The organism is Arthrobacter sp. DualSoilB13 (genome assembly GCF_055389195.1).
This window is the reverse complement of record NZ_AP035865.1, coordinates 733,083-960,480: the sequence shown is the minus strand read 5'-3', so window position 1 is coordinate 960,480 and position 227,398 is coordinate 733,083. Positions and strand designations below refer to the sequence as shown.

At 62.3% G+C, this 227,398-nt stretch carries 199 protein-coding genes, 6 tRNA genes, 3 rRNA genes, 1 pseudogene and 2 riboswitches (2 of these 211 only partly in view); of the genes and pseudogenes, 99 read left to right on the top strand and 110 right to left on the bottom strand.

Going from position 1 to position 227,398, the window contains the following annotated elements:
* Both ACZ5J0_RS04610 and ACZ5J0_RS04605 read left to right on the top strand, forming a co-directional pair.
* On the top strand, positions 1-57 hold the final stretch of the coding sequence (locus ACZ5J0_RS04610; protein ID WP_464094277.1) for a uracil-DNA glycosylase. Its footprint begins 711 nt before the window's first position; the window shows 57 of its 768 coding nt (coding positions 712-768); the start codon falls outside the window, past its left edge; it ends in the stop codon at positions 55-57.
* An 82-nt stretch (positions 58-139) separates the two neighbouring features.
* A complete protein-coding gene (locus tag ACZ5J0_RS04605; protein WP_142940104.1) occupies positions 140-979 on the top strand; it encodes a siderophore-interacting protein in 840 nt (279 codons plus the stop codon).
* 111 nt (positions 980-1,090) lie between these two features.
* Here ACZ5J0_RS04605 and ACZ5J0_RS04600 read toward each other — a convergent pair whose 3' ends face one another.
* The 10 genes from ACZ5J0_RS04600 to ACZ5J0_RS04555 all read right to left on the bottom strand — a co-directional run bounded on the left by ACZ5J0_RS04600 (position 1,091) and on the right by ACZ5J0_RS04555 (position 13,576).
* Positions 1,091-2,578 (bottom strand): threonine/serine exporter family protein, encoded by a 1,488-nt coding sequence (locus ACZ5J0_RS04600; protein WP_464094276.1) that lies wholly within the window; start codon positions 2,576-2,578, stop codon positions 1,091-1,093.
* A 27-nt stretch (positions 2,579-2,605) separates the two neighbouring features.
* A complete protein-coding gene (locus ACZ5J0_RS04595) occupies positions 2,606-3,922 on the bottom strand; it encodes a peptidoglycan bridge formation glycyltransferase FemA/FemB family protein (protein WP_464094697.1) in 1,317 nt (438 codons plus the stop codon).
* A gap of 110 nt (positions 3,923-4,032) precedes the next feature.
* Positions 4,033-5,121, bottom strand: a complete 1,089-nt coding sequence (locus ACZ5J0_RS04590; protein ID WP_142940107.1) for a lipid II:glycine glycyltransferase FemX — start codon at positions 5,119-5,121, stop codon at positions 4,033-4,035.
* 108 nt (positions 5,122-5,229) lie between these two features.
* On the bottom strand, positions 5,230-6,051 hold the full coding sequence (locus tag ACZ5J0_RS04585; RefSeq protein ID WP_464094275.1) for a DNA/RNA non-specific endonuclease: 822 nt from the start codon (positions 6,049-6,051) through the stop codon (positions 5,230-5,232).
* 15 nt (positions 6,052-6,066) lie between these two features.
* Positions 6,067-6,318: a hypothetical protein gene (locus ACZ5J0_RS04580; protein ID WP_464094274.1), complete on the bottom strand. Its 252-nt coding sequence runs from the start codon at positions 6,316-6,318 to the stop codon at positions 6,067-6,069.
* A gap of 42 nt (positions 6,319-6,360) precedes the next feature.
* The gene (locus tag ACZ5J0_RS04575; RefSeq protein ID WP_464094273.1) at positions 6,361-7,773 is read right to left on the bottom strand and encodes an L-serine ammonia-lyase; all 1,413 of its coding nucleotides are present in this window, start codon (positions 7,771-7,773) and stop codon (positions 6,361-6,363) included.
* 173 nt (positions 7,774-7,946) lie between these two features.
* Positions 7,947-8,333, bottom strand: a complete 387-nt coding sequence (gcvH, locus tag ACZ5J0_RS04570; RefSeq protein ID WP_090820475.1) for a glycine cleavage system protein GcvH — start codon at positions 8,331-8,333, stop codon at positions 7,947-7,949.
* Positions 8,334-8,656: 323 nt separating this feature from the next.
* On the bottom strand, positions 8,657-9,805 hold the full coding sequence (gcvT, locus tag ACZ5J0_RS04565; protein ID WP_464094272.1) for a glycine cleavage system aminomethyltransferase GcvT: 1,149 nt from the start codon (positions 9,803-9,805) through the stop codon (positions 8,657-8,659).
* Between the two features lie 13 nt (positions 9,806-9,818).
* Entirely contained in the window at positions 9,819-12,665 is a 2,847-nt protein-coding gene (gcvP, locus tag ACZ5J0_RS04560; protein WP_464094271.1) for an aminomethyl-transferring glycine dehydrogenase, read from the bottom strand.
* Positions 12,666-12,845: 180 nt separating this feature from the next.
* Positions 12,846-12,943, bottom strand: a riboswitch (glycine riboswitch).
* A 93-nt stretch (positions 12,944-13,036) separates the two neighbouring features.
* Positions 13,037-13,576: a TetR/AcrR family transcriptional regulator gene (locus ACZ5J0_RS04555; protein WP_464094270.1), complete on the bottom strand. Its 540-nt coding sequence runs from the start codon at positions 13,574-13,576 to the stop codon at positions 13,037-13,039.
* Positions 13,577-13,649: 73 nt separating this feature from the next.
* Here ACZ5J0_RS04555 and ACZ5J0_RS04550 point away from each other — a divergent pair, with 73 nt between their 5' ends.
* Positions 13,650-15,200, top strand: coding sequence for an MFS transporter (locus ACZ5J0_RS04550; RefSeq protein WP_166841615.1), 1,551 nt, complete (start codon positions 13,650-13,652; stop codon positions 15,198-15,200).
* 110 nt (positions 15,201-15,310) lie between these two features.
* Here the strand turns inward: ACZ5J0_RS04550 and ACZ5J0_RS04545 are convergent, their stop codons facing one another.
* A complete protein-coding gene (locus tag ACZ5J0_RS04545) occupies positions 15,311-15,970 on the bottom strand; it encodes a cyclodeaminase/cyclohydrolase family protein (protein ID WP_464094269.1) in 660 nt (219 codons plus the stop codon).
* Positions 15,971-16,060: 90 nt separating this feature from the next.
* Between ACZ5J0_RS04545 and ACZ5J0_RS04540 the strand changes: the two genes are divergently transcribed.
* Entirely contained in the window at positions 16,061-17,284 is a 1,224-nt protein-coding gene (locus ACZ5J0_RS04540; protein ID WP_166841668.1) for an amidohydrolase, read from the top strand.
* Between the two features lie 97 nt (positions 17,285-17,381).
* Here the strand turns inward: ACZ5J0_RS04540 and ACZ5J0_RS04535 are convergent, their stop codons facing one another.
* Positions 17,382-18,368: an NAD(P)/FAD-dependent oxidoreductase gene (locus tag ACZ5J0_RS04535; protein ID WP_464094696.1), complete on the bottom strand. Its 987-nt coding sequence runs from the start codon at positions 18,366-18,368 to the stop codon at positions 17,382-17,384.
* Between the two features lie 122 nt (positions 18,369-18,490).
* Here ACZ5J0_RS04535 and ACZ5J0_RS04530 point away from each other — a divergent pair, with 122 nt between their 5' ends.
* Entirely contained in the window at positions 18,491-19,072 is a 582-nt protein-coding gene (locus ACZ5J0_RS04530; protein WP_166841617.1) for a helix-turn-helix domain-containing protein, read from the top strand.
* 31 nt (positions 19,073-19,103) lie between these two features.
* Here ACZ5J0_RS04530 and ACZ5J0_RS04525 read toward each other — a convergent pair whose 3' ends face one another.
* Positions 19,104-19,406 carry a helix-turn-helix domain-containing protein gene (locus ACZ5J0_RS04525; RefSeq protein WP_250821044.1) on the bottom strand — a complete coding sequence of 101 codons (303 nt, stop codon included), beginning with the start codon at positions 19,404-19,406 and terminating at the stop codon, positions 19,104-19,106.
* A 67-nt stretch (positions 19,407-19,473) separates the two neighbouring features.
* On the opposite strand from ACZ5J0_RS04525, the gene map reads away from it, so the two are divergent.
* Positions 19,474-20,253 (top strand): type I methionyl aminopeptidase, encoded by a 780-nt coding sequence (gene map, locus ACZ5J0_RS04520; RefSeq protein WP_464094267.1) that lies wholly within the window; start codon positions 19,474-19,476, stop codon positions 20,251-20,253.
* 14 nt (positions 20,254-20,267) lie between these two features.
* Here map and ACZ5J0_RS04515 read toward each other — a convergent pair whose 3' ends face one another.
* Positions 20,268-21,845 (bottom strand): HNH endonuclease, encoded by a 1,578-nt coding sequence (locus ACZ5J0_RS04515; protein WP_464094266.1) that lies wholly within the window; start codon positions 21,843-21,845, stop codon positions 20,268-20,270.
* Between the two features lie 303 nt (positions 21,846-22,148).
* Here ACZ5J0_RS04515 and ACZ5J0_RS04510 point away from each other — a divergent pair, with 303 nt between their 5' ends.
* Entirely contained in the window at positions 22,149-22,277 is a 129-nt protein-coding gene (locus ACZ5J0_RS04510; protein ID WP_274595824.1) for a hypothetical protein, read from the top strand.
* 27 nt (positions 22,278-22,304) lie between these two features.
* On the top strand, positions 22,305-23,843 hold the full coding sequence (locus ACZ5J0_RS04505) for an APC family permease (RefSeq protein ID WP_464094265.1): 1,539 nt from the start codon (positions 22,305-22,307) through the stop codon (positions 23,841-23,843).
* A 102-nt stretch (positions 23,844-23,945) separates the two neighbouring features.
* Here the strand turns inward: ACZ5J0_RS04505 and ACZ5J0_RS04500 are convergent, their stop codons facing one another.
* The 11 genes from ACZ5J0_RS04500 to ACZ5J0_RS04450 all read right to left on the bottom strand — a co-directional run bounded on the left by ACZ5J0_RS04500 (position 23,946) and on the right by ACZ5J0_RS04450 (position 34,004).
* The gene (locus tag ACZ5J0_RS04500) at positions 23,946-24,491 is read right to left on the bottom strand and encodes an AMIN-like domain-containing (lipo)protein (protein ID WP_142936498.1); all 546 of its coding nucleotides are present in this window, start codon (positions 24,489-24,491) and stop codon (positions 23,946-23,948) included.
* A 216-nt stretch (positions 24,492-24,707) separates the two neighbouring features.
* Positions 24,708-25,010, bottom strand: coding sequence for a DUF4193 domain-containing protein (locus tag ACZ5J0_RS04495; protein WP_024819766.1), 303 nt, complete (start codon positions 25,008-25,010; stop codon positions 24,708-24,710).
* 125 nt (positions 25,011-25,135) lie between these two features.
* The gene (locus ACZ5J0_RS04490) at positions 25,136-25,363 is read right to left on the bottom strand and encodes a hypothetical protein (protein WP_142936499.1); all 228 of its coding nucleotides are present in this window, start codon (positions 25,361-25,363) and stop codon (positions 25,136-25,138) included.
* 64 nt (positions 25,364-25,427) lie between these two features.
* On the bottom strand, positions 25,428-26,645 hold the full coding sequence (lhgO, locus tag ACZ5J0_RS04485; RefSeq protein WP_464094264.1) for an L-2-hydroxyglutarate oxidase: 1,218 nt from the start codon (positions 26,643-26,645) through the stop codon (positions 25,428-25,430).
* A gap of 163 nt (positions 26,646-26,808) precedes the next feature.
* A complete protein-coding gene (locus ACZ5J0_RS04480) occupies positions 26,809-27,300 on the bottom strand; it encodes a DUF805 domain-containing protein (RefSeq protein ID WP_142936501.1) in 492 nt (163 codons plus the stop codon).
* 210 nt (positions 27,301-27,510) lie between these two features.
* On the bottom strand, positions 27,511-29,061 hold the full coding sequence (gene menE / locus ACZ5J0_RS04475; protein ID WP_464094263.1) for an o-succinylbenzoate--CoA ligase: 1,551 nt from the start codon (positions 29,059-29,061) through the stop codon (positions 27,511-27,513).
* A gap of 12 nt (positions 29,062-29,073) precedes the next feature.
* Positions 29,074-30,399: an MFS transporter gene (locus ACZ5J0_RS04470; RefSeq protein ID WP_142936503.1), complete on the bottom strand. Its 1,326-nt coding sequence runs from the start codon at positions 30,397-30,399 to the stop codon at positions 29,074-29,076.
* Between the two features lie 57 nt (positions 30,400-30,456).
* Positions 30,457-30,912 carry a MaoC family dehydratase gene (locus ACZ5J0_RS04465; RefSeq protein WP_166841622.1) on the bottom strand — a complete coding sequence of 152 codons (456 nt, stop codon included), beginning with the start codon at positions 30,910-30,912 and terminating at the stop codon, positions 30,457-30,459.
* A 38-nt stretch (positions 30,913-30,950) separates the two neighbouring features.
* Positions 30,951-32,159: an acyl-CoA dehydrogenase family protein gene (locus ACZ5J0_RS04460; RefSeq protein ID WP_464094262.1), complete on the bottom strand. Its 1,209-nt coding sequence runs from the start codon at positions 32,157-32,159 to the stop codon at positions 30,951-30,953.
* Between the two features lies 1 nt (position 32,160).
* Positions 32,161-33,051: an amidohydrolase family protein gene (locus ACZ5J0_RS04455; RefSeq protein ID WP_464094261.1), complete on the bottom strand. Its 891-nt coding sequence runs from the start codon at positions 33,049-33,051 to the stop codon at positions 32,161-32,163.
* 2 nt (positions 33,052-33,053) lie between these two features.
* Positions 33,054-34,004 (bottom strand): SDR family NAD(P)-dependent oxidoreductase, encoded by a 951-nt coding sequence (locus ACZ5J0_RS04450; protein WP_464094260.1) that lies wholly within the window; start codon positions 34,002-34,004, stop codon positions 33,054-33,056.
* Positions 34,005-34,143: 139 nt separating this feature from the next.
* Here ACZ5J0_RS04450 and ACZ5J0_RS04445 point away from each other — a divergent pair, with 139 nt between their 5' ends.
* The 7 genes from ACZ5J0_RS04445 (at position 34,144) to ACZ5J0_RS04415 (ending at position 39,086) form a co-directional block, all read left to right on the top strand.
* Positions 34,144-34,602 carry a MarR family winged helix-turn-helix transcriptional regulator gene (locus tag ACZ5J0_RS04445; RefSeq protein WP_142936508.1) on the top strand — a complete coding sequence of 153 codons (459 nt, stop codon included), beginning with the start codon at positions 34,144-34,146 and terminating at the stop codon, positions 34,600-34,602.
* A gap of 117 nt (positions 34,603-34,719) precedes the next feature.
* Positions 34,720-34,938, top strand: coding sequence for a hypothetical protein (locus ACZ5J0_RS04440; protein WP_142936509.1), 219 nt, complete (start codon positions 34,720-34,722; stop codon positions 34,936-34,938).
* A 481-nt stretch (positions 34,939-35,419) separates the two neighbouring features.
* Entirely contained in the window at positions 35,420-36,166 is a 747-nt protein-coding gene (locus tag ACZ5J0_RS04435; protein WP_160147610.1) for a DNA/RNA non-specific endonuclease, read from the top strand.
* A 212-nt stretch (positions 36,167-36,378) separates the two neighbouring features.
* Entirely contained in the window at positions 36,379-36,807 is a 429-nt protein-coding gene (locus ACZ5J0_RS04430; RefSeq protein WP_223941935.1) for a hypothetical protein, read from the top strand.
* Between the two features lie 469 nt (positions 36,808-37,276).
* Entirely contained in the window at positions 37,277-37,921 is a 645-nt protein-coding gene (locus tag ACZ5J0_RS04425; RefSeq protein ID WP_142936512.1) for a hypothetical protein, read from the top strand.
* A gap of 126 nt (positions 37,922-38,047) precedes the next feature.
* Positions 38,048-38,428 carry a DNA/RNA non-specific endonuclease gene (locus ACZ5J0_RS04420; RefSeq protein ID WP_142936530.1) on the top strand — a complete coding sequence of 127 codons (381 nt, stop codon included), beginning with the start codon at positions 38,048-38,050 and terminating at the stop codon, positions 38,426-38,428.
* A 10-nt stretch (positions 38,429-38,438) separates the two neighbouring features.
* Complete coding sequence (locus ACZ5J0_RS04415) at positions 38,439-39,086, top strand: hypothetical protein (protein ID WP_142936531.1); 648 nt, start codon at positions 38,439-38,441, stop codon at positions 39,084-39,086.
* A 41-nt stretch (positions 39,087-39,127) separates the two neighbouring features.
* On the opposite strand, the gene ACZ5J0_RS04410 is transcribed toward ACZ5J0_RS04415, so the two are convergent.
* Positions 39,128-39,370, bottom strand: coding sequence for a hypothetical protein (locus tag ACZ5J0_RS04410; protein WP_223941934.1), 243 nt, complete (start codon positions 39,368-39,370; stop codon positions 39,128-39,130).
* On the opposite strand from ACZ5J0_RS04410, the gene ACZ5J0_RS04405 reads away from it, so the two are divergent.
* The 3 genes from ACZ5J0_RS04405 to ACZ5J0_RS04395 all read left to right on the top strand — a co-directional run bounded on the left by ACZ5J0_RS04405 (position 39,257) and on the right by ACZ5J0_RS04395 (position 41,375).
* Entirely contained in the window at positions 39,257-39,613 is a 357-nt protein-coding gene (locus ACZ5J0_RS04405; protein ID WP_223942598.1) for a DNA/RNA non-specific endonuclease, read from the top strand. The two genes, ACZ5J0_RS04410 and ACZ5J0_RS04405, sit on opposite strands and share 114 nt — an antisense overlap.
* A complete protein-coding gene (locus ACZ5J0_RS04400) occupies positions 39,610-40,251 on the top strand; it encodes a hypothetical protein (protein ID WP_142936513.1) in 642 nt (213 codons plus the stop codon). Before ACZ5J0_RS04405 ends, ACZ5J0_RS04400 begins: the two co-directional genes overlap by 4 nt.
* A gap of 479 nt (positions 40,252-40,730) precedes the next feature.
* The gene (locus ACZ5J0_RS04395; RefSeq protein ID WP_142936514.1) at positions 40,731-41,375 is read left to right on the top strand and encodes a hypothetical protein; all 645 of its coding nucleotides are present in this window, start codon (positions 40,731-40,733) and stop codon (positions 41,373-41,375) included.
* Between the two features lie 245 nt (positions 41,376-41,620).
* Here ACZ5J0_RS04395 and ACZ5J0_RS04390 read toward each other — a convergent pair whose 3' ends face one another.
* Complete coding sequence (locus ACZ5J0_RS04390; RefSeq protein ID WP_250821598.1) at positions 41,621-42,493, bottom strand: hypothetical protein; 873 nt, start codon at positions 42,491-42,493, stop codon at positions 41,621-41,623.
* 102 nt (positions 42,494-42,595) lie between these two features.
* Here ACZ5J0_RS04390 and ACZ5J0_RS04385 point away from each other — a divergent pair, with 102 nt between their 5' ends.
* On the top strand, positions 42,596-43,327 hold the full coding sequence (locus ACZ5J0_RS04385) for a DUF72 domain-containing protein (RefSeq protein WP_250821597.1): 732 nt from the start codon (positions 42,596-42,598) through the stop codon (positions 43,325-43,327).
* Between the two features lie 2 nt (positions 43,328-43,329).
* Here ACZ5J0_RS04385 and ACZ5J0_RS04380 read toward each other — a convergent pair whose 3' ends face one another.
* Together ACZ5J0_RS04380 and ACZ5J0_RS04375 are read right to left on the bottom strand one after the other, a co-directional pair.
* Positions 43,330-43,791 carry a GatB/YqeY domain-containing protein gene (locus ACZ5J0_RS04380; protein ID WP_105694033.1) on the bottom strand — a complete coding sequence of 154 codons (462 nt, stop codon included), beginning with the start codon at positions 43,789-43,791 and terminating at the stop codon, positions 43,330-43,332.
* Between the two features lie 573 nt (positions 43,792-44,364).
* Positions 44,365-45,642 (bottom strand): NAD(P)/FAD-dependent oxidoreductase, encoded by a 1,278-nt coding sequence (locus ACZ5J0_RS04375; protein ID WP_464094259.1) that lies wholly within the window; start codon positions 45,640-45,642, stop codon positions 44,365-44,367.
* Between the two features lie 132 nt (positions 45,643-45,774).
* Between ACZ5J0_RS04375 and ACZ5J0_RS04370 the strand changes: the two genes are divergently transcribed.
* Genes ACZ5J0_RS04370 through ACZ5J0_RS04360 form a run of 3 tightly spaced genes read left to right on the top strand, consistent with a single transcriptional unit; the run spans position 45,775 to position 47,983 of the window.
* Positions 45,775-46,551 carry a histidine phosphatase family protein gene (locus ACZ5J0_RS04370; protein ID WP_250821595.1) on the top strand — a complete coding sequence of 259 codons (777 nt, stop codon included), beginning with the start codon at positions 45,775-45,777 and terminating at the stop codon, positions 46,549-46,551.
* The gene (locus tag ACZ5J0_RS04365) at positions 46,529-47,458 is read left to right on the top strand and encodes an NAD(P)H-hydrate dehydratase (protein WP_464094258.1); all 930 of its coding nucleotides are present in this window, start codon (positions 46,529-46,531) and stop codon (positions 47,456-47,458) included. The genes ACZ5J0_RS04370 and ACZ5J0_RS04365 overlap by 23 nt, the downstream gene beginning before the upstream one ends.
* A gap of 18 nt (positions 47,459-47,476) precedes the next feature.
* Positions 47,477-47,983: a hypothetical protein gene (locus ACZ5J0_RS04360; RefSeq protein WP_223941927.1), complete on the top strand. Its 507-nt coding sequence runs from the start codon at positions 47,477-47,479 to the stop codon at positions 47,981-47,983.
* Here the strand turns inward: ACZ5J0_RS04360 and ACZ5J0_RS04355 are convergent.
* A complete protein-coding gene (locus ACZ5J0_RS04355) occupies positions 47,980-49,644 on the bottom strand; it encodes a RecQ family ATP-dependent DNA helicase (RefSeq protein ID WP_464094695.1) in 1,665 nt (554 codons plus the stop codon). The two genes, ACZ5J0_RS04360 and ACZ5J0_RS04355, sit on opposite strands and share 4 nt — an antisense overlap.
* A gap of 123 nt (positions 49,645-49,767) precedes the next feature.
* Positions 49,768-50,388, bottom strand: a complete 621-nt coding sequence (locus ACZ5J0_RS04350; RefSeq protein WP_142936521.1) for a dihydrofolate reductase family protein — start codon at positions 50,386-50,388, stop codon at positions 49,768-49,770.
* Between the two features lie 102 nt (positions 50,389-50,490).
* Here ACZ5J0_RS04350 and ACZ5J0_RS04345 point away from each other — a divergent pair, with 102 nt between their 5' ends.
* Together ACZ5J0_RS04345 and ACZ5J0_RS04340 are read left to right on the top strand one after the other, a co-directional pair.
* The gene (locus ACZ5J0_RS04345) at positions 50,491-50,724 is read left to right on the top strand and encodes a hypothetical protein (protein WP_142936522.1); all 234 of its coding nucleotides are present in this window, start codon (positions 50,491-50,493) and stop codon (positions 50,722-50,724) included.
* Positions 50,725-50,927: 203 nt separating this feature from the next.
* Positions 50,928-51,581, top strand: coding sequence for a DedA family protein (locus ACZ5J0_RS04340; protein WP_142936523.1), 654 nt, complete (start codon positions 50,928-50,930; stop codon positions 51,579-51,581).
* 9 nt (positions 51,582-51,590) lie between these two features.
* Here the strand turns inward: ACZ5J0_RS04340 and ACZ5J0_RS04335 are convergent, their stop codons facing one another.
* The 4 genes from ACZ5J0_RS04335 to ACZ5J0_RS04320 all read right to left on the bottom strand — a co-directional run bounded on the left by ACZ5J0_RS04335 (position 51,591) and on the right by ACZ5J0_RS04320 (position 53,210).
* Positions 51,591-52,043: a Clp protease N-terminal domain-containing protein gene (locus ACZ5J0_RS04335; RefSeq protein ID WP_142936524.1), complete on the bottom strand. Its 453-nt coding sequence runs from the start codon at positions 52,041-52,043 to the stop codon at positions 51,591-51,593.
* Positions 52,044-52,051: 8 nt separating this feature from the next.
* Positions 52,052-52,255 (bottom strand): helix-turn-helix domain-containing protein, encoded by a 204-nt coding sequence (locus ACZ5J0_RS04330; protein ID WP_024819718.1) that lies wholly within the window; start codon positions 52,253-52,255, stop codon positions 52,052-52,054.
* 113 nt (positions 52,256-52,368) lie between these two features.
* The gene (locus tag ACZ5J0_RS04325; protein WP_238703238.1) at positions 52,369-52,590 is read right to left on the bottom strand and encodes a hypothetical protein; all 222 of its coding nucleotides are present in this window, start codon (positions 52,588-52,590) and stop codon (positions 52,369-52,371) included.
* Positions 52,591-52,925: 335 nt separating this feature from the next.
* The gene (locus ACZ5J0_RS04320) at positions 52,926-53,210 is read right to left on the bottom strand and encodes a DUF1905 domain-containing protein (protein ID WP_142936526.1); all 285 of its coding nucleotides are present in this window, start codon (positions 53,208-53,210) and stop codon (positions 52,926-52,928) included.
* A 239-nt stretch (positions 53,211-53,449) separates the two neighbouring features.
* Between ACZ5J0_RS04320 and ACZ5J0_RS04315 the strand changes: the two genes are divergently transcribed.
* Positions 53,450-53,752, top strand: a complete 303-nt coding sequence (locus ACZ5J0_RS04315) for a hypothetical protein (RefSeq protein ID WP_142936527.1) — start codon at positions 53,450-53,452, stop codon at positions 53,750-53,752.
* A gap of 77 nt (positions 53,753-53,829) precedes the next feature.
* On the opposite strand, the gene ACZ5J0_RS04310 is transcribed toward ACZ5J0_RS04315, so the two are convergent.
* Entirely contained in the window at positions 53,830-56,280 is a 2,451-nt protein-coding gene (locus ACZ5J0_RS04310; protein ID WP_464094257.1) for a carboxypeptidase regulatory-like domain-containing protein, read from the bottom strand.
* Positions 56,281-56,583: 303 nt separating this feature from the next.
* On the opposite strand from ACZ5J0_RS04310, the gene ACZ5J0_RS04305 reads away from it, so the two are divergent.
* Both ACZ5J0_RS04305 and ACZ5J0_RS04300 read left to right on the top strand, forming a co-directional pair.
* Positions 56,584-57,075: a DUF2306 domain-containing protein gene (locus tag ACZ5J0_RS04305; RefSeq protein WP_142936535.1), complete on the top strand. Its 492-nt coding sequence runs from the start codon at positions 56,584-56,586 to the stop codon at positions 57,073-57,075.
* Positions 57,076-57,415: 340 nt separating this feature from the next.
* On the top strand, positions 57,416-58,690 hold the full coding sequence (locus ACZ5J0_RS04300) for a Fic family protein (protein ID WP_464094256.1): 1,275 nt from the start codon (positions 57,416-57,418) through the stop codon (positions 58,688-58,690).
* Between the two features lie 271 nt (positions 58,691-58,961).
* Here the strand turns inward: ACZ5J0_RS04300 and ACZ5J0_RS04295 are convergent.
* Positions 58,962-59,038, bottom strand: a tRNA-Thr gene (locus ACZ5J0_RS04295).
* 144 nt (positions 59,039-59,182) lie between these two features.
* The gene (locus ACZ5J0_RS04290; protein ID WP_187697047.1) at positions 59,183-60,061 is read right to left on the bottom strand and encodes a DsbA family protein; all 879 of its coding nucleotides are present in this window, start codon (positions 60,059-60,061) and stop codon (positions 59,183-59,185) included.
* A 177-nt stretch (positions 60,062-60,238) separates the two neighbouring features.
* On the opposite strand from ACZ5J0_RS04290, the gene ACZ5J0_RS04285 reads away from it, so the two are divergent.
* From ACZ5J0_RS04285 to ACZ5J0_RS04265, 5 genes are all read left to right on the top strand, one after another.
* Positions 60,239-61,732, top strand: a complete 1,494-nt coding sequence (locus ACZ5J0_RS04285) for an alpha,alpha-trehalose-phosphate synthase (UDP-forming) (protein WP_142936537.1) — start codon at positions 60,239-60,241, stop codon at positions 61,730-61,732.
* Positions 61,722-62,519, top strand: coding sequence for a trehalose-phosphatase (gene otsB, locus ACZ5J0_RS04280; protein ID WP_166841640.1), 798 nt, complete (start codon positions 61,722-61,724; stop codon positions 62,517-62,519). Before ACZ5J0_RS04285 ends, otsB begins: the two co-directional genes overlap by 11 nt.
* A 207-nt stretch (positions 62,520-62,726) precedes the next feature.
* Positions 62,727-63,809 carry an ABC transporter ATP-binding protein gene (locus tag ACZ5J0_RS04275; RefSeq protein ID WP_142936539.1) on the top strand — a complete coding sequence of 361 codons (1,083 nt, stop codon included), beginning with the start codon at positions 62,727-62,729 and terminating at the stop codon, positions 63,807-63,809.
* A gap of 93 nt (positions 63,810-63,902) precedes the next feature.
* Positions 63,903-65,507 (top strand): beta-N-acetylhexosaminidase, encoded by a 1,605-nt coding sequence (locus ACZ5J0_RS04270; RefSeq protein WP_464094255.1) that lies wholly within the window; start codon positions 63,903-63,905, stop codon positions 65,505-65,507.
* Positions 65,504-66,919, top strand: a complete 1,416-nt coding sequence (locus tag ACZ5J0_RS04265) for a DUF4032 domain-containing protein (RefSeq protein ID WP_142936541.1) — start codon at positions 65,504-65,506, stop codon at positions 66,917-66,919. The genes ACZ5J0_RS04270 and ACZ5J0_RS04265 overlap by 4 nt, the downstream gene beginning before the upstream one ends.
* A gap of 62 nt (positions 66,920-66,981) precedes the next feature.
* Here ACZ5J0_RS04265 and ACZ5J0_RS04260 read toward each other — a convergent pair whose 3' ends face one another.
* The gene (locus ACZ5J0_RS04260; RefSeq protein ID WP_464094254.1) at positions 66,982-67,683 is read right to left on the bottom strand and encodes a GntR family transcriptional regulator; all 702 of its coding nucleotides are present in this window, start codon (positions 67,681-67,683) and stop codon (positions 66,982-66,984) included.
* A gap of 125 nt (positions 67,684-67,808) precedes the next feature.
* On the opposite strand from ACZ5J0_RS04260, the gene ACZ5J0_RS04255 reads away from it, so the two are divergent.
* The gene (locus tag ACZ5J0_RS04255; RefSeq protein WP_464094253.1) at positions 67,809-69,038 is read left to right on the top strand and encodes an amidohydrolase family protein; all 1,230 of its coding nucleotides are present in this window, start codon (positions 67,809-67,811) and stop codon (positions 69,036-69,038) included.
* An 82-nt stretch (positions 69,039-69,120) separates the two neighbouring features.
* On the opposite strand, the gene ACZ5J0_RS04250 is transcribed toward ACZ5J0_RS04255, so the two are convergent.
* From ACZ5J0_RS04250 to ACZ5J0_RS04220, 7 genes are all read right to left on the bottom strand, one after another.
* Complete coding sequence (locus tag ACZ5J0_RS04250) at positions 69,121-69,612, bottom strand: pyridoxamine 5'-phosphate oxidase family protein (RefSeq protein ID WP_464094252.1); 492 nt, start codon at positions 69,610-69,612, stop codon at positions 69,121-69,123.
* A 105-nt stretch (positions 69,613-69,717) separates the two neighbouring features.
* Positions 69,718-70,920 (bottom strand): MFS transporter, encoded by a 1,203-nt coding sequence (locus tag ACZ5J0_RS04245; RefSeq protein ID WP_464094251.1) that lies wholly within the window; start codon positions 70,918-70,920, stop codon positions 69,718-69,720.
* A gap of 293 nt (positions 70,921-71,213) precedes the next feature.
* Positions 71,214-72,659 carry an FAD-binding oxidoreductase gene (locus ACZ5J0_RS04240; RefSeq protein WP_464094694.1) on the bottom strand — a complete coding sequence of 482 codons (1,446 nt, stop codon included), beginning with the start codon at positions 72,657-72,659 and terminating at the stop codon, positions 71,214-71,216.
* Positions 72,660-72,806: 147 nt separating this feature from the next.
* On the bottom strand, positions 72,807-74,729 hold the full coding sequence (locus ACZ5J0_RS04235) for a glycoside hydrolase family 13 protein (protein ID WP_464094250.1): 1,923 nt from the start codon (positions 74,727-74,729) through the stop codon (positions 72,807-72,809).
* Positions 74,730-74,731: 2 nt separating this feature from the next.
* Positions 74,732-75,664, bottom strand: coding sequence for a sugar ABC transporter permease (locus ACZ5J0_RS04230; protein ID WP_464094249.1), 933 nt, complete (start codon positions 75,662-75,664; stop codon positions 74,732-74,734).
* On the bottom strand, positions 75,664-77,322 hold the full coding sequence (locus tag ACZ5J0_RS04225; protein WP_464094248.1) for an ABC transporter permease subunit: 1,659 nt from the start codon (positions 77,320-77,322) through the stop codon (positions 75,664-75,666). The genes ACZ5J0_RS04230 and ACZ5J0_RS04225 overlap by 1 nt, the downstream gene beginning before the upstream one ends.
* A 97-nt stretch (positions 77,323-77,419) precedes the next feature.
* Positions 77,420-78,718 (bottom strand): sugar ABC transporter substrate-binding protein, encoded by a 1,299-nt coding sequence (locus ACZ5J0_RS04220; RefSeq protein WP_464094247.1) that lies wholly within the window; start codon positions 78,716-78,718, stop codon positions 77,420-77,422.
* A gap of 210 nt (positions 78,719-78,928) precedes the next feature.
* Here ACZ5J0_RS04220 and ACZ5J0_RS04215 point away from each other — a divergent pair, with 210 nt between their 5' ends.
* On the top strand, positions 78,929-80,674 hold the full coding sequence (locus ACZ5J0_RS04215; protein ID WP_250821674.1) for a glycoside hydrolase family 13 protein: 1,746 nt from the start codon (positions 78,929-78,931) through the stop codon (positions 80,672-80,674).
* A gap of 20 nt (positions 80,675-80,694) precedes the next feature.
* The gene (locus tag ACZ5J0_RS04210) at positions 80,695-81,717 is read left to right on the top strand and encodes a LacI family DNA-binding transcriptional regulator (RefSeq protein ID WP_142936552.1); all 1,023 of its coding nucleotides are present in this window, start codon (positions 80,695-80,697) and stop codon (positions 81,715-81,717) included.
* A 7-nt stretch (positions 81,718-81,724) separates the two neighbouring features.
* On the opposite strand, the gene ACZ5J0_RS04205 is transcribed toward ACZ5J0_RS04210, so the two are convergent.
* From ACZ5J0_RS04205 to ACZ5J0_RS04170, 8 genes are all read right to left on the bottom strand, one after another.
* Entirely contained in the window at positions 81,725-82,183 is a 459-nt protein-coding gene (locus ACZ5J0_RS04205; RefSeq protein ID WP_464094693.1) for a GNAT family N-acetyltransferase, read from the bottom strand.
* Positions 82,184-82,238: 55 nt separating this feature from the next.
* A complete protein-coding gene (locus tag ACZ5J0_RS04200; RefSeq protein WP_166841650.1) occupies positions 82,239-82,733 on the bottom strand; it encodes an SRPBCC family protein in 495 nt (164 codons plus the stop codon).
* Between the two features lie 88 nt (positions 82,734-82,821).
* Positions 82,822-82,938: ribosomal RNA gene (rrf, locus tag ACZ5J0_RS04195) — 5S ribosomal RNA — on the bottom strand.
* A gap of 170 nt (positions 82,939-83,108) precedes the next feature.
* Positions 83,109-86,249: ribosomal RNA gene (locus ACZ5J0_RS04190) — 23S ribosomal RNA — on the bottom strand.
* 581 nt (positions 86,250-86,830) lie between these two features.
* Positions 86,831-88,351: ribosomal RNA gene (locus tag ACZ5J0_RS04185) — 16S ribosomal RNA — on the bottom strand.
* The 16S, 23S and 5S rRNA genes sit together here, the layout of an rRNA operon.
* A gap of 561 nt (positions 88,352-88,912) precedes the next feature.
* Positions 88,913-92,569, bottom strand: a complete 3,657-nt coding sequence (locus tag ACZ5J0_RS04180; RefSeq protein WP_464094246.1) for a 1,4-alpha-glucan branching enzyme — start codon at positions 92,567-92,569, stop codon at positions 88,913-88,915.
* A 1-nt stretch (position 92,570) separates the two neighbouring features.
* Entirely contained in the window at positions 92,571-94,367 is a 1,797-nt protein-coding gene (gene treS, locus ACZ5J0_RS04175; protein WP_142936557.1) for a maltose alpha-D-glucosyltransferase, read from the bottom strand.
* Positions 94,367-96,451 carry an alpha-1,4-glucan--maltose-1-phosphate maltosyltransferase gene (locus ACZ5J0_RS04170; RefSeq protein ID WP_187697050.1) on the bottom strand — a complete coding sequence of 695 codons (2,085 nt, stop codon included), beginning with the start codon at positions 96,449-96,451 and terminating at the stop codon, positions 94,367-94,369. Before ACZ5J0_RS04170 ends, treS begins: the two co-directional genes overlap by 1 nt.
* A 125-nt stretch (positions 96,452-96,576) precedes the next feature.
* Here ACZ5J0_RS04170 and glgP point away from each other — a divergent pair, with 125 nt between their 5' ends.
* Positions 96,577-99,201 (top strand): alpha-glucan family phosphorylase, encoded by a 2,625-nt coding sequence (glgP, locus tag ACZ5J0_RS04165; RefSeq protein WP_187697048.1) that lies wholly within the window; start codon positions 96,577-96,579, stop codon positions 99,199-99,201.
* A gap of 137 nt (positions 99,202-99,338) precedes the next feature.
* Here glgP and ACZ5J0_RS04160 read toward each other — a convergent pair whose 3' ends face one another.
* From ACZ5J0_RS04160 to glgX, 3 genes are read right to left on the bottom strand one after another with little or no spacing between them, the layout of a single operon-like run.
* Complete coding sequence (locus ACZ5J0_RS04160; protein WP_142936560.1) at positions 99,339-99,698, bottom strand: barstar family protein; 360 nt, start codon at positions 99,696-99,698, stop codon at positions 99,339-99,341.
* Between the two features lie 6 nt (positions 99,699-99,704).
* A complete protein-coding gene (locus ACZ5J0_RS04155) occupies positions 99,705-100,175 on the bottom strand; it encodes a guanyl-specific ribonuclease (protein WP_142936561.1) in 471 nt (156 codons plus the stop codon).
* A gap of 27 nt (positions 100,176-100,202) precedes the next feature.
* On the bottom strand, positions 100,203-102,317 hold the full coding sequence (glgX, locus tag ACZ5J0_RS04150) for a glycogen debranching protein GlgX (RefSeq protein ID WP_464094245.1): 2,115 nt from the start codon (positions 102,315-102,317) through the stop codon (positions 100,203-100,205).
* Between the two features lie 240 nt (positions 102,318-102,557).
* On the opposite strand from glgX, the gene ACZ5J0_RS04145 reads away from it, so the two are divergent.
* Positions 102,558-103,367, top strand: a complete 810-nt coding sequence (locus tag ACZ5J0_RS04145; RefSeq protein WP_464094244.1) for a carbon-nitrogen hydrolase family protein — start codon at positions 102,558-102,560, stop codon at positions 103,365-103,367.
* Positions 103,368-103,631: 264 nt separating this feature from the next.
* On the opposite strand, the gene rlmB is transcribed toward ACZ5J0_RS04145, so the two are convergent.
* The 6 genes from rlmB to ACZ5J0_RS04115 all read right to left on the bottom strand — a co-directional run bounded on the left by rlmB (position 103,632) and on the right by ACZ5J0_RS04115 (position 108,451).
* Positions 103,632-104,624 (bottom strand): 23S rRNA (guanosine(2251)-2'-O)-methyltransferase RlmB, encoded by a 993-nt coding sequence (rlmB, locus tag ACZ5J0_RS04140; RefSeq protein ID WP_166842865.1) that lies wholly within the window; start codon positions 104,622-104,624, stop codon positions 103,632-103,634.
* An 80-nt stretch (positions 104,625-104,704) separates the two neighbouring features.
* Positions 104,705-106,168, bottom strand: coding sequence for a cysteine--tRNA ligase (gene cysS, locus ACZ5J0_RS04135; protein WP_464094243.1), 1,464 nt, complete (start codon positions 106,166-106,168; stop codon positions 104,705-104,707).
* Between the two features lie 35 nt (positions 106,169-106,203).
* Positions 106,204-106,557 carry a hypothetical protein gene (locus ACZ5J0_RS04130; RefSeq protein ID WP_250819524.1) on the bottom strand — a complete coding sequence of 118 codons (354 nt, stop codon included), beginning with the start codon at positions 106,555-106,557 and terminating at the stop codon, positions 106,204-106,206.
* Entirely contained in the window at positions 106,550-107,101 is a 552-nt protein-coding gene (ispF, locus tag ACZ5J0_RS04125; RefSeq protein ID WP_223941906.1) for a 2-C-methyl-D-erythritol 2,4-cyclodiphosphate synthase, read from the bottom strand. The genes ACZ5J0_RS04130 and ispF overlap by 8 nt, the downstream gene beginning before the upstream one ends.
* Positions 107,101-107,883: a 2-C-methyl-D-erythritol 4-phosphate cytidylyltransferase gene (gene ispD, locus ACZ5J0_RS04120; protein WP_464094242.1), complete on the bottom strand. Its 783-nt coding sequence runs from the start codon at positions 107,881-107,883 to the stop codon at positions 107,101-107,103. Before ispD ends, ispF begins: the two co-directional genes overlap by 1 nt.
* An 85-nt stretch (positions 107,884-107,968) precedes the next feature.
* Entirely contained in the window at positions 107,969-108,451 is a 483-nt protein-coding gene (locus ACZ5J0_RS04115) for a CarD family transcriptional regulator (RefSeq protein WP_011690592.1), read from the bottom strand.
* 293 nt (positions 108,452-108,744) lie between these two features.
* Between ACZ5J0_RS04115 and ACZ5J0_RS04110 the strand changes: the two genes are divergently transcribed.
* Complete coding sequence (locus ACZ5J0_RS04110; protein ID WP_142936592.1) at positions 108,745-109,281, top strand: hypothetical protein; 537 nt, start codon at positions 108,745-108,747, stop codon at positions 109,279-109,281.
* Between the two features lie 94 nt (positions 109,282-109,375).
* Here the strand turns inward: ACZ5J0_RS04110 and ACZ5J0_RS04105 are convergent, their stop codons facing one another.
* The gene (locus ACZ5J0_RS04105; protein WP_020608526.1) at positions 109,376-110,056 is read right to left on the bottom strand and encodes a response regulator transcription factor; all 681 of its coding nucleotides are present in this window, start codon (positions 110,054-110,056) and stop codon (positions 109,376-109,378) included.
* Positions 110,053-111,327, bottom strand: coding sequence for a sensor histidine kinase (locus ACZ5J0_RS04100; RefSeq protein WP_464094692.1), 1,275 nt, complete (start codon positions 111,325-111,327; stop codon positions 110,053-110,055). The genes ACZ5J0_RS04105 and ACZ5J0_RS04100 overlap by 4 nt, the downstream gene beginning before the upstream one ends.
* 199 nt (positions 111,328-111,526) lie before the next feature.
* On the opposite strand from ACZ5J0_RS04100, the gene phoU reads away from it, so the two are divergent.
* Complete coding sequence (phoU, locus tag ACZ5J0_RS04095) at positions 111,527-112,180, top strand: phosphate signaling complex protein PhoU (protein ID WP_464094241.1); 654 nt, start codon at positions 111,527-111,529, stop codon at positions 112,178-112,180.
* A 69-nt stretch (positions 112,181-112,249) separates the two neighbouring features.
* Here phoU and ACZ5J0_RS04090 read toward each other — a convergent pair whose 3' ends face one another.
* Positions 112,250-112,996 (bottom strand): phosphoglyceromutase, encoded by a 747-nt coding sequence (locus ACZ5J0_RS04090; protein WP_464094240.1) that lies wholly within the window; start codon positions 112,994-112,996, stop codon positions 112,250-112,252.
* A 95-nt stretch (positions 112,997-113,091) separates the two neighbouring features.
* Here ACZ5J0_RS04090 and ACZ5J0_RS04085 point away from each other — a divergent pair, with 95 nt between their 5' ends.
* Positions 113,092-113,913 carry a class I SAM-dependent methyltransferase gene (locus tag ACZ5J0_RS04085; protein WP_187697049.1) on the top strand — a complete coding sequence of 274 codons (822 nt, stop codon included), beginning with the start codon at positions 113,092-113,094 and terminating at the stop codon, positions 113,911-113,913.
* Positions 113,914-113,919: 6 nt separating this feature from the next.
* On the opposite strand, the gene ACZ5J0_RS04080 is transcribed toward ACZ5J0_RS04085, so the two are convergent.
* A complete protein-coding gene (locus tag ACZ5J0_RS04080) occupies positions 113,920-114,261 on the bottom strand; it encodes a DUF2516 family protein (protein ID WP_142936571.1) in 342 nt (113 codons plus the stop codon).
* A gap of 10 nt (positions 114,262-114,271) precedes the next feature.
* A complete protein-coding gene (locus ACZ5J0_RS04075) occupies positions 114,272-115,456 on the bottom strand; it encodes a trans-sulfuration enzyme family protein (RefSeq protein WP_464094239.1) in 1,185 nt (394 codons plus the stop codon).
* A gap of 73 nt (positions 115,457-115,529) precedes the next feature.
* On the opposite strand from ACZ5J0_RS04075, the gene tmk reads away from it, so the two are divergent.
* The 3 genes from tmk to ACZ5J0_RS04060 are packed head-to-tail and all read left to right on the top strand — an operon-like array spanning position 115,530 to position 119,010.
* On the top strand, positions 115,530-116,219 hold the full coding sequence (gene tmk / locus ACZ5J0_RS04070) for a dTMP kinase (protein ID WP_464094238.1): 690 nt from the start codon (positions 115,530-115,532) through the stop codon (positions 116,217-116,219).
* Positions 116,216-117,367, top strand: coding sequence for a DNA polymerase III subunit delta' (locus ACZ5J0_RS04065; RefSeq protein ID WP_142936574.1), 1,152 nt, complete (start codon positions 116,216-116,218; stop codon positions 117,365-117,367). Before tmk ends, ACZ5J0_RS04065 begins: the two co-directional genes overlap by 4 nt.
* A gap of 8 nt (positions 117,368-117,375) precedes the next feature.
* Positions 117,376-119,010 (top strand): alpha/beta hydrolase, encoded by a 1,635-nt coding sequence (locus ACZ5J0_RS04060; RefSeq protein ID WP_464094237.1) that lies wholly within the window; start codon positions 117,376-117,378, stop codon positions 119,008-119,010.
* Here the strand turns inward: ACZ5J0_RS04060 and ACZ5J0_RS04055 are convergent.
* A complete protein-coding gene (locus ACZ5J0_RS04055; RefSeq protein WP_142936576.1) occupies positions 119,007-119,738 on the bottom strand; it encodes an HAD family hydrolase in 732 nt (243 codons plus the stop codon). The two genes, ACZ5J0_RS04060 and ACZ5J0_RS04055, sit on opposite strands and share 4 nt — an antisense overlap.
* A 216-nt stretch (positions 119,739-119,954) precedes the next feature.
* On the opposite strand from ACZ5J0_RS04055, the gene ACZ5J0_RS04050 reads away from it, so the two are divergent.
* The 3 genes from ACZ5J0_RS04050 (at position 119,955) to ACZ5J0_RS04040 (ending at position 121,716) form a co-directional block, all read left to right on the top strand.
* Positions 119,955-120,027, top strand: a tRNA-Thr gene (locus tag ACZ5J0_RS04050).
* 169 nt (positions 120,028-120,196) lie between these two features.
* A complete protein-coding gene (locus ACZ5J0_RS04045; protein WP_142936577.1) occupies positions 120,197-120,457 on the top strand; it encodes a helix-turn-helix transcriptional regulator in 261 nt (86 codons plus the stop codon).
* Positions 120,454-121,716, top strand: coding sequence for a type II toxin-antitoxin system HipA family toxin (locus tag ACZ5J0_RS04040; protein WP_464094236.1), 1,263 nt, complete (start codon positions 120,454-120,456; stop codon positions 121,714-121,716). The genes ACZ5J0_RS04045 and ACZ5J0_RS04040 overlap by 4 nt, the downstream gene beginning before the upstream one ends.
* Here ACZ5J0_RS04040 and ACZ5J0_RS04035 read toward each other — a convergent pair.
* Genes ACZ5J0_RS04035 through ACZ5J0_RS04020 form a run of 4 tightly spaced genes read right to left on the bottom strand, consistent with a single transcriptional unit; the run spans position 121,685 to position 125,725 of the window.
* A complete protein-coding gene (locus tag ACZ5J0_RS04035) occupies positions 121,685-122,893 on the bottom strand; it encodes a DUF6226 family protein (RefSeq protein ID WP_464094235.1) in 1,209 nt (402 codons plus the stop codon). The genes ACZ5J0_RS04040 and ACZ5J0_RS04035 overlap by 32 nt on opposite strands.
* A gap of 28 nt (positions 122,894-122,921) precedes the next feature.
* Positions 122,922-124,151 (bottom strand): amidohydrolase, encoded by a 1,230-nt coding sequence (locus ACZ5J0_RS04030; RefSeq protein WP_464094234.1) that lies wholly within the window; start codon positions 124,149-124,151, stop codon positions 122,922-122,924.
* Positions 124,152-124,194: 43 nt separating this feature from the next.
* The gene (locus ACZ5J0_RS04025; RefSeq protein ID WP_142936581.1) at positions 124,195-124,929 is read right to left on the bottom strand and encodes a hypothetical protein; all 735 of its coding nucleotides are present in this window, start codon (positions 124,927-124,929) and stop codon (positions 124,195-124,197) included.
* A gap of 46 nt (positions 124,930-124,975) precedes the next feature.
* On the bottom strand, positions 124,976-125,725 hold the full coding sequence (locus ACZ5J0_RS04020; RefSeq protein ID WP_464094233.1) for a DUF5058 family protein: 750 nt from the start codon (positions 125,723-125,725) through the stop codon (positions 124,976-124,978).
* A 273-nt stretch (positions 125,726-125,998) separates the two neighbouring features.
* On the opposite strand from ACZ5J0_RS04020, the gene ACZ5J0_RS04015 reads away from it, so the two are divergent.
* Entirely contained in the window at positions 125,999-127,447 is a 1,449-nt protein-coding gene (locus ACZ5J0_RS04015) for an amidase family protein (RefSeq protein ID WP_464094232.1), read from the top strand.
* On the opposite strand, the gene ACZ5J0_RS04010 is transcribed toward ACZ5J0_RS04015, so the two are convergent.
* From ACZ5J0_RS04010 to ACZ5J0_RS03975, 8 genes are all read right to left on the bottom strand, one after another.
* The gene (locus ACZ5J0_RS04010) at positions 127,428-128,384 is read right to left on the bottom strand and encodes an Lrp/AsnC family transcriptional regulator (RefSeq protein ID WP_250819583.1); all 957 of its coding nucleotides are present in this window, start codon (positions 128,382-128,384) and stop codon (positions 127,428-127,430) included. The two genes, ACZ5J0_RS04015 and ACZ5J0_RS04010, sit on opposite strands and share 20 nt — an antisense overlap.
* Before the next feature lie 143 nt (positions 128,385-128,527).
* On the bottom strand, positions 128,528-129,367 hold the full coding sequence (locus ACZ5J0_RS04005; protein WP_464094231.1) for an aldo/keto reductase: 840 nt from the start codon (positions 129,365-129,367) through the stop codon (positions 128,528-128,530).
* A 135-nt stretch (positions 129,368-129,502) separates the two neighbouring features.
* Positions 129,503-129,943 carry a hypothetical protein gene (locus tag ACZ5J0_RS04000; protein ID WP_464094230.1) on the bottom strand — a complete coding sequence of 147 codons (441 nt, stop codon included), beginning with the start codon at positions 129,941-129,943 and terminating at the stop codon, positions 129,503-129,505.
* 8 nt (positions 129,944-129,951) lie between these two features.
* Complete coding sequence (locus ACZ5J0_RS03995; protein WP_464094229.1) at positions 129,952-130,605, bottom strand: bacterial proteasome activator family protein; 654 nt, start codon at positions 130,603-130,605, stop codon at positions 129,952-129,954.
* A 91-nt stretch (positions 130,606-130,696) separates the two neighbouring features.
* A complete protein-coding gene (locus ACZ5J0_RS03990; RefSeq protein ID WP_166842878.1) occupies positions 130,697-130,888 on the bottom strand; it encodes a YbdD/YjiX family protein in 192 nt (63 codons plus the stop codon).
* Positions 130,889-130,919: 31 nt separating this feature from the next.
* On the bottom strand, positions 130,920-133,190 hold the full coding sequence (locus tag ACZ5J0_RS03985; RefSeq protein ID WP_464094228.1) for a carbon starvation CstA family protein: 2,271 nt from the start codon (positions 133,188-133,190) through the stop codon (positions 130,920-130,922).
* Between the two features lie 158 nt (positions 133,191-133,348).
* A complete protein-coding gene (locus tag ACZ5J0_RS03980) occupies positions 133,349-133,915 on the bottom strand; it encodes a PadR family transcriptional regulator (RefSeq protein ID WP_166842880.1) in 567 nt (188 codons plus the stop codon).
* Between the two features lie 49 nt (positions 133,916-133,964).
* The gene (locus ACZ5J0_RS03975; RefSeq protein ID WP_142936589.1) at positions 133,965-134,948 is read right to left on the bottom strand and encodes an NAD(P)H-quinone oxidoreductase; all 984 of its coding nucleotides are present in this window, start codon (positions 134,946-134,948) and stop codon (positions 133,965-133,967) included.
* A gap of 102 nt (positions 134,949-135,050) precedes the next feature.
* On the opposite strand from ACZ5J0_RS03975, the gene ACZ5J0_RS03970 reads away from it, so the two are divergent.
* The 5 genes from ACZ5J0_RS03970 to ACZ5J0_RS03950 all read left to right on the top strand — a co-directional run bounded on the left by ACZ5J0_RS03970 (position 135,051) and on the right by ACZ5J0_RS03950 (position 142,961).
* A tRNA-Ser gene (locus ACZ5J0_RS03970) sits at positions 135,051-135,138 on the top strand.
* Between the two features lie 283 nt (positions 135,139-135,421).
* Positions 135,422-136,366, top strand: a complete 945-nt coding sequence (locus ACZ5J0_RS03965; RefSeq protein WP_166842881.1) for a colicin E5-related ribonuclease — start codon at positions 135,422-135,424, stop codon at positions 136,364-136,366.
* Positions 136,354-136,686, top strand: coding sequence for a hypothetical protein (locus ACZ5J0_RS03960; protein WP_166842882.1), 333 nt, complete (start codon positions 136,354-136,356; stop codon positions 136,684-136,686). The genes ACZ5J0_RS03965 and ACZ5J0_RS03960 overlap by 13 nt, the downstream gene beginning before the upstream one ends.
* A 772-nt stretch (positions 136,687-137,458) precedes the next feature.
* Entirely contained in the window at positions 137,459-138,244 is a 786-nt protein-coding gene (locus ACZ5J0_RS03955) for a VOC family protein (RefSeq protein WP_223941892.1), read from the top strand.
* Between the two features lie 199 nt (positions 138,245-138,443).
* The gene (locus tag ACZ5J0_RS03950; protein WP_464094691.1) at positions 138,444-142,961 is read left to right on the top strand and encodes an ExeM/NucH family extracellular endonuclease; all 4,518 of its coding nucleotides are present in this window, start codon (positions 138,444-138,446) and stop codon (positions 142,959-142,961) included.
* A 95-nt stretch (positions 142,962-143,056) separates the two neighbouring features.
* Here the strand turns inward: ACZ5J0_RS03950 and ACZ5J0_RS03945 are convergent, their stop codons facing one another.
* A complete protein-coding gene (locus tag ACZ5J0_RS03945; RefSeq protein ID WP_464094227.1) occupies positions 143,057-144,994 on the bottom strand; it encodes an FAD/NAD(P)-binding protein in 1,938 nt (645 codons plus the stop codon).
* Positions 144,995-145,054: 60 nt separating this feature from the next.
* On the opposite strand from ACZ5J0_RS03945, the gene ACZ5J0_RS03940 reads away from it, so the two are divergent.
* Positions 145,055-147,283, top strand: coding sequence for a prolyl oligopeptidase family serine peptidase (locus tag ACZ5J0_RS03940; protein WP_464094226.1), 2,229 nt, complete (start codon positions 145,055-145,057; stop codon positions 147,281-147,283).
* A gap of 176 nt (positions 147,284-147,459) precedes the next feature.
* Positions 147,460-147,547: transfer RNA gene (locus tag ACZ5J0_RS03935), tRNA-Ser, on the top strand.
* Between the two features lie 74 nt (positions 147,548-147,621).
* On the opposite strand, the gene ACZ5J0_RS03930 is transcribed toward ACZ5J0_RS03935, so the two are convergent.
* Complete coding sequence (locus ACZ5J0_RS03930) at positions 147,622-149,052, bottom strand: MFS transporter (RefSeq protein WP_464094225.1); 1,431 nt, start codon at positions 149,050-149,052, stop codon at positions 147,622-147,624.
* A 129-nt stretch (positions 149,053-149,181) separates the two neighbouring features.
* Positions 149,182-151,347, bottom strand: a complete 2,166-nt coding sequence (locus tag ACZ5J0_RS03925) for a RecQ family ATP-dependent DNA helicase (RefSeq protein ID WP_142936597.1) — start codon at positions 151,345-151,347, stop codon at positions 149,182-149,184.
* A 125-nt stretch (positions 151,348-151,472) separates the two neighbouring features.
* On the opposite strand from ACZ5J0_RS03925, the gene ACZ5J0_RS03920 reads away from it, so the two are divergent.
* The 4 genes from ACZ5J0_RS03920 (at position 151,473) to ACZ5J0_RS03905 (ending at position 155,177) form a co-directional block, all read left to right on the top strand.
* Entirely contained in the window at positions 151,473-152,891 is a 1,419-nt protein-coding gene (locus ACZ5J0_RS03920; RefSeq protein ID WP_142936598.1) for a phosphomannomutase/phosphoglucomutase, read from the top strand.
* A gap of 8 nt (positions 152,892-152,899) precedes the next feature.
* The gene (locus ACZ5J0_RS03915; protein ID WP_142936599.1) at positions 152,900-153,355 is read left to right on the top strand and encodes a hypothetical protein; all 456 of its coding nucleotides are present in this window, start codon (positions 152,900-152,902) and stop codon (positions 153,353-153,355) included.
* A gap of 22 nt (positions 153,356-153,377) precedes the next feature.
* Positions 153,378-153,848: an RrF2 family transcriptional regulator gene (locus tag ACZ5J0_RS03910; protein ID WP_142936600.1), complete on the top strand. Its 471-nt coding sequence runs from the start codon at positions 153,378-153,380 to the stop codon at positions 153,846-153,848.
* 171 nt (positions 153,849-154,019) lie between these two features.
* On the top strand, positions 154,020-155,177 hold the full coding sequence (locus ACZ5J0_RS03905; RefSeq protein WP_142936601.1) for a globin domain-containing protein: 1,158 nt from the start codon (positions 154,020-154,022) through the stop codon (positions 155,175-155,177).
* A gap of 139 nt (positions 155,178-155,316) precedes the next feature.
* Here ACZ5J0_RS03905 and ACZ5J0_RS03900 read toward each other — a convergent pair whose 3' ends face one another.
* On the bottom strand, positions 155,317-157,143 hold the full coding sequence (locus tag ACZ5J0_RS03900) for a phosphoenolpyruvate carboxykinase (GTP) (protein ID WP_142936602.1): 1,827 nt from the start codon (positions 157,141-157,143) through the stop codon (positions 155,317-155,319).
* 284 nt (positions 157,144-157,427) lie between these two features.
* Between ACZ5J0_RS03900 and ACZ5J0_RS03895 the strand changes: the two genes are divergently transcribed.
* Positions 157,428-157,501, top strand: a tRNA-Arg gene (locus tag ACZ5J0_RS03895).
* 150 nt (positions 157,502-157,651) lie between these two features.
* Here the strand turns inward: ACZ5J0_RS03895 and ACZ5J0_RS03890 are convergent.
* Positions 157,652-158,380: a FadR/GntR family transcriptional regulator gene (locus ACZ5J0_RS03890; RefSeq protein ID WP_142936603.1), complete on the bottom strand. Its 729-nt coding sequence runs from the start codon at positions 158,378-158,380 to the stop codon at positions 157,652-157,654.
* A gap of 272 nt (positions 158,381-158,652) precedes the next feature.
* Between ACZ5J0_RS03890 and ACZ5J0_RS03885 the strand changes: the two genes are divergently transcribed.
* From ACZ5J0_RS03885 to ACZ5J0_RS03830, 12 genes are all read left to right on the top strand, one after another.
* A complete protein-coding gene (locus ACZ5J0_RS03885; protein ID WP_464094224.1) occupies positions 158,653-160,290 on the top strand; it encodes an ABC transporter substrate-binding protein in 1,638 nt (545 codons plus the stop codon).
* A gap of 144 nt (positions 160,291-160,434) precedes the next feature.
* The gene (locus ACZ5J0_RS03880; RefSeq protein ID WP_142936656.1) at positions 160,435-161,340 is read left to right on the top strand and encodes an ABC transporter permease; all 906 of its coding nucleotides are present in this window, start codon (positions 160,435-160,437) and stop codon (positions 161,338-161,340) included.
* Positions 161,341-161,343: 3 nt separating this feature from the next.
* Positions 161,344-163,464 carry a dipeptide/oligopeptide/nickel ABC transporter permease/ATP-binding protein gene (locus tag ACZ5J0_RS03875; protein WP_464094223.1) on the top strand — a complete coding sequence of 707 codons (2,121 nt, stop codon included), beginning with the start codon at positions 161,344-161,346 and terminating at the stop codon, positions 163,462-163,464.
* Complete coding sequence (locus tag ACZ5J0_RS03870) at positions 163,461-164,267, top strand: ATP-binding cassette domain-containing protein (protein ID WP_464094222.1); 807 nt, start codon at positions 163,461-163,463, stop codon at positions 164,265-164,267. The genes ACZ5J0_RS03875 and ACZ5J0_RS03870 overlap by 4 nt, the downstream gene beginning before the upstream one ends.
* Before the next feature lie 37 nt (positions 164,268-164,304).
* Positions 164,305-165,222: a dihydrodipicolinate synthase family protein gene (locus tag ACZ5J0_RS03865; protein WP_464094221.1), complete on the top strand. Its 918-nt coding sequence runs from the start codon at positions 164,305-164,307 to the stop codon at positions 165,220-165,222.
* Between the two features lie 18 nt (positions 165,223-165,240).
* The gene (locus ACZ5J0_RS03860) at positions 165,241-166,218 is read left to right on the top strand and encodes an ROK family protein (RefSeq protein WP_223942592.1); all 978 of its coding nucleotides are present in this window, start codon (positions 165,241-165,243) and stop codon (positions 166,216-166,218) included.
* Between the two features lie 22 nt (positions 166,219-166,240).
* The gene (locus ACZ5J0_RS03855) at positions 166,241-166,927 is read left to right on the top strand and encodes an N-acetylmannosamine-6-phosphate 2-epimerase (RefSeq protein ID WP_464094220.1); all 687 of its coding nucleotides are present in this window, start codon (positions 166,241-166,243) and stop codon (positions 166,925-166,927) included.
* Between the two features lie 219 nt (positions 166,928-167,146).
* Positions 167,147-168,604, top strand: a complete 1,458-nt coding sequence (locus ACZ5J0_RS03850; RefSeq protein ID WP_464094219.1) for a dihydrolipoyl dehydrogenase family protein — start codon at positions 167,147-167,149, stop codon at positions 168,602-168,604.
* Positions 168,605-168,675: 71 nt separating this feature from the next.
* Positions 168,676-169,497 (top strand): P-loop NTPase family protein, encoded by an 822-nt coding sequence (locus tag ACZ5J0_RS03845; protein WP_464094218.1) that lies wholly within the window; start codon positions 168,676-168,678, stop codon positions 169,495-169,497.
* Complete coding sequence (locus tag ACZ5J0_RS03840) at positions 169,494-171,530, top strand: YhgE/Pip family protein (RefSeq protein ID WP_464094217.1); 2,037 nt, start codon at positions 169,494-169,496, stop codon at positions 171,528-171,530. Before ACZ5J0_RS03845 ends, ACZ5J0_RS03840 begins: the two co-directional genes overlap by 4 nt.
* Positions 171,527-172,186 carry a TetR/AcrR family transcriptional regulator gene (locus tag ACZ5J0_RS03835; protein ID WP_142936612.1) on the top strand — a complete coding sequence of 220 codons (660 nt, stop codon included), beginning with the start codon at positions 171,527-171,529 and terminating at the stop codon, positions 172,184-172,186. Before ACZ5J0_RS03840 ends, ACZ5J0_RS03835 begins: the two co-directional genes overlap by 4 nt.
* Positions 172,187-172,333: 147 nt before the next feature.
* The gene (locus ACZ5J0_RS03830; RefSeq protein WP_464094216.1) at positions 172,334-173,023 is read left to right on the top strand and encodes a hypothetical protein; all 690 of its coding nucleotides are present in this window, start codon (positions 172,334-172,336) and stop codon (positions 173,021-173,023) included.
* Between the two features lie 51 nt (positions 173,024-173,074).
* On the opposite strand, the gene ACZ5J0_RS03825 is transcribed toward ACZ5J0_RS03830, so the two are convergent.
* A complete protein-coding gene (locus ACZ5J0_RS03825) occupies positions 173,075-173,989 on the bottom strand; it encodes an EamA family transporter (protein WP_464094215.1) in 915 nt (304 codons plus the stop codon).
* 72 nt (positions 173,990-174,061) lie between these two features.
* Between ACZ5J0_RS03825 and ACZ5J0_RS03820 the strand changes: the two genes are divergently transcribed.
* On the top strand, positions 174,062-174,979 hold the full coding sequence (locus ACZ5J0_RS03820) for a LysR family transcriptional regulator (protein WP_464094214.1): 918 nt from the start codon (positions 174,062-174,064) through the stop codon (positions 174,977-174,979).
* A 61-nt stretch (positions 174,980-175,040) separates the two neighbouring features.
* Here ACZ5J0_RS03820 and ACZ5J0_RS03815 read toward each other — a convergent pair whose 3' ends face one another.
* Positions 175,041-175,565, bottom strand: coding sequence for a SixA phosphatase family protein (locus ACZ5J0_RS03815; RefSeq protein WP_142936616.1), 525 nt, complete (start codon positions 175,563-175,565; stop codon positions 175,041-175,043).
* Positions 175,566-175,740: 175 nt separating this feature from the next.
* Positions 175,741-176,607 carry a winged helix-turn-helix domain-containing protein gene (locus ACZ5J0_RS03810; RefSeq protein ID WP_142936617.1) on the bottom strand — a complete coding sequence of 289 codons (867 nt, stop codon included), beginning with the start codon at positions 176,605-176,607 and terminating at the stop codon, positions 175,741-175,743.
* 624 nt (positions 176,608-177,231) lie between these two features.
* Here ACZ5J0_RS03810 and ACZ5J0_RS03805 point away from each other — a divergent pair.
* The 4 genes from ACZ5J0_RS03805 (at position 177,232) to ACZ5J0_RS03790 (ending at position 181,695) form a co-directional block, all read left to right on the top strand.
* Positions 177,232-177,972: a response regulator transcription factor gene (locus ACZ5J0_RS03805; protein ID WP_223941799.1), complete on the top strand. Its 741-nt coding sequence runs from the start codon at positions 177,232-177,234 to the stop codon at positions 177,970-177,972.
* A gap of 3 nt (positions 177,973-177,975) precedes the next feature.
* The gene (locus ACZ5J0_RS03800) at positions 177,976-179,523 is read left to right on the top strand and encodes a sensor histidine kinase (protein ID WP_464094213.1); all 1,548 of its coding nucleotides are present in this window, start codon (positions 177,976-177,978) and stop codon (positions 179,521-179,523) included.
* Positions 179,524-179,621: 98 nt separating this feature from the next.
* A riboswitch (cyclic di-AMP (ydaO/yuaA leader) is annotated at positions 179,622-179,778 on the top strand.
* 5 nt (positions 179,779-179,783) lie between these two features.
* Positions 179,784-180,647, top strand: coding sequence for an aggregation-promoting factor C-terminal-like domain-containing protein (locus ACZ5J0_RS03795; protein ID WP_166842901.1), 864 nt, complete (start codon positions 179,784-179,786; stop codon positions 180,645-180,647).
* A 211-nt stretch (positions 180,648-180,858) separates the two neighbouring features.
* Complete coding sequence (locus ACZ5J0_RS03790; protein ID WP_464094212.1) at positions 180,859-181,695, top strand: glycosyltransferase; 837 nt, start codon at positions 180,859-180,861, stop codon at positions 181,693-181,695.
* 15 nt (positions 181,696-181,710) lie between these two features.
* Here ACZ5J0_RS03790 and ACZ5J0_RS03785 read toward each other — a convergent pair whose 3' ends face one another.
* The 4 genes from ACZ5J0_RS03785 to upp are packed head-to-tail and all read right to left on the bottom strand — an operon-like array spanning position 181,711 to position 184,951.
* Positions 181,711-183,102: a pyridoxal phosphate-dependent decarboxylase family protein gene (locus ACZ5J0_RS03785; RefSeq protein WP_464094211.1), complete on the bottom strand. Its 1,392-nt coding sequence runs from the start codon at positions 183,100-183,102 to the stop codon at positions 181,711-181,713.
* 51 nt (positions 183,103-183,153) lie between these two features.
* Positions 183,154-183,846 (bottom strand): HAD-IA family hydrolase, encoded by a 693-nt coding sequence (locus ACZ5J0_RS03780; protein ID WP_250819600.1) that lies wholly within the window; start codon positions 183,844-183,846, stop codon positions 183,154-183,156.
* Between the two features lie 45 nt (positions 183,847-183,891).
* Positions 183,892-184,269 (bottom strand): glyoxalase superfamily protein, encoded by a 378-nt coding sequence (locus tag ACZ5J0_RS03775; RefSeq protein ID WP_142936624.1) that lies wholly within the window; start codon positions 184,267-184,269, stop codon positions 183,892-183,894.
* Between the two features lie 46 nt (positions 184,270-184,315).
* On the bottom strand, positions 184,316-184,951 hold the full coding sequence (gene upp / locus ACZ5J0_RS03770) for a uracil phosphoribosyltransferase (RefSeq protein WP_142936625.1): 636 nt from the start codon (positions 184,949-184,951) through the stop codon (positions 184,316-184,318).
* Between the two features lie 22 nt (positions 184,952-184,973).
* Between upp and ACZ5J0_RS03765 the strand changes: the two genes are divergently transcribed.
* Complete coding sequence (locus tag ACZ5J0_RS03765; RefSeq protein WP_166842905.1) at positions 184,974-185,486, top strand: nucleoside deaminase; 513 nt, start codon at positions 184,974-184,976, stop codon at positions 185,484-185,486.
* A 21-nt stretch (positions 185,487-185,507) separates the two neighbouring features.
* Here the strand turns inward: ACZ5J0_RS03765 and ACZ5J0_RS03760 are convergent, their stop codons facing one another.
* The 3 genes from ACZ5J0_RS03760 to ACZ5J0_RS03750 all read right to left on the bottom strand — a co-directional run bounded on the left by ACZ5J0_RS03760 (position 185,508) and on the right by ACZ5J0_RS03750 (position 187,923).
* Positions 185,508-186,329 (bottom strand): glycosyltransferase family 4 protein, encoded by an 822-nt coding sequence (locus ACZ5J0_RS03760; protein WP_223942591.1) that lies wholly within the window; start codon positions 186,327-186,329, stop codon positions 185,508-185,510.
* Between the two features lie 184 nt (positions 186,330-186,513).
* The gene (locus ACZ5J0_RS03755) at positions 186,514-186,912 is read right to left on the bottom strand and encodes a 6-pyruvoyl trahydropterin synthase family protein (RefSeq protein ID WP_166842906.1); all 399 of its coding nucleotides are present in this window, start codon (positions 186,910-186,912) and stop codon (positions 186,514-186,516) included.
* The gene (locus ACZ5J0_RS03750; RefSeq protein WP_223941792.1) at positions 186,913-187,923 is read right to left on the bottom strand and encodes a zinc-dependent alcohol dehydrogenase; all 1,011 of its coding nucleotides are present in this window, start codon (positions 187,921-187,923) and stop codon (positions 186,913-186,915) included. It abuts the gene before it with no gap.
* Between the two features lie 127 nt (positions 187,924-188,050).
* Between ACZ5J0_RS03750 and ACZ5J0_RS03745 the strand changes: the two genes are divergently transcribed.
* From ACZ5J0_RS03745 to ACZ5J0_RS03715, 7 genes are all read left to right on the top strand, one after another.
* Positions 188,051-188,140 (top strand) — tRNA-Ser (locus tag ACZ5J0_RS03745).
* Positions 188,141-188,340: 200 nt separating this feature from the next.
* The gene (locus ACZ5J0_RS03740; protein WP_464094210.1) at positions 188,341-188,892 is read left to right on the top strand and encodes an SRPBCC family protein; all 552 of its coding nucleotides are present in this window, start codon (positions 188,341-188,343) and stop codon (positions 188,890-188,892) included.
* A gap of 214 nt (positions 188,893-189,106) precedes the next feature.
* Entirely contained in the window at positions 189,107-189,790 is a 684-nt protein-coding gene (locus ACZ5J0_RS03735; RefSeq protein ID WP_464094209.1) for a hypothetical protein, read from the top strand.
* A 59-nt stretch (positions 189,791-189,849) separates the two neighbouring features.
* Complete coding sequence (locus ACZ5J0_RS03730) at positions 189,850-190,584, top strand: YcnI family copper-binding membrane protein (RefSeq protein ID WP_464094208.1); 735 nt, start codon at positions 189,850-189,852, stop codon at positions 190,582-190,584.
* Positions 190,585-190,689: 105 nt separating this feature from the next.
* Positions 190,690-191,340, top strand: coding sequence for a DUF4232 domain-containing protein (locus tag ACZ5J0_RS03725; protein ID WP_223942590.1), 651 nt, complete (start codon positions 190,690-190,692; stop codon positions 191,338-191,340).
* A 55-nt stretch (positions 191,341-191,395) separates the two neighbouring features.
* Positions 191,396-196,393: an Lhr family helicase gene (locus ACZ5J0_RS03720; protein WP_464094207.1), complete on the top strand. Its 4,998-nt coding sequence runs from the start codon at positions 191,396-191,398 to the stop codon at positions 196,391-196,393.
* Positions 196,386-197,216 carry a DNA-formamidopyrimidine glycosylase family protein gene (locus ACZ5J0_RS03715; protein ID WP_142936654.1) on the top strand — a complete coding sequence of 277 codons (831 nt, stop codon included), beginning with the start codon at positions 196,386-196,388 and terminating at the stop codon, positions 197,214-197,216. The genes ACZ5J0_RS03720 and ACZ5J0_RS03715 overlap by 8 nt, the downstream gene beginning before the upstream one ends.
* Before the next feature lie 198 nt (positions 197,217-197,414).
* On the opposite strand, the gene ACZ5J0_RS03710 is transcribed toward ACZ5J0_RS03715, so the two are convergent.
* Positions 197,415-198,671, bottom strand: coding sequence for a ricin-type beta-trefoil lectin domain protein (locus ACZ5J0_RS03710; protein WP_464094206.1), 1,257 nt, complete (start codon positions 198,669-198,671; stop codon positions 197,415-197,417).
* A gap of 340 nt (positions 198,672-199,011) precedes the next feature.
* Here ACZ5J0_RS03710 and ACZ5J0_RS03705 point away from each other — a divergent pair, with 340 nt between their 5' ends.
* From ACZ5J0_RS03705 to ACZ5J0_RS03695, 3 genes are read left to right on the top strand one after another with little or no spacing between them, the layout of a single operon-like run.
* Positions 199,012-200,895 (top strand): glycosyltransferase, encoded by a 1,884-nt coding sequence (locus ACZ5J0_RS03705; RefSeq protein ID WP_464094205.1) that lies wholly within the window; start codon positions 199,012-199,014, stop codon positions 200,893-200,895.
* 44 nt (positions 200,896-200,939) lie between these two features.
* Positions 200,940-201,392, top strand: a complete 453-nt coding sequence (locus tag ACZ5J0_RS03700; protein WP_250819608.1) for an STAS domain-containing protein — start codon at positions 200,940-200,942, stop codon at positions 201,390-201,392.
* Entirely contained in the window at positions 201,383-202,615 is a 1,233-nt protein-coding gene (locus tag ACZ5J0_RS03695) for a glycoside hydrolase family 26 protein (protein ID WP_464094204.1), read from the top strand. The genes ACZ5J0_RS03700 and ACZ5J0_RS03695 overlap by 10 nt, the downstream gene beginning before the upstream one ends.
* Before the next feature lie 17 nt (positions 202,616-202,632).
* Here the strand turns inward: ACZ5J0_RS03695 and yczE are convergent, their stop codons facing one another.
* Entirely contained in the window at positions 202,633-203,262 is a 630-nt protein-coding gene (gene yczE, locus ACZ5J0_RS03690) for a membrane protein YczE (RefSeq protein ID WP_464094203.1), read from the bottom strand.
* A 61-nt stretch (positions 203,263-203,323) separates the two neighbouring features.
* On the opposite strand from yczE, the gene yczR reads away from it, so the two are divergent.
* The gene (gene yczR, locus ACZ5J0_RS03685; RefSeq protein ID WP_166842918.1) at positions 203,324-204,787 is read left to right on the top strand and encodes a MocR-like transcription factor YczR; all 1,464 of its coding nucleotides are present in this window, start codon (positions 203,324-203,326) and stop codon (positions 204,785-204,787) included.
* Here the strand turns inward: yczR and ACZ5J0_RS03680 are convergent.
* A complete protein-coding gene (locus ACZ5J0_RS03680) occupies positions 204,784-205,287 on the bottom strand; it encodes a DUF4188 domain-containing protein (protein ID WP_166842919.1) in 504 nt (167 codons plus the stop codon). The genes yczR and ACZ5J0_RS03680 overlap by 4 nt on opposite strands.
* Positions 205,288-205,406: 119 nt before the next feature.
* Between ACZ5J0_RS03680 and ACZ5J0_RS03675 the strand changes: the two genes are divergently transcribed.
* Positions 205,407-205,994: a TetR-like C-terminal domain-containing protein gene (locus tag ACZ5J0_RS03675; protein ID WP_208097255.1), complete on the top strand. Its 588-nt coding sequence runs from the start codon at positions 205,407-205,409 to the stop codon at positions 205,992-205,994.
* Here ACZ5J0_RS03675 and ACZ5J0_RS03670 read toward each other — a convergent pair.
* Entirely contained in the window at positions 205,991-206,683 is a 693-nt protein-coding gene (locus ACZ5J0_RS03670) for an SRPBCC family protein (protein ID WP_464094202.1), read from the bottom strand. The genes ACZ5J0_RS03675 and ACZ5J0_RS03670 overlap by 4 nt on opposite strands.
* A complete protein-coding gene (locus ACZ5J0_RS03665; protein WP_464094201.1) occupies positions 206,676-207,317 on the bottom strand; it encodes a helix-turn-helix domain-containing protein in 642 nt (213 codons plus the stop codon). The genes ACZ5J0_RS03670 and ACZ5J0_RS03665 overlap by 8 nt, the downstream gene beginning before the upstream one ends.
* A 145-nt stretch (positions 207,318-207,462) precedes the next feature.
* Between ACZ5J0_RS03665 and ACZ5J0_RS03660 the strand changes: the two genes are divergently transcribed.
* Positions 207,463-208,392 (top strand): RluA family pseudouridine synthase, encoded by a 930-nt coding sequence (locus tag ACZ5J0_RS03660; RefSeq protein ID WP_464094690.1) that lies wholly within the window; start codon positions 207,463-207,465, stop codon positions 208,390-208,392.
* A gap of 12 nt (positions 208,393-208,404) precedes the next feature.
* Here the strand turns inward: ACZ5J0_RS03660 and ACZ5J0_RS03655 are convergent, their stop codons facing one another.
* Positions 208,405-208,899: an Lrp/AsnC family transcriptional regulator gene (locus ACZ5J0_RS03655; RefSeq protein WP_464094200.1), complete on the bottom strand. Its 495-nt coding sequence runs from the start codon at positions 208,897-208,899 to the stop codon at positions 208,405-208,407.
* A 167-nt stretch (positions 208,900-209,066) separates the two neighbouring features.
* On the opposite strand from ACZ5J0_RS03655, the pseudogene ACZ5J0_RS03650 reads away from it, so the two are divergent.
* Positions 209,067-210,236 (top strand): annotated as a pseudogene (locus tag ACZ5J0_RS03650) (amino acid permease); the annotation flags it as partial.
* Positions 210,237-210,376: 140 nt separating this feature from the next.
* Here ACZ5J0_RS03650 and ACZ5J0_RS03645 read toward each other — a convergent pair.
* Positions 210,377-210,931 carry an O-acetyl-ADP-ribose deacetylase gene (locus ACZ5J0_RS03645; protein ID WP_464094199.1) on the bottom strand — a complete coding sequence of 185 codons (555 nt, stop codon included), beginning with the start codon at positions 210,929-210,931 and terminating at the stop codon, positions 210,377-210,379.
* A gap of 54 nt (positions 210,932-210,985) precedes the next feature.
* Between ACZ5J0_RS03645 and ACZ5J0_RS03640 the strand changes: the two genes are divergently transcribed.
* On the top strand, positions 210,986-211,630 hold the full coding sequence (locus ACZ5J0_RS03640) for a DedA family protein (protein WP_024819549.1): 645 nt from the start codon (positions 210,986-210,988) through the stop codon (positions 211,628-211,630).
* Positions 211,631-211,635: 5 nt separating this feature from the next.
* Here ACZ5J0_RS03640 and ACZ5J0_RS03635 read toward each other — a convergent pair whose 3' ends face one another.
* Positions 211,636-211,941, bottom strand: coding sequence for a hypothetical protein (locus ACZ5J0_RS03635; protein ID WP_142936668.1), 306 nt, complete (start codon positions 211,939-211,941; stop codon positions 211,636-211,638).
* A 121-nt stretch (positions 211,942-212,062) separates the two neighbouring features.
* Between ACZ5J0_RS03635 and ACZ5J0_RS03630 the strand changes: the two genes are divergently transcribed.
* Positions 212,063-213,279 (top strand): IS3 family transposase gene (locus tag ACZ5J0_RS03630; RefSeq protein ID WP_142937384.1). Its coding sequence is split into 2 segments (ribosomal slippage): positions 212,063-212,327 and positions 212,327-213,279, totalling 1,218 coding nucleotides; the frame shifts between segments, so codons are not numbered across the junction.
* Between the two features lie 79 nt (positions 213,280-213,358).
* Here the strand turns inward: ACZ5J0_RS03630 and ppc are convergent.
* The 4 genes from ppc to ACZ5J0_RS03610 form a co-directional block, all read right to left on the bottom strand.
* A complete protein-coding gene (gene ppc / locus ACZ5J0_RS03625) occupies positions 213,359-216,157 on the bottom strand; it encodes a phosphoenolpyruvate carboxylase (RefSeq protein ID WP_166843152.1) in 2,799 nt (932 codons plus the stop codon).
* A gap of 114 nt (positions 216,158-216,271) precedes the next feature.
* Positions 216,272-216,592, bottom strand: coding sequence for a hypothetical protein (locus tag ACZ5J0_RS03620; RefSeq protein ID WP_142936670.1), 321 nt, complete (start codon positions 216,590-216,592; stop codon positions 216,272-216,274).
* 60 nt (positions 216,593-216,652) lie between these two features.
* Complete coding sequence (locus ACZ5J0_RS03615; protein ID WP_464094198.1) at positions 216,653-217,582, bottom strand: ATP-grasp domain-containing protein; 930 nt, start codon at positions 217,580-217,582, stop codon at positions 216,653-216,655.
* Positions 217,583-217,755: 173 nt separating this feature from the next.
* Positions 217,756-219,381 (bottom strand): sigma-70 family RNA polymerase sigma factor, encoded by a 1,626-nt coding sequence (locus ACZ5J0_RS03610; RefSeq protein WP_464094197.1) that lies wholly within the window; start codon positions 219,379-219,381, stop codon positions 217,756-217,758.
* Between the two features lie 269 nt (positions 219,382-219,650).
* Here ACZ5J0_RS03610 and ACZ5J0_RS03605 point away from each other — a divergent pair, with 269 nt between their 5' ends.
* From ACZ5J0_RS03605 to ACZ5J0_RS03595, 3 genes are all read left to right on the top strand, one after another.
* Entirely contained in the window at positions 219,651-220,289 is a 639-nt protein-coding gene (locus tag ACZ5J0_RS03605) for a hypothetical protein (protein WP_250819616.1), read from the top strand.
* Between the two features lie 106 nt (positions 220,290-220,395).
* Entirely contained in the window at positions 220,396-221,703 is a 1,308-nt protein-coding gene (locus ACZ5J0_RS03600; protein WP_464094196.1) for an Ig-like domain-containing protein, read from the top strand.
* 242 nt (positions 221,704-221,945) lie between these two features.
* Entirely contained in the window at positions 221,946-222,773 is an 828-nt protein-coding gene (locus tag ACZ5J0_RS03595) for a DUF1684 domain-containing protein (protein WP_464094195.1), read from the top strand.
* An 11-nt stretch (positions 222,774-222,784) separates the two neighbouring features.
* On the opposite strand, the gene ACZ5J0_RS03590 is transcribed toward ACZ5J0_RS03595, so the two are convergent.
* Entirely contained in the window at positions 222,785-224,050 is a 1,266-nt protein-coding gene (locus ACZ5J0_RS03590; protein WP_464094194.1) for an acyl-CoA dehydrogenase family protein, read from the bottom strand.
* Positions 224,047-224,844 (bottom strand): SDR family NAD(P)-dependent oxidoreductase, encoded by a 798-nt coding sequence (locus ACZ5J0_RS03585; RefSeq protein ID WP_223941764.1) that lies wholly within the window; start codon positions 224,842-224,844, stop codon positions 224,047-224,049. The genes ACZ5J0_RS03590 and ACZ5J0_RS03585 overlap by 4 nt, the downstream gene beginning before the upstream one ends.
* A gap of 91 nt (positions 224,845-224,935) precedes the next feature.
* On the opposite strand from ACZ5J0_RS03585, the gene ACZ5J0_RS03580 reads away from it, so the two are divergent.
* The 3 genes from ACZ5J0_RS03580 to ACZ5J0_RS03570 all read left to right on the top strand — a co-directional run.
* Positions 224,936-226,120: a glycoside hydrolase family 76 protein gene (locus ACZ5J0_RS03580; RefSeq protein ID WP_464094193.1), complete on the top strand. Its 1,185-nt coding sequence runs from the start codon at positions 224,936-224,938 to the stop codon at positions 226,118-226,120.
* A gap of 175 nt (positions 226,121-226,295) precedes the next feature.
* Positions 226,296-227,345: an iron ABC transporter substrate-binding protein gene (locus tag ACZ5J0_RS03575; RefSeq protein ID WP_142936677.1), complete on the top strand. Its 1,050-nt coding sequence runs from the start codon at positions 226,296-226,298 to the stop codon at positions 227,343-227,345.
* A 4-nt stretch (positions 227,346-227,349) separates the two neighbouring features.
* Positions 227,350-227,398, top strand: partial view of an ABC transporter permease gene (locus tag ACZ5J0_RS03570; protein ID WP_464094192.1) — the start only. 1,553 nt of this gene lie beyond the right edge of the window; the window shows 49 of its 1,602 coding nt (coding positions 1-49); its start codon is at positions 227,350-227,352; its stop codon lies beyond the right edge, outside the window.

Here is a 227,398-nt window from a genome sequence, read left to right as displayed (position 1 = left end):
GATCTCCTGGTGGGTTTGGGCGCGGACCCCATCAACTGGGAACTGCCGGTTCTGTAGACTCACGGCTGCAACCTCCGGCAGCTGTAACCTTCGACTCATACCCAGCCGGTGCGCAGGTCATTAGCTTAGGCTTGCCTACATGACTGCACTCCCCGTCACTTCATCCGCTTCACGCAAGACTCGCCCGCAGGTGACCCTGACCGTCCTGCGCAACGAACGCCTGTCACCGCACATGGTTCGGATCGTTGCAGGCGGACCAGGATTCAGTGACTACGCGAACAACGAATACGTGGACCGATACGTCAAGATCGTCTTCCCCCAACCCGGCGTGGAGTACGAACTCCCGCTGGACTTGTGGGCCATCCGCGACACCATGCCCCGCGAGCAGTGGCCCCACACTCGTACGTACACCATCCGCTGGGTGGACTTGGAAGCTCAGGAACTGGCCATCGACTTTGTGGTCCACGGCGACGAAGGACTGGCTGGCCCCTGGGCTGCAGCGGCCAAGCCCGGCGATTCACTGACGTTCACAGGTCCGGGCGGTGCCTACAACCCCGCACCTGGCGCCGACTGGTACCTGTTCGCCGGCGACGACGCCGCCATACCGGCCATTGCGGCCTGTGTTGAGGCCCTTGCTCCGGATGCCCGCGGCACCGTGTTCCTTGAAGTGGACAACGAGGCGGACATTCTTCCGATTTCCGCACCCGCAGGTGTGGAGTTGCACTGGCTGCTGCGCAAAGGGATTCAGGCGGGATCCAGCCACCTGCTCCTTGAAGCACTAAGAAACACCGAATGGCTGCCGGGACGAGTGGATGTCTTCGCTCACGGCGAGCGGGGCTACATGAAGGGTCTCCGCGAGATCTTCTTCGTGCAGCGCCGCTTGGAGCGTTCGCAGGTATCGCTCTCCGGGTATTGGGCGCAGGGTCGCGTGGAGGAAGTCTTCCAGGCAGAAAAGAAGCTCCCCGTCGGACAAATCTAGACTCAGGTCAAATCTAGACTCAGGACAGATCCAGACTCAGGACAGATCAAGCGTCACTTCTTAAAGCCGAACGGCGCCGCCTCATTGGGCAGCGCCGTTCGGCTTTTGTGGTTAGCGCCTGCGTACCCTGCGCCGTTCGTTGCTGGACAACCCCTTCGTGAGCGGTCTGGCCAAGTTGTCGCCCAGCACAATGCCCGCCGCCACTCCCAGCACTATGGCGCCGGCGTTGAGCATTCCACCCGCACCCAGAAGGATGTTGCCCCCCTCAACGGTGAGCGCGTACATGGAGCGGAAGATCGTCAGACCTGGCAGCAGGATCAGTGCAGCTGGAACAGCCACCACAAGCTGCGGTGCCCCGAGTTTGAGCGCCACTACACGGCCCAACAAGCCGATGGCCACGGCGGCGACCGCTGGTGACAAGCGGTCGCCAAGGCCGGCTTCGCCCACCCCCCACAAGACGAAGAAGCCCACTATGCCAACTGCCGCCGTCGGGAGTAACAGCCGCATTTGAGTCTGTTCGGTGACGCCGATGGCCACCACCGCGATGGCAATGAGCACTGCCTGGATCCACAGCGGATACGCGTCCGGGAAGGTTTGCGTGACGTCCAGGACGGCGCTGCCCATGAGCGTTCCCACCACCACGGCGACGCCGATACCTGCCACGATCGCACCGAATGTCAGTGCCGTGGAAAGAAAGCGGCCCGCCGCCGTTACCGGGAAGCCGTTGATCGCGTCTTGAACGGATGAGACAAGTCGACCCGTTGGCAGCAGCAGCAGGATTCCGCCGGCAACCACAATGGAAGGAGCAATGTCCACACCCGCCCACCGCAGCATCAGGGCAATAAAGGTAACCAGGAATGCGCACGCCATGGTGTTGAAGAAGTCCGCTGTGCGCCACCGGGCAAGTTGCCGGGAGAGCAGGCTGATCAGGATATTGGAGCAGAAGGCAACCGCCGACGCGCCCAGTCCCCCACCCAGTACGCCAACAAATACCGCCGAGAAAATACCGAACGCAATGGTGACCATCCACCGGGGGAACGGTTTGGCGCTGCGGATGATCTCGTTCAACCTGCGCACGGCTTCGTCACGGCCTACTCCCCCTGCCACGATGTCCGTGACCAACTGATGCACCTGGGCCAGGCCGGCGTAGTTGTTGGTCCAGGAGCGCACTACACGCAGCAGCGTGATGGGAGTCTGGTCTTTGGGCGCATAGTTGATGGCCACCGACTGGTTGGTGATGTCCACTTCAACGTTCTTAAGGCCAAGAGCTGCTGTGACCGCAATCATGCTGGTCTCCACCTCAAGGGCACCTGCACCATAACGGAACATGACTTCGGCCAAATGCAGAGCGAAGTCGATGGTCTTGCGGGCCGAAGCGTCCACACCCACCACTTGAATAGTGGGGTTGGCGTAAGGACTTCCGGCCAACCGGTCCACGATGTTCATGGGTGCGGTGGGCGGGCTATCGCCTTGAACCAAACGCATCAGCATGCGCTTGGCGTTGACGTTCTGCCGGACCTGGGATGGCCGCAACGGCTGGGTTTTAGGCAACCCGTCGGTATGGGGCCTGTTGGCGGACCCGTCGGGGCGTTCAGTCACGCGGTGATCCTCCCTTGGCTTGTGTGATTAGCGATTCCTCCGAAATTTTCCTACTACCGGCAATTTCTCAAGGGGCAATCGTCCCAGAACTGACTGGGCGGCCCCTGCGAGCTTCCTGACCGCGCGGTAGCCATGGAAGATGAGCGGGTTCACCGGCGCTACGAAATCGCCCACCAACTGGACCACCTCGCCACCGAAGCCCTTCTTGAATTCGTAGCCTCCATGGCCGGTTTCATCCTGGCCTTGGATACCGAACGTGCCATAGAAGTTGTAGCGCGAGTATCCGTTGTTCAACGCGTGCAGCATCATGCCCCAGTAAAGGGACGTGGCGCCGTTGAAGTAGATGTAGTCCTGCACTGTTCCGCCAATGACGCACACCAGTTCGTCGCCGGAGCACGCAAAGTGGATGGCGGCCACCGTAGCCACACCCACGGAATCGGGGAAGCGTTCAATGTCCTTGAGGCTGCGCTCGTAGCTGTCCACCAGGTCCTGGACCACTTTGACCCGGTTGGCCTTCTTCTTGCTGCCGGTCTCCTCGACCTCGCGCTTCAGATCGGCCAAGGTCTTGGACTCGGCTTCCAGGCGCTCCGTGATGGAGGCCCGGTACTCGGGAATGTTGATCTTGGCCATCATGAGCTTGGTGAACTCATCGGAGGTATTCCGCAGGAGTTGCTCGTAGTACTCGCGTTCGCGGTACGTGAAGCCCTTCTCATCACCAGCGGTGCTCAGCGCGTTGTAGAAATCGTCCAGCGTCTCCAGCGTGGCCTGTTCCAGGTAGACGCCGTTTTTCTCGGCTTTACGGATGGCCTTGCGCGTGCGGTAGTTCATCCCCATGATGAGCTCTTCGGAGTCAGCAATCCCGTCGAGCTGCTTGATGAACATCCAGTTGATATTGGCGAAGTTCATGTCGAAGCCCTGGTGCGTGAAGCCAAGCCCTTTGAGCTCCTTCAGCAGCGGGCGGTTGTCTTCAACTTCGGGGTGTTCGGCGCCTTCTTCGTCCCGCGCGATGTACCGGATGTTGGGCGAAATGCGCAGCTCGGCAGCCTTCTTGGAGGCCGCATGCTTCTTCAACCGCTCGACGACGAAGCTCACCACTGTGGGGTCGCTGTAGTCCATCAGGGGTCCCTTGGCGCAGTCGGCGGTCTTGTACCCGATGCGGTTGGACGTGTACACCAGCTTGCCCGCAGCAACGAGGGGGCCGCCGCGTGTCACACCGAAGAGTTCCACTTCCTGCCCACGGGCGCGCTGGAAACGCGTCAGATCCATGGACTGGATGAAGCTCCCCTGCGGGTGTCCCTTGGCGAACGTCTCGAAATCAGCGTCACTGAGAATCACGAATTCCATGTCGGTTCCAGCCTCAATCGGAGTCAAAGAAATTACCTCACCTAAAAGTAGATTGCACCCGTTGGTGGCCGGGGCGGGCCTGAATTTGGCGTGCTGGCTGCGGGTGGCCGTCAGTAGAACTGACCGCCGGTACGCCTGGTTTCGAGCCTTCTGAACACCTTCTCAGCGCCCTTGAGCCACAGCTTGTGGCGGACGGGGCCCAGGACAAGGTCATAACAACCCACGAAGTCCGTCACGGTTTTGGTGAAGCTTGTCTTGAACGATCCCAGTCCGTACAGGGGGTGGCTCTTGTCCTTGATCCGGTCAGCAGAGGGTGTGCCGCAGAAGTCGTACTCCACGCAACCGAGCTCCTGCATACGCTGGATCGCTGCCCATTGGACCAGATGGGAGTCGCCGTACTGCTTGCGGTTCTGGGTAGAGCCGCCGTCCTTGTACGTCGCTTTCGATCCGTAATTGATGACGAATGCACCAACGCTAGGTGCGCCGTCCTCATATACGAAGAAGAAGTGGCCCTGCCCACGGCTGCAGAACTCTTCCCAGAACCTGGAGTAGTACTCGTAGCTCCGCAGCGGCATGGAGCCTTTAGCGTCCATGGTGTTCCGCATGAGGGCGTAGAGCTTGCGGTAGCTGTCCTCGCCCGGCTCGGCCTGAACTACCTCGCAGCCTTCACGCTCCGCCCTACGCACGGCATTACGGGCACGCGAGGATATGCTGCGGAGGACTTCATTGGCCGGCGCGGAGATATCCAGCAGAGCCGTGGAGTCATTGGACTGGATGTTGGGAGCTTTGACCAGTCCGGCGGCATTAAGTTCTGCCACGGCCTCAGCCGAGTCCACAATGTCAGGCTCGATCTTGATGCTGAAGACGTTCATCTTCTTCTCGCGAGCCAGCGCGGCCACTGCTTTCAGGGCCGGCTGAATGTCACTGACCTCCAGGACGTCCGGTCCCTTGATCAGGTACCAGAGCCGACCCATTACGGGGAACTTCTTCTCCAGGAGCAGGTTGTAGCTGGAGTACTCCTGAGTCTCCACGACGAGCCGCCGGACGAGCCAGCCGTTTCCGTCCTTGACCGCCGCGTAGGCGTCCGACTGCAGCATGTTGCCGCCGTTCGGATTTGCCGTGACGTGCTTGTCCCAGTTATCGATTTCCTCGGCGGTGGCAAAGCGGGCGGTAAATTCTCGCAAGGTGGCCGTGTCCAATCTCAGGGTTTTGGTGCAGTGTTCAAAAGCGTAGTGCGCATGCGGACATGCAGCCCCAAGTCTATCGGGGTATGTGGATATCGCCCGATTCTGCTGGATCACCACGGTTCAGAGCCTGATCTGCTCCATGCTCTCCAGCTCTATGGCCCTGGGTTCCACGCCGGATTCCCGCTGGCCGCTCACAAGCCGATCCGCATTGATCAGCCTGCTGAGGCTGAGCCCGGTCAGATCCGCTATCTGCCCGATGGGCACTTGGAACGTCCTGAAGGGGCCCAGCGGCGGTGGCTCGCCCTCAAGGAGCCGCTGGACGATTGCCTTCTTCAGCTCCACCTTGCCCAGCATGGGTGACTGGTCCAGGACAAAGCCGACGGCGGCCAGCTTGGCGTCGTTGGTCCATGCCGCAATTTTCCAAAACTTTCGAGGGATCTGAACACCCCGATATACGGGGTCGTCATCGACAAACACCGGCCCCGTGAACACGCTCAGCTTTGCGTCATAGGCATCAGCATGGCCAAGAACGTGGTCTTCGAGCCCCACCCAGAGCTCCTTGCCCTGATTGAAGTCATTAATTTGTGGTGCCGCATTGGTGTAACTAAAGGTGTCCTGATTGGCTTTCTTCGCCGTTGCTGAATCGCCCCACACCGGATCCAGGCGCCGGACCAGATGGCCGCGATCAAACGCATTGTTCTTGTACAGATCCGGGCCGGCCTGCTGCTCCCGGGGGATTCTGTCATCCACATGCCATGACCCCTCACGGGCCAGCGGCACCAGATCCTTGCCGTTGATGTTCACCCCCACAATTGCCGCGAGCTTCCGGGCAACCCGGAACCGCACGGAGAAGTGGGTGTAGTCCAAAAGAATGGTGGTTGCCGCCGGACTGGGCAGTTCAAGCCGTGTCCGCAGAAAGTCCCTGCTGTATCCCCCGCTCATGGATACAGCATGACATCAGGGGCTGACAGTAATAGGGCGCCGGGCCCTTCGCTGCTCAAGAAGTGCCACCACAACGGCCGCCACTGGGCCGGCGACGGGGACAGCAAACGCCAATAGCGCCAATGCGAACCGAACGCCCGGTGAGAAGGACTTAGTGCGAAGTACCAGGATCAGGGCAGCTACCAACAGAAGCAGTGACACTACCCCGGCCCCCACCACTGCGGCTTCCCAAAGCGTGGGAACAATGGGATTTACTTGATCATTCATACGGTCCCCCCAGAGACAGTTGTGAACCCACAGCCCACAGAATTAGCATTCGACGACGTTGACGGCCAGGCCGCCCATCGCGGTTTCCTTGTACTTATGGGACATGTCCTTGCCCGTCTCCCGCATGGTCACGATCACCTCGTCCAACGACACCCGATGCGTCCCATCCCCCCACAACGCCATCTTCGCCGCGTTGATGGCCTTCGCCGCCGCGATCGCGTTCCGCTCAATACACGGAATCTGCACCAACCCCCCGATCGGATCACACGTCAGCCCCAAATTATGCTCCATGGCGATCTCCGCCGCGTTCTCCACCTGACCCGGCGTACCGCCCATCACCTCCGCCAACCCGGCAGCAGCCATCGACGACGCCGAGCCCACCTCGCCCTGACACCCCACCTCAGCACCCGAAATGGACGCCTGCTCCTTATACAAAACCCCCACAGCACCGGCAGCCAGCAGGAACTTCACCACCACATCATCCCGGTCCCGCTGGGTAGCTTTGTCCATGCCCGGGGCATAGTTCAACGCGTAATACAACACCGCCGGAATAATGCCCGCCGCACCATTGGTCGGCGCCGTCACCACCCGGCCACCGGAAGCGTTCTCCTCATTGACCGCCAACGCGATCAAATTCACCCACTCCTGCCAATACTTCGGATCATTCCGGTCCTTGTCCTCCTTCAGGAGCCGCTCCAACCAATCAGGAGAACGACGACGAACCTTCAAACCCCCAGGCAACACACCCTCACGCTTCAACGACGTTTCAACACAGGCCTCCATCACGGCCCAGATATGCAGAAGACCCTCACGGATCTCCTCCTCAGACCTGCTGGCACGCTCATTGATGAACATGATGTCGCTAATGCCCAACCCCTTGGACGAACACCGGCCCATCAACTCCGCCGCCGTCCTAAACGGCAACGGCAACTCCTTCTTCGACTCCTCAAGATCCTCCAGGGCCGCGTCTTCCTCACCCTCCCGGACAATGAACCCACCACCCACCGAAAAGAACGTCGCCTCCCTGAGAACGTTCCCCTCAGCATCAGAGACCTGAAACTTCATCCCATTCGTATGCCGCGGCAACACCGTCAACGGATGAAGAACCATATCCTCCACCGCATACGGCAACTCCACACCCCCACCCGAAGCACCAGCCAGATTCAGCACACCCGTCTCGGCGATCGCAGCGAGCCGTTCCTCAACCTCGTCCGGCAGGATCAGCTCAGGGTGATAACCCTCCAAACCCAGCAACGTAGCCGTCATGGTCCCATGCCCCCGGCCCGTCGCAGCCAACGAACCATACAAATCAACCCGCAGCGAAGCCACCGAACCCAGGACACCAGCGTCCTTGAGCTCCCGGGCAAACACCGCCCCGGCCCGCATCGGCCCCACAGTATGAGAACTCGACGGGCCAATACCCACAGTAAACAGATCGAAAACGCCAACAGCCATGGTCGGGATTCCTTAACAAAGCTTGAAAACGGTCCGGCAGATGGTCCTACCGGAGGGCCGCCCCCCGTGTGCCGGTCAGCCCGGCGCCCAATTCGGGGTCTAGCTGCAGAACATGCCGTGCGCACGGCACAGCCCGCAGCGAACCCCCGAATCGGACTTGGTCGGGGTGGGAGTTAGGAGAGGTCTCCGCCATTCTTGGAGGCGTATTCCTCAGCCGAGAGCAGCGGGCCCTCGGACTCAGCGGCGACCTTGAACAACCAACCGGCGCCGTAGGGATCGTTGTTGATCAGGGCGGGGTCGGATACAACGGCGTCGTTGATCTCGGTGACCTCACCGGTGACCGGCGAGTACAGGTCAGAGACGGACTTGGTGGACTCAACTTCGCCACAGGTCTCGCCAGCGGTCACCGTGGAGCCAACCTCGGGGAGGTCGACGTACACGATGTCACCCAGTGCGTCGGTGGCAACCTCGGAGATACCAACGGACACGGAGTTACCGTCTCCGCGTGAAACCCACTCGTGCTCGTCGGAGTACTGAAGTTCGGGCGCTACTTTGGGCATTCTGTTTCCTTTACGTGTAGTGGCTACATCTAATTGTGTCGCGTGTGGGCCGTCTGAGTGGTTGGCCTGGCGGTGTGGCACCGAATTCCTCCGCGTGCTGCTCCTTCGTCGCTTTGACGCACGCTTCCGGAATCCGCTCCCCCACCGCACGGCCACGCGAGTCCGGCCTCCGGCAGCATGCTCCCCACCGTCCCCCTCGCCTCGCAAGCTCGGCCAGGGAACCCGGACGGCGTGGCCCCCGTGGAGCATCGCGTCCGCTCAGCGGGCGCACATGCGACCGAGCATGCAGAGGAGGTCGGACCCGCCGGCCGAAGGCGACTGATTCAGCGAACCCGCTTGTAGAACGGCAGTGCGACCACTTCGAAGGGCTCAGTTTTACCCCGCAGGTCAATGTCCAGCGCGGTACCAAGCTCTGAGTGTTCGACGTCGACATACGCCAACGCTACCGGGTAGCCGAGCGTGGGGCTGGGCTGGCCGGAGGTGACTTCGCCAATCACTGCGCCGTCCTTGAGGACCGGGTAGTGACTGCGTCCGGCACGGCGACCGAGGCCCTTCAGGCCAACGAGTTTCCGTCCGCTGGTGGAGCCGGCGCCGTCGGCCTTCAGTGCAGCCAGTGCGTCCTTGCCGACGAAGTCGCCTTCCTTGGACAATGCCACTACGGGACCGAGTCCTGCTGCGAAGGGGTTGCCTTCACGGGAGAGCTCGTTGCCATAGAGGGGCATTCCGGCTTCGAGACGCAGGGAATCGCGGGAGGCGAGGCCGGCCGGGGTGAGTTCGCCTTCATTCGCGGCAGCCGCAATCGCCTGCCACAGTGCGGCAGCTGATTCGTTGGCCACAAAGATCTCAAAGCCGTCTTCGCCGGTGTATCCGGTGCGGGCGAGCAGCAGGTCTTGCGTGCCGCCGTCGAACGTGAACGGTACTTCCACCGCCGCGTAGTACTTGAGTTCGGTGACCAGTGCGTGCTGTTCGGCGGGCACCAGGCGGAGCAGGATGGCTTCGGCGAGGGGACCCTGCACGGCAATCAGCGAGGTCTCAGCGGAGGCGTCTTCAACTACGACGTCAAAACCGGCGGCGCGCTCCTGCAGCGCGGACGCCACAACCGCAGCGTTGCCTGCGTTCGGTACCACCAGGAATTTGTCCGAGCCTTCTTCGGTAGAGGCCCGGCGGTAGACGATCAGGTCATCGATGATGCCGCCGTCTTCCTGGCAGATCAGCGAGTACTTGGCCTTGCCGACGGCCATGGCGGAGATCTTGCCTACCAAGGCGTAGTCCAGGAACGCGGCGGCCTCGGGACCGGTGACCCAGACTTCGCCCATGTGGGAGAGGTCGAACAGGCCTGCGGCCTTGCGGACGGCGTGGTGCTCGGCCAGTTCGGACGAGTACTTGAGGGGCATCTGCCAGCCCCCGAAGTCGGTGAAGGACGCGCCGAGCTTCTTGTGCTCTTCGTAAAGGGCTGTGTATTTCTCAGTCATTTTCCGGAACCCCTTAGTTTTCGAAGTCTTCGATTGGCGGGCAGGAGCAGACCAGATTGCGGTCGCCAGCTGCGCCGTCGATGCGACCCACCGGCGGGAAGTATTTGTCCTGCTTCAGGTGGTGGACCGGGAAGGCGGCCTGCTCACGCGGGTAGGAACGGTCCCAATCGGAACTTACGACGGCGGCAGCCGTGTGGGGTGCGCGGCGGAGCGGGGAATCCTGCACGGAGAAGTCGCCGTGGGCAACCTGGTCGATCTCGGCACGGATGGCGATCATGGCTTCGATGAAGCGGTCGATCTCCGCAAGGTCCTCGGACTCGGTGGGCTCCACCATGAGCGTTCCCGCTACCGGGAAGGCCAGGGTGGGTGCGTGGAAGCCGAAGTCGATGAGGCGCTTGGCAACGTCCTCAGCGGTGACGCCGGTCTTGGCTGTCAGTTCACGGAGGTCGAGGATGCACTCGTGGGCAACAAGTCCGCCTTCGCCGGTGTAGAGGACCGGGAAGTACTCGTTGAGGCGTGAAGCGATGTAGTTCGCAGCGAGCAACGCGGACTTGGTGGCTTCGGTGAGACCCTGGCCGCCCATGAGCTTCACGTACGCCCAGGAAATCGGCAGAACGCCGGCAGAACCGAAACGGGATGCGGAAATCGGGACGTCGTTGCCCTCAGTCCAAGACGCGGCATCACCGGGCATGAACGGCGCCAGGTGTGCCTTCGCCGCTACCGGGCCAACGCCCGGTCCACCACCACCGTGCGGGATGCAGAAGGTCTTGTGCAGGTTCAGGTGGGACACGTCGCCGCCGAACTTGCCCGGCTGGGCCAAGCCAACCAGCGCGTTGAGGTTGGCGCCGTCGATGTACACCTGGCCGCCGGCCTCGTGGATGGCGTCGCAGACTTCGCGGACGTCGGCGTCGTACACACCGTGCGTGGACGGGTAAGTGATCATGATGGCGGAGAGAGCGTCGCGGTTGGCTTCGATCTTGTTCTTGAGGTCAACGTGATCGATGGTGCCATCCGGAGCGGTGGCAACAACCACTACCTTCATGCCGGCGAGCACTGCCGAGGCAGCGTTGGTGCCGTGCGCGGAAGCAGGAATGAGGCACACGTTGCGCTGATCATCGCCATTGGACAGGTGGTAGCCGCGGATGGCCAGGAGGCCAGCGAGCTCACCCTGCGAACCGGCATTCGGCTGGATGGACACCTGGTCGTAGCCGGTGATCTCAGTCAGCTGCGCTTCGAGGTCGGTGATGAGATCACGCCAACCCTCGGTCTGCGAATCCGGAGCGAACGGGTGGATCGAGGCGAATTCCGGCCAGGAGATGGCTTCCATCTCTGCCGTGGCGTTGAGCTTCATGGTGCAGGAGCCCAGCGGAATCATGGTGCGGTCCAGCGCGAGGTCGCGGTCAGAGAGCTTGCGGATGTAGCGCAGTAGCTGGGTTTCGGAGCGGTGCGTGTTAAACACCGGGTGCTGCATGAAATCGCTGGTGCGCTCCACGGAGGATTCCAGGGCGAAGCCTTCAGCGGTTTCGGTTACCGAAGCACCAAAGACTTCAAGGAGACCGCCGACAATCTCAGATGTAGTGGTCTCGTCTACAGAGATGCCAACAGCATCGGCGTCAACGCCGCGGAGGTTGATGCCCTTGGCCTCAGCGGCGGCCACGATCTCCGCAGCCTTACCGGGGACGCGGACGGTGATGGTGTCGAAGAAGGAACCGTGGAGGACCTCGACGCCGGCCGCCTTCAGGGACGCTGCAAGGGTACGGGCGTGACCGTGCGCGGTCTCCGCGATCGCTTTCAGGCCTTCAGGGCCGTGGTAAACGGCGTACATCGACGCGACGATGGCCAGGAGCGCCTGCGCAGTACAGATGTTGGAGGTGGCCTTCTCGCGGCGGATGTGCTGCTCTCGGGTCTGCAGCGCCAAGCGGTAGGCGGGGACACCGGCGTCGTCCTTGGAAACGCCCACCAGACGGCCGGGCATGGAACGCTCCAGCCCCTTCTGGACGGCCATGTACGCAGCATGCGGGCCGCCGAAGAACAGCGGAACGCCCAGTCGCTGCGCGGAACCAACGGCGATGTCGGCGCCCTGCTCACCGGGAGGGGTGATGAGCGTCAGGGACAGAAGATCTGCAGCCACGGTGACCAGTGCGCCGCGTTCCTTGGCTGCGGCGATGACCTCGGAGTGGTCAAAGACGCGGCCGGAGACGCCGGGCTGCTGCAGGACAACACCGTTAATGGTGCCTTCCGGGAGACCAAGCGAGAGGTCAGCAACCTCAACCTCAAAGCCAAGCGCTTCCGCGCGGCCCTTCACGATCGCGATGGTCTGCGGCAGGCAGTCGGCGTCCAGGACGGTCTTGCCATCCTGCGCGGCCTTGTTCTTGTTGGCACGGCGCATCATCAGCACGGCCTCGGCAACAGCGGTTGCTTCATCCAGAAGGGACGCATTGGCAATCGGCAGGCCAACAAGGTCCTGGACCATGGTCTGGAAGTTGAGGAGCGCTTCGAGGCGGCCCTGCGAAATTTCCGGCTGGTAAGGGGTGTAGGCGGTGTACCAAGCGGGCGATTCCAGGATGTTGCGGCGGATCACCGGCGGCGTCACGGTGTCGTAGTAGCCCTGTCCGATCATCTGCACGGCAGTCTTGTTCTTGGAGGCGAGCTTGCGCAGCTCAGCCAAAACTTCAACTTCACTCAGTGCGTTCTGAAGGGTGAGGGCAACATCCTGACGGATATCGTTCGGGACGGCGGTGTCGACCAGCGAATCGACGGTGTCATAGCCGATGGACTTGAGCATGGTCTCAATGTCGGCCTGGCGGCGGGCGCCGATATGCCGATCGACGAAGGTGGTGGAGGCAGAACTAACCGTCACGAAGGAACTCCATTACTTGGGCGGCGTTTGGGTACGCCACAGCGGCTGGGTTCCTCCCCGCTCTGTATTGGACCTGAGAGTTTCCGCGCGTTGCGTGAACAACCATCGCTTGCACCGTCGGTGAGCACAGTACCCGTTTGCCCGTGGGTGGGCTGAGTACCTGCTGCTTTCCAGAGTTGCCTCGCCGCGGCGGTGCTTGGGCCTGAGAGATTCCTGGGGAGGGTTTGCTCCTACGGCGCCTGCATCACTTGCCTGCAGGACTCTCCCGCCGCAGATCAAAGGCATGTTCAGTTGTGTATGGGCGCCATGTAGGGCACGCCACAAGAGTTAATTGTCCTACGCTCGGGCCTCAGCAGCAAATGGATGGGCTGCTACTTCCGCAGGCGTTCAAGGACTCCCAGAAGGATTTCGACGTCGGCCTCCCGCCCGGCGTTGCCGCCGTCCTGGCCACCTTCAAAGATCGCGTTGAAATAGAGTCCGTCGCCCATATAGCTCACAGCCTTGGCAACCTCTGGTCCGACGTCATCTGCCAGCACGTCAAGCCACCGCTGCTGAATTGCGGCAAACCTGCGGCGGGTTTCCTCGTGAGCCACCTCAGCCAGCCTGGTAGCGGCGACGAATGCCCGGTCCATGGGCGTATCTGCCCAGAGAGAGGACCTGATGAAGTATGCCGCTGAACCATCCGGCGCCGCTTTCATGAGTTCAGTATCTTCATCGGCCAGCAGGTCCAGGCGCTTCAAAAGGGCCGTAATCAGCGCTTCCTTGTTGGGGAAGTGGTAGAGCAGTCCGCCTTTGGACACGCCTGCCCGCTTGGCGACGGCGTCGAGTGTGGCAGCCCGCTCCCCTACTTCAATGAGGAGGGCTTCAAAGGCATCCAGGACGGCGTCCCGGGCAATTGGTTTTCGTGGCATGTATCCATCATTCCCTAAAGGTTCATGGGGGCTATAGTTGAAACTATACCGTCTGGACGGTATAGTTGAATCCATGTTCTCGCCGTCCTCAACCCAAGCACCCCGTTCCGCTCACCCCGTCGAGGGCCAAGCGGCACCGTGGCGCGACTGGACGGCCTTGGCACTCCTGATGTTTCCGGTGCTGCTGGTGGCCGTCGACAACACCGCGCTCACCTTTGCCTTGCCGGAGATTGCCCGCTCCCTGAATGTCGGAGGCGTGCAGTTGCTGTGGATTGTTGATGCGTACCCACTGGTCCTCGCAGCGCTGCTCGTCTCCATGGGCAATTTGGGCGACAGGATCGGACGACGGCGGCTGCTGCTGATCGGCAGTACGGGCTTCGCGGCGGTGTCGGCTGCTACAGCATTCGCGCCGTCCGCTGAATGGTTGATCGCCGGGCGCGCCGGTCTTGGTGTATTCGGCGCCATGTTGATGCCGTCCACGTTGTCCTTGATCCGGAACATCTTCACCGACCCCAACCGTCGCCGCTTGGCGATCGCTGTCTGGGCAGCCGGGTTCTCCGGTGGCGCCGCCCTTGGCCCGATCTTTGGCGGCTGGCTGGTGGAGCACTTCTGGTGGGGCGCCGTCTTCCTGGTTGCAGCATTCCTACTCCTCCCCCTGCTGGCTTTCGGCCGGGTCCTGATTCCGGAGTCCAAGGACTCCAACCCGGGACGTGTGGATGTGCGCAGTATCGTTCTGTCCGTCGTCACCATGGCGCCGTTCGTATACGGGATCAAGGAATTCGCGGTTCATGGTTTCGGAGCCTCCGCAGCAGCCTTCATGGGCTTTGGCGTGGTGATGGGCATCCTGTTCGTGCGTCGCCAGCAGCGGATCGAGAACCCCATGTTGGATGTTGCCTTGTTCAAGAACAAGGTGTTCAGCACGGCCATCGTGGCGAACGTGCTGTCCCTGTTCTCTATGACGGGTTTCATCTACTTCTTCGCACAGCACTTGCAACTCGTTGAGGGCCAGTCCCCCATGGAGGCCGGTATCGCCATGATTCCCGCCCTCCTGGCCACGGTCATCGCCGGACTACTGGTGGTGCCATTGGTCAAGCGCGTGCGGCCAGGGTTCGTTGTGGCCGCAGGCCTGACGCTCAGCGCTGTGGGTTATCTGATCGTCGTAGTGGGCGATCACGGCAGCGGCCCCGTGTTCCTGTTGTCGGCGCTCACCGTGTTGGCCGTGGGGGTTGGCGCGGCGGAGACGATCTCAAATGACCTCATCCTGGCATCGGTGCCGGCCGACAAATCCGGCGCCGCCTCGGCCATCTCCGAGACCGGCTACGAGCTGGGGTCGCTCCTGGGAACGGCAGTACTTGGCTCCATCCTCACGGCGTCCTACCAGCACAACCTGATCATGCCGGACGGCATCTCCGAGCAGGCCGCCGGGAATTCCGGTGAAACCCTCGCCGGTGCTGTTGATGCGGCGGGCGCTCTTCCGGCTCCATTGTCGGAGGCGTTGACACATGCCGCCCGGACAGCTTTCGAGTCCGGCGTCCACATCACTGCGGCGATTGGGCTGGTACTGATGGCTGGCGCGGCAGTGCTCGCCGCCGTCGTGCTCCGGCGTGTGCCGAAGGCGCAGTAATAGGCAGAGCGCCGAAGGCGCAGTAATAGGCAGAGCGCCAAAGGCGCAGTAATGCCGTTGTGAGGCCCGCTCTGCATGGTTCCGTAGGGACTTGCCATGCAAACCGGGCCTCACAAGGCTTCGGTCGGCGCCGCTTTCTTGTCGACGCCGGCAGTCAGTTGGTCGATTCTGTCGAGGGCTTCGCTGAGCTGGCTGACGGTGTTCCACAAGTCCGGGTGTTGTTCCCTGACTTCCTGCAGCGTGGCGCCGGCGGAGGTCAGGGATGCGAGGTCGAAGCTTACGTTGGTTCGGGCCCCGGCTATGGCTGCCCGGAGTGCCCCGAAACCCACTACGACGTCGGCGATCAGCGCAGGATTTCCGTTGGCGGCGAGCCACCCGAGGTCTTCAATGGCATCAATGGCCCGCTCCCCGAGCACCGCTGATGCCTTAGCGGCATCGACGGAGGCTTGATGGATGGCCTTCTCGCGTTCAGGTCCGGGATCCAGGCGGAAAGCGGCGCCGAAGGCATTGGAAGCGGAAGCGTCGTCATCGGCTAGTTGCAGGGCAGTTTGCCGGAGTTTGAGGGCACGGGAGTGAATGCCGTCGAGCTGTTGGTGCTGCGACTTTTCCGGCTCGGTATATCCGGCCACCATGGACGTCAACGACGCCGCGATGGAGAGCATCACCCCGGTTCCAGCACCGCCTCCCGGGGACCCGCTGGATTCTGCCAGCGCCTTGGTCCACTCCTCAACAGTGGACAGCTGTGTGGTGACTGATTCGGAATGGTTCATGCCCTCCAGTGTGCCGGGGCTTCCCAGACTTTGCATTTATGGGCTGGATACACTGGCCAAACTATGGCGTCGAACGAAAAGGGCAAACTCATGACCATTGACCTCGAAGAGCTTTACAAAGACCTGCACGCCAACCCCGAACTGTCCTTTCAGGAGACCCGAACAGCCGGGATCGCTGCGGGACATCTTGAAGATCTTGGCTTCACCGTTCATCGCAATATCGGAAAGACCGGCGTTGTTGGTGTTCTGGACAATGGGCCCGGGCCGGTGGTGATGCTCCGGGCTGACATGGATGCGTTGCCGGTCAAGGAAACAACGGGTTTGGACTACGCAAGCACTGCGATGGGTGTTGATCATGAGGGCAAAGACATGCCTGTCATGCACGCCTGCGGCCATGACGTGCATGTGAGCTGCCTAGTAGGCGCGGCGGAGGTTCTGGCGGGCCGGCGTGATGAGTGGCAGGGCACCCTGATCGCCCTCTTCCAGCCGGCCGAGGAATGGGGCGGCGGGGCAGCAACCATGGTTGCCGACGGGCTGTATAACGTGGTGCCGAAACCAGATATCGTCTTGGGCCAACATGTTGCCCCGTTCCCCGCCGGCTGGTTCGGCATCCGGCCCGGCGTCACCATGGCGTCCGCCGATTCCCTCAACATCACCCTGCACGGACGAGGTGGCCACGGATCGCGTCCGGAGACCACTGTTGACCCGGTGCTGATGGCAGCTGCAACCACCGTGCGGTTGCAGGGCATTGTGTCGCGTGAGCTCGCCGCCAGTGACTCCGCGGTGGTGACTGTTGGGCAGATTCATTCAGGAACCAAGAACAACATCATCCCCGAAACAGCAACTCTAGGCCTGAGCGTCCGCACCTTCAGCGATGCCACCAGGGACAAGATCCTCGGTTCCATTGAGCGCATTGCCAAGAGTGAATCCACAGCTTCAGGCGCGCCCAAGGACCCTGAGATCAAGTTTGAAGAGCATTTCCCGCTGACCGTCAACGACCAAGCTGCGACCGGCAGGGTGTCCGCTGCCTTCAAAGCAAAGTTCGGCGAGGCACAGATCATGGACCCTGGCCCGGTGTCCGGAAGCGAAGACGTTGGAGCCCTGGCGAAGGCCGCCGGAGCTCCCCTGGTTTTCTGGTTCCTGGGTGGCGCCGAACCTGCCCTGTTCAAGGAGTTCGCCACAACAGGTCGGCTTCCGGAGGACATTCCCTCTAATCACTCGCCGTACTTTGCTCCCGTCATTGAGCCGACGCTGGCTCGCGGAACCGAAGCGCTGGTGACGGCTGCCCGGGAATTCCTGACGTCTACATCCTAGGGTGCCGGAGCCTTACTACGGGCCCACTCGCACAAGGAAAGGCGCTGCATGCGCAGCGCCTTTCCTTGTCGAATTTCGATTCGGTCCGGGATTCCTATCAGCGGGATACAGCCGACTTGCGCGCATCCTCAACAGCCCGATTGGTCTCCTCCATCATGAGATCTGCGTTGATTGCGGCTCCTGACATGACACCTGCGGCTGCAGAGGCCATCACCTGGCCCATGAGGTCGGTGACGTTTCCTGCAGCGTAGACACCCGGCACTGACGTGGCACCACCCATTGGATTGACCTCTACGTGGCTTCCCACCCTCATGGGGTGCTCCACCGTGGGGACACCCAAGGATTCCAGCACGGCAGACCTGGCCTCCAACCGTGGGGCGGTGACTACAGCTTCCACTGGGATGGTGGTTCCCGATGCCAGGATGACACCCGCCAAAGCGTCGTCAGTTACTTGGAGGGCCTGGACTTTGCCGTCCACTACGGTGATGGAACGGGCAGCCAACTGCTCCCATTGTTCTTCCGTCGGCTCCACCACGTCATTGAGGAACAAGGTGATGTTGGAACTCCATTGGCGGAACAGCAACGCCTGGTGCAATGCCATCGGCCCTGACCCCAGGATCCCGATCGCTTTGTTCCGGACTTCCCAGCCGTGGCAATAGGGGCAGTGCAGGACATCTTTGCCCCACCGCCCACGAAGGCCTTGCACGTCCGGGAGTATGTCCACCAGTCCGGTGGTGACCAGCAAACGGCGGGCTCTCACCGTTCGTCCGTCTGCCAGATCCACCTCGAAGGTGGGTTCGGATCCGTTCGCAGGGCCGGCCGTCGAGCGTGCCCCGACTACGATGCCGGACACTATGTCCACTCCGTACTGGATCGCCTCCGCGCGTCCGAGTTCCAGCAGTTCCTTGGGATTGATTCCGTCCCGCGACAGGAATCCGTGCACCCCGGCCGCGGGAGCATTTCGCGGCTCGCCGGCGTCGATGACGAGGACGGACCGTAAGGCCCTGCCGAGCGTCAGCGCGGCACTCAAGCCAGCCGCGCCACCTCCCACCACTACGACGTCATACTCGTCCACCGTTCCGATGTTCTCGATTTCCGTACCCACAAGTGCCTCCACGTATCCAGCGGCCCTGCGCCGCTTCTTCCATGGTTTGCCAGAAGGCAAGAAACAGCAAGGAAGTTTGCCAATATGGCAAACTGGGGAACATGACTACCGATTTCAGCATCATGCTCGACGCCGTCGGCCCTCGCCTGCGCGCGATGAGGACCCAACGCAACGTGACCCTTACTGAAGCTTCGGAAGTAACAGGCATCTCCGTGAGCACGCTCTCCCGGCTTGAGTCAGGTCAACGCAAACCGACCTTGGAGCTTCTTCTCCCCATTGCGCGGCTGTATCAGGTCCCATTGGAAGAACTCATCGACGCTCCGGAAACGGGCGATCCCCGCATTCATCTCAAGCCGCACGTTCACGAGTGGGGAACGGCCGTTCCTCTCACGCGACGCCCTGGCGGCATCCAGGCCTTCAAGATGGTCCTCAGGGGTGGCACGGGCAAGGAGACTCCCACACCGCAATCACATGAGGGCTACGACTGGGTATATATCCTCAACGGCAAGCTCAGATTGGTCCTAGGCGAGAACGACTTTGTCCTGAAACCGGGCGAGGTGGCGGAATTTGATACCCGCACACCACACTGGTTTGCCAGCGCCACCAAAGAGCCGGTGGAGCTTCTCACTCTCTTCGGGCAGCAGGGCGAACGGCTCCACGTCCGGGCACGGCCCAAGCGCTGAGGCGCGCAACACTGGCAGCTCAGCACTCAGGCTACGAGGCCAACCATTCGCGCGCGCTCCGACGTGGGCTGCCCGGCTCAATGTCACGCTCCTGCTGATTGATCTCCGCCCAGACCTCATCGAGGGATAGTCCCAGAACCTCGGCGATCGCAGCAACAGTGGGGAACGCGGGCGTCGCAACCCGCCCTGATTCGATCTTTCGAAGCGTTTCGGGCGACACTCGAGCATCCAGAGCCGTCTCCAGCATGGAGCGTTCACCCCGCGCACGACGCAAGAGAGCTCCGAGGCGTTGTCCGCGCTCGGCCTCTGCGGGTGTAAGCGGCAACCTGACCATGGATCCAATTGTAATACCGGGATAATATGGCCGGGATAGTTATTGGTTGCTACATGAAAGGTCCCGCATGATCGAGATCCTGAGCCACTCAGAACTAGGCTGCGCCAAGGAAGCCGGCGCTCTGGTCGCCAACATTTTGCACACGCTGAAGGGCCGCGCAACGGTAGGAACGAATCTCCTGGACATTGACAGGTGGGCCAAGAGCATGATCCTCGAGGCCGGGGCCGTCTCCTGCTATGTGGACTACGCCCCATCCTTCGGTCGCGGACCATTCGGGCACTACATCTGCACTGGCGTCAATGATGCCGTCCTGCACGGGTTACCCACGGATTACAAGCTGGCCGAGGGCGACCTCCTGACCCTGGATCTGGCCGTTTTGAAGGACGGAATCGCAGCCGACTCTGCCATCAGCTTCATCGTTGGCGAGTCCAGGCCGGCTGAGAGTGTGGCCATGATCGAAGCAACCGAACGTGCCTTGCGCGCAGGCATTGAGGCCGCCCGGCCGGGCGCTCGAATCGGCGACCTCTCCTATGCCATCGGCTCAGTCCTCAGCGAAGCCGGATACCCCGTCAACACCGAGTTCGGAGGCCACGGCATCGGCTCAACCATGCACCAGGAGCCGCACGTTCCGAACATGGGCCGCGCCGGCCGAGGGTACAAGCTACGGCCAGGACTCCTACTGGCCTTGGAGCCCTGGGTGATGGCCAACACCTCCCAACTGGTCACCGACGCCGATGGCTGGACGCTCCGCAGTGCGACCGGTTGCCGCACTGCCCACAGCGAGCACACCATCGCCATCACCGAAGACGGCGCCGAGATTCTAACCCTGCCCACCGTGGCTGCTTAGACGCTGGCCCAAGGTTAGATTCCCGCCATGCGCGGTTTCAGCTGGCCGCTGGATCCACATTCCGCGCCTTCAGCAGGCAAAGGTTCCGACTGCTGACCCGACGACGAGCGAGCCACATCCAAAGCACACTCATTCGACATTGCTACAGGTGGCGCGGATTGTAACGGCTGGGCGCGGACATGCCCCGGCAGTGGAGGCGCCTTGGATACATAGGCGTGGCCTGTGGGTGTGCTGATCTGGAGCGTGTGGCCGCCTTGTTTGTCCCCGGTCACCCTCTTGCTGTTCCATCCGGGGTTTTCTTTGGTGTGGTTGCAGGCTTCGCAGAGTACTGCGCCGTTGTTAGGTGTGGTGGTCCCGCCGGAGCGCCAGGGGACCACATGGTCGATGTGCCGGATGGGCGCGTCGCAGAAGGGGGTGCGGCAGGTGTCGTCCCGGGCCTCGATGAATCGTCGGAGCCGGGGTGGGAAGAGTCGGGCTTTGGAGTCCATGTTCAGGAGTTCGCCCGTTCCGGGTGCGGTGTAGAGCCGCCGCAGCCACACGGTGAAGTCGCGGTCCGGAACTGGTGAGCCTGCCTGGCCGGTCGCCAAACCACTTGCTTCGTCTGCTTGAGGTTCACGAAGTAGTTTCCTGGCCCACTGGGCCGGGACGATTCCATAGCTTTTGAGCCGGGCCGGTTCGCTGTCTGCCTGAAACAGGGCCCGGTCCGTCATCACGAGATCGAGGTTGATGCCCGCGACCCCGCCCGGGGTTCCGGTAACGCGTTCGACCAGGGTGTCAGCCATGACCTGGCCGCGGGATCGGCAGTCACCGCCGGCCCGGGCAGTATCAGCCTCACGGGTCAGGGCCGCATACGCCGCGACGCCTTGGGCGACTGGTAGGAGGGCGGTCAGGTAGGTCATGGTGTCCGGGGCGGGTCGCAGGCTCACGGTCCGTTCAGTGGCTGCTTGACTGGCGCGTTGGGCCACCGAGCGGGGATCACGACGATACGCGGCAGCCTTGACCGCGGCGATGATGGCCCGGTCGCCTTTGCCTTCGAAGGTCCCGGTGTCCGGGGCGAGTTCCTCATCCACCGCGCACCGGTCCTCCACGGACAGGCACGCTGTTTCCTTCACCAGCAGCATGGCCCGCCATTCATTGAGCTGGCCTGATTCCAGGGCGGCCAGGGTGCAGGGCATCTCCGTCACCAACGCTCTCGCCAAGCCCAATAACCGGGGACCCTTATTGGGAGACTCCCGCCGGGCCAACGCCAGCTGCGCCCCGACACCCTGGCCACGCTCGGACGCAGGAACACCAGCTCGGGCCTGTTCAGCCCGTTGGGCAAGATCAAACGCCACAGCAGCCCGCGCCTGCAGGCCGGTAATGGCGGACTTCAGCTCCTCCAACCCCCGGAGCTGATCAATCAGCTCGCCACTGGAGCCGGCAAGCGGAACAGAGCCAAGGAGCGCAATGAGGTCAGACACCCGGGGCACTGAATAGCCTGGCAGAGGCCCCGCGGCAGGGAGTGCGGAGTGGGAGTGCCCGGGTAGAGCTTCCCAGGCGCGCCCGAGCTCATCATCGTGTGACGGCGTCTGCGTGGCCCGGATCTGCTCCATGCCCCAACTCTTCCAGCACGCAGCAAGCGCTATAAGACCACAACTCCCGTATGTGGAAACCAGGGCCTATGTGGAAAACAGGGCCCGTGCGGAAAACACCCCGCAGCAAGCCCAACACCCACGTCACCAGACACCCACCCCCGGACCCCGGGATACCCAGAGACCCGGACCCCAAAGTACCCATAGACCAGTCACATATGAACGTCATTCATTTCAGGCCTTGCGCCCGAGCGTGACTCACGACATACTAAATGAACACTATTCATTTAGTGACTGTCGTCTCACCGGAGTACCAATCACACCATGATCGAACTGACGCGCCTGGATGGCCCGGCCCCCAACGCCACGGCACGCCCGGCCCCCAACGCCACGGCGCCCACGGCACCTTCGGCCCCCAGGGGCGGCAGCATGCTCCGCAGCACCAAGCAATAACTTTCGGCCATCTAGAAAGGGCCTTACATGAGCCAGACAATCCGACGCAGCGGCAGTGAAGCCGCGAAGTCGCATGACATCAGCGGCAAGGGACTGAAGACGGGGCAGTTGGGGCTCCTCGCCGTCGTCGTTCTTGGCATCTCCACCATCGCCCCGGCGTACACCCTCACCGGTGCGCTAGGCCCAACTGTCAACGAAGTCGGGCTGCAATTGCCTGTCATCTTCCTGATCGGGTTCATCCCGATGATCCTGGTGTCCTTGGCGTACCGGGAACTCAATGCAGACTCCCCCGACAGCGGCACCACCTTCACATGGGTAACCAAAGCGTTCGGACCGTGGGTTGGCTGGATGGGCGGCTGGGGTTTGCTGGCCGCCAACATCATTGTTCTGTCCAACCTGGCGGGCGTGGCCGTGGACTTTTTCTACCTGTTCCTCGCACAGGCCACGGGTTCACCCGAGCTCGCAGACCTCGCTTCGAACAAGCTGCTCAACGTTGCCACGTGCTTCGTCTTCGTGGCACTTGCTGTCTGGATCAGCTACCGCGGCCTCCACACCACCAAGATTGTCCAGTACGGCCTGGTGGGATTCCAGCTGCTGGTCCTTGGCCTGTTCGTCGCCATGGCGTTCGCTAACTGGTCCACCTCCGAAACTGCTGTGCCCTTCAGCTGGGACTGGTTCGACGTCACCAAGATCGAGACGTTCGGCCAGATCGCAGCCGGCATCTCATTATCGATCTTCGTCTACTGGGGCTGGGATGTATGCCTGACCGTCAACGAGGAAACGGCCAACGGTAAGAAGACCGCGGGCCTCGCAGGCACGCTGACAGCGGTGATCGTCCTGGGCATCTACCTCCTGGTCACCATTGCCACCATGATGTTCGCAGGCGTCGGCGATACCGGGATCGGCCTGAACAACGAGGAAAACCACGCCAACGTCTTCACCGCACTGGCATCACCGGTCATGGGTCCATTCGCCATCCTCATGTCCCTCGCCGTGCTTTCCAGCTCCGCGGCCTCGCTTCAGTCAACGTTCACCTCACCGTCGCGCAGCCTGTTGGCCATGGCGCATTACGGCGCCCTGCCGGAGCGCTTCAGCCACATGAGCAGGAAGTTCTCGACGCCGGGCTTCGCCACCATAGCGGCTGGCGTCCTGTCTGCGGGCTTCTACGCGGTGATGCACGTGATCAGTGAAAACGTCCTGAACGACACCATTCTGGCCCTTGGCCTGATGATCTGCTTCTACTACGGACTCACGGCCATCGCCTGTGTCTGGTACTTCCGCAACAGTGTGTTCTCCAGCGCCAGGAACTTCTTCCTGCGACTCGTCTGCCCGCTGCTGGGTGGCGTCGGCCTGTTCGTCGTGTTCCTGCAGACTGCCGTGGACAGCTGGGCTCCCGAGTTCGGCAGTGGCTCGGAGATCTTCGGGGTGGGGCTCGTATTCGTCCTGGGCATCGGCATCCTGGCTTTGGGCGTAGTGGTCATGTTGATCATGTCCCGTGTTCGGCCCGGGTTCTTCCGTGGCGAGACCATCCGAAAGGACACGCCGGCTCTGGTGGTGCCGGAGTAGGCCCGCCTTCCGCGGAGTTCGTGGGAAAGCTGCCAGTTCGCCGGACATCTCCGGGCGAATTGGCAGCTTTCCCGCGATCTGGGCACTTCAGCGCCCCGTCAATCACCAACGATGCGCCACGTCCACTACCAGGCGAGAACCGCCGTCGGGCCCGTCCAGGGTGAAGACCCGGAACGGAAGACGTGCACGGACGCCCAGCCCAATGCTGGTGGTGCCCTCAAAACTGCCCGCGTAAACCACCTGCCGGAAGGTCTGATAACCGGAGACGTTGGACAATTCGGCCTTGGCTGCCGGCACATACGTCGGCTGGTTGTACTGGTTGTACGACGGCGCCGTGACCATCACTTGGAGATCAGCATCCCCCAGCACCGGGATGGGGTAGCCGGTAGCATCCTGGGTCACTACAGGAACGTACTGAACGACGTAGCCGGCCACCTTACCTGTCATGTCGATCACCAGACGGTCATAGCAGGGCTGTTGCCCGGTGCGAACGTTGGTGACACTGGCGGAGCTCATGTCGAGGTCTGCCTTGGCCATGGAACCCCACGAGATACCGCAATATGTTGCTGCCGAGGCTGGCCCCGGCGCCACCAGACCGAGACCGGCAGCTGCCATGACCGCTGCCAAACCCGCTCCAAATTTCCTCATTTTTTGTGCCCCCTTCAGGCGAAGTTGATACTTCAACAGTAGGAGCGCAGCAGGGGCTTTGGGCGGGTTGTGGCCGCTTCGGGGCGCAACCGTTAAGTGGACGCAGCGGTGGTCACAAGAGGGTTATTGTCGGGCCGTATTTTGGGCATTGGGCGGCCGTGCAGAGGGTGCTCGCGCCCATATTCGTAACCGAAGATAACGAGACCTTGGCGTTATTTAGCCTTCGCAGTCCTTACAGAACTTAAGACCGTTCTTTTCCAATGCAATCTGGGACCTGTGACGGACCAGGAAACAGGAGCCGCACGTGAATTCGTCGGACTGCTCCGGGACCACAATGACTGTCAGTTCTTCACCGGAAAGATCTGCTCCGGGCAGGTCGATTCCTTCGGCGGTATCGTTTTCCTCGACGTCGATGACCGCAGTCTGCGCAGTGTTTCCTCGGGATGCCTGAAGGGCCTCAAGCGACTCGGCGGGAGACTCTTCTTCTGTCTTGCGCGGGGCATCGTAATCAGTAGCCATTGAGCTTCGCTTTCGTTGCTGCATAGTGCCTCTTCCGGCACCTCAGTGAAGCAGTTTAGGGCATATCAGAGGAGATCAGCGAAAAGTGTGCCCAACGCGACATTCTGCAGCATTCCGAGCGGCTTCTAGGACTCTGAACGCACCCTTGCGGCGTGCGTTTGGATGGCCTGAGCACTGGCAACCGTGACGCCGCTGAGGGCAGGGAGCCATGACAAATCACTCATGCTCCCCGGGCCACCTGCACCCTGTTCCTCCGCCGACGGGCCAGTGCAATCCAGGACGTACGCTGCCTCAATCCAGGCCGCTATGGTGGTGCCGACTGAACTGGCAAGCGAAGCTAGTGATCCGATCATGCGGCAACGGTATCCAGCCCGCGTTTGGCGGCCGTTTCCGTTGGATCACCAGTTTGTTAACTCCTCAATCCTGCAAAGCCTTCTCCACGATGTACTCCGCTATGGCCATGGACGAAGTAGCCCCGGGAGAAGGTGCGTTGCGCACCAAGACCGTGTCCCGGCGTCGTGCGATGACAAAGTCGTCCACCAGCGAACCGTCACCGTTCATGGCCTGCGCGCGCACGCCCCGGGTGCCCGGAAGAATGGTGGCGCCTTCCAGCGACGGCACAAAGCGCACGGCCTCGCGGATGAACTTTTTCTTGCTCACTACGGTCTGGAATTCACGAACAGCTGACGGCACATTCTGCCTGGCAAATTTCCAGAATCCAGGAAACAGCGTGTAGTTCAGTACGTCGCGGGCATTCACCTCATTCCACGAGTAAGACTCGCGGCCGAAGGAGATGAATGCATTTGGACCGAGCATCATTTCACCGTCGATGCGTTTGGTGAGGTGGACACCGAGGAAGGGGTGTTTTGGGTCCGGCACCGGGTAAATCAGCCCGCGAACTTGATCCCGGGCCTCCTCACCCAGGAGGAAGTACTGCCCAAAGAACGGCACGATCCTTGGGGTAGCCGGTTCACCCGTCGCTTCGGCCACGCGATCCGATTGAAGGCCCGCGCACACCACCACGAGGTCGTAATGTTCGCCGCCATCCCTGGTACTGACCACCACGCCGCTGTGCTGTTGCTCAAGCCTGGTAACTTCCTGCCTGAGCCGGATGCTTCCGCCCGAACTACGGACGTCGTCGGCGAGCGCGTTGGTGATAGCCGTGTAGTCAACGATCGCCGTTTCCGGCGAGTGAAGAGCGGAAAGCCCGACGGCGTTCGGCTCCACCTCGCGTAGCTGCTCGCCCCGCAGCATCCTTGCGCCCGGGACCCCGTTGGCCGTGGCACGGGCGAAAATCTTGTCCAAGCGATCCGATTCCTCGGGTGTCTGGGCAATAACCAACTTGCCGCACGCCTCATAGGGCAGGTTCTTCATGGCGCAGAATTCCTGCAGCAGCTCCACTCCCCGGCGGCACAGCTTTGCCTTCAGACCGCCGGGCTCGTAGTACAGGCCTGCGTGAACCACCCCCGAGTTGTGTCCGGTCTGGTGTGCTGCGAGCCGGTCTTCCTTTTCGTAGACAGTGACTTGGACGCCCTCGAGCCTGTTCGTCAGTTCCCTCGCCACTGCAATGCCGATGATCCCGCCACCCACCACGGCGCAGCGTTTGATGGTTCTTATGCGTGGAGGGTGGGGCATGGCAGTCCTCGTCTTTGGGTGGGCCCGAATCAGTCACAGCATGTCACGCGTGCCGCTTTTACGGCACGTGACGCCCGAAAATTGTCCGAAGAAGGGCACGAAAAAGGGCGGCACGCGAGGTGCCGCCCTTTTCTGTGAAACGAATTACTTGCTATGTGGCTGACTATGCAGTCGGCTGATCAAAACGCTGGCCGGCCGGGTTGGACGGCAGGAGCGCGAAGACCAGGATGGCAAGTCCACCCACGAACGGGATGAGCCCGAGAAGGGCCAGCCAGCCGCTGAAGTTGCCATCGTGGAGACGACGAACCAGCAGGGCGATGGACGGGATAAGGACCGCCAGGTAGAACACGGAGATCAGAATGATGCCCACCACGGCTCCCGGGCCGGGAACCGTGCCGCTGCTGGTGGTGGTGGATCCGGCTGCACCGAGAATGCCGGTGAGGAGCTGCAGGACAAAGCCAACCACGCCCAAGGCAAGGGCGACCCACCAGTATTCGCTGCGGCTCGCGCGGCCACTGAATGCGGTGTATTTCTTGAAGAAACGCTTGACGGCCGCGCCGATCGGAGCGCCGTAATAAGGTGCCCACAGCGGCGGTTCGCCGGCTTGGACGCCGTACTGCTCGGTTTGCTGAGGTTGTTGCGGGTAACTGGTCATTGGTATATCCCCCGGGTTAGGTGAGTCGTGATGAAGCTTCGTGCTCAGTGTGTGAGTCGTGCCTATCGTAATGCCCTTACACCGAATTAGGCAGTTCGATGGAGGAAATTAACCCGGATTTAGCTTGGTAACGCAATATTTCGTCGGTGCGGCTTGCCATGAGACAGCATATTCTTTGCCACGACAGGTGACATTGAATACGGTCGAGCGTCACTGCGCGTAGTGCTTTCGGAGGTCCATCTTCCGGATCTTCCCGCTGGCGGTTCGTGGCATCTCCTCAACGAATACCACTGACTTGGGGATTTTGTACCGTGCCAACCGGCCCTCCAGATGCGAGCGCAGTTGCTCTTCGGTCAGGGACGCACCGTCGCGCAATGTGATGATCGCCCTGGGCACTTCTCCCCATTTGTTGTCATCCATGCCGATCACGGCCACACTCCCCACTGCGGGGAGCTCTGAGATGGCAGCTTCCACCTCAGCCGGGTAGATGTTCTCCCCTCCGGAAATGATCATGTCCTTGATGCGGTCCGAAACGAACAGGAAGCCTTCCCCGTCTTGGTAGCCCATATCGCCGGAGCGGAACCAAGAGGACTCGGAATAACTCTCGGCGGTTGCTTCGGGCCGGTTCCAGTACTCCTTGATCACGTTGGGTCCGGAGATTTGGATCTCCCCCACGGCGCCAACTGCAGCAAGACCACCCAGTGGATCGGCAATCCGCACATCAGTGAAGAAGTGCGGAAGCCCGGCGGAGCCTGCCTTTTCCTTGGACTTCGATACCGGCAACATGGTGGCCCCCGGCGCGGTTTCCGTCATGCCATAACAGCTGGTGAAGCCGATGCCGCGCCGCTCATATGCATCCAGCACCCGCTGCGGAACGGCAGAACCGCCGCAGGTGAGCTTGTCCAGGGAGCTGAGATCCGCCGTCGACCATCCCGGATGGTCACAGAGCATCTGGAAGGTGGTGGGGACACCGTTGAGCGTGGTGACTTTGTGCTGGTCCACCAGCTCAAGCACCCGCCCGGCGTCGAACTTGGCTTCAAGCACCACGGTGGCACCCTTGAGCAGCATGGGAAGCAAACCCATATCAAGGGATGCCACGTGGAACAGTGGTGAGATCATGAGCGCTACGTCGTTGCGGTTCAGGTCCATGTCCACCACCGTGTTGATGCAGTTCCAGGTGATGTTGCCGTGTGTCAGCAAAGCACCTTTGGGCTTGCCGGTGGTGCCGGAGGTGTAGAGGATCATGGCGCCGTCTTCCAACGTCACGGTTTCATCCAGCGTCGCCGCGGCCCCAGCGTCAAGCACCTCACCATAGTGCTCGACGCCGGATGGCGCCTTAAGAGCGGAACCGTCAGACTCGTCGTCGGACGCCACTACAAGGCGGTGGGTCACGTCAGTGTCGATGCAGGACGCGGCGGCAACGTCCTCCAACGATGCCGCGCTGATAAGGAGCCGCGCACCGGAGTCCTGCAGTTGAAACTGCAGCTCCGGGGCAGCCAAGCGGGTGTTCAACGGGACGAAGATGGCGCCCAGCAGCCCGCAGGCGAAGAACGTCTCCACAAAGGACGGGTGATTCTCACCGAGGTAAGCCACCCTGTCCCCCTTGGTCACGCCCCTGTCCTTAAGGGCGTTGGCCAGACGATCGGTCCGTTCTGCGAGTTCCGCGTAGCTCACAGTGTGCTCACCGGAAATGATGGCAGTTTTGGTACCGGACTTGATCCGGCGCCGGTGCAGCCAGGATCCAACTCCGTTGTTGTCCATGGTGCGGTACTCCTAACTGACCGTAGAGAGGTCGTTGTTCTTAGACTCCCGCGTCAGCAGGATGAAGACAATCGATACCAGCGACATGACGGACAGGAACACCACCACGGGAACGATGCTCTGGCCGGCGTCCTTGTAGAGGCTCGCCACAATGCCGGGTGTGAAGCCCGCGCCAATCAGTGTTGCCAACTGGTAGCCGACGGCTGCGCCGGTATAGCGGTTAGTGGTGCCGAACTGCTCGGACACGAACGCGGCCAGCGGACCATAGAGGGACGAATGCAGAACCAGCGCCACAGTGAAGGCCAGGAAGACCACAGCGATGTTGCCGGAACTCAGCATCCCGAACATGGGGAACAAGTAAAGGATGAACAGGGCCAGGCCGGTGACCATGACCGGACGGCGGCCGAAGCGATCCGAGAGCCTACCGCCCAAAAGGACGAACAGGATGGAGATGGCTGAGGCGCCCGCGAAGGCATAGAGCACACCTTGTTGTGGTGCTCCCTTGGACACTGCATAGGTGACGGAGAACGTGGGCAGCACTACTTGGAGGCCGAAGCCGGCAGCACCGGCAAACATGATCATGATGAGTGCCTTGGGACGCTTCAGCACTTCCAGCAGCGGGATCTTGCGCTTGGTGTCCTGGGCGCTTTCCTTGGCCACGGCCTCGGCAAAGATTGGGCTTTCGGAGACCCTGAGCCGGACGAACATGCCGACTATCAGGAGTACGAAGGACAACAGGAATGGAACTCGCCAGCCCCAGGCCAGGAATGCATCCTGGGGAAGTGCGGAGAAAATGCCCATGACAACGGTGCCGAGGACTGCGCCCGTCGGGGCACCGGCATTGACGAACGATGCCGCGAACCCGCGACGTTTGGGATCCGAATGCTCCAGGGCCATGAGCGCTGCCCCGCCCCATTCACCGCCGACGGCGATTCCCTGGCAAACACGCAAGACCACCAGGATCACGGCGCCCCAAGGACCAATGACGTTGGCTCCCGGGATTAGACCAATCAACGTCGAAGCGATGCCCATCATGGCCATGGACACGATCAGCATGCCCTTGCGGCCAATGCGGTCACCGAAGTGCCCGAAGATTATACCGCCCAGAGGCCGGGCAACATAACCCGCCGCGAACGTGGCATAAGCCGCGACCACGCCCACCCACTCATCTGTACCGGCGAAGAACACTTTGGGAAAGGCAACCGCTGCCGCAGTTGCGTACAGCAGGAAGTCGTAGAACTCGATGGTGCTGCCCAGATAGCTGGACATGATGACCGTGCGCGCCTCTTTGCGCTTAGCGGCCGTGCTCGACTGTGCGAGCGCAGTGTGTCCTGACATGGCTGTTCCTTGGGAGAGGAGGGAAAGGGGGTGGATGTCTACTTGTAGAAGCGGTTCCTACTTGTAGAAACGGGCGAGGAACTCGGCGACGACGGCGGGGCGTTCCTGGCCTTCGATTTCGATGGTGGCGTTGACCTTGATCTGGGCGCCGCCCTTGACTTCGCTGACTTCGGCGATGCTGCCTTGCATTCGGACCTTCGAGCCGACCTTGACCGGCGAGGTGAAACGGACCTTGTCCAGGCCGTAGTTGACCTTGGTGGTCACGCCCTCGACGTCGAAGAGCTCGCCCCAGAACGGGATGATCAGGGACAGGGTGAGGAAACCGTGCGCGATCGGAGCGCCGAACGGGCCGTCCTTGGCGCGTTCCGGGTCGGTATGGATCCACTGCTGATCGTCGGTTGCGTCAGCGAACAGGTTGATCTGCTGCTGGGTGATTTCGCGGTAGTCGGTGGTGCCGAGATCCTTGCCGGACATGGTGAGCAGGGTGTCGAAATCGACGACGAGATTGGGCATCTTTGCCTCCTGTGTTGTTGTGTTTTGGTGTTCGTTGTTCAGTGGGTGAAAGCACTCTCGCCGGTGAGGGCGCGGCCGACAATGAGGGCGTTGATTTCGTGCGTGCCTTCGTACGAATAGACGGCTTCCGCGTCTGCATGAAATCGTGCGACGTCGGCCGCGAGGGTGATGCCGTTACCGCCAACCACTTCGCGGGCCAAGGCGACGGTTTCGCGCATCATCAGGGACGTCTGCATTTTGGCCAGGGCCGAGTCCTGGTCCCGATAGATCCCCCAGCTCTGCTGCTCGGTCAACCGCACCACCAACGACAAGCTGGCAGTGATGTTGCCGAGCATGCGTGCCAGCTTTTCCTGGACCAGCTGGAACGACCCCAGGGAACGGCCGAACTGTTGGCGTTCCTTCACATACGCCAGGGCAGCTTCGAACGCGCCTGCTTGGATCCCGGTGGCGATCCAGGCAACGTCCGATCGCATCGCCCGCAGCATGGCGGCCACGTCCTTGAACGAGTTCACGTTGTGCAGGCGCATTGCCTCGGATACGCGAACATTGTCCAGGGTGATGTGGGCGTTCTGCATCATCCGCAGCGAGGTCTTACCGTGGATCTTCTCCAAGCTGACCCCTGCGGCGGTCCTGTCCACGAGGAATGCCTTGACCTGTCCGTCCGCGACGTCGCGGGCGAACACGCACAACACATCCGCCGTTGAGGCGCCCCCAATCCACCGCTTGGCGCCGTCCAGAACCCAGCTGCCGCCGTCGGCCTCTGTCCCTGGGTCTGGTTCGAAGCGTGCGGTGGTGGAAAGCCCGCCGGCGATGTCCGAGCCGTGCTCCGGTTCTGTCAGCGAGAAGACGCCTTTGAGGGAGAAGTCGATGACCTTGGGCATCCACTCCTTCTGCTGTGCCTCGGAGGCTCCCACCCGGATGGCGGTCCGGAACAAACCGGCTTGGGCTGTGTACCACGTTGCCAACGAGGCATCAGTGCGGGCGAGTTCGAAGATCCGGAAGCCTTGGTAAATCCCTCGGGCTGGAGCCTCAAAGGGTTCCATCAGATCCAAGTCGATCAACGGTCCGGCCAACTGCTCGGGGAACTCTCCGCGCTCCCAGTACTCGGCCAGCAACGGCTTGGCTTCAGCGTCCAAGAAGGTCCGCAGGCGCCCAAGGATCTGACGTTCCTCCGTGCTGAGGAGTGCTTCAGCGTCGTACCAATCTGCCACCGTGTACAGCCTCTGATCCACAACACTCACGCTCATCTCAACCACCCAACCCGAGCAGCCTGACTGCGTTGTCCTTGAGAATCTTCGGTCGGACTTCGTCCTTCAACGGCATGTCCGCGAACGCCCTCAACCACTTTTGCGGGGTGATCAGCGGGAAGTCCGTTCCGAACAACACCTTGTCCTGGAGAACAGAGTTGGACAGCCGAACCAGGGATTCCGGGAAGTACTTGGGCGACCACCCGGAGAGATCGATGAACACGTTGGACTTGTGCGTTGCGATCGAGTTCGCCTCGTCCTGCCATGGCACCGAGGGGTGGGCCATGATGATCTGCAGCCCGGGAAAATCAGCTGCCACGGCATCCAGCAACAGCGGATTCGAGTACGCCAACTTGATCCCGTACCCGCCCGGAAGACCCGCACCCATGCCGTTCTGGCCTGTATGGAAAATGCATGGCAGCCCCAACTCCTGGAGCGTCTCCCACAACGGGTAGAACGCCTCGTTGGACGGGTCGAAGCCCTGCAGCGAAGGATGGAACTTGAAACCCCGGGCACCCAGCTCCACAGCCTGGTGTTTTGCCCTCGCGATCGCGTCCTCCCCCGTCCGCGGGTCAACGCTGCCGAAAGGAATCAGCACATCATTGTTCCGCGCAGCTCCGGCAATCAGCTCGGGGATGCTGTTGGGCTCATGCTTGAGCTGGGTCCGGGCGTCGACGGTGAAGACGACGGCGGCCATGTTCAGTTCGCGATACACCTCGGCGATCCTGTCCAGCGAGGGGGTCCGATCCTCGGACTTGAAGTACTTCGCCGACGCTTCCGTCAGCGCGTCCGGAAGCGAGCCGTGCCCGCAGCTGTCCACTTCGAGGTGGACATGCATATCGATGGCATCCAGGGCAGCGGCGTCGATGCCGAGCTCGTAACGGTCGGCCATGATCAGCGCGCCTGCGAAGGGACAGCCACCGGCTCGGGCCGGAGTTCCTCAGGCAGCGGCAGGAATTCCTCGCCGAAGCTCTGCAGCGCCTGCGGACCAAACAGCGAGTCGGCATTTTCCTGCAGGGCCTCGTAGCTCCAGCCGCCATCGCGGTACTCGGTGGTGGCCGCCGTCGGGTGCGTCCAGACTTGCAGCCGGTCGCCACCGGCACCGATTGCCTGGCCGGTAATGCCGGCAGCCGCATCAGAGGCGAGGAAGGCAATCAGCCCGGCGACGTCGTCGGCCGTTCCAAAACCAAGATCGTGACGGAAGAACGACGGCATTGCCTCGCCACGCTCATCGGCCTCGACGGCCTTCTGGAAGTAAGGGACCGTCTTGGTCATGGCGGTGGCGGCCACCGGAATCACGGAGTTAACCGTCACGCCGGCCTTCTTCATCTCCAGAGCCCAGGTTCGGACCATGCCCACGATCCCGGCCTTGGCAGCGGCGTAATTAGTCTGTCCGAAGTTGCCACGCTGCCCGGTGGGCGAGCCGATGGTGATGATCCGGCCGGCGATGCCGTTCTCCTTGAAGTACGCGAAGGCCTCGCGAACGCAAGTGAACGTCCCTTTCAGGTGCACGTTGATGACCAGGTCAAAGTCCTCGTCGGTCATCTTGAGAATGCTCTTGTCCCGCAGGATACCGGCGTTCGTGACCAGGATGTCCAGCCGACCGAAGGCTTCTACAGCACCTGCAACCAGGGCCTTCGCGGCGTCAGTGGTGCCCACCGGGACCACCACAGCGGTGGCGCGTCCGCCGTCGGCCTCGATCTGGGCGACAGCGTCCGCAGCGGTCTGGGCGTTCACGTCGTTAATAACGACGGCGGCACCCTGGCGGGCGAGCTCCCTCGCGTAAGCGAGTCCAAGACCCTGTCCACTCCCGGTGACGATTGCAACCTTGCCGTTCAAGCTCATGGCGTGCTCCTTCGCATGCAGTAACCGGCCTGAGCCGGTGAGGCCGATCCCACTGCATCGTGAGATCCTTGTCATGATCAATGAGAATACGGATCATTGAAAAAGTCAACGATTGTTTTTCATTACTATTGGAGTTGTCATGGGCCCGCAAAGCACCGAAGTGGAAACCCCGCGCCTGGCCGCAGCAAAAATCGGCAGCGATGTGGGCCTGTTGCTGGCCAAACTGCACGCCACAGGATCACTGCTCAACAACAAAGCCCTGGCCGACTACGGCCTCCGCGAGCGATCATTCTCCGTGCTGACACTCGCATGCAGCGGCTTGGAACCCACCCAACGCGAGCTCGCCGATTTCCTTAGCCTGGATCCGAGCCAAGTTGTCAGCCTGGTGGACGATCTGGAGCACCGCGGACTGGTCAAACGAGCCCAAGGCAAGCAGGACCGCCGGGCAAAGATCATCGTCTCCACCACTGAGGGCCGCCGGATCCACAACAAAGCGCGGGCCGGGCTCGAAGAGTGTGAGCGGACGCAGCTCGCGGCACTCAGCGAGGAAGAGAACACGCAGCTGAGGGCGCTGTTGAAGAAGGCACTGTGGGGCTAGGCTCGGGGCCGCACACCTGAACCGCGGCGGCTCGATGGACATCTGCACAGCAGCCCCCGGCTACCGTATGCATCTGTCCATATCAGCATCCGGCCGCTTCTGTCAGGATCGGAAACTATGAGCTTCCCTCTTTTCCACGATCCCCTGCAGGGCGCCGTCGCCGTTGACGCACCTGTCCGCGATCCTCAGGTCCACCGCCAAAGCCGCACTAACAACAGGCCGGCTCGCCAAGCCACACATGGATCCAAGCCTGTCCGCACCTCCCGGCAGCGAGAGGTAGCTAAGGTTGCCGAAGACCTTCAGGCTCTGATGGCGCGGACCCCAGGCAGACACTAGCTAACCCTCAGTGCCCGTAAGTCGCTGCGCAGGTTGGATAGTATCCAGACGAGTAGTCGCCTTTTGAGGGGCTGAACCGTGAGCTTACACATCTGGTACCTGGTGGATCTTTCTGCATCTTCAGCGGAAGCGGACAGTGCCGTCCGTCGGCTTCAGGAATGGCTGGTAACCACCGGATGGGTGGGTGCCGAACGGGAGTCCGATTGGGTGGAGGGTCTTTGCCTGACACCCGGACCGCGGGCCCTTGAGCGAGGGCTCGCAAAGGGAACCAGCAATTTGACCCTGATTCATGACCGGGATGGTTACTCCATGGGAGAGAATTTCGGCCCTCCCCCCTGCCCTGCCTGTGGGGAGACGCTGGATGAAGACATCCTGTTTGACGCTTATAGCGACTGGGCCGCCACCGACTGGACACTTGAGACGCAACCCAGCGTCTCCTGCGACGCATGCGGGGAAGAGAAACCGGTGGTGGACTTCGCTGATGAGCATTCCCGAGTGGCGCACGGCAACCTCGCCAGCCAAGACCGGGCTGGAACCCAACACCTTGTACATCGTGGACAACCGCACCAAAATGCCAGATTCCAGCGGCGGCCTCACGGACGACAGTCTTGAACGGTTCTATACGGATGCCACAGGCCGGGTCGAACGCGTAGACACGTACGCTGGCGTCAAGGGTGCCTGGTCCGTTGAATTGAACAAGCGGATGCCCAATGTCACCTACAACGTCGTCGCGAAAACCGACGGTGGCTTGGAAAACCACTTCACGATCATCACCGATGACTTCGCCAAGCCCAAGAGCGTCGAAGCACACATCACCGGGTTGCTCAAAGGCGACATCAACCGCAGCGCATGGCAGCAGATACTGGCCGGTATCCGTGTAGGCGGTCGCGGCTACGAGGGCGGCCACATCATCGCGTCCCTCTTCGCAGGACCAGGAGAAGGCGCCAACCTCATGGCCCAACTCATGTTCCAGAACCGCGGACACGGAACCCCCAACGTACCCGCCAACACCCTGGCGTTCTACCAACTCGAACGAGAGCTGATGACCAAGGCCCTTCACCGCGTCGACACCGGACAACCCCTAGACTTGCGTGTAAAGGTAGAAGCCGTCCCAGGACCAAAACCCGGGCTGCCCGACAGGGTGGACGTTACATTCCGGTTCGACGCGGAGACATCAACGACTCGCCGTTTTCCGAATTTGCCCATGGAGCAGAAGGAGTCACTTTGAGCAGCAGCGAAATCATTTCCAGACCCTCCGTGCTAGTAGGCCTCACCCGGTTGAGGAGCGAGACCTTCAGCGAAGGCGCCCTGGGATTCGGTGCCCAAGAAGTTATAAGTACCTCGGTCATTCATCAGGCCTGGTCCCAACAAACTGAGACAATCTTGCGAGACGGTGTTTGGGGACCGCGTAGCTTCTCCTTGGAGTTTTCCCGCGAGTCCATGATTGATTGGCTAGAGGAAGTCCGCCGCGAGTCGTACGTCCTAGGCTTTGGAACGTGGACCAGCTGCAAGGTCTATCTCTATCCAGATTCGGACGGCAGACTTGAGGTCTTCGACGTGGAACTCCTCAGACCCGCCCACGAAACAACCATCCCTGATCGTCCGGCGGACGCACTGACATTGTTCCAGGACCTCAAAGCGTTCCCACGCACGCTAGACAACATCCCGCAGTGGATGTGGACGGTGTTCCGCGCCGAAGGCATCACACCCCCTGTCTACAACCCTCAACTGCAAACAGTCGAGTGGGCCAACAAACGCCTACCCGTCGCCGAAACCGGCACCGACTTCTCCGCCCAGCCTGAAATCATAGACCCATCCAAAGAACCAGGTGTCTTCGCGAAAATCAGCCGGAAGCTCTTCGGCAGCTAGGCTTCAATACGGACACGAACGCGCCCTGTCCGCACCAGTACGGTCACCCAGGGCAGCCGCGATCCAAGTTTTGTGAAGAAGCGGAGCTGCGTAAGCCGCCGTCGAGGCCCCACAATCTGTTGGGCCGCTCAAATGCGACATTAACCGCAGCGCCTAGCGGCAAATACTTGCCGGCCGCCGCTTCGGCGGACACGAAGGCGCTAGCCTCCTGGCCCAACTCATGTTCCAAAACAGAGGCCACGGTACCCCCAACACCTTGGCCTTCTATCAACTCGAAAGAGACCTCATGACCAAGGCCCTCCACCGCGTTGACACCGGACAATCCCTAGACTTGCGTCTGAAGGTAGAAGCCGTCCCAGGACCAAAGCCCGGCCTGCCTAGCAGCGTGGTAGTCAGAAATCGGTTCGACTCAACAGAGGAAATCGAAATCAACAGATTTGATAATTTGCCTGATACGGAAGAGTAGAAATTGCCACAAGCATTCAGACTTAATTCTCCGCAAGTAGCGACAGGACTTGAACGATTACACAAGGAGGCCTTCTCGCCGAGCGGAGCTGGCTTTGTTGCTGATGACATCAAGATATCGGCAGTACTGCACGCAGGTTGGTCCCGGATGACAGAGGCCACCTGGCTTCGGGGAGTGCCTCAGAGTCAGGACTTTTCGGTAACTTTTTCCGAAGAGGCTACCACCAATTGGATGTACGAGCTGAGACGTTCGTCCTATGTCGTCGGCCAGGGTACTTGGACGATCTGCGTCATACGAGTTTCACAATCGGGTGATAATTACATCGAAGTTTTCGATGAGGAAATTATACGGCCCGAGAAGCCCACTAAAATCCCGGACCGGCCGGCGGACGTAAAGACATGGGCCCGCGACCTTAAAGCTTTTCCGAGGACAATAGACAATATTCCGTCCTGGATGTCGGAGATATTTCGAGCTGAAGGAATTATCCCTCCCATCTACAATCCAGAGTTCCAGTCTGTGGACTGGAAGAACCGTCGCAGGCAAGTTACCGACCGAGGAACTGATTTCAGCATAGAACCGGTCGTCATTGACCCCACACTGGAACCAGGCGTCTTCGCGAAGATCGGCAAAAAACTCTTCGGCGGATAGCCAGCACCAACGCCGGACGGAGCGCCCGTCAGCACTAACACAGTCACAAAGAGCAGCCGCAATCCAAACTCCCCGAAGAAGCGGAGCCGCGTACGCCGTCGTCGAGGTTCATCTGCTCGAGGCGACATCAACCGCAGCGCATGGCAGCAGATACTGGCCGGTATCCGTGTAGGCGGTCGCGGCTACGAGGGCGGCCACCTCATCGCGTCCCTCTTCGCAGGACCAGGAGAAGGCGCCAACCTCATGGCCCAACTCATGTTCCAGAACCGCGGACACGGAACCCCCAACGTACCCGCCAACACCCTGGCGTTCTACCAACTCGAACGAGAGCTGATGACCAAGGCCCTCCACCGCGTCGACACCGGACAACCCCTAGACTTGCGTGTAAAGGTAGAAGCCGTCCCAGGACCAAAACCCGGTCTGCCCAGTGGACTCAAAGTGTCCCATTCGTTTGACAAGGACTTGATTCAAGATGATTTCTTCCCAAATCTTGAGTCCCCGAAATAGTGAGGCCCTGATGCAAGATTCCGTGGTGGATAGCCCTCTAATTCGACAGGGATTAGCTCGCCTCCAGGAGCATACTTTCTCCAAGGCCGGACTAGGCTTCGGCGCACAGGAAGTCATAAGCACCTCGCTGATGTTTCAAGATACATCGAGGCGCTACGTCGATGTTTGCCGCGACGGTCAGTGGGGTGGTCGGGACTGGCAAACCGATTTCCCACCCGAGCTCCTTGACTACTGGCTGATGGAAGTCAGACGTGAACTCTATGTTCCAGGCCTCGGCACATGGAAAACCTTCAGAGTATTCCTTTTCCCGTCCAACGAAGGGCGCATAGAGGCATTCGACTACGAGATTCTGACTCGCGGCATGTTCGGTGATCCGAAAGATTCCACCGGCCCAGCATCAGGGCAGGCCGTCAAGATGGATCTCCTGACATTTCCCCGCACATTAGACAATATTCAGGAATGGATGTGGACTGCTCTGCGTACAGATGCTCAGACGCCCCCGGTGTACAACCCCCAACTAAATACTGTCGATTGGGACAACAAACGCCTCCCCGTCACCGACAGTGGCACGGATTTCTCTGTCGAACCGGAGATTATTGACCCATCCAGGGAACCAGGCGTCTTCGCGAAGATCGGCAAAAAACTCTTCGGCGGATAGCCAGCACCAACGCCGGACGGAGCGCCCGTCAGCACTAACAGTCACAAAGAGCAGCCACAATCCAAGCTTTGCGGTGAAGCCGAGCTGCGTACGCCGTCGTCGAGGCTCACATCACCGGACTGCTCAAAGGCGACATCAACCGCAGCGCATGGCAGCAGATACTGGCCGGTATCCGTGTCGGCGGTCGCGGCTACGAGGGTGGCCACCTCATCGCATCCCTCTTCGCAGGACCAGGAGAAGGCGCCAACCTCCTGGCCCAACTCATGTTCCAAAACCGCGGCCACGGAACCCCCAACTTACCCGCCAACACCCTGGCCTTCTACCAACTCGAACGAGAGCTAATGACCAACGCCCTCCACCGCGTCGACACCGGACAACCCCTAAACTTACAGCTAAAAGTAGAAGCCGTCCCCGGACCAAAACCCGGACTGCCTGAATCGTCAAAGGTCACTCACTGGTTCGGCTCCGGAGAAAAAAGGTCAGAACATTTTCCCGACCTTCCACTTTCCGAGGAGGCATTCGAATGATGATTGGAACACGAATTTCTGGGGTAGAAGTGGTCACTGGTCTTCAAAGACTGCGCGCAGAGGCTTTTGCCGAAGGCGGCCTAGGATTCGGTGCTGAAGAAATCATCAGCACGACCGTGATGCATCGGGCCTGGAGCCGGCGCAGCGAGGACATCCGTCGTGACGGCGTATGGGGCTTCGCCCATAGTTTTCAAGACTTCTCCATCGAGTCCATGGAACATTGGCTCGAAGACATCCGCCGCGAGTCGTACGTCCAAGGTAAAGGCACATGGACCAGCTGCAAGGTCTACCTCTATCCTGACTCGGACGGCAGACTCGAAACCTTCGATTTTGAACTCTTTAGGCCGGACAACGACGATGGAATTCCTGATCGTCCGGCGGACGCACTGACATTGTTCCAGGACCTCAAAGCGTTCCCGAGAACGCTGGACAACATACCGCAGTGGATGTGGACGGTGTTCCGCGCCGAAGGCATCACACCACCCGTCTACAACCCACAACTCAAAATGGTCGAGTGGGCCAACAAACGCCTCCCCGTCACCGAAACCGGCACCGACTTCTCCGCCCAACCCCAAATCATCGACCCATCCAAAGAACCAGGCGTCTTCGCGAAAATCGGCAAGAAACTCTTCGGCTAGACAACACCAACACCTCAAGCAGCCACAATCCAAACTCCCCAAAGAAGCGGAGCTGCGTACACCGTCGTCGAGGTTCATCTGCTCAAGGCGACATCAACCGCACCCCATGGCAGCAGATACTGGCCGGTATCCGTGTCGGCGGTCGCGGCCCCGGGTGGCCACCTCATCGCGTCCCTCTTCGCAGGACCATGCGAAGGCGCCAACCTCCTGGCCCAACTCATGTTCCAAAACAGAGGCCACGGAACCCCCAACGTACCTCCGAACACCCTGGCGTTCTACCAACTCGAAAGAGACCTCATGACCAAGGCCCTCCACCGCGTCGACACCGGACAAACCCTAGACTTGCGTGTAAAGGTAGAAGCCGTCCCCGGACCAAAACCCGGGCTGCCCGACAGCATTGAAGTCACGCACAAGTACGATTCAGAGACACCCATGTTTCACGAGTTTCCGAATTTGCCCTTGGACCTAGAGGAGACATTTTGAGTAGCGGCCAACTTGCGTGGAGCCCGTCCGTAACGTCTGGCCTCCGTCGCCTGCAAGTTGAAACATTCAAAGAAGGCGGCCTTGGCTCCTGCGCCCAGGAAGTCGTAAGCACCTCCGTGATCCATCAGGCATGGTCTCGACGGACAGAGGAAATCTTGCGGGATGGTGTTTGGGGGGCGCGCAGTTTTTCCTTGGATTTCTCACGAGAGGCAATGAGTCAGTGGCTCAAGCAAATCCGCCGCGAGTCGTATGTGCTGGGGGCCGGAACGTGGACCAGCTGCAAGGTCTATCTCTATCCAGATTCGGACGGCAGACTTGAGGTCTTCGACGTGGAACTCCTCAGACTCGCCCATGAAACAACCATCCCCGATCGTCCGGCGGACGCACTGACATTGTTCCAGGATCTGAAAGCGTTCCCGAGAACGCTGGACAACATACCGCAGTGGATGTGGACGGTGTTCCGCGCCGAAGGCATCACACCACCCGTCTACAACCCCCAACTGCAAATGGTCGAGTGGGCCAACAAACGCCTTCCTGTCACCGAAAATGGCACCGACTTCTCCGTCCAACCTGAAATCATAGACCCATCCAAGGAACCGGGTATCTTCGCGAAGATCGGCAAGAAACTCTTCGGCAGCTAACCCCAACCCGGCGAACGGCACAGGCCTCGCCAAGCAAAACCAGCCGTGATCCAGACCTGCGAAAAGGGACGACCGATCATGTGGAGCCGCTACCCACCCAACGATGGCGCCGTCGTCGAAATGTCAATTCGTAAATTACGCGGTGAGGCTGCATAGGGGTCTCGGAGTCCGTCATCGTGGGTCGCTGCCAGCCGGGTCACCCAAAAACAGTGTTTCGCAGGGTCCTTAGCCTAGCGACTGGCGGATTATTTGACGGAGACCATCCGCTGATGTGCCCATCCAGGGAGTGTGCCAAGCTTTCGGATCCGACGCGTTTCACTGAGGCACGCGGCCTTCGTCGGCTCGGTGAGCCATTCCGGTTCTTTGTCGTAATTGAACTCGGTTTGGTAACTCCCGGGATCCGCTGGATTGAGTGTAATGGTGGCCGCGAACCACGTATTGCCTCCGGGGCCGCGCATGATGTTCCTGGCCTCAGACATCTGGTCAGCCAAGTGTGCTGGGACTTCCGTGGTGAACCGCGCCCCTGCCGTTTCGACGTTGAAGACGCATTCGCGATGAGAGCCGATTTCCCTGAATTCCAGCCACGCCGAAGACCACGTCGGCGGGAGGGTGGGGAACAGTTCAACTAGAACCGCGGTGATGTTCTGCATGGCGTCGATGGAGCTATGCAGCCCACCCGGCGCCCCGGCGGAGGATGGTCCGGACCGCGCAACGGCTGCGGGCGTCAGAGGAGCGCGCTGGCGGAAACACCAGGCGGCCGCGACGGCCAGTAAGGGTCCAAGTATGTGCGCAAGGAGGGAGTACATAGGGTCGACGGTGCCTCTTCCTTGGGAGGAAATGGCGCTGACGATGAGCAATAAAACGATTCCAAGACCGATATACCCCTTGGTGCGCCTCGCCCATCTCCTCAAGAAGACGTAAATAAGAAAAGCAAGGAGAAGTGGCGATCCGATAACCCCCAGAAGGATTCCTCCCTGAATGATCGAGCCAATGACCATCGAGGCGAAGGCAGCGAGGGCAAGGACCGGCCCCAGCCATTCCGGTGGAACAGGGCCCGTCACCTTGCGGTCGGGCTGATCATCTGTCTCTTGCGCAGCAGAATTGGCCTGATTCTCCATGGTTCCCCCATCAACCGGATTTGGCCCTCTGAGTCTAGGCCAGCACCGTGAGCCGCCCAAGCCACCACCCTTTCGGCCCAGAATCCCGCTACCATCCACATCATGGGCATCCGCATTGGCACCTCGGGCTGGAGCTACGACCATTGGGAGGACGTGCTGTATCCCCCGAGTCTTCCCGCGGCCAAGCGCCTGGCCCACTACACGGCGCGATTTAGCACGGTTGAGCTAAACGCAAGTTTTTACCGGTGGCCTCGCGATACGTCCTTCGCGAATTGGAGGGAGCGGCTCCCTGCTGGCTTTGCCATGTCGGTGAAAGCGCCACGCGGTCTTACGCACGGCAAGAAGCTCTATAGTCCCGAAGTTTGGGTGGAACGGATCGTCCGCTGCTGGCACGAACTCGGCGACAAAAGGGCTGTACTCCTGGTCCAGCTTCCACCTGATTTTCAACGCGACGACGCCCGGCTCGACTACTTCCTGGCCACGCTTCCGCAGTGGGTTCGCGTCGCCATCGAGTTTCGGCATGACAGTTGGGACCACCCGGACGTCTACGCCCTACTGGAGCGCCGAGGCGCAGCCTACTGCATCATGAGCGGCGCCCATCTGCCGTGCATCCTCCGGGCCACCGCACCCTTCGTGTACGTTCGTCTGCACGGCCCGGACCATGAGCACCTCTACGGCGGCTCATACTCCGATGATGATCTGCGATGGTGGGCGGACCGGATTCGCGAGTGGGACGGCTACGGCAAGGACGTGTACGTCTACTTCAACAACGACGGCGGTGGTAACGCCGTGCGCAACGCTGACACTCTGCGGTGGCTGCTTGGGGTCAGCTGACTCTACGCCAGGCGACCCCGCACGATCTCGCTGACAGTCTTGCCATCAAAACGTCCAGCAACCTTGGCGGTGACAGGCTTCATCACGGCTCCGATGGAACGCATGGACAGCTCCTGGCCATCAGCTTTCAGTGCCTCCACGGCGTCGTCAACGATTGCCTCCACTTCTTCCCGGGTAAGAGCTTTTGGCAGGTAGGCCTCGATGATTTCGGCCTCCGCCACCTCGGCTGCGGCTCGATCTGCCTCGCCCGCCTCGGTGTAGATCCGAGCCGTATCCCGACGCTTTGCGGCTTCCTTCTGAAGCAGCGAGGTGACCTGCGCGTCGTCGAGCTCCACCGGCGTCTTGCCTGACTTCTCACGGGTGGTGATCTCACCCAGCACGTTGCGCACAGTGGTCAACGCAAGCTTGTTGCCCGCCTTCATATGGTCGACGACGTCCGCCTTGAGGCGTTCTTTGAGTGTCATGATGCTCCTTGTTTGGGTTCCTCCTGTTATCTTCCCAGAATGAGTGCATGGGGGATGTTCCGCGGAGCCAAGCCGCGCGTGGTTCGGATGTTCCTGTGGCGCGTGCTCGCCGCACTAGTGCTCGTTGCCGCCGTAGTCGGTTCCTTCATTCTGGTATCAACCCAAATCCAGGTCGCCGCCAGCAGTGTCCACGTTCAGGGAATTGTTACATCCCAAGAAGGTTTCAGACATCGTGGTGAACACTGTGTGTTGGGACTGGGCTTCGAATTCCAAGGACGGCAATAAAACGAAACGTTCGATACCAATTCCACGTGCATAGCGGTTCCGGGACCTGGCTCCCCCGTAACCCTCAGCGTCTATCCGGACGACCCACGCCAGCACCTACGGGTTGTGGGGCACGCCGGACATAGTTGGACTCCGTGGCCAGCGGCCGTGGCGGCCGTGCTGATGATTATCGGTGCGTGTCTTCACCTGCACTGGGCATCTTCGGCATACAAGCAAAGTCGACTGGCGGTTTCTGCCAACCGGGCATCACAATAAACCATTCATTACGAGTAAAACGTCGTGCGGGGCTCAAGTGCTGGGCGGATCCTGCTCCGTTGTTTCCTTCTCAGTGGGCCCGCTAACTACCACCTGTGCAGGGCTGTGAAGGATGTATCCGTTAAGCCAGGAGAACAAAGCCCGGATTTTCTGCTGGAGCCCGGACAAAAGGGCGAGGTGCACCAACAGCCAGGACAAGAAGGCCAGAATGCCTTGGAGTTGGATTCGCTTGCGGCCCAGCTCTGCCACAGCAGCTCCGCGCCCCACCATCGCCATATAGCCTTTGTCGACGTACCGGAACGGAGCGCGGCTCTCGCCCTTGAGGTCCGCGAGAATGTTCTTGGCAGCCCATTTTCCGGCCTGTTGAGCCACCGAACCCAGCTGGGGCAATTTTGCCCCCGTTGAATCGGTGATGTTGGCGCAATCCCCGATGACATACACGCCCTCAACGCCAGGGGCAGTCAGGTCCGTCTTGACGTCAACGCGACCTCCCCTCCCCTGGGTCAAGCCCGAACCGCCAATGAGGTCCCCTGCTTTCAAGCCACCGGCCCACACCACAATTTGCCCGGGCACGGAGCTTCCGTCAGCCAGGGTCACTCCGTCTTTCCGTACCTCCGTGACACCCTGTCCCATGTGGAGTTGAACGCCCACCTTCTTCAAATGATCAGTGGCATAGCTCTGGGACCTGGCAGAGAACATGTTCAGGACTGTGGGCACCATGTCCACCAAATGAACCCTGCAGCGTGCCGCGAGTTCCGGCGAGAAGTACTTGCTCACCACGTATTTAACGTTCTCGGCCATTGCCCCGGCCGTTTCAACTCCGGTGGGTCCGCCGCCCACCACCACTACGTCCACGGACCCGTCGGCGTTTCTGTCGGCCTGGTCCAACAACCGGGTGAGGCCGCTCCCCAGCTTCGTCGCATCTGTGACGGAATACAGTGGGAAGGCATACTCTTCTGCTCCAGATGTATTGAAGAAGTTCGGGACCGCCCCAACTGCAATGACCAGGACATCTGCCCGCAGCGAGCGGCCGTCGGCAGTTGTGATCACCCGCTCCGCGGCGTTAACGGCGTCAACCTTCGAGGTCAGAACTTTGACACTTTTGTAGCGCCGGAAAACGGAACGCAGTGGCCGGGCAATGGCCGAAACCCCAATTTGCGAGGTTGCCACTTGATAGAGGAGCGGCTGGAACTGGTGATAGTTATTTGAGTCGATCAGCAAGACACGAATGCCCTTGCGGCCCAGCTCTTTTGCAGCTGCAACGCCCGCGAATCCGGCACCGACAATGATGACTGGGTATGAGTCCTCCATGCGAGCAACTTACTGCACTCCCAGTTCCCACAACAGAGGCTTGTGATCACCGTCGAGCGTTTATCCTCTGTTCCTGTGGGTACGCAGTGGGTAGTGTTCTGCATTGGGCAACGCACACGGAAGGGTGATCTTGTGAACGAGGACGGGCTGACGGACGCGGTGCAGGAAGCGGGAGCCGTTGAGTTGCTCCTGATCCGGCACGGCGAGAGCGAAGGCAACGTGGCCGCAACAGAGGCTCGTCTGGCTGGAGCCGAAGTCATTGACGTTCCAGCCAGGGATGCTGATGTGAATCTGTCGAGCACCGGGCAGGACCAGGCGAAGGCCCTGGGGACGGCACTCGCCCGGATCGCCGAAGAACTCCGACCGGATGCCATTGTCTCCTCCCCCTACGCAAGGGCCCTTCAGACGGCGGAAATCGCCGTTGAGACAGCCGGCTGGCCTGTGAAAGTGCTTACTGATGAACGTCTCCGGGACCGGGAGCTGGGCATCCTGGACCGGCTAACACGTTTGGGAGTAGAGACCCGATACCCGGACGAAGCAGAGCGGCGGCTATGGCTGGGCAAGCTGTACTACCGGCCGCCAGGCGGTGAATCGTGGGCTGACGTCGCTCTCCGTCTGCGATCCATCCTGGATGAGCTCAACACCCTGGGATCAGGGCAACGAGTGATGCTGGTCTGCCACGACGCCGTCATCCTGCTGGTCCGTTACGTTTTGGAGGGCATGTCCGAGCAGGAAATCCTTGACCTTGCGGCCACCACATCGGTGCTGAATGCTTCCATCACCCGGTATGTCCGTCCCTCGGGCGCAGGTCCCTGGCAACTGGAGAGCTTCAATGTTGCTGACCACCTTGCGGAGCAGGGTGTCACCGTCACGGAACACGCAGGAGATGCCAGTGTCCATCCACAGTGATAGCCCCGCACCAACACTGGTGACGCCCTCGCTTCTGCGCGACTGGCCGTTGCCCGCCCCCGGAGAGGACAAGTACTCGCGCGGTGCAGTGCTGGTGATCGGTGGAGCACGTGCCACTCCCGGCGCGGCGTTGCTGGCCGGCACCTCAGCCCTACGTGCCGGCGCCGGAAAGATCACTTTGGCAGTGGCCGAATCCGTAGCAGTCCCCGTGGGAGTGGCACTCCCGGAATGCGGTTCCGTGGGCATGCCCGAGAACCCGGAAGGGTCCGTCACCGGGGAAGGACTCGACAGGATCTCGTCCTACCTGGATCGGGCTGATGCCGTGCTGATCGGCCCTGGCCTGGACGATCCGGACCTCGCCGAATCGCTGCTGCGAGCGCTGCTGGAGCGGGAGGAATCCCACGAGGCGGCCAACGACGGCGGTGCTCCCGCCATCGTTCTTGACGCCTTCGCCTTGGGCGGCTTGGTAAAGATTGAGGAAGACTTGGGGCCGTGGCGCGGCCGGCTGATCCTTACACCGAATCCGAACGAAACCGGATTTCTTCTGGGCAGAGACGTGGAGGACCTGGAAACCGACGTTGCTGAGGTCGCTCGCCGGTTCGATGCGGTGGTGAGTTGTCAGGGTTTGATCGCCGGACCTGGCGCCGCAACAGCAGACGACTCGCCGCTGTGGAAGATCACCACTGGTTACGGCGGACTGGGCACGTCAGGCAGCGGCGATGTTTTGGCAGGGGCCATCGCGGGGCTCCGTGCGCGCGGGACCAGCGATGCTCAAGCTGCTTGCTGGGGCACGCACCTTCACGCCGCCGCTGCCGACCGCCTGGCCAGCAAGCTCGGCCCGCTCGGGTTCCTGGCCAGGGAGCTCGCCGACGAACTGCCCGCCCTCATGCTGGAGCTCAATACCTGATACGAATAGGCTGCCTGCATGGGGACCAAAGGAAGCAGCACACAAACATCGCGCGTCATCATCAGCATCGTTGGGCTCATGGCAATCGCGGCCTACGGGCTCACCGCAGCGTTGCAGATCCTCGTGTGGAATCCGCTCGCCGCTGTTCCGGGCGCCACGCTGGACGAAATCCACGAAGGATTGGCCCGACGCAACGAGTCAATCTCCTTGGTGGCAGTTTTGACGTGGACGAGCGTCGGAACGCTTCTTGCTCTGGTTGTGGTCCTGCTGACGGCAACCCGGGTTATTTCACGGCTGAGAACAGTTGTAATTGTCCAACTCTTGATTCTGGTGCTCGGCGCACCCATGTATTTCTTTGCATCTTTCTCCGCCGGTATGGCCTTGGCAGACGCCTTCTTCATATCCGGTGGTGACTACACTCCATGGGGCGGTCTGCTGGGCCTGCTCAGCGCGGCAGCTCTGATCTGCACGCTGATGGTGGTGATCTTTCGTGGAAGGCCCGGGATGCGCACGGCCCGCACCTAAGCCGGCTTCAGCAATTCATGCTCGACGACGGCGGTACGGGACAAGGTCTTGTAGCCTTCCTTTTCGAACAGAACAGTCATGACGTCGTCCTCGTGCCTCATCACCAAACCGGGACCCCACTCTTTGTGGATCACGGTGGACTGCAAGGGGAACTGATTCTCCGCGGGTGAGGCGGGCTGGCCGACGCGAACCGACCCGGCGGCGTCGGGCGTTTCCGCGCAAGCATCGCAATTGCCGCAGGGCCGCGGCAGATCCTCCCCGAAGTAGCCCAAAAGGAACTGGCGACGGCAGCCGTCCGTCTCCGCGTAGCCACGCATCATGGTGAGCCGGGACTGGTCCACGCGTTGACGCGCCTCAGCCAACCGGGCGGCTCGCTCTACCAGTGCGGTCGGCTTGGCTTTGGAACTGAGCCGGATGCCGCGCTTGCCGGTTTTCACGGCGCCGGCTTCCTCCAACTGGTTCACCAACGCTGTAACCCGGCGGGCAGGGAAGCCGGTGAGCTCCGCCAGGGCGGTTTTGGGGGCAGGTGCGCCCGCGTTCTTAATGACTTTCAGCACGGCCATGAGCTCCTTCGCGTCCGGGGCATGGGTGGCAAAGAACTTACGCAGCCCAAGGTCCTCGGCACGGTAATGCAGTGTCGCAGCGGCCGGTTCGCCGTCCCGGCCCGCGCGGCCGATTTCCTGATAATAAGCGTCCAAGGACTCCGGAATATCTGCGTGCACCACGAACCGGACGTTGGGTTTGTCGATCCCCATGCCGAAGGCTGTTGTGGCAACCACTACCTCCAGCTGGTCATCCAGGAACTGCTCGTGGATGCTCTCCCTGTCAGTGTCGGAACGTCCTGCGTGATAAGCCTCGGCCCGCAGACCTTGATCTTTTAGCTTGGCCGCGTACTTCTCGGTGTCCTTGCGGGTAGCGGCATAGAGCAGCCCCATGCCCGCGGCCTTGGCCAAGGCGATGACCTGCTCCACTACGGCTTTCCGCTTGCCTTTGTCCTCTTGGTGCCGGACAACGTCGAGGCTGATGTTGGGGCGATCGAAGCCACGCACCAGGACCAGCGGTTCCGTCATGCCCAACCTCTTGACGATTTCCTCACGCACGGGTGGGGACGCAGTTGCGGTCAAGGCTATGACCGGCGGGTTACCCAGGCGCTCGCGGACGCTGCCTAAGTCGAGGTAGTCCGGGCGGAAGTCATGCCCCCAAGAGGATACGCAGTGTGCCTCGTCCACTACGAACATGGTGATGTGCAGCGTGGCGATCCGGTCCACGGTTTCCTGCTTAGCCAATTGTTCGGGTGCGAGGAACAGGAATATCGCCTTTCCGGATTCAATTGCCTGCCACGCTGCCTCCACCTCCGAAGCACTGAGGGAGGAATTGATGACGACGGCGGCGCCCTCGCCCAGGTCCTCATTCAGCCCGTCCATTTGGTCTTCTTGCAAGGCAATAAGTGGAGAAACGACGACGGCGGGTCGGCCCGTTGTGTTGTGAAGGTGCAGTGCTGCGACTTGATAGGTAGCGGATTTTCCGTACCCGGTAGGCATGACAGCGAGGACATCACGACCCTCGACGACGGCGGTCATACCTGCGAGTTGTCCGTCGCGCAGCTCAGGCAAAGAAAAGGAAGTGGCCGCCAGGGCGGTCAGGGCAAGGTCATCGGACATGAAGATGTGGCTCCGCGTTGTGGTTCCTGCGGCCACTTGCATCAGCCGAGGTGACCAGCCTAGCGCGGGCGAGGCCCCGCCGTCGTACGCTGTATGCCCGGTTGTGGATAACCTGGGGTGACGTTAGCGCAGATCCCGGGACCGCACCTGATAGCTCAGGTGGGTTACGCGTGTTCCTGGGACGATCACGGGATCGTCCAGCACGAACTCCGCGCCAAGGTCACCGAACCAACGAATGCCACTTCCGAGCAGCACGGGCACCAAATCAACCCGGAGTTCGTCCACCACACCGAGGCGCAAGCACTGCCGTGCCACGTCCGCGCCGGCAACACCTATCTCCTTGCCCGCCGCGAGGTGCGCCGCACGCTCCAGGGCCGATCCCAGGTCCCCAACGAATTCGAACGGGACAGTCTGGCCGTCCCGCCGGACCGGCGGCCAATCCGAAGGAGGTTCGCGGTGCGTCAGGACGACGGTGGGCGACTCATTGGGCGGGTGACCGCCCCACCCCCTCGTCAGATCGAAGATCCGCCTGCCGCAGATGAATGCACCCTCCCTTGGGAGTGATCTCCAGTAAGCGGCATCGGCTTCGCTGAGATGAAACGGCACGGGGTGACCCGGCATCCATGTTTCAACGGGTCCGGCCTCGTACCAGTCGAAGAGCGGTCCGACTCCGTCATCATCCCGAGCGATGAATCCGTCAAGGGACATGGAAAACTGGGCTGAGACGCGGCTGTTCCTGTACATGAAATCAGTGTTGTGGCACCGCCGGGCTTGTCAAGCACACTGCCCGGAAAGGTGGTAATCAGGCTACTTACCAACGGTGATTAAGGTGCCTATGCTTGGGTTATGGAGCCCACTTCAGCCATCCTTCTTGTGCTTATTGGCGTGGTTGTCTGGCTCGCAGCCACCATCCTGCCATTGGCCCTGCTCCCCTCCTCGCGCGCCGAGGAAGAGCACAAGCCCAAGGCTCGCCACCCCCGCCATCCGAGGGGCGAGCCGCGCACCATCCATCGGTTCCGACCATCCTCACTGAAGGTCCGATCCGGGCACCACGCCCGTATTCGGCCGCACGGCGCCTAGGCAGTTGAGCTCCGACGCGGCGCCTTTGTTGCAGTGCAGTTACCAGCGTAAAAAACCTCTTTACATTGTTTGTTGCCGGAGGGCGTAGATGGGCATAGCGTTGAGGTGGAAGCCCAGTGGTCCCCCATCACTGGGCTTCTCTTTGTCACCGTCAATTTCCGCGCCAGGTCTTTTCGAAGCGTCCGTCATGAAGGGAGATCAACCTGATCAGCTTGCTCACGGCGACCGCTGCAGCCGATGAACTAACCGGGATTGTGGGGGTGGCCGCACAGGTAATCGAAGCCCTCGGCGAATGGGGCGTCGGCTTGTTGACGCTCCTGGAGACCGTGTTTCCGCCCATACCCAGCGAGGTGATCCTCCCACTGGCCGGGTTCCTTACCCAGCAGGGTGGCATGAACCTGATCCTGGTCTTTGTCACCAGCACACTTGGCGCCTACGCCGGAGCGATGCTCCTGTACTGGCTGGGTTACAAGGTGGGGCAGGAAAGGGCCATCAAGCTGCTGTCAAAACTGCCGTTGGTTGATCGGGAAGATTTCGAGAAAGCCGCTGGATGGTTCGAACGCCACGGCAAGTCAGCGATCTTCTTTGGCAGGCTGCTTCCCGGGGTGCGCAGCCTCATTTCCCTCCCGGCAGGTGCTGAACGCATGAACCTCGTGACGTTTAGCATCTTTACTGTGGCTGGCACGGGCTTGTGGAACGCCCTGCTCATTGGAGCGGGAGCACTGCTCGGCAAGCAATACCACTTGGTTGATCAGTATTCGCGATTCCTCAATTACGCCGTCTACGCAGGGCTTGCCGCGTTCGTCGTGTGGCTCATCATCCGGAGGGTCAAGAAGCGCAAGGAAAGCGCCCGGTAGAGAGCCCCTTCACCGGAGTCGGGCTCGAACCGTCGTTTTGTCCACCTTGAGTTCTTCGAAGAGAGCAGACACAGGATCGTGTTCTTCGCGATCCAGAAGCGCCACAAGAAGGTTTGACGTTGTGATCTGCCGGGACTTCTGATCCATTGCCTGTTTCACCATGTTGGCCATCACTTCCTTGGCGCCCGAACTAAACGGCGGCTTCCTCCCCTTGGTTGGCATCGTGACCCCCTTAAGGTTCCTGGTTTCCAGCCCGATAGCCTTCAGCGCAGCGGCATCCAACCGGGACGCCGCTTTATGAGCATCGTCCAGAGTGATGCCAAGGACCGCGGCGGGTTCCGGTTCATGAAGCGCCCCCAAAAGCAGGTGCTCCGTTCCCAGTCGCTTGTCGCCCCTGCCTCGGGCTTCTTCCATGGCGTACCCCACAATCCTGCGGGTATCACGGGCAAATTGTTCAAACATGGCTCAACTCATTCCCTGTATTTTGCGTGCACTGATTGTCGTGAGACACCCAAGGCATCACCGATCTGCTCCCACGTCCACCCCTGCTCACGGGCCGCCCGCACGTGGACCGCCTCAACCTGCTCGGCCAGGCGGTGAAGGGCTCCCACTGCGCGTAGGCCCACGGCGGGGTTCGTCGAATGGATCTGCTCGGATAGATCATCAGCTTCCATACCTGTCAGGCTAGACTGACAAGTATGGAACTGTCAACCTAGACTGACAAGCTGCTTCGGTTGGATTGAGGGCTTACGGCCCTAGGGGATCCCTGCGCCCCGGGAGCTTGGCGTTAGTGTGAGCACGTTGAGTGCGCGGAGGACGGGACGCCCTTGGTCGCATAGGCCGCTGCGGCCTCCACAGGTGGCTCTTCGGCGAACTCCCTCCGGGCATCGTGGACCACTGCGCCATTGACGATCGTCAGGTCGGCCCGCTCGCCGAGGAGTTCGTCCGCTCCAAGAGCGTAGAGATTCGAAGACCAGACCACGACGTCGGCCCTCGCACCTACGCGGATGACGCCCAGTTCATCTTCTGCGTGCCAAGCCCACGCGCCGCCTTGCGTGTAGGAAGCAATTTGGGGTCAGACCACCGGGAGTCGTTTTGCAGGAAGGGAAGAGACACACGCGGGGGATCGGACGAATTCAGAGTCGTGGCGTGAATGGCCTGCTCACCCCGGTATTCACGGTTCCAATGAGCAACGGGGCGCCGGGCGACTCAGCATCATCGGGTAACTTTGGCGCCGCGTGCTGAACGCCAGTCACATTTGGTTTGCAGCTTCGACTACCCCAACAAGACTGACGGCTGAAAAGATCCGGCGGCGGATTTCAGCTAGTTCTTGGAGTTCTAGTGTCAGTTCAGTCGCTGAGTGAGGTGAACTTCAACGGCGTCACCGTCGCCCTTGCCGATGGCTTTGCGGACAGGAGCGGCCACCGGCAGTTTGTGCGTACCGTCTCCCAACGCCATGAAGGCTCCAGTGAACGGGTGCCCGTCTACTGTGCCGGCCACTTTGACCAGTCCACGGGTTCCAAAGATCTTCGCTGACTCAGGCAATTGGACACAGGTCCAGGTATCTCCTGGTCGAACTTTGCCGAGCAGGGCAACAAAGGTGATGTCCAGTGGTTGTGGTTCTGCCATCTTCTCGTCCTTGTCACTGTGCCGAGCTGGACGCTGCCGCTTATTCGGGCAGCGTATTGACGGACACTCTGCCGTCCTGGCAATTCTGACAAGTACGTGACGCGTTGCCAACGAACCATTAGGTGCTCGTAGCTAGGATAAAGACGAAACTGAAGGTGCAACCCGCGCACCTGGCAGCGGGTTCCGTCTCCCGCACCCTGGCACTACCAACTCACCATCCCGCACAACGAGAAATGAATATGGAACTTCTTGACGCCCACACGGTTGTGATCTCTGCCGTCTTCTTGGTGCACATCACAGGTGTGATGATCGTGGCCGCCTCGATCGCTGGCTTGGTGATCTCACTCTTTACCGTCGTACTCGCCGTGCATTCCGTCCGCACCACGTGGGAACTGACGCAAAACTGGCGAAGCAGAGGCCGCTTCGAAGGCAGTTTCAACAAGGTTCTTGGCTCGTTGAAAGCAGGCGTTCTGGCAGCACGTCCGTTGATTGCTGCGGCGCGGCGGCGGATCAGCCGGTTGTCATCGTTCAAGCCCGAGTAAGGGCCGGACACGGCAAGGCTCAGCGGATAGCCGGAGCCACCGCCGCCAACCAAGCGACCCCCGTCAGCAACTTCTGATCAGCCGATCAGGGCCGTGGCCGCAGAGTAGCGCGCCAGTGCAGTGTACGCAGTCTTTGTGCCGGTCACGCGTACTTTGATGGCACTTCCCTTGTCCGCAGCGACCAGTTTGTACGTCTGGGCGGTGGCGCCCGAAATGGCGGTGCTTCCGCGGTACCACTGGTAGGTCAGCGTCACGGGCGCAGGACCCCACGTGCCGGGAGTCGCAGTGAGCGTGCTGCCCACCGTGTTGGTGCCCGACACCGCAGGAACCGGAGCCGTCAGGGTACCGGCAGCGACCGCAGCCGTAGCAGCGGAAGTCTTCGCCGCCGTCGTAAACCCGGCTTTCGAACCCGTGACCTTGACCGTCATGGCCTTACCCAGATCAGCCGCAACCAACGAATAAGTAGCAGAAGTAGCACCCGTCACGGCAACACCGCTCCGGAACCACTGATAAGCCAGCGTCACAGGAGCAGGACCCCACGCCCCCGGAGCAGCCGTCAACACCGAGCCGACCTTCACCGTCCCGGACATCGTCGGCACCGGAGCCGTCAAGGTCCCGGCAGCGACAGCAGCCGTAGCAGCGGAAGTCTTCGCCGCCGTCGTAAACCCTGCTTTCGAACCCGTGACCTTGACCGTCATGGCCTTACCCAGATCAGCCGCAACCAACGAGTAAGTAGCAGAAGTAGCACCCGCCACCGCAACACCGCTCCGGAACCACTGATACGCCAACGTCACAGTAGCCGGACCCCACGCACCCGGAGCAGCCGTCAACACCGAGCCGACCTTCACCGTCCCGGACATCGTCGGTACCGGAGCCGTCAAGGTCCCGGCAGCGACGGTGACGGTGGCCTGGCCGTAATAGGGCTGCAGGGGCCAGTCGTGGACACTCAGCCGGGCAGTGACTTTCTTGCCGGCGTCGGAGGCTTGGAGGAGGAACGTCGGCCCGTTTGACCTGTAGTCCTGCACGCCGTCGACGAACCAGTCGTAGTAAGGACCAAAATCGGGAGCGGGATTCAGGGTGCCGTGGTCAACGGTCAGAGTGTTCCCGGCGCTGGGCGTTCCCAGAAGGGTGAAGGGCTTGGAAGCCGTGACGGCATCGGCGCCCGATTTTCCGCCGTGTACCGAGGTGGAGTATGAGGCATACCCGGTCTTGGTCCCGCTGACTTTCGCCCAGATGTCGTACCCGGCATCAGCGGCGGTGGGCACGTACGCAGTGGTGGTGGCGCCGGCAATGTCCTGAAGGGCCTCGCCGTCTTTGGAGCGCTGCCACTGGTAGGCGAGGGTCACCGGAGCCGGTCCCCAGACACCGGGATCAACGGTCAGTTTCTGTCCGGCCTGGGCAGAACCGTAAACGAATGGCCTGCCAGGTGCCAGCGACAGCCCTTCGACGTCCAGTTGCATGGTCAGCTTTACACGCTGGCCGGCAGCGGTTGCCGTCAGAACGGTGGCCGTGTCCTTGGTGGCCGTATTGTCGTAGCATTCGGCCTTGTAGCGTTTTTCGCGGGGCGTGCCCTCGTAAACCGTGTCCGAGACGCAGAGCTTGTATTTCTTTCCCACTGCCATGCGCCAGTAGATCTTGCCCTGCGCATCCGAGGTAAGCGGACCCATCTGTGGTCCGTCCCAGGCTCCCGTTGCGTCGTTGTAGACCCACGGGACATACCCGACGTCGGCAATCGGCGCGCCTGCCGGATCGACGACAGTTGCTTCCATGAGGGTTTCATCCTTGAGGATGAAGTTCACGTTGGTCCACTGCACACCGGGCGGGACGGTAGCCGTGCTGTAGGTATCCACGGTGCCCGTGCCGTTCCAATACTGTTCCAGGTAGAGACGCTGGCCCGACTCGTCCCGGACGCTGATGTATGCCTGGTTGGGCGGAATCTTGGTGAGGGTGAAGTAGCCGTTGGCATCAGGCTTGGTGCTGCTCACCTGTCCGCCGTTGTTGGGTGAGGCAGAGACGGACACTGCTGTCACGGGCTGGCCAGCCTTATTAGTGACCCTGCCGCTCATGCTGCCGAAGGCTTCCAACTGCGGGTTGAAAGTGGTGATGGGGGCAGCGTCGGTGACGGCAACCGGCGTCGAACCGTAGGAACTGGACTGGTTCGCGTTCCACTCGTCGGCGTAGGTGGCGGAGCAAGGTCCGCTGCTGCAGGTGGTCCACAGCTTGTAACTGCCGGCAGTCGGCACGCTAAAGCTGTAGGAGCCATCGGGGGCAGACCACGCACCGGCCACCAAGGAGGCGCGGTCGTCATTGGTGTACGCCCCCACCCATACGTCGCCAAGCGCAGTGGCCGTTGCCGATGCCGTCAGTTTTCCTTTGACCACACCCTTGAAGGTGTAGGTTGCGGCCGAGGCGGGTGCCGCGCCGGCGAAAAGGCCGGCAGCCACCAGGACGGCCGTCACCAGGGCGGCCCACACTCCTTGCCGTGTCCTTCGAAGCGGATGGTGAGTGGCAGGTCGAGCCAACGGCATGGGTAAGGTCCTTTTCCCCAAGAAAGTGACTGAGCGGACCGAGCGGTCCCCTGTCATCGTAGGCACGGGACCGCAGGAGTGCCATGGGGAGAGCTGCCCAGTGCGCTGAGGCGATGAACTCACGACGGCGGCACTCGGCCCGGTGGGCCTGTTCAGTACCTCGCCGGACGGGATCATTCGGATCTGCGCCGCGTGATTGGATGAAGACGACCCTGAGCTCTTGTACCAGTTCCCGGCAAAGATCTCAGCCGCCCCCCGCCAACACGATCCGGTAAGCCCCATCCGACTCGCTAGGCTGGCCACATGCCTTCGCCGTGGACTTTCCTGATCGCCCTGCATGCCATCGCAGCGGGCTACGCCCTGATCTTCGGCGCAGTGAACCTGCTCCGCCGCAACAAAGGCAGCGCAGCGCACAAGATCCTGGGCCGCATCTGGGCGGTAGCCATGTACATCGTGGTCCTCACCTCCTTCGGGATCCGGACCATCGACGGAGGATTCAACTGGCTCCACGCGCTATCCGTCCTGACGTTCTGCACTCTGACCACGGGCCTGTGGTGCGTCCGCCGCGGCAACATCCGTGCCCATCAGCGGTTCATGAGCGGCAGTTACTTCGGCCTTGTCGGAGCATTCATCGGCGTCGTGGCCGTGCCTGACAGGCGACTCCCCCAAATGGCCATACACGACCTTGCCGGCCTCACACTCTGGGTAGCTGCCGTGGCCCTTACAGCCGGTCTGACCGTCGCGGGGCTGTTGCAGCTCCGACAGAAGGCCAGCGTTGCCCGTGCAGACGGTTGAATGTCCGTCCAGTCGTCCCGGTACGCTGGCGCTAATCTCGAGCGCTTGGCGAGACGGGATGCATGAGACGCCACCGGCGACACCACTCTGCTTGCCGGTTGCGTCGCGCTTCTCCGAAGCCACCGCGACGGCCATGGGCTGGACGAAAGCCACCGACCTGGGCACCGGCCTGGCCGACGTAAAGGCCGGCACGTCCGACGCGTACTACCCGGCGAACCCTGCCACGGTCACCATCCATGTCCACGGAGCCGACACGCCCCGATGTGAGAACCAACACCACAGAAATTCTCATTTTATCCCCATATGAGAAAATCAAGTAAGTGTCTTCGCAAAGGAACAAATGGCCTCACAGTCTCGACAGCCCCGCGGCATCTCTGCCGGCGGAGAGTTTACCGCCAGCGCACACCCCGAACCGGGCGCCTCCTTGACCACTGGTGTCGGAGGTTGGCCAGCCATTGGCTACGAGAAACATCCCTGGGAAACCGATCCTGACCGCGGCGCTTCCCGAAGGCAGCGGCTGCTGGCCCGTGACCCTTACGAGGCCGCAGTCGCCCCCGAGATCGCCCGCCTGGACCCGGCCATTGATTCCCGCACGCAGGCGCTGGCAGAAGCCGCCACGGTGGAGATGGTCCGCTTCGACGCCGAGCTGGGCCGGGAAACCACCCCGTTCGCGGCGCTGCTGCTGCGCAGCGAGTCCGCTTCCAGCTCCCAGATTGAGAATCTGACAGCCAGCGCACGCAAGATCGCCCTGGCCCAGCTGGGTGACACCTCCAGTACAAACGCCTCACTGATCGCCTCCAACGTCCGGGCCCTGCAGGCGGCGATAGACCTGTCCGAGGATCTGTCGGCGCAGAATATTGCGGTCATGCATCACTCCCTGCTGAACGCCTCCGACGAAAACATCGCCGGCGAGTACCGGGACGCCCAGAACTGGATCCGCGGCAACTCCCCTCACACTGCCGAGTTCGTCCCGCCCCATCCAGACAAGGTGATGCCGGCGGTGGAGGACCTGGTGGCCTTCATGCTGCGCGATGACATCCCGGCACTGACCCAGGCGGCGATCGCGCACGCCCAGTTCGAGACCATCCACCCGTTCGCCGACGGAAACGGCCGCACCGGGAGGGCCATCGTCAGCGCACTGCTGCGGGCCAAGGGCGTTACCGAAAACGTCACCGTGCCAGTGTCCTCAGGGTTATTGACGGATACCGGCCTGTACTTCGATGCTCTGGGCGCGTATCGCGAAGGGGACATCCAGCCGATCGTGGAGCGCTTTGCGGAATCCGCTGTCCGGGCTGTGGACAACGGCCGGCAACTGGCGGCAGACATTGAGGCGGTAGAGGCAAGCTACCGGGACCGCCTGGCCGGTAGTCCCTCATCCGTCCGCAAGGTCCTGCACCTGATACCACGCGAGCCGGCACTGACCGCTGAGATGGTCGCAGAACACACCGGAGCATCCCTGGCCACCGCGTACCGCGCTGTCGAACGGCTGGAGGAAGCCGGTGTCCTGTCATCCGCCGGCAAAATCCGCGGCACCCGCGTCTGGGTGGCGCCGGACATCATCACGGCCCTGGATGCCTTCGCATACCGGGCAGGACGCCGGAACAGGCACCGCTGAATTCTAAAGCGTTCAACACGTTCAGGCTGCTGAGCTTCGTCACGGAACCCTGGCCGCTTCCGAATTCGGGACATTGGACATCCGGGTCATACGGTCGGCAACCACAGACATGCAGCCGTGAAAGACGTCCGTCCTCCACCGACTGCCGGTCCCATCCAGACGACACGTCCACCAGTGAGCGCCGTCGCTGTGTTGAAGGCCTGCAGTGCCGTGCATCGCAAACAAGTAAAACCCCTCCATCCCGGCAAAATCGCCGGTACGGAGGGGTTCATGGAGCCCCCTGTCGGATTCGAACCGACGACCCCCGCTTTACAAGAGCGGTGCTCTGGCCAACTGAGCTAAGGAGGCACGCTTCGGTTACCCAAAGCAACGCGCGAAAGAGCGCTAGATAAGGTTAGCCCAGACCATCCCCGTCAACGAAATTCGCTGCCAAGCAGCAGCGGCCGGCCACCCGCAAAGGGTGACCGGCCGCCGTCGTGCATTCCGCGAGGGTTAGCCCTTGGCGGTGATTGCCGTCTGGATCTCAGCGTTCAGGTCGGACCTGCCGTCCCACTGCTTGCCGTCGATGAATACGGTGGGAGTACCGGTGACGCCGATCGCCGCAGCTTCCTGGGTGGCAACCTTCACCCACGGACGGAACTGCTTGCTGTCGATGCAGGAGTCGATGTTGGCCGCACCGATTTCGGTGGCCATTTTTTTCAGGTCGTTGTCGGAGATGCCCGCTCCACCTTCAGCCGGCTGGCGTTCGAAGAGCAGGTTGAAGAATTCCGCGTACTTCTCGGGCGAGGAGTTCACTACGCAGGCAGCAGCGTTGGCTGCCCGTGAGGAGTAGTTGGTGGTGGACTGGCGGTCCAGGAAGCCGAGGGCACGGTACTCGAGGGAGATCTTGCCTTCGTTGCGCAGGTTGGTGAGAGATTCGCCGTAAGCGGTCTCGAACTGCTTGCAAACGGGGCAGATGAAGTCGATGTAGGCAATGACCTTGACGGGCTTGCCGGCCTCGGCCTCGCCGCCCGGAACGGTTACCGTAGCCGGCTTGGTTTCCAGGGGAGCCGGGACATCAGCGACGTTGACTGTGGCAGGTTCCGATTTCACCACTTCAGTGTTGGCCAGCAAAGTGATGCCGCCGTGAACGTTGCCGTTCGCCGGGGTGGGACCCTGATCGGCCACAGGCGCATTGTTGTTCTGGGCTCCAATGAACGCGAAGGCAATGACGACGATGATGACCACCACGGCCGCCACGATTCCCCAGCCGACAAGAAGCTTGTTGCGCTTCTCCTTCTTCAGCTGTTCTTCGCGGATTGCGCGTGCTTTCTCCCGCGCCTGGGCGGTTCTTTCGGCCTTGGACAGGCGTGATTCGTTTGCGGGGCTCATCAGTTCCTCGGGGTATTCGACGTCAACGTGCATAGCTTGGGGCAACGGGGCCAGTTTACGGGAGCAAACTTGAAGGTTTACTCACGCCCATTTGACCCTGTTGTTGAACGATCAACTGCCCGGGATGATTCCGCTAGTAGGCTGGGAGGTGAATCACAGCAACCTTAGGGAGCATTGATGCAGGATTTGGCAAGCGAAAAAGTCGAGGCCGAACAAGGCACCCGAGCTTCTCCTACGAAGAAGCCCACGGCAACCAAGTTCGACTTCATGGTGGTCTCCAACAGGTTGCCGGTGGATCGCATCAGCGATGACAACGAGGAAAGTGGCTGGCGCCGCTCACCCGGCGGCCTGGTCACGGCCCTGGCGCCCATGATGACCAAGAGCGACGGCGCGTGGGTGGGTTGGCATGGCGCCCCTGACGAAACTGTGCGGCCGTTCAGCCACGAAGGCATGGACCTGCTTCCGGTCCAGCTCAGCACCGACGACGTTGAGCTGTTCTACGAGGGCTTCTCCAATGCGACCATTTGGCCGCTGTACCACGACGTCATTGCGCCGCCGGAATTCCACAGGACCTGGTGGGATTCCTATCGGAAGGTCAACAGGAAGTTTGCCGACGCCGTTACCCGGCACGCTTCCGAAGGCGCCACGGTGTGGGTCCAGGACTACCAGCTGCAGCTCGTTCCGAGGCTGCTGCGCGAATCCCGCCCGGACCTGAAGATCGGCTTCTTCAACCACATCCCGTTCCCTCCCCCGGAGATCTTTGCGCAGCTCCCGTGGCGTCGCGAAATCATTGACGGTTTGCTCGGGGCAGACCTTCTGGGCTTCCAGCGCCCCAGCGATGCCGGCAACTTCATGAGATCGGCCCGCAGGTTCCTGGGCGCAAGCGTCAAGCAGCAGCAGGTCCACGTCAAGGGCGCCGACGGCCAGGTCACCCACATCGCGCGGGCCCAGGCCTTCCCGATTTCCATCGATGTCGCCCAGATCCGCGAGCTCGCAGACCGGCCGGACATCATTGAACGCGCCCGGCAGATCCGCAAGGACCTGGGTAACCCCAAAACCATCCTCCTGGGCGTGGACCGGCTGGACTACACCAAAGGCATCCGGCACCGCCTCAAGGCTTTCGAAGAACTCCTGGCGGATGGGCACATCAAGGTGGAGGATGCCACGCTCATCCAGGTGGCAAGTCCCAGCCGCGAACGGGTGGAGCAGTACCGGCTGCTGCGCGAGGAAATCGAAGGCACCGTGGGCCACATCAACGGCACCTACGACACCATCCAGAACACCGCGGTGCGCTACTTGCACCACAGCTACCCGGTGGAGGAGATGGTCGCGTTGTACCTCGCGGCGGACGTCATGCTGGTCACCGCCCTGCGCGATGGCATGAACCTTGTTGCCAAGGAATACGTGACCGCCCGTCAAAACGACGACGGTGCACTGGTCCTCAGTGAGTTCGCCGGTGCTGCCGATCAGCTCAAGCAGGCATTCCTGATCAACCCCCACGACATCGATGGCCTCAAATCGACAGTCCTGAAGGCCATCACCCTGGATCCCAAGGAAGCCCGCCGCCGCATGAAGCTGATGCGCAAGCAGATTCTGGATCACGACGTCGATCATTGGTCAGCTGAGTTCCTGGCCGCCTTGGAGGAGAAGGTGGTCCGTGATGACAGCTGAGAGCCTTTCACTGTCACCTGAGCTGCTGGAAGCCGTCCGGCGCATTTCCAGCACCGAGCACCTGTTGGTTGCCCTCGATTTCGACGGCACCCTCTCCCCGCTGGTTGACCGTGCGGAGGACGCACGCCCGCTGCCCCGGTCCGCCGCGGCCTTGGAGGCCCTGGCACAACTACCGCGCACGACGACGGCACTCATCTCAGGCCGCGCACTGGACAGTCTGCGGCTGGTCGCCTCGCCTCCCGCCGGTACGTTGCTGATCGGCAGCCACGGCGCTGAGGTCTGGCTGGGCGAGGGCTCTTTGGGCTTGGAACTTGACGAGGAACAGCGCACAAAGCTGGCCGCGGTCCGTGAGGTTCTTGCCGAAATCGTGAACATCGCTCCGGGGACGTTGCTCGAGGACAAGCCCGCCGGCGTCGTCCTTCACACCAGGATGGCCGACGACGACGTTGCCGAAGACGCCGTAGAGGCCGCGATGCGAGTCCTCCGGGAGCACCCGGGTGTCTACCTAAAAACCGGCAAGCGCGTGCTGGAGACCTCCGTAGTCCATGCGTCCAAGGGCGAGGCTGTGGAGTTCCTCCGTCAGGCCACCGGCGCGACGGCAATCCTTTTTGCCGGCGACGACGTCACTGATGAGGATGCACTGGGCCGACTGATGGGCGATGACGTAGGCATCAAGGTAGGCCTGGACTTCACCCAAGCCCAGTATCGGGTGGAAGCCCCTGTGCACGTGGCGGAGCTGCTTGAGGCCTTGCTTCGCGAGCGGCGGCAGGTCACAGCGGGGACCTAAGGAAGTGACGAGCACAACTTGTGACGTTCGTAACATTTAGGTGGTTAGTCAAAAAGTCTGACATACTCTTGGATGTGATGTGACGCACAGTACCGTGCGGCGTCACACGATCCTCCCCGGCCATTGGCCGGGGAGTTCAACTGAAGAAAAAGAACCATTCACAACGGATCGTCCGGCACGTACCTGCCGGTGAAGGGATTGATAACTGTGGCTACAGTTACTTTTGATAACGCTACGCGTCTGTACCCGGGCACAGATAAGCCCGCCGTCGATAAACTCAACATCGACATCGCCGATGGCGAATTCCTGGTCCTCGTTGGACCCTCCGGTTGCGGTAAGTCCACCTCCCTGCGAATGCTCGCAGGCCTTGAGGATGTCAACGCCGGCCGTATCCTGATCGGTGATCGCGACGTCACGGACGTCCCGCCGAAGGACCGCGACATCGCGATGGTCTTCCAGAACTACGCCCTGTACCCGCACATGACCGTTGCGGACAACATGGGCTTCGCACTGAAGATTGCCGGCGTTTCCAAGGAAGAGCGCGCCGAGCGTGTCCGCGAAGCCGCCAAGCTCCTTGACCTTGAGCAGTACCTGGACCGCAAGCCGAAGGCACTCTCCGGTGGTCAGCGTCAGCGTGTTGCCATGGGCCGTGCAATCGTCCGTAACCCCCAGGTCTTCCTCATGGATGAGCCGCTGTCCAACCTTGACGCCAAGCTCCGTGTCCAGACCCGTACGCAGATCGCATCCCTGACCCGCCGCCTGGGCGTCACCACCGTTTACGTGACGCACGACCAGGTAGAGGCCATGACCATGGGTGACCGCGTTGCTGTGCTGAAGGACGGCCTGCTGCAGCAGGTTGACACCCCGCGCAACCTCTACGACCGCCCGCAGAACGTCTTCGTTGCAGGCTTCATCGGCTCCCCGGCCATGAACCTGCTGGAACTGCCGGTTGTTGACGGCGGCGTTCAGTTCGGTGGAACGGTCTACCCCGTGCCCCGCGACGTCCTCCAGGAAGCACACGGCCAGACGGTTACCGTTGGCTCGCGTCCTGAAGACCTCGAAACGGTCGGCAACGGCGAAGGCCTCCAGGTTGAGGTTGACGTTGTTGAAGAACTCGGCGCCGACGCCTACGTCTACGGCCACACCATCCTTGATGGCAAGAGCCACGACATCGTCGCCCGCGTCGATGGCCGCCGCCCCCCGATGAAGGGTGAGTCCATCTTCGTTCGTCCGCAGTCCGGCCACGTGCACCTGTTCGACACGAAGACCGGCCTCCGCTTGGGCGACTAATCCCGCCGGCTAGTACATCCGCATTTTGATAGCGGCCCGACCCCTCCAGGTCGGGCCGCTCTCGCGTTAACCTAACTCCCGCGAAAGAATGGCATGAACACGACGGACACCCTGATTCCCCGCCCCTCCCACGTCGCACTCCTGGATGACCCGGCCTTCACGCTTGCCTCCACGGCACGGATCAGCGCGATCGACTCAACTGTGCCGGTTGCCGAACAGCTGGCTTCACTGCTGCGCGGCGCCACAGGTTTCGCGTTGCCTATTGTTGAGGACGCCCGCCCCGGCGACATCTCGCTCGAGTTGGCAGAAGCGTTCGACGGCGGCCCCGAGGCATATGTGCTTACTGTCGCCGAATCCGGTGTCGGGGTAACCGCTTCCACTCCTGCCGGACTCTTCTACGGCGTCCAAACACTGCGGCAACTCTTCCCCGCGGCCATCGAGTCCGGGAGCCGGGGCCACAGTGCAGGCTCCGGCGCGGACGGCGCCTGGGTGATTCCCGCCGTCGAAATTGCGGACGCTCCGCGCTTTGCCTACCGCGGGCTGATGCTGGATGTTGCGCGCAGCTTCTTCACCGTGGACCAGGTGAAAGAGCAGATCGACGTCATGACTCAGTTCAAGCTCAACGCCCTCCACCTGCATCTCACCGACGACCAAGCCTGGCGCATTGAAATCCACGAGCCCGCAGAGAACCCCTCCGCGCTGCCCTACGCGAATCTCACCGGCGTGGGTGGCCAAGGCGCTGTGGAGGTGTCAACGGCCATCCCCGTGCGGGGCCACGAAGGCTTCTACACACAGCAGGACTTCCTGGACATCCAGGCCTATGCCGCCGGCAAGAACGTCCTGGTGGTGCCGGAGATCGACCTCCCGGGACACGTCAACGCTGCCCTCGCCGCGATCCCGCAGCTGAACCCTGACGGCAAAGCCAAGCCGATGAGCACCACGGCGGAGGTAGGCTGGTCAACGCTCACCGAAAACTTGCCCGCAACCTACGAATTTGCCCGGGAGGTGCTCGGGCAACTCGCCGCCATCACGGTAGGCCCTTACCTCCACATCGGTGGCGACGAAGCGAAGGTCACCGAGCACGACCACTACGTCTCCATGGTCCAACAGTTCGCTCGGATCGGCGCAGAAACCGGCAAGACCGTGGTGGGATGGAACGAATTCGCAGCCGTCGAGCTTCCCGAGGGCGCTGTGATCCAGTACTGGCACGGCGATTTCGAGGCCGTGGCACGGCAGGCGGAACACCATGGGGCCAAGGTGCTCATGTCCCCTGCAGACAAGACCTACCTGGACCAGAAATATGCACCGGACAGCCCCATCGGGCTTGAATGGGTGGAAGGCGGGCCGTTCGACTGGGCCGACTACTACAACTGGGATCCAGCGCAGGGCGGTCTGAAGGACCACCACATTCTGGGTGTCGAGGGCGCATTGTGGTCCGAGACAGTCCGGGACAACCAGCAGGCCCAATGGCTCCTCTACCCGAGGGCTGTCTCTTTGGCGGAAGTCGCGTGGTCCGGTCAGGAGGTTCGCAACCCCGGTGACTTCCGACGTCGGCTGGGCGCCTTGGGCGAGCGGCTCGCCAAGCAAGGTGTCGCCTTCCAGGAAGCGCCCGACGTCGAGTGGTCCGCCGTGTCCCAGTGGCCGTTTCCCGAGGCAGAAACATCTTCCCCTCCCAAGTACGGAACAATTGAGGCATGAGCGAGCAAAACGAAGCCCAGTGGCACGACGAACCCACCGACTACGGGCAGATCGGCAAGCTCCCCCGGAAGGAAGCCGCCAGCGCGCAGGACACTGCACCTCCCGCCAGCGTCATCGGGTCCCTGAACATCACCGCGGCTGCTGCCGATCCTGAACTGCTGGATCTCCCATGGCACATCGCGCTGGAGGACTGGCCTGCCGAGAACCTGGCGGCACTGCCCCGCGGTATCTCCCGGCACATCGTGCGTTTCGCCCATTTGGGTGGCTCGGTCATCGCCATCAAGGAAACCTCGGAGCACGTTGCCCGCCACGAGTACCACATGCTGCGGAAGCTGGCCCGGCTGGACGTTCCCTGCGTGGAGCCGGTGGCTGTCATCACGGGCAGGACCACCGCGGACGGCAGGCCGCTGAACCCGGTCCTGGTCACGCGGCACCTGAAATTCTCCATGCCGTACCGTGCGCTGTTTTCCCAGATGCTCCGCAAAGACACCTTGACGCGCCTCATTGATGCCCAGGCGCTGCTGCTGGTGCGCCTGCACCTTGTGGGCTTCTACTGGGGTGACGTTTCACTGTCCAACACCTTGTTCCGCCGTGATGCCGGCGCCTTCGCCGCTTACCTGGTGGACGCCGAAACAGGCGAGCTCTACCCGGACCTCTCCATGGGTCAGCGTGAATACGACCTCGAAATCGCCCGCGTGAACATCGCCGGTGAACTGATGGATTTGCTGGACGGCGGACTCATCGAGGAAAAGGTGGATCCCGTAGCCACCAGTGAGCTGATCATGGACAGCTACCGCCGGCTCTGGACCGAGCTGACGGAGAAGGAATCCTTCGAGCTCGGCGAGAGGTGGCGCGTGGCCGCCCGCATCCGGCGCCTCAACGAGCTGGGCTTTGATGTGGAGGAGTACGCCATCAAGACCACGGCGGACGGATCCACCATCCAGCTCCAGCCCAAAGTGGTGGACGCCGGTCACCACCAGCGTCGTTTGCTGCGCCTTACGGGCCTGGACGCCCAAGAGAACCAAGCCCGCAGGCTCCTCAACGACATGGACCAGTTCCGCGCGGACAACAACCCGGACCTGGACGAGGAAATCAGCGCCCACATTTGGGTCAGCCAGATCTTCGAGCCCATTGTGCGTTCCATTCCGCGTCATTTGGCCGGAAAGCTGGAGCCCGCTGAAGTGGTTCATGAGGTGTTGGAGCACCGCTGGTACATGAGCCAGAAGCAGGACAGGTACGTGCCCCTGGCCGAAACCGTTCAGTCCTACCTGGACACGGTGCTGCAGCACCGCCGCGACGAGGCAGCCATCATGCTGAACCCGGACACGGAGCTTCTCAAGATCCTTGAAGTTGAGGTTGAGGAGTCCGGCCGGTACGACGACGAGGACGAGTACCCGGACGCGGACGACTAACGAGTTTTTGTACAGCTAATGCCCCTAAGAGGGCTTCTAAAGGGCGTTAGCTGTACAAAAACTCACGGTTCCAGTGTCTCGGCCAGCCCGGCCAGGACGGGTTCGCGGCCCAACTCGATGTGTGAGTACGCCAGGGAGTAGGCCAGATCCGGCTTACCCTTCAGGATGGCGTTGCACAGTTCGGTGTGTTCGTCGCGTTGGAGCTCATTGCTGCGGTTGTGGGCCAGCCCGAAGATCCAGCGCATGCGCCCAAACAGGGGTTTCACGGATTCAATGAGCAGCCTGTTACCGGACAGGCGCACTATTTCGGCGTGGAGCTCGGCGCTGATCAAGGCGACGTCGTCGGTCCGTTCGTCGTCGATTGCTGCCTTGGAGGCCTCCATGAGTTCCACCAGCCGACCGCCGTCGCTGCCTTCGGCCACACGCGTGGCAGCCATGCGCGCGGCGAACGTCTCCAAGCAGAGCCGAACGTCGAAAAGCTCGTTGACATCCGTGAGGGTCAGTTGGCGCACCACGGCACCGCGGCGGGGGAAAGTTGCCACAAAGCCGTCCTGTTCCAGGCGCTGGATAGCTTCGCGCACGGGAATGCGGGAGACGTTGTAAAGCTCCGAAAGTTCACGCTCGCGCAACCGCACACCCTGCGCGTACGTTCCCGCGACGATGCCTTCCAACACCAGTTGGTAGACGTTCTCCGCGCGGGCCTCTTTATCGCGGCCATTCCCGTTCTCCGGCATCGCCTCAGCCACTGTCAAACTTCCCTTCATGCAGTCGCCAGTCCTTTGAGTGACGCTCCCCCTACGCTACTTTGGTATACAAGAATTTCACAGCACCCGCGTTTCGTTAACACGGGCGTCGGCGATCAACAGACCTGCCATCAGAGGAGCAACCATTGAATACCCTGATCCGCGCCGTCCGCCCCTGGGGGCAAGCGCTCAGTGACGTCACGCTCGTCGCTGGCGAAGCAGGCGGCAAGATCACCGCCGTCGAACCACACAACCCTGCGCGCGTGGTCCCGGATGGCGTCACTGTTGTCGAAGGACGTGGGCGCCTGCTGCTGCCATCGTTCTCGGATGTCCACGTTCACTTGGACTCCACCCGGATCGGCCTCCCGTTCCGGGAACACACCGGCGGTCCGGGTGTGTGGACCATGATGATGAACGACCGCCTGAACTGGCGCAACGCCGAGGTCCCGCTGCAGGATCGCGTGAATGACACCCTGGGACGGATGATCGCCAGGGGCACCACGCGGGTCCGCTCCTACGCCCAGGTTGATGTGGACTGCAAGCTGGAGCGCTTCGACGCCGTTGCTGCCGCCAAGGAGAAATTCGCCGGTCAGGCATCCGTTGACATCATCGCGTTCCCCCAGGCTGGTCTGTTGTTGGAGGAAGGGACGGTGGAACTCATGGAGGAGGCGTTGAAAGCAGGCGCCAACGTGATGGGCGGCATCGATCCCTGCACCTTGGACCGGGACCCCGTCAAGCACTTGGACATCGTGTTTGGACTGGCAGAGAAGTATCAGGTTCCCATCGACATCCACCTTCACGAACCGGGCGAGCTGGGCGTCTTCAGCACCGATCTGGTGCTGGAGCGGACCAAGGCGCTGGGCATGCAGGGCAAGGTCACCATGTCCCACGCGTACCAGCTGGGCAGCGTCAACGAGGCCACTACACGCAGGCTCATTGATGCCTTCGCTGAGCTCGATGTCTCCCTGGCGTCGGTTGCTCCTTCTGCTGCCGGCCAGTTGCCCATCCCGCTCCTTACCGAGGCCGGTGTTCGTCTGGGCTTGGGCGAAGATGGCCAGCGCGACTACTGGTCCCCCTACGGCAACACGGACATGCTGGACCGGACCTGGCAACTCGCTTTCACCCATGGCTTCCGCAAGGACCAGCTGATCGAGCACTGCCTGGCCATCGCCACCATCGGTGGGGCGAGCATTCTTGACCCCGGCGCAACCAGGCTGAAGGACACCTCCCATCGTCCCGGCGTCGAGGTCGGTGACCCGGCTGAGCTGCTCCTGGTGGACGGTGAAACGGTAGCCTCCACCGTGATGGACCGCGGCAAGGACCGCACCGTCATCCACTCCGGAAGGGTGGTGGCTGACCAGCTGGAACTCGTGTAGCGGCCGCGGAGCCCGCTCTTGTTCGATTCCTCGCCGTTCAACGGTATTGGGGGCGGATAAGGGCGGGTTTTCGCTTTAAGTGCTACTCGCCGCGTGCCGTGGGAGCGCCATCCAGGGGCGACCACCACGTCGCCGGGGGCGTCACTTTGAAGCGGCGCCCGGTCACTTCGCTAGGCGTGATGCGGATGAACTGGTCCTTCTGCCCCGCCTCCCAAGGGAACAGCAGGAGACCGACCGTATCAAGCACGTCCTGCGTCAGTTTTACGGCAGAAGCGCGGCCCTTGACCACCACGCTCCACGCCACACCTGTTTCGGCATTGACGCCGTCGGCTTCGATGGCAACCGGAGCATCGCCCAGAGCTGCATGAAGTTTGGTGCCTTCACCGGTCCGGAACACCAGGGTCCCGTGATCCACTTTGTAATTCACGGGAAAGATGTCCGGGTGATCCTGCACCACAACGGCGAGCCTGCCCACCGAGACACTGCGGAGGAGCTCCCAACACTCGTTGGTCTCCAGGACTTCAGTAGCGGGCGTTTCCGGCTGATTTGTACCTGTTGCTGCTGAGTTGGTCATATGGCCGAGGATACGCCGCCGGGCTGCTGCCCGAACAGGCCCTTCCCCGGTTTCCGGGCAATCGGACGCGGTGCCCGCCTCTGCACAATCCTTCGAATAGCCGGGTTATCGAACCACCGTGGCTTTGGTAGTTGCTTGCTCAGGAGGCGCCGCCCGCTCCGCTGACTCCGTTGCCTCCAGGCTGACGAGGGGTCCACGGATAGCAAAGAATCCTGCACCTGCCAGCACTACGGCCTCCGCGGCGAGCGCCCAGAACGTCAATGCCCAGCCGCCGGTGATGGTGTGCAGTACCCCGGCACCCAGCGGGCCGAGGGACGCCAACGCGAAACCAAATCCCTGGCTCATGGCGGAGAGCCTGCCCGCCGATTGCGGCCCATCGGAGCGGATCACCACCAACGCCATGGCCAGCCCGAATCCAGCGCTTTGGACAATGCCGAGGACGCCTACTGCGAGGAACTGCAGCTCAAGTGGTGCCATCAGAACTCCAAGCAGCGCAGCTGCCACGGACAAGCCAAGGCCGGGCGCCATGATCCTGAGGATGCCGGGGCGGCCAGCGAGCACGGGAGCCAGCAAACTTGCAGGCAACCCAGCAAGACTGAACCACGCCAGCAGGGCGGCAGCATCGGCTTGTGCGAGCCCTCGGGATACCAAGTACACCGCCAACCAGGACGTGATCGCGAAGTAGAGCATGGCCTGGAGTCCGAAGAACGCTGTCACCGCCCACGCCGTGCGTTGCTTCCGGAGCGGAGTGACCACATCAGTGGCTCCGGTGACGGTGCCCGCAGTGGTGGGTGCCGCCGTCGGGCGTCCTCCGGATCGGTGGATCAGGAACGCGCCGATCAGCGCTGGCACCGCCCACACGGCGAGCGCTGATGCCAGGTTTCCACCGAAGGCCTGCTCCAATGGCTGGACCAGCCCGGCACCCAGCGCAGCGCCGAGGCCGAATCCCATGGTGCACAGGCCAGTCCACCAGCCGGTGCCGCGGTTGGCTTTGACGATCTGGGGCACCAGCACGCTGGCTGTCATGATCGCCATGCCGGCCAAGAAGGTTCCGGGCAGCAGCAGTGCGGGCACCGTCGCCCGAATGACCAATGCCGCGGCCAGAACCAGCAACGCCAGCGCGACGGCACGACCTGTCCCGAGCCGTTGAGCCAGCCATGGCCCCATGGGGCCGGAAATACCAAAGGCCAATACCGGCAAAGTGCCCAGTACTGGAAGCAGGGACGGATCCAGGCTGAAGACTCCCGGCACCTGATTCATCACCCCGGCAACGGTGGTAATGGCCGGTCGAAGATTGACGGACACCATGACAAGCGCGATCAACGCTAGACCCACCCTCAGCCTCGGATTCAGTAAAGATCCAGCCTGCCGCTTCTCGCGCACGTCATTCCCCTCATAGCAACTTTGGTATACCAAGTAAGACTATGAGGGGGATGACGCAAAGTAAATACGTCGTTCTGAAAGGAAGTGCAAGAGTCAGAATGCAACCACTCCGAGTCTGGAATACCAAGAAGCACACGTGCGGTCCGCCAGAGAGTTGGAGGTGATAGAGCGTCACACCCAAACACGCGGGACGTGATAGAGCGTCACAGGCCCACGGATCAGATAGCTTTTCCCGGATTCAGGATTCCCTGCGGGTCGAACAGCTCCTTGATCCGCCGCTGCAGCTCACGCATCGGTTCGGGTTGCTCAAGCCCGAGCCAACGCAGCTTGTATTGGCCCACGCCGTGCTCGCCTGTAATGGTGCCGCCCATGTGGAGGCCTACGCGGATCGATTCGTCCAGGGCTGCGTTGAGTCGTTGGAGTGCGTCTGCGTCGGTGGCGGGGTCTACGCGGTCCATCCAGAACGTGGGGTGCAGGTTTCCGTCGCCGGCGTGTGCCACTACTTTGAGTCGAACCTGGAATCGGGCGGCCATAGCCTCGAGTTCAGCCACGAAGTCCACCAAGCGCGAGCGCGGGACGGCTATGTCTTCGCCCACCCTGAATTCGTCGTCCACTTCGACGCCGCGGCTGTTTCTGCGTAGTTCCACCAGCATTTCGGCTTCTTCGCTGGCTTCAGTGGTGACTGTGGCGCCGCTGTCGGCGAGTACCTGGCGGACGACGTCGGCTTCTGCGGCCGCTCCGAAACCGTCGGTTTGGATGAGCAGCAGGGATTTGCCGCGCTTTTGGAGGTCGCTGCCGTTCAGTTCGTCCAGCTGCACCAAGGTGCCGTTGTCCAGGAGTTCCATGATGGCGGGCTGTACGCGGGCTTTGCCTACTGCAAGCACACCAGCGGCGGCGCTGCGGAAGTCCTGGTAGAAGGCGGCGATCGTGTGGATTTCGCGCGGCAGGTATTTGAGCCGAACGGTCACTCCCACCACAATCCCCAATGTTCCTTCGGAGCCCACCAGTAACGCGGTGAGGTCGTAGCCCGCCACGCCTTTGAAGGTTTGGTGGCCGGTGTGCATCAGGGAGCCATCGGCCATGACGACGTCCAGGGCGAGCACGGAGTCACGTGTCACGCCGTATTTTGCACAGCGCAGTCCTCCGGCGTTGGTGGCCACGTTGCCGCCGATGGTGGACATTTTGTAGCTGGCCGGGTCGGGCGCGTACATGAGCCCGTGCTCGGCGGCAGCGGTGTTGAGGTCGGCGTTGATGACGCCGGGTTCGACGACGGCGGTTTCGTCGTCGGGGTTGAGGTCCAGGATGCGGTTCATCCGTTCCAGGCCCAGGACGATGCAGCCTTGGGTGGCGTGCGCTCCCCCGGAGACGCCGGTTCCTGCACCCCGAGCGACGATGGGCACTTGGTGTGCCGCGCAGCTGCGAACGATGTGTTGCACGTCTTCGACGGACTCGGCCCACACCACAGCGAGCGGCAGGTGCCGCTCCAGCAGCGGTCCTTGATCCATGGAGTATACGGTGAGGGTTTCTTCATCCTCGGCCACCTGCCCGGCACGGAGTCCGGCCGCGAGCTCTTTCAGGAATACTTGTTGGCCTGCCGAGGGCCGTGAGTGTTCCCGGCGGCCCGCGGTCCAGGTGTTGATGCTTTCCTCTGATGTTCCGGCCATAGCCGTTTCGTCCGACACAGTGGTCCCTCCACGTACGCACCGCGGACACGCCAAACCGGCAGTCTTCGCAGTGTTTTAGTGCTCCCAGTCTAGCCAGCCCGGAACGCTAGCCAGCCCGGAACGGCAGGGCACGGCCACGGCCGCCGGCTACCCGGTGGCGAGCACCGTCCCCGGCATCGCCCAGATTCCTGCGGAGACACCTTCGGCACGTAGGCAAACATCGTCGACGCCGGATGGTCCGGCGGGTGCGGAGCTCGCCGTTCCGGAGTGGTGCAGTGGCGGGGCGAGTAACGCTTCGAGCTGCTGGCTGGAGAGGACAGCGTTGTCGAGGACCACCTCGGCCGTGTCCCTAGCGACGAATACCAGCGCTGAAGATTCCAAACTTTCCCGGATGAAGACCAACGCGTCGCCCTCGGCGTGCAGCCAGCGCACCCCGCCTTCAGTCAGCGACGGCAGTTCCCTGCGCAGCCGCGCAAGGTTGGCGTAGAGGGACCGCATGTCCGTCCGCACGCGGCTACCATCAGCCCATGGCATGGGCGTCCTGGAGTCCTCGCCGTTGAACCCAACAAACCCGAACTCGTCGCCGGCAAACATGACCGGAACTCCTGGAAGGCAGAAGGTGAGGGCGGCACCCACGGCAGGACCGCCGTCGACCATCACCGTTGCCGCGCGTGCGGTGTCGTGCGTATTGAGCGCGTTCATATTGTTTTGCAGCACACCCCAGCTAAATCCCGCGGCGAGGTCCAGATGTGTTGCCAGGAAGTCCTCAGCATCGATCTTGTTGGGCCCGGATTGCGGTGAGCCGAAGAAGTTCACGTTCGGTGCATCTTTGGCGAGCCAGGACCACAACGGCCGGGTCAGGTGGGAGTACGTCATGGCTCCCTGCCAGTGCTCGCCCGTGAAATCCGGAGAGGCATCGGAGGTGGACTCCGCCAGCAGGGCCGCGTTCGGGTTGATTTCGCGCACCCGGTCCGCAATGAGCCGTGCCACGTCATGGTTGAGGTCCACCGCGCCCAGACGGCCGGTCATGTTGCCGACATCGATCCTCCAGCCATCCAGGTTGAACGGCGGCTTGAGCCAGCGTGCCACCACGGAATCATCATCCGTCACGAAACGTCGGCGGAGTGCATCGGAGGACCAGTTGAACTTGGGCAGTGACGGCACGCCCCACCACGACTCGTAGCTGGAATGGTCGGGGCTGAAGTAGTAGTAGCCGGCTTCCTCCGAGCCGGGATCCGCGAGTGCCTTGACGAACCATTCGTGGGCGTCGCCGGAGTGGTTGGCGGTGAGATCCCCCATGACTTTGATGCCTCGCGCATGTGCAGCTTCCACCAAGTCCACCAGGGCCTGGTCTCCGCCCAGGAGCGGGTCCACGGAATCGAAGGTTGACGCATCGTAGCGGTGGTTGGATCGTGCGGGGAAGAACGGCGTCAGGTAGAGGATATCCACCCCCAAGTCCTGCAGGTGATCGAGTTTTCCCGTGATCCCGGGAAGGTCTCCCCCATAGAACTGGGTGGCTGCCTGCTCGCCTGTCCGCACCACCTGGGCGTCCCAGGAACATGCGATAGCCCAGTGCGGAGTCGGATGATTGTCCGCTTGGGCGGATCGCGCGAACCTGTCAGGAAACACCTGGTACATGGTGCCCTTGCGGAGCCACTCCGGAGCCGCGGCGAACGTTGTCAGCCTGAAGTCTGCAGAGTCGGAGACGTCCCGTCGGAACAGGCCTTGGGCGTTGAGGTTCCAGTAGCGCCGCCCAATGGTGCTTCGGCTCGCTACGGTGGCGGCAGCATCGTCGTCGTGCGTTTCAGTGACTTCCAGCAGAAAGCGGTACTTGGACACCGGGTTTGCCACGAGCATCGCCGCTTCCCACCAGTCCCAGCCATCAGCCGAGCCGAGCCGGATCGCGGCGTCGTAGCGCGGCTCGCCGTCCTGGACGGACCGGACCCAAACCTTCGACGCCGGACCCCACCCCTGCGGGACGCGCAGCCGGAGCCGGACTGTTTCGCCAAGGGACACGGCATGGGGAGCATGAAGTCCGGATCCGTCATGATGCGGAAGGGCGATTGGCATGGTCAGCCTTTCACTGAGCCGGCGGTGAGGCCGCTGACGATGTACTTCTGCAGGAAGAGGAACAAGGCCATGACAGGGATGGCCGCGATGACGGCGCCGGCTGCGAAGACGCCCCAGTTTTCGGAGCGCTGCTGGGCCACATGGGAGTAGAGCCCGACGGCGAGTGTCTGGCTGTCAGGATCGGTCAGGACAACGCTGGCGATGACGAACTCGCTGGAGATGCCTATGAACGCCAAGAGACCCACAACAGCCAGGATGGGGGTGACCAGCCGCAGGATGATGCCGAAGAAGATCTGGACGTGGCTGGCACCGTCGATCTTCGCCGCTTCGTCCAAGGACTGCGGAACCGTGTTGAAGAACCCGTACATCAGGTACGTGTTCACGCCCAGCGCGCCGCCGAGGTACACCATGATCAGGCCCAGCTGGCTGCCCAGCCCCAGGGCGGGGATTACTTGCGAGATGCCACTCAGGAGCAGGAAGATCGCGACGACGGCCAACAGTTGCGGGAACATCTGCAGCAAGAGGAGGGTCAACAGTCCCACCCGTCGGCCTTTGAAACGCATGCGGGAGAACGCGTACGCGGCCATGGCGCCGAGGAAAACGGTGGCGGCGGACGTCACCGTACCAACCACCAAGGTGTTCACGAACCAACGGCCGAAAGGTCTTGTGGGGTCGCTGAAGAGTGCTACGAAGTTGCCGGTATCGAACCTGGAGAAGAGTCCGTTGGAACCCACCAGGGTGCCGTTGGAATCCAAGGCAGCGGACAGAACATACAGGAGCGGGAACACGGCGAAGATCGTGGTGACGATGCCCACCACATGCCGCCAGCCTTTGTCCTTAAACCAGACCCCGAACGGACGGCGTGCAGGCGCCAGCGGCGTAGGGCCGCCGTCGAGCGCTGTTTCCTTGGTGGCGGCCAGTGTGCGTACGCTCATCAGTTCACGTCCTCGAGTGCTTTGGTCTGTTTGAAGCTGATGGCCGAGATAGTGGCCACGATGATGAAAATGATGATGGCCAGCGCGCTGGCCAGTCCGTAGTCGCGCCCTGTGCCTTGGCCGAACGCCACCTTGTACACCAGCGTGATCAGGATGTCGGTGGATCCGATATCGCGATCAGTGTCCGCGAAGCGCGGCCCACCACCGGTGAGCATGTAGATGACGTTGAAGTTGTTGAAGTTGAAGGCAAAGGAGGAGATCAGCAGCGGCGCCACGGACACCAGGAGCAGCGGCAACTTGATGGACCGGAACACCCGCCAGGCCGAGGCACCATCCATGCGGGCGGCCTCGTCGATTTCAGACGGCAGCGACTGCAAGGCGCCCGTGCAGACCAGGAACATGTACGGGAAGCCAAGCCACACATTGACCACCAGCACGCTGATCTTGGCCAGGACAGGGTCCGTAAGCCACCCGATGTTCGCGCCGCCCAAGAGTGTTTGGTTGAGCCAGCCGAACTCGGGGTTGAGGATGCCGGACCACACCAGGCCGGACAGGAAAGCGGGGAACGCATAGGGCAGGATCATCAGGATCCGGTACGCCTTCTTGCCGCGAAGGTCCTCACGGTTGAAGGTGATGGCCAGGAAGAGGCCCATCACGAAGGTCAGGGCAACGGATGCGATGGAGAAGGTGAACGTCCAAAGGATCACACCCAGGAGTGGCCCGCGGAGGCTGGGATCCGTGAAGGCCCGCACGAAGTTGTCCATGCCAACATCGATCTTCCAGCCGGTGGCCAGGGTCTCCCCGTTGGCGTCGGCGAATGCGCCCTTGCCGTTGTCGCGGTATTGGGTGCCGGTATCGGTGTCCGTGAAGGTATCCGTGGCGGCGTCATAGTTCAGTGCCGGCTTGAACTGGTAGGCCGTGCTGCCGTCCGCAGTGCGGAGCGTCCCATCGGCGGGATCGTCCGAAACCGGGACTGTGATCTTCAGGATTTCCTGCTGATTGGCCACGATCTCCTGGAACTTCAGCGTCTGGTAACCCGCCAGGGAGGTGGCCTTGCCTGTCGAGTCTTTGCCGGCTTCCGGGACCTCGGTGAGCGGATCCTCACTGCTGCCGAGTTGTGCCTTGCCAGAGGGATCCGTGAACAGCAGGTAGAAATTACTGCCCTTGGTGAGCACGGACGCCTTGTAAGCAGGCGAGTCCGGGACGCGCTTCTGGGCTGTCATCTGGATGGCCGAAATGGCATCTTCCTTGGTGCTGTTGTGCCCATCGCCGTAGTTGGTGAAGGCGATGTAACCGCTGAACACCACCACCAGGACCTGGAACACCAGCAGGAACAGTACCCCTGGAGCCAGGTACTTGGCCGGTAGCCCACCCTTACGGAGGTAGATCCAGTTGATGGCCAGAACCACCAGTGAGGATACCGCCAACGCGGGCCACGACTGGCTGAGGAACAGCATCATCAGGACGTACACCGCAAAAGCGTCCACAAGTCCCAGCAGGACAACCTTGAGGATGGTGCCCTTGAGGGAATCCGGGTGGCGTACGGGCTTGGCTGTGGGGCGGGCGCCGCTGCCGTTGCGGGCGCCGCTGCCGACGGACTGTTCCGGGCTCGGTTGGCCTTGGGTTGCTGGCAGTTCGCGGAGATCTGGTTTTGGCATTGTGGATCCTTGAGTGAAGCGGTTGGCGACAGGCAGGGCCGGGCGGTGGATTGCCGCCCGGCCCGGGGCAGACCGGTGGAGTTATCCGGTTGTGGTGCTAGCCGCCGATCTTGGACTTGATGCTGTCGGCCATCTTGGTCCAAGCCTCAGCCGGATCTCCCTGGCCCTTGATGATGGCCAACTCGGTGGCGCCCCAGTCAGCCCACACCACACTCATTTCAGGGATGGCCGGCATGGGGACGCCCGTGGCACCGATCTTTCCGAACGCCTCCACAACGGGATCGCTGGCGGCCTTCTCGAAGGAGGCCTTCAATGCCGGCGGGCGTCCGCCTGCCGCATACATGGAATCCTGTGCCGACTCGGAGGTGAGGTAGTTGGTGACGAACTCATTGGTGGCCAAGGCGTTGACGCTCTTGGCGCTGATGAAGAAGCCGTTGACACCGATGAACGGCTGGGCGGGCTCGCCGCCGGCAGTGGGCAGTTCATCCACGGCCAACTTGATGCCCTTCTTCTGGACGTCCGGAACGTTCCACGGGCCTGTCAGGAAATACGGGGATTCTCCGGCCAGGAACTTCTCCTTGGCAATGTCATTGGTGATGTTGGAGTTGATAATCTTCTCGCCGGCATCACCCCAGGAGGCCAGCTTCTTGGCGAATTCGACGCCGGCAGCGTCACCGATGAGGAGCTGCTTTGCGTCATATCCGCCGTCGGCACTCTTGCCGAAGACCTGTGAGCCCATGGAGGACTGCAGCGGATACAGGTGGTAGGGATCGCCCTGTTTCGGATCCATGCCCACCAGGAACGGGAATGCGGCTTTGCCGTCCGCAACGGCATTCTTGCCGTTGGCCACTACTTCGTCCAGCGTGGCGGCTTTGCTGTCCACGATGCTGGTGTTGCGAAGCAAGGCGATGTTCTCGATGGCGTACGGGACACCATAGACGGCGCCGTTGTAGGTCATGGCCTTGATGGAGGAGTCCTGGAACTGTGCCGCTTTGTCGCCCAGCTCAACGGGGGCAATCACACCGTTCTGGACAAACTTTCCAATCCAGTCATGGGGTCCAACAATCAAGTCCGGCCCTTGGCCGGTGGGTACCTGGGTGATGAAGTCGTCGCGCACGGCGGCGAAATCCTTGACCACAAGCTTCACTTCGATGCCGGTATCGGACTTGAACTTCTCCGTGATGTCCTTCAGCGCCGGAGAGCGCTCGGCGTCAACCCACATGGTGATGACACCGGCTCCGGCAGCCTTGAGGTCCGGCTTTGCAGCATCCGAGCTGGGCGTAGTGGAGGCGCTTCCACCGCAGGCGGTCAGTGCCAGGGCAGCGGCCACGGAGATCGCCCCGGCGGCGAAAACACGCCGGGTTGTTTGAGTCTCGAGGGTAGTGTGCACCTTCATTGGTGTCCCTTTCGTTCTTCTTTGCTTCGACGGCAAGGGCTCTAAACCCATCGCATCGCCGGTGACTTTGCTCACAGACTGCAAGCGCTTCCACACACTACAGGTAAATACGCGGAATTGAAAAGACCCCACCTTGTAAATCACTCAAAGACAGCACCCTTAGGGCTGGAAGCGTTTACAATTTTGAAAATTCTCTTCTACGATGTGTTCATGTCCGTTGACTCATTGCTCTCGGTTGCGACCCACGAGCCCACTGCAGCTTTCACGCACGTGACCCCCGTCCACCACGCTTCGAAGGCGCACGGATGGTGGCGGTCCGCTGTGATCTACCAGATTTATCCGCGGTCCTTCCGCGACCTCAATGGCGACGGCGTAGGAGACTTGGCGGGTATCACCGCCGAACTGCCGCAGTTGGCGACGTTGGGCGTCGACGCCGTGTGGTTGTCGCCCTTCTACCGCTCACCTCAGCGGGACGCCGGATACGACGTCAGCGACTACTGCGACGTCGATCCCCTCTTCGGCACCCTGACCGACTTCGATGCCCTCATCGCAGAGGCCAACAGGCTCAACTTGCGCGTCATCGCGGACCTCGTCCCCAATCACTGTTCCGAGCAGCACGTCGCCTTCCAGGCCGCGCTTGCTGCCGGCGCCAACAGTCCGGAGCGGGATATGTTCATCTTCCGCGATGGCCTGGGGCCCGACGGCAATGAGCCTCCCAACAACTGGCAATCGCACTTCGGTGGCCCGGCATGGACGCGCGTCATGGAGCCGAGCGGCGACCCCGGCCAATGGTTCCTCCACCTCTTCGATTCCTCGCAGCCGGACTTCAACTGGGACAACGCGGCCGTCCATGCCGAGTTTGAACGCGTCCTCCGCTTCTGGCTGGACCGCGGCATCTCCGGCTTCCGGGTGGACGTCGCCCACGCGCTGGTCAAGGCAGCCGGACTCCCTGACTGGGGTGGACGCGCAGACGGCAACAGCTCCGAAGGCTTCCCGGGACACGACGCACCCATGTTCGGCCAGCCCGCCCTCCACGATATCTACCGCCGCTGGCGCTCCATCCTGGAAGAATACGGACCGGACCGCATCCTCTGCGCGGAAGCCAACGTGGACCCGCTGCCCCGGCTGGCCCAGTGGGTTCGAGCCGATGAAATGCACCAGGCCTTCAACTTCCCCTACCTGCACGCAGGACTGGACGTGAATCGCCTGCGCCACATCATCACCGACTCCCTGGTCTCCCTGGACGCCGTGGGGGCCCCGAGCACCTGGGTGCTGTCCAACCACGATGTTGTCCGGCACGTTTCACGCTTCGGCTACGACGGACCAGGACCCCGCGACGGCGACGGCATCGGCCCCGACGACGTGCAACCCAACGAAGAACTCGGACGACGACGGGCTGCCGCGGCCACCATGTTCATGTTGGGCCTCCCCGGTGGCGCCTACCTCTACCAAGGCGAAGAGCTCGGCCTCCCGGATTCCTCCAGCATTCCCGGCAGCATGCGCCAGGATCCAACGTTCGCCCGTACCGGCGGAGCCCGCATCGGCCGTGACGGCTGCCGCGTTCCGCTCCCCTGGCGTTCGTCCGAACCCCACTCAGGGTTCGGCAGCGGCCTGGACCCCTGGCTGCCCCAGCCCGAGTCCTGGCCCGCCCTGGCCAGGGACAAGCAAGAGGCGGATCCGGCGTCGCACCTTAACCTGTACCGGCGGATGCTCGAGCTCCGCACCATGCACCGCCTCGGCGAGGGCTCCCTGGCCTGGGTGGAGGACTACTGCAGCGAGACCTCGCTGGCCTACCTCAACGGCAACACCCTGGTGATGATGAACGTCGGAGCCGATGCAATGCCGCTCCCCGCAGGCGAAACCATCCTGCGGAGTTCCGCGGTGGAAGCCGGCGCTGATCTACTGGCTGCTGATCTACTAGGCTCGGGGGAGACAATCTGGCTAAAGGCCAGCTAACTTTTCCACCGAGGAGCAGCATGACCGGCATCAAGGACGTAGCCGAGCGAGCAGGGCTGTCCGTTGCCACGGTCTCACGGGCGCTGAGCGGAAAGGGCAACGTATCCCCCAGCAGCCGGGAACGTGCCCGCTCCGCCGCTGCCGAGTTGGGATTCGTGCTGTCCTATCATGCGTCAAGCCTGGCTTCCGGGCGCACGCACAACGTCGGTCTGGTGGTGCCCTCAGTCCACCGCTGGTTCTTCTCAGCGGTGATCGAGGGCGCCTCCGCGGCGTTGCTTGAGGCCGGCTACGACCTCACCCTCTACAACATCGGTGAAAACCCTGCGCACCGGCAGAGCGTGTTCAACGACTTCCTGCTACGCAAGCGGGTGGACGCAGTCATTGCAGTGTCCTTGGAGCTCAGCGAAGACGAGATCCAGCAGCTTCACGCGGTCCACCGGCCCATCGTGGGCATCGGCGGACCGTTGCCGGGAGCTTCGACTATCAGGATTGACGACTCTGGACTCGCACTGAAGGCCACCAACCACCTGTTGGGCCTGGGCCATACCAAGATCGCGCACATCACGGGTCATGAGGCCTATGACCAGGACTTCCACCTGCCTGGAACCCGCCGCAGCGGTTTCGAGAAAGCAATGAACGACGCCGGCTGCCCGGTCAGGCCCGAATGGATCGTATCCGCGGACTTCACCATAGAAGGCGCTTACTCGGCGGCCCGGCAACTCCTGGCCAGCGCACCGGAGCGCCCCACAGCCGTCTTTGCGGCGTCGGATGAAATGGCCATTGGCACCATCCTCGCCGCAAGGGACTTCGGCCTGCGCATCCCCGACGACCTGTCCGTCATGGGCATTGACGGGCACGATCTTGGCAATGTCCTTGGCCTGACCACCATCGACCAGGATGCCAAGGGCCAGGGAGCATTGGCCGTCCGGACTCTGCTGGGCGCCATCAACAACGGGTTGGTGCTGGAACCTGCTGATACCGAACACCCCACCAAGCTGGTGGTTCGCACCAGTACCGCGGTGCCGAGGGCCGGCACCGCCTAAGGTGCCTCTACGGCAGCTGCCGTTCCATGACGAGCTCCAGTTTCGATGTGTCCTGCGGATAGGGTCGGCTGGCACCCGTGGTCTGGAATCCGTGGCGCCGGTAGAACGCAAGCGCCCTTGAGTTGTCCTCGTGCACCCCAAGCTCCATGCTTTCGGCCGCGAAATCTCCGGCAGCGGCTTTGCACGCCTCTTGGAGGAGTTCGTCGGCCAATCCCAGGCCACGATGCTCAGGTGCCACATAGACGCTGATGAGCATGGCCTGCAGCGGCTTCTCCGGGATCCGGGGGTGCTTGACCACCACACGCATCAGGCCGCAGAGTTTGCTGCCCTCTTCGCCTGTATCGGCAACCAGGGTGATGCTGGCATCGCCGGACATCGCGGCAGCACGCTCCTGCCACTGGGTGTCTGTTTGCCGGCGGGCCGCGTCCAGGCTCTCCACGTAGGCCATGGGCGTATCCGTGAGCATCTCCAGGCGGACAGCCTTCAACAACGGCCAGTCATTCGCGTGGAGCCTGCGGATCCTAGGCAACTGCTCCGCCCATGAACCTCACGTAGCGCTCCAAGACACGGGGCCACCGCTCGGCGTAGGACGCGCGTGAGGCCGCAGGGTCTTCGGCGCCCTCCCAGCCGTCATGGATCAACCGGACTTCAGTGCCCTCCTCCACGGCCCGGAAAACCACGCGGATCTCCGTGGACCACAGGGGCGTACTGGCCGGATACCAGCTCGCGTGGAAGGACAGTGGAGGCTGCCAATCGTCGATAGTCCCCCATACTGATGTGCGGCCATCCTCGGCCGTCTCCAGTATCAAGTTCTCTTCGAACTCAACATGAGATCCTTCGCCGTACACACTCTCCTGCTCCAGCGGCCACCACAGATGTGGATGATCGGTGAAACCCTGGAAGGCATGCGAGACGTTGGTAGGAACCACAACAGTAATGATCAGGGGGTCAAGGCCATCGCCGGCCTGTTGGGACGGTTCGGGCTCCGACTCTGGATGGCTGAAAAGATTTTCCATGACCACCAACTCTACCGGGGGCGGAAGGTACACAGGTGGGTTAAAGTCGAAGAGCCCCAGCCGGTGGCTGGGGCTCTTCTTAATGGTTGTCCGGCGGTGTCCTACTCTCCCACACCCTCCCGGGTGCAGTACCATCGGCGCTGTGGGTCTTAGCTTCCGGGTTCGGAATGGGACCGGGCGTTTCCCCCACGCTATGACCGCCGTAACTCTGTTACCCGTCCCGGGTGTGCGGGCCCTTGTGGGGGGCTGCTTTCCCGGGTGGGAAGACTGTGGTTACAACTGTGGTGTTGTGTATTTAGTTGTTGTTGGTTCCGGCAACCCGGGGACGGGTTGTTGTTCGGGAACCACATAGTGGACGCGTGCAGTGTGTGTTGTGTGGTGTAAGTTGTTGGCCTATTAGTACCGGTCAGCTTCACGAGTCTTTAGTCCTCGCTTCCACATCCGGCCTATCAACCCAGTGGTCTGGCTGGGGGCCTCTCACACATAATGTGTATGGAAATCTCATCTTGAAGCGAGCTTCCCGCTTAGATGCTTTCAGCGGTTATCCCATCCGAACGTAGCTAATCAGCGATGCACTTGGCAGTACAACTGACACACCAGAGGTTCGTCCGTCCCGGTCCTCTCGTACTAAGGACAGCCCTTCTCAAATTTCCTGCGCGCGCAGCGGATAGGGACCGAACTGTCTCACGACGTTCTAAACCCAGCTCGCGTACCGCTTTAATGGGCGAACAGCCCAACCCTTGGGACCTACTCCAGCCCCAGGATGCGACGAGCCGACATCGAGGTGCCAAACCATGCCGTCGATATGGACTCTTGGGCAAGATCAGCCTGTTATCCCCGAGGTACCTTTTATCCGTTGAGCGACGGCCATTCCACAATGTACCGCCGGATCACTAGTCCCGACTTTCGTCCCTGCTTGAGATGTCTCTCTCACAGTCAAGCTCCCTTGTGCACTTACACTCGACACCTGATTGCCAACCAGGCTGAGGGAACCTTTGGGCGCCTCCGTTACTTTTTAGGAGGCAACCGCCCCAGTTAAACTACCCATCAGGCACTGTCCCTGACCCGGATCACGGGCCGAAGTTAGATGTCCAAAGTGACCAGAGTGGTATTTCAACGATGACTCCACCCGAACTGGCGTCCGGGTTTCAACGTCTCCCACCTATCCTACACAAGCCACTCCGAACACCAATACCAAACTATAGTAAAGGTCTCGGGGTCTTTCCGTCCTGCTGCGCGTAACGAGCATCTTTACTCGTACTGCAATTTCGCCGAGTTTATGGTTGAGACAGCGGGGAAGTCGTTACTCCATTCGTGCAGGTCGGAACTTACCCGACAAGGAATTTCGCTACCTTAGGATGGTTATAGTTACCACCGCCGTTTACTGGGGCTTAAATTCTCAGCTTCGCCCGTAAGGGCTAACCGGTCCTCTTAACCTTCCAGCACCGGGCAGGAGTCAGTCCGTATACATCGTCTTGCGACTTCGCACGGACCTGTGTTTTTAGTAAACAGTCGCTTCCCCCTGGTCTCTGCGGCCCACACCCGCTCACGGAGAGCAAGTCTCCATCACGGGGCAGGCCCCCCTTCTCCCGAAGTTACGGGGGCATTTTGCCGAGTTCCTTAACCATAATTCTCTCGATCGCCTTGGTATTCTCTACCTGATCACCTGTGTCGGTTTGGGGTACGGGCGGCTAAAACCTCGCGTCGATGCTTTTCTTGGCAGCATAGGATCACCGGATCCCCCCGAACGGGGGTCCCATCAGATCTCAGGATCGTGCTCGAAACACACAGGAACGGATTTGCCTATCCCTGACCCTACATCCTTAGACCGGGGCAACCATCGCCCGGCCCGGCTACCTTCCTGCGTCACACCTGTTAATACGCTTACCTCCCGGGATCAGATCCCGCGCTCGGCCAAAACCCACACACCACAAGGGTGATAGGGCAGGCTCCGGGCGGTTAGTATCCCCCGCTTGGCATGGACGGTTTTTCGCCGGTACGGGAATATCAACCCGTTGTCCATCGACTACGCCTGTCGGCCTCGCCTTAGGTCCCGACTTACCCAGGGCAGATTAGCTTGACCCTGGAACCCTTGATCATTCGGCGGACGGGTTTCTCACCCGTCTTTCGCTACTCATGCCTGCATTCTCACTCGTGTAGGCTCCACCGCTGGTTTCCACCGCGACTTCACTGCCCACACGACGCTCCCCTACCACTCCACACCCCTGAACCACGAAGGCTAGGGCAATATGTGAAATCCACAACTTCGGCGGTGTACTTGAGCCCCGCTACATTGTCGGCGCGGAATCACTTGACCAGTGAGCTATTACGCACTCTTTCAAGGATGGCTGCTTCTAAGCCAACCTCCTGGTTGTCTTCGCAACTCCACATCCTTTCCCACTTAGCACACGCTTAGGGGCCTTAGTTGGTGGTCTGGGCTGTTTCCCTCTCGACTATGAAGCTTATCCCCCACAGTCTCACTGCTGCGCTCTGACTTACCGGCATTCGGAGTTTGGCTGACGTCAGTAACCTTGTAGGGCCCATCGGCCATCCAGTAGCTCTACCTCCGGCAAGAAACACGCAACGCTGCACCTAAATGCATTTCGGGGAGAACCAGCTATCACGGAGTTTGATTGGCCTTTCACCCCTACCCACAGCTCATCCCCTCCATTTTCAACTGAAGTGGGTTCGGTCCTCCACGACGTCTTACCGTCGCTTCAACCTGGCCATGGGTAGATCACTCCGCTTCGGGTCTAGATCACGCCACTACACTCGCCCTATTCAGACTCGCTTTCGCTACGGCTACCCCACACGGGTTAACCTCGCGACGTAACACTAACTCGCAGGCTCATTCTTCAAAAGGCACGCCGTCACAGTAACAAGACTGCTCCGACGGATTGTAAGCACACGGTTTCAGGTACTGTTTCACTCCCCTCCCGGGGTACTTTTCACCTTTCCCTCACGGTACTGGTCCGCTATCGGTCATTAGGAAGTATTTAGGCTTATCAGGTGGTCCTGACAGATTCGCACGGGATTTCTCGGGCCCCGTGCTACTTGGGATACTCCCCAGGCCGTGCACAACATTACGGTTACGGGGCTCACACCCTCTCTGGCCGGCCTTTCAAGACCGTTCACCTATGCCTGCACCTCACCTCACTGGTCCGGCAGAACCAGAACGGAAAGTCCCACAACCCCGCCCATGCAACGCCCGCCGGCTATCACACATGAAACGGTTTAGCCTGATCCGCGTTCGCTCGCCACTACTAACGGAATCACTATTGTTTTCTCTTCCTGCGGGTACTGAGATGTTTCACTTCCCCGCGTTCCCCCCACGCACCCTATGTGTTCAGATGCGGGTCACACAATCACCATGACAGCGTTGTGCGGGGTTTCCCCATTCGGACATCCTGGGATCAACGCTCGGTTATCAACTCCCCCAGGCTTATCGCAGATTCCTACGTCCTTCTTCGGCTCCTAATGCCAAGGCATCCACCGTGTGCCCTTAAAAACTTGACCACACAAAGACCGGACTCTCATCCGGTCATGCATCATCTACTCGAGAGAACCACGACCACAAGGGCCAGGTTCATTCATAAGAAATTGCTGTAAGAACACACACACCAACCCCAAAAAAGGAATCAGCCACGTGTGTGTTCCAGATGCTCGCGTCCACTATGTAGTTCTCAAACAACAACCCCGTCAACCAGACCACCACCCACCACAACCCCCACCAAAAAAGGGGAGCCATGCACACGAGCGGCCGTACCGGAAGCAGGAACAAAAGAAACACCAGAAGTGCCCCCTGCATTGCTGCAAAAAGGTCCTGTTGCCTCAGGACCCAACAGTGCGCCAAACACAACCCCACACCAACCACGCCCCAGCCACGTTCCACACAACCCACACCCCCACAAAGAGAGACACAGGCCGCCGTACTAGCACCAGGACACAACCAGTCAAGGCCATGCCAAAAAAATTTGATTCGTTGATATTCCACCCATGAGCACCCACCGCAGAACAGACGCCTGCGCAATGGGCAACACTGACAACCACCACCACACCCATGCAGGCACAGCAACCAGTTGTTAGCAGCTCCTTAGAAAGGAGGTGATCCAGCCGCACCTTCCGGTACGGCTACCTTGTTACGACTTAGTCCCAATCGCCGGTCCCACCTTCGACGGCTCCCCCCACAAGGGTTAGGCCACCGGCTTCGGGTGTTACCAACTTTCGTGACTTGACGGGCGGTGTGTACAAGGCCCGGGAACGTATTCACCGCAGCGTTGCTGATCTGCGATTACTAGCGACTCCGACTTCATGGGGTCGAGTTGCAGACCCCAATCCGAACTGAGACCGGCTTTTTGGGATTAGCTCCACCTCACAGTATCGCAACCCTTTGTACCGGCCATTGTAGCATGCGTGAAGCCCAAGACATAAGGGGCATGATGATTTGACGTCGTCCCCACCTTCCTCCGAGTTGACCCCGGCAGTCTCCTATGAGTCCCCGCCATCACGCGCTGGCAACATAGAACGAGGGTTGCGCTCGTTGCGGGACTTAACCCAACATCTCACGACACGAGCTGACGACAACCATGCACCACCTGTAAACCGACCGCAAGCGGGGCACCTGTTTCCAGGTCTTTCCGGTTCATGTCAAGCCTTGGTAAGGTTCTTCGCGTTGCATCGAATTAATCCGCATGCTCCGCCGCTTGTGCGGGCCCCCGTCAATTCCTTTGAGTTTTAGCCTTGCGGCCGTACTCCCCAGGCGGGGCACTTAATGCGTTAGCTACGGCGCGGAAAACGTGGAATGTCCCCCACACCTAGTGCCCAACGTTTACGGCATGGACTACCAGGGTATCTAATCCTGTTCGCTCCCCATGCTTTCGCTCCTCAGCGTCAGTTACAGCCCAGAGACCTGCCTTCGCCATCGGTGTTCCTCCTGATATCTGCGCATTTCACCGCTACACCAGGAATTCCAGTCTCCCCTACTGCACTCTAGTCTGCCCGTACCCACTGCAGAACCGGAGTTGAGCCCCGGTCTTTCACAGCAGACGCGACAAACCGCCTACGAGCTCTTTACGCCCAATAATTCCGGATAACGCTTGCGCCCTACGTATTACCGCGGCTGCTGGCACGTAGTTAGCCGGCGCTTCTTCTGCAGGTACCGTCACTTACGCTTCTTCCCTACTGAAAGAGGTTTACAACCCGAAGGCCGTCATCCCTCACGCGGCGTCGCTGCATCAGGCTTGCGCCCATTGTGCAATATTCCCCACTGCTGCCTCCCGTAGGAGTCTGGGCCGTGTCTCAGTCCCAGTGTGGCCGGTCACCCTCTCAGGCCGGCTACCCGTCGTCGCCTTGGTAGGCCATTACCCCACCAACAAGCTGATAGGCCGCGAGTCCATCCAAAACCACAAAAGCTTTCCACCACCACCACATGCGTGGAATGGTCGTATCCGGTATTAGACCCAGTTTCCCAGGCTTATCCCAGAGTCAAGGGCAGGTTACTCACGTGTTACTCACCCGTTCGCCACTAATCCCCCAGCAAGCTGGGATCATCGTTCGACTTGCATGTGTTAAGCACGCCGCCAGCGTTCATCCTGAGCCAGGATCAAACTCTCCGTTGAAGAAAAACAAATCAAACAGACACAACCACACCCACCGGAAATAACGGCGAACACGGCTGCACAAAATTCGAAACCAGCTGAAAACCAGACCACCACACACGGGGGTGCGCAATGATCCAGCCATAATTTCAACCAATCAAAAAAACAATCGGTATCAACAAACTTGGCACACTATTGAGTTCTCAAACAACAGGTCACTATTCCAGAGCAGTACCACCAGCCTCAACTGGATCGCTCCGGAGCAACTTTTCAAACTTACCGGCTGGATTCCTTCCGGTCAAATCGGCAAGACTGACTTGATTTTTCCTTGCGGTTTCTTGTCAGTTTGCGGTCTCAACCAGTGGAGCAGCGCGGGTACTAACTATACCCATACTTGGCCCCGGTTGGCAAAGCCGCCTTGGTGAGGGCCGCCGTCGTCGAGCCCTTGCCTGTAGATCCGGCCGTAAACACAAGCCGGCCGGGAACCAGCAACGCTCTCCCACGTGAGTGAGAGAGCGTTGCTCGAAAGCGGCCGTTATGTGAGCGAGGGACGCTGGAAAAGGGTGGTGATGTGAGAGAGGATCAGCCAGCCGGCGTGAACCATGAGGCGCCCAGCGGAGGAAGCGTTACAGTCAGCGCCGCAGGTTGTCCATCAGTTCCCGGAGTAGACGCCGTCAGCGATCCTGCGTTGACAACCCCCGAGCCGCCGTATGTCTCAGCGTCCGTGTTGAGGACTTCCGTCCACTCCCCTGCTGCCGGTACGCCCAAGATGTAATCCTTGTGCGGACCGCCGGAGAAGTTCACTGCGCACACCAGCGGTTTGCCATCGTGGTCCCAGCGGATGAACGTGAGGACGTTGTGATCAGCATCCCCGCCGTTGATCCATTGGAAACCGCCGGCCTCGTTGTCCCGCTGGTAAAGGGCCGGCGTTGCGGTATAGAGCTCGTTCAGATCCTTGATCAGGAGCTGCAGCCCGCGGTGCGCGGGAATGTCGGCGAGGAACCAATCCAGTCCGTACTGTTCGGACCATTCTGCTTCCTGGCCGAACTCCGTACCCATGAAGATGAGCTGCTTGCCCGGATGCGCCCACTGGTACGCAAAGAACGCGCGCAGGTTTGCCAGTTGCTGCCACCGGTCGCCCGGCATCTTCCGCAGCATGGAGCCTTTGCCGTGAACTACTTCGTCGTGGCTGATGGGCAGCAGGAAGTTCTCAGTGAAGGCATAGACCAAGGAGAACGTGATGGTGCCGTGGTGCCATTTGCGGTTGATGGGGTCTTCGGAAATGTACTTGAGCGAATCATGCATCCAGCCCATGTTCCATTTGAGCCCGAAGCCGAGTCCGCCGTGGTTGGTGGGAGCCGTAACACCGGGGAATGCGGTGGATTCCTCGGCAATGATGATGGCGCCCGGGTGGGACTTGTAGACGGTGGCGTTGACTTCCTGCATGAAGGAAATGGCTTCGAGGTTCTCACGCCCGCCGAACTTGTTGGGCTTCCACTGCCCTTCTTCGCGGGAATAGTCCAGGTAGATCATCGAGGCAACAGCATCTACACGCAGGCCATCAATGTGGAATTCTTCCAGCCAGTACAGCGCGTTGGACACCAGGAAGTTCCTGACCTCGCTGCGCCCAAAGTCGAAGATCAGCGTTCCCCAGTCCGGGTGTTCGCCCAAGGCAGGGTCCGAGTGCTCGTACAGTGGCTGGCCGTCGAACTGTGCCAGCGCCCAGGAGTCCTTGGGGAAGTGGGCAGGTACCCAGTCAAGGAGGACGCCGATGCCGGCCTGGTGAAGCGAATCCACCAGGAACCGGAACTCGTCCGGGTGTCCAAACCGTGAGGTCGGCGCGAAGTAGGACGTCACTTGGTAGCCCCACGAACCACCGAAGGGGTGCTCCGCCACCGGCATGAACTCAACGTGGGAGAAGCCGAGCCACTTCACGTAGTCCACGAGTTCCTTGGCGAGTTCCTTGTAGCCAAGGCCCAGCCGCCAGGATCCCAGGTGGACTTCGTAGACGCTCATGGGCGAGTTGTGCGGGTCTTTCGCAGCACGCGCGCTCATCCATTCCGCATCCTTGAACCGGTAGCTGGCGTCCACAACACGTGAGGCCGTCAGTGGCGGAACCTCGGTGCCGAAAGCCAGCGGATCGGCCTTTTCAATCCAGTGTCCCGACTTGGTCAGGATCTCGTATTTGTAGCACGCCCCTGCTACAACACCCGGGATGAACAGTTCCCACACACCGGAGGACCCCAGTGAACGCATTCCGTGGGAGCGGCCATCCCACGCGTTGAAGTCGCCCTTCACACGTACGGCCTGGGCGTTGGGGGCCCAGACGGCGAAGGAAACTCCGTCCACCTCACCCAGCGCGGAGCGGTAATGCTGAACGTGCGCACCCAGAACATCCCAAAGGCGTTCGTGGCGGCCTTCGCCGATCAGGTGCAGGTCCACCTCACCCACGGTAGGCAGGTAGTGGTACGGGTCATCGATGGTGACGGGTTCGACGTCGTACACCACTTCCAAACGGTAGTCAGGCACGTGGCCGGCCTGCAGCGGTTCCAGAACAGCAGTCCAGACGCCGTGGGCCTCGTGGGTCATGTCGGTGCGGCCGGCTTCGGTCACTACAACCACGGACTTCGCGAGGTGCTTCACGGTGCGGATGGTGACGTGGCCGTGATCGTCCAAGTGTGCGCCCAGCACTGAGTGGGGTGCATGGTAGGCAGCGGCCGCCACGCGTTCCAAGGTCTCGGAGTCCACGTGCAGGGGAACTCGCGGCCGTTCGGTGCGTGCAGAGCCAGTCATGTCATTACCTTCCGCTGTAGCTGCCGCATGCTTGCCGCGGCTAGTGTTTTCGAGGATTCGTCGGGATGCATTCACGGGGATCGACAACCAGTCGGGCCGGTTCCGCAACTCGTACACAACCTCGTATAAGGCCTTGTCCAGCCACAATGCCACAAAGAGCGGCGAGCGGCGGTCAATTGTTCCCGGGGTGACCTCGCTATACCCCTCAAGGAACGCGGCAGCGCAGTCATCCACCCAGGCTTCAGGCACTTTGACGTCGATGTTTTCGCGCGTGGCGGCCCCGGCCGCGTAGTCGAACGAGCGCAGCATCCCGGTGACATCCCGCAAAGGAAGATCGGGAGTATTGCGCTCATCAATGGTCCGGAGCGGCTCGCCCTCGAAGTCAAGGATGGCCCACCGCCCTGGCTGCCCCTCCGTGCCGGGAACCAACAGAATCTGGCCCAGGTGGAGGTCGCCGTGGACGCGCTGCAACTGGCCAACGTCGCGGGGATCCAGTGCCGCCAGCAACTCATCGAGTTGTTGGTCATGGGGCCCGACGGCGGACGAGGCTTCCGCCCACGAGCCGCGGACGCGCCGGACTACTGAGGCGATGATGTCCGGGCCCTGTTCCTGCCCGTCCTGGGTTCCGAATGTTTCAGCGAGCCTGGCATGAACCGTGGCAGTAGCAGCGCCCAGCCCGCGGGCTTCTGCGGTGAAATCCTTACCGGCCGCGGCTGCCTCCACCGCCAGGCGCCAAGCGTCCCGGCCGCCGAGGAGAAACTCGTGGGCAACGGTCAGCTCACCGGTGGCCACTGTTGAACCGTTCGACGCCGGACCATTCCACGAGCCGGTAATCCAGCCAAGCGTCGCGGGAACCTCCGTGGTGCCAGCCGCGGTCAGGGCAGCGCCAAGCTCCACTTCAGGATTCTTGCCGTCGGCAAGCACACGGAAGATTTTGATGATCGCCGCCGAATCGCCGTCGTCAATGATGACTGACGTGTTGGATTGCTCACCCGAGAGGACACGCACTGACGTTGGGTCTTTCGGGAGCGCTACACGGCCAGTGGTTAGGTGTCCTTGGGCACCGCCCACTGTTCCTTCACTGCGCATGAGTTCCAGCCATGCTGTGACGAAGTCGGAATCGTAGACGGCATCGTAAACGAGCCTCAGGCCTAGTTCTGGATCCGTCACCTCGCCCAGCAAAGCTGTTGGCGCATCGGATAGCGGCTGGCTCCGGTAGCTCAACGGAACCTGAACAACGTCAGTCCGCGAACCGCCGTCGGCCGTTCGGTGGGTTACCGCCAACAGCACAACTTCCAGCTGTGCGTCGCCGCTTGCATGGGGGAGGCTGAAGCCGCCCACCTGCTCCAGCGCAAAGTCGGGGCTCTTGACCGGGAACCAGCGCTTGCCTGGCAGCCAGGTCCGGAGAAGTCCTTCAATGGAGGGGCTCAAGTGTTCCTCGTTCATCTCATCCTTTGGAGGTCACCACGGGAATCGCCTGGGTAAAAGGCGACGAGGGATTGGAAAATGCCGAGCGAACCCGCAGCCAATAGAAGCTGTGGCTGCCCAACATCACGGTCAGATGACCGTTGTCTCCGACCGCCGGGAAGGGCTGGCCGCCGAAAATGTCGCGCAGGCCCCTGCCCGCGAACTCGGGAATGTCCAGCGTTGCCGCTACAGGGTGCTGGGAGAGGTTGAAGACGCACAATATGGTTTCGGCGTCCTCCCCCTCGGGGTTACCCGCCGGCAACTCGCGAACATAGGCGAGCACCACTTCATGATCCGCCTCGATATGCCGGAAACCGCCCAGACCAAACACCGGATGGTTCTTCCGGACGCTCAGGATCTGGCGGGTCCAGCGCAGCAGCGAACCTGAGTGCGCGGCCTCGGCCTCAACGTTGGCCATGCTGTAGTTGTACACCAGCGATTGGATGACCGGCAGGTACAGCTGGCCTGGATCAGCACCGGAAAAACCTGCGTTCCGATCAGGGTTCCACTGCATCGGAGTTCGGACGGCATCACGGTCATCGAGCCAAATGTTGTCCCCCATGCCGATCTCATCCCCGTAATAGAGGAAAGGACTGCCCGGCAAGGACAGCAGCAGCGCGTTGATCAGCTCAATCTCGGAACGGGAGTTGTCCAGCAACGGCGCCAAGCGTCGTCGAATACCAATGTTGGCCCGCATCCGCGGATCCGGGGCGTACCATCCGAGCATGGCGGCGCGCTCTTCTGCTGGCACCATCTCCAACGTCAGTTCGTCGTGGTTCCTCAGGAAAGTCCCCCACTGCGCGCCCTTGGGTATCTCCGGGGTGTTCCGCAGTGTCTCAATGATGGGAGCGGCCTTCTGGTCCCGCAAGGCGTAGTAGAGCCTGGGCATGATGGGGAAGTGGAAGGCCATGTGGCATTCGGGGGCTTCCTCCGTGCCAAAGTACTCCACCACCTCATGCGGGGGCTGGTTCGCCTCGGCAATGATGACCCGGCCGGGGTAGTTCGAGTCCACCATCCGGCGGAGGTCCTGCAGGAAGGTGTGCGTGGCAGGCAGGTTCTCGCAGTTGGTTCCGTCTTCTTCGAACAGATAAGGGATGGCGTCAGCACGGAAGCCATCGATGCCCTGGTCCAGCCAGAAGCGGACTACGTCATAGAGCGCCTCAATCACCTTGGGGTTCTCGAAGTTCAGGTCCGGCTGGTGGCTGAAGAAGCGGTGCCAGAAGAACTGCCGGCGGATGGGATCGAACGTCCAGTTGGACTCTTCTGTGTCAACGAAGATGATGCGCGCGTCCTGGTACTTCTCGTCAGTATCGCTCCACACGTAGAAATCGCCGTAGGGACCCGTTGGGTCCTTACGCGATTCCTGGAACCAGGGATGCTGGTCCGAGGTGTGGTTCAACGGGAGGTCGATGATCACACGGACCCCACGGGCGTGGGCCTCGGCAACCAACCTCTTGAAGTCGCTGATGGTACCGAACTCGTCCAGCACGGACGTGTAGTCCGCAATGTCATAACCGCCATCGCGCAACGGGGAATGGAAGAACGGCGGCAACCACAGGCAGTCAACACCCAGCCACTGGAGGTAATCCAGTTTCTCGATCAGGCCGTGGAAGTCGCCGGACCCATCCCCGTTGGCGTCCGCAAAAGCCCGCACCAGTACCTCATAGAAGACTGCCTTGCGGTACCAGTGCGGATCGTGCTGGAGACCTGGGGCGTTCAACTCGAAGGTGTTCTTCGGCGTGAAGTACTGGCTGGGGTTCTGCGGAGAAAAACTCACTAAGGCTGCCTCCGGATGCTCAGTATGTGCGCCGGCTCAACGTGGGCATCCAGGCGGACGTAGTTGTGCTCGCCCCACTCCCAGCTCTCACCGCTGATCAAGTCGTCCACCCGGAACCGGCCGTCCTCGTTGAAGTCCGAAGGATCCAACTGCAGGGCCCCCAGGTCCAAGGACACCGTGCTTTCGCGGGTGCTGTGAGGATCCACGTTGACCACAATGATCAAGGTGTCCTTGGTGCCGTCCGGCAGCGTCTTGTGCTTGGAGTAGACAATCGTGGCGTCGTCGGTGCTGCTGTGAAGTGTCAGGTTCTGCAGATCGCCCAAGGCCACGTGGTCCTTGCGGATGGTGTTGAGCCTGGTGATGTACGGCGCCAAGGTCCGCCCTGACTCGGCAGCGCCTTCCCAATCCCGCGCCTTGTACTCGTACTTTTCGTTATCGATGTACTCCTCCGCGCCCGGACGGGCCACGTGCTCGTACAACTCATAGCCCGCATAGACGCCCCACAGCGGGCTGGCCGTAGCGGCCAAGACCGCCCGGATGCGGAACGCGGCCGGGCCACCGTACTGCAGGTACTCGGTGAGAATGTCCGGGGTGTTCACAAAGAAGTTGGGACGGAAGAAGGCAGCGGTCTCGTGGCTGACCTCGTGGAAATACTGCTCCAGCTCGGTCTTGGTGTTCCGCCACGTGAAGTAGGAGTAGGACTGCTGGAATCCCGCGCGGCCCAAAGCGTGCATCATGGGCGGGCGTGTGAAGGCTTCGGCCAGGAAAACAACCTCGGGGTTCTTCTTGTTGATCTTGCCGATCAGCCATTCCCAGAACCAGACGGGCTTGGTGTGGGGATTGTCCACACGGAAAACCTTGACGCCGTGGCTGATCCACAGCTGGACAATCCGCAGGATCTCCTTGGAAAGGCCGGCCGGGTCGTTGTCAAAGTTCAGGGGATAAATGTCCTGGTACTTTTTCGGCGGGTTCTCTGCATAAGCGATGGAACCGTCCACTCGGGTGGTGAACCACTCCGGGTTGGACGCTACCCAAGGGTGGTCCGGAGCTGCCTGCAGGGCGAGGTCCAACGCAACCTCAAGTCCGAGCTCGTTGGCTCGCGCTACGAACGCGTCAAAGTCCTCAAACGTACCCAGTTCCGGGTGGATGGCGTCATGGCCACCGTCCCGGGAACCAATGGCCCACGGCGAACCGGGATCCTGCGGGCCCGGAGTCAACGTGTTGTTGCGGCCCTTGCGGTGTTGAAAACCGATCGGGTGGATAGGTGGCAGGTAGATGATGTCGAAGCCCATCTCCGCCACGGCGTCGAGCCTTCTGGCTGCCGTCCGGAAGTTGCCGGAGGTCCACACACCGGTGGAGTGATCCAGCACAGCGCCCTCTGAGCGGGGGAAGAACTCGTACCAGGAACCGCGGCCCGCGAGGTCGCGCTCCACCTGCAGCGGGAAACGCTCGGAAACAGTCACCAGTTCGCGGATCGGAACGCGTCCGACGGCGGCCAGCACCTCCGGGCTGAAGCCGGCGCCAAGGCGCTCCTCGGCAGTCTTGGTGGTGTCGGAGAGCACAACGGAAGCGGCACGCAAGGTGCGCTTCTCCGCAGCGCTGCGTCCGGCGTCGTCCACTGCTTCGGCGAGGAGGGCAGCGCCCTCGGCAAGCATCAACTCAACGTCAATGCCGGCCCCCACTTTGACCTCAGCGTTGTGGTGCCAGGTGCCGTAGCGGTCATGCCAGGCCTCAATGACGAAGGACCAGGCGCCGGTGCCGGCGGGCGTGATCAAGCCCTCCCAGCGGTCCAGGCCCTTCCATTGCTCGCCCTCGGCCGGGGTCAGGCGGACGCGCTGACGCTCCTTGCCCTTGGGATCGAGCAGCACAGCGGATACGCCCAGCTGGTCATGGCCTTCACGGAAGACCGTGGCGCCAACCACGAGGTCCTCGCCCGGCAAGGCCTTCGCCGGGAAACGGCCACCCTCAACCACCGGCTGCACGGCCGTGATGGGGAACCGGCCGAAGCGAAGTCCCTCGGTGATGTCCGTAGTCGTCTTGGATTTCAGAGCGGTGATGGTTCGCGCGGTTTTCGTCACAACCACGACGTTAGCGAGAAAAATCACAGAATGCTAAGCACACGACCTTTCTCCTCGACGCAAGATGACTTTTACCTAAAAGAAACCCAATGCAGTTCCGGCTTCCATGCGAGTCCGTTAGTGTGGCGCTCGTGAAGGCTATTCGAAGGTTTACAGTCCGTACCGTCCTCCCCGAGCCCATCAGGCCCTTGGCCCGTCTGGCGACCAATTTGCGCTGGTCCTGGCACCGGCCCACTCGGGAACTTTTCGCGAGCCTTAACCCGGCTCTCTGGGAGGCCTCGCAGCACGACCCCATCGCCTTGTTGGGGTCCATCAGCCGCGAGCAACTGCAGGACCTGGCAAACGACGGAGAGGTTGTGGAACGCGTTCAGCACGCCGCAGCCGATCTGGACCGCTACCTCAGCGAACCCCGCTGGTACCAGGGCCTCAACGAGGACGCTCCGGCGTGCATCGCGTACTTCTCCCCCGAGTTCGGCATCACCGAAGTGCTTCCGCAGTACTCCGGAGGTCTCGGAATCCTCGCCGGCGACCACCTCAAGGCTGCTTCGGACCTCGGCGTGCCGCTGATCGGCGTAGGCCTTCTGTATCAGGCCGGCTACTTCAAGCAGTCGCTCTCCCGGGACGCCTGGCAGCAGGAAACCTACCCCGTCCTGGACCCCGACGGACTCCCCCTGACGCTGCTTCGCCACCCTGCCAAGGACGGCGCCCCCGGAAAGCCAGTCCACATCTCCCTGCCGCTGCCCAACGGACGCGAACTCCACGCGCATGTCTGGCGTGCCGACGTCGGACGTGTTCCTCTGCTGCTCCTGGACTCCAACGTCCCCTCCAACGACGAAGCCGCGCGCGGCATCACCGACCGCCTGTACGGCGGCGGCGGCGACCACCGGCTCCAGCAGGAACTTCTCCTGGGCATGGGCGGCGTCAAAGCCCTGCGCGTCTATCAGGAGATCACCGGCACACCCGCGCCCGAGGTCTTCCACACCAACGAAGGTCACGCCGGCTTCCTGGGAATTGAACGCATCCAGGAAGCCATGTCCAACACCGACCACCCCCTCAGCTGGGACGAAGCCCTCGCCGCCGGCCGGGCATCCACCGTCTTCACCACGCACACACCCGTACCCGCCGGAATCGACCGCTTCGAAACCGTGCAAATCAAGCACTTCTTCGAAGCCGGGCTGGCACCCGCCGTGCCCACCGAACGCATCCTGGAACTCGGACGCGAAAACTATGACGGCGGCAACCCCTCGGTGTTCAACATGGCCGTAATGGGCCTGCGCCTGGCGCAACGAGCAAACGGTGTGGCCAAGCTGCACGGCGTGGTGTCCCGCGAAATGTTCGCCGGACTCTGGCCGGGATTCGACCACTCCGAAATCCCCATCACCTCCGTCACCAACGGCGTCCACGTGCCCACGTGGGTGGATCCCCGCATCTCCGCCCTTGCACGGACCCAATTCGGGGCCGAAGCCGAAGCCATGGGACGCTGGGACCTGGCCTACAACGTCAGCGACGAAGACGTCTGGGCCCTCCGCCGGGAGCTCCGCGCCCAGCTCATCGACGACGTCCGACGCCGGCTCCGCGCCTCCTGGAAGAAGCGCGGCGCGGCCGATGCCGAACTCGGTTGGACCGACTCCGTGCTGGACCCCGACGTCCTGACCATCGGATTCGCACGCCGTGTGCCCACCTACAAACGGCTCACCCTCATGCTGCGCGATCCTGCACGGTTGAAAGCCCTCCTGCTGGACCCCAAGCACCCCATCCAGCTGGTCATTGCAGGCAAGTCCCACCCCGCAGACGACGCCGGCAAGAAAATGATCCAGGACCTGGTCAAGTTCACCGACGACCCCCAGGTGCGGCACAGGATCGTGTTCCTGCCCAACTATGACATCGCCATGGCAAGGACCCTGTTCCCCGGCTGCGACGTCTGGCTCAACAACCCGCTCCGCCCGCTCGAAGCGTGCGGCACCTCCGGCATGAAAGCAGCCATCAACGGCTCGCTCAACCTCTCCGTCCTGGACGGCTGGTGGGACGAAATGTACGACGGCGAAAACGGCTGGGCAATCCCCACAGCCAACAACAACGCCTCCTCCGAGGAACGCGATGACATTGAGGCGTCGGCACTCTACGAACTCCTGGAAACCCAGGTGGCGCCAAGGTTCTACGGCACAACGGTGGCACAAGCCGCCGGCGCGGCCGGACCCTCGGAATCCAGCGTTGAGACCGTGCCCACCCACTGGGTGTCAATGATCAAGCACACGCTGGCCAACCTGGGCCCGGCAGTCTCGGCAGAACGCATGCTCCACGACTACGTCAACAACCTCTACTGCCCGGCCGCTGTATCCGGGCGCAGGGCAGTTGCCGAAGCGTTCAAGGAAGCCAAGGAGCTCGCATCCTGGACCACCAAGGTAAGGAACGCATGGCCCGAGGTTGTGGTGGAACACGTTGACTCCGTGGGCGTCTCCGAAGAACCCCAGGTAGGCGACGCGCTCCAAGTCAACGCCTACGTGGCTCTCAACAACCTGACACCCGACGACGTCTCCGTGGAGGTAGCCTTCGGACGAGCCGAGGAATCCGACGAGCTCGAAGACATTGTGGTTGCCGAACTGGACTCGGTGGAAGACCTCGGCGGCGGACGCCACCTGTTCAGCGGGTCCTTGGTGATCAACAGGTCCGGCTCCTTCGGCTATACCGTCCGGGTGTTCCCGAAGCACTCAGCGTTGGCATCCAAAGCTGAGCTGGGATTGATCGCGAACGCCTAGTCCGCCGTAGCCCAATTGGCGACCGTAACCCTCTGCGTGCTGCTCCTTCGTCGCTTTGACGCACGCTGCCGGGTCACGGTCGCCAATTGCGTCTCAAGGCCCGCTACGGTTGGGATCCATAGGGCCCGTTGGCGCGACTAGTTTTCGAAGACCGCGATGACCGTGAGGTCGCGGCCGGCGTACTTTTCCGCGTCTTGGAGGATCTCGCAGACTACTCCGAAGGAGCGGTCCGTGCGGTAGGCCGCGGGGACTTGCCAGATCATGGTGACTGGGCTGCCGTCATCCTCAGAGAGGGCATCGGCGTAATCGTGCAAGGAGTCGTTGAGGGCGTCGAGGTTCACCCCGTAATACTCGGGGAAATCGAGCACCTGGCCGAAGACCTCAAGAACCGCCTGCTTGGTGCTTGCGGGTGGGACCAGTAGGGTCCTGCGACCCGCATCGGAGACCTGCTCCTGCAGTTCCTCGAGGGTCCAGGTGTCCGCCGAATAGATTTTCATGGGCTCCTACTTGTCTTCGACAATGAATTTGAAGGACTCGTAATGGTCCGGTGTGTAGTACTTGGCTGAGTCTTTACCCACAATGATTCTTCGCGCACCGCGGTCCGACTCCCCCGGCGTACGTACCGTGTACTCCTTGTAGAAACCACCGGACTTCTTGGGCAGCAAACCCTCGAAGTTGCCGAAATTCACGCCGTCACGGTCGTAAGGGTACGGGCCGCCCTTAGCAATCAGGGCAAGGGTTTGGCGGGCTTCCCTGGGTAGCTGCGAGGCATTGATGGAGGGCAGCGCAGAAGGGTTGGCGACAGCCCGGCCGGGCGCCGACGTGCTGACTACCTGGGGTGACGTCGACGGAGAGCCAGGTTCCGGCGTCGTGGTTTGCGCGGTCAGTGAGCCACCACCCACCATGGCAACCACCAGCACGACGACGGCGATCACCAGTCCCGCGAAGGCCACCAGTTTGTTTCGGCTGCTCATGCGGTGAACTCCCTGCGTGGTTAGTGCCTAGGTGCGGTAGACGTTAATGGTGTTGGCTTGCAGGATATCCCGCTCGCCGGAAGCCACCAACGCTCCCTTCCTGCGCTCATGCAGCACCGAGGTGGTGAAGCGAAGTTCGAACATGCGCTTACCGATGCCTGACTCGCTCAAAATCTCAGGCAGGACCATTTTCACGTCCTGGTTGCTGCCGTTCACCGAGATCAAGCCGCGGATCTCACTGTCCTCGTGACCCATCAGGAGCTGGACGGAACGGAGGTTGGGCTCGTTCCAGCGCGCCGGAGTCATACGCTTTCCCTTGTCATCAAACCATTGCAAGCTGGAGTCGTTGGCGTTGCCGGGGAAACTCTCGGGCTGATGCCGAAGGAACCACCGGCGCAACCTGACCAGTTCGCGCGTGGTCCTGAACATGGCATTGGCTTCCTGGGTCCGGCTCCAATCGAGCCAAGCCGTGGGGTTGTCCTGGCAGTAGGCATTGTTGTTGCCCTGTTGGGTCCGCCCGATCTCGTCACCGGCAGTGATCATGGGAACACCGAAAGACAGGAGCAAAGTGGCCATCAGATTGCGGACCGACAGTGCGCGGGCGGCCACGATTGCCTCGTTTTCGCTCCGCCCCTCCACGCCGTGGTTATGGCTGCGGTTGTCTCCGTGGCCATCCCGGTTCTGCTCGCCGTTAGCCTCATTGTGCTTACGGTCGTAGCTCACCAGGTCTTTGAGGGTAAAGCCGTCATGAGCAGTGATGAAGTTGACGCTGGCCAGCCGTGTGCGTCCCGATGATGCGAAGAGATTGGCGGAGCCCGCCATCAGCTCAGCCAGTGACGCAATGGAGCCGCCGTGGCCACCGGATTCCATGGCAGCCCGGTCGGAGAGCCAGAAGCTCCGGACGCCGTCGCGGAAATGGTCATTCCAGTCCGACCAGCCCTGCGGGAAGCGGCCGGTCTGCCAGCCACCGTAGCCCACGTCCCAAGGTTCGGCGATCAGTTTGACCCCTGAAAGTACGGGGTCCTCGGCAATCGCCTGCAGGAATGGGTGCTGCGGATCAAAGGTGTTGCTGGCATCGCGGCACAGTGTCACGGCGAGGTCGAAGCGGAACCCGTCCACATGGAAGTCGTTCACCCAGTAACGCAAGGAATCCAATGCCAGGTCAACCACTACGGGATCGCTGAAATCCAAGGTGTTGCCGCACCCGGTGGTATCCAAGTAACGGCCGTGGGCATCGTGCCGGTAATAGCGTTTCTCAGCCAATCCACGGAAGCTCAGTGGCGGTCCGTCCGGCCCCGCCTCGGCGGTGTGGTTGTACACGACGTCAAGGATGACTTCGATCCCCGCCGCATGGAGCAGCTTGATCATGCCCTTGAGCTCATCCTGCACCGCATGGGGGCCAGCGTTGCGAGCCGCCTCCGTGGCGTAGTCAGCGTGGGGAGCGAAAAAAGCGGCCGTGTTGTAGCCCCAATAATTGGTCATTCCCAGGTCCTGAAGATGGGACTCATCCAGGTGGAAATGAATGGGCAGGAGCTGGACAGCGGTGATGCCTAGTTCGGTGAGGTGCTGGATCATCACAGGATGCGCCATGCCCGCATACGTCCCGCGGAGGTGCTCCGGGATGTCCGGGTGGAGCATGGTCTGGCCTCGGACGTGTGCCTCATAGATCACCGAGGTACGCATGGGCGTCCGCGGCGGTTGATCGTCGCCCCAATCAAAGCCTGTCTCCACGTGGACACTGGTGAGGAACTCGCCCCGCTGGTCCACGGCGCGGCCATAAGGATCGAGCAGCAGCGGCTGGCCGCCGTCGTTATCCAGGTCCAAAGCCGGCATGGACAGAGGAAGCCCGCCCTCGCTCGGGGCGGCCCGGAAGCCGTAGCGGGTGCCTGGCGGCATGCCGTTGACAAGGCTGAAGTGCACGCCGTCCTCGGTGTTGGACAGAATGTGGGACTGCCAAGCTTCCCCAGGTGCTTGGAACACCACCTCCACCCGGTCCAGATCCGGGGCGAACACGGCCACGTTCACCAAATTTTCCGGGGTGATCTGGGCGTCGGGAACTGCGGGCTGGGGCGTGCTCAGTCCGAGGGGCCTGGGTTGCGATGCGTCCAGGGCAGTTGCTGTGTCAAAAATAGGCATAACCATTGCTTGCAAGTTTAGTTCCACGCAAAGTATGTACCGCGCGGGCCCGCCATGTGACGACGTTCAGCGTCTCGATTTCATTACTTGCCCCAATATGGCGGGATTTGATCAGCCACTCACGTGCTGAAACGCCCCATGTGAGTCCGGCCGGGTGGGGATGGAGGGAAGCAATTGTGTCGCCTTGCTCTGCCTCCTTGCCAGTCGGATTGGCATACTGGGACCAAGACAACTGGAGGTTACATCGTGCGAGTGGCACTTGCCCAAGTCATCACCGGCCGGGATCTGGCCGGCAACCTGCGGCTCCTTGAGGACAACGCCCGCCGGGCCAAGGACGGCGGCGCCGAGTTGGTGGTGTTCCCCGAGGCGATGATGCGCGCGTTCGGAAACTCGCTGCTGGACATCGCCGAGCCGTTGGACGGGCCGTGGGCCAGCCGGGTGAGAGCCCTCGCCGAGGAACTTCAGCTGGTGATCGTGGCGGGCATGTTCACCCCGGGCAGCCCCTCCGATTCCGGTTCACCGCGGGTGCGGAACACGCTTCTGGCCACGGGACCGGGCGTGGAAGCGAGCTACGACAAAATCCACCTCTTTGACGCGTTCGGTTTTGCGGAATCGGACACCGTTGAGGCGGGCACCGATCCGGTAACGTTCGACGCCGGTGGTCTCACCTTTGGTTTGGCTACCTGCTACGACATCCGCTTCCCTGCCCTGTTCACGGCAAACGCCCAGCGCGGCGCTGTAGTCAACATCGTTTCCGCGTCCTGGGGTTCCGGGCCCGGCAAGGCCGAGCAGTGGCAACTCCTGGCCCGTGCCCGCGCCGTGGACACCACCACGATCGTCCTCGCCTGCGGCCAAGGCGATCCGGCAAGCCAAGGCATCGAGGTTAAAGGTTCCGCGCCCACGGGAGTGGGGTACTCCGCCGTCGTATCCCCGTTCGGCCAGGTACTGGAAACCCTCGAAGGCGAGCCGGGCCTCATTTTCTACGACCTCGACCCCGCCACTGTGGAAGACGCCCGGCAAAAACTTCCCGTGCTGGCCAACCGCCGCGACTTCTAACCCGTCCCGGTGGATTCCCCATTTTGCTCGGCGGCCCAAACCCAACGGATGTGATAGAGCGTCCGGCCCAAACCCGAGGGATGTGAGAGAGCGTCCGGCCCAAACCCGACGGATGTGATAGAGCGTTGAACTCCGGGCACACGAAAGGCGCCGCAAGGGCCATCCGGTAGCGTGCGTCTAAGCGAGGAACGAGCGAGCACGCGGAGGATGGCGCTTGCGGCGCCTTCTCGAGGACTACTTGGCGCTTGCGGCGCCGAGCGAGGATTACTTAGCGGCGCGCTGCCTCGACACTTCGTACAGCGAGATTCCGACGGCCATGGATGCGTTGAGCGATTCCATGGCGGAGTCGATCGGGATCGAGACGATTTGGTCGCAGTTTTCGCGCACGAGCCTGCTGAGGCCCTTGCCTTCGGAGCCCACTACGATGCACACGGGCTCGGTTGCCACGGTGAGGTCCGGCAGCGAGACGTCGCCGTCTCCGTCCAGGCCGAGCACGTAGATGCCCATGTTTTTGAACTGCTTGAGAGCGTTGTTCAGGTTCGACGCGCGGGCGACAGGTACGCGGACAGCGGCACCGGCGCTGGTCTTCCAGGCGGACGCCGTGACGCCGACGGAGCGACGCTCGGGGACGATCACGCCATGGCCGCTGAAAGCGGAGACGGAGCGGATGATCGCGCCGAGGTTGCGGGGGTCGGTGATGCCGTCCAGTGCAACGAAGATGGGGGCGTTGGAAATGTGCCCCTTCTTCCACTTGGCAAGGGTCGTCTCGGCGAGGTCGTATGCGTCCTCGTATTCGTACGGCGGGATCTGCAGAACTAGGCCCTGGTGGACAGCGTCCTCGGTCATACGGTCCAGCTCAACCTTGCCGGTTTCGAGCAGCGGAATGCCGCGTTCGGCCGCGAGTTTGAGGGATTCCTTGACGCGGTCGTCCATCTCAATGCGGATGGCGACGTGCAGTGCCTTGGCGGGGATGCCGGCGCGGAGGGCCTCGACCACCGAGTTACGGCCCGTTACCAGCTCTTCCGTGGCACGGCCCTTGGGGCCGGAGCGGGCGCCTGCACCGCCGGGACGAGTGCCCGGGCCGCGCTTGGCAGCCGAGCGCTCAGCCAACTGCTTGTTCTTGTATGCCTTGTGGTAGGTGCGTTCCTCCGCTTTGGGCGTAGGACCCTTGCCTTCCAGGGCCTTGCGGCCGTGGCCACCGGTTCCGGTGGTGGGGCCCTTCTTCTGTTTGACCGACCGGCGACCATTATTGGCCATGAGATTCCATCCTTGATTTTGTGAGTAAGTCTGGAATCAAGTCTACTGACCCGATGCAATTCGACTGTCGCGCCGGTTTGTCAGTCGCGTTTCAGGCTCCAGGTGGCGCCGTCCGCACCATCTTCGACGACGACGCCGGCGGCGGCGAGCGTGTCCCGGATCGCGTCGGACGCGGCCCAGTCTTTGGCGGCCCTGGCGGCAGCACGGGCTTCGAGTTGAGCTTCGATCAGCACTTCCAAGGCCGCGTGCTCGCGCCCTTGGACGGCTTCGGGACGTTTGACCGAATCCAGGCCAAGCACTTCGGTCATGGACAGCACACTGTAGAGGGCCGATTTCGCGCCTTCAAGGTCACCGGCAGCCAGGGCGGTGTTGCCTGCCCGCACGGTTTCGTGCAGGACGCCCAGGGCCTGGGGGACGTTGAGGTCGTCGTCCATGGCTGCGATGAAAGCCGCGGGCATATTCGCCTGCGGGGACACGTCCGAGGCATCCGTGTCCACCTTGGAAGATGCCTTGTGGATGAAACCGTCAATCCGCTCGACGGCGGCCGCGGCCTCCTGCAGCGAGGTGGGCCGGTAGTCCAGGATGGAACGGTAGTGGGCCTGGCCAAGGTAGTAGCGGACCACGCGAGGCGATGCGAGCTGGAGCATCTCGGCCGGGCTGACAGTGTTGCCAATCGACTTGGACATCTTTTCGCCCTCGTAGGTGACCATGCCGTTGTGCATCCAGAAGTTGGCGAAATCGTCGCCGGCGGCCTGGGACTGGGCCATCTCGTTCTCGTGGTGCGGGAAGCGAAGGTCCAGTCCCCCACCGTGGATATCAAACCGGGGGCCCAGGTATTTGGTGACCATGGCTGAGCACTCCAGGTGCCAGCCGGGACGGCCTGCGCCCCAAGGGGACTCCCACTTGGCCGTGACGGGCTCACCGTCTTTGAAACCCTTCCACAGCGCGAAGTCGCGCGGATCGCGCTTCCTGCTGATGAATTGAGCCTCGACGTCCGTTGCTCCCTGCATGTCGTCAATATTCTGGCGGGTCAGCGAACCGTATTTGCTCCAGGAGCGGACGTCGAAGTACACGTCGCCGGAATCGTCCAGGGCAGGGTAGGCGTGGCCGCGGTCAATGAGGCGCTGGATCAGTGCGTGCATCTCAGGGATGTGGCCGGTTGCGCGGGGCTCGTACGTGGGCCGCTGCACGCCCAAGGATTCGTACGCGTTCTCGAATTCCTGCTCGTAGCGGTAAGCCAAGGCCCACCATTCTTCGGCTTGGCGCGCGGATGGCTCGGCATCCCAGTCCGGCCCGAACGACTGAGCGGACTTGGCCAGGATCTTGTCGTCGATGTCCGTGACGTTGCGTACCACCGTGACCCGGAGGCCACGGAACTCAAGCCAACGGGTCAGTTGGTCAAAGGCAATGGCCGACCTGACATGGCCCACGTGCGGCATTCCTTGGACAGTGGCCCCGCAGTAGTACACGCTGGCCTTGCCGTCTTCGAGGGGAACGAAGTCGCGGACTTCGGCGGAGGCGGTGTCATAGAAGCGCAGGGTCACCGCTCCAGATTAGCCGATGACGCGGTGTTACCTGCTTACTTGCAGTATTCGCCGATCTTGTTGAACTGCACTTTGAGCTTCTCTTGCTGGTCCTGGGTGGCTGCCCCGAGCGAAGAAGCCGCCGCTTCGTCCATGATTGCCGCCATCTCCTTGATCGGGTTGCCGATTTCCGGAGCCAGTTTGCCCGCTATCTGGTGATAGTGCTCGGCGATCTGTTTGGACTGCTGCTGCTGATTGCCGTCAGGCTTGAAGGTGTCGTCGTTCAGGAAAGCGCAGCTGGCCGCCACGTCCATGGTTTGCGCCCCTCCACACCCGCTCAGCAGGAGCGAGGCGGCCAAGCCTGCAGTCACCACAGCGGAACGCACGACGCCGGTACGTACCTTAGGCATGAGGCGCACCTTTCGCAGGACCAGGCTCCGCCGGGGTCACCGCGGAGACGCCAGCGGGGTACACGAGGGCCGTGGCAACCGCGGAAATCCCTTCGCCGCGTCCCGTGAAGCCGAGTCCGTCGCTGGTGGTTGCCGTGACACTGACCGGCGCACCTGCTGCTTCGCTCAAGACACGCTGGGATTCTTCCCGGCGTGGCCCGAACTTGGGACGGTTAGCAACGAACTGCACGGCCACGTTGCCGATCTCGAATCCTGCCGCACGCACAATGCGTGCGGCTTCACCGAGCAGCTTGACCCCGGAGGCGCCGGCAAACTCGGGGCGGTCCGTGCCGAAGTGGGTGCCCAGGTCACCGATGCCACAGGCGGAGAAGAGCGCGTCAGCAGCGGCGTGGGCCACGCAATCGCCGTCGGAATGCCCTGAGAGCCCTTGCTCGCCTTCCCAGAAAAGCCCGCCCAACCAGAGCGGCTGCGGGTCATCTTCGGGGGCGAATGCGTGGACATCTATCCCGACCCCAGTTCGGGGAAGGACCATATTCAGTGTCATCAGCCTTCCACCCATCGCATTCCCAGCGGCCCCTCGAGTAGGCCCTCGGCAATGATGAGGTCCAAAGGTGTGGTGATCTTCAGCGACTGGCTTGCGCCGCGGACAGCGTGCACCGGAACGCCCAGGAGCTCCACCAGCATGGCGTCGTCAGTGACAGCTGCTGATTGTTTGTCATCGAAGAGCCCGGCGGCTTCGTGGGCCCTGCGCAGGACGGCCAGTTCGAAACCCTGCGGGGTCTGCACGGCACGGAGATGCTCGCGGGGAGCTGTGCCTGTGACGACTTCCGGGGCGATGGATGCGTCTGAGCCGTTGGTTTCGGCAACGGTCTTGATGGTATCCACTACCGGCATGGTGGGAATGACGGCCTTCGCTCCGGAAGCCAAGGCTGCAGATACGCGTTGGAAGACCCGCTCGGGGGTCAAGGCACGGGCGGCGTCGTGGACCAGGACCAGTTCTGTCCCGTCCTCCAAAGCAGCCATGGCGGCGCGGACCGAATCCGCGCGGGATGAACCGCCGTCGACCACTGAAATCTCAGGTCCGCCGTCCACCAGGTCAATGGTGAACTCGGCAATTGACTCACGCAGGGCCGTGTCCCCCTTGGGCACGGCGACGCAGATCTGGCGCGCGACACCGGAGGCAACCACACCGCGGAGGGCATGCATCAGGATGGTCTCGCCGCCCAGCGGAACCTGGGCTTTGGGCATGCCGTAGCCGAGGCGTTCACCGGAGCCGGCAGCAACCACGATCACGGCCGTGACGGCGCGCTTGGTAGGAATACTCATGCTCACCAGAGTACTTGTGGGAAATGAAACCCGGAGTGTGGCAAAAAGAAACCCGGCGGCGCTTTCGCACCACCGGGCTCAATTCTTAGGAAGCCAAGACCTCGTCAAGAACGCTTGCAGCCTTCTCTTCATCTGTCTTCTCAGCCAGGGCCAGTTCTGAAATCAGAATCTGCCGCGCCTTGGCCAGCATCCGCTTCTCACCTGCGGAAAGGCCGCGATCGTGATCACGACGCCAAAGATCGCGAACGACCTCTGCCACCTTGATGACATCGCCTGAAGCAAGTTTCTCCAGGTTCGCCTTGTAACGACGTGACCAGTTAGTAGGCTCTTCAGTGAACTCGGCGCGGAGAACGTCAAATACGTGCTCCAAGCCTTCTTTGCCCACTACGTCCCGGACCCCAACAAGGTCAACATTCTCTGCTGGAACTTCAATGGTCAGATCACCCTGAGCCACCTTGAGCTTGAGATACATCTTCTCTTCGCCCTTGATGGTGCGCATCTTGATTTCCTCAATTTTTGCTGCACCGTGGTGAGGGTAAACTACTGTCTCGCCGACCTCAAAAACCATGTGGACTTTCCCCTTTCCCGCAGATTAGTCTATCACGATTAAGGCATACGACTGGCACCGGAAGGGCCCTCCTGCCGCGCCAATAAAGGGAATGAGCCCTCAAACGACTTCCTCCAAGGTCTTGACGTATTAGGCGAAAGATGCATGGAGGAGGCAACGTGCGAGCAAGATCTCTTCTCGTAATGGCGCCACATAGCCTTCCCGAATCCATATTTCCGGGGGTTTGCCGATAGGCTATGGCTGAAAAGTGTTCCAATGACTCTTGAGGAGTAGGTGTCGTGCGCAATACTGCGATGAACCCTGTCCAGCGCGGCAAGCTGGCAATTGCGGCGGCTGCGATCGGCGTCGGTCTTCTGTCCGTCACCGGCTGTGGATTCGTCAACGCCCAGCAGACCACCCACCAGTACTCGGCATCGGACGGGATCAAAGCAGATCTCGGCTCGTTGCAGTTGCGCAACATCCTGATTGTTGCTTCGGGCGAGAAAGAGCCCGGCCGCGTGATCGGCGCTGTGTTCAACTCCTCCAGCACCGACGCCACCCTCACCATGAGTGGTGCCAACGGAGCCCAGACCGAGATCCCGGTCAAGGCCAACGGCGAGACCTTCCTGAATGACACCGCGGATGCAGCGATCCTCAGCACCGCGGGTGTCATTCCCGGCGGCCTGGTTCCGGTCACCATCCGTAGCGGCTCCGACTCCGCCACCATCAACGTCCCGGTGCTTGACGGTACCCTCCCCGAGTACGCCAAGTACCTGCCCACCACGCCGAGCCCCACGGCAACGCCGACGTCCACTGCGACGACCTCGGAGGCTCCGGGAGCCGGTCACTAGGCCCGCGCCACAAGCGATACAACTAAGGAAGGGTCCCGCCTCGGCGGGGCCCTTCCTTCGTCGTATGCAGAGTCTTTGTTGTGTGCAGGGGTTCTTACGGCTCGAACTTGTAGCCCAGGCCGCGGACCGTCACCAGGTAGCGAGGTGCGGAGGGGTCGGGTTCGATCTTGCTCCGAAGCCGCTTGACGTGGACATCGAGGGTTTTGGTATCCCCCACGTAGTCCGAACCCCAGACGCGGTCGATCAATTGGCCGCGAGTCAAAACCCGGCCTGAGTTGCGGAGCAGCATTTCCAGCAGCTCGAACTCCTTAAGCGGCAGTGAAACCTGCTCGCCGTTGACACTCACCACATGGCGTTCGATGTCCATGCGGACAGGACCGGCCTGCACTGTGGAGGTGATCAGTTCCTCCGGCTCACCTTGCCGACGCAGCACCGCACGGACACGGGCCACGAGCTCGCGGGAGGAATACGGCTTGGTGACGTAGTCATCGGCGCCGAGTTCCAGCCCAACAACTTTGTCGATTTCGGAGTCTTTGGCCGTCAGCATGATGACGGGCACGCTGGAGCGTTGGCGAAGCTGGCGGCACACTTCCGTCCCCGGCGTCCCAGGCAATTGCAGGTCCAGGAGGACGAGGTCGGCACCGTTCCGGTCAAACTCCACCAAAGCATCGCTGCCGTTGTCCACTACCTCGACGTCAAACCCTTCCTTGCCCAGGAGATAAGACAGGGGGTCGCTGAAGGACTCTTCGTCCTCCACTATCAAAATCCGGCTCAAGCGCTGGCTCCTTGCTCTTGGGCGCCGTTGGCGCCCTTTTGATGATTCACGCGTTGGGGTTGTTGGCTCATGGGACGAGGCTCGACGACGGCAGTCCCCTGTTGCTCGATGGGCGCAGCTGCAGCGGAAGGCGGCAGGCCGGCGTCGTCGCCCTGGCCTTCCATCTCCGGCAGGCGGACAGTGAATGTGGACCCTTGGCCGGGCTGCGACCACACAGTCACCTCACCGCCGTGGTTGGAGACCACGTGCTTGACGATGCTGAGGCCAAGGCCAGTGCCGCCCGTGTGGCGGGATCGTGCCGCGTCCACGCGGTAGAAGCGTTCGAATACCCTCTCCTGGTCCTCCGGCGTGAGGCCTTCGCCTTGGTCTGTGACGGAGATGGCCACGACGCCCTCCCGCGTCCGCACGCCCACACCCACCCGCGTATTCTCCGGCGAGTAGCGGATGGCATTGTCGATCAGGTTCCGCAGTGCGGTGACCAGGAGGTCGTGGTCTCCAAACACCAGTGCCTCCGAGTGCCCGCCCACCACGATCTGGATGTTCTTGCTCTCGGCTGGCAGTTGGGAACGATCAACCGCTTCTGTGATGACGGTATTGATGTCCACCGGGAGACCCCGCTGGGCGACGTTGGCTCCCTGCAGGCGGGAAAGTTCAATGATGTCCTGGACCAGTGCTGCCAATCGCCCGGATTCCTTGTGCATGCGCTTGGCGAAGCGGCGCACTGCCTCTTCGTCATCCGGCGAGGCTTCGAGGGCCTCGGCCAGGAGGGAGATGGCGCCGACGGGGGTCTTGAGCTCGTGGGAGACGTTGGCCACGAAGTCGTTCCGGATTTCCTCGGTGCGGGTGATCTCGGTACGGTCGTCGGCCAGGAGCACGATGTATTCCCACCCGAGCATGGCTGCGCGTACCTGAACCACAATGGTCCCTTTGCCCAGCGGGCCGCGCGGGAGTTCGTACTGCTCTTCGAGGATCACGCCGTCGCGGCGGACCTTGGCGGTCATGTCCAGGAGTTGTTTGTGGACCACGGTGTGCCCGCGTACCAAGCCGTACGCGTAGGCTGCAGGACTGGCGCGGACCACGCCGTCGATCGCGTCCACCACAACAAAGGCACGCCCGACGACGGACAGCACCTCCGCGGCACCCTCAGGAAGCAGGGGTTCACTCACGTCCAGGTCCACGATGCTGCGTTGCCGCTCGCTGATTCTGAAAGCGAGCATGCCGAAGACGCCCAACGACAGGCCTACGAGGCCAGCGACGACACCTATGAGCAATGGATCCACGTGTCCAGCTTATGCTGTGCAAACACGGCCAAGCAGTGATCCGGCCCCAAACGCGGACGGTTCAACTAACGTTCATCTAAAGGTGCCGAACCGTTCACTGGCCCCTGACACAGTTACTGGTTGGACTGCCAATGGTTTTGAGATCCGCCCCGCCCGCTGGGAGCCGGATTTCCAAGGAAAGGACGCCTTAGTGCGCAAGGTTTTTCAGGAGGAGCTCACCCAGGTAGGTGACGACCTCATCGAGATCTCCAAGCTGGTTCACGAAGCAATCACGAAGGCGACTACCTCCTTCGAAGGCGCGGACGTGGATCTTGCCCAGGACGTCATCGCGGCAGATGCGCGAATCGACTTCCTGCAGAACAGCCTCGACGAGCGTGCCATCGACATCCTTGCCTTGCAGGGCCCGGTGGCCAGCGACCTCCGCATGATCGTAGGTTCGCTGCGCATGAGCGCGTCGCTGGAACGCATGGGTGACCTGGCCCGCCACGTGGCCCAGCTGGCACGCCTCCGCTACCCGGCTACCGTGATCCCCGCTTCGCTGACCCAGACCTTCAAGGCCATGGCCCAGCACGACATCGAGATCACCGCCAAGGTCATTAAACTGCTGGAAACGCGCGACCTTGAGGTTGCCCGCGACATCCTCAAGATCAACATCGCCGTGGACGACCTCCACCTCAGCGTCTTCAAGGCGATTGCTTCCCCCGAGTGGACCGAGAGCCCGTCTACCACCGTGGACGTCGCCCTGGCGAGCCGCTACTTCGAGCGCTTCGCCGATCACGGCGTTTCGGTCGCTCGCAAGGTCACCTACTTGGTGACCGGTGAATGGCAGCCTGAAGGCTTCTAGCCACAACAGCATTAACGACAGCGGCCGGTCACCTCAGGTGACCGGCCGTCGTCGTCGTTAGCTACAACGTCATTTTTTGCCCTGGTTGGCCACCGCGAGGATGGCCTGGGCTGCTGCGTCGGGATCCAGGTAGGTTCCGCCCGGGTTGATGGGCTGGAAGTCCTCATCCAGTTCGTACACCAGCGGGATACCCGTGGGGATGTTGAGGCCGGCAATGGCGTCGTCGCTGATGCCGTCCAGGTGCTTCACGAGGGCGCGCAGGGAGTTGCCGTGGGCTGTGACCAGGACGGTCTTGCCGGCCTTGAGGTCTTCCTTGATGTCCGATTCCCAGTAAGGGAGCAGGCGCACAAGGACGTCCTTGAGGCACTCGGTGCGCGGGAGGGCGTCACCGAGGTCCTTGTAGCGGACGTCGTGGGCTTGGGAGAATTCGCTGTCGTCAGACAGGGGCGGCGGCGGGGTGTCGTAGCTGCGGCGCCATTCCATGAACTGCTCTTCGCCGAACTCGGCCAGGGTCTGGGCCTTGTCCTTGCCCTGCAACGCGCCGTAGTGGCGTTCGTTGAGGCACCAGTCGCGCTTGACCGGAATCCAGCCGCGGTCGGCCTTGTCCAGGGCCATGTTGGCGGTGTTGATGGCACGCTTCAGGAGCGAGGTGTAGAGGACGTCCGGAAGGATGTCATTCTCAACCAGGAGCTCTCCACCGCGCACTGCTTCTTGGCGGCCTTGATCGTTCAGGTCAACGTCCACCCAACCGGTGAACAGGTTCTTGGCGTTCCATTCGCTGTGGCCATGGCGCAGCAGAATCAGCTTGTAAGTCATGGTTTTCATCCTAGCCGAGCAGCTCCGTGCCCTGCCCGGCGTTACGTCCGGCAACGGACTCCCGGTCTGATGCGCGCAGCGATAAAGTGGGGGCCGTGGTGCAAAAAGCGGAACGGGTGGGCTCTCCCCGCAGTCGGGGCGGGAAGCCGGTTGGCAATATCACCCGCGGCACCACCAACCCCAACCGCATGCGACGCCTGGACCGGTGGCTGGCCGGACCGCAGGCGTGGCGGCTGCGCGCCGCCGTCGACCCCCTTGTGGTGGACCTGGGCTATGGCGCCTCGCCGACCACCGCCGTCGAACTTTTCGAGCGGCTGCAGGCCGTACGGCCTGACGTGCGGGTCTGTGGAATCGAAATCGAGCCGGAGCGGGTGCGGACCGCCAAGGCGTTGGAGCGGCCGGGCCTCAGCTTCCACGTGGGCGGGTTCGAAGTTCCTGTGCCAGGTAACCCCGTACTGGTCCGGGCCTTCAACGTGCTACGGCAGTACGAGGAAGCGGACGTCGCGGGGATCTGGCGGCTGGTGCAGTCGCGTCTCGCCCCGGGCGGACTCTTCATCGATGGCACGTGCGACGAAATCGGCCGCCGTGTCACCTGGGTGGCACTGGACCAGGAGCGCCCGTTGAGTTTGAGTTTCTCGGTGCGGTTCGGCAGTTTCGAGTTGCCGTCCGAGGTGGCCGAGCGGCTACCCAAGGCCCTGATTCACCGGAACATCCCGGGCGAGCCGATTCATGCCTTCCTGCAGGCCATGGACAAAGCCTGGTTGGAAGCTGCGCCGTTGGCATCGTTCGGGAACCGGCAACGCTGGACGGGCATGTGTAGTTCACTGCGCGACGCCGGGTGGCCGCTTCAGGATGGTCCGGCGAGGTGGCGGTTGGGTGAAGTGACGGTGGCGTGGGACGCGGTGGCGCCTCAGTAAGGCTGTTTACCAGGGACCGTACGGGCCGACGTTCCGGTTGCCGCCGCTGCCGGCCTCGCGCAGGGCGGGACGGACATCGGCAAGGTACACGCACGCTGCGGTGACGGCGGCGATGCCGAACAGTCCAAGGCTGCTGCCGCCCGTCAATACGGTCAGGGCGCCGATCGCAAGCGCAACGCCTGTGAGCGCCAACCAGAACATCTTGGTGCGCTTTGAAGCCGCCACGAAGAGCGTCGGCTTATGGCGCAGGCAGTCCGCGAACGCCCACAGTTCCAGGGCAAGTGCCACCAAGCCAAGAATCCAGTAAACCCCGCTGGTGACAACCGCGATCAAAATTTTTCCGTCCACGTCCTTTAGCCTAGCCGTCCAACGACTTCAGCGCTTGCTCGAGGTCGGACCAGAGGTCTTCCACGTTCTCGATCCCCACACTCAACCGGACCAGGTTCTCCGGAACGCTGAGCGGCTCAGCCGTGTGCCGGCGTCGGCGTTCAATCAGAGACTCGACTCCGCCGAGGGAAGTTGCAGGCAGCCAAAGCTGCAGCGCGCGGACCAATTCGTCGGCGGCGTCGGCACCACTGCGCTGTTCGTCTCCAGCGATCTGGATGCAGAGGATGGACCCGAAGCCCTTCATCTGTACCTTGGCGCGCTCATGGCCCGGATCCGTGGCGAGGCCCGGATAGCGGATGGCCTCGACGCGGGGGTGGCTGCTGAGGCGTTCGGCAAGGGTTGCCGCTGAGGCCTGCGAGCGTTCAATCCGCAGCGCCAAGGTGCGGAGACCACGCAGGGCCAGCCAGGCTTCGAACGGCCCGGCGATGCCACCGTGGATGATGCGGTGATGCAGGAGCGTGGCGCGAAGTTCCGGGTTGGAGGTGACCAGGGCGCCGAGGACGACGTCCGAATGTCCCGCCAGGTATTTGGTCACCGAGTGAAGTACGACGTCGGATCCGAGTTTGAGGGGCTGCTGCACCAGAGGCGTGGAGAAAGTATTGTCCGTGACCACAATTGCGCCGACCGCGTGGGCAGCGTCCGTCAGTGAGCGGATGTCGGCGATGCCGAGCATGGGGTTGGTGGGGCTTTCCAGCCAGAGCAGATCTGCCTTCTTGCCCGTCTGGGGACTGATGAGCGCCTTCACGGCGTCCGTGTCCGTGATGTCCACCGTGCGAAGTTCGAGGAATCCCTTCTCAGCAAGTTCAGTGGCCATGACCAGGGAACCTGCGTAACTGTGTGAGGGCATCACCACCACACCGCCGGCGGGCACAAGGGACAACGCTGAGCTGACGGCCGCCAGGCCGGAGGCGTAGAGCAGGCCTGGCAGGGTGGCGCCTTCCAGTTTGGCCAGCGCGTCCTCGAAGGGATCCCAGGTGGGGTTGGCGTAGCGCCCGTAACCGCGATCTCCGTCGCCTAATGAACCTGTTCCGAAGTATGTGGAGGACAGGACAATAGGCGGGTTGACGGGCTCGTCGTGGGCGCGGTCGGGGCGACCGGCCGCAACTACAACGGTTTCCGGAGACAAATCGGCAGCACGTTGATCGGAAAGGCTCATGGTTTCAGCGTAGCCGCGGGCAATGCTGTGGATAAAAGCCGTCTCGCATGCCGGTGATCGGTAGGCTAGTCCAGTGAGTATTAAGAGCCCAGGCCTTTTCATCGCCTTCGAAGGCGGGGACGGAGCGGGCAAGTCCACCCAGGCCGCCCGGCTCTCTGACGCCCTTGAGTCGCGGGGTCTGTCCGTTCTGCGCACCCGTGAGCCAGGCGGAACTCCCATCGGCGAGAAATTGCGCTCCTTGGTCCTGGACCACGGACACGGCACCATCGACCCCCGCACGGAAGCCCTCATGTTCGCTGCCGCCCGCGCAGCCCATGCCAGCCAGGTGATCCGGCCCGCACTTGTTGAGGGAACAGTCGTCATCACGGACCGCTACATTGATTCCTCCGTCGCTTATCAAGGTGCCGGGCGCGGACTCGGCGCCGAGGGTGTTTTGTCGCTCAACGAGTGGGCCACTGAAGGCCTCCACCCGGACCTGACGGTACTGCTGGACGTCGACCCCTCCGATGGCCGCCGGCGCCGGACCGCCGGGGACGCCACCGAGGACAGGTTGGAGTCAGAACCGGACGATTTCCATTCCGCGATCCGGCACGCGTTCTTGGACCTCGCAGCGGCTGCACCCGCCAGCTATCTGGTGCTGCCCGCCAATGCCGACATTGAAACCCTGGCCGCCCGGATCCTGGAGAGAGTGGAGGCGTTGCTGGTTGCCAATGGCGTGCCGGCCTCTTTGAAGGACGAAACTGTTTTGGGCGACCGACCGTGAGCGTTTGGGACGACCTCCAAGGGCAGGCACCTGTGGTTGCCCAGCTAAAGCAAGCGGCACAGGGCGACACCGGCCTGACCCATGCGTGGCTCTTCACCGGTCCGCCGGGATCGGGCCGTTCCAACGCAGCCAAGGCTTTCGCGGCAGCCTTGAACTGCGAGCAGGACGACGTCACCCTGCGCGGCTGTGGCCAGTGCGCGGCATGCCACACGATCCTGGGTGAGACCCACTCAGATGTGACGTTCGTGCGGACCGAGAAAGTCACCATCACCATTGATGAGGCCCGCGAACTCGTCTCCAAGGCAGGCGACCGGCCCGCCACTGGGCGGTGGCGGATCATTGTGGTGGAAGACGCGGACCGTATGGCAGAGCGGACCACCAACGTGCTGCTGAAGGCCATCGAGGAACCGACACCCCGGACCATCTGGATGCTGTGTGCCCCCTCCCCTGCCGACGTTTTGGTCACCATCCGTTCCCGATGCCGCCCGGTGAGCCTGCGGCTGCCGCCAGCCTCCGACGTCGCTGACCTTCTGGTGAGGCGCGACGGCGTCGAACGCGGCCTCGCCGACCGTGCGGCGCGTGCGGCCCAAAGCCATATAGGGATTGCACGCCGGCTGGCCCGCGATGCCGATGCACGGCAGCGGCGCCTGGATACCGTGCGTATACCTCTTGGTCTTCGCGGCGTCACCGCTGCGGTGATGATGGCTGAAAAGTTGGTCAAAATAGCCACCGAGGAAGCCAATAGCTCCAACGACGAACGCGACGCCGCGGAAAAGATCGCACTGCTGGCGAGCCTGGGCGCTCCTGAATCCGGGACACTCCCACCCTCCATGCGCAGCCAGGTCAAGCAGCTTGAGGACGATCAGAAACGGCGTGCCAAGCGCTCCATCACCGACTCGTTGGACCGCACGCTCACAGATCTGCTGTCCTTCTACCGGGACGTCCTGATCATCCAGCTGGGGAACGCCGTGGAACTGGTCAACGTTGAACTCAAGAGCGAACTGGAAGACTACGCGGGACAATCAACACCGGAAACCACCCTGGCCCGAATGGACGCCATCAACAAAGCCCGTGTCCGAATCACCACCACCAACGTGGCGCCGCTGTTGGCGGTTGAGTCCATGGCCACGAGCCTCATCCAGCAATAGGAGAATGCATGAAGTCCGCACCCCGCCGGTCCGCCGGTACCCCTTCAAGGGACCGGTCTGCCCAGCTTGAAGCCGGTGGTGGTTCGGCGATCCGGGGTGCTGCACGGGGGTCCCGCCGCGGGTTTGCGGCGGTCTGCGTTGCCCTGGCGTCCATGCTGGTACTCAGCGCGTGCACTGTCCCGTTCCTGCCGCCTCCAACGGCACAGCCGTCCACCAGCACTGTGGATCCGTCCATCGCCGCCTCAGCTCCTGATGGCCTGGAGAAGTACTACTCGCAGTCGGTGGAGTGGAGCTCATGCGAGGACGGCTTCCACTGCGGCAAAGTGCAGGTGCCCAAGGACTACGGCAATCCTTCATCCGGGGACATCACGCTTTCTGTCATCAAGTTGCCCAGCACCGGCAACAAGCAAGGGTCCATTCTGGTCAACCCCGGCGGCCCAGGTGGTTCGGGCGTGGACTTCGTTAAGGACGCCGGCAACACCCACTTCACCGAGAAGTTGCGCGCCAATTATGATGTTGTCGGTTTTGATCCCAGGGGTGTGGGCCGTTCCGCTCCGGTGACCTGTATGACCGACGCCGAACGTGACGCCGCCCGCGAAAAAGTGTTCCGCAAGAACACTGACGAAGGGCTGGCTGCCGCGCTTGCCTTCAACAAGTCCTTCGCTGAGCAGTGCGCCCAGCAGACCGGCGATGTCATGGGGCACATAGATACCGTGAGTGCGGCTAAGGACCTGGATGTCCTGCGCGCGGTGTCAAACGATGCCAAGCTCAACTACCTGGGCTTCTCCTACGGCACCTTCCTGGGCTCCACCTACGCATCACTTTTTCCGGACAACGTGGGCCGGCTGGTCCTCGATGGCGCCGTGGATCCTTCCATCAGCAACGAAGAACTGACAGCGGGCCAAGCAGTCGCTTTCGAAAAAGCCCTGCGCACCTACGTGGGCAGCTGCCAACGGCAGCAACAGTGCCCCCTGAGCGGCTCAGTGGATAACGGTGTCCAGGAAATCCGGGAACTCATCACGGCTGTGGACCAGAACCCCCAGACCGCCAAAGACGGACGGTTGGTGACCTCCAACGACTTCGTCAACGGTCTCATCCTCCCCCTCTACAACGACCAAAGCTGGCCGGCCCTGACCCAAGCGCTGGAAAGCGCCTTCTCCGGTGACGTGTCCCAGATGATGCGGTTGGCAGATCTTGGCGCCGACCGCGAACCCAACGGCACGTACAGCTCCAACTCCGCCTTCGCATTCCAGGCCATCAACTGCCTGGACTACCCGATGGTGACCGACACCGCCGCCATGCGAGCCGAGGAAGTCCGCCTCATGCAGGACTCCCCCACATTCGGGGCGTTCTTTGCCTACGGAGGCGTCAGCTGCAAGGACTGGCCCTACGCCAGCACGCGCACCCCGGCACCCGTGGAATACAACGGCTCCGCACCCATCGTGGTGGTCGGCACCACCGGCGACCCCGCAACTCCATTGCAATGGTCCCAGTCGCTGCGCAAGCAGTTGGAGAATGCCTCCCTGGTTACGTGGGAAGGTGAGGGGCACACAGCGTACGGCCGTGCGAACTCCTGCGTCAGCACCGCCGTCGACGACTACTTTGTTGACGGCAAACTGCCGCAGGACGGCCTCAAGTGCTAGAGGTGGCTGGCTTCGCGCTTCTCCACCAGGAGCGGGAGCTGCTTGATGGAATCCACCACGACGGTGGCTCCGGCCGCGCGTAGTGTCGCCTCTGAATGGGAGCCGGTGAGGACACCTGCCACGAGGGATGCTCCGGAACGAACACCCGAGAGCATGTCCGAGCTGGTGTCACCCACCACAGCCACCTCCCTTACGTCGTCGAGGTCAAGGGCGAGCACCGCCGTCAGGATCATGTCCGGGTAAGGCCGTCCACGTCCAGCGTCGGACGGGCACAGGCTGAGGTCCGCCAGCCCCATCCACCCGAGCGATTCCAGCACCATGTTCTGGGTGTGGCGGCCGAATCCCGTGGCCAGGCAAACCCGCATACCGGTCTCACGCATCCACAGGATGGCTTCCTCCGCTCCGGCAATGGCCCGGACACCACCGTCTTCAATGAACTCGTCATAGCTGTTCTCGAAAACTCTGTTGGCGCTCTCGGCCACGGCAGGATCCTCAAAGAGGTGGCTGAAGACAGTCATTTTCGAGAGGCCCATGGTGTCCCTGGCGTAGCCGAGCATGCTCTCGAACCTGGTGGTTCCGGGTTCAATTCCGTGGTCAACCAGCGCCCGGGACATGGCACGCTCTGTTCGGCCGTCGTCCGTAATGGTGGTGCCTACCATGTCCACCACAGCCAGTCTCAGCCGGTTGGGTGCTTGGCTGGCGTCCTTGGGCAATGCATCCCTCGTCATGGAGCGGCTCCTTAAGCTCATATGGGTGGCTTCATGTCACCGCCACAGTTGATTCCCCAGCTTCCGGCCACCGGGAAACCTCCGCCTGAACCCGGCCCGACGCGTGGGTGAACATCCCCGCAACGGCCGCCGTCGCCCTCGTTTTGACCCGGGTGCGGTGCCTCTATTACAGTTATGTCTTGCGTGATCGCCCGGGAAACCGGTGATGAACGCGGTGCTTCCTTAGCTCAGTCGGTAGAGCGTTTCACTCGTAATGAAAAGGTCATCAGTTCGATTCTGATAGGAAGCTCAGAGAAAAAAAGCCCCGCCGGCTCGTTGAACCGGCGGGGCTTTTCGTTTCCGAGGCCTAGGACAGAGCCGTCCACGCATACTTGTGATGGAAATATCGAACATTCGCCCAAGTCATTGAATTGTTCAAAATATAGGACATTTGGAGTGTTGAGCCGTATGATCGTTATATGGAACATTCCGATGAGTTGACACCGTTTTACCGGGCCGTCGACGCCGCCTCCCTAGGGCGATCCATCGCTGAGGCACGCAAAGAGGCCGCACTCACCCAGCACGAGCTTGCCGTGAGACTGGGCGTCACCCGCGGCACCATCGTGCGCCTTGAAGCCGGCGAAGCAGTCTCCATGGTCGTGGCTATGCAAGCCATCAGGGCCGTGGGCCGCGACGTGGCCCTGGTGCCGCGCTTTTCGAAGCTGCAGGTTCGGCCATGAGCCCCCGCAAGACCCTTGATGTGTACCTGCGCGGGGACCGAATCGGTGAGCTGCGCGGCAACGGCCTCAAGCTGTCCTTCCAGTACGCCCCGCAGGTGCTGGCCGCCTACGGTGCCGGGTCCATCCTGCTATCACTGTCCCTGCCGCTGACCAGAAAGCGCTTGGACGGGGTGGAAGTCTACAACTTCTTTGACGGTCTCCTGCCCGAAGGCCAGGTCCGTTCCAACCTGGCCAAAGAACACGGTGTCACCGTCCCGGACGCTTTTGGGCTGCTCCGCGTCCTGGGCGCCGACTGCGCCGGGGCCGTCCAAGTCCTGCCGCCAGGGGAACCCCCCGCCCGGGAGGACGCTGCAGCGCCCATGACCGCAGAAGAGGTCATCAACGTGGTCGAATCCCTGCCTACGTGGGACCTGCCGGAGAATTTCATGGTCACTGCGTCCTTGGGCGGTGTCCAATCCAAGGTGCTGCTGTCCCAACATGGCGACGGCTGGGCCTGGCCCGGCCGTGGTGCGGTGTCGACCCACATCATCAAGCCCGAACCGCTTGGGTCCACGATCCCGGAGCTGCTCCCCGCCGAGGACTGGGCTTTGCGGACAGCAGCCGCGACAGGGCTTCCCGCGGCCAAAGCCCATCTGGAAAGCTTCGGATCCCGTCGGGCCATCATCGTGGAGCGCTTCGACCGCACAGGCGAGGGCAGCCGGCTGCACCAGGAAGACTTCACCCAAGCCTTGGCCCTGGCCAGTGAAGCGAAGTACGAAGGCACCACCGCACCGCCCTCGCGCCTGACCCGGCTGGTCAACGCCGCGGCGCCGCACACCCGCGACGAGGCCGCGTTTCGCCGTGACCTGTTGCGCGCCGTGACGTTCAACCTGCTGATCGGCAACGGCGATGCACACTCCAAAAATTACTCCCTCATGCTGCGCGACGGTGGAGAAGTGCTGCTGGCTCCGCTCTATGACGTTGCGCCCACCCTGCTGCTGTACCAGCCGAGCGGCCTTGCCGGGCACGCCGTCAGCGGCCAGATCCGGCTGGGCTACATCACCTTGGAACATCTGGTCGCCGAAGGGGCAGCCTGGGGCATGGACGACGACGATGCCCGTCAGACAGTGGCTTCAACACTGGAGAGGGTGGCGGCAGCGGCGGCGGAAACAGCGCCACCTGAGTCCCTCGGCTTCCTGTCCGAGCTCATCGCGGTCCGCGCCCAGGACCTACTGAACGGCGGCACAGCTAGGCGGGCCCTGGGGCCGAAACACGAGTAGACGTCCCGCTCCCCCTAAGTGGCCATGGCCTCCACCCATCCGGGACAGCTTGGAGTCGATCCTCAGCGGCGGCTAGTTGAGCGGGCGTGGCTCCCACGGGGCCACGCCCGCTACGGTTGCCGGATCCATCAGCAGCGAAGAGCGCATACTCCGCCCACCGTTTCCGGCCCACGGGGTAGCGTTCGCCGTAGCCGCCTGCTGCAACGCCAAGGACCAGCTCCTCCATGCGGGATCCTTCGCTATCAGCAGTCTCGTCACAAGCATCGCAACCGCAGATGGGGAACCGGAAGTGGTGTAACACGCCGGCGTGGAGCACCACCCCCGGGGAATCGGTCAACACAAACGTCAGCGGGGCGGCGAGTGGGTCCCGCGGTGTCAGACGCGCGGCACCGATCACCTCGTCAGTGTTCATGGACACGTCCGTGGCATGGGCTGCATCCCAGCTGACATCAACGTCGTACGCGCTCTCCAGGTACTCGACCAATGCCCGGGCCACCTTGTGGAGCCCTTCGAACCGTTCAATGTGGGTTTCCACGCTGTAGGAGTCCTCGGGTGGGCTATCTGCGCCCCATCTGTTCCCGTACTCGATCGTTGTGCCGTCAGCGTTGCGATACTCACGTGATGACAGTTCAGGCCGTACAAACGGTTCACGGAATTGCCCACTGGGGACCGGCCGCAACGCGGGGAGCTCGGGACCGTCCGGCTCGTCGGCCGCCCACTCCGTAAGGTGCGTGAGGAGGCCGGCCACCATCCCGTCGTCGGCCTCCCCCAGACCGTCCATCAAGCGGTCCACCGTGATCATCATGTCGCGGTCGCCTACTTCGCGGGATCCGTCCGCCATCACTGTCCAGTGCGCTTCCGGCCGCATGGCCGCAATGACGTTTCCAACGAAGATGGTGGCGGCTTCATTGAGGCCAGGGTCGCCCGGGATGCCGTCTATGTTGGTGCGCAGGAATGCCAGCAACGCGCTCACGTCGGAGGCAAGCTGCCCTGCGGGAACTCCTCTGCTTGCGCAGAACGCCACGAAGGGCGCGTACCCGGCAAGGTGCTTGACCGGGGCTGCGTCCTCCGCCGCTGGCCCGGATTGGGCCGTCCGCCGACTCAGTACAGCTTTGTTGGAAAGCGGTGCTGACAATCCAGATGCAGGCCCACCAAAAAGATCTTCAATTTCCCCCATGGGCAACATCCTAGGGCGGACCCGGATGTTAGTGGCCCAGCCGGGACATCAACACGGCGACGGCGGCGGAGACTCCCCCGGCCAGCGAACCTTCCAGCTCGGGAGCGAAGAACGGCGAATGGTTGACGGGGATGGGACCAGGCCCTTCATGTCCGTCCAGCGGTGTGCCACCGAACATCCAGAACACGGACGGCACTCCGATGGCGGTGCCCAGGTGCCCAAAGTCCTCGCTGCCCATCATCGGTGGGGTGATTTCGACGGCCTCATCCCCCAACGCAAGCCGCATGGCCTCAACAACGGACGGAACGGCGTCGGGATCGTTGAAACATTGCGGGAAGCGGTACATCTCCTCGATGTCCGGCTGTGGTGCCCCGGATGCGGCAGCTTCGGCCTCGATGATGCGGCGGATGGCGGCCAGAACCTGGCCGCGGACGTCGTCGTCGAAAGTTCGGATGTTGAGGGTGAACTCGGCAGAGGCCGGGATGATGTTTTCCTTGAGGCCGGCATGGAATGTCCCCACCGTCACGACGGCGGACTTCCGCGGGTCCAACTCGCGGGACACAATCCCCTGCAACCGCGTGACCATGTGGGCGGCCATCACGATGGGGTCGATGGAATCCTGTGGCTGGGAGCCATGGGACTGCTGGCCGTGAACCGTGACCCTGAGCGAATCCGCCATGGCGGCTACCGGCCCACTGGAAATCGCAACCGTACCTACCGGGCGGGGCATGACATGCTGCCCGAAGATCACTTCCGGCCGCGGTGCTTTGTCCCACAGTCCGTCGTCGAGCATTGCCAAGGCACCGGCGGCAGTCTCCTCGCCGGGTTGGAAGATCAACACCAGCGTTCCTGACCAGGCATCCCGGTTGCCCGCAAGCAGTTCGGCGGCGCCCAGCAGGCTGGCCACGTGGGTGTCATGGCCACAGCCGTGCATGACCGGGACTACCGTGCCGTCCGGCAGTGTGCCTGTATCCCTGCTGGCGTAGTCCAAGCCGGTAGCTTCCTCGATGGGCAAGCCATCGGAATCGGCGCGGAAGGCCACCACGGGTCCGTCGCCGTTTCGCAGGATTCCCACCACCCCGGTGCCGCCGCAGCGGAAATGCTCAATGCCCAGGCCGTCCAGTTGCTCCTCGATCAGGGTAGCTGTGGCGAACTCCTGCATGGAGAGTTCCGGATGTGCGTGAAGGTGCCGGTACAAGGCATGTAGTTTGGCGGTCTGGCTGGTATCGAGCTGGAGGGCGGTAGCTGTTGACGTCATGGGTCCTGTCTTCCTGGTGGATGCGGGCTTGTTCCGGGCGTTGCTACTCGATGTGGATAGGCTTCGCCTCGGCAATGGTGGACTTACCGCGGAAGAACCATGCCAGCAGGATGGTGCCCAGCACAGCGATGGCGGTGGACACCATGGCGAGCGAAGGCACCAGCGGAAGCACGACGAACACGACCACGGCCGAGATCAACAAGGCGAACACAGTAGTGCGGGGCTGCTTCATGGAAACGATGGCCTGCACCAGTACGGCTCCCAGGACGGTGGGCAGCACATAAAGCCGGGTGACGAGCAGCACCGACGGCGGGATGACGCTGATGAGCCAGCTGCCCAGGAGACCGACGAAGATCGCCAAGGAGACCAGGTGGACTACCGCTGCGCCGCAGATAGCAACGACGGCGGCAAGTTCCGCCCGCTTGCTGCCCGGCTTTGCGCCGATGTTGGTTTGGGCGATCAGTGCCGCTGGCAGGAGCTTGTTGGAGATGTTGCCGATCATGAACGCCTGGTACATCGCTGCCGGGCCTAGGATCGGGTAGTACGTGAGCGGCTCGACGATCCAGATGATGCCGAATGTTGCGGCTACTGCCGCGAAGGCGATCCACAGCTGGGCGGGTGCAATATCCAGCCCGGTAGCGAAAACCAGGTACAGCGGACCCGCCACGGAAACCAGGAGGCCTGCGATCATGGTGATCTGGCCCCAGCGGGACGTGGTGCGGCTGAAGTCCGCCATGGCGGTGTTGTTGGCGGTTGGAGCAGAAGTGATGGAAGACATGGGGTGTTCCTTTCGGACCTAAAGAATGACGACGTCGGCAGGCGGCTTAGGCGCTGACGGCCAGGTAGGCGGCACTGAGGCCAATGACGATCGAGATTCCGAGCCCCCATTCCCGCAACCAGCTCTTGCCGAGTTTCTTGGCCAGCAACAGGCACGTGCCCATGACCGCTGCGGAGACTGCGAAGGACAGCACATGGATTCCAGATTTGGGCAGCTCTGTGAGACCCAGGCAGGAGAAGGCACCGATTAAGGCCGCCGCAGGGACGATCGCCATGGCTGCTGGATTCACCGAGCGGATCTTGGCGTCACCCTTGCGCAGCAGAGGCGTCAGGATCAAGGTAGCGAGCATCCACATCGCCCCGCCGATGCTCATGGCAAAGAACGCCACCGCGAAGACACTTTGCGTGTAGCTGGCATCGCCGAGCTTGGCTCCCATGGAACCTGCTGCGATGCCCGCGGCCGAAACATCGTAGGCAGCCGAGCCGATCAGGCCGATCCGGGACAACACAGCCGGTGCCCCGAAGAGACCCAGCAAAGCAATGGCCACCAGCGATACCGCCAGGGAGGGACCGATGGCCGAGACAGCGCCTGAGCGGAACGAGGTCCTGATGTCTTGCACACTCATGTCCACTGAGGGAGCAGCGCGTCGGGCTGCCTTCATGAAGATGACGGATTGGATGATGATGACGCCAAAGACGCCGGCCACGCAGATCCAGAGGACGGGATTGTTGGCAATTGCCATGATGTCGGTGGAGTCGGTGGGTGCTAGCGGTTGAAGAGCCAGGGGTTGGTGCATGGGAACCTCCCAGGTGTTGGCCCCCGGCAAGCCAACATCCGGACGACGCTGTGCGGTATGTGGTGCCGTGGGGCAAATCCTTACCCATCGACCAGATCGGCCAGTGGGTTACCAACACCCTCTGCTATGAGTCGGATCACACACAATAGCTGACGGAATCAGCCTCAGAAGTGGCCGAATTGTTCAAAGCTTGCCATTGGTTGACTCAGGACTTTCCCCCGTCAAAGTGACCCGGCACACTTTCAGGCAGTAGCAATCCAGCAAAGGAGCACCATGTCTGACACCCTTGGCGAGCTGTCCGCCGTCGAACTTTCCGCAGCCATTCGCCGGAAGGAAGTCTCGGCGCGCGAAGCGTTGACCGAACACCTGGAGCGCATTGCCGAGATTAATCCCGTAGTCAACGCAGTGGTCACCCTCGACGCTGAAGGTGCACATGCCCTGGCACACCGGGCAGACCAGCTCACAGCATCCGGAGCGGAACTGCCACCCCTTCATGGGATTCCCATGACCCACAAGGACACCAACAACACAGCCGGGATGCGCACCACCCAGGGCTCACTGGCCTTGCGTGACTTCATCCCCGACGCCGATGACCTCATCATTGCGCGCCTGAAGGCAGCCGGCGTGGTCAGCACCGGAAAGTCGAACGTCCCCGAGTTCGGCGCCGGCTCCCACACGTTCAACGAGCTCTTCGGAACCACCACCAACCCCTACGCGCCAACATTGAGCGCCGGCGGCAGCAGCGGCGGAGTGGCCGCCGTCGTCGCATCCCGCGTCCAGAGCATCGGCGACGGCAGCGACATGGGCGGATCACTCCGCATTCCGGCCTCCTTCTGCAACGTGGTGGGTTTCAGGCCGTCGACGGCGGTCATCCCCATGCCGTCCGACGTCAACGCCTACGCGTGGCTGGGGAGGACAGGGCCCATGGCCCGGACTGTGGAGGACATTGCCCTGTTCATGTCCGTCACGGCGGGAAAGGATCCCCGTGTTCCGCATCCGGCCGGCCTGGACCCGGAGGTATTCCGATCCACCCTGGAGACGGACCTGCGCGGTGTGCGAATCGGGTGGTCCCGCGACTTCGGGATCGGGGTCCCGGTGGACCCGGAGATCGTGGATCATCTTGAGCGGCAACTGGCCATCTTCGAAGATCTCGGAGCGATTGTGGAGGAAGCCACCCCGGATTTCAGAGAAGCGGACCTGGTGTTCGGCAATACCCGAGCCCTGGACTTCGCAGCAGGGCTCGGGCCGATCCTGGAGCGGGCCGGGGACGTTATCAAGCCCGAAGTCCACTGGAATGTGGAGAAGGGCTTCGCCCTGACGGCTCGGGATGCCATTGACACCGCGGCCGCCAGGACCCGGCTGGAATTGAGTGTTCAGGACTTCTTTGGACGGTACGATCTTTTCGCCAGCCCCTGCGCCCAGGTTCTCCCCTTTGATGCCACGCTCCGGTACCCCGCGGACATTGCCGGGACGGCCTCGGAGACGTACTTGGATTGGATGCGATCAGCCTGCCTCCTGTCCGCAACCGGCCTGCCTGTGCTCAGTGTTCCCGCGGGATTCAGCTCCGCCGGACTACCTATCGGCCTGCAGCTCGCCAGCAACCATTTCACGGACATGCAGTTGCTTCGCTATGGCCGCGCGTTCGAGCAGCAGACGGGGTACGCCGCCGTCGCCCCTGTTGTCTCGGCAGGCCACAAGCCGCTCACGACTGTGAGCGCATGACCCTGCCACCGCGCTTCCTCGCATCAAGGAGGATCGAAACATCCACGCCAGCGGCGTTTTGTGCCCACTCCGAGGTGGTGATGAAGCGGTAGAGCGCAGCCATGTCCTCCACGGTCACGTCCGCCATGATCTGGTAATTGCCTGCGATCGCAGCGGCATAGCGAACCGTGGGAAGCTCAGCCAAGCTCTTCCCCACGTGTTCAACATGTTGCGGCGAGGCACGGATCCACAGCAGCGCTTCAACGCCAAGGCCAAAGGAAGCGGGCTCTACGATGGCCCGCAAGTGGACCTGGTTGTTGGCAAGCAACCATTCGCTGCGGCGGCGGGCAGTTGCCTCTGAAACGCCCACCCGGCGGCCTAAAGCCTCAAAACTCATCCGGCCATCGGCACACAGCGCGTCCACGAGTTCGTTGTCCTGGCGACTCAAATCCTGCCGCGGCACCAAGGCACCCGAATCCTGGGTGAAGGTGGAGCGGAGTGCCTCCGCTTTGTCGGCGGTGAGAATCTCCGGCCGCCAACCGCGGATGGTCCGGAAATACCGAAGCACGGGGTAGCTGGTGGAATCGCGCAAGCCAAGCGTGGCCGGCAGCTCGTCAGAGAGGACCTCCGCCATGCGAGAGGGTTCAGTGAGTACCTCAGCTACACAGTCACCGGTGCCGGTGGTGGTGTAAACGAAAGTGGTGTCGGAGCGTTGCGAGAGTGCGTGAACTGCGGCACGTACCGTCCCGGGCATGCACCGCATTTCCACCAGCACTACCGACGGCTTGGGCCGGATGCCCACCACAGCCACCGCACCGGATTCCAGCAACTGCGATCCCCGTCGGGCAACAGTTCGTTCGGCTTCTCCCAGGACGGCGGCAATCTTCCGCCACGGGCAGCGCGGATCCAGTTGCAGGGCAGCCACAATCTGCCGCTCCAATGCGTCAAACACCACCATGCCAACTCCGTCCGTCTGCGTCGCTCAATTTCATCACGGACACCGGCGGCGACGCGTCGCGGACGCGAGTGGCGTCGTCGAGCGTTAAAGGCAGGTGCCCCGCACCCATGAAGGGTACGGGGCACCAAAGTGAGACTTCGCGTTTAGGCGAAGTCGGAAACCGCCGGGTCCGGGCCGATGCGGCCTTCAGCACCACGGTCCAGGCCGTTGATGGCCTCCACATCGGTAGCGTCCAGCGTGACGTTGAGGGCCGCGAAGTTCTCCTGGATGCGGGACTCCGTGACGGACTTGGGGATCACCACGTTGCCGATGGCCAAGTGCCAGGCGATGACGATCTGAGCCGGTGTGGCGTCATGCTTGGCGGCGATCTCAGCCACGGTAGCGCTTTCAAGCAGCTCGCCACCTTGGCCCAGCGGCGACCAGGCCTGAGTCAGAATTCCCTTGGACGCGTTGAATTCGCGAAGATCAGCCTGGTTGAAGAACGGGTGGAGCTCCACCTGGTTGATGGCCGGAACAACACCGGTCTCATCGATGATGTGCTGCAGGCCTTCCTTGGTGAAGTTGGAAACACCGATGGACTTGACCCGCCCGCGCTTTTTCAGCTCGATGAGGGCCTTCCAGGTGTCAACGTACTTTTCCTGCTTGGGCTGCTGCCAGTGGATCAGGTACAGGTCCAGGGTCTCCAGGCCGAGGCGGTCCATGGACTCCTCAAAGGCAGCGAGAGTGGATTCGTAGCCCTGGTCCGCGTTCCACAACTTGGTGGTGATGAAGATTTCCTCGGCAGAAAGACCGGAGGATGCAATGGCGCGGCCGACGCCTGCCTCGTTGCCGTAGATCTTGGCGGTATCGATGTGGCGGAACCCGGCTTCAAAAGCCTGGCGCACCACCTTTTCGGCTACATCGTCTTCAACTTGCCACACCCCGTAGCCGAGCTGGGGGATGGTGTTGCCGTCGTTGAAAGTAAGTGTTGGTGACGAAGTCATGTCTGCCATCCTGCCAGCCCGCGGCTATCAAAAGCGCCGAATATTACGCAGATAAGCTATGCGCTTAACTTCTTGCGTGCAGGGAATAGAAGCGCACGCCGGTAGTTGCGCACGCGCCCCATTGGGATGTGAGGGTCAATCTCCGAGTTGGCGCTCAGCGTCGGCTACCTGCTCGAATACCGACTCCGCCCGGCGCCGAACCGACAACGCGCCAACAGGGACGGGCCCCACGGCCAACCTCAACATGGCCGCAGCCTCAGCCGTAGTGGCCAACGAATTCCCTGCCTTGGACAGGGCGCGGTGGACTCCCGCTAGTGCTCCCGGGACATCCAGACCATCACTCGGGGACCGCCTCTGGGCCTCGACACAGATAGTCCTCACCCGTACCGACAATTCGGCAAGCTCGTTGGCTATCTCCACCAGCTCGTTATAGAGCTGCTCATCATCAACACCCTCAAGGACCTGGTGGTACCGGTCCAGTCCCCGATGGAAACGGTCATGGGCGCGGCGCCACAAGCCCTTGCCAAGCTCCACATCGTCTTTCCGTCCTTGACGGACGGCCCCAAAGAAACCCACGTGCGAACTCAGAGGTACTGACCCGGACCGTGGTCGGGGTCTTCCGGTCGGCCTTGCGGAGCAGCGCCGCCAGCACCCTGTGCGGCAGCCCGCTGCGGTTGGCCGTTTTCGCCGATCACAATGCCCGGTGCGATGACAGTTCCCGGCGGGAGTTGACGGAGCTGCATCTGCGCTGCAGCGTGTTCCTTGGCCGCTTGCTGCGCCGCAATTGCCGCCTGAATGCCATGGAACAAGCCCTCCAGCCAACCAACGAGTTGTGCCTGCGCGATGCGAAGCTCCGCATCGGAGGGCGCTTTATCGTCAGGGAAAGGCAAGCTGATTCGCTCCAGTTCCTCAATGAGTTCCGGAGCCAGCCCATCCTCAAGTTCCTTGATGGACCGCTCGTGAATCTCGGCAAGGCGATTGCGGGCAGCGTCGTCCAATGGCGCGGCTTTCACTTCCTCCAGGAGCTGGCGGACCATAGTGCCGATCCGCATCACCTTGGCGGGCTCGTCCACAAGATCGTGAAGGCTACCTCCCTTGGGTTTGGCATCCTTGGCCACCTCTTCCGCAAAAGGCTCCTGTCCGGCGGGCTTCTCAAGGCCCTCGTCCAGCGTGGTTCCCTCCACAGGGGTGTCGTCCGAAGCCTCATCCGTGGGCTGAATGTTGTTCAGATCGCTCATCCGTTCATACTCTCACGCGCTTCACGCGAACTTCTGTCCCAGCCCCGATTTTGGACTTCGTTCGTAGCGAAACCTCGTTCAGGCCGCCGCGTCAGCAGCACCTGCCCTGCGGGTTGCTGTCCTGCCGGTCCATCCGGTCCCGCCAGAACTCGCGTTCAGTCATGGCGGGCCCGGAATGGCCGCTTGCTTCGAAATGCTCAAGGTACTTCCGGTACGCGTCAGCACCCATGAGCGAGCCCATATAGGTGGCCAAGCCGCGGAGACCCTTCACTACGGTGTTCATCAGCGGCGTTCTTCAGCAGTTGTGTTGTTCATCAGTGGTGGCCGGCCTTCTGCGTCCGTTTCTCCGCAGGCAGGGCGTTCCACTCTGCGAGCAACTTTTTCTCGGCAGGAGTGGGGAACAACCCCGCCGGTGCGTACACCTTGGACGGCACCGCCGGGTCTTCATGATCCTGGCCGCCACCCGCGCGGATTGCCTTGACGGTTGCCAGGAGGGCGGCGACGATCACGATGATGCTCAACGTCACGAAGATGACCGAAAGTACGCCTTGGATCATGGTGTTGCGGACCACGGCTTCCATCGCGGCGACGGTCTTGGCAGTGCCGAACTCCGTCTTTCCATCAGCCAATGCCTTGGAGAACGCCTGGTTGTTGGCGAAGTAACCCACGGCCGGGACCGGCGAGAAAATCTTGTGGAAGCTGGCGGTGATGGTCACAACAGCTGCAAAAGTCAGCGGAACAGCTACGATCCACAGCCATTTGAACACTCCACGCTTTGCAGTGATGGCAAGGCACACAGCCAGTGCAATGGCTGCCAGCAACTGGTTGGCGATGCCGAAGAGCGGGAACAGCGTGTTGATGCCACCCAGCGGATCAGTGACGCCCATCAGGAGCACGGCACCCCACGCGCCCACCATGATGGCAGTGCACAGCCAGGCACCAGGACGCCATGAGGCTTCCTTGAACTTGGGAATGAAGTTGCCGATGGAATCCTGAAGCATGAATCGGGCCACACGGGTTCCTGCGTCCACGGCGGTGAGGATGAACAGTGCTTCGAACATGATGGCGAAGTGGTACCAGAAAGCCATCATTCCGGGTCCGCCGATGAACTGCTGCATGATGTGGGCCAAACCGACAGCCAAGGTGGGAGCGCCGCCCGAACGGGAAATGATGCTCTCCTCGCCCACGTCCTTGGCAGTCTGGGCCAGCACGTCCGGGGTGATGTTGACGTTGGCCAAGCCAAGGCTGTTGACCCATTGCGCCGCAGATTCCACGGTGCCGCCGGTGAGTGCCAGGGGTGCGTTCATGGCGAAGTAGATGCCACGGTCGATCGAGATCGCGGCTACCAAAGCCATAATGGCCACGAAGGATTCCATCAGCATGCCGCCGTAGCCGATAAAGCGGGTCTGCCGTTCCTTCTCGATCAGCTTGGGGGTGGTCCCCGAGGAGATCAGGGCGTGAAAGCCGGACAGGGCGCCACAGGCGATGGTGACGAACAGGAAGGGGAACAACGCCCCGGAGAAGACCGGGCCGTTTTCCCGGCTGGCGAACTCGCTGAACGCCGGGACTGTGATCTCCGGCCGCACCACAATGATGGCGAGCGCGAGCATCACGATCACGCCGATCTTCATGAAGGTGGAGAGATAGTCGCGCGGAGCCAGGAGCAGCCAGACGGGCAGGATTGCGGCGATGAAACCGTAAACGATGATGCCCCAGGCAATGGTGACCTTGTCCAAGTGGAAGAAGGCTGCACCCCACTCGGTACCGGCAACAGCGCCGCCTCCGATGATGGCTGCCATCAGGAGCACGAAGCCGATGATGGATACCTCCATCACCTTCCCCGGCCGGATGAACCGAAGATAGACGCCCATGAAAAGCGCGATGGGGATGGTCATGCCCACAGAGAACACGCCCCAAGGACTTTCACCCAGGGCATTGACCACTACCAAAGCAAGGATGGCCACAATGATGATCATGATCAGCAGCGTGGCCACTAGGGCTGCCGTACCGCCGATGACGCCGAGTTCCTCCCGCGCCATCTGGCCAAGTGAACGGCCACCACGGCGCATAGAGAAGAACATGACCAGGTAGTCCTGCACGGCGCCGGCGAGAACGACGCCGATGATGATCCAGATAGTGCCGGGAAGGTAGCCCATCTGAGCCGCAATGACAGGTCCAACCAGCGGTCCGGCACCGGCAATGGCGGCGAAGTGGTGCCCGAACAACACGTTCCTGTCAGTGCGGACGTAGTCCTTGCCATCAGCCTTGTACTCAGCAGGAGTAGCGCGGCGGTCATCCGGCTTGAGCAAGTAGCGCTCAATGACCTTGGAGTAGAAGCGGTAGCCGATCAAGTAGGTGCAAACGGCCGCGAAAACGAACCAGATGGCATTGACGGTTTCGCCGCGCACCAGTGCGAGCATGAACCACGCCACCGCTCCCAGCAGCGAGATGGCAATCCAGAGACCAATCTTGACCGGGGTCCACTTACGTTCCTCCGCTTCACGCACGGAGTCCTCCACAGCCGGAGGAGGCAGCGTGGGATCCAATCCTTCCGCAAGCTTGGATTGGTCAGAAATCTTGCCCATATCTCCTCCTTGAGAACTGCTGCGGTGACGGATGGTGCGGTGGGGGCCGCTGCGTCGGGTACTTCTCCTCACCTTAACAACCGACACGGACAGGATAGGGCCGTACACGGCAAACGTCTGCAGGTACGCGGTGAACGGTCACTACCCTGCGCCGGACGTCAGCTCAACCGTTTGGGAGCAGCTTGGCTCGATCCCCCGTTTGCCTGGCCTTGCACCATGCGGGCCTCGCAAAGATCCAACCACCGGACTTCCGCTTCGGCCTGGAAAATCAAGGAATCGAGCACCAGCAGCCACGCGGTATCCGAGGACCGCTGATTGGCCGAGACGGCTTTTCTGGCCTGCGTGTGCTCTTGCAGGGCCTTGACAGATACTTCTCGTTGGGACTGAATCACCGCAGAAGTGTCCACGCCCGGAAGGGTCACTGCGAGCGCCAACTTGATGGCAATCTCATTCCGAGGAGGATTGCCCCGGTCCACTGCACCGGCGAACCACGCTTCGACTTCCCCAGCCCCGGCGTCAGTGATGCTGTAGATGACGTGCCCGCCGCCGTCGTCGCCGTCTTTACTCACCAAGCCGTCGCGCTCAAGCCTATCCAAGGTGGTGTAGACCTGGCCGATGTTCAACGGCCACGCGGCGCCCGTGCGGTCTTCGAATTCGACTCGCAGCTCGTAACCGTACCGCGGCTGATCCTGGAGCAGGGCCAGCAGGCTGTGCCGGATGGACATGTGGCTCCTCGCTGCAGTGGGTCGAATGGACGGCGGGCGAACGGGCTTTCTAGAGGAGCAGGAGGACTTTGCCCACGTGCTCGCCGGAGTCGAAGTACTGGTGTGCTTCCTGAACTTGCTCAAGGGGGAAGGACTTGGCCACCAGGGGCCTGATCCTGCCATCGGTCAGCATGGGCCAGACGAACTCGCGGACGCCAGAGATGATGATTCCCTTTTCAGCCACCGGTCGCGGCCTCAGCGCTGTGCCAATGACAGCAGCCCTCTTGCTAAGGAGTTGCCCGAGGTTGATCTCGGCTTTTGCGCCACCTTGCAGGCCGATGACGATCAGTCGGCCATAGTCTGCGAGAGCATCAATGTTCTGTTGCAGATATTTGGCACCCACGACGTCGAGGATAACGTCCGCGCCTTTGCCTCCGTTGCGTGCCTTGAGACTTTCAGCGAAGTCCTCTTCGGCATAATTGATGGCGATATCGGCGCCGAGGAAAGCCTTGGCTGTACCGACTTTCTCATCCGTGCCGGCCGTGGTTGCCACGTGCGCGCCATAGGCCTTGGCCAGTTGGATGGCCATGGTGCCGATGCCGCCCGTTGCACCGTGGATGAGTACAGTCTCGCCGGGTTGCAATTGTGCGGTCATGATCAGGTTCGAATACACAGTGGCTGCAACTTCAGGCAGGGAAGCCGCAGTTATCAGGTCCACGCCTTCGGGCACCCGCAGGACTTGCTCGGCCGGAACTGCCACTTGCTGGGCGTAGCCGCCACCAGACAACAGTGCCACCACTTTGTCTCCCACGGAGAACGCTTTAGTGACGCCGGGGCCGAAGGCGGCTATGCGACCGGAAACTTCCAGGCCCGGAACTTCCGATGCCCCCGGGGGCGGCGGGTAGAACCCTCTGCGCTGCTGGACATCGGCGCGGTTCAGTCCCGCAGCCACGACGTCGATCAGGACCTCGCCCTCGCCGGGCACCGGAGAAGGGACCTCGCGGATTTCGAGGACTTCGGGCCCGCCCGGCTCTGAGATGTAGACGGCTTTCATGACGAACTCCCGGTTTCTTGCTTGTCCTCCAGACCCCGGGGCAGGGGCTGGAATACGTGATGTTTTGGAACAGCCAACTCCCTATGAAACACTACTAGGCGAGGAAGGTTGTCCGAGCGGCCTAAGGAGCTGGTCTTGAAAACCAGTGTGCGGTAACCCCGTACCAAGGGTTCAAATCCCTTACCTTCCGCAAAGGCGGGACCCCCGGTTAGCGAAAGCTGCCGGGGGTCCTACTTTTTTGGGCCCTTCGTCGGCCTCGTTGCCCCATCGCTGGGCCCTGCTGCGCCGTGGGCCACCTCACCGCCCGGTAGTGGGGTTCCCATCATTCCCGTTCTTGCCGCGGGTTGACCGGCAGGCCCCCAATTGCTGTCCTTTGAATCGACGGTCAATCGGTTCCTTGGACTTATGGCGTCACGATACGTCCTTATGCGGCTCTCAATAGGTGGAACTGCGCTCTCGATTCGTGGAGCGCCGTGTCCATCCACCGGGACTCAGACCTCAACTACACCGGCCAACCCACCAACCCCACATTTGGAACCCACGAGTTCCACTCCCGCACCCTCGACCCCACCACCGGGACCTGGGCGGGGCTAGACAAATGGCGCGGCCTACTCAGCGCACCCCAAACCCTCAACAGGTACACCTACGTCACCAACAACCCCGCAACCCTCATCGACAACCTCGGCTACGACCCCGTGAGAGTCATCGGGGGCACCTCCTACGATTACCTGCCCGCGTCGCAAAGCTGGGAGCCTATCCCAGCCACCACACCGGCATTCTTCCCCGCTCCGCCCCTCCCCCCTTACTCCATCCACAGACCCGCCTACACACCACCAACCACTAACTCCTACTTCAATCGCTTCATTCAACAGGTCAGCTTCTCTACACCTGCCCGCGTCAGCGCCCCACAGATCAGCGCAAGACACACTGCCCTCGACTGTGTCGGCGACATGAAAGTCGGGACGAGCCCCCGGCAGCTCGCGATCAACGAAGCCCGCGGCAAAGCACTTGCCGAGGCCAACCTCCAAACCAAACCCCAATGGGTGCAGGACCTTAACCATGCCAACCAGGCATTCGCGGAGAAGGCTAGGCCACTCATTATGCTGGGCTTTGCCGGACTAGGCGGGACAGCCACCAAAGCGGAGTTGACTTATACTTTGGAAACTAAAGCTGCGGGCCAGATGTCTGGACGAGGTTGGTCAAATGATTTAATTTCCAACGCCATTAATCAGCCCACACGCACGGTCATTACACGTGACACGCGGTGGGATCCCGCAATCAATGCAAGGAGGGACGATCCCGCAACTGCCTATTACGCCACTGACGGCAGTTATGTTGTTAGGAACGACGTCAACGGTACAGTTGTCCAAGTAAGTGACAAATTCAAGCCCACCTGGAAGGCGCCTTGGGAAAAATAGAGCAATTTGAGGAGAGAATTGCGGCGGAATTTCCATCAACCGCCGTCCGTTCTGGCCGGACGCTGCTAATTGACTTTTCCATTCTCGACGAAGTGCTTCAGAAAGCACAAAGCCAGGGCTTCGGATTGTTGGGGCTGGACGGTTTCAAGGTGGCAGGAAAATCCCTTGTACCGATGATGGACTACATCGTCGATTTCTCGTCGGCAGTGGCACGCGGAAGTTCAATTTCTTACCTATACGATGCCACCAAATCATTTATTCGCGACTGCCAAAACAAACCTGATCTGGTTGAAATCGTACTTTTCGATCCGGCGGGCTGAAATCTTCAAGGTCAATTGCGTCCCCTAAGATGGTGGCGGCCGTGGTGTGTGTAGTTGCCTCTGGCTTCACGACTCAGTTCGACACCCTCCAAAGAACGTCCTTCGAACCAGCCCTTCGGTGAGTAAGGGTTCAGGCAAGGGCGCTCGGCCCCTTTACTCTGACATTTGCTGGATCTGGCCAAGCGGCGGGCACCTCGTCAGACCACCACGGGTGTCCTAATCCCGACAAGTAGCCGCCGGTTACCCAACCTAGTATTTCGCCGTCCTCAACTCCATCCTGCGATACAACGCAGTGTTTATCGGGACCGAACCATTACGACTAACGCTTCTCGGCTGGTCCGTGTCAACGAGTAGATCAATGAGCCTAGGTCAATCACCAATTAGCGCCTCGGTGTGTTCCAGCTGGGCAGGGGGGAGGTCTCCGCTGGGACCGCGTTGGATGGAAAAGCGGACTGCGTAAGTTCTGGGAGCAATGCCGTTGTTAGTCAACCGTGCCTTGCCCCGCCATATGCTGTCTTCATCGGCAGCGCGCAGAGGAAACCACTCAATGCGTATGGACCTGCGGTCGGCCTAATGGTGACTGCAGCTGCCACTGTTGCCGTCGCTGACTCTTAGCGCAGCCCGTGAATCCGGCCTCCGGGTGGCCGATCTGAGATCCCACACCCGGAAGATCATTGAAACTGTCAGAGCCCCCGCATAGTGTTCTTCCTGTCTTCACATCGCAGACATCAGTCGCAGCTTTTGCCACGGCGTAACAACAGGAGCTTCATCTATGCCCAAGCCTGACATCACTCCCGGTTCCCCTTGCTGGATCGACCTCATGACGTCCGATACTGAGAAGGCCAAGGCCTTCTACACGGCACTTTTCGGCTGGACCTATGAGACCGGAGACCAGGAAAAGTACGGTGGCTACATCACCGCTTTCAAGGACGGCGGGATGGTGGCAGGCATCATGGAGAAGCAGGCGGACATGGGTGCCATGCCGGACGTTTGGTCCACTTACCTGCGCACCGATGACATCGCAGCCACCACTGAGGCAGCGGCAGCCAACGGCGGACAGGTGCTCCTGGAACCCATGGAGGTGCCTGAGCAGGGCAGCATGGCCATGTATGGGGATGCCTCGGGCGCCGCCATCGGCGCCTGGCAGTTCGGCGAGATGAAAGGCTACGAGGTCGCGGCAGAAGCCGGGGCTCCGGCCTGGCACGAACTTCTTGCCAAGGACTACGAGTCCGCTGTCACCTTCTATCAGAAGGTCTTCGGCTGGGACACGGCAGTCATGAGCGACACCCCGGATTTCCGTTACGTAACGCTTGGGGCCGGTGACGACGCCAAGGCAGGCATCATGGACGCCTCCGGTTTCCTGCCCGAACAGGTCCCCTCCATGTGGAGCGTGTATTTCGCGGTGGAAGACACCAATGTCAGCGTGGAGCAAGCCACGGCTCTCGGTGCCACCGTCATGCAGCCCGCGGAGGACACACCTTTCGGCCGGCTGGCCACCTTGTCGGACCCCACGGGAGCCGTCTTCAAGGTCATTCAGGACCTGGGGCAAACCAGCTAGTCGCGGAACTACCGGGCCGTTGCTCGGTCCCCCATTGTTGACCCCGGGTCAACCCTCCATTCATCCGTTCGTGTTCAGCTAGGTCCGAGGCAGCTTTACCCGGGAGTAACTTCCGGCATTCGCCCACTTCACAAGACAGTGGGCGCCATTCATGGAGCTCCACAGAGCTCACTGATGAAAGTTCAAGCGGATGAAATTTATGCATAGGAAATCCTTGGCGGGAACGGTCCTGTCAATGGGGTTGCTCGCGGCCCCGCTGACGGCCGTCCCAGCCATGGCAGCGGACGAACCTGCCGCCGCCGGTACCTCCCCGGTGGTGATCAACGAGGCCTACCTCAGCGGCGGGAGCAACGGCGCGGCCTTCAAGAACAAGTTCGTGGAGCTGTACAACTCCTCGGACGCGCCGGTCAGCCTGGCCGGATGGTCCCTGCAGTACAGGTCTGCCACGGCTACGGCAGCACCCACGGGTGTCACCCCATTGACGGGCAGCATTCCCGCCAAGGGGTACTTCCTGGTCAAGGGTGCCACCAATAGCGGCACATCAACGGCGCCGGATCTACCCGCTGCCGATGTTCAGGCAACCGGCACGCTTAACCCCAGCGGAACCACGGGAACCCTGGTCCTGGCCAAACAGGCCACTGCAATCTCTTCACTTCCAGCAGGATCAGTGACGGGCAATGCAGCCATCGCCGACCTTCTGGGCTACGGCACCTCCAACACGTTTGAGACCGCCGTTGCCTCCGCACCCGCCGGCAACTCGGACGTCAAGAGCCTTAATCGCACCAATGGTGTGGACACCGACTCCAACGCGGCGGACTTCAGCCTCAGCGCCACCATCACTCCCACCGCCTCCAACGGCGGCGAAACACCGCCCGTAGACCCCCAGCCCGGGTTTAAGGCCATCGCCGAGATCCAGGGAACCGGCCCGGCCAGTCCGTTTGTGGGCAGCACCGTGACAACCAGCGGCAAGGTCACAGCCGTCTACGCAACCGGCGGTTTCAACGGCTACTACGTCCAAACCGCCGGAAGCGGCGGTGACAACGCGGGGGCGGCCAGGACGGCGTCGGACGCTTTGTTCGTCTATTCGCCGTCGACGGCGGCAGCGGTCCAGCCGGGCGACTACGTGCAACTCACCGGTGTGGTCAGCGAATTCGCCAGTCAAACCCAGCTGACCGTTGAGGCGGCGGGGTTGAAGAAGCTCACCGAGGCGGCACCGGAGGTCAAGTCCACGCCGTTCACGTTGCCTGCCAACGAGGCCGCGCGGGAAAGCCTGGAGGGTATGCTCCTGGCTCCTCAGGGTGACTTCACGGTCACGGACAACTATTCCCTGAACCAGTACGGTGAGATCGGCCTCGCAGCCGGCACATCCCCTCTGGTGCAGCCCACTGCTGTGGCAGCCTACGGCTCCGCCGAGCACGCGGCCGTGGTGGCGGACAACGCCCTGCGCGGTATCAAGCTCGACGACGGCGCGTCCACCAATTTCTTGAAGGACGCCTCCACCAAGGCCCAGCAACTTCCGTACCTGACCACGTCCGACCCTGTCCGTGTCGGCTCACCCGCAAAGTTCCGGACCGACGTCATTCTGGGCTACGGCAACAACTCCTGGAAGTTCCAGCCACTGACCGCCCTGACAGCGGCCAACGCTGACTCCGTCCAGCCTGCGAGCTTCACCGCCAGCAGGCCAACAGGCCCCGCTGACGTAGGTGGCAACCTCAAACTGGCCTCCTTCAACGTGCTGAACTACTTCCCCACCACCGGTGACCAGCTGGCAGGCTGTGTCTTCTACACCGATCGCGACGGCAACCCGATCACGGTCAAAGAGGGCTGCAACGCCCGCGGTGCTGCCAACGCGGAGAACTTTGAGCGCCAGCAGAGCAAGATCGTCACAGCCATCACCAAGTCCGGCGCCGACGTCGTATCCCTCGAGGAAATCGAGAACTCGGCACAGTTCGGCAAGAACCGCGACGACGCCTTGTCCAAGCTGGTGGATGCCCTCAACGTCAAGACACCCGGTGTTTGGGACTACGTGCGCACTCCCGCCAACGCTCCCCCGCTGAGCGACGAGGACATGATCCGTACAGCGTTCATCTACAAGAAAGCCGTGGCCGAGCCCGTGGGTGAGTCCATCATCCACAATGACACCGTGGCTTTCGCAAGTGCCCGCAAGCCCCTCGCACAAGTCTTCAAGCCAGTTGGCGGAGACGATGACAAGAAGTTCATCGCGATCGTGAACCACTTCAAGTCCAAGGGCTCGGCAGCGACCCCGGATGACACTGACAAGGGCCAGGGCGCCTCGAACATCGCCCGTACCAAGCAGGCCGAATCCCTGCTGGCCTTCTCCAAGGACCTTCAGGCCTCGAAAGGCACAGACAAGGTCTTCCTCATTGGTGACTTCAACGCCTACTCCAAAGAAGATCCCATCAACGTCCTGACGGGCGCCGGCTACACGGACCTGGAAGCCGGCACCGGCAAGCACTCCTACCTGTTCGGTGGCATGGTCGGCTCCCTGGACCATATCCTCGCCTCCCCGGCCGCCCACAAAGTGGTCACCGGAACTGACATCTGGAACATCAACTCCGTAGAGTCTGTCGCGCTGGAGTACAGCAGGTATAACAACAATGTGACCAACTACTATGCCGGTGACGAGTTCCGGGCCAGCGACCACGACCCCGTGGTGGTGGGCCTGAACCTGACTGCCGACGAACCGGCAACTGTTGACCTGCAGTTCCTGGGTATCAACGACTTCCACGGCCGGATCGACTCCAACACAGTCCTCTTCGCCGGAACAGTCGAGAAGCTCCGGGCGGCAGCAGCTCCCGGCGCTACGGCCTTCATTTCCGCCGGCGACAACATCGGTGCTTCACTCTTCGCTTCCGCAGTAGCGAAGGACCAGCCCACCATCGACGTCTTGAACGCGCTCGAATTGCAGGCTTCCGCTGTGGGCAACCACGAGTTCGACGGCGGTTGGGCGGACCTGCGTGACCGCGTCGTCGCTGGAGGTACCAACGCGAAGTTCGCCTACTTGGGTGCGAACGTCTATCAGAAGGGCACCACCACACCGGTCCTGCCGGAGTACAAGGTGCTGGATATGAACGGCATGCGGGTGGCAGTGATCGGTACTGTGACGCAGGAAGTTCCTTCCCTGGTGACGCCGGCTGGAATTGCGGATCTGGAGTTCGGCGATCCTGTGGAAGCCATCAACCGGGTGGCCGCGAAGATCAAGGCCGACAACCTGGCAGACCTCATCATCGTGGAAAACCACGACGGCGCGGCCTCCGGAACGCCCGAAGGTGCCACGTTGGAACAGGAAGTTGCAGCCGGCGGGCCGTTCGCCAAACTGGTCAACGAAACCACTCCTGACGTCGCCGCGATTTTCACGGGACACACCCACAAGGAGTATGCCTGGGACGCTCCGATCCTGAACGCCAGCGGTCAGCCCACCGGCAAGACCCGCCCGATCGTGCAGACCGGTAACTACGGTGAAAACGTGGGAACCGTGACCCTCACAGTGGACACGGCAAGCAAAACAGTGACCGCTTACAAGGCCGCAGTCGTAGACCGGACAACCGATACCGCGGACAGCCTCGTTGCTGCCTACCCGCGGGTGGCCGCTGTGAAGACCATCGTGGACAAGGCCCTCGCGGAGGCTGCCGTCATTGGCAACCAGCCCGTTGGCGCAGTAACCGCTGATATCACCACCGCCTTCACCCCGGATCCGGCGGGCGGCGCCCCTAAGCGGGACGATCGCGCGAGTGAGTCCACGCTGGGCAACCTGGTAGCGGACTCACTGGTGGACACGCTCAAGGCGCCTGAACTGGGTGCGGCGGAGATCGGCGTCGTAAACCCCGGCGGCCTGCGTAATGAGCTGTACTACGCGCCCGATGGCACCATCACCTACGCCGAAGCCAACGCCGTCCTGCCGTTCGTGAACAACCTTTGGACCACGTCCCTAACCGGCGCGCAGTTCAAGACGCTCCTGGAGCAGCAGTGGCAGACCAACGCCGACGGCACCATCCCCAGCCGTCCCTACCAGCAGCTGGGTGTGTCCAAGAACGTTAACTACACCTACGACGCCGCTCGCCCCGCCGGGGACCGTATCACCGGCATCTGGGTGAACGGAGCCGTGATTGATCCTGCCAAGCAGTACAGGATCGGGACCTTCAGCTTCCTGGCTACCGGAGGTGACAACTTCCGGATTTTCAAGGAAGGCAGCAACACCAAGGACACTGGCCTGGTGGACCGCGATGCGTGGATCAAGTACCTGCAGGCACACAAGCCCGTGTCCCCGGACTTCGCACGCCGCTCTGTTGCGGTGGCCAACTCCACGGCGCCTGAGGTGAAGGCCGGAGACTCCATGGCTCTGGCGGTCTCCAAGCTGAACCTCACCTCCATCGGCAGCCCGGCCAACGCAACGCTGAACGCTGTGTTCGTAGATTCCAAGGGTGCAGCGATAGCGCTCGGCTCGGTCCCCGTGACCGCGGGAAGCGCCACTGTGGACCTCAAGGTTCCCGCAGCGGCAGCTGCAGGCACCGGAACCTTAGTGCTCACCGCCGTCGAAAGCGGAACCGTAGTGAAGGCGCTGGTACAGGTGGCAGAGAGCGGCCCGAATCCGCCGCAGTGCACCGCGCCTACCAAGCCGTCAAAGTGGTACGACATTGCGGGATGGCTCAGGTACGCGTTTGCATGGCTGGAGTATCAACGGTGCCTGAGGGGCTGATCCGCTCCTTAGCGTGACCATGAAAAGCAGGGCCTCTCACCGCGTTGTTGGTGAGAGGCCCTGCTGCTGTTTGAACGTTGGGGCGCCCCGGATCGTTAGCGGCCCAGAATGCTCCGGGCAATCTCGTCCGCATCGCGAAGGGTCCGTTGTCCGCTCGCGTAGGCCGGGCCGGTGCGCGGCCTCGCTTCCGCGGCAATGGCCGTACCCCACTGTGAAGCTGACAGTTGGAGGCCCAGGACATACAAGTCCTCCGTGACGGATCCGTTGGCTGCCAAGGGCCTGTAGGGGTGCGGTTCCACATCAAGCCCAGTGGTCTGCATGGGCGTTCCCTCAACACTCATCATGATCTTGGTGCGCACCAAACCATCTGCCATAAGCTGCTCCAGCAGCGGCGAGAGGTTGACGCCCACCCTGTTGGCCGGCGACATCGCCTCCACAAGAGTCCGCGCTTCCACCGGGGAGTCATGAACCCAAGGAGACACCGCCCGGAACACCCTGGCCCCGCGGTCCACACTGAACTTCGGGTCCGGGCCCACAAAACTTACGACGCCGGCACGCGCCAAAGCGGCCAACTGCTCCGAACGCAGCGCAGGCGCTCCGCTGGCCAGACCTTCAACGAATGACTCGAACCAGCCCCGCAAACCCGCCAGCCAGGATTCATCGGTGATCCCGCCATCCGCCACCACGGATTTGAGGATGGCCCGGCCGGTGTGAAGAGCCCCGATGGCCATCTTGACGGGGTCCGCCTCGCCCAGCGCCGAGCGGCGGGCATCATCATCAAGGTAGGCCGTGATAGCGGCGTCCAGCTCGCTCCGGGAGGCGAAAGTCCGGCCCGCGAGCGGCGCTGCGAGCCCTCTCAAATTCAGCCGGCGGGACGCGGCAACGTGTTTTTCAACGAGGTTCCCCACCTCAATTTCCCAGTTCGAAGTGGTGTGCGCATGCGGTTGGAGCGCATCCTCAAGATCGGCGAGGAACTGCGCGGGATCCTTGATCGCGGCGGGCTGGGACCGGGCAAGCGTTGAGTAGTAGGCCCACAGCGCATCGCGGTGAAGCAACGGCCAGAGGTCATGATCAAACCCGGGCTGGATGCCGGCCGCACGGAACCGGTCCACGGCGTCTTCTGTCAGGTAGCGCATGGTGATGCTGCTGGGGTAGTAGCCCGCCAAGCCCGCCTTGGCCCGGTACGGGGTGCCCCTGCGGGATGCAGCAATGATCCTTGGCTCCCGGCCCGAGGGCCGGTATTCGAGCACACCGGCGCCGGGTGAGCTGGCCTCAACGAACTTGCCGCCACGACCCTCCGTCAATTGACCCATGACGTCAAAGAAGTTCAAGCCCATGCCCCGGACCAGCACAGGTTCATTGTCCGGCACAGCCTGCCAATCAACGTCAGCCGGTGGAGCAGGCGGGAAGTACAGCAGGCCCTGCTCGTCCGCGGCACTCTTGAAAGAGCGCTGCTCAGGACTTAGCCGGGACTCGATGTGGCCCAGCGCGAGGACCACGGAACCGACGGTGAGTGTGCCGCCGTTGGCGAGTTCGACGTCGAATCCGTCCGCCACCGGGCGCGCCGCAAGGGCAAGTGTCTGATGGAAGGTGACCTCGACGCCGTCGGGCAGCCGTTCCAGCAAGCCCGCCAACGTTTGGCGAAGGTACCGTCCGTACAGTGCCCGGCTGGGGAAGTCGTGCGATTCGAGAGTGGCCAGCTCCGCCTTCTCGGCGTCGTTCAGTCCCATGCCATCACGACGACGGGCCTCCCGCCACTGATCAAACGAACCACCCGCGAGCGGCGGTGCGAGCTCAGAGTCCTCGGGGATGAGCGTGGGATAGAAAGACTGCGTGTTCATCAGGTACAGCCGGGACTGCTCCGGCTGCCACACGTGACCCGAACCGGCCGGGTAAGGGTCCACAACTTCGATACGAAGGGTGGCCCCTGGCTGTGTGTCCGCAGCCCAATTCGCGAGCAACCTCTCAAGGACACTGGTGCCCCGAGGGCCGGCCCCAATCAGGGCAACACGTTTGGTCTGCGATTTAGCCACGCTCAAGCCTAACTTCTGCGTGACTTGCTTACCGTCGAAGAGTGTTGCTTGGATGGGGCGATGACCACCACAGAAGCTGATCAATCGCCACTTCCCAACAACGAGACCGCGCAGGCCCGCAGCCCGCGGCATGCAGCGGACGTTGCACCTGAGCCAACGGACGAAAACGTCTGGCTTGAGGACATCCACGGCGAAGAGCAACTGGCGTGGGTCCGCGAGCAGAATGCCCGCACCGAGGAATTGCTGGAGGACGCCGAATACGAGGCCGTTGAGGCCGGCATCCTGGAGGTCCTCGACTCCACCGATCGCATCGCAATGGTCTCCAAACGCGGCGATTTCTACTACAACTTCTGGAAAGACCAGGAACACCCCAAGGGCCTCTGGCGCCGCACCACCTGGGAAAGCTACCTCACCGAGGAACCCGAGTGGGACGTTCTGCTGGACGTCGACGCCCTCGCCGCCGCTGAAGGCGTCGAGTGGGTGTTCCATGGGGCCGGTTTCCTCCGTCCGGACGACGGCTCCGAGTACCGCCTGGCCATGGTTTCGCTCTCCCCCGACGGCGGCGACGCGGACCGCCACCGCGAGTTCGACGTCGAATCCCGCACCTTCGTGGAGGGTGGCTTTGACCTGCCCACAGCCAAAGGCAACGTCAGCTGGCTGGACGCCGACACTTTGCTGGTCTCCAGCACGGCCGAAGGCCTGCCCGCCACATCGTCGTCCTATGCGCGTACCGGTGTTAAGCTCCGCCGCGGCCAGTCCCTGGCCGACGCTGAGCGCCTCTTCGAAATCCCCGAGGACCACATGCTGGCCATGGTGGCCCACGACTCCACCCCGGGTTACGAGCGGACTTTCGCCGTGGACTACATCGACTTCTACAACCGCACCACATCCCTGCGGCGCGACGACACGTGGGTGGCAATCGACGTTCCCACCGACGTGAACATCAGCGCCCACCGGGACTGGCTGCTGTTCCGCCCGCAAAAAGACTGGGAGGTTGCCGGCGTTGTCTACCCTGCCGGTTCCTTGCTGGCCGCCGACTTCGACTCCTATCTGGCAGGGACCCGTTCTCTGCTGGTCCTGTTCACGCCGGATGCCCACACGTCTCTGCAGTCCTGGAGCTGGACCAAGGACTACCTCCTGCTGAACCTCCTGCGCGATGTCTCCTCCGAGATCCGCGTGCTTGACCCGTCTGTTGTTGACTCCGATGGGGTGTGGGCATCCACTGTCCTGGACGCCTGCCCTCCCCTGCACGACGTCAATGCCTACGCCGTGGACGACGAAGACACCGGCGCTGAAGGCAACGACTTCTGGCTGGTGGCCACGGGCTTCACCACGCCGACGACGTTGACTCGAGGAACTCTTGTTGCAGCCTCTTCCGGGGGCTCCGGGGTGGGTAGCCGCCACGCCGAAGTGAAGCGGTCGCCGTCGTTCTTTACCGAAGCCGACTACGAAGTCCAGCAACACTTCGCGGAGTCTGCGGACGGCACCCGCGTGCCGTACTTCCAGGTTGCTTCGACAGATCTGGTGTTGGACGGCCAGAACCCCACGCAGCTCTCCGGCTATGGAGGCTTCGAAGTTTCCCGGACCCCCGCGTACAGCGGAACGGTAGGCCGGGCCTGGCTTGAGCGCCGGACCTCGGGCGCAGCGTCCGACGACGGAGCTGCCGCCCACTCGCGTGGCGGCGTTTACGTGGTTGCCAACATCCGCGGAGGCGGCGAATACGGTCCCTCCTGGCACCGCGCGGCCCTTAAGGAAAACCGACACCGTGCCTACGAGGACTTCGCCGCCGTAGCGAAGGACCTCATCTCTCGTGGCGTTACCAGCCGGCGCCGGCTCGGTTGCGTCGGTGGTTCCAACGGCGGGCTCCTGGTGGGAAACATGCTGACCCAGTACCCCGAATTGTTCGGCGCCGTGTCCTGCGGAGTGCCGCTCCTGGACATGCGCCGCTACACCAAGCTCTCCGCCGGTTACTCCTGGATTGCCGAATATGGCGACCCGGATGTCCCGGCGCAATGGGAGTTCATCCGCACCTTCTCGCCGTACCACTTGCTTCACGACGGCGTGGAATACCCGGAAACCTTCATCTGGACTGCCACCTCGGATGACCGGGTGGGTCCTGTCCAAGCCCGCAAAATGGCAGCGCGCATGCAGGCCATGGGCATCCCGAACGTCTGGTTCCATGAAGCGTTGGAAGGCGGCCACGCGGGAGCCTCCGACAACAGGCAGGCTGCAGCGCTTCAGGCCCGGAGCAACCACTTCCTGTGGCGTTCGCTGGCTGGGAGCCACTGACACCCAGGGCCCCCTGCGCCGGCCTCGGCCCCGGCCCCCGCCTCGATGGTTCCCTGCTGAGAGTGCCGCGCGCACGGCATGTCTGGCAGGGAACCATCGAAATGGACGGCTTGGCCGGGACGTTTTGCGCTGAACGGCTCGTTCTGCGTATCCTTGGTGGGCTAGCAATAGCAAAGGGAGACGTGCCAGAGCGGCCGAATGGGCTTCACTGCTAATGAAGTGTGGGGCACAACTCCACCGGGGGTTCAAATCCCCCCGTCTCCGCGAATTGGTCCCGGTTTTCGAACCGGGACCTTTTGCGTTTAAGGCCTTCCCCCTGAAGCCGCTGAAGCCGCTGCTCAGCCGCGCTTTGCTCCGCCGCTGACCTCGGCCCCGGCGTGACGATGGAGGGTCAGGCTGTCCACTGTGCTGATCAGCATCAGGACCGCCATGGCAATGAACGCCCCCTTGTAGGCCGCCACGTGATCGGCCCCGAACACCTGCGTGGTCTCGAAAAGGCGCAGGAACAGGGCACCCACCGCGATGCCTGCTGCCGCCGCCAACTGAACGAGCGTTGCGGAGATGGCATTGGCTGAGGGCAACTGACCGGGGACGATGTCCGCGTACTGCACCGAAGCGTAGGCGGAGAAGCCGATGGAACGGAACGCACCGCTGAACAGCAGCAGCGTGAATATCAACGGCTCGGGTGTTTGGGCATCCAGGAAGGCGCACAACGCGAAGGTCACCGCGGAGGCGAAGGATGCGAAAACGAGTACTGGTTTGAACCCGAAGCGCCTGATCAGAGGCGTGGTGGCCGGTTTGATCCCGATGTTGCCCACGAAAACCGCCGCCACCATCACCCCTGCCTTCAGCGGGTCCCAGACAAATCCGTCCTGGAACATCAGGGGCAACAAGAACGGGACCGAACTGATGGTCAGCCGGTAGATAAACCCACCCGTGGAGGTAGCCCTGAAAGTCCTGGTGCCAAAGACGCTGAGGTTGAACAGGGGAACGCTGGCTTTCCTCATCCACCAGACTGCCCCCGCCAAGGACAACACCCCAGCGGCGACCACCACCACAGCAAGCACATTGGACGCGTGCCCTCCCAAGGTCTCCAGCCCCACCACCAGGGCGCCCACGCCAAGTGTGGTGAGGAGAAGCCCGAACCAGTCGAGGCGGCGCTTGGCGTCAAACGTTGTTCGCGGCACCAACCTGAGTGCTGCAAGGAAGGCGGCAAGGCCCAAAGGCACATTGATGATGAAGATCCAGTGCCATGACAGGAACGTGGTCAACGCGCCGCCCACCATCGGTGCCAGGACCGGAGCCAGCAGGCCAGGCCAAACCAGATACGCGGTGGCGCGGAGGAGCTCCGATTTGGGGGTGCCCCTCAGGACCACCAGAGTTCCCACGGGAACCATCATGGCTCCGCCCATGCCCTGGGCAACGCGGCTAAGAGTCAGCATGGTCAAGTCCGAGCTGATGGCGCAGAGCAAGGAGGCAACGGTGAATACTGATATCGCCAGACAGAAGATCCTGCGGGCGCCGAACCGCTCGGCAAGCCAACTGCTCAAAGGGATGCCCATAGCCACGGTCACTAAATACGCGGTCATGGTGATGTTGATGTCCGCTGGCGCCACCCTGAAGTCCGAGGCGATGCTGGGGATAGCAGTGGTAAGGATAGTGCCGTCGAGGAACTCCATGAAGAACGTTGCCGCAACCAACAGGGCCAGGCGCGGCCGCCAGCTGGTTTCGTTTGCCGCTCCGACGTCGGTGTTGGGTTTTGTGCTCATGGCTCCGGTCCAAGATCTGGCTGGTGACCTGCGACGGGGAAGCAGGCGTGTTTGCTCGATCCTATAGACGCAGAGTGGGAGCGATCACAACATGACGTAGTTCTACAGGTGGGGCGAGCCCTAGCTGTACTAGCCCGCCTGAGCCAGCGCCAGCGGGAGCACGGCGCTCACGCCGGCTTGCCGCAAGGCACGGGCGGATACGGTCATGGTCCAGCGGCTGTCAACGATGTCGTCTACCAGCAACACGGGCTGCCCTCCCGTACCAGCCAACGCCTGGGCGAGTTCGGGACCCACAACGAGGCGGTCCCACACACCGGCCAACCTGTAGGCGCTGTTGCCGCCACGCGCACCGGTTGGGCCTCCGTGGTGCGGTTGCAACTGGCCCAGGTAAGGCATCCGTCCTATCCCGGCAATTCCCTGTGCCAAGGACTCAACCAGCAGGGGCTTGCTCCTGGACGGGATGCTGACCACTGCCGCGGGCCGCCCGACGCCGCTCCACGGAGTTCCGCCTTCGGCGCCCGACCACTCACGCAGGACGTGGACGCAGGCCTGCAGCATGGCAGGATCCACGGCGCGGTCCGGAGCCCCAGCGGCGAACAACTCCCTCAACGCACCGCCCCAACCAAGGTCGGTAAGCCTGGCAAGGATCCGCCCCTCGGAGACGCTCTCATCCGGCTTGATCTTTCCTTTGACCGCCACGCCCAGCCGGTCCATTCCGCTGGGCCATTGAAGGCGAGGCTCAACGGCTATGCCCGCGCGCCGAAGAGTTTGACCCGCTGCATCGGCCGCCGAAGCCGCCACATCCACGGGGAACCAACGCCCGGCGCAGTTGTCGCAGCGGCCGCAAGCGGCAGCTGTTTCGTCATCCAGGACGGAGGTGATGAACTCCATGCGGCAGCCGGCTGTGTCCTGGTAGATCACCATGGAATCCTGCTCGTCCACCCGGGCCTCGGCGATACGCGCATAGCGCTCGGCGTCGTAGTTCCACGGCATGCCGGTGGATCGCCAACCACCCCCAACACGTTCCACGGCGCCATCAACCGCCAGGACTTTGAGGAGCAACTCCAATGGTGTTCGGCGGAGGTCTACACGGGCTTCCAGAGCGACCGTGGAAAGGGCGGACCCGGCCTCCCCCAGTACGCTCAGCACGGCGCCGGCTTTCTCGGCCGACGGCATGGACGCTGTAGCGAAATACTGCCAGATTTCGCGGTCTTCGGACCCCGGCAGTAGCAGGACATCCGCGTTGGCTGCGCCACGGCCTGCGCGGCCCACCTGTTGGTAATAGGCAACCGGAGAAGACGGAGCACCCAGGTGGATCACGAAACCCAGATCAGGTTTGTCGAAGCCCATGCCCAGTGCTGAAGTGGCCACGAGGGCTTTCACTTGGTTGTCCTTGAGCAGTTGCTCGGCGCGCTCCCGGTCTGAGGGGTCCGTTCGTCCCGTGTAGGACAGGACGTTGTGTCCGGCCTCCGCAAGGAGCCGCGCAGTGTCCTCTGCTGCCGAGACAGTGAGCGTGTAGATAATGCCGCTTCCGGGCATGTCGGCAAGATGTGTCAGGAGCCATCCGAGACGGTCCCGGGAGTCGGGCAGCGTCAGGACACCGAGTCGCAGTGATTCGCGGCCCAGCGCGCCACGGATGGTAAGCACCCCCGCACCCAACTGTTCCTCGATGTCATGAACCACCCTGGAATTGGCGGTGGCCGTGGTGGCCAGGACTGGAACAGAGTCCGGCAATTGGGCAATGAGGTCTGCAATGCGCCGGTAATCAGGGCGGAAGTCGTGTCCCCAGTCCGAAATGCAGTGAGCCTCGTCAATCACCAGGAGGCCGGTCCGACGGATGAGCTCCGGTAGCTGGTTCTCCCTGAAGGAAGGGTTGGTGAGCCGTTCCGGGGAGACAAGTAGGACATCTACCTCGTCCGCGGCCAGCTGGGCCAGCACCGTATCCCATTCCAGGGCGTTCGCGGAGTTGATGGCGACGGCCCGCACCCCGGCCCGGGCTGCAGCGGCCACTTGGTCGCGCATCAGGGCAAGCAAGGGCGAGACAATGAGCGTTGGTCCTGCACCGCGCCGACGCAGCAGCAATGACGCCACGAAGTAAACGGCTGACTTACCCCAACCGGTGCGCTGAACCACCAAAGCCCGGCGGCCCGCGTCCACCAAGGCCTCGATGGCTTCATACTGTCCGTCATGGAACTGCGCTTCGGGGTGGCCCACCAGCTCACGAAGGCACGCCAGCGCCTGCTGATGAGTAGGGGATTGCACGGAAACGGCAGCGATTGGAGAGTTGTTGGCCATCAACCAAGTATTCCAGCCGACCCTGACAGCCAGAACCCGGTTGCCCTGCTATGTGGACAAACACTATCCACAGGTCCCGTGTGCAGGTTCAACCCGAACTGCGTTGCCACAGTAGGATTGAGCCCGTGACTAGCGAGCAGAACAAGACATTCGACCTCTCGGCTTCCTTCAAGGCGTACGACGTCCGGGGCATCGTGGGGGAAACCATCACGGCTGAAATCGTCGAGGCCGTCGGCGCTGCCTTCATCGACGTCCTGGGCTTGGAAGGTGAAACGGTACTGGTTGGCGGCGACATGCGCCCCTCCTCCCCTGAGTTCAGCCAAGCCTTTGCCAATGGTGCCGCCACGCGTGGCGCGAACGTTCAGTTGCTGGACCTCATCTCAACCGACGAGCTCTACTACGCTTGCGGGGCCTTGAACGCTGCCGGCGCAACGTTTACCGCCAGTCACAACCCCGCCGCGTACAACGGGATCAAGATGTCCAAGGCCGGTGCCCAGCCCATCTCTTCAGAGAGCGGGCTCAAGGAAATTCAGACCCTTGCTGAGCAGTACCTGAATACCGGCATTATCCCCGCGGCAGCCACCCGCGGCGAGATCGGCGTCCACGACGTCCTGAAGGACTACTCCGAGTACCTGCGGAAGCTCGTTGACCTTTCCGGATCCCGTCCCTTGAAGATCGTGGTGGATGCTGGCAACGGCATGGCCGGCCTTACCACCCCGGCAGTACTCGGCGACAAACTCCTCCCGGCGCTGCCCTTCGAAATCGTTCCCCTGTACTTTGAACTCGATGGCTCGTTCCCGAACCACCCGGCCAACCCCTTGGAGCCGGAAAACCTGCGCGACCTGCAGGCCGCTGTCGTCAAGCACGGCGCGGATATCGGCCTCGCGTTCGACGGCGACGCGGACCGCTGCTTTGTCATTGACGAGAAGGGCGAGCCCGTTTCTCCGTCTGCGATCACCGGCATGGTGGCACGCCGTGAGATCGCCCGCGCACAGGCTGCGGGTGAGGAGACTCCGGTGATCATCCACAACCTCCTCACCTCCAAAGCCGTGCCCGAGCTCGTGGCCAAGGATGGAGGCCGTGCCGTGCGGACCCGCGTTGGACACTCCTTCATCAAGGCTGTCATGGCCGAGGAAGGCGCCGTGTTCGGCGGGGAGCACTCCGCACACTTCTACTTCCGGGATTTCTGGAACGCTGACACCGGCATGCTTGCCGCCATGCACGTCCTCGCCGCCTTGGGTGAGCAAGACGGTCCGCTCTCGGAGCTCGGCCGCCAATACGAGCCCTACGTCTCTTCCGGTGAGATCAACTCCGAGATCGAGGACAAGGCCGGCGCAGTCGAACGTGTTCGCATCGACTTCCAAACCGAAGACATCGACATCGACCACATGGACGGCAGCACGTTCACAGCCAAGGACGGCAGCTGGTGGTTCAACCTCCGCCCGTCCAACACGGAGCCCTTCCTGCGCCTGAATGCAGAAGCCAAGGATCAGGCAACCATGGAAAAGATCCGCGACCGCGTCCTGGCTCTGGTCCGGGCCTAGGCACCAGCATGAGCGAACAGCCCACCAGCGCAGCCGGCGACGACGAGTCGGTCCAGGACCGCGAACTCCGCGAGACGCTGGGCACAGCATTAGGCACAGCACAGGAGCACATCCAGCAGAACGGTGGTTTCTTTCCGTTCGGCGTCACGCTGTCGAATGACGACGAGCTACGGCTAGTGATGATCGCCCCCGGCGAGCCGGACGAAAACGGCGACGTGGATGCCGGTCAGATGTTGGCCGACATCCAGGGATTGCTGCGCCAGGGCCGTGACGAATTCAAGGCCGTGGCTGTTGTGAGTGACGTCAACCTGCCGGATCATGGATCTGATGGCATTCATGGTGCAGCCGAGCACAGGGACGGGGAAGTCCGTGCGGCAATAATTCCGTACGTTCCCACAGTGGACGGTTTTGCTTTTAGCGCCATGGAGCCAGATACCCACGAACCATCCATTTGGGTGGACTAGACCTTACCCGTGAGCTGATCCCATGAAAATAAACGCCTTCGCAGATGTCAGCCTTCGCGCCATCATGGTGTTGGCCGCGGCCCCTGAGGGCACACTGCTGACCACCCAAGCGGTGGCCGATGCCGTGGGAACGCCGTACAACCATGTCAGCAAGGCTATGGTTCGCTTGCGTGCACTGGGTTATATCGACGTTGAACGGGGCCGGTTGGGCGGCTCCCGGCTCAATGAGTCGGGGCGGAGGGCCACAGTCGGCGAAGTCCTTCGGCATTTGGACAGCCGGCAGGATCCGGCGGAGTGCCAATCCCCCACCAAGAATTGCCCGCTTATCAATGAGTGCGGCCTGCGGCATGCGATGAACCGGGCCAGGGAAGCGTTCTACACGGAGCTGGATTCCGTGGTCATTGCTTCCCTCCCCCATGCTCGCCAGATGATCCCGGTGTTCCAGTCCATCGGATTGCGCCCGGAGTTCAGGACACCGGCGACGCAACCGTAGCTGGTAACGGGGCTAGTAAGCCCCTTTCCCGTAGGTCCCGCTTCGGCCTGCCCGAGCGGAAAGAATCCAGTTTGCACAACTCTTCTACGCAGTGTAGAACTTGAGATATAAATATACGCATTACAAATACTTATATACCCTCGGGTTACCGGCCCCTACACCAGGAGAACCATGCTCTCGGAAAAGTCCCGCCCCATCATCGAAGCTACTTTGCCCTTGGTCGGCTCACGGATTGGCACGATCACCGTCGATTTCTACAATCGGCTCTTTGCAGCACACCCCGAATTGCTCGATGGACTCTTCAGCCGATCCAACCAGCGCTCAGGAGATCAGCAGCGGGCACTCGCCGGAAGCATCGCGGCCTTCGCGACCCACCTCATCAATAACCCGGACACACTCCCCGAAAAGGTACTTTCCCGGATTGCCCACAAGCACGCATCCTTGGGGATCACGGAGGATCAGTACGGAGTGGTCTACGAGCACCTCTTCGCAGCCATCGCCGCGGACTTGTCCGAGGTCATCACTCCGGAAATTGCGGAAGCATGGACAGAGGTCTACTGGCTCATGGCAGATGCCCTGATCAAGCTTGAAAAGGATCTCTACGCCGCTCAGGCCAATGACAAAATGTGGATGCCCTGGCGCGTGACGAGCAAAGAGCCTGCGGGCACGGATGCCATGACATTCACCCTGGAACCGGCCGACCAAACTCCGGTGACGGCGGCAAAACCTGGTCAGTACGTCAGCGTCAAGGTCCAGCTTCCCGACGGCCTCCGCCAAGTGCGCCAATATTCACTGTCCGGTGACACGGGCACCCGCAGGGTCTTCACCACTAAGCTGAACGACGGCGGTGAGGTATCCACCGCCCTGCACACCGGCGTCGAACCTGGCGACGTCCTTGAGATCTCCAACCCATACGGCGAAATCACCCTTAAAGAAGGAGATAGCCCGGTCATTCTGGCATCGGCGGGCATTGGCTGCACCCCCACGGCGTCAATCCTGCGGGCTCTCGCGCAAACAGGCACCGACCGGCAGGTCCTGGTCCTTCATGCTGAGAAAACTATGGAGAACTGGGCACTCAGCGGCCAGATGAAGGCTGACGCCGCCACCATCAACGCTGATCTGAAGCTCTGGCTCGAAACACCGCACGCCTCGGCCGCCCAGGGTTTCATGTCACTGCGCGAAGTGGACATGCCCGCCGATGCTTCGCTTTATCTTTGCGGACCGCTCCCCTTCATGAAGAAGATCCGCGACGAAGCGATCGACGCCGGGATTCCGGCCACACGCATTCATTACGAAGTGTTTGGTCCGGACGTTTGGCTCGCCAGCTAAGCCACACGGCCTAAGCCCCAGCACGGCTTTAGCTGACAGCACGACTTTGGCTGACAGCACGACGGCGGCCCGCCACCTTTCATACGAAAGGTGACGGGCCGTCGTCGTTCACTTAAGAACGCCGTTGTTCCTAAGAGGTCTAGCCCAGACGGGTCTTGAGACCGTCCAGCTCGGACTGGAGCGCCGCCGGGAGGGATTCGCCGAAGTTAGCGAACCATTCCTCGATGGACGCCAGTTCGGTTGCCCACTCTTCGGGGTCGACGCGAACGGCAGACTCGACCTCAGCCGGGGTCATGTCCAGGCCCTCAAGATCGATGGATTCGCCGGTCGGCACGAAGCCGATGGGGGTCTCCACGGCGTCGGCCTTACCTTCGAGGCGCTCGATGGCCCACTTGAGCACACGGGCGTTGTCTCCGAAGCCAGGCCAGGCGAAGCCGCCTTCAGCCGTGCGACGGAACCAGTTGACCAGGAAGATCTTGGGCAGCCGCTCCGGGTTAGCCTTGGCAGACAGGTTCACCCAGTGGTTCAGGTAGTCACCTGCGTCGTAGCCGATGAACGGCAGCATGGCCATGGGGTCGCGGCGGACCACACCAACGGCACCCGCGGCAGCAGCCGTGGTTTCGGAGGACAGGGTGGATCCCATGAAAATGCCGTTGGACCAGTTGCGGGCCTCGGTGACCAGCGGAATGGTGGTCTTGCGGCGGCCGCCGAACAGGATCGCGGACAGCTCCACGCCTTCGGGGCTGAAGTACTCTTCGGCCAGCATGTCGATCTGGTCAATCGGCGTGCAGAATCGGGAGTTCGGGTGGGCGGCAGGCTTGTCCGAGTCCGGAGTCCAGGACTCACCGCGCCAGTCGGTCAGGTGTGCCGGAGTTTCCTCGGTCATACCTTCCCACCAGACGCCACCGTCGTCAGTCAGGGCCACGTTGGTGAAGATGCTGTTGCCCTTGGCGATGGCACGCATGGCGTTGGGGTTGGTGCCCCAGCCAGTGCCGGGAGCGACGCCGAACAGGCCGGCCTCGGGGTTGACGGCGCGGAGCTCACCTTCCTTGCCGAAGCGCATCCAGGTGATGTCGTCACCCAGGGTCTCAACCTTCCAGCCCTTGATGGTGGGGTCGAGCAACGCAAGGTTGGTCTTGCCACAAGCGGACGGGAAGGCAGCGGAGATGTAGTAGGTCTTCTGCTCCGGGGAGGTCAGCTTGAGGATGAGCATGTGCTCGGCCAGCCAGCCTTCGTCGCGGGCCATCACCGAGGCGATGCGCAGCGCGTAGCACTTCTTACCCAGCAGGGCGTTTCCGCCGTAGCCCGATCCGAAGGACCAGATGGAGCGCTCTTCCGGGAAGTGCACAATCCACTTGTCGGTGTTGCACGGCCATGCAACGTCTTCCTGGCCGGCTTCCAGCGGGGCGCCCAGTGAGTGGAGGGCAGGTACGAAGAAAGCGTCGGTCTGCGTGATGCGATCCAGGACGTCCGTACCGATTCGGGCCATGATGCGCATGGAGGCAACAACGTAGGCGGAGTCGGTGATCTCGACGCCAAACTTTGGGTCCTCGGCATCCAGGTGGCCCATGACGAACGGAATGACGTACATGGTGCGGCCGCGCATGGAGCCGGCGAACAGTCCGCGCAGCTTCTGCTTCATTTCGGCCGGGGCCATCCAGTTGTTGGTGAAGCCTGCATCGCGCTCGTTCTCGGAGCAGATGAAGGTTTGCTCTTCCACACGGGCAACGTCAGCGGGGTCGGAGAACGCCGCGAAGGAATTCGGGAACGTTTCCGGGTTCAGACGCTTCAGCGTGCCGGCCTCGACCAGTTCGTCGGTGAGCTTCTTGTTTTCTGCTTCGCTGCCATCAACCCAGTGGATGCGGTCCGGCTGAGTCAGCTCGGCAACTTCCTCAACCCAGGCCAGAAGGCGTGCATGCGTAGTAGGTGCCTTCTCAAGCAGCGGCAGTCGCGCCAGATCGCCCATTGCGGTTCCCTTCCTCGGGTTCAGTGGTGTGTCCTAAACGATAGGGGCCGCGGACCAGACCAATCCGCTGTCAGACATCGGACATCCACAGAGGCGCGGAGTAAAAACCGCTAGAAATCAAGGTTTCGGGATCGACGAAGCCCGTTTTAAGTGACGAAGGTCACGTAGACCGGTCTAGTTGCGCAGATTACAGCTTTTCGATTTGGAACTTCACATGAACTTCTGTAAAGTTTATTGAGGTTCGAGGGGGCCAGAGAAACAGACCGCCGAGAATCACACGAAATGCGCCCATAGCTCAGCTGGATAGAGCGTCTGTCTACGGAACAGAAGGTCAGGGGTTCGAATCCCTTTGGGCGCACAGATGAAGACCCGCACCGGTTCGCCGGTGCGGGTCTTTTTAATGCCCGGCTGACCTCAGTAAGCGGCCGGTGACCCGAACGCAGAAACAGCAAGGGCCGCCGTCGTACTTTTCAAAGAAGTACGACGGCGGCCCTTGCGGTTAAGTCCGTTAGTCGCCCACCGCTTCACTGATGCGGCGACGGATGCCATCGAAGTGGCGATTGAGCAGTTCGGACGCCGAGACTTTGTCCCCGGCTGCGACCGCGGCGTAGATGCTGCGGTGCATGGCGGCAGTTTTCGCCAGGTCCTCATTGCCCGGTCCGATCTCCACGTGGATCTTCCGGTACACCTTCCAAAAGACGCCCATCAGGTTGATCAGGAGTTCGTTGTTCAGGGGTTCGAAGAGCCGGCGGTGGAACTCAGCGTCCGCGGCAACAAAATTCTCGCCGGCGGCAGCGAGTTCTTCCATCTGCTTCACGGCTTCTTCAATGGAGGCGAGCTGCTCTTTGGTCATGACATCCATGGATGAGCCAATCAGCCCGGATTCCAGGGCTTGGCGCACGTCCACCAGTTGCAGGGCTTCAAGGCCTTGATGGCGGAGTGAAAGGCGCCCCCGGAAGGTCAGCCCGTCGGCCAAGGCATCGAAGTTACTCGGTGCTACGAACATGCCGAAGCCATGACGGATTTCAATGACACCAAGCGCCTGGAGAACTTTGAGGGATTCGCGGAGGGTATTACGCCCTACGCCGAGTGCTCCGGAAAGCTCGCTCTCCGTGGGCAATGGATCGCCTGCCTCGAGCTCACGCTCAAGGATCAATTCCATAATGTCCGACTGCAAAGCACGCAGCCGGGCCTGTGCACTGAACCGCGCTTGCGGAACTACACCGGAAGTTGTCATGGCGCTCTCCTTGCCAATGCGCCACCCTATGAGAAGGCGGTGCGGTGTTAATATTGAGGCGAGCTTAGTGCCCACCGCAGAATGACTTACTCGCAGCATACAATATCGGATGTCCCACCTCCCCGATAGCTGTGCTACCGAATTCCTCCCTGAGAATTCCCTTCCGCACCGGCCGCAGCCGGAAATCCCCCACTTGACGTTCCGTTGTGACCGCCCTTACAGTTTCCATACGAGCATCGGACGTCCTACATCCGATAACCCACGAAACGCGAATGGTGAGGCACCCTATGAGCAAGACGATCCACAGCCTGCCGCTGGTCAATGACGCCAGCCGCCGGAACTTCCTGAAGCTAAGCGGCGCAGTTGGTGCAGCAGCCGCCTTCACGGCAACCCTTTCTGCGTGCGGCGGCGCTGCCAGCACCACCACGGGCACCACCACCAACACGGCTGCGGTCAACAAGGACCTCATTATCGAGGCAGGCATCTCCTACGCACTCTCCACGGGTTTTGACCCGCTGAGCTCCTCCGGCGCCACCCCTATGGCCGCCAACCTGCACATCTTCGAAGGCCTCATCGAACTGCACCCCGCCACGCGTCAGCCGTACAACGCTTTGGCTGCCGCAGACCCCAAGAAGGTCAACGACACCACCTACCAGGTGACCATTCGCGAGGGTGCCAAGTTCCACGATGGATCCCCGGTCACCACCGAGGACGTCGCTTTCTCCTTCACCCGCGTGATGGATCCGGCCAACAAGTCCCTGTTCTCGCAGTTCATTCCCTTCATCCAGGACGTCAAGCCGATGGACGAGAAGACGGTTGAGTTCACCCTGAAGTACGCCTTCCCCGGCTTCGGGCCCCGCATCTCGGTAGTCAAGATTGTGCCCAAGGCGCTGGCCACCGACCTGAAAGCCTTCGATGCCAAGCCAGTGGGCTCCGGCCCCTACAAGCTCGTTTCGGCGGTCAAGGACGACAAGATCGTGTTCGAAGCATTCGCTGATTACAACGGCCCCAAGCCGGCATTGGCCAAGGGGATGAACTGGTTGTTGCTCTCCGATGCCGCCGCCCGTGTCACCGCTGTGCAGTCCGGACGCGTCCAGGCGATCGAAGACGTGCCCTACCTGGATGTTGACGGGCTGAAATCCAAGGTCAAGGTGGAGTCCGTCCAGTCCTTCGGCCTGCTGTTCCTCATGTTCAACTGCGCCAAGGCACCGTTCGACAACAAGCTGGTCCGTCAGGCCCTGCACTACGGCATGGACAAGGAAGCCATCATTAAGAAGGCCCTGTTCGGCAACGCCAAGGCTGCCACGTCCTACTTCCAGGAAGGCCACCCGGATTACGTCAAGGCCAAGAACGTCTACGGCTTCGATACTTCCAAGGCCGAGGAACTGCTGAAGCAAGCAGGCGTCACCACCCTCGAGTTCGAACTCCTCACCACGGACACCGCCTGGGTCAAGGATGTTGCGCCGCTGATCCTCGAATCCTGGAACAAGATCCCTGGAGTCAAGGTCACCGTCAAGAGCCTCCAGTCCGGCGCTTTGTACAGCGACCGCGTGGGCAAGGGTGATTTCTCCGTGGTCGCAGCCCCCGGCGATCCCTCCGTTTTCGGTAACGACGCGGACCTCCTCTTGAGCTGGTTCTACTCGGGTGCAACATGGATGGACAAGCGCGCCTTCTGGACCACGCCGGAGCGTACCAAGCTGCAGGAGCTCATGAACAAGGGCTCGCAGGCTTCAGGTGAGGAAGCCAAGAAGATCGTGAGTGAAATCGTGGACATGGTTTCGGACGAAGTTCCCCTGTACCCGGTCTTCCACCGCCAATTGCCCAGCGCATGGGATGAAAAGAAGCTCAACGGCTTCCAGCCCCTGCCCACCACCGGCTTGTCCTTCGTTGACGTCGGACGCACAGCCTAAGCAACCCTTCGCGTTGTGAGGCCCGCTCTGCAGGGTTTAACCCCCAAAAACCCTGCAGAGCGGGCCTCCCAACCAGATCAACCGGAGAGTACATTGGTCACCATATTGCGTTTGCTAGGCCGCAGACTTGCAGCATTGCCATTGATGATCCTGGGCATTACGTTGCTCGTCTTCCTCGTCCTGCAGGCCGCTCCCGGCGATCAGGCAAGCTCCGCCCTCGGCGATGGCGCCAGCGAAGAAGCCAAGCAGCAGTACCGCCAGGACAATGGCCTGAACGACCCCCTGGTCCTGCAGTACTTCCGATTCCTCGGCAAGCTCCTGCAGTTCGACCTCGGGGTCACCACACCACCGGCCAAGTCGGTGGCGTCCATGATCGCCTCGGCGTTCCCTCTGACCCTTCAACTCACCTTCCTTGGCGTCCTCATTGCGATCGTGCTCTCCCTGGCCTTCGGCATCATGGGCGCCCTGTACCGCGACAAATGGCAGGACCAGCTGGTCCGCGTCTTCTCCATCGCCGCGATTGCTACGCCGTCATTCTGGCTCGGCATCCTGCTCATCCAGTGGTTCGCTCTGGGCGAGAACCCGATGTTCCCCTCAGGCGGAATTGCGACGCCGGAATCCGGCTTTGGCGGTTGGCTCAACTCGATGGCCCTCCCGGCACTCGCCCTCGGCATCCCGGTCTCAGCGTCCCTGATCCGCGTGGTCCGCACCTCGATGGTTGAAGAGCTGGACCGCGACTACGTCCGCACCGCCATCGGCAACGGTGTCCCCTACCGCGAGGTGGTCTCCAAGAACGTCCTCCGCAACGCGCTCGTCACGCCGGTGACCGTGCTGGGACTTCGCGTGGGCTACTTGCTGGGTGGCGCCGTCGTGATTGAAATGATTTTCGCCCTGCCCGGCATGGGCCAACTGATCCTCAACGGCATCACCAACCTGGACGTCAACCTTGTCCAGGGCGTGGTGCTCACCATCTCGGTCACCTTTGTTCTGGTGAACATTGTGGTGGACCTCCTTTACCTGCTCATCAACCCCCGAATCAGGACGGTATAGCTCATGCGCAGCAAGCTCGCAGAACGGCTAAGTGCCCCGGGCATTCGTTTCAAGGCCCTGCCCTGGGGCTCCCGTATCGCCCTGGTCTTCCTCATGGTGATTGTCCTGGCAGCGATCTTCGCGCCGGTCATCGCTCCGCACGATCCTCTGGAGACCTTCATCCCGGCCACGCCGCCCGGCGCCGAACACTTCTTTGGCACCGACCGCCTGGGCCGTGACATCTTCTCCCGACTCCTGTTTGGCGCACAGTCGTCGCTGATGATCGGTCTGGGCGCTGTTGCCCTGGCCATCTTGGCCGGAGCGCTCCTCGGTTCGTTCGCGGCCACCTCCAGCAAGTCCGTGAACGAGATCATCATGCGGCTCATGGACATCCTCATGGCATTCCCCGGCATCGCCCTCGCAGCCGTGCTGTTGGCAGCGTTCGGTAACTCGGTGCCCACCATCATCATCGCGATCGCCATCATTTACACCCCCCAGCTGGCCCGCGTGGTCCGTGCCAACGTGCTGGCACAGTACGGCGAAGACTACGTCCGTGCCGAGCGCGTGATCGGAGCCGGCCGCTTCTACATCCTGGTCAAGCACATCGTCCGCAACACCGCCGCCCCCGTGCTGGTGTTCGCCACTGTCATGGTGGCCGACGCCATCATCCTCGAAGCCTCGTTGTCCTTCCTGGGCGCCGGCGTGCAGGACCCCGCTCCTTCCTGGGGCAACGTGATCTCCTACGGCCGCAACCTGGTCCTGTCCGGCGGCTGGTGGGCCACTACCTTCGCCGGCCTCACCATCCTCTTGACCGTGCTGTCACTGAACATCCTGGCCGAGGGCCTCACCGACGCCATGGTCAATCCGAAGCTCCGCCGCGCACCGGTAGTAAAGGACGACGACGGATCCTCCGCAGCCGTTGCTGTAGATGCCGAGGTTGCCACCTCCGTTGCCCAGCCCTCCGTGGTTGAGGAACACGAGCTCGACGGCGTCCGTGCGGCTTCCGCTGACGGCGTCACTTCCGGGGCCAGCTCCTCAGCCGTCCTCACCGACGTGAAGCTGGCCGCCGCCAACCCGCACCTCCTGCTGGATCGCGAACTGGAACTCCTGGCAGCCATTGAAGCCAAGCGCACGGACCGTCTTCCCCAGGTATCCCCGGAAGCGCGCAACGTGCTGGAAGTGAAGAACCTGTCCATCCGCTTCCCGGGCCGCTTCGGCGACATCGCGATCGTGGACAACGTCTCCTTCACGGTCCGCGAGGGCGAGACCATGGGCCTGGTAGGCGAGTCCGGCTGTGGCAAGTCCATCACCTCCCTGGCCGTGATGGGACTGCTGCCCAAGACCGCCCAGGTCACCGGCTCCATCATGTTCGACGGCAAGGAACTCCTGGACGCCAAGACCCAACACAGCAATCCCAAAGCCTACGAGGGCCTCCGCGGCGAGCAGATCGCCATGGTGTACCAGGACGCCCTGAGCTCCCTGAATCCGTCCATGAAGATCAAGGACCAGTTGGAACAACTCACCAAACGCGGTGGGCGCAAAACTCCTGCCGAGCTCTTGGAAATGGTGAAACTGGATCCCGTCCGGACCCTCGCCAGCTACCCGCATGAGCTCTCCGGCGGCCAGCGCCAACGCGTGCTGATCGCCATGGCGCTGTCCCGTTCGCCCAAGATCGTTGTTGCCGATGAGCCCACCACCGCCCTGGACGTCACTGTCCAGAAGCAGGTTGTGGACCTTCTCAACGAACTGCGTGAACAACTCGGCTTCGCCATGGTTTTCGTCAGCCACGACCTCGCCCTCGTGGCCTCGCTGGCACACCGCATCACGGTGATGTACGCCGGCCAGGTGGTGGAATCCGCACAGGCTTCCGAGCTTCTTCAGAATCCCAAGCACGAGTACACCCGTGGCCTCCTCGGTGCGGTGCTGTCCATCGAGGCCGACGCTGTTCGCCTCCACCAGATCCCCGGTACTGTTCCGTCCCCGCGGGACTTCGCCACGGGCGACCGCTTCGCGGCCCGCTCACTGCGACCCGACGCCGATCCCCACCAGAAATTGGTCCTCACCGCTGTTTCTTCCGTTGGCTCCGGCAACGGCGGCGATGCCGACCACTACTGGGCGAGCCATTTGAAGGAGGACGCGAAATGAGTGAATCAACCGGCAAACCGGTCATCGAGCTCAAGGACGTCAAGGTCTACCACCACGCACGGACCGGTGGCCTGTTCCGTCCAAACATCGTCAAAGCTGTTGACGGCGTGGACTTCACCATCAGCCGCGGCGAAACCGTAGGCATCGTCGGTGAGTCCGGCTGCGGCAAGTCCACGCTCGCTTCAGTGCTCGTAGGACTCCAGCCGCCGACGTCGGGCAAGGTTTTGTTCCACGGAAAGCCGGCCATCAAGCGGAACGCGGCCATGCGCAAGCAGTTTGGCCGCTCCGTCTCCGTGGTCTTCCAGGACCCGGCGACGGCACTGAACCCCCGCATGACCATCCAGGACATCCTCACTGATCCCCTTCAGATTCATGGGATCGGCAACGCTGCTTCCCGCGCCGCCAAGGTCAAGGAACTCTTGGCCCTGGTTGGCTTGCCGCAATCGGCAGCCGAAGTGACGCCGTCGCAGGTTTCCGGCGGTCAGCGCCAGCGCGTGGCGATCGCCCGCGCGTTGGCTTTGGACCCGGACATCATCGTGGCGGACGAGCCGACGTCGGCGCTGGACGTCTCCGTCCGTGCGCAGGTCCTGAACCTGCTGTCTGATCTGAAGACCCAACTGAACCTGGGCATGGTGTTCATCTCGCACGACATCCAGACCGTCCGCTATGTCTCGGACCGTATCTGCGTCATGTACTTCGGCAAGATCGTCGAACAAGGCTCAGCCGCGCAGGTCTTCGACAACCCGAGCAACGACTACACCACGAAGCTGCTGGGCGCAGCGCCCAGCCTGCTTCACATCTAGTTTTTCCCCTCACAAGCTACAAACAACGGAGAATTCTGTGTCCACTCAGTTCCAGGGCGTCATCCCCCCGGTCATCACCCCCCGCCACGCCAACGGCAGCATCGACACCGCGTCGCTGAAAAACGTCACCAAGCACCTGATCGACGGCGGTGTGTCCGGCCTCTTCGTCCTGGGCTCCTCCGGCGAAGTCCCCTACCTCACCAACGATGAGCGTGAGCTGGTGGTCTCCACCATCGCCGACGCCAACGCCGGAGCAGTCCCGCTGATCGTGGGCGCCAACGAGCAGACCACCCACCGCGTGATCGAGGAAGCCCGCAAGGTGGTTGACCTCGGCGCTGACGCGATCGTGGTCACGTCCATGTACTACGCCATCGGCAACGCCGCGGAGACCGAAACGCACTTCCGCAGCATCCACGCCGCCATCGAGAAGCCCATCTTCGCCTACGACGTTCCGGTCCGCACGCACTTCAAACTGCCTACCGACCTTCTGGTCGGCCTCGGCCGCGACGGTGTCATTGCCGGCGTCAAGGACTCCTCCGGCGACGACGTTTCCTTCCGCCAGCTGCTCCTCGCAGCCAAGGACATCCCCAACTTCGACATCTTCACCGGTCACGAAGTTGTGGTGGACGGCGCTCTCCTGGGCGGCGCGCAGGGCGTTGTTCCGGGCCTCGGCAACGTTGATCCGGCCGGCTACCGCCGCCTGTTCGACGCCGCACAGGCTGGCGACTGGGCTGCGGCGGCCCGTGAACAGGACCGTCTGGCCGACGTCTTCGAGATCGTCTACGCCCCCAACGGACGCGTGTCCGGCGGAGCCGCTGGTCTGGGTGCGTTCAAGACCGCGCTGCAGGTGATGGGCGTGATCGAGTCCAACACCATGAGCTCGCCGATGCTGTCCTTGAACGATTCCGAGACTGCCGCGATCCGCGAAATTCTGGAGCGGAACGGGCTGGTCTAAGCTTCCATGACGGCTTCCATGACCCACGTGATCGGCGTTGACCTCGGCGGCACCAAAACCGCCGCCGGGGTTGTCTCCTCTTCTGGCGAGGTGTTGATGTCGGACACCATTCCGACGTTGAACCGGGCCGGTGGCGAAGCGATCCTCGATGCCACCGCTGCGCTGATCACGGGTTTGGTGGAGCGCGCTGCCGACGCCGGAATGTCAGTCTCCGGCGTCGGCGTCGGCTCCGCTGGGGTCATTGACGCTGTTGCTGGGACCGTGGTGTCTGCGACCGACGCGATTCAAGGCTGGGCAGGGACTTCGCTTGTTTCGGGGCTTTCATCCCGTCTTTCGCTTCCAGCCACCTCCGTGCGGGCCGTCAATGACGTTCACGCCCATGCCCTCGGTGAAGCCTGGCTCGGCGCGGCTGCCGGATCCTCAAGTTCGCTCATGGTGGCGTTCGGGACCGGCGTGGGCGGGAGCTTCGTGCTGGATGGTTCGCCTGTTCTGGGGCACCGTTTTGTTGGCGGGCACGTGGGGCATTTCGCCTCGCCTTTGGCGGTTTCCGATGGTCTTCCGTTGCCTTGTGTTTGCGGTTCGGCCGGGCACGTCGAGGCCATAGCTTCAGGCCCCGCGATGTATGAGGCCTTCCTGCGGTTTGGCGGTTCTTCCAGTGAGGTTTTGGACACTCGTGGCGTGTTCGCTCTGGCCGCTTCAGCTCACGACGGCGGTGCTGGCGCTGCCACCGCTGGTGACCGCACCGCCGCCTTGCGCGCCATTGACGTCGGCGCTTCCGCCGCTGGCCAGGCCGTGGGCGGGCTCATCAACATCCTTGACCCTGAAACCGTGGTGATCTCCGGTGGGTTGGCCGACGCCGGCGAACTCTGGTGGAAGCCCATGGAGACGGCGCTACGCAGAGAACTGCTGACACCACTGGTTTCTGTGCCCGTTGTTCGGGCACGCCTCGGCAACACCGCTGCCATTGTTGGCGCCGCGAAACTCGTTCTTAAGTAGTCCGTAAGTAAAGGCAGACACCATGATTCTCACCCCCGAAAGCCTCGAAGCTCTCCGCTCTCAGTTGATCGTCTCCTGCCAGGCCTACCCCGGCGAGCCCATGCGCGATCCCCGGACCACGGGACAAGTAGCGGCCTCCGCCGTCATCGGTGGCGCTGCGGCGATCCGCGTCCAAGGTTTGGCCGACGTGCAGTTCGCTCGTGCCGCCGTCGAGGTCCCTGTTATTGGTCTTTGGAAAGACGGCCATGACGGCGTTTTCATCACCCCCACCCTTCGCCATGCCTTGGCCGTTGCCAATGCGGGGGCTCATTTGGTGGCGATCGATGGAACGCGGCGTGAACGTCCGGACGGCTTGTCCTTTTCCGCCACTGTTGCCGGTATCCATGCAGAATCCCATGCCCTGGTGATGGCCGATTGTGGTTCGTTCGATGACGCAGTGGCGGCGGTCGAAGCGGGTGCGGACCTCATTGGCACCACGTTGTCCGGCTACACCGGCGAGCGCGCTAAGACTGACGGTCCGGACTTGGAGCTTCTGGAGCAGATCGCGTCTGCGGACCTGGGCAAGCCACTCATCGCGGAGGGCCGCATTCATACCCCGGCCCACGCCCGCCAAGCCCTCGACGCGGGTGCCTTTGCCGTGGTTGTTGGTACCGCGATCACCCACCCGGCGTCGATTACGGGCTGGTTCAAGGGCGCGATGCACGCGTAGCCCTGCAAACCCCACACAAGCCCTGCAAAGCGGGCCTCACAACCAAGGAGCCCTACGTTGCGAGGCCTGCTCTGCACCCTAAACCCCACGCAAACCCTGCAAAGCGGGCCTCACAACCAAGGAGCCCTACGTTGCGAGGCCTGCTCTGCACCCTAAACCCCACGCAAACCCTGCAGAACGGGCCTCACAACGCGCGGGGAGCGGTTGTAGGCTTTCCCCATGACTGCCGAGAGCTCCCGGGAATTCGATGTAATCGTGATCGGCGCGGGCGCCGTTGGAGAAAACGTGGCGGACCGTGTGGTCCGTGGCGGGCTGACGGCGGTGATCATCGAGAGCGAGCTAGTGGGCGGAGAGTGTTCCTACTGGGCTTGCATCCCTTCCAAGGCGCTCCTCCGTCCGGGTAACGTGCTCCACGCCGCCCAAGTGGTGCCCGGAGCCAAAGAGGCGATCACTGGAACCGTGGATGCCGGGGCTGCCCTTAGGCACAGGGACTGGTTCACCAATAATTGGCAGGACGGCAGCCAGGTTGAATGGCTGGACAGCGCCGGGATCGAGTTGATCCGTGGCAGGGGCCGAATTACTGGTCCCCGCGAGGTCCAGGTGGATGGACTCGATGGCAACAGTTACGCGCTCAAAGCCCACCATGCCGTGGTGGTTGCAACGGGGTCAACTCCCACCATCCCGGACATTGACGGCCTGAGCGACGTACCTTTCTGGACTACCCGCGGCGCCACGGCGGCCAAGGAAGCCCCAAAGCGCTTTGTGGTCCTGGGTGGTGGTGTGGCAGGGGTGGAGATGGCGCAGGCGTTCGCGCGCCTCGGCTCGGACGTCACCCTCATCGCCCGCGGTCGACTACTGAGCAGCTATCCGGAGGAAGCCGCCAACCTGGTGCTGGCCGGGCTTCGCGCCGACGGGGTGGCTGTTCATGTCCACACCGACGTGGAGAAAACAGAGGAGAACGACGACGGCTCCGTGACAGTCGCGTTCGACGGCAAATCACTCACGGCCGATAAAGTCCTGGTTGCCTCCGGGAGGCACCCCGCCCTGGCCAATCTGGGCCTGGAAAATGTTGGCGTTGAAGCACAGGACAGCAAACCCCTTCGACTCACAACGGATGCCAGCGGCTTGGTGGAAGGCCCTGCCAGCGATGGCACCAGCGGACTGTGGCTTTACGCCGCCGGGGACGCGGCCGGCAAGGTGCTCCTGACCCATCAGGGCAAATATGAGGCGCGTGCAACCGGTGACGCAATCGTCGCAAGGGCTAACGGCAAACTCGTCGGGACACCCAAACCGTGGAGCCCGTGGGCCCACACGGCAAACGACCACGCAGTTCCGAGCGTGGTGTTTACAGATCCTGAGGTTGCCTCGGTTGGCCCGAGCCTGGAGCAGGCCCTGCTGCAGGGCAAGAATGTCACGGGCGTGGAACTCCCCATCAACGTTTCCGGCTCGCAGTTGCACTCCCCCGACTACAAAGGCTGGGCCCAGATAGTGGTTGATGAGGACAGGAAGGTCATCCTGGGAGCTACTTTCGTGGGTCCTGGCGTTGCGGAACTCCTTCATTCCGCAACCATTGCAATCGTGGGCGAGGTGCCGTTGGACCGGCTGTGGCATGCCGTTCCTTCCTACCCCACCATCAGCGAGGTTTGGCTGCGGCTCCTGGAAAAGTACGGGCTCTAAATCTCTATTTGAACTGACCAGTCAGTTTAGTTAGACTTTCAGCAGATACCATTTCTGCGAAAGGCTTCATTGTGCTGTCCGTACAGCAACTTCAGATCAACGGCCGCCGGGACGATCTCCTCCCGGCAACGTCACTTCACGTCCGCCGCGGCGAACTCCTGCTCGTGGCCGGAGAGGGCCAGGACCAGCGGACAGCTTTGGCGTTGGCTTTGAGCGGCCGCATGAAGCCAAGCAACGGCGCCCTCAGCTGGGACACCACCACCAAGACCAAGAAGATCCGCCTCGCCAGCGCTTTGGTGGACTCCCCCGGCGTCAACGAACCCGAGCAACACCTCAGCGTCCGCGACCTCGTCACCGAGGACCTCTCCCTGATCCCCCGGCGATACCGCGGCGCACTGCTGAGTAAACCGTGGCTGAAGGTCAACAGCTTCGAGGACATCGCCGGACTCTGGATAGAACAAATTCCCGCCGGCCGCCGGCTGGAACTCCTCACTGCACTGGCCTTGGCTGATCCAGCCACGGACCTCCTGGTAGTGGACTCCCCTGACCGCCACAGTGCCGATCCCGCGGCTTGGTTGCCCCGGCTTCAGGCATTGGCGTCCGACGCCGGGCGGCCGCTTGCCGTCGTCGCCGTCGTGGGTGCCCTCCCGGAGACCTGGACCGGAGCCGCGGCGGTGATCGGAAACTCAGTGACGCATCCCCCTGAACCGGAGGCGGAACCCACGCCCGCCGCACCGCAGGCCACCCGGCCCGAGCCGGCAACCGCCGTCGAACCCCAAACAGCGGACGAACCCAAGGCCAAGCACGCGGCCGAACCGGCACCCGAAACATCCGCAGCCCTCAAACCCGCTGCCCACACTGAATCCGAAAACCTTCAAAGGACTGCAAAGTGACTGTTCTGCGGCTGGCCCGCTCCGAACTCAAGCGCATGACCGGCGGGCTCCTGCCCAAGCTGACCATCCTCGCCCTGACCATGGTCCCGTTGCTGTACGGTGCCGTGTACCTTTACGCGAATTGGGATCCGTACGGCAACCTGAACCAGATCGACGCCGCCTTGGTGGTTGAAGACACGGGTGCCACCTCAAAAGACGGCACGGAACTCCAGGCCGGCAAAAAGGTGGCAGACAGCCTGATTGAGGGCCACGTTTTCAACTGGAAGCAGGTGTCCAGCGCTGAGGATGCAGATGCTGGCGTTCGCACGGGTGAGTACGCCTTCGCCCTGCGCATCCCCAAGGATTTCTCCTCCAACTTGGTCTCCCCCGGGAGTTTCGACGCCGCCAACCAGGCCATGCTGCACGTGACCACCAACGATGCCAACAACTACTTGCTGAGCACCATCGTGGACAAGCTCACCACGGCAGTGCATTCAACGGTGGCCAAGGAAGTGGGCGAGGAAACCGCCAATCAGCTCCTCACGGGCTTCGGCACCATCCATGCGTCCATCGTGAAGGCCGCCGACGGCGCCACGGAGCTGGCCACGGGCGTTGGCAAACTCAGTGACGGCGCCGCGACACTGCACACCGGCACCACCCAGCTGGTTACCGGCGCGGACCAACTCGTGGCCGGGCAGACCCAGTTGCGCGATGGAGCCGTGCAGCTGAACACCGGTGCCGGCCAGCTCAGTTCCGGCCTCACGGAGCTCAGGAACAAGACCGCTACCCTTCCAGCTGATTCGCAGAAACTCGCTGATGGCGCCGCCCAAGTAGCCGCCGGAAACGCCGAGCTGAACGCGAAAGTCCAGGACGTCGTCGGGCAGCTTGAAGCGGCAGACCAGGGCCTCCGCACCCGCGTGGTGGAATCGAACGCGCGGCTGGTGGCGGCCGGTGTGCTGACGCAGGAGCAGGCCGACAAGGTGTTGGCCGACTTTGACTCCGCAGCAGCGTCGGGCCCCGTCACCGATGCAAAAGCAAAGATTTCCGGTGACGCTGCCAAAATCCAGCAGCTCTCCGACGGTTCAGCCGCTGTGAGCGCAGGCGCAGCCAAGCTCGCCGCCGCCACACCAGCGCTGACCGACGCGATCTCGAAGGCCGCAGACGGAGCCGGGCAGCTGAACGCGGGCGCATCAACGTTGGCCGCCGGGCAGCAGACCGCCTTGGACGGCGCTGCCAAGCTCGACGACGGTGCCCACCAACTGGACGACGGTGCAGGCCAGCTCGCCAGCGGCGCAGTGACCGCATCCGATGGGTCACATACCCTGGCCACCGAGCTTGCGAAGGGCGCAGGAGACATCCCCAACCCCAACGATGAGCAAAAGAACAGTGTGTCCAAGGTGATCGCGGACCCGGTGGCCGTGGACAACGTGTCCCAGGCCAAGGCCGGATCCTATGGCGCCGGGCTGGCACCCTTCTTCCTGACCCTGGCCCTCTGGATCGGCGTGTTCATGCTGGTCCAGGCCATGCGGCCCATCACCCAACGGGCCTTGGCCTCGAACGCCCCCGCCTGGAAAATCGCCGTCGGAGGCTGGCTGCCGTTCTTCGTCGTCTCGGTGCTGCAAGCCACCATCCTCACCCTGGTGGTTGACCTCGGCCTGGGCCTCAACCCCGCGCATCCCCTCGGAATGTGGCTGTTCATGCTGGCGGCCGTAATGGCGTTCAGCGCGATCATTCAGGGCATCGTGGCGCTCATGGGAACTCCCGGAAAGTTCGTGGTTCTAATCCTGTTGGTGCTGCAGCTCGTTTCCTCGGGCGGAACGTTCCCGTGGCAGACCACCCCCATGCCGCTCCATGTTGTGCATGAGGTCCTGCCCATGGGATACGTGGTCACCGGCATGCGACACCTGATCTACGGTGGTGAGCTCAGCATGATCTGGCCCACCGTACTGGGTCTGCTTGGATACACTTTGCTGGGAGCGGCACTGTCAACGCTCGCCGTCCGCAAGCACAAGATGTGGACCCTCAAGACGCTGAAGCCGGAGATTGCAGTATGAGCACCACCGAGCCGGTCCCTTCCGCCGCCGATTCCCAGGGAGGCGAACCAGGCCCTGCCGGGAAAAAACTACGTCCCGGCCGCACCAACGCCACCAAGCAGCGCCTGTTCGAGGCCTCCATGGAGCTGATCGGCGAGCGCGGCGCTGCGGGGGTCACCGTGGATGAGATCGCGGCCGCTGCGGGGGTGTCCAAGGGAACGGTCTATTACAACTTTGGCAGCAAATCCGATCTGATCGCACAGTTGCTGCGGCACGGTGTGGACATCATGCTGGTCCGGCTGCAGGACGTTCGGGGCAACAGCAACGACCCCCTGGAGTCCATGACCAACATGGTGGGGCAGGCCATGGAGTTCATGGACGACTACCCCTCCTTCGCCCGGCTGTGGGTCAGCGAAAACTGGCGCACTCCCGGGGAGTGGAGTGCCGTGTTTGCCGAGCTCCGGGCTGAACTTCTGGCCGTGATTGGCTCGGCTGTGGAGAGCGTTGCGGCGGGCTACAAGGTGGACGAATCGATTGCACGGGGTTCTTTGGAGGCGGCGATCTTCGGTGCCATCTTCGTGGTGGGCCTGGACCGGCAGACGTACAACCCGGAACGCACCCGCGAGCAAAGCGTTGCGGCCGTGATGACCATCATGCACGGGTACGTCATCAAGTAACGCTGCCTCTCCTGGCGTTGTGAGGCCCGCTCTGCAGGCCTAAACCCGCGCGAACCCTGCAGAGGAGGCCTCGCAACGGTACGCAATTGGAATCTGAAGCGGCGTGGCGTGGCCACTTGGTCGGCGATGATTAACCTCATGCGTCACATGGGGAACAGCGGGAAGCTTGCGGTGGTGTCCGCGTTCGTCTCGCTCGGGCTGTTAGTGCTGGCCGCAGTAGTGCTGGAGGAACTGGTGTTGTACCTGTTCCTGGGCTCCGTGCTGATCTGCTACCTGGCGTCCCTGATCCAAGTGTTCAACCGCCGACGCTATCTGGTGATCCTGCTCGGCGCAGTGGGCACCAGCTTGTTCATCGGGTGCAGCATTGCGTTCTTGCGGATGTGGGGCATCGCATTTAGCCAGGACGCCGCTGCGCTGGGCAGTGCTCCCGCCGGCGGTGCTCAAGCCGGCGGTGCTCCAGCCGGCAGTGGTGCACTGGGCGGCCCGGCCATCCCGGCCAGCACCCAGGACTCGGACATCTATTTCTACTTGGCCGTGGCAGCCGGCATCGGAACGCTGGCGGTGCTGTTCCTCGGAGCAGTGGTGCCGTCGTTTGGTTCGCGGGCTGCGGCGCCTCACAAACGGCCCCCGACGCCGGTGAAGCGAACCCCGGCGCCCCGCAAACCAGCTTCCCGTCCGGCCGCACCTGTCAGACGTCCGGCTGGTTCGTCCCCAAGGCCACCCACTGCAACCAAGGCTCCTGCAGTCAAGCGCCCCGCACCGCGTACGCCAACAACGTCAGCCAAGCGGCCGACGTCGAGCGCTTCTGCCCAGCGCAAGCCGGCCCCGAAGCGCTAACGCACCTCCGAACGTGCGTTGCGGGGCCCGCTCTGCACGCTTACGCGGGATCTATAGGCGCAGAGCGGGCCTCACAACGGGAGTTTCCGGGCGGATTTTGCGTCCGGTACCCAGGACGGCGGTGGCAACTCCCAGAAGGAGGATCAGCCCGCCGAGGATCTCGGTCAGTGTGGGAATCTCGTTCAAAACAAGCCACGCGGCCGTCATCCCCACCACAGGGACCAACAGCGTGAAAGGCACGACGTCGGAACTCGGGTACAGCGACAACAGCCGGTTCCAGATGCCGTAGCCAATCAGGGACGCGAACACGGCCGTATAGATGGCACTCAGGATGGTAGCGGGCTGCAGGTCGGTGAGAGTGGCCCACACGATGCCCGGTCCGTCCACCAGCAGCGACAAACCAGCCAACGGGACCGGCACCACGGCACCGGACCACACCACCAGGCCCAACCCGGAGGCGGCTTTGGAATGCCGGGCCACCACGTTGCCGACCGCCCAGGACAACGCCGCGGCCAGGACAATCATGAGCGGAAGCACCGGCGCCACGGCGCTGCGCCCCACCGCCACTACTGCCAAGCCTGCGATGCCCAGAGCCACGCCCGCCAATTGGCGGCGGCTCGGCTTCTCACCGAGGAACCTCGCCGCCAGCAAAATGGTGAACAGAACCTGCGCCTGAAGTACCAAGGACGCCAAACCTGCGGGCATCCCCAAGGCCATGCCCAAGTACAGGAGGCCGAATTGGCCGGCACTCATGAAGAGCCCGACGCCGACAATCGCCTTCCAGCCCACGTCCGGTTTGCGGATGAACAGGATGAAGGGAAAGACCACCAGCAGGAAGCGCATGGCGACGAAGAGCAGCGGCGGGACTTCCCTGCCGTTGGTGTGCAGGCCGAGGTCTATCGCGACGAAGTTGATGCCCCACAGGACAGCGACTACGACGGCAAGGGCGGAGTGGCGAAGGTTCACACGTACACTCTGGCCTTCTTTTGGTTGAAGCACCAGCGTTGAATTCAACATGGAACAGCGTAGATTTGCTTCATGATCGACATTTCCTCCCTGAGGGCCTTGGTGGCCGTGGAACAGCACGGCTCAGTTGTGGCGGCGTCGGACGTCATGGGTTTCAGCCCTTCAGCCATTTCGCAGCAAATCAAGAAACTTGAGAAGCAGACCGGCGTCACCGCGCTGGAACGCAATGGCCGCGGGGTGCTTCTCACGGAACGCGGCCTGGCTTTGGCGGGCTATGGCAGGCGGATCATGGGCGAGCTCGAAGAACTCCAGGCGACACTGCTGGCCGATCCCGCGAAACCTTCAGGCCTCCTGAGGCTCGTTGCGTTTTCCACAGCCTGCCGAGGCCTGGTGGGACCGATGCTGGGGCGCATGGCCACCGCCCACTCCGCGTTGGACATCACCGTGCTGGCCGAGGATCCCCGCGAGGCTGTACAAAGAGTGGCATCAGGCGAAGCGGAACTCGCGGTTGTCCATAACTGGAACTCGGTGCCCTTGGTGATCCCGGAGAACCTGGTGCTTGAGGACCTCTGCATCGACCAAGCCGATGTCCTCGTCAACAGCACCCACCCACTTTCCGGAAGTGCCGCCGTCGAGCGTGAAGACCTACTCAACGAAACCTGGATCAGCACCCCGGCAGGAGCCATCTGCAACGAAGCATTGCTGCAGATCTTTGCCGGGCTGGGCAAGGTCCCCGATATCCGCGTTTACGATCCCGATTTCTCCACCCACATCGCCATGGTGGAACAAGGCGTGGCCGTGGCACTCGTTCCGAGGCTCGGCAGGCCACCGCTTCCCGCCGGCGTGGTTGCCATCCCGGTGATCAACCCAGTGCAGCAACGGTCCGTGGGCGTGGTGTACCGGAAGACGATGACCGCCAGCCCCAACATCCGAACCGCGGTGCGAATGCTTCGCGAGGTGGCGGGCGGACTTCCCCTGCCACAGGGGTGACCAGGAGCGATCACGGCCGCACAGTGGGCACGGCGAAGGCGTAGCGGCTATTTCGCAGGACCTACTTGCGGGGAACCGCGAAGTGCGTGAGCCGGGCGTCCTGCCCGTCCAGCTCAGCCCACGATTTTTCCGTTTCCATCACCGTCAACGCACTGGTTGGGTACCTGGTGGCGGCATCCATATAGGCGTCGTGGTCAGAGTCGCGCGACGCCAAGTGCATAGCCAGATCCTGGACTCCAGGCATATGCGAGATCACCATCAGTGTGGTCACAGTGTCCGGGACGTGGTTGATGACCGTCAACATGCGGTTGGCCGAGGCGGAGTACAGGCCGTCCTCAAGTTTGGGCGTCGGTGCTTTGTCGCCCAGTTCGTCGCACACCCAGGTGCAGGTCTGGCGGGTTCTTAATGCTGACGAGCAGAGAATGAAGTCAGGCACCACGCCCTGCTGGAGCAACCATTTGCCGGCCAGCGGAGCCTCCCGGTGCCCGCGCTCCTCCAAGGGGCGCTCATGATCAGGCACGCCGGTAGGCCAATCAGCCTTGGCATGCCGCATGATCACCAGGCGCTTAATGTGATGGTCACTCATAACCCAACCCTATCCGCCGCAGGCCCCCGTGGCTTCCTGACCTTCTTTGGGAAAAGAACAGCCCTTGGTCAACCTGATGTGGTTGCCCAAGGGCTGTTGGCAGATCAATGAGGGTCAGGACCGCACGCAGCGCCGGCGCCCGCCGAGGCCAGTACTCTCCCGGGCTGCGTGGTGCTTAGATCGAGTATTCCGGAGCGGCCCAGACAATAACTTCGGGGTGCTCGTAGAAACGGTAGCCCTGGCCGCGGACCGTGCGGACCGTGTTGGCGAGGCGGCCGAGCTTGGAGCGGAGACGCCGGATGTGGACGTCGATGGTGCGCTCGTTGGGTACCTCTTCGGCGTTGCGCCATAGTCCCTCAAGCAGTTCGTCGCGGCCCACGGTGCGGGTGCCGTTTTCGACGAGGTAGTTGAGGAGTTCGAATTCCTTGAACGTCAGGTTCAGCGATTCGCCATCCAGGTGCACTTCGCGGCGGGCGAGGTCAATCAGCACGCCGGACGGACGGGATTCCTGCTGCGGCGCCGGACGGGCAGCTTCGGTGCGCTGGCGTGCGGCAACAGTGGGGTCACCGAACGTGGAACGCACGACGTCGAGGGCTGACCCGGGTGCCCCGGCGGGGGCCACTGCGACGGCGGCATAGCTTTCCGCGCCGGTCACGAGGGACTGGGCGTAGGCCCGGATTTCCTGGGCGAGCTTGGCGATGGATGTTCCTGCAGCGGCAGCAGTTTCTTCGTCAATTCCCATGTACAGGACAAATCCGCGGGCCACGTTGTCGTTGGCGACGGGGCGGAGTTTGTCCGACTGGGCAATCACAGGAGTGGGTGCAGTCATGGGTGCCGGCTCTGCCGTGGGGACTGCGCGCAACTGGCCGTAGGAGTTGGGGTTGTAGCCCTGGGGCACATAGCCGGGGGCCTGCTGCCCGGCGCCCTGGGGAGCCGGAGAGTAGCCGGGGCGGCTGCCGAAGCCGGGGCGAAGCCCTGCGTTTGACGCTGCCTTGTTGGCGTTACGGACGGAGATGTGGACGTATCCAGATGCAACTGACATGGAGTGCTTACCTCAAAAGTGAATAGCCGTCATCGCGGCTTCGAATGCTGATTGTCCCCGCAATGAGTTTGGGGAGGGGCGCCCAACGCTGGGCTAGGGGGCGAATGCCTGAAACTTCTTGGGGTGGAAAGTTAGGCTTGCATTCGACAACAGCGGTCATCATGGCCAGCGGGTTCGCTGGGCCAGGTTGCTGCGGCTGCAGGTGCTGTTGAGTTCTTGTTCACATTGGAAGTGTGCAACGTAACAATGGCAACACGCAAGTAACAAAGCGTCGAACCGTCCACATTTTGAGACGTTGAGGTCTATTGTGCCGCAAATCACAATTCAGCCGGGCCTATAAATGAATGGCATTTCATTCGACCACAGCCGGGAATATTCGCCATTAAGTGAATTTTCTTCGGTGAATCTGGCCAGAGTGCCGCGTCGGTTCCCACGAACGGGCATGCGGCGGAATCTCACGATCTGAAACAGTTGCTGTCCAATCACACTAAATGGCGGTTCAACAAATTTCCCGAAAAAATCTGCTACAAGCTGTAGAAACAGCTCTCTCGCTAGTGTTGGGTTCACAGCGTCTTCACAGGACCGGCAAAGCGCTGGCTAACCAGCAGAACGGAGAGTTGTCCCATGGCCTCCTCGCACTCCATGACCAACAACCTTCCCCAACTCTCCCATCCGGACGGCTCCCCCATCCGCGCCCTTGTGGTGGACGATGAACCCAGCCTCGCCGAGCTCATGAGCATGGGACTTCGAATGGCGGGCTGGTCCGTGGCAGTGGCCGGGGACGGGCCCGGGGCCGTAAAACTGGCCAAGGACTTTCGCCCTGACGTGCTGGTCCTGGACGTCATGCTGCCCGGCTTCGACGGCGTGGAGGTCCTCAATCGCATCCGCACCTTCGCCCCGGAAGTTCCCGCACTGTTCCTCACCGCCAAGGACGCCGTACAGGATCGGATCGTTGGGCTCGCCGCCGGAGGGGACGACTACGTCACCAAGCCCTTCAGCATGGAAGAGGTCCTCCTACGCCTCCACCGTCTGGTCCAGCGTTCCGGGGTGGCGGCCATGGACACTGCCGAGCTTGTGGTGGGAGATCTCACGCTGAACGTGGACACCCGCGAAGTCACCCGGGCCGGCGAGGACATCCCGCTCACCGCCACCCAGTTTGAACTTTTGCGCTACCTCATGGAAAACCCCAAACGGGTGGTCAGCAAAGCCCAGATTCTGGACCGGGTGTGGGACTACGACTTCGGTGGCCAGGCCAACATCGTGGAACTGTACATCTCCTACCTACGCAAGAAGATCGAAGCCAACCATCCACCCATGATCCACACCATCCGTGGCGCCGGGTACGTCATCAAGCCAGCGGACTAAGCGTTGAGCACACTGTCAGGAGTGGCAAAAAGCTCCCGTATTCCCGGAAATCCAGAGCGCAGCTGGCTCAATCCGTCCACCTGGCACCTGCGGACCCGACTGGTCCTGGTGGCCATGGCACTCCTGGTGGCCATCTGCGGAGCCGTGGGCATTGTCAGCTACGCGTCCATGGACATGGTCTTCAACAGGCAGCTCGATAGGCAATTGGAGCAGGCGTCCAGCCGCGCGACCGACTTCGGCAGGCCGCCGTCGAACTTTCCCACGAACCCCTCCGGAAGGCCTGACCCGCTGGAGGCGCGCGGCCAGGCCGCGGGAACGCTCAACGCGAGGATCGACGGCTCAACCGTGAGGAGTTCGGGGCTCATCGACGCCCAAGGCAACCGCGTTTCACTCTCCGCAGCCGATGAGCAGGTCCTGTTGTCGCTCCCCAAGGACAACGTCCCGGTGGATCGGTCCCTGTCCAATGGTGACTACCGGCTGGTGGCAGTGGACACCTACGGTGATGTGATCGTGACGGGACTGCCCTTGGCGGACAAGCAAAGCGCCGAGGCCTCGCTGGTGTGGACCATGGTGTTGGTTTCGTTGGGCGGATTGGTACTGATCGGCCTCGCCGGAACAGTGATCATCCGGCGGACCATGCGGCCGCTTGAGCAGCTCTCCGAGGTTGCCACCAAGGTTTCGCGCCTCCCCCTCGACGCCGGTGAGGTCGCACTTGCGGTGCGCGTACCGCCGTCGGCCGCTCATCCCGGAACGGAAGTTGGAAGCGTTGGCCATGCTCTGAACCAGATGCTGGAGAACGTCGCCAGTGCGTTGGAAGCACGGCAGGAAAGCGAAACCAAGGTGCGTCAGTTCGTCGCTGATGCCTCACACGAACTCCGCACACCGCTCACCGCGATCCGAGGCTACACGGAGTTGCTGAGGATGACCGAGACCTTCACCGACGATGGCCGCAAGTCGCTGGCAAGGGTCCAAAGCCAATCGGAGCGCATGACCACGCTGGTTGAGGACCTGCTGCTGCTGGCGCGCCTGGACGAGGGGCAGCCCGTGAAAGTCGAGGACGTTGACCTGACCCAATTGGTGATCGAAACCGTCAGCGATGAGAAGGTCATGGCGCCGGATCACATCTGGCACCTCCAGCTCCCCGATGAACCTGTCACGGTCCGCGGCGATGTAACGCAATTGCACCAGGTGCTCGCCAACCTGCTGTCCAACGCGCGCAAACATACCGATCCCGGCACCACCGTGGTGACAGGCGTCATGCTCTCCGCTGATGGCAGCGCAGTGGTCACAGTCACGGACAACGGCCCGGGCATTCCGGTCGATTTCCAAGGCCGGATCTTCTCCCGTTTTGCCCGCGCTGATGCCGCGAGATCGGGTTCTGAAGGCACCTCCGGACTGGGCCTTTCCATTGTGGATTCGATTGTTGCCGCCCATGGTGGCACCGTGGAGGTGACCTCCCGGCCCGGGCGCACCGAGTTCGCACTGCGACTTCCCACGGTAAGCGCCGGAGAAAGTCAGACAAGCCGGCAAGGCGACTCACCGGCGTCGTGATCTCTGTTACCTAAATGTGACTTCTGAAGAAACCTCCTGTACCGTCGAAAGGGTGGGTTTCCCCAAGGACCCACATCCGGGATGCGCCGAGCTCTGCCACTTCCCGGAGTCCGTTCTTCTTTGAGGCAGAGACGGGGGACCCACAGTCTCCGGGCCTGGCAATGTGCCGCCCTAGGGGTGAAGCCGCAGCGTGACGCGCGGCCGGATGACCTCATCCGAACCCGACAGCTAACTCCGCAGGCGCTGAGAGGTCACACAACATGTCTGAATTTAACGATCAGACGCGCCCTTCTGCGCGTCACCGCGACGAACACAACGCACCGCTCACCAAGTCGCAGTCCGTCCTCAAGAACGCTGCCCGCCAGGGTAAGTCCGGCCACCGCATGTCAGTCGTAGCCGGCGTTGTTGCAGCCGCACTGGGTGTTGCATCGCTCGGAACCGCCGCAAACGCCGCGTTGACTCTCCCTGAGGCGAGCCGCGTTGCCGGGACCCAGGCTGCTGCCCAGGTCAGCGCCAACAAGTCAGCTGAAATCTCCGCTTCCTTGGATGCTGCCGCCGCCAAGGGCGCAGCTGACCGGGCTGCCGCGGACAAGGCAGCTGCTGAGAAGGCCGCTGCCGACAAGGCTGCCGCTGACCAGGCCGCTGCTGAGAAGGCTGCCGCTGACGCTGCAGCCAAGCAAGCCGCCGACGCCGCTGCCGCCCAAGCCGCAGCTGAGAAGGCTGCCGCTGACGCTGCAGCCAAGCAAGCCGCCGACGCCGCTGCTGCCGCCGCCGCTGCGGAAGCTGCAGCTGCCGCAGCCGCCCCGAAAGCCGTGGACGACCCCGCCGCCGCCAAGGCCTACGCCGCCAGCATCCTGGGCAACTACGGCTGGAGCGCAGCTGAGATGACCGCACTGAACACCCTGTGGGAGAAGGAATCCAACTGGAGGACAACTGCCACCAACGCTTCCAGCGGCGCGTATGGCATTGTCCAGTCCCTCCCGGCCGGCAAGATGGCCTCCGCTGGTGCTGACTGGCAGACCAACTACCAGACCCAGATCAAGTGGGGCCTGAACTACATCAAGGAGCGCTACGGATCCCCGTCCGCCGCTCTGGGCTTCCACTTGGCCAACAACTGGTACTAAGCCAGACCGCTTCATTGCCGCGCCCGTTCCCGCCGTCCGCCCCAGTACCCACTGGAGCGGATGGCGGGAACGGATGCGGCTTTTGCTGTTTTACAGGCGCCACCCGTGGTTCACAGGCGCCACCCGTGGTTCACAGGCGCTGCCCATGGTTCACAGCGCGGTCACAGCCTCCGCCTAAAGCCCACATAATCGGCCGTCGCATGCTGGATATATGACGCTCACAGCTCCCCGGCCAGCACTGCATCGGACGGTGCAAGGCACTCCCGCCAGCACACCCGCGCTGGCTCCCGTCCTGGACATCGCCATACCCGTGTTCAACCAGGAAGTCCGCCTGGAAGAAAACCTTCGCAGGCTGCACGGGCACCTTGCAGACACTCTTCCGCACACCTTCCGGATCACTGTGGTGGACAACGCCAGCACGGACGGCACCCTGCGGATCGCCGAACGCCTGGCGAGGGAATTCCCCGAGCTTATGGTGGTCCGTCTTGATCGAAGGGGCCGCGGAAACTCCCTCCGTAAGATCTGGTTGTCCTCCGCGTCACCGCTGCTTGCCTATATAGACCTGGACCTGTCCTTCGACCTTTCGGCCGTGGCTCCTCTTCTGGCCCCGCTGATGTCGGGCCACTCAGACCTCGCTGTCGGCACGCGTCTGGCAAAGGCTTCGCACGGGACATTTAGCCACCACCGTGACGTCATTGCACGCGCCTACAATTTTCTGTTGCGCGTCCTGACGGGAGCGCGCTTCTCCGATGCTGAGTGCGGGTTCAAAGCCATTCGTGCCGACGTCGCCCGCCAGCTGCTCCCCTACACCCGCGATGAAGCATGGTTTTTCGACACCGAACTGCTGATCATCGCTGACCGCTCCGCTCTGCGCATTCATGAGGTGCCGGTGGACTGGAGCGACAATCCCGACTCAAGTGTCGACGTCGTACGTACCCTTTTGACCGACCTCAAAGGGTTGGCGGGGCTGACCCGCAAACTGCGCCGCGGGACAATTCCCGTCGCCGGGCTTCGCGCCGAACTGGGCCGGGGCCCTCACCGGCACTGAACTTTCCGAAGAGCGCTACGCCTCCGGTTCGGCTTCCACCGCGCCCCGTACGGCCGCGATGGACGCGGCCACATCACCAGCGTCCGTGGTCCAGTTGCTCACAGAGATCCGCAGGATCTCACGTCCTCGCCATGACGAACCGGACATCCACACCGCGCCCTCGGCCATGAGCCGCTGGGTGATGCGGTGCGTGCGATCGTCACTGCCGAAACTCACGGAGACCTGCGTGAACACGACGTCGTTAAGCACTTCCACTCCCGGGATCGCGGATAGTCCTTCAGCCAAAGCACGGGCATTTGCCGCAAGACGGTCCACCATGGAAATCACGCCGTCCCGGCCCAGCTGCCTCAGTGCCGCCCACACCGGAATGCCGCGGGCGCGGCGGGACATCTCCGGAACTTTCTCGAAAGGGTCCCCCGGTCCGGCATCAGTGGCTATCAGGTAACTGGTGTGAACACTGAAAGCACGCCTCAAGGCTTCCGGGCGGGCCACGATTGCCAGGCCACAGTCGTAGGGGACGTTCAGGGTTTTGTGTGCGTCCGTTGCCCAGGAGTCGGCGTCCTCAACACCGGCCAGCCGGGTACGCAGCGTTGGGCTCACAGCCGCCCACAAACCAAAGGCGCCGTCCACATGTACCCATGCACCGCGATCGTGGGCCACAGCTATGGCCTCCTCCATGGGATCAAACGCACCGGAGTGGAGGTTGCCGGCCTGCAGGCAAACCAAGGATGGCCCCGGCTGCTGATCCATGGCATCGGCCAAGGCATCGGGAAATATCCTGCCCTCGTCGTCGGCGTCTACCGGAACGCATGCGCCCAAGCCCAGGTACCGCAACGCGAGATCGACGGCCGCGTGCCGTTCCCGTCCTGCAAAGGTTGTGATGCGCGGTGCCCCGTTGAGGCCGAGTGCTTCGAGGTCCCAGCCCGCCTCGTCCATTAAGTACTGGCGGCCAGCCGCCAGCCCCACGAAATTGGCGGTGGTGGCGCCAGTGGTGAATCCGACGTCGGCGGTGGCGGGCAGGTGCAGGAGGTCCAAAAGCCAGGCGGCGGCAGATTCTTCAATCGCGGCAGCGGCGGGGGTGGCGAACCGGAGCCCGGTGTTCTGGTCCCAGGCGGAGACGAGCCAATCGGCGGCCATGGCAGCAGGGAGGGTTCCGCCCATGACCCACCCAAAGAATCGACCGGACTGGATCGCCATGAGCCCGGGTTCAGCCAGGGCGGCGAGCTCATCAATGACTTCGGCGGCATCAGTGGCTCCGGCCGGAAGACGCGGCAGGATGCTCCCGGCCACCTGATCGGCATCCGAGGAAGGACGGACAGAACGGGTAGGGACAGACGCAAGCCAGTCACCGGCGTGGACCATAGCCCGCTCCAATGCAGCACCGTACGCCTCCGGCATCGCAGACATGCGCACAGCCTACGCCCGGTTCACTGCGCCGAACAGACCGGGCAGAAAACCTTAGAGCGTTAGCGTCAGGAGGTGCCCGCCGTCGTCGTCCTTGACCGCTGTGACCGTCACTGCGGTGTAGTCCGGGATCCGCCACATGCCCGGTTCCAATTCGCCGCCGGCCTTGCCCACCACAACGGTCCGCATCCCCGCTGCACGGGCGGCAGCAATACCGGCAGGCGCGTCTTCGAAAACCACGACGTCGGCCGGGTCGGCTCCCAGGAGCGCCGCCGCCTTAAGGTACCCCTCCGGGTGCGGCTTACCGCGGGTGACTGACTCGGCGGTGACCGCGGTGGACGGCATGGCGAGCCCGGCCGCCTCCATGCGGATCCCGGCAAGGATGCTGTCGGCGGAGGTGACAAGCGCGATCGCTTCATCGGGCAGCGCGGCCAGCACAGCTGCCGCGCCGGGGAGGGCGATCACGCCATCCGTCCGGGACCGTTCCATCTCGCCAAGCTCAGCGGTCAAAGCTTCAAAATCAGCACCGGCGGGCGCGTACCGGCGCACGGTGTCGCCGGCTTGGACGCCGTGGGAGGTGCGGAGGATCTCGTCGAAATCCAAGCCGTAGCGGTCGGCGAACTCGGACCACACCTGCTCCACGATCGCTGTTGAATCAACCAGTGTGCCGTCCATGTCGAAGAGGATGGCGCGGGCGGTCAACGTAGGCGTCTCAGCGGGGAGAGCGGGTTCGGCAGGATGGCTCATGGTTCCATCCTGCCGCACGCTGTCTGCTAACCGGCGAAGTGTGACTTAGCCGTTGGGCCTCTGAGGCAAGTACTGCACCGCCCACTGGTTGCCGTCAGGGTCCGCGAAGTAGACAAAGTGGCCCCAATCCTGGACGTCGACGTCGCTGACATCCACACCGTTGGCCTTGAGGTGATCATGCGCCTTATTGATGTCAGCCACTACCACTTGCAGATTGGGCGCCGAGCCTGGAGGGGCGTCGGTGAGGCCCTCACCGATAGCGATGGAGCACGCAGAACCCGGAGGCGTCAGCTGAACGAAGCGGATGCCATCAGTGGGACGCTCATCGAAGTCGGCATTGAAACCAACCTTGTTAACGTAAAAATCCTTCGCGCGGTCGACGTCGGAGACAGGTACAAATACCAGTTCAAGTTTCCAGTCCATGCGCCACAGGCTAATCAAGCCCGACGAAAACCGGTAGGGGGCTCCCTTAACCCGCCACGCCGTAGAGGCGGTCGCCGGCGTCGCCCAGGCCGGGCACAATGTACGACTTCTCGTTGAGCTTCTCGTCAATGGAAGCCAGAACTACCTTCACGTTGGCGTCTGCGAGCTCTTCTTCCAGCTTTGCCAGTCCTTCCGGAGCAGCCAGCAGGCAGATGCAGGTGACGTCCGAGGCGCCGCGCTTGAAGAGGAACTTGATGGCCTCGCGCAAGGTGCCGCCAGTTGCGAGCATAGGGTCCAGGACAAAGATCTGGCGGCCGGTGAGGTCCTCGGGGAGGCGCTCGGCGTACGTGATGATGTCCAGCGTTTCCTCGTCCCGGGCCATGCCCAGGAAGCCCACTTCAGCGGTGGGGACCAGCTTGGTCATGCCCTCCAGCATGCCGAGGCCTGCGCGCAGGATGGGGACCACCAGCGGCGTGGGCTTGGTGAAAGCCGTGCCAATGGTGGTGGTGACGGGGGTTTCAATCTCCACTGGCTGAGTCTTGACCTCGCGGGTGGCTTCATAGGCCAGGAGGGTGACGAGTTCTTCAGTGAGCTGCCGGAAGACCGGTGAAGGAGTGTTCTTATCCCGCAGAACGGTGAGCTTGTGAGCGACCAGCGGGTGGTCCACGACGAGTGTGCGCATCCCCCAAAACTATCATTGAGACATGAGCGCCACCGAGCCGTATCACGCAGATCACCTGGCCTGGATGGGCCTTGCCCTGGACGAGGCCCGGTTGGCGTTGAAAACTGACGACGTCCCCATTGGCGCCGTGGTGTTGGGGCCCGACGGCGGCGTGCTGGGTTCTGGCCGCAACGAACGGGAGGCTCATGGAGACCCGACCGCCCACGCTGAGGTGGTGGCCATCCGCGAAGCTGCCGCTGCGCTGCGTCAGCGCGCTCACGATGCGGGCAGCTCGGGCGACGGCTGGCGGCTTGAGGATTGCACCTTGGTGGTCACCCTTGAGCCGTGCGCCATGTGTGCCGGCGCTATTGTTCTGGCCCGGATTCCGCGCGTGGTGTTCGGGGCGTGGGACGAGAAAGCCGGAGCCGTAGGGTCTGTTTTCGATATCCTTCGCGAGCGCCGCCTCAACCACTGGGTAGAGGTGTACGCGGGTGTTCGCGAGGAGGAATGCGCGGGCCTGCTCAAGGACTTTTTCGCTTCACACCGGTTGCCCTAGCTCGTAGTGCGTTGGAGGGCTTCAGCGTTGGAGGGCCTCAAGGACGGTGGCTGCGGTGGTGTCCCAGCCTTGGAGGTGGTCCCGGGCTCGGAGTGCGCTGTTGCGCCAACGCTCTTGGAGTGCGGGGTTGGCGAGCCAGTTCCTGAGGGTGTTGGTGAGCAGGCCGGTTTCCTGCAGATCCAGCGCCGCGCCCGCCCCTGTGTCACCCAGGGCTTCCTCTGCTCCTGTCCCCTGCCGCACAAGCACGGGGATGCCATGAGCCAACGACTCCGACACCGCCATTCCATAGCTTTCGGAGCGTGAAATAAGGACACTGAGGTCAGCCCTGCGCCACTGATCTTCAAGAGCCTCGCCGGTCAACTCTCCGGTGACGCTGATGCGGTCTTGGAGCACGTGATGCTCGACGGCGTCCCTCACCTCGGCTGCGTACCTCGGGTCAGCGTCGTTGGAGCCGATGAGGGCTGCTGTCCACGGTTCGTCACGTATCTCGCTCAGCGCCTCCACCAAGAGTGTCTGGCTCTTATTGGGCAGCAATGCTGCGACGGCGACGATATGCGGTGGCTGCGAACCCTTGGCGGGGTCTGCTTTGTCGGCCCCGGGCGTAGCGATGACGATGTCCTGTTGCCCATGCTTGGTTCGCAGTTCCGCTGCGGCATGGGCGCTGGGGCAGATGATTCCCGTGGCGGCAGCCAACGCCTTGGCCTCACGCTCGGGGTGGTCCGCCAACGCCATGTGGGACAGGATCCACACAGGGGTCCCTTTACCTACGGCACCAGCGATCGCCTCTGGTGCCCCACTCGCTACCAGCCCGTCGGCGATCACTGTTGTGCCGCCGTCGAGCATGTCAGCAAAACGTTGCCGGTCCGCGAGGCTGCCAACCGGCCAGTCGCCGTCGACCGTTACAGTCTCTATTTCCGCGCCCAAAGCGGACAGGTGCCCGGCGAGCTTGGCGTTGTACTTGTTGCCGCCGGAGCCGTGCCGGACGTTCCCCGGGACCAGGAAGCGGATGCGCACTTACTTGACCGGGTTACTTGACCGGGAGCTCCAGCGAATAGCCCGCCCAAGCATCAGGGTTTTCGCGGAGGACCACGTCAATGCCGGTGAGTGCCGGACCATCCGCGGTGTCCTGGATTTGGGTGGCCATGGCGTCGGCGATGTGCTTCGCGAGCGATTCGGTGGTGGAGAGTTTGCCCTTGAAGGCGGGGTGCTCGTCCAGGTTCTTGTAGTTCAGGTCCGCGAGCACCTCCTCAAGGATGCCGCCGGCGGCACCGATGTCCAGGACGATTGCGTCGTCATTGAGATTGGGACGGCGGAAGGTGACCTCGGCCACGAACGTGGCGCCGTGGAGACCCTGGGCCGGGCCGAAGGCTTCGCGGGGAAGGCTGTGGGCGATCATGAAGTGGCGTCGGACGGTCAAGCTGAACATCTATTTATCCTCCGGGTGGGGGTAGGCGACCACGTGGCAGAAACCGCCGGGCCGTTCGAACAGTTGTGTCAGTGTGGTGGGCAGGTTCCGGAACAAGCATTCACTGGTCAGGAAAGTGTCGAAGAGCGGATCCGTCAGCTCGATTGCAGCTTGCTCGAGGCGTTGTGCGTTGCTTCGCCGGTGCCTCCTGGGCAGGGCCACGGCGCCCACCTGGCTGGAGCGGATGTTCAGCCTGCGGGCGTGGAAATCCTCGCCGAGCGGCAGGGTGACTTCCTTGTCCGCAAACCACGAAAGTTCGATCACGTCCGAATCATCGCCGGCCAATTGCAGGCTCAGCTTGAGACCTTCGTTGGAGGCGGAGCAATGGAAGACGATGTCGTTGTCGCTTTTTGCATTCACTGGTTCGACGAAGTCGACGTTGATGGTTTCTGCCAGCTTCCGCTTCTCCGGATCCGCATCCACCAACTGCAGGCGGCCCAACGGATACTTCCGCAGGAGCGTCGCCAAGACGCCACCCACCAAACCACCACCGACGACGGCGACACGGTCTCCCAGCCTCGGCCCGGCTTCCCAGAGGGCGTTGATGGCCACCTCAACGATGCCCGTGAGAACGGCGCGTTTCGCAGGGACTTCATCGGGGATGGCTGTCAGTTGGTCTGTAGGGATGACATAGAGGTCCTGGTGTGGGTGCAGGGTGAAGACCGTTTTCCCTAGCCACTCATCCGGGCCTTCTTCCACGACGCCGACGTTCAGGTAGCCGTACTTCACCGGGCCAGGGAAGTCGCCTTCCTGATGCGGTGCCTGCATCAGGTCAGCCACTCGCTCCGGGACGCGGCCCTCGTGGACCACGCGCTCCGTACCTCGGCTGACACCTGAGTACAGGGTTCTGACGAGGGCTTCGCCTGCTTGCCTTGCTGGCAGGGCTTCCGGGCGCAGCTCACCATCGCCCGTCTCGGTGACCCAGTAGGCGTGGGCTTCGTGTTCTTGTTCGTGCTCCCGCGAAATCGTCATGATGCTTACGAATCTATCGTTGGGGCGCTGTGGACGGAAGTTGGGCGTGTTTGGGCTCGCTCTTCCCGCTGGTCCGCGGGGCCTCGTTTTGGGGAACCGGGCTGAACTCCGGTACCCTATTTCAGTTGGTGACGTGTCCGAGCGGCCGAAGGTGCAACACTCGAAATGTTGTTTGGTGTAAAAGCCAACGTGGGTTCAAATCCCACCGTCACCGCCAATGAGAAAGGCCCTGTTTCCCTGTGTTTATGAGGGATGCGGGGCCTTTTGCTTTGCCCGTCGAAGTTCATCGTGGGGCGGGATCTCGGCACTTTCGACGCTTGAACGCCGCGAGATCTAACCCTTCGGCGATGGCAGGCGTAGATTGATCCCGGATGCCGTAAGACACCCTCGGAACCCACCCGGACCGTGGAGGCAACAATGGCCCAGCGAGCAGGCAAAAGCACCGACTACGCATTCGTCACCGTGTGGCGCGTGCCCGGAACACGCGAGGAAGTAGTCAACGTCCTGGGCGACGCCGGAGCTCTCAAGCAGTGGTGGCCCTCCGTCTACCTCACCGTGACACCCACAACCCAAGGCGGCCCGGATGGAGTAGGGGCCACCTTCGACCTCCACACCAAAGGCTGGCTCCCCTACACGCTCAAGTGGCGGCTCACAGTTAGCGAACCGGTAACTCTGGACGGCTTCGCACTCAATGCAGAGGGGGACCTCAACGGCACCGGCCGCTGGACTTTCGAGACCGACGGCCCCGAGGTCGTCATCACCTACGATTGGCGGGTCAGTGCCGCCAAGCCTTTGCTTCGCCGTCTGAGCTGGCTCCTCAAACCGGCGTTCTCTGCCAATCATCACTGGGCCATGGCTCGTGGTGAGGAGAGCCTAAAACTTGAGCTCCGGCGTCGGCGTTCACCCGCAGGCTCAACAAACGTTCCGGAGCCACCGAAACCTACCTTCTCGCGGTGGGCGCAGCGCTAGGCGCGCGTTCCTTCCCGGTTACCTCCACCCTCACCCCAAGGGTGCCGCGGAGTTCCAAGAGTCCGGGCACGGCGAGCACCGGGAAACCGGAGGTAACTGGGGAGGAACGCAGCAACGTGTCCACATAGCCACCCATCCGGGGCCAGTCCGGCGTCGAACTCCCGATAGAATCAAGACGCCGATAATCAAAGCAGCCACAGATGAGGGAGGCCCCGTGCGCACATCGCAGTCCCGGGCACCCTTTCATGCGCTGCGGTCTGGCGCCATCTCCACTGTGGTTGTTCTTCTCGCCGCAGGGGCCCACATAGCGGGTGGCGGAGAGCTTCCCACAGCACCGGTCCTGCTGGCGCTCGTTGCGTTGACGGCTCTGGCTGCCACGCTGGCCACCCGTTTCAAGCTGAACCTTGTCACCATGGCGGGGCTCTTGGGCGCAGGACAGTTGGCACTTCACGAAGCTTTCACGGCGTTGAGCCCCATCACCGCCAACGTGCAAGGGACAAACCACCACCTCGGCACTGAACCGTTGAGCTCCGGGCTGGACGTCACTGCGACGCATACTCATGAACTCGGCACAGCCGTGGGCACCATGATGTTTGTGGGCCACGTGCTTGCCACCGTTGCTACTGCCGTCGTCCTGGCAAAGGGTGAAGCTGCCCTGTGGCAACTCGCCGCCTGGCTGCGGCCGCTGCTCGCACTGCCCGCCTTGGTGTTCAGGCCCGACGCCGGTGCCTCGCCTGTCGCAGTCGGCGCACCGGAGGTCTTTATCCCCCGCCCTTGGCGGAACCTGAGGCAAGACAGCCGCCGCGGACCGCCCGCCGTCTGGTACTTCCTTAGTTCCGCCCGGCACCTTCTGCGCTCAAAAGACGCGCGCTGCAACAGCACAGCCTTTGCATGGTGACGGGTCCCAAACCCGTACCCCCGCGCCGCACCTTCCGGCGCCCCCGAAAGGCACTTCCCATGAAATCCTCGATTCGCCGCACCCTCTCCGCAACCGCCGTCGCCGGTGGAACCGCTGCCCTGATGATGGCCGGCCTGGCCGGTGCATCCGCGCACGTTTCGGCTGATCCGAACAAGACCGCCGCCAATTCGTACGCACTGGTGACATTCGGAATCCCCCATGGCTGTGACACCTCCGGCACCACCAAAGTGGCCATTTCACTTCCTGAGGAACTGACCGACGCCCAGCCCACCGTCAACCCCAACTGGACTGTGGAGAAGGTCACGGAGACCCTCGCCGAGCCCAAGAAGCTGGACGACGGCACCTCCATCACCAAGCGGACAAGCCAGATTGTGTACACGGCCAAGGCACCGTTGGATCCGCACCTGCGTGATGCCCTTGTCCTGTCCGTCAAACTGCCGGACGCAGCTGGCAAGACCATCTACTTCCCCACACTGCAGACCTGCGAGCAGGGCCAGACTGACTGGTCCGAGATCGCCAAGGAAGGCCAGGATGCTCACGATCTGAAGGCTCCGGCACCGTCGGTCACCATCACTCCGGCCGAGGCCGCCGGTGATCACCACGCTGCTGAAACCGTCTCCACCGAGCAGGCCGCCGCTGTATCTGACGACGGCTCGCAGGCGCGAAGCTGGGCCGGCCTGATCGCAGGCATCGCTGGATTGGGCCTGGGGGGCGCTGCGTTCTTCCGTAGCCGCTCCGCCAAGCCGGCAGTAGCCAAAGCCGATACCAAGTAATTTGACGCTGGATTGGCGCCCGGAAGATCACGATCCGGGCGCCAATCCGCGCTCCCAGCCGTGGCTGAATTGACTCGGATCACGGCCGGGGCAAGGCTGGTGCCCATGTGGACTCAGCGCATCAAAACCGGTCTTGTGACGACGACGGCAGCCGCTGCGCTGCTCCTTCTTGCTGCTTGCGGGCCAAGCCCCAGCCCATCGGCAACCAGCAGTGCCCCTCCATCTTCCTCGGCGCCAACTACCTCGACTCCATCGGCCACTGCAACGTCAAGCCCGCCTTCGGCAACGGCCACGCCGTCACCCTCAGAGACAGCTACGTCCGCGGCACCAGCAGCAGCCGGGCTGTGCAAGGCGGGATCCCTCACCGCCGCAACGGACGCCACCGGCGGCGGCGCCGCGGGCAGCGTTTATGAGAAATTGATCCTGACCAACTCCGGCGGCACCCCCTGCATTCTGGAGGGCTTCGCCGGCGTCTCCATGACTGCCGACGCCAACGGCGAACCGATCGGCGAGCCGGCAACCCGGGAAACCACCACCCCGGTCACCAAGATCGAACTGGCTCCGGGCAAGTCGGCGTGGGCGGAAATCCGGTACACGCAGGCCGGTAATTACGGCGACTGCACCAAGGTGGCCGCCGCCGGTTTCCGCATCTACCCGCCGAACGACACGGCGTCACTGTTCATCCCGGAGCCGCACGATGCGTGCAGCAACACCGGCATCAAGCTCCTGACCATCACCGCTTTCCAGGCAGTCTGACCGTCTCCCCACGGCTCTGGCTTATTCTGTCGGAGCCGTGGGGCATGATGGAGTGATGCAGGAGCCGCAGGCGTCGGATGGCGCCATCAGCCGTTTCAGCCAGGCAACCAGGGAATGGTTCCTCGGCGCTTTTTCCGAGCCCACACCCGCGCAGGATGGTGCGTGGAACGCGATCTCCTCAGGCTCCCATGCCCTGGTTGTGGCCCCAACGGGTTCCGGCAAGACCCTTGCCGCTTTCCTTTGGGCGCTCGATCGCCTGCATGCCACGCCCAGTGACACACTACCGGGCCTGGAGACCGTCCCAGCGAACGGCAAGGGCCGGGCCAAGCGCCCGAAAACCAAGACGCGCGTCCTCTACATCTCGCCATTGAAAGCACTTGGCGTGGATGTGGAGCGCAACCTCCGCGCACCCCTGATCGGCATCACCCAAACCGCCAAACGCTTAGGGCTACCCGCACCCTTGGTGACGGTGGGCGTCCGTTCAGGAGATACGACGGCGGCGGATCGCCGCACGCTGTTAACCAACCCGCCGGACATCCTCATCACCACCCCGGAGTCCCTGTTTCTCATGCTGACGTCCCGTGCCCGGGAAACGCTCAGCGAGGTGGACACCATCATCATCGATGAGGTGCACGCCGTAGCCGGCACCAAGCGTGGCGCACACCTGGCAGTTTCCTTGGAACGGCTGGATGCCCTGCTTCCGAAGCCTGCCCAGAGAATCGGGCTGTCGGCTACCGTTCAGCCGCGCGAGCTGGTGGCCCAGTTCCTGGCGGGCCAGGCACCGGTGGAAATCGTTGCTCCGCCGTCCAAGAAGAACTGGAACCTCACCGTCACGGTCCCTGTTGAGGATATGTCGGACCTGCAAGGTGCTGCGGGAGCGTTCGACTCCGGACCAGCGTCAGGCCTGCAGCCCCAGGCATCCATCTGGCCGCATGTTGAGGAACAGATTGTGGATCTGGTCCTGTCCAAGCAGTCCACCATCGTCTTCGCCAACTCCCGCCGTCTCTCGGAGCGCCTCACAGCCAGGCTCAATGAGATCTACGCCGAGCGCCAGCTGATGGCGGTGGGTGGCAGCGAGTGGGCCGCCCCCGAATCCGACCCGGGAATCCCGGCCTCCACAGCTACCCCGGCACACATGATGGCTCAAGCTGGAAGCACTACAGGTGCCGATCCTGTGCTGGCCCGCGCACACCACGGCTCCGTATCCAAGGACCAGCGGGCCATGATCGAGGACGACCTCAAGTCCGGCAGGCTCCGCTGCGTGGTGGCAACATCGTCGCTGGAACTCGGCATCGATATGGGTGCGGTGGACTTGGTGGTCCAAGTTGAATCTCCCCCATCGGTAGCCAGCGGTCTGCAACGCGTCGGGCGTGCTGGACACCAGGTTGGTGAGATCTCCGAAGGCGTCCTGTTCCCCAAACACCGGGCTGATCTTCTCCACACCAGCGTCACCGTTGAGCGAATGCTCGCCGGGCAGATTGAACGCCTGAGTATCCCGGCCAACCCCTTGGACATCCTGGCCCAGCAAACAGTGGCCGCTGCCGCCCTGGGCAGCATCGATGTTGAGGACTGGTTCAGCACTGTCCGCCGGTCGGCGCCGTTTGCGAGCCTGCCGCGCTCGGCATTCGAGGCCACCCTGGACCTTCTGGCAGGCCGGTATCCTTCGGACGAATTTGCCGAACTGAGGCCACGCATCATCTGGGACCGGCATGCCGGGACCATCGAGGGCAGGCCCGGAGCCCAGCGCCTTGCCGTTACATCGGGCGGGACCATCCCGGACCGAGGCCTGTTTGGCGTGTACATCATCGGTACGGAGGTTGAGGGTTCGGCCTCCCCCGCCAATGCGGACGGAAGTGAACCCACTGCTTCTGCACGTGCTGCCAAGGGCGGACGCCGCGTTGGTGAGCTCGACGAAGAGATGGTCTACGAATCCCGGGTTGGCGATGTCTTCGCGCTGGGTGCCACCAGTTGGAAGATCGAGGACATCACCCACGATCGCGTGCTGGTCTCCCCCGCGTTTGGCCAACCCGGCAAGCTTCCGTTCTGGAAGGGCGACTCCCTTGGCCGGCCGGTGGATCTGGGCCGCGCACTGGGTGCCTTCATCCGCGAGCTCTCCGCAGCGGACGAGGCCCCGGCTATGGAACGTTGCCAGGCGAGCGGCTTGGATGCCTTCGCCGCAAGCAACCTGATCCAGTACCTCAGGGAGCAAAAGGAAGCCACAGAGATTGTTCCCAGCGATCGAACCTTGGTGGTGGAACGGTTCCACGACGAACTCGGCGACTGGCGGGTAGTCCTCCACAGCCCCTTTGGCATGCCCGTTCATGCCCCGTGGGCACTGGCGGTGGGCCAACGGCTCCAACAGCGCTACGGTCTTGACGGATCGGCCATGGCAGCCGACGACGGCATCGTACTGCGGGTACCCATGATGGAAGATGAGCCGCCCGGTGCTGAGCTTTTTCTCTTCGACCCCGAAGAACTCGAACAAGTCGTCACCGCCGAAGTGGGCGGCAGCGCACTGTTCGCCTCACGGTTCCGTGAGTGTGCGGCCCGCGCATTGCTCCTGCCCCGCCAAAACCCGGCCAAGCGTCAGCCTCTGTGGCAGCAACGCCAGCGCTCAGCCCAGTTGCTGGATGTCGCCAAGAAGTACCCTTCCTTCCCCATCGTGCTCGAAGCCGTTCGCGAATGTTTGCAGGACGTATACGATCTACTCGCCCTCAAAGACATTGCGGCATCCGTGGAGCGCAGGGAGCTCAGGATCGTGGAGACCACCACGCAGCAACCCTCCCCCTTCGCGAAGTCCCTGCTGTTTGGGTATGTGGCGCAGTTCCTCTACGAGGGCGACTCACCCCTGGCCGAACGCCGGGCGGCCGCCCTGGCCCTGGACTCCACGCTCCTCAACGAACTCCTGGGTCGCGTGGAACTGCGCGAACTCCTGGACGCCGCAGTCATCGACAAAACCGAGATGGAATTGCAGCGCCTTGCACCGGACCGGCGTGTTCGTGGCATGGAGGGCGTGGCGGATCTCCTGCGGCTGCTGGGCCCGCTCACCGTTGAGGAAGTCGCAGAGCGACTGGAGGGTACCCAACCACCAGAATCGACCCCGCAGCCTGAAACACCAGCCCCGTCTGCGGATGACCCACAGCTCGAGGACGCACACCTCGAGGACGCACGGCTCGCAGAGGAAGCGTCCGTCATCACGCCATCCGGCAGCGTCACGGACGCACGGTCCCACCTCGCGGCATTGCAGAAGGCCAACCGCGCACTCAAGGTAACCATCGGCGGCGTCGAGCGTTTTGCAGCCATTGAGGACGCGGCGAGGCTCCGTGACGCAATCGGCGTTCCGCTGCCCATGGGTGTGCCTCTGGCCTTCATTGAACCTGTCACCGATCCTTTGGGTGACCTCGTTTCGCGGTACGCGCGCACCCATGGCCCCTTCACAGCCGCTGAAGCTGCGGCCAGGCTGGGGCTGGGCGTCGCGGTGGTCAACACGGCCTTGAAACGCCTCGCTGACGATGGTCGCGTGGTGGAAGGCGAGTTCCGACCCCACGCAGTTGCTGAGCAGCCTGCAGATGCACCCGACGCAGAGCTCATGACCCTTGACGCGCCACCGTCCAGCGAGTGGTGCGATGCTGAGGTATTGAGGAAACTGAGGCGGCGTTCGCTTGCTGCGTTGCGGGCCGAAGTGGAACCGGTGGACACGGCCGCTTATGGTCGGTTCCTGCCGGCCTGGCAGAACGTGAGCGCGCCAGGTAAGTCCCGGAGCCAGGCTTTGCGGGGGCTGGACGGCATCATCACGGCAGTGGACCAACTCTCCGGCGTGCCCATCCCGGCATCCGCGTGGGAACCCTTGGTCCTGGCGAGCAGGGTGGCGGACTACAAACCGGCCATGCTGGACGAACTCATGGCAGCCGGCGAACTCCTCTGGTCCGGGGCAGGATCCCTCCCGGGGAACGACGGCTGGATCAGCCTCCATGTGGCCGACTCCGCAGAGCTGACGCTCAACCCCGATCCTGAATTCGAACCCGGCGACGCCCAGCAGCGGCTCTTGGAACACTTCAGCGCAGGTGGTGGCTACTTCTTCCGGCAGCTCACAGACGTGGCCGGTGGCATGGATGCGGTGTTGAGCGATGACGCCGTGGTCTCTGCCCTCTGGGACCTCGTCTGGGCCGGCCGCGTGACAGGCGATACCTTCGCTCCGGTGCGGGCCATGATCGCCGGCGGGAAAACTGCGCACCGGCAAGTGGCCAAGGCGCCCAGGGCCCGGGCGCCACGCATGAGCAGGCTGGGCCGTTCCCATGGGACAGGATTGCTGGGTTCTCCGGGGCTAACAGGTGGGCGTTACGGCTCCGTATCAGGCGGAATTGCGCCTGCCCCGCCCTCGGCTGTGGGCCGCTGGTCAGCGCTTCCTGCCCCCGAACTGGACCCCACCATCCACGCGCGAGGAACCGCTGAGCTCCTGCTGGACCGATACGGCGTAGTCACCCGGGGTTCGGTCATGGCAGAGAACATTATTGGCGGATTCGGGCTCATGTATAAAGTCCTGGCCCGCCTCGAGGAAGCCGGGCGTTGCCGCCGCGGTTACTTCATCGAACATTTGGGCGCCGCCCAGTTCGCCGTTCCTGCCACGGTGGACCGCCTCAGGTCCTTCACCGAGGACGCGCGCATCTCCAAAGCCGAGCCATCTGCCCTTGCCCTCGCCGCGACCGATCCCGCCAACCCCTACGGCGCTGCCCTTCCATGGCCTGCGCTTTCCGTCGACGCCGGTTCCGGTCACCGTCCCGGGCGCAAGGCCGGAGCGCTGGTAGTGATGGTGGACGGCGCGTTGGTCCTTTACGTCGAACGCGGCGGTAAGACTTTGCTCACCTTCAGCCATGACGAGGACGTGCTGGCCGTCGCCGCCGAGGCCCTGGTGGGTGTGGTGCGCCGCGGTGCCGTGGACAAACTCTTCATGGAGAAGGTCAACGGCCACGACCTCCTGGAAACTCCGATCGCCGTTGCTCTCGCCGCCGCGGGGGCCTACTCCACTCCGAAGGGACTCCGGATCCGTGCCTGAAGGCGATTCCATTTGGCGGGCTGCCTCACGCCTGAACGAAGCGTTGGCGGGGAAGACCATCAAGGCCTCAGACTTCCGCGTGCCCCGATTCGCCACCCTGAACCTGGCCGGATGGACCATGACCGAGGTTGTCCCCAGGGGAAAACACCTCCTCATGCGCCTGACCGGACCTGTTGACGAGGAACCCGGCGCCAGCAGGAAACCCCGGGCCCTTACCATCCATTCCCACCTCAAAATGGAGGGCAACTGGATGATCTATCCGCCCGGTGGCCGTTGGACGAAGCCCGGCCACACTGCACGGTGTGTGCTCCGCACGGACACCGCAGATGCGGTCGGGTTCTCACTGGGCATCCTGGAAGTGGTGCCCACAGCGGAGGAAGAGAAGATCGTCGGGCACCTCGGGCCGGATCTGCTCGGTCCCGACTGGGACGAGGAAGAAGCATTGCGCAGACTTCGTGCCGAACCGGACGTCACCGTGGGATTTGCGCTGCTGGACCAGCGGAAACTTGCAGGCATCGGCAATATCTACCGGTGCGAATCGTGCTACTTGTCCGGCATTCATCCTGCCCTGCCGGTGGGAGAAGTTCCTGACCTTCCCAAGACCGTCAGGGACGCCAAACGCCTTCTCGGCGAAAATCTGGGCCCCGGGCGGCGGACCACCCTTGGTCCGCGCGCCCTCCGTCCCGGGTATTGGGTGTACGGCAGGGAACGCCAACCCTGCAGGCGCTGCGGCACCACAATACGTCGCGGCCTCCTGGCAGGACCGGACGGTACAGAGGAACGGGACATCTACTTCTGCCCGCACTGCCAGCCGGCGCCGTAGACGGCCCGGCTGCCCAACAACCCGGTACGCACCACCGGCCGGACCCGGCCACACATCAGCCAGCCAGGTCCGGCCCTCAACCGCCGCGACGGCTGAGCACAGTTGCCAGCCCGGCCCGCTACTCCAGGAAGCTCCCCAGCCGCCCCAGCAATAGCCGCCGGACCCCGCAAAGTTGCGCGCCGCCGTCGGACGCTTTTATTACACCATTCGCCACCACTTTTGGTTCGTGGTACCGGCGCAATCCCACAGCTGCAGCGTCGCACCGTTGGCTGAATTCCAGTCAACTACGTCAACGCATTTGTTGGCCTGAGGATTCACCAAATCCCCGGAAGAATTCAGGACGAATTGTTGCGCTGCACCGCCGTTGCAGCCGGTGAGCTGGATTCTGGCACCGTTTGCCGTTGATCCCCAGGCAACATCCATGCATTTGCCCAGCGAGCGGACGGTTCCATTGGCGGCAAAGGTCCATTGCTCCGAAGCGGAGGTATCGCAATCCCGGAGTTCCAACGGGGCACCATCGGCTGCTTGGCGGCCGGCTACATCAAGGCACTTTTCGGAGTAGCCCTGGATTCGGGTGCTGGACGCAGAAAGTGCAGGAATTGAAGCGAGGTCATACACACGGACGTAATCGACCAACATGGACTGTGGGAACACCGTGCCCGAGTCCGGCGCTCCCGGCCAATCGCCGCCCACGGCGAGGTTGAGGAGCACAAAGAAGTTGTGGTCGAACACCCACGGTCCGGCAGTTGAGGCCTTGGTCTTGTGTGAGTAGGCCGTTCCGTCGATGTACCACGTGATGGACTCGGGGCCCCAGTCCACAGTAAACGTGTGGAATCCATCGCCCAGGGCCTGACCGCCGGGCAGTGTGTAGCTGGCATTGGCGGCGTTGGCCCCCGAGTAGCCGGGTCCGTGGATGCTTCCCCAGACCGTCCCGGGTTCCTTGCCAACGTTTTCCATGACGTCGAGTTCTCCGCTGGAGGGCCAGCCGTCGGAGAACACGTTGTCTCCGAGCATCCAGAAGGCGGGCCACATGCCTTGGCCCTTGGGCAGTTTAAGTCGGGCTTCGAACCGGCCTTGAGTCCGGCTGAACATGCCGGCGGTCAACAGCCGGGCGGAGGTGTACTGGCACGTCCCGTAGTGGCACTCATATCCGGCTGGGTTTTCTTTGCGGGCAGTGATGGCCATGTTTCCCTGACCATCAGCTGCGGCATTGCCGGTGCTGTTGGTGTAATACTGCAGTTCGCCGTTGCCCCACCCGGATCCTCCGGTGTCGTGGGTCCATTTTTCGGGGTCGGGCGCCGTGCCGGCGGGGGCGTTGAATTCGTCGCTCCAGACCAGTGATCCAGGGGCTGGCATACCAGCGGCGGCCTGAGCAGAAGGCTCCGGAGCAATGAGGGTAGCTGCGATGGTCAGGCCGGCGACGAGCATCGTCAGGGGCATGAGTCTTCGCTTCATGGTGCCACTCTGAAGGCCCGTCCCTATGGCGCGCAAGCCTTTTCGATGCGACACGCAAAACGTCACGGCAAGGAAATAATCAACGCGGGTTTTCTTTTCAATGCCGTAACGAGGATGAAATGTCGGCGGGAGAGAGTGGAATCAGGAACCGATTGGCTTTGACTAGAGTTTCAAGCCCATTGGCAGTAAGGACATTCCGTTCGCAGCCGAATTCCTTCCCTTGAGCATCGACGATGCAGCTCCAGGCGCGTCAGCCGTGTCCTCCCAATTTCGCTCTGAGGAGCGTGTGGACATACTGGCGCGCCTTGGCCTTTTCCCCAGCAGTTACCGGAGGCTAAAGATGGGCATTTACAGACAAATACTGGTAAGGATCCTTGCAGTTCTGGTGGTTTCCTTTGGATTGATCTACATCAGTTGGCGCTGGTCGAGCACTGTCGCCTGGGATGCTTGGTGGATCTCCCTGCCCCTCGTGGCCGCGGAGACTTACAGCCTGGGCGAGTCGGCGCTGTACGCGGTCACCATGTGGAACGCGCGACGACGTCCACCTCCCCCACCTGCCCTGCCGGGCAGATCGGTGGACGTATTCATTGCCACGTACAACGAGCCACTGGACCTGGTGCTCACCACGGCAATCGCGGCCAGGGACATGACGTATCCGCACGAAACGTGGATCCTGGACGACGGCGATCGAGCTGAGTTTGCCGCCGCAGCCCGGCAGATCGGCGTCGGGTACATCACCCGCGGCCCGGAGTGGGACGGACGGCAGCGCTTCGCGAAGGCAGGGAACGTCAACAACGCCCTGTCCGTGACAACAGGCGAGTTCGTGGCCATCTTTGACGCAGACCAAGTCCCCGAGCCCCGCTTCCTGGACCGTATTCTGGGCTATTTCGACGCTGAGGAAGTGGCCTTCGTCCAGACCCCACAGCACTTTTGGAATGTTCCGGAACGGGATCCCCTGGGTAGCCAGGCGGAACTTTTCTATGGCCCCATTCAGCAGGGCAAGGACGGTTGGGACGCGGCGTTCTTCTGCGGTTCGAACGCTGTCCTTCGCCGGGAAGCCCTCATGGCCCTGGGCTTGACCCGTTACACACGGACAGCCACTGAGCAGACGTGGCGTGCCTTGCGCAGGGGCCGGTCCAGGCTGCAGGATCTTCATGGCGAACTGGGCAGGCGTCATCCTGCCGCCATGCCGGTCGCAGAACAGGCGCTGGAGGCAGTGGCGCGCGCGGAGCACCAGGTGCGCAGGGGCGATGTCCTCGCCGAGATCACTTTCGAGCTCCGGGTTGCCTTCCATACGGCTGCGTTGGCGGTCCCCGATGCCATGGACGATGTGGTGCCGGAACTGGACGCGGTCCTTGAATCAGTGGATGTGGCGCACACGGACCAGGCATTGGCCATCCACCCCATGGACACCACCACCATTACCGAGGACATGGCAACGGCCATGCACCTTCACGCGATGGGGTGGGGCAGCGTCTACCACCACGAGGTCCTGGTCCATGGGCTTGCCCCTGAGGACGTGTCCACTATGCTTTCGCAGCGGCATCGATGGGCGGCAGGCACCATGCAGGTGTTCTTCAGTGATAATCCGGTGTTTTTGAGGGGCCTTACCGTGGCCCAACGGCTCATGTATCTGGCCACCATGACGAGTTATCTTAATGGCTTCGCCGCCCTGAGCTACATCGCGGCGCCTGTGGTGTTCCTGGTGGCTGGGACCTACCCGCTGACTGCCAGCCCGGTGGTGTTCTTCTGCCTCTTCCTCCCCTTTTTCGTGACCTGCCAGCTGCTTTTCCAAGTGGCGGGCAACGGGTCGAAGGGACTGTGGCGGGGCCAGCAATGGTCCTTTGCGCTGTTTCCCACGTGGATAGCGGCCACGTCTTCCGGTGCGGCGGCGGTCTTCCTTGGCAAGCACCTCACGTTTTCGGTGACGGCCAAGAGCAGGCAGGCTGCGGGACGCGGTTTTCAGCACGTCAGGCTGCAACTGGCAGCCATGGCGTTGCTCGTTGTGTCCTCGCTCATCGGCATTGCCCGGGTGGCATTCGGGGACGCGCCACTGTATCCCACCCTCATCACGCTTGCCTGGGTTGCTTTGGACCTGGCGCTGTTGAGCGTGGTGATCGGCGCGGCAAGGTACCGGGGACCCAGCGAACAGTTGGAGGAACCCGTGTCCACCCCGAAGGAGCTCGCCAGCGTCCTTGGGACTACCTCCGAACATAAAAACTGACAGCAATCACACGCCGTTCCATCCCCCAGCAAGGAGCGACTCCCATGTCCATGATTTCCCCTGCCCCAATGACCATCTCCTCTGCCCGGCAGCCAGTAGATCTGATAAGTCTGGATCTGACCGTTACCGGCGATTTGGACGCCACTGCCGTTCTCGACGTTCGCCAAGCGTCCGCCAAGGCCGCCGCGGACGGCCCCATTCTGGTCCTTCTCGATATCGCCGCGGTGACTTCGGTGGGAGCATCCGGCGTCGTAGGGCTCCTTGAGGTACTGCACCTGCTGCGCTCACGCGGCGGCGATCTGCGCCTCTTCGGGGACTCCAGCGCCCTGACGGAAACCCGCCTCCAGGCCCATCTGGGTCACGTGGCCCGCATCTACGCAAACCGCCAGGAAGCGGTCGACGGCGGCGCGGCCCTTATGCGGCCGCGCGGGCTTACGCCGCGGTTCAGTTGGCGCACCCTCTTCGGGCGCCGGCGCCGTTCCCTTGGATGGGGCTGACCATGGCGCAGGCTCCTCCAGCTTTCACCGGGCATCCGAACCGAAATCGACGGCGGGCCAGCCTGCTCATCCCCTTGGTGGTGACTGCCCTGGCTGCCACCGGTTTGAGTTTTGCTTCCCAGGAAGTGGTCCCGGTAGTCCAGGCGCTGTCCCTCTGCCGGGCCGGAGACGCATCCACGCTGATCCCCCAAGATGGCGTGCTCCTTGGCGTCAACCTGGATTGGGACTCCGAGACCCTGGCCGAACACCGCGCAAACCTTGGCCACGATCCCGCGGTGGTGGTGCAGTTCTCGGATATCCCCTACGACGACGAAACGTGGTCGCACACCACAAACGCCGTCACCCAGGTCCGGGAATCCGGCGGTGCGTTGCTCCTGACCCTCGAACCGCACGGCGGATTAGAGACGATGAGCGACGAGGTGATCGCCAAACTGGCCACCGACTTACGTGCCATCAACGATCAGGGGACCACCGTCGTCGTGCGTTTTGCGCATGAGATGAACGGCTCCTGGTACTCGTGGGGCCAGCAGCCCATCCGCTACGTGGAGGTTTTCCGCAAAGTGGCGGCGGCGGTGCACTCGCAGGCTCCGGGCACGTCCTTGATGTGGGCGCCGAACTATGGTGGCGGCTATCCGTTCACGGGTGGCCAGTTCGCGGCGCGACCAGGCACCCCGGACTTCGCTGCCCTGGACACGAACCATGACGGCGTTCTCACCATGGCCGACGACACCTACTCGCCCTACTATCCAGGGGACGACGCCGTGGATTGGGTTGGAGTTTCGCTATACCACTGGGGCAACCAGCGTCCCTGGGGGAACAACGACATCTCCGAGCCAGGCAAGTTCCTGGCCATGCTGACCGGCACTTACAGCGGCACCGCCGGCGACGACAGCTCCGTCCTGGATTTCTACCAGGTGTACGGGGTGGACCACGGCAAGCCGGTGGGCGTTCCGGAGACGGCCGCCATCTTCACACCAGCGCGTGGCGGTGCATCCGAGTTGGACGTCAAACAGGCGTGGTGGCGTCAGGTCTTCTCCGCCGAAACCCACCAGAAATACCCCCAGCTGAAGATGATCAACTGGTTCGAGTGGAAGAAGTACGAGATCGAAATTAACGACGACGTCGACTGGCGCAGTGCGGGATCGCCCGCCATCCGCGATGCGCTGGCCCAGGACCTGCCGGACTGGTTGCGGTACGGCGAGGACCTGGAGGCGTGCCGTTAGTGACTGAGCGACAAGCCCTACGCGGCAGGCGCGGCCTCCACGGCTTCCGTGGGGGCCGTTGCCTTTGCCCGCTCCGGAACCATGAACTTCGGCAGCAGAACCTGCACGATCGGGCCGATTGCCAGGGCGTACACCACGGTGCCCACGCCCACGGAGCCGCCCAGGAGGAAGCCCACAGCAAGGACAACCACTTCGATGCCTGTGCGGACCAGGCGCACGGACCACCCGGTGCGGCGCACAAGTCCGGTCATCAGCCCATCGCGGGCGCCGGGTCCAAGTCGAGCGCCGATGTAGCAAGCGGAAGCAATGCCATTGAGGATCACGGCACCGGCGAGCATGGCGATCTGCCCGCCCAGGTGGGTGAACTCCGGGATGAGCCGCAGTCCAAGATCGGCGAAGAGTCCCACCAGGACGGCGTTGGCGATGGTTCCGATCCCTGGCATCTGCCGGAGCGGGATCCACAGGAGAAGGACCAGGAAGCTGACCGCGATGACCACAACACCAATACTGAAGCCAGTCTTTTCGGACACGCCTTGGTGGAAGACATCCCAAGGGTCCAAGCCAAGGCCGGCCCGGATGAACATGGCCAAGGAGATGCCGTACATCGCGAGGCCGATCAGGAGTTGGGTGATTCTTCGGGTCATCATGAGTTCCATCCTCCGATAAAACTGGCCTTGTATTCCATAGCCAGTTTGGAATACTGGTCTTATGTCCGGCTCCCTGAATCCCACCGCACTCGTCCGTCTCCTCGGCTCCTGGAACTCCGGCGCCCTACCCGCCTACCGCGAGCTGGCCGACGTCGTGCGTTTGCTGGTGATGGACGGGCGCATACCGCTGGACGTCGCCCTGCCCAGCGAGCGGGCGCTCGCCCAAACACTCGGCCTCAGCCGCACCACGGTCACCGCCGCGTATGCGAGCCTGCGCGAACAGGGGTTCCTCACGGCGGGTCAGGGCAGCCGTGGGCGGACGTGCATCCCCCACCGCACCGCGCCAGTGAGCGCCCCCGGACTCGCAGTCCCGGAAGGACTGTTGGACCTGGCGTATGCGTCGCTTCCGGCCGCCGGGGAGGTAGTCCACCGCGCCTTCGCCGACGCACTGACCGAGCTGCCCGCCCTTCTGCCGGGGTTCGGGTACGAGGCCGTGGGAATTCCGGCCCTCCGGGAAGCCATCGCAGAAAAGTACACCTCCGAGGGGGTGCCAACAACCCCTGGCCAGATCCTCGTTACGTCCGGCGCGCAGCATGCACTCAACATCGTCCTGCGCACCCTGGCCGGAAAGCAGGACCGCGTCCTTGTGGAACACCCCACGTATCCCAACGCTTTGGATGCGATCCGCGCCGCCGGCTGTAAGCCCCTTCCCGTGGCACTACCTCTAATACAGTCGAGTACGTCACCAGCTTGGGACATCGATGCCATGGTGGCCATGATGAATCAGCAGCGCCCCGCAATGGCCTATTTGGTGCCGGACTTCCACAACCCCACCGGGCGCATCATGTCGGACCTGCAGCGCCGGCGCTTGGCGCGGGCGGCCGCGGCTTCCGGGACCGTGTTGGTGGTGGACGAAACGCTGCGCGGATTGAATCTCGACGCCGTCCGCACCGCGCCGATGTCCTCTTTCAGTCCCGCGGTGGTTTCGATCGGATCGCTCAGCAAGTCGCATTGGGCGGGGCTGAGGACCGGGTGGATCCGGGCAGACGAGTCACTGATTGCCCGTTTCATCTCCACCAGGACCGTGATGGATCTGGGCGGCCCGGTAGTGGAACAACTGGCGGCTGCCCGCTTGGTTCGGGCTTTCAGCGAACCGCTTGATGCCCGGCTCGAGGAACTAAGGAATCAGCGCGAATCGCTGCTGGGGTTGCTTGCCGAGCACTTGCCAGCATGGGAGGTGGAGCGACCACGGGGTGGGCTCACAGTGTGGTGCCGCCTTCCCACGCCGTGCAGCACCGCGTTGACTGTGCTGGCTCCCGACTTCGGCGTTCGCTTGGCGGCCGGCCCCCGCTTTGGGGTGGGTGGCGCCTTTGAGCACTTCCTGCGCGTTCCGTTCACCTTGCCTGCCGCACAGTTGGAGTTCGCCGTCGGTGCGCTCCGCGCCGCCCAGGACAAGCTGGACGCCTCGCCGCATCTCCGCCGAACCCTCAAGACAGAGCGGCCAGCCGCCGTCGCAGTCGCCTAGGCTGCCGGGCCCGCGGAACGAGCGGCCGCGCCCATGCGTTGCTTCGCCGTGTTGCTGCCGGGGCCCACCTGAACATGCGTGGTGGCTTTGGCCAGCCCGAACATCGGCATGCCGTTATACACCACTTCAATGCCCGACGCCGGCACCTGATACGTCTCGTGCCACACGCCGATGTCCCCGCTCCCGGCGATCTCCTTCATGAACTTCCGCCACGGCCCCAGATGTGGCGAGTCCTTGTCAGCGGCAAAGCGCCTGAGGTGCTCCGGGCTTTCCCAATAGCTGAGCATCACCGTGGTCCGCCCAAACCACTGCTCGCTCCCCAGGAGCCCCGCCTCAGGATGAGCGGCGAGGTGTTGCATCATGGCAGGCATGGCCGACGTTACCTGAGCGATGCGACCCATCTTCCACCACCTGTTGGCCCGCATTCCGATGAGGAAGACGGTTACTGTATCGCGCCCGATATCCGCGGTGAAGCGGCCGGGGAAGATGTCCTGTGCCATGAGAATCCTTCAGTTGGGGGGAACCGATGAGTTCGCGGAACCCTTGTTTTGGAACGCCGGTTTCGTAACGCCGGTTTCGTAACGCTGTTATAAAACAATGTTATGGAACACTTGAAGGTATGGCAAGACCCGTGATTCATGATCAACACGTCCAGGATCGGCTCCTGGCGGTTACAGCTGAACTGGTGGACCGCGAGGGGCCGGCCCGCGTCACCCTCCGCGATGTTGCCGCTGCCGCCGAAACGTCCACCACGGCGATCTACTCGCTCTTCGGCGGGAAAGCGCAACTGTTGACGGCCGCCGTCGACGACGGCTTCCGATCCTTTGGCGATTCCCAACGCGAGGCAGCCAAGGGCGGGTTGCTGGGATTGGGCCGCGCGTACCGCGCCTGGGCTCTGGAACATCCAGCCCTCTACCGCTTGATGTTCGGCGGGACCCTGGCCGCCTACGTAGATTGCAGCCCGACGCCGGAAGTCACCTCCGAGTCGATGCTCCCCTTAGTGGAGGCAGTGGTAGCCGCACAGTCGTCGGGCGCACTCCGCTCAGACGAACCCACACTCGTGGCCATGGCCATCTGGGGTCAAGTCCATGGGCTCGTCAGCTTGGAGCTGGCGCAAATGAACGATCCCGCCACCGACTGGGCGGCCATTTATGAGGCCGCCCTGGATTCTGTAGCTCGGGCCTGGGCGGCCTCACCGGACTCTTAGGCGTACACCTTCTCCAGGAATGCTCCCCAGGTCTTGGCCGTGAGTTCCGAATCGCCGGAGCCGCTGAACTCGTGCACCGTCATGCCTACCGGAGCGCCGAAAGCGTTCCTGCCGAAGAAGCGGTACATGGTGTCGGCAGTCCTGAGGCCCAGGAAGTTCTCGTTGGAAAAGTCCACTTCCCCGCTCAGCCGGCCCACGCCGTCGACGTCCACATCCACTGCAGTACCGGCGGCCGCGCCGTCTACGCCAAGGGCCCTCTTCAGCTGCACGAAACCATCCGGCGTCTGCGAAGACGGCGGCGCCTGAATGTCCGTGAAGACCACCGGCTTGCCGTCGAAATACCGCAGGTACTGACCCAGGGTGTGCAGGTAGAACTCGGTGTGCTTGCTGGCGCCGTCATACTGCTCGTCCCAGTTGTCGGCGAAGATTCCGCTGTGAACGTAGTGCAGCTTGGCGCGTCCGCCCTCCAGCGGTTCAAGGACGTGTTCCAGCTGGTTGAACCATCCGTCAGGACCGTCCATCCTGGACACCAAGTGGGTGGGGTATTCCTCGGTGGTCTTGACGTCGGGCCACTGATCCGTGGGGAACATCCAAGCCGGCGTGTCCTTAGTGACCGCCTGCCATACCCGCTCGGGAGTGCCCGGCAGTTCGACGTCCGCTTCGATTTCGAATTTCCGGTTGTCAGTCATTGCTTTGATCCTTTTCTGCTGATTGCTCCGGGGAGGCTTGGGTTGTTTTAAGTGCCGGGTGAAGCACGACGACGAGGCGGTGCTTGCGTGCACCGCCCGCCTCTGCGGCAGCACCGCCGTCGTGATACTTATCCACGAGGTGAGTCACCGCCACGCCGAGCTCTTCGGCGAACGCTGCACGTTCGGTGGCGGAGCGGAAAGTGATTTCGCCATCGATCGCGAAGCTGGCCAGTTTCTTCTTGGCCAGCGCAGCACCGGCTATGAGCTTGCCCATCTCCTGCACGGTGCGGGAGGCCAGTGCCAGCAGCCAGAAGGCCGAAAACCGGTCAGAGAAGCGCCGGGGGTCCGGTGCCACAGAAGCGAGGGCGACGGGCGAGATCAGGTAGGACGCAGCCGTGGCACGCAGCACCCTCTCGGTGACGTTGCCTTTGCGCCGCTCCTCCACCAGCTCCACCAGCCCGTGGCGTTCCAGGGCTTTGAGGTGGTAATTCACCTTCTGCCGGGGCAGCCCCACCTTCGCGGCCAGTTGCGTGGCGGACGCAGGTTCCACGAGCTCCCGCAGAATACGGGTGCGGATGGGGTCCAGCGAGGCTTCCGCCGCGGCCGGGTCCTCGATCACTTCGATGTCCAACATGCTTCAAGTATGCTTACCGACAACTTTTATTGTCAAGAACTTTTTTATCGTCGGAACTGGATGCGTTGTGAGGCCCGCTCTGCATGCTTTGTGCGCGACTTAGCGCGCAGAGCGGGCCTCGCAACGCCGGTAGAATTGCCAGGTGATGCAATCCCCCCTCCCCGTGCGCGACGGCGTGAACGCCACCCGCCTCCGCCTGCCGGACGAGGGGCCATGGACCACCGCCATGGACTACATGATGCACCGCTGGGGACACATCAACCCCCAAGGCATTGAGGACCGGTTCGATGCCGGCGAGATCGTCGGTGAGGGCGGCGTTCCCCTTGATCGCAGCACCAAACTGGAGGACCACACCTTCATCTGGTACTACCGCACCCTCCCCCCGGAGACGCGGCTGCCCGTGGAAATCAGCATCCTCCACCAGGACGAACACATCCTGGTGGTGGACAAGCCGCATTTCCTCCCCACCACACCGGGCGGCACCTACATCCAGGAATCCGCGCTGGTCCGGCTCCGGAACCTCTTGGACCTCCCGGATCTCATCCCCATGCACCGCCTGGACCGGATGACCGCCGGCCTGTTGCTGCTCTCCACCAACCCGGAGACGCGCGGCAAGTACCAGGTCCTCTTCGAGAAGCGCCAGGTCCAGAAGGAATACGAGTGCGTGTCCGCCGCGACGCCCGCCGCAGGCTATCCCGCCGTCGAGTTCCCAGCAGTGGTACGCAACCGCATGACCAAGTCACGCAGCTATCTGCTCGCCGAGGTCATCCCCGGTGAACCGAACGCTGAAACGCGCATTGAACAGACAAAAACGTTCGACGCCGGAACTCACCAGCGCGCGCTGTACCGGCTGGAGCCTCACACCGGAAAGACACACCAACTGCGCGTGCACATGGCTTCGCTCGGGCTGGGCATTGTCAACGACGCCTTCTACCCGGATCTGCTGGACAAAGCGCCGGACGACTACAGCAAGCCGCTCCAACTCCTGGCCCGTGGGATCCGGTTTGTTGACCCGATCACCAAAAAACCAGTGGAATACCGCAGCCAACTGGAGCTCAGCGAAGCCCACGGCTGATTCCCCGAAACGTCAGACCCCCGGGGTCAGGTGATCGAACACCAGGTTCGTCTGGGTGTTGGCAATAGCCGGATCCGATGCCAGGTGAACTGCGATGAAGTCCCGAAGTTCCGTGGGAGTTCCGCAGGCTACGTGCATGAGGAAGTCTTGGTCGCCGGCCAACAGAAACACGCTCTGGACGTTGGGCAATGATCGCAGGCGCTGACCGATGGCAAGCATTTTGTTGCGCGCTTGGGCGTTCACCCGCACCGAGATCAACGCGTAAACCAGCAGGCCCAGGGCTTCAAGATCCACCGATGCGTGGAAGCCGCGGATGATTCCCGCATCACGCAGCGCCCTGACCCGGCCCAAGCACGTGGAAGGCGCTATTCCCGCTTTGGCGGCGAGGATGTTGTTGGGGATCCTTGCGTCCGCCATGAGCTCCTGGAGGATCAAACGGTCAGTGTCGTCCAGCCGAACCCGGTTCGGCAGCGACCCCCGGGTACGGGTCGTGGGTGAATCTGGCACGAACCCACCTCCAATATTTTCCTGATCCTTCGAAATCCTTGGCACAGCTCTGAGCTGGATTCTATCTTGAAGCGATTTGCAGAATCGACGAGGAGGTCGTTGTGGGCGGTTTCGATAAGATCCAAGAACGTGAGGGCGGGCTTAAAAGGCAGCTCACCTCACGGCAAATGACCATGATCGCGCTGGGCGGAGCGATCGGTACCGGTCTGTTCCTGGGGAGCAAATTTGCCATCGGCCTGGCTGGGCCCAGCGTCATCATCAGCTACGCCATCGGAGGCCTGATCGCACTCCTCCTCATGGGCAGCTTGTCCGAGATGACAGTGGCACACCCAACCTCAGGATCCTTCGGAGCTTTTGCCGAACACTACGTCAGCCCGCTGGCCGGTTTCCTGGTGAAGTACATGTACTGGTCCTGCATCGTGCTAGCCGTGGGAACTGAGGTGACCGCGGTGGGCGAATACATGAAACTGTGGTTCCCTGACGTGCCGTCACTGCTATGGGTGATCTTCTTCTCGGCGGTTCTCATCGGCGTGAACACCATGAACGTGAAGGTGTTCGGAACTCTGGAGTACTGGTTCTCCAGCATCAAGGTCTTCGCAATCATCGCGTTCATTGTGCTCGGCGCGTACATCGTCTTCGGCGCCCGCACGGACGGCACTGGCTTCCAGAACTACACAGCCGAAGGCGGCTTCTTCCCCAACGGATTCTCCGGCACCTGGTTCGCGGTGATCGTGTCCATCTTCAGCTACCTCAGCATCGAGATGATTGCCATCGCCGCTGGTGAAGCCAAAGACCCGGCAACCGCCGTGAAGAAGGCTTTCCGGACCACTATCGCCCGGCTGTTGCTGTTCTACATCGTCACACTGGCACTGATCCTGGCAATCGCCCCCGTGAGCCAGATCCTGGCCGGGGGCAGCCCTTTCGTCACAGTCATGCAGAATCTGGGCATTCCCTTCGCGGACAGCCTTTTGACCTTCGTGGTGATCATCGCTGCGCTCTCAGCCATGAACAGCCAGCTCTACATTTCCACGCGAATGATCTTCAGCCTGTCCCGCAGCGGTGACGCACCGGCCGTATTTGGGAAACTCCGCTCCAACGGCGCCCCCGTGAATGCCTTGGTCCTATCCACGGCAGGAATCGCGATCGCCACTGTCGTCTACGCCATGTTCCCCGAGACTGCCTTCACCTTCATGATGGCCATCTCCATGTTCGGGGCCATGGTCACCTGGTTCATGATCTTCGTGACCCATTGGTTCTTCCGCCGCAGCATGAAGCGCAGCGGCACTGAACTCGCCACCAAGACCCGGTTCTACCCGGTGGGCACCATCCTCGGTGCGGTCCTCATGATTGCCATCGCCATCAGTACACTAGGCACCTCGGCGTTCAATATGACCTTGATCTTCGGCCTGCCATCCCTGGCACTCGTCACGGTCCTCTACTACGTGGTGCAGCGCCGCAAACGTCAGGAATCGCCTGGTCAGGAATCCTCCGTCGAGGCAGCAAACACACTCCGGAAGACCGCCGTCGTATCCTCCGAAAACAGCACAAACTCCACCACCTCAAGCGGACTGTCCGACGCCGCGCCGGCGGAAGACGACGACGAAAACGATCTCACGGCGTCGAACGCTACCTCCGCAACCTGAGCGGGGTCCCACCCGTAAATTCCGGCGCTGATCGCAGGGAAGGCCACAGACCGGGCACCCAGTCCGGACGCCACTGCCAGGCTTTCGTGGAAGCAGGAGGCGAGCAGCGCCGGATCCCTCTGTCCCGCGTGTCGGTTAGGTCCCACAGTGTGGATGACCCAGCGCGCCGGGAGCCTGAATGCGGAAGTCGCGACGGCGGAACCCACCGGCAGTCCGTCCCGCAGTTGCGTCCGCCTCAACTCGCGGCACGCCTCAAGCAATTCCCCGCCAGCGGCCCTGTGGATGGCGCCGTCCACTCCCCCTCCTCCCAGCAAAGAGGAGTTGGCGGCGTTGACGATCGCATCAACAGCGCGGGTGGTGAGATCGCCGTGCAGTATGTCGATTCGCATGGCCACAGTCTCACTCCGGAGCGGCGGACAGGGCAAGTGCGGTACCTTGTGGCCATGGACATCACCGCCCCGGAAACATGGGGATCCGCCATTTACCTGTGGATCGTACCCATTGTGCTGGGCGACGCCATCTTCCCGCCCATCCCCTCCGAAATGGTGGTCATCACCGGCGGGGCGCTCGCAGCCGATGGCCACGCGAACTTCTGGCTGGTCCTTTTCCTTGCCGCGTTCGCGTCCTGGTTGGGCGACATGGCGGTGTTCATGCTGTTCAAACGGCGCATCAGTCATGTCCTGGATAGGTGGGCGTGGGGCCGCCGCGTCCACCGCGGCATCCACGAGGCCATCGCCAAAGCCGGCCGCTCCTCAACGTATGGCGCCATCATCGGCGCACGCTTCATCCCGGGAGGCAGGCTCGCCACCTCATCCGCGGCGGGAATCGCCAACGTCTCGGTACGCGGGTTCAGCCTGTGCGCAGGCCTTGGCGCAGTGCTGTGGGCCGTGTGGCAGGTGGGACTGGGTTACTTCACCGGCTCCACCACCAAACTTCCGTTCTGGGCCAGCTCACTCATAGGAGTGGGACTGGGCCTGGTGATCGGCGTGGTGGTGGGATTGATCGTCACGCGGCGGCGCGGCAGCCGTTCCCCTGTGGACGAACCGTTCGACGCCGACAAACCCGGCGACGTGCCACAGCCCGAGTAGGTCCTTTAGACCGGTGCCCAGCGTCCGCGGCTGCGACGCAGCACGTAAAGGCTGCCGGTCAAAGCAACACGCTCGACGGCGTCACGCATCATGGCTGCCGACGTCCGGGCTTCGTCGTTCTCGCCCAAGTAATCGCGATCGTCAACTGTGAAACGGAGGCTGAGCTGGGGCACTCCGCCGACGATGTCCAGCTGGTTCGATTCCACGTGGTGGCGGGTTTCCAGCGCTTCCACCGCTGCGGCCATCACCGATTCAGGTGCGTTGCCCGGTTTGAGGCCAGTGATCTTCAACTTGGTCTGGAACGACGGCATCCCACTACCCTAACCTTCTCTCACATCCCGCGCCCTTGGACGGATCGCTCTCTCACCAGATGAGAGAGCGATTGCGGCCGTATGGTTTTCTGAGACAGGTTGATGGGAGATCGACTTCAGAATGACTGGTCCTAGAAGAAAATATGATGCGGCTTTCCGTGAGGAAGCTGTGCAGCTGGTGTTGTCCTCGGATCGTTCAGTGAAGCAAGTCGCTGACGAGCTCGGGGTGAAGGAGAGCACGTTGGGGAACTGGCTTCATCGGCACCGGGGAAAACATCAGGACGGTCCTGCTCTAGAGCCTGTGGACCCGGGCCCGGTGTCCTGGGATGAACACCGGAAGGCCTTGGCTGAGAACGAGAGATTGAAGGCCGAGGTCGAGTTCTTGGGAAAAGTCAGCGCCTTCTTTGCCGCGAAGCAAAAGTAGAGGACTTCTACGAGTTCATCGAAGCGGAGAAGGCCAACCATTCCGTGGCCTGGCTATGCCGGGCGTTGAAGGTTTCCAGGGCCTCGTTCTACCGATGGCGCAACCCGGCAGGGCCATCCCCGCGGGCAGTACGGCATCAGGATCTCGCCGCCGCGGTTACCGAGCTGTATAAGGAGGAGAAGGGCCGTGCCGGCCGGGACCAACTGACCCTGCTTTTGAACGAGAAGGGAGTGCGGGTCTCGGCCCCCACTGTCGGGGCGATCATGCGTGAGCACGGGCTGCGGGCCGTCCGCACCCAGGCTTGGAAGGCAACTACCGTCCAGGATCCGCAGGCCAAAACAGCCCACATCGAGAACCACATGCTCGATGCAGAGGGCAAGCGGGACTTCACCTCAACAGTGCCCGGAACCCGCCTGGTCGGTGACATCACCTACCTGCGCACGGGTGAGGGCTGGCTCTACCTGGCTACGGTGATCGATCTTTTCTCCGGCATGGTCATCGGCTGGTCCATGGCCGGGCACATGCGCGCGAGCCTGTGCACCGCGGCGCTGCAAATGGCCCGCAACCACGGCCACCTGACCGGGGCCTCGGTGGTGTTCCATTCGGACCGGGGCACCCAATACACCTCGGATGAATTCCAGAAATGGTGCGGCGATAACTCGGTGACGCAGTCCATGGGGAAAGTCGGGGTCTGCTGGGACAACGCCGTCGCGGAGAACTTCTTCTCCCACCTCAAAACCGAGTTCTACCACCACCAACGCTACGGCTCCCGACTCGCCGCCCGAACCGGTGTCATGGAATACATCGAGGGCTGGTACAACCGCCGCCGGCCCAACCGCCGAGCCGGCGGCATACCACCAGCCAAAGCCCACACCAACTACCAAACCCGCGCCCAGCAACCCCTGGCCGCCTAACCAAAAACAACAACGAGACCTGTCTCAAAAACTTGACGACCGCAGATCCAGAAAAACCCGCGGGATGTGAGAGAGGGTGCTAGCCGGTGTTGCGCAGGCCGGCGGCCACACCGTTGACGGTGATGAGCATGGCCCGCTGAAGCCGCTCGTCAATCTCGGCTCCGGAAACCTGTTCCTCGCGAACGCGCCGAAGGAGTTCCACCTGAAGGTAGCTGATCGGGTCCAGGTACTGGTCGCGGATTTCGAGTGAACGCTTCAACGTGGGCTGGGCGTCGAGGAGCTCGATCTCACCGGTCAGCCTCTCGATTTCTGCCACCGTGAGTTCGTACTCATCACGGATCATGTGGAACAGACGGTGCAGCTCCTCCGGGACCAAGGAGGACACGTAATGACCGGCAATCTCCATATCTGTCTTGGCCAGGGTCATTTCCACATTGGAGATCACCGAGCGGAAGAAGTGCCAGCGATCCATCATTTCAAGGAGCTGATCGGTGTTGCCTGCCTCGCGGGCAGCCTTTAGGCCTGAGCCCACACCGAACCAACCCGGAACGATCTGCCGGGACTGGGTCCAGCCGAAAACCCACGGGATGGCCCGAAGACCGCCGAGTCCGGCTCCGGAGTCCGGGCGCTTGGACGGGCGTGATCCAATATTCAACGAACCCAGTTGCTCCACAGGGGTGGAAGCGAGGAAGTAAGCCGGAAGATCAGGATCATCAATCAACGCGCGGTAGCGGTCGAACGCTGCGTCGGAGATGATCTCCATGACGTTTGCGTAGCGCTCGCGCTCGTCCTCGGAAGTGCGCGGAGTCCGGTGCAAGGCCGAGCCCTGCATGACCGCAGCCAAGGACAGCTCAAGGTTTTCGCGTGCCAGCTCGGGCAGGGAGTACTTATCCGAAATGACCTCACCCTGCTCGGTGAACTTGATCTCGCCCTCAAGCACGCCGTTCGGCTGGGCCATGATGGCATCGTAGGTGGGCCCGCCACCGCGGCCTACCGAACCACCACGGCCATGGAACAAGCGGACACGAACACCATGCTTGGCTGCTACATCGCGCAGCTTGCGCTGGGTCTTGTGGATCTCCCACTGGCTGGTCATCACACCGGATTCCTTATTGGAATCCGAGTAGCCCAGCATGATCTCCTGGACATCGCCGCGAAGGCGGACAAGTTCCCGGTAGGAGGGATCGGACAGCAACTGGTCCACGATCTCAGCCGAAGCACGGAGCTCTTCCACTGTTTCCAGCAGCGGGGCAAAGCCGATCTTGGCGTGCGGCTTGGCGCCGAAGAGGTCAATCAAGCCGGCTTCGCGCGCCAGGACCGCTGCAGCAAGAACATCATCGGCACCGCGGGTCATGGAAATGATGTAGGTTTCCACGACGTCCGGGCCGTAGGTGTGCAGGGCCTGGCGGATACTCCGGAAAACGTCGTAGGTACCGTCCGCAGTGCCCTCAAGCTTGATCGGGTGTCCGGAAAGAGGACGGCGCGAAGCCAGCTCCGCACCCAAGTAAGCGAAGCGTTCCTCACGCGTCAACTCGCTGTAGGGCTTCTGCGTCCCGAGTCGGTCCACCAGCTGGCCAACAGCATCGTGGTGGTAATCGGCGTGCTCACGTATGTCCAAGGTTGCCAAGTGCAGACCAAAAGCGGCGATTGCCCGGCGGACCCGGGCCAGGGCGCCATCTGCAACCAAACCGGCGGAGTGGTTGCGCAGCGAGGCCTCAAGCAACCCAAACTCCGCAAGCAGCTCGGGAGTGGTTGCGTAGTCGCGGCCCGGCTCGTGATACGTCGACGCTGAAATACGTCGGCCAGTGTTGATGAGCTTGGCCTTGATGCAGGTCAGTTTGAGCCTGTACGGCTCTTGGGCATTCAGTTCAAGGATGCGCTTATCCAGGCCGGGGAGGTTCTTCAGATCAGTCGCGATCGAGTCCAGCAGTTCCTGGTCGGCCCCAAAAAGAGCGGTCGAGTTGGAAAGTACCGAGATGAGTTCGTCGATCAAGGCAATGCTGATGCGGACAGCATTCTGGTTCTGCAGCTGCAGGATCTCCCGAGTGACGGCGGCGGTAACGTTCGGGTTGCCGTCGCGGTCACCACCGATCCACGAACCAAACTTCAGGGGTGCGGCAGCGGCCGGCAGGGAGACCCCGTGCTCAGCCAAAAGCTCTGAAAGGTCCGTCAACATCTCCGGCATGGCGTCGGTAAGGATGCTGTTCAGGTAATAGATGGCATTCCGGGCCTCATCCACAGGAGTGGGACGCACTTGCCGCAGCTCGTCGGTCTGCCACATTTGATCAATGATCTCGGCGAGTTGGCGGTCCTGACGGCGCCGCGCTGAGGTCCCCTCCGTGGTGGGCTCGGCCAGAACGTCCGAGAGCTTGCGGACCTTGTCCAGTACGGAGCGGCGTGAGGCCTCGGTGGGGTGTGCCGTGAAGATGGGGCGGACGTCCAGTTCATTGATCACGTCCTGCAAAACCTGGGGACCAGCTTGGCCGGCGATCTCTGAGACCGCTTTTGCCAGCCAACCGTCCTTTTCCTGCCGGGTGCGCAATCCACGGACGCGGTGGACCTGCTCGGCAGCGTTGCTGAGGTGAAAATAGAACGCAAAGGCGCGGACCAAGTCAGTAGCCTGGTCAAGCGGCAGGGAGGCAAGCAACTCGCGGACCTGGGCGACGACGTCGTGCGCGCTCCATGGGCCGGTAGCGTCCGCGCCGCCTCGGGCTGCTTCCTTGGACTCCTTGGTCAGCAGCCGCACCTGCTCCACGAGTTGGAGCAGCTCCGGACCATGTTGTCTTACCAGGGACTCGCCGAGAAGCGTGGAAACGCGGCGTACGTCGGCCCGCAGTTCAGCAGCGAGATCGGTGTCTTGATGGGCAGTGTGAACCATAGATACTTACCTTCGGGGATCTGGTTGGCCCGTACACTGCGCTGGATACTGTGAGCCGGATTACTTGTTCCTACGGGATCTTACCCGCACCTAACTCAACAAAAGGAATGCGTCTCAGATTTTAACGTCGCCTTCTGCCGGCTTCTGGACAGGCCTGGGCAAGACTACTTTTCCACCGAAAACATCCCGGCCTTCCGAACCCGGGCCCGCGGACAGAGACTCGTGCCGGCGCTGCCTCATCTCTTCTATGGCTGCTGCCGCTTCCATCCGGGTAGGTGCACCCGTGGCCGGTTCAATCATGGACAACACACTGCCCAGGGTGCCGGTTGCTCCTTTTGACGGAACGCCCCTCTGCACCAGCCGCGTGCCGGCCCAGAACGATCCCACAATGAGTGCCAGGCTGACCACGGCCGGAACCACTGTCTCAATCCCCATGCAATGAGGGTACGCCCCGGGCGAAAGGGAACACAGACCGGGCCTCACGGAGACCAGGCGTCACGCGAACTCTTCCAAAGGGTGGTCCTGCTTGCACAGCTCCAAAATCGTATCCAACACCCCAGGCGCAAGGGCACTGAACATGCCAAAACGCGCCTCCACTTCCAATACTGCCGGCTTGCCGTCCTGCAGGCGCTTGATATCCACGCTGAATGGTCCGGTCAGCCCAAGGGCGGCAGCAGCTGAACCCGCCACCACCGCAACGTCAGAGTCCGAGGGCGCTTGAACCTTCCGGACACGAACGGTGGGCGAACCATCCTCCTTGGCTGCCTCTCTGAGCGTTCTCTCCAACACAACCAGGACATCATCCGGCCCGGTGAGTTGTCCGTGGCGAAAGCCTTGTGCAGCGTACTCGGTACCCGGTGCAAACCGTTGGACCATCCAGGAATCGTCCAGGCTTGCCCAAATACGGGCAGCCCGCGCACCGGAGTCGGACGTTCGCCCCAGCAACCGGATGCCGCGTCCGTTGCGTGAAATGCGAGGTTTCACCACCAGCGGGCCGCCCAATATATCCATGGCATCATGCACAGACCCGAGTGCGCTGGGCAGGCCAAATCGGGGAACGCTCACACCCGCACCCGCAAGGCAGGTCATGGTGAGGTATTTGTCGTGAGCCCTCCTCACCGGCGCAGGATCGGCGATCACCACACGAACTCCCGGCGCGAAATCGTCGCGGGCTTCAGAAAAGACGACCAGCTCGGCACTCATGGTGGGAATGAGGATTTCGATCCCATAGCCCGCCACCAGGCCCCGCAACTCCCAAAGGTAACCGCGGGTATTCGAAGGTGAAACGACCGCCACACCATCGGCCGCCCCGCAACGGGCAGGAATCTCGTCCACCCCCAGCACCCAATGGCCCTTTGCCTTGAGCTGCCGGACCAAGGACGAGCCAGCCGGGTTGGCAATGCCTGTCACCAGGACACGCGACATCAGAGCGTTCCCACACCAAGGTAGGGCACGGAAGGATCCACCACACGGCTGTGGGTTTCTGTCTTCATTTCTCACCTTTATGGATAGAGCACGCCACCCGCTACCGGGCCTTGCCGATGGATGAGTGCACCGGGGCGAAGGATCATGACGCAACCCGCACTGCGATATTGGAATCAGTACACGGCAGAGAACCTTTTGGAAGCCAACCCCGGTCCGCTCAGCGTGTAGGTAAGAACTCTTTCGCCTCTTTTGACGTCGTCCTTGCCACGCTTGAGGCCGGCTCCGATCTGAAACCGAAGATCAGCGCGCTGCACCGAGTTAGTGGAACAACTCACCACACTCCGGCTCTCGAACGAGCAGATCCAGCCATCCGGGGCACGAATTGAGTCTTCCACCACCAACGAATGCTTCCCCACGGAGAACACCGCCGTCGCGCTCCCCAAGGAACTTCCTCCGGAGACCCGGAAGTCAATTTCCAGGACCTTGCGCCCGGAATCTTCCTCCCCGGCCTCGCGCGCCGAGCCATCCACAACCGCTGGAGCAGTCAACGACGGAACAGCCAAAGGCGAGGCAGACTGTGTGGTGACCGGGAGTGGAGCAGGGGGCGGCGCGATCGGTGGTTCGGCCGGAGTCTGCGGCACGGGGTTCTCCACAACAGGATTCTCGTTTGCCGCCGGCCCTTCAACGGATGGCACGTCACCCGGTGGCGGCGCCTGCGGCGGCGCCGGTGTTGAAGAAACGGCCTGTGTTGTAGAAATGGGAGTCGGCGCGCTCGTTGGGGAAGGGGCTGGAATCACCGGAGCCTTTTCTGACGGAGCCACAACGGATTCCACGGCCCGCTTCTCCATATAGGCGTCCGGAGTCAGGTGGTCAACTATGCCCACAGCCCCCAGCACAAGTCCTACGGCAGCTGCTGCGATGACAGCCATGAGCACCGGTTGGGCTAGGGCGGGGACCGCCACGGCCGCGTTGGCGGGCACCATGCCACCCACAACTCCGAGCCCCGCCCCTTTGCCCGCCCACAGCGCGGCCGGGATCCCTGTCACCAAGGGCAGCAGGACAGCCCTCATGCTCCCCTGAACGTCTTTCAGCTCCGCAAGGGCCGCGGTGCACGATGGGCAGCCGTTAAGATGCTCACGGATCCTGCGCCCGGTGGCATGGGAGACCCCACCACGGATGTAGTTGCCTAGCTTCGAGGCGTACTCAGCGCATTTAGTGTCAGCCTGCTCCGCTATGTGGTACTGCAGGTACTGCCTCCTCAGGCCCTCACGGGCGCGAAGAGCGAGTGCAGAAACGGCATTGGCTGAGAGACCCAGAACCGGTGCCACAGCTGCGGGTTTCATGCGTTCGACGTCCAAGTACCACAGCACAGCCTGCCACCGTTCAGGCAGGGCCCGGAATGCTTTGGCCACTGTGTGCGATTCAAAGGCGCTGATTGCTGCGTCCGAGTCCACCAAGGTTTGGTCCAGGACGGCATGGTCACTACTGGGCAGGACCTTGCCGGCTTTCCGATTACGTTGGTGGGACAATCGGGCAACCGTGGAGAGCAAGTACGCCCTAAAGAAGGTGTCCGGCCCTTTCCCCGAGATGAGGCTTTGCAGGACCGCCTGGAATGCCTCAGCCACTACGTCCTCGGCGTCACTTTGGTTGTCCACGTTGCGTCTGGCGACGCTGGAGGCAACGGACACATGGCGCTCGTAGAGTCCGTCGAAGGCAGACATGTCTCCATTGCGGACCAAATCAATGAGTTGTCCGTCGTCGACGCTGGTTTTGTTGCTCGCATGTGACGTGCGTGCCATTTATGGCACCCCCAAACCGTAGAGAACCCTGCCCATATCTATGGAGTGTGGGTACCGCCCGAGTCGTGACGCCAGTTTGTAAAAAGTCTTTAGCAACCATGTTCGAGGCACTCCCTTCGTCACGAATCGGCTCTTCTGCGCACTGTTGGGATATGACATCGTTCCGGACAAAATCACCTGCCGAACGCACGTTTTCACAGCACCACTTGCTGCGCAGATGGCGGACTGCCAGTTACCAAAGGGGTTGGCGGTTCCGAGCGGATTGGTACGTGCCGGAAGTCCGGACAGTCGTCATTCCCCTGGCAAGCGGGGCAGTAGTTCCCGCCCCCGCGGCGAAATTACTGGGAGCTGCGCGCGCCAGGAACGGTGTCAGCATCAGAGAGACCCTGAACGACTTCCGCGCCCTGTTCACTGCCGCGGATCAGGCCCTGGACGTCGATGCCCTCCTCTCAATCGCGGAGGGCTGGGCGGAGGTAGCAGAAACAGCCCCCACCATCTCCTGCACCGACGTTTACACGGGACTGGCCACCCAGGCCCACTTCCAACGAAGGGTCCACGATGTATCCGCGTTCGGTGCGGAGGGGCCGGGTTCCCACGCACTGGCCATCATCGCGCTGCCCCGGCCCCGCGATAGCCGCACGCATGGTTGGACATTGTTGGCCCGGCTGGGGGACGCAGTGAAGGCCGCACTGCAAGGAACCGGAGCGACGGCAATGTATCAAAATTCCGCCATTCACGTCCTCTTTTCCGTCAGCGAAAGCAACCTTTCCCGGCTGATGGCGTGCAAGGCAGTTCTGGAAGCTCTCGACGACGGCAGCCTCTACCCTGCCCGCATGAAGTTCTACCCGCTTTCCCGGGCGGAGGCCACGGCTGCCACCACCTCAACTGCCGCGCGGGACTCGTCCTGAAAGCCGGATTTGGCCGAAATCCGTTCTGCAGCGTAACGAACCACTCCCGGCGAACACTCACCTTGTGACGGAATACATCCCAAGGACTCAAAGGACCCACCCACTAATGAACAAGCAGATCCATCCAAGAACCGCCTCACTGGTGGCTGCCTTTCTGGCCGCTGTCATGGCCATCCTGGGCCTGGGGCTCTCGGCCCTGCCAGCGAGTGCTGAGGAGATCCCGGGAGCGGAGATCACCCTCAGTACCGGTTCCACAGTCACCGGGCAATGGGACCAAGTGGATCTATCCTGCACCTGGTCCGTCCCGGATAACTCACAGCCCGGGGACACTTTCACTTTGCAGCTTCCCCCCGAACTGCGGTGGTTTGGCGCTGCAACCTTTGACCTGAACACTCCTGATGGCCAGACCGTAGCAACAGCTGCGGCCAACGACGCCGGCCGTGTGGTCTTCACGCTCACCGACTTCGTCGCCCTGCATCCACTCAATGTGGGCGGTACCTGCTCTTTTGCCACTCAGTACTCCGTGGCTCCGGCAACGGGCGAAACCAAGGAACTTAGCTTCGTGTTCGGTGACAGCGTGGTTCGCGTCCCGGTGAAGATTGAACCGTGCACTGAGAACTGCCTCCCGGATGCTCCGACGACTGCCGGCAAGTCGATGTGGTGGGCGGACTCTTCCCAAACAGAACTTCAGTCGGTCCTTTACATGCCGCCCATGGTGTCAGCAACCAACGATGTTGTGGTCACCGATGTCCCCGCAGCCGGTATGGTGATCGACTGCAGCCGCGTAACACCCCGCGTGGGCAAGGTAAGGGGCGAAGCAGGCAACATCATTGAACCCTTCGACAATGAGCAGTACCCCGCGAGTATTGAATGCACCCCTCAGTCGCTGACGGTCTCCTGGACCGGCCTTCCCAAAGGCGAACACGTGGAGCTCTTCGTTGTGACCAAGGTGTCTGATGCTTCCCTGGACGTTTACCAAAACAACGGGACAGTGACCATCTCAGGCGAGGAAAACCCAGTAGGGGCCCAAACACGCCGAAGCAGTGCCAGCGGAACCGGGCAAGGGACAGCTACGCCAACCCCCACACCCACACCCAGCACCGCCACGGCGACCCCCACACCCGTCACACCCGCACCGAGCACCAGCACCAGCACCAGCACCAGCACCAGCACCAGCAGCCCAGTAATAGTGGTTCTTCCTACAGAATCCACTACACCGGGGCAGACGACCCCACCGGCCTCCGGCAACCCAGCACAGCCCGCCAACAATCCAACACAGCCCGCAACTGCGGCACAGTTGGCCACCACGGGGGCGCAGGGCCAGGCGTTCGTCGTCCTGGCTGCGGCGCTTCTGGCCGTGGGATCTCTCCTCGCCTTTGCCGGTGCCCGTAAGCATAGGCGGCGCTCGCACTAGACGGGCGATCGGGAAACGCCCTTCGGGGCAAGATGGCGACGGTGGGCCTGGGGTGCATGGTCCATCACGCCGTCCAGCAATCCCGGCTCGCGCTGGCATGGGTTTGGGGCCAGCGCGAGCCGATCCAAGGTAGTGGAGTTCTGACCCAGCTGGGCCGAATTCCGGGAATGCCCACGCCCGGCGCATAGTTGAGGCAAGTGGCAACCGCCGCGAACGGACGCGAACCCCAGCCGAGGAGAACCATGAGCTCGCCCACCACCGCAACCGATCCCCAGCTCGCCCGTTGGGAGCGGTTCCGTGCAGGTCGACATTCAGCCCTTGCCACCGCGCACGGATGGCTGACCCTCACGTCCTTCCAGTGGCTTGAGTTCCAGCCCTCCGAGGTGGAACTTGTCCCGGGCCTCTGGTCCACCGACGGCACCACAGCATTCCTCACGGCGAGCGCTTCGGATGGACTCACCGTGGTGGAAACGGGACAGCCCGTAGAGGGGACCATTACGGCGACGCTGCAGGACGAAGAGTCGCTCATGTGGGTCCAGTTTGGCGGCGACGACGGTAAGCAGGTTGTGGTGGAACTCGCCATGCGTGCGGGCAAGTACGCTATCCGCACCCGCGACAACAGCTCCCCCGTGCTGACCGGTTTCGTAGGTGTTCCCACCTACGAGTACAACCCTGAGTGGGTTATCCAGGGCCGGTTCGAGGCTTACGTTGAGCCCGTGGACGTGCCCATTGGCACGGCCAACCCCTTGGTGGATGGCGTCCACCGGTCAGTGGGCGAGGTTGTCTTCCGGGTACCGGGCGTTCCTCACGAAATCCGGCTGCACGCTGAAGAGGAGAAGCTGGGTGCGCTCAACGTCACCTTCCACGATGAGACCAACGGGGAGACCACGGACGAATGGCGGAAGGTTTTCATTCCCCGGCCTCGCCCCGACGGGTCCGTGGTCATTGATTTCAACCGTGCCATCAACTACCCCAGTGCTTTCACTCCGTATGGCACCTGCCCCATGCCTGTGCGGGGCAACTCTCTTGACGTGCGGGTAGAAGCCGGAGAGAAGCTCCCTCAGGAATGAGACCGGCAGTTCTAGGTGATGGCTGAAACCCCTGTCACTGCACGGCCAACGATCAGGGAGTTGATTTCGTAGGAGCCTTCATAGGTGTAGATTGCCTCGGCATCAGCAAAGATCTTGGCTATGCGGTAGTCGGTGACGATTCCGTTCCCGCCCAGGATGGACCGGCCCATGGCCACGGTTTCCCGCATCCTGGCACTGCAATAGGCCTTTGCGAGCGCCACCTGCGCCATGTCGGCCCCTCCGTGGCGCACCCCTTGGGCGTCCGTGAAGATGTCCTCCTGCAGCTGCGCTATGCGAACCATCATTCCCATACTGGCAACCGCGTTGCCGAGCATATCCACCAGGTGTTGTTGGATGAGCTGGAACTTGGCCAACGGTTTGCCGAATTGGAAGCGTTCGACGGCGTACTGCCGGGCGACGTCGAAGGCTGCCAATTGTTGGCCTACTGCCTGCCAGGCCACCATGATCCGGGACCCTCGGAGGAGGTGGTTGGTGTCCGCGAAGCTGCTGATGCCGGCGAAGCGATCGGTTTCAGCTACCTCGACGTCCTCAAAGACGATGTCGGCGTTCTGCACCGTCCGCAGGGCAATCTTGTTTTCGATGCGGCTACGGGTGATGCCGGGCAGGGTCGCGTCGACGATGAAGGCACGCACTGCTCCGTCTGTTTCGTCCTTGGCCCACACCAGCATGTAGTCGCAGAACGTCCCGTTGCCAATCCAGCGTTTGGCGCCGTTGATCACCCAGTAATCGCCGCCGTCGGAGTCTGGTCGTTCAACCCTGCGGGCGGTGGTCTCCATCCCGCCGGCGACGTCGGACCCGTGGTTCGGCTCTGTGAGCGCGAAGGCCCCTGTGGTGCGAAGGTTGGAGGCGTCATCGAGGTAGCGGTCCTGTTGATGATCACTGCCGAAGTCGTAGAGCGATTCGACGAAGAGATCGTGATGGACCATGAAGAAGGTGGCGATGGAGGTGTCGACGCGGGTCATCTCAGCGATCACAAGCCCGGCAAACAGGTGTGTGTATCCTCGCTGGGCGGGGGCGCTGAGCCGGAGGGCCGCGAGTTTGGGGAGGATGTGTTCCGGGAACTCCGCTTTCTCCCACCATTGCCCGGCGTAGGGGGCGATCTCGGAGGCCAGGAATGCACGGAGTTCGTTGAGTTTACGCTGTTCCTGGACACTGAGCAGCGATTCGAAGTCGAAGAAGTCAGCAGTGGGAAGGTCGGCTACGGAGGGCCGAGCGGACCCAACTAACCCCGGAGCGCCGCTGTAGTCGCCCATCATTTGAGGCCCATGCGGATGGCGCCGTCGAGCCGGATGGTTTCCCCGTTGAGCATGGCGTTCTCCACGATGTGGGCGGCCAGGTTTGCGTATTCCGCGGCACGGCCCAGACGGGCGGGATGCGGAACCTGCTGTCCAAGGGATTCCTGGGCCGATTGGGGAAGTCCGGCCATCATGGGTGTTTCAAAGATTCCGGGCGCAATGGTGGCCACCCGGATCAGTGAACGGGCGAATTCTCGTGCCAGGGGCAGCGTCATGGCTGCTACGGCGCCCTTGGATGCGGCGTAGGCGGGCTGGCCGATCTGGCCTTCGAAGGCGGCGACGGACGCGGTGTTGATGATGACGCCGCGCTCGGGCCCACCCAGTTCCGTGGAGACGGGCTGGGTTTCCACCATGGCTGCGGCGGCCAATCGAATCACGTTAAAGGTGCCCACGAGGTTGATCTGGATGACCTTGTTGAAGGTTTCCAGCGGCAGCACGCCATCACGGCCAAGGACTTTTCCGGGTGTGGCTATGCCTGCGCAGTTGACCACGATCCGGAGCGGCCCCAAAGCAACAGCGGCGTCGACGGCGGCCTGGACTTGGGATTCGTTGGTGACGTCTGCGGGAGCAAAGACCGCCCGCTCCCCTGCACCCGTCGCCGAGGCGTTGAGCTCGGCCGCGTAGGACTCGCCGGCTGACTGTGGCAGATCCACCAACACCACCGAGGCCCCGGCGTCGAACAGTCGTTTGGCGGTGGCAGCGCCCAAACCTGACGCGCCACCAGTAATCAGTGCAACCGTGCCCTTGATGTCCATTCATCCTCCTTGATGCAGACCCAAATCCGTTAATGCATGTTAACTGGAATTGTGGCTCAGCGCACACTATCGGCCCCGCTAGGCTAATGACATGTCCAGTCAGATCGAGCCAGCCGGGATTCCAACGCCCTCCGCCGACGCCACCGAATGGGCCAGGCGTGCCAATCAGGCTGCGCGGTCCGTGACCCGAAGCTTTGGCAGGCGCCTCCTTTTCCTGCCCGGCACCCACATCGGTGCGGTGACCCTGCCCAGCGACACCCTCAGGAGCCTCTCCGGCCCTTGGCATTACTGGTGGCAAGCGCACTACGTTGACTGCCTGGTGGATGCGGGCCGCCGCGAGCTGGCGGGCAAAACAAAGTTCGACGGCGACTCCCGCCCGAGCGCCGGACGGCTCGCCTCGCGGCTGGTCACCACCATCCGCTTGCGGAATCTCCTGAGATTCGTGAACGACTACTACGACGACATGGCGTGGCTGGCCCTGGCCACGCTGCGTTTGGAGAAGCTGGCCGAGGAGACCAAGAAGCCTGGCCGCCGGAGGAACGCCTATGTTCAAAAGTGCTTGACCTTGCAGTTCGATTCGGCCTCCACGGACCACCTTGGAGGTGGCACCTTCTGGAGCACCAAGCGGGACTTCAAGAACACTCCGGCCACAGCTCCGGTGTCCCTGTACTACGCCCGGACCGGCCATACCGAGCGTGCTCAGCACTTGGTGAACTGGCTAAACAGCAAGCTCCTTCACCCGGAACGGGGTCTATATCAGGATGGGCTGCGGATCAGTAACGGCGAGGTGGTGGTTGATGGGGCCATTTACACCTACAACCAGGGCCCGGTGCTGGGCGCGTTGCTGGAACTGGGCGGCGACGAGAATCTGCGCAGGGCTGCACTGTTGGTGGACGCCGTGGAACGTGAGCTCACACTGCCCGGCACGCGAGTGATCCGCGGCGACGGCACGGGCGATGGCGGCCTTTTCACCGGCATCCTGCTCCGCTACCTGGCACTGGCCGCGCGGGACGTCAGGCTTTCAGCCACTACCCGCGAAAAGGCGACGTCTTTGGTTTACGGCACGGCAGAGGCCTTCTGGGCGGGCCGCCGTGTAAGTACGGGCAGTGCCGGAAGGGGCACACCTGCGATCGTGTTCTCCTTCGAGCCCCAGCGGCCGGCGAGCGAAACATATCCGGTGGGCGCCGCCGTCGAACTTTCCACGCAGCTGCAAGGGTGGATGGCGCTTGAGGCGGCGGCGAGCATTACAAGCAACGCGAGCAGTCCCGGCAATTAGGACACGCAACACTTCCGTAATTCAGGTGATCCTCGTCACTTAATGCCGTTTCGGCTTCATAGCAAAGGTATGGCTAACCTACGCTTTTCACAGCGGGCTCCCCAACCTACCCGCCAGCACGGACCCAAGGCGTTGTCCTTGCACTGCCGTGCTTGTTCCCAGAAAGTAGCCCTCCATGAAGCTCCCCAAAAACGCTCTGGCCGGAATCGCACTTCTCGCCACCGCCGCTCTTGGCCTTTCCGCCTGCGGCTCCAACGCCACCACCGCACCGGATTCCTCCGAATCCGCGGCCGCCGGCGATGGCATCACGGTCTACAACGCTCAGCACGAGAGCCTGACCAAGGAATGGATCGACGCCTTCACCAAGGAGACCGGCATCAAGGTCACCCTGCGCCAGGGCTCTGACACCGAGATGTCCAACCAGATTGTTCAGGAAGGCGCGGCCTCACCGGCGGACGTCTTCCTCACCGAAAACTCCCCTGCAATGGCGCAGGTGGAAAATGCGGGTCTGTTCGCAGACGTCGACAAAGCCACCATCGACCAGGTTCCGGCCGAGTTCCGCCCGTCCACCGGCAAGTGGACCGGGATCGCAGCCCGCTCCACCGTCCTGGTATATGACAAGAACAAGATCAGCGAAGACCAGTTGCCCACGTCCATGCTGGATCTGGCAAAGCCCGAATGGAAGGGTAAGTGGGCCGCTTCGCCGTCGGGCGCTGACTTCCAGGCCATCGTCTCGGCTCTCCTTGAACTCAAGGGCGAGGCCGCAACCGAAGAATGGCTCAAGGGCATGAAGGAAAACTTCAAGGCTTACAAGGGCAACAGCACCGCCATGAAGGCCGTCAACGCCGGCGAAGTAGACGCGGCGCTGATCTACCACTACTACTATTACGGCGACCAGGCCAAGACCGGCGAGAACTCCAAGAACGTCACGCCGTACTACTTCAAGAACCAGGACCCGGGCGCGTTCGTGTCCGTATCCGGTGGCGGCGTCCTCAAGTCGTCCAAGAAGGCAGCCGACGCCCAGGCGTTCCTGAAGTTCATCACAGGCAAGGCCGGCCAGGAGATCCTCAAGACCGGAACCTCCTTTGAGTACGCCATCGCCTCAGAGGTTGATGCCAATGAAAAGCTTGTTCCCATCAAGGACCTGCAGGCACCCACGGTGGATCCCGCCAAGCTGAACTCCACCAAGGTCACCGATCTGATGACCAAGGCAGGACTCCTGTAATTCTGTGACCACTGATCTATCGGCTCCCGACGTTCCACGTTCAGAGGGAAGCA

Excerpts from the sequence above, each read along its gene's own strand:
- ACZ5J0_RS04605 (WP_142940104.1), top strand. The coding sequence starts at position 140 with ATGACTGCACTCCCCGTCACTTCATCCGCTTCACGCAAGACTCGCCCG.
- ACZ5J0_RS04595 (WP_464094697.1), bottom strand. The coding sequence starts at position 3,922 with ATGGAATTCGTGATTCTCAGTGACGCTGATTTCGAGACGTTCGCCAAG.
- ACZ5J0_RS04585 (WP_464094275.1), bottom strand. The coding sequence starts at position 6,051 with ATGAGCGGGGGATACAGCAGGGACTTTCTGCGGACACGGCTTGAACTG.
- ACZ5J0_RS04580 (WP_464094274.1), bottom strand. The coding sequence starts at position 6,318 with ATGAATGATCAAGTAAATCCCATTGTTCCCACGCTTTGGGAAGCCGCA.
- ACZ5J0_RS04575 (WP_464094273.1), bottom strand. The coding sequence starts at position 7,773 with ATGGCTGTTGGCGTTTTCGATCTGTTTACTGTGGGTATTGGCCCGTCG.
- gcvH (WP_090820475.1), bottom strand. The coding sequence starts at position 8,333 with ATGCCCAAAGTAGCGCCCGAACTTCAGTACTCCGACGAGCACGAGTGG.
- gcvT (WP_464094272.1), bottom strand. The coding sequence starts at position 9,805 with ATGACTGAGAAATACACAGCCCTTTACGAAGAGCACAAGAAGCTCGGC.
- ACZ5J0_RS04555 (WP_464094270.1), bottom strand. The coding sequence starts at position 13,576 with ATGCCACGAAAACCAATTGCCCGGGACGCCGTCCTGGATGCCTTTGAA.
- ACZ5J0_RS04550 (WP_166841615.1), top strand. The coding sequence starts at position 13,650 with ATGTTCTCGCCGTCCTCAACCCAAGCACCCCGTTCCGCTCACCCCGTC.
- ACZ5J0_RS04545 (WP_464094269.1), bottom strand. The coding sequence starts at position 15,970 with ATGAACCATTCCGAATCAGTCACCACACAGCTGTCCACTGTTGAGGAG.
- ACZ5J0_RS04540 (WP_166841668.1), top strand. The coding sequence starts at position 16,061 with ATGACCATTGACCTCGAAGAGCTTTACAAAGACCTGCACGCCAACCCC.
- ACZ5J0_RS04530 (WP_166841617.1), top strand. The coding sequence starts at position 18,491 with ATGACTACCGATTTCAGCATCATGCTCGACGCCGTCGGCCCTCGCCTG.
- ACZ5J0_RS04525 (WP_250821044.1), bottom strand. The coding sequence starts at position 19,406 with ATGGTCAGGTTGCCGCTTACACCCGCAGAGGCCGAGCGCGGACAACGC.
- map (WP_464094267.1), top strand. The coding sequence starts at position 19,474 with ATGATCGAGATCCTGAGCCACTCAGAACTAGGCTGCGCCAAGGAAGCC.
- ACZ5J0_RS04515 (WP_464094266.1), bottom strand. The coding sequence starts at position 21,845 with ATGGAGCAGATCCGGGCCACGCAGACGCCGTCACACGATGATGAGCTC.
- ACZ5J0_RS04510 (WP_274595824.1), top strand. The coding sequence starts at position 22,149 with ATGATCGAACTGACGCGCCTGGATGGCCCGGCCCCCAACGCCACGGCA.
- ACZ5J0_RS04505 (WP_464094265.1), top strand. The coding sequence starts at position 22,305 with ATGAGCCAGACAATCCGACGCAGCGGCAGTGAAGCCGCGAAGTCGCAT.
- ACZ5J0_RS04500 (WP_142936498.1), bottom strand. The coding sequence starts at position 24,491 with ATGAGGAAATTTGGAGCGGGTTTGGCAGCGGTCATGGCAGCTGCCGGT.
- ACZ5J0_RS04495 (WP_024819766.1), bottom strand. The coding sequence starts at position 25,010 with ATGGCTACTGATTACGATGCCCCGCGCAAGACAGAAGAAGAGTCTCCC.
- ACZ5J0_RS04490 (WP_142936499.1), bottom strand. The coding sequence starts at position 25,363 with ATGATCGGATCACTAGCTTCGCTTGCCAGTTCAGTCGGCACCACCATA.
- lhgO (WP_464094264.1), bottom strand. The coding sequence starts at position 26,645 with ATGCCCCACCCTCCACGCATAAGAACCATCAAACGCTGCGCCGTGGTG.
- ACZ5J0_RS04480 (WP_142936501.1), bottom strand. The coding sequence starts at position 27,300 with ATGACCAGTTACCCGCAACAACCTCAGCAAACCGAGCAGTACGGCGTC.
- menE (WP_464094263.1), bottom strand. The coding sequence starts at position 29,061 with ATGGACAACAACGGAGTTGGATCCTGGCTGCACCGGCGCCGGATCAAG.
- ACZ5J0_RS04470 (WP_142936503.1), bottom strand. The coding sequence starts at position 30,399 with ATGTCAGGACACACTGCGCTCGCACAGTCGAGCACGGCCGCTAAGCGC.
- ACZ5J0_RS04465 (WP_166841622.1), bottom strand. The coding sequence starts at position 30,912 with ATGCCCAATCTCGTCGTCGATTTCGACACCCTGCTCACCATGTCCGGC.
- ACZ5J0_RS04460 (WP_464094262.1), bottom strand. The coding sequence starts at position 32,159 with ATGAGCGTGAGTGTTGTGGATCAGAGGCTGTACACGGTGGCAGATTGG.
- ACZ5J0_RS04455 (WP_464094261.1), bottom strand. The coding sequence starts at position 33,051 with ATGGCCGACCGTTACGAGCTCGGCATCGACGCCGCTGCCCTGGATGCC.
- ACZ5J0_RS04450 (WP_464094260.1), bottom strand. The coding sequence starts at position 34,004 with ATGAGCTTGAACGGCAAGGTTGCAATCGTCACCGGGAGTGGACAGGGT.
- ACZ5J0_RS04445 (WP_142936508.1), top strand. The coding sequence starts at position 34,144 with ATGGGCCCGCAAAGCACCGAAGTGGAAACCCCGCGCCTGGCCGCAGCA.
- ACZ5J0_RS04440 (WP_142936509.1), top strand. The coding sequence starts at position 34,720 with ATGAGCTTCCCTCTTTTCCACGATCCCCTGCAGGGCGCCGTCGCCGTT.
- ACZ5J0_RS04435 (WP_160147610.1), top strand. The coding sequence starts at position 35,420 with ATGAGCATTCCCGAGTGGCGCACGGCAACCTCGCCAGCCAAGACCGGG.
- ACZ5J0_RS04430 (WP_223941935.1), top strand. The coding sequence starts at position 36,379 with ATGATTGATTGGCTAGAGGAAGTCCGCCGCGAGTCGTACGTCCTAGGC.
- ACZ5J0_RS04415 (WP_142936531.1), top strand. The coding sequence starts at position 38,439 with ATGCAAGATTCCGTGGTGGATAGCCCTCTAATTCGACAGGGATTAGCT.
- ACZ5J0_RS04400 (WP_142936513.1), top strand. The coding sequence starts at position 39,610 with ATGATGATTGGAACACGAATTTCTGGGGTAGAAGTGGTCACTGGTCTT.
- ACZ5J0_RS04390 (WP_250821598.1), bottom strand. The coding sequence starts at position 42,493 with ATGGAGAATCAGGCCAATTCTGCTGCGCAAGAGACAGATGATCAGCCC.
- ACZ5J0_RS04385 (WP_250821597.1), top strand. The coding sequence starts at position 42,596 with ATGGGCATCCGCATTGGCACCTCGGGCTGGAGCTACGACCATTGGGAG.
- ACZ5J0_RS04380 (WP_105694033.1), bottom strand. The coding sequence starts at position 43,791 with ATGACACTCAAAGAACGCCTCAAGGCGGACGTCGTCGACCATATGAAG.
- ACZ5J0_RS04375 (WP_464094259.1), bottom strand. The coding sequence starts at position 45,642 with ATGGAGGACTCATACCCAGTCATCATTGTCGGTGCCGGATTCGCGGGC.
- ACZ5J0_RS04365 (WP_464094258.1), top strand. The coding sequence starts at position 46,529 with ATGCCAGTGTCCATCCACAGTGATAGCCCCGCACCAACACTGGTGACG.
- ACZ5J0_RS04360 (WP_223941927.1), top strand. The coding sequence starts at position 47,477 with ATGGGGACCAAAGGAAGCAGCACACAAACATCGCGCGTCATCATCAGC.
- ACZ5J0_RS04355 (WP_464094695.1), bottom strand. The coding sequence starts at position 49,644 with ATGTCCGATGACCTTGCCCTGACCGCCCTGGCGGCCACTTCCTTTTCT.
- ACZ5J0_RS04350 (WP_142936521.1), bottom strand. The coding sequence starts at position 50,388 with ATGTACAGGAACAGCCGCGTCTCAGCCCAGTTTTCCATGTCCCTTGAC.
- ACZ5J0_RS04345 (WP_142936522.1), top strand. The coding sequence starts at position 50,491 with ATGGAGCCCACTTCAGCCATCCTTCTTGTGCTTATTGGCGTGGTTGTC.
- ACZ5J0_RS04335 (WP_142936524.1), bottom strand. The coding sequence starts at position 52,043 with ATGTTTGAACAATTTGCCCGTGATACCCGCAGGATTGTGGGGTACGCC.
- ACZ5J0_RS04330 (WP_024819718.1), bottom strand. The coding sequence starts at position 52,255 with ATGGAAGCTGATGATCTATCCGAGCAGATCCATTCGACGAACCCCGCC.
- ACZ5J0_RS04320 (WP_142936526.1), bottom strand. The coding sequence starts at position 53,210 with ATGGCAGAACCACAACCACTGGACATCACCTTTGTTGCCCTGCTCGGC.
- ACZ5J0_RS04315 (WP_142936527.1), top strand. The coding sequence starts at position 53,450 with ATGGAACTTCTTGACGCCCACACGGTTGTGATCTCTGCCGTCTTCTTG.
- ACZ5J0_RS04310 (WP_464094257.1), bottom strand. The coding sequence starts at position 56,280 with ATGCCGTTGGCTCGACCTGCCACTCACCATCCGCTTCGAAGGACACGG.
- ACZ5J0_RS04305 (WP_142936535.1), top strand. The coding sequence starts at position 56,584 with ATGCCTTCGCCGTGGACTTTCCTGATCGCCCTGCATGCCATCGCAGCG.
- ACZ5J0_RS04300 (WP_464094256.1), top strand. The coding sequence starts at position 57,416 with ATGGCCTCACAGTCTCGACAGCCCCGCGGCATCTCTGCCGGCGGAGAG.
- ACZ5J0_RS04290 (WP_187697047.1), bottom strand. The coding sequence starts at position 60,061 with ATGAGCCCCGCAAACGAATCACGCCTGTCCAAGGCCGAAAGAACCGCC.
- ACZ5J0_RS04285 (WP_142936537.1), top strand. The coding sequence starts at position 60,239 with ATGCAGGATTTGGCAAGCGAAAAAGTCGAGGCCGAACAAGGCACCCGA.
- otsB (WP_166841640.1), top strand. The coding sequence starts at position 61,722 with ATGACAGCTGAGAGCCTTTCACTGTCACCTGAGCTGCTGGAAGCCGTC.
- ACZ5J0_RS04270 (WP_464094255.1), top strand. The coding sequence starts at position 63,903 with ATGAACACGACGGACACCCTGATTCCCCGCCCCTCCCACGTCGCACTC.
- ACZ5J0_RS04265 (WP_142936541.1), top strand. The coding sequence starts at position 65,504 with ATGAGCGAGCAAAACGAAGCCCAGTGGCACGACGAACCCACCGACTAC.
- ACZ5J0_RS04260 (WP_464094254.1), bottom strand. The coding sequence starts at position 67,683 with ATGAAGGGAAGTTTGACAGTGGCTGAGGCGATGCCGGAGAACGGGAAT.
- ACZ5J0_RS04250 (WP_464094252.1), bottom strand. The coding sequence starts at position 69,612 with ATGACCAACTCAGCAGCAACAGGTACAAATCAGCCGGAAACGCCCGCT.
- ACZ5J0_RS04245 (WP_464094251.1), bottom strand. The coding sequence starts at position 70,920 with ATGGTGTCCGTCAATCTTCGACCGGCCATTACCACCGTTGCCGGGGTG.
- ACZ5J0_RS04240 (WP_464094694.1), bottom strand. The coding sequence starts at position 72,659 with ATGGCCGGAACATCAGAGGAAAGCATCAACACCTGGACCGCGGGCCGC.
- ACZ5J0_RS04235 (WP_464094250.1), bottom strand. The coding sequence starts at position 74,729 with ATGCCAATCGCCCTTCCGCATCATGACGGATCCGGACTTCATGCTCCC.
- ACZ5J0_RS04230 (WP_464094249.1), bottom strand. The coding sequence starts at position 75,664 with ATGAGCGTACGCACACTGGCCGCCACCAAGGAAACAGCGCTCGACGGC.
- ACZ5J0_RS04225 (WP_464094248.1), bottom strand. The coding sequence starts at position 77,322 with ATGCCAAAACCAGATCTCCGCGAACTGCCAGCAACCCAAGGCCAACCG.
- ACZ5J0_RS04220 (WP_464094247.1), bottom strand. The coding sequence starts at position 78,718 with ATGAAGGTGCACACTACCCTCGAGACTCAAACAACCCGGCGTGTTTTC.
- ACZ5J0_RS04215 (WP_250821674.1), top strand. The coding sequence starts at position 78,929 with ATGTCCGTTGACTCATTGCTCTCGGTTGCGACCCACGAGCCCACTGCA.
- ACZ5J0_RS04210 (WP_142936552.1), top strand. The coding sequence starts at position 80,695 with ATGACCGGCATCAAGGACGTAGCCGAGCGAGCAGGGCTGTCCGTTGCC.
- ACZ5J0_RS04205 (WP_464094693.1), bottom strand. The coding sequence starts at position 82,183 with ATGCTCACGGATACGCCCATGGCCTACGTGGAGAGCCTGGACGCGGCC.
- ACZ5J0_RS04200 (WP_166841650.1), bottom strand. The coding sequence starts at position 82,733 with ATGGAAAATCTTTTCAGCCATCCAGAGTCGGAGCCCGAACCGTCCCAA.
- ACZ5J0_RS04180 (WP_464094246.1), bottom strand. The coding sequence starts at position 92,569 with ATGAACGAGGAACACTTGAGCCCCTCCATTGAAGGACTTCTCCGGACC.
- ACZ5J0_RS04160 (WP_142936560.1), bottom strand. The coding sequence starts at position 99,698 with ATGAAAATCTATTCGGCGGACACCTGGACCCTCGAGGAACTGCAGGAG.
- ACZ5J0_RS04155 (WP_142936561.1), bottom strand. The coding sequence starts at position 100,175 with ATGAGCAGCCGAAACAAACTGGTGGCCTTCGCGGGACTGGTGATCGCC.
- glgX (WP_464094245.1), bottom strand. The coding sequence starts at position 102,317 with ATGGTTATGCCTATTTTTGACACAGCAACTGCCCTGGACGCATCGCAA.
- rlmB (WP_166842865.1), bottom strand. The coding sequence starts at position 104,624 with ATGGCCAATAATGGTCGCCGGTCGGTCAAACAGAAGAAGGGCCCCACC.
- ACZ5J0_RS04130 (WP_250819524.1), bottom strand. The coding sequence starts at position 106,557 with ATGCCTAAGGTACGTACCGGCGTCGTGCGTTCCGCTGTGGTGACTGCA.
- ispF (WP_223941906.1), bottom strand. The coding sequence starts at position 107,101 with ATGACACTGAATATGGTCCTTCCCCGAACTGGGGTCGGGATAGATGTC.
- ispD (WP_464094242.1), bottom strand. The coding sequence starts at position 107,883 with ATGAGTATTCCTACCAAGCGCGCCGTCACGGCCGTGATCGTGGTTGCT.
- ACZ5J0_RS04115 (WP_011690592.1), bottom strand. The coding sequence starts at position 108,451 with ATGGTTTTTGAGGTCGGCGAGACAGTAGTTTACCCTCACCACGGTGCA.
- ACZ5J0_RS04110 (WP_142936592.1), top strand. The coding sequence starts at position 108,745 with ATGAACCCTGTCCAGCGCGGCAAGCTGGCAATTGCGGCGGCTGCGATC.
- ACZ5J0_RS04090 (WP_464094240.1), bottom strand. The coding sequence starts at position 112,996 with ATGACTTACAAGCTGATTCTGCTGCGCCATGGCCACAGCGAATGGAAC.
- ACZ5J0_RS04075 (WP_464094239.1), bottom strand. The coding sequence starts at position 115,456 with ATGAGCCTTTCCGATCAACGTGCTGCCGATTTGTCTCCGGAAACCGTT.
- ACZ5J0_RS04060 (WP_464094237.1), top strand. The coding sequence starts at position 117,376 with ATGAAGTCCGCACCCCGCCGGTCCGCCGGTACCCCTTCAAGGGACCGG.
- ACZ5J0_RS04055 (WP_142936576.1), bottom strand. The coding sequence starts at position 119,738 with ATGACGAGGGATGCATTGCCCAAGGACGCCAGCCAAGCACCCAACCGG.
- ACZ5J0_RS04045 (WP_142936577.1), top strand. The coding sequence starts at position 120,197 with ATGGAACATTCCGATGAGTTGACACCGTTTTACCGGGCCGTCGACGCC.
- ACZ5J0_RS04040 (WP_464094236.1), top strand. The coding sequence starts at position 120,454 with ATGAGCCCCCGCAAGACCCTTGATGTGTACCTGCGCGGGGACCGAATC.
- ACZ5J0_RS04035 (WP_464094235.1), bottom strand. The coding sequence starts at position 122,893 with ATGGGGGAAATTGAAGATCTTTTTGGTGGGCCTGCATCTGGATTGTCA.
- ACZ5J0_RS04030 (WP_464094234.1), bottom strand. The coding sequence starts at position 124,151 with ATGACGTCAACAGCTACCGCCCTCCAGCTCGATACCAGCCAGACCGCC.
- ACZ5J0_RS04025 (WP_142936581.1), bottom strand. The coding sequence starts at position 124,929 with ATGTCTTCCATCACTTCTGCTCCAACCGCCAACAACACCGCCATGGCG.
- ACZ5J0_RS04020 (WP_464094233.1), bottom strand. The coding sequence starts at position 125,725 with ATGCACCAACCCCTGGCTCTTCAACCGCTAGCACCCACCGACTCCACC.
- ACZ5J0_RS04015 (WP_464094232.1), top strand. The coding sequence starts at position 125,999 with ATGTCTGACACCCTTGGCGAGCTGTCCGCCGTCGAACTTTCCGCAGCC.
- ACZ5J0_RS04010 (WP_250819583.1), bottom strand. The coding sequence starts at position 128,384 with ATGGTGGTGTTTGACGCATTGGAGCGGCAGATTGTGGCTGCCCTGCAA.
- ACZ5J0_RS04005 (WP_464094231.1), bottom strand. The coding sequence starts at position 129,367 with ATGACTTCGTCACCAACACTTACTTTCAACGACGGCAACACCATCCCC.
- ACZ5J0_RS03995 (WP_464094229.1), bottom strand. The coding sequence starts at position 130,605 with ATGAGCGATCTGAACAACATTCAGCCCACGGATGAGGCTTCGGACGAC.
- ACZ5J0_RS03990 (WP_166842878.1), bottom strand. The coding sequence starts at position 130,888 with ATGAACACCGTAGTGAAGGGTCTCCGCGGCTTGGCCACCTATATGGGC.
- ACZ5J0_RS03985 (WP_464094228.1), bottom strand. The coding sequence starts at position 133,190 with ATGGGCAAGATTTCTGACCAATCCAAGCTTGCGGAAGGATTGGATCCC.
- ACZ5J0_RS03980 (WP_166842880.1), bottom strand. The coding sequence starts at position 133,915 with ATGTCCATCCGGCACAGCCTGCTGGCCCTGCTCCAGGATCAGCCGCGG.
- ACZ5J0_RS03975 (WP_142936589.1), bottom strand. The coding sequence starts at position 134,948 with ATGAAAGCCGTCTACATCTCAGAGCCGGGCGGGCCCGAAGTCCTCGAA.
- ACZ5J0_RS03955 (WP_223941892.1), top strand. The coding sequence starts at position 137,459 with ATGCCCAAGCCTGACATCACTCCCGGTTCCCCTTGCTGGATCGACCTC.
- ACZ5J0_RS03950 (WP_464094691.1), top strand. The coding sequence starts at position 138,444 with ATGCATAGGAAATCCTTGGCGGGAACGGTCCTGTCAATGGGGTTGCTC.
- ACZ5J0_RS03940 (WP_464094226.1), top strand. The coding sequence starts at position 145,055 with ATGACCACCACAGAAGCTGATCAATCGCCACTTCCCAACAACGAGACC.
- ACZ5J0_RS03930 (WP_464094225.1), bottom strand. The coding sequence starts at position 149,052 with ATGAGCACAAAACCCAACACCGACGTCGGAGCGGCAAACGAAACCAGC.
- ACZ5J0_RS03925 (WP_142936597.1), bottom strand. The coding sequence starts at position 151,347 with ATGGCCAACAACTCTCCAATCGCTGCCGTTTCCGTGCAATCCCCTACT.
- ACZ5J0_RS03915 (WP_142936599.1), top strand. The coding sequence starts at position 152,900 with ATGAGCGAACAGCCCACCAGCGCAGCCGGCGACGACGAGTCGGTCCAG.
- ACZ5J0_RS03910 (WP_142936600.1), top strand. The coding sequence starts at position 153,378 with ATGAAAATAAACGCCTTCGCAGATGTCAGCCTTCGCGCCATCATGGTG.
- ACZ5J0_RS03905 (WP_142936601.1), top strand. The coding sequence starts at position 154,020 with ATGCTCTCGGAAAAGTCCCGCCCCATCATCGAAGCTACTTTGCCCTTG.
- ACZ5J0_RS03900 (WP_142936602.1), bottom strand. The coding sequence starts at position 157,143 with ATGGGCGATCTGGCGCGACTGCCGCTGCTTGAGAAGGCACCTACTACG.
- ACZ5J0_RS03890 (WP_142936603.1), bottom strand. The coding sequence starts at position 158,380 with ATGACAACTTCCGGTGTAGTTCCGCAAGCGCGGTTCAGTGCACAGGCC.
- ACZ5J0_RS03885 (WP_464094224.1), top strand. The coding sequence starts at position 158,653 with ATGGTGAGGCACCCTATGAGCAAGACGATCCACAGCCTGCCGCTGGTC.
- ACZ5J0_RS03880 (WP_142936656.1), top strand. The coding sequence starts at position 160,435 with ATGATCCTGGGCATTACGTTGCTCGTCTTCCTCGTCCTGCAGGCCGCT.
- ACZ5J0_RS03875 (WP_464094223.1), top strand. The coding sequence starts at position 161,344 with ATGCGCAGCAAGCTCGCAGAACGGCTAAGTGCCCCGGGCATTCGTTTC.
- ACZ5J0_RS03870 (WP_464094222.1), top strand. The coding sequence starts at position 163,461 with ATGAGTGAATCAACCGGCAAACCGGTCATCGAGCTCAAGGACGTCAAG.
- ACZ5J0_RS03860 (WP_223942592.1), top strand. The coding sequence starts at position 165,241 with ATGACCCACGTGATCGGCGTTGACCTCGGCGGCACCAAAACCGCCGCC.
- ACZ5J0_RS03855 (WP_464094220.1), top strand. The coding sequence starts at position 166,241 with ATGATTCTCACCCCCGAAAGCCTCGAAGCTCTCCGCTCTCAGTTGATC.
- ACZ5J0_RS03850 (WP_464094219.1), top strand. The coding sequence starts at position 167,147 with ATGACTGCCGAGAGCTCCCGGGAATTCGATGTAATCGTGATCGGCGCG.
- ACZ5J0_RS03835 (WP_142936612.1), top strand. The coding sequence starts at position 171,527 with ATGAGCACCACCGAGCCGGTCCCTTCCGCCGCCGATTCCCAGGGAGGC.
- ACZ5J0_RS03830 (WP_464094216.1), top strand. The coding sequence starts at position 172,334 with ATGGGGAACAGCGGGAAGCTTGCGGTGGTGTCCGCGTTCGTCTCGCTC.
- ACZ5J0_RS03820 (WP_464094214.1), top strand. The coding sequence starts at position 174,062 with ATGATCGACATTTCCTCCCTGAGGGCCTTGGTGGCCGTGGAACAGCAC.
- ACZ5J0_RS03815 (WP_142936616.1), bottom strand. The coding sequence starts at position 175,565 with ATGAGTGACCATCACATTAAGCGCCTGGTGATCATGCGGCATGCCAAG.
- ACZ5J0_RS03810 (WP_142936617.1), bottom strand. The coding sequence starts at position 176,607 with ATGTCAGTTGCATCTGGATACGTCCACATCTCCGTCCGTAACGCCAAC.
- ACZ5J0_RS03805 (WP_223941799.1), top strand. The coding sequence starts at position 177,232 with ATGGCCTCCTCGCACTCCATGACCAACAACCTTCCCCAACTCTCCCAT.
- ACZ5J0_RS03795 (WP_166842901.1), top strand. The coding sequence starts at position 179,784 with ATGTCTGAATTTAACGATCAGACGCGCCCTTCTGCGCGTCACCGCGAC.
- ACZ5J0_RS03790 (WP_464094212.1), top strand. The coding sequence starts at position 180,859 with ATGACGCTCACAGCTCCCCGGCCAGCACTGCATCGGACGGTGCAAGGC.
- ACZ5J0_RS03785 (WP_464094211.1), bottom strand. The coding sequence starts at position 183,102 with ATGTCTGCGATGCCGGAGGCGTACGGTGCTGCATTGGAGCGGGCTATG.
- ACZ5J0_RS03780 (WP_250819600.1), bottom strand. The coding sequence starts at position 183,846 with ATGAGCCATCCTGCCGAACCCGCTCTCCCCGCTGAGACGCCTACGTTG.
- ACZ5J0_RS03775 (WP_142936624.1), bottom strand. The coding sequence starts at position 184,269 with ATGGACTGGAAACTTGAACTGGTATTTGTACCTGTCTCCGACGTCGAC.
- upp (WP_142936625.1), bottom strand. The coding sequence starts at position 184,951 with ATGCGCACACTCGTCGTGGACCACCCGCTGGTCGCTCACAAGCTCACC.
- ACZ5J0_RS03765 (WP_166842905.1), top strand. The coding sequence starts at position 184,974 with ATGAGCGCCACCGAGCCGTATCACGCAGATCACCTGGCCTGGATGGGC.
- ACZ5J0_RS03760 (WP_223942591.1), bottom strand. The coding sequence starts at position 186,329 with ATGCTCGACGGCGGCACAACAGTGATCGCCGACGGGCTGGTAGCGAGT.
- ACZ5J0_RS03755 (WP_166842906.1), bottom strand. The coding sequence starts at position 186,912 with ATGTTCAGCTTGACCGTCCGACGCCACTTCATGATCGCCCACAGCCTT.
- ACZ5J0_RS03750 (WP_223941792.1), bottom strand. The coding sequence starts at position 187,923 with ATGACGATTTCGCGGGAGCACGAACAAGAACACGAAGCCCACGCCTAC.
- ACZ5J0_RS03740 (WP_464094210.1), top strand. The coding sequence starts at position 188,341 with ATGGCCCAGCGAGCAGGCAAAAGCACCGACTACGCATTCGTCACCGTG.
- ACZ5J0_RS03730 (WP_464094208.1), top strand. The coding sequence starts at position 189,850 with ATGAAATCCTCGATTCGCCGCACCCTCTCCGCAACCGCCGTCGCCGGT.
- ACZ5J0_RS03725 (WP_223942590.1), top strand. The coding sequence starts at position 190,690 with ATGTGGACTCAGCGCATCAAAACCGGTCTTGTGACGACGACGGCAGCC.
- ACZ5J0_RS03720 (WP_464094207.1), top strand. The coding sequence starts at position 191,396 with ATGCAGGAGCCGCAGGCGTCGGATGGCGCCATCAGCCGTTTCAGCCAG.
- ACZ5J0_RS03710 (WP_464094206.1), bottom strand. The coding sequence starts at position 198,671 with ATGAAGCGAAGACTCATGCCCCTGACGATGCTCGTCGCCGGCCTGACC.
- ACZ5J0_RS03705 (WP_464094205.1), top strand. The coding sequence starts at position 199,012 with ATGGGCATTTACAGACAAATACTGGTAAGGATCCTTGCAGTTCTGGTG.
- ACZ5J0_RS03700 (WP_250819608.1), top strand. The coding sequence starts at position 200,940 with ATGTCCATGATTTCCCCTGCCCCAATGACCATCTCCTCTGCCCGGCAG.
- ACZ5J0_RS03695 (WP_464094204.1), top strand. The coding sequence starts at position 201,383 with ATGGGGCTGACCATGGCGCAGGCTCCTCCAGCTTTCACCGGGCATCCG.
- yczE (WP_464094203.1), bottom strand. The coding sequence starts at position 203,262 with ATGATGACCCGAAGAATCACCCAACTCCTGATCGGCCTCGCGATGTAC.
- yczR (WP_166842918.1), top strand. The coding sequence starts at position 203,324 with ATGTCCGGCTCCCTGAATCCCACCGCACTCGTCCGTCTCCTCGGCTCC.
- ACZ5J0_RS03680 (WP_166842919.1), bottom strand. The coding sequence starts at position 205,287 with ATGGCACAGGACATCTTCCCCGGCCGCTTCACCGCGGATATCGGGCGC.
- ACZ5J0_RS03675 (WP_208097255.1), top strand. The coding sequence starts at position 205,407 with ATGGCAAGACCCGTGATTCATGATCAACACGTCCAGGATCGGCTCCTG.
- ACZ5J0_RS03670 (WP_464094202.1), bottom strand. The coding sequence starts at position 206,683 with ATGACTGACAACCGGAAATTCGAAATCGAAGCGGACGTCGAACTGCCG.
- ACZ5J0_RS03665 (WP_464094201.1), bottom strand. The coding sequence starts at position 207,317 with ATGTTGGACATCGAAGTGATCGAGGACCCGGCCGCGGCGGAAGCCTCG.
- ACZ5J0_RS03660 (WP_464094690.1), top strand. The coding sequence starts at position 207,463 with ATGCAATCCCCCCTCCCCGTGCGCGACGGCGTGAACGCCACCCGCCTC.
- ACZ5J0_RS03645 (WP_464094199.1), bottom strand. The coding sequence starts at position 210,931 with ATGCGAATCGACATACTGCACGGCGATCTCACCACCCGCGCTGTTGAT.
- ACZ5J0_RS03640 (WP_024819549.1), top strand. The coding sequence starts at position 210,986 with ATGGACATCACCGCCCCGGAAACATGGGGATCCGCCATTTACCTGTGG.
- ACZ5J0_RS03635 (WP_142936668.1), bottom strand. The coding sequence starts at position 211,941 with ATGCCGTCGTTCCAGACCAAGTTGAAGATCACTGGCCTCAAACCGGGC.
- ppc (WP_166843152.1), bottom strand. The coding sequence starts at position 216,157 with ATGGTTCACACTGCCCATCAAGACACCGATCTCGCTGCTGAACTGCGG.
- ACZ5J0_RS03620 (WP_142936670.1), bottom strand. The coding sequence starts at position 216,592 with ATGGGGATTGAGACAGTGGTTCCGGCCGTGGTCAGCCTGGCACTCATT.
- ACZ5J0_RS03615 (WP_464094198.1), bottom strand. The coding sequence starts at position 217,582 with ATGTCGCGTGTCCTGGTGACAGGCATTGCCAACCCGGCTGGCTCGTCC.
- ACZ5J0_RS03610 (WP_464094197.1), bottom strand. The coding sequence starts at position 219,381 with ATGGCACGCACGTCACATGCGAGCAACAAAACCAGCGTCGACGACGGA.
- ACZ5J0_RS03600 (WP_464094196.1), top strand. The coding sequence starts at position 220,396 with ATGAACAAGCAGATCCATCCAAGAACCGCCTCACTGGTGGCTGCCTTT.
- ACZ5J0_RS03595 (WP_464094195.1), top strand. The coding sequence starts at position 221,946 with ATGAGCTCGCCCACCACCGCAACCGATCCCCAGCTCGCCCGTTGGGAG.
- ACZ5J0_RS03590 (WP_464094194.1), bottom strand. The coding sequence starts at position 224,050 with ATGATGGGCGACTACAGCGGCGCTCCGGGGTTAGTTGGGTCCGCTCGG.
- ACZ5J0_RS03585 (WP_223941764.1), bottom strand. The coding sequence starts at position 224,844 with ATGGACATCAAGGGCACGGTTGCACTGATTACTGGTGGCGCGTCAGGT.
- ACZ5J0_RS03580 (WP_464094193.1), top strand. The coding sequence starts at position 224,936 with ATGTCCAGTCAGATCGAGCCAGCCGGGATTCCAACGCCCTCCGCCGAC.
- ACZ5J0_RS03575 (WP_142936677.1), top strand. The coding sequence starts at position 226,296 with ATGAAGCTCCCCAAAAACGCTCTGGCCGGAATCGCACTTCTCGCCACC.